The 228,493-nt window shown below is 55.4% G+C and carries 217 protein-coding genes, 10 tRNA genes, 1 other RNA gene, 2 pseudogenes and 1 riboswitch (2 of these 231 running past the window's edge); of the genes and pseudogenes, 96 read left to right on the plus strand and 134 right to left on the minus strand.

The features are described 5' to 3' along the window. The 4 genes from AC0IXH_RS10190 to bglX all read right to left on the minus strand — a co-directional run. On the minus strand, positions 1-1,477 hold the 5' portion of the coding sequence (locus AC0IXH_RS10190) for a methyl-accepting chemotaxis protein (RefSeq protein ID WP_471720388.1). It extends 419 nt beyond the left edge of the window; 1,477 of the gene's 1,896 nt are visible here — the first part of the coding sequence; the start codon lies at positions 1,475-1,477; its stop codon lies beyond the left edge, outside the window. Positions 1,478-1,615: 138 nt separating this feature from the next. Continuing rightward, on the minus strand, positions 1,616-2,725 hold the full coding sequence (locus AC0IXH_RS10195) for a suppressor of fused domain protein (protein WP_013201404.1): 1,110 nt from the start codon (positions 2,723-2,725) through the stop codon (positions 1,616-1,618). Positions 2,726-2,847: 122 nt separating this feature from the next. Then, complete coding sequence (locus tag AC0IXH_RS10200) at positions 2,848-3,720, minus strand: oxygenase MpaB family protein (protein WP_053145962.1); 873 nt, start codon at positions 3,718-3,720, stop codon at positions 2,848-2,850. A 115-nt stretch (positions 3,721-3,835) separates the two neighbouring features. Then, on the minus strand, positions 3,836-6,136 hold the full coding sequence (bglX, locus tag AC0IXH_RS10205) for a beta-glucosidase BglX (RefSeq protein ID WP_471720389.1): 2,301 nt from the start codon (positions 6,134-6,136) through the stop codon (positions 3,836-3,838). Between the two features lie 195 nt (positions 6,137-6,331). Between bglX and dld the strand changes: the two genes are divergently transcribed. Continuing rightward, complete coding sequence (gene dld, locus AC0IXH_RS10210) at positions 6,332-8,107, plus strand: D-lactate dehydrogenase (protein WP_471720390.1); 1,776 nt, start codon at positions 6,332-6,334, stop codon at positions 8,105-8,107. Here dld and AC0IXH_RS10215 read toward each other — a convergent pair. The 3 genes from AC0IXH_RS10215 to AC0IXH_RS10225 form a co-directional block, all read right to left on the minus strand. Then, positions 8,088-10,517: a DUF3772 domain-containing protein gene (locus AC0IXH_RS10215; protein ID WP_471720391.1), complete on the minus strand. Its 2,430-nt coding sequence runs from the start codon at positions 10,515-10,517 to the stop codon at positions 8,088-8,090. The two genes, dld and AC0IXH_RS10215, sit on opposite strands and share 20 nt — an antisense overlap. A 101-nt stretch (positions 10,518-10,618) precedes the next feature. Continuing rightward, the gene (pbpG, locus tag AC0IXH_RS10220) at positions 10,619-11,566 is read right to left on the minus strand and encodes a D-alanyl-D-alanine endopeptidase (RefSeq protein WP_013201398.1); all 948 of its coding nucleotides are present in this window, start codon (positions 11,564-11,566) and stop codon (positions 10,619-10,621) included. 180 nt (positions 11,567-11,746) lie between these two features. After that, positions 11,747-12,334 (minus strand): Yip1 family protein, encoded by a 588-nt coding sequence (locus AC0IXH_RS10225; protein ID WP_471720392.1) that lies wholly within the window; start codon positions 12,332-12,334, stop codon positions 11,747-11,749. A 211-nt stretch (positions 12,335-12,545) separates the two neighbouring features. On the opposite strand from AC0IXH_RS10225, the gene AC0IXH_RS10230 reads away from it, so the two are divergent. Beyond that, positions 12,546-13,175: a DedA family protein gene (locus AC0IXH_RS10230; protein WP_471720393.1), complete on the plus strand. Its 630-nt coding sequence runs from the start codon at positions 12,546-12,548 to the stop codon at positions 13,173-13,175. Between the two features lie 20 nt (positions 13,176-13,195). Here AC0IXH_RS10230 and AC0IXH_RS10235 read toward each other — a convergent pair whose 3' ends face one another. Next, entirely contained in the window at positions 13,196-13,978 is a 783-nt protein-coding gene (locus tag AC0IXH_RS10235; RefSeq protein WP_471720394.1) for an SDR family oxidoreductase, read from the minus strand. A 154-nt stretch (positions 13,979-14,132) separates the two neighbouring features. Here AC0IXH_RS10235 and AC0IXH_RS10240 point away from each other — a divergent pair, with 154 nt between their 5' ends. Continuing rightward, positions 14,133-15,947, plus strand: a complete 1,815-nt coding sequence (locus tag AC0IXH_RS10240; RefSeq protein ID WP_471720395.1) for a glycoside hydrolase family 15 protein — start codon at positions 14,133-14,135, stop codon at positions 15,945-15,947. 184 nt (positions 15,948-16,131) lie between these two features. After that, a complete protein-coding gene (locus AC0IXH_RS10245; RefSeq protein ID WP_346594998.1) occupies positions 16,132-17,442 on the plus strand; it encodes a L,D-transpeptidase family protein in 1,311 nt (436 codons plus the stop codon). Between the two features lie 48 nt (positions 17,443-17,490). On the opposite strand, the gene AC0IXH_RS10250 is transcribed toward AC0IXH_RS10245, so the two are convergent. Then, entirely contained in the window at positions 17,491-18,498 is a 1,008-nt protein-coding gene (locus tag AC0IXH_RS10250; protein WP_013201392.1) for a DUF481 domain-containing protein, read from the minus strand. A 109-nt stretch (positions 18,499-18,607) separates the two neighbouring features. After that, complete coding sequence (locus tag AC0IXH_RS10255; protein ID WP_041692244.1) at positions 18,608-19,633, minus strand: CorA family divalent cation transporter; 1,026 nt, start codon at positions 19,631-19,633, stop codon at positions 18,608-18,610. A 225-nt stretch (positions 19,634-19,858) separates the two neighbouring features. Between AC0IXH_RS10255 and AC0IXH_RS10260 the strand changes: the two genes are divergently transcribed. Continuing rightward, complete coding sequence (locus AC0IXH_RS10260) at positions 19,859-21,469, plus strand: inorganic phosphate transporter (protein ID WP_346565946.1); 1,611 nt, start codon at positions 19,859-19,861, stop codon at positions 21,467-21,469. Between the two features lie 13 nt (positions 21,470-21,482). Then, complete coding sequence (gene ppk2 / locus AC0IXH_RS10265; RefSeq protein WP_013201389.1) at positions 21,483-22,403, plus strand: polyphosphate kinase 2; 921 nt, start codon at positions 21,483-21,485, stop codon at positions 22,401-22,403. An 80-nt stretch (positions 22,404-22,483) separates the two neighbouring features. On the opposite strand, the gene AC0IXH_RS10270 is transcribed toward ppk2, so the two are convergent. From AC0IXH_RS10270 to AC0IXH_RS10305, 8 genes are all read right to left on the minus strand, one after another. Further along, complete coding sequence (locus AC0IXH_RS10270) at positions 22,484-23,686, minus strand: MFS transporter (RefSeq protein WP_471720396.1); 1,203 nt, start codon at positions 23,684-23,686, stop codon at positions 22,484-22,486. A 65-nt stretch (positions 23,687-23,751) separates the two neighbouring features. Then, positions 23,752-24,714, minus strand: coding sequence for a tRNA dihydrouridine(16) synthase DusC (dusC, locus tag AC0IXH_RS10275; RefSeq protein WP_471720397.1), 963 nt, complete (start codon positions 24,712-24,714; stop codon positions 23,752-23,754). A gap of 60 nt (positions 24,715-24,774) precedes the next feature. Continuing rightward, entirely contained in the window at positions 24,775-26,223 is a 1,449-nt protein-coding gene (gene rhlE / locus AC0IXH_RS10280; RefSeq protein ID WP_471720398.1) for an ATP-dependent RNA helicase RhlE, read from the minus strand. Between the two features lie 210 nt (positions 26,224-26,433). Continuing rightward, entirely contained in the window at positions 26,434-27,213 is a 780-nt protein-coding gene (locus AC0IXH_RS10285; RefSeq protein WP_471720399.1) for an anti-sigma factor family protein, read from the minus strand. After that, entirely contained in the window at positions 27,210-27,725 is a 516-nt protein-coding gene (locus AC0IXH_RS10290; protein ID WP_053145995.1) for an RNA polymerase sigma factor, read from the minus strand. The genes AC0IXH_RS10285 and AC0IXH_RS10290 overlap by 4 nt, the downstream gene beginning before the upstream one ends. Before the next feature lie 24 nt (positions 27,726-27,749). Next, positions 27,750-28,277 (minus strand): tetratricopeptide repeat protein, encoded by a 528-nt coding sequence (locus tag AC0IXH_RS10295; RefSeq protein WP_013201383.1) that lies wholly within the window; start codon positions 28,275-28,277, stop codon positions 27,750-27,752. 31 nt (positions 28,278-28,308) lie between these two features. Further along, positions 28,309-28,860 carry a cytochrome b gene (locus AC0IXH_RS10300; protein ID WP_471720400.1) on the minus strand — a complete coding sequence of 184 codons (552 nt, stop codon included), beginning with the start codon at positions 28,858-28,860 and terminating at the stop codon, positions 28,309-28,311. Between the two features lie 121 nt (positions 28,861-28,981). Beyond that, positions 28,982-29,371: a YbhQ family protein gene (locus AC0IXH_RS10305; RefSeq protein WP_013201381.1), complete on the minus strand. Its 390-nt coding sequence runs from the start codon at positions 29,369-29,371 to the stop codon at positions 28,982-28,984. 182 nt (positions 29,372-29,553) lie between these two features. Between AC0IXH_RS10305 and AC0IXH_RS10310 the strand changes: the two genes are divergently transcribed. Genes AC0IXH_RS10310 through AC0IXH_RS10320 form a run of 3 tightly spaced genes read left to right on the plus strand, consistent with a single transcriptional unit; the run spans position 29,554 to position 32,524 of the window. Beyond that, positions 29,554-30,315, plus strand: a complete 762-nt coding sequence (locus tag AC0IXH_RS10310; protein ID WP_013201380.1) for an endonuclease/exonuclease/phosphatase family protein — start codon at positions 29,554-29,556, stop codon at positions 30,313-30,315. Beyond that, the gene (gene clsB / locus AC0IXH_RS10315) at positions 30,312-31,556 is read left to right on the plus strand and encodes a cardiolipin synthase ClsB (protein ID WP_013201379.1); all 1,245 of its coding nucleotides are present in this window, start codon (positions 30,312-30,314) and stop codon (positions 31,554-31,556) included. The genes AC0IXH_RS10310 and clsB overlap by 4 nt, the downstream gene beginning before the upstream one ends. After that, positions 31,556-32,524, plus strand: coding sequence for a lysylphosphatidylglycerol synthase domain-containing protein (locus tag AC0IXH_RS10320; RefSeq protein WP_346565934.1), 969 nt, complete (start codon positions 31,556-31,558; stop codon positions 32,522-32,524). Before clsB ends, AC0IXH_RS10320 begins: the two co-directional genes overlap by 1 nt. 34 nt (positions 32,525-32,558) lie before the next feature. Here the strand turns inward: AC0IXH_RS10320 and AC0IXH_RS10325 are convergent, their stop codons facing one another. Continuing rightward, positions 32,559-33,269, minus strand: coding sequence for a Bax inhibitor-1/YccA family protein (locus AC0IXH_RS10325; protein ID WP_013201377.1), 711 nt, complete (start codon positions 33,267-33,269; stop codon positions 32,559-32,561). Positions 33,270-33,542: 273 nt separating this feature from the next. On the opposite strand from AC0IXH_RS10325, the gene AC0IXH_RS10330 reads away from it, so the two are divergent. Next, the gene (locus AC0IXH_RS10330) at positions 33,543-35,489 is read left to right on the plus strand and encodes a methyl-accepting chemotaxis protein (RefSeq protein WP_471720401.1); all 1,947 of its coding nucleotides are present in this window, start codon (positions 33,543-33,545) and stop codon (positions 35,487-35,489) included. An 8-nt stretch (positions 35,490-35,497) separates the two neighbouring features. Here the strand turns inward: AC0IXH_RS10330 and AC0IXH_RS10335 are convergent, their stop codons facing one another. The 6 genes from AC0IXH_RS10335 to moaA all read right to left on the minus strand — a co-directional run bounded on the left by AC0IXH_RS10335 (position 35,498) and on the right by moaA (position 39,382). Then, positions 35,498-36,592, minus strand: a complete 1,095-nt coding sequence (locus tag AC0IXH_RS10335; RefSeq protein WP_346595006.1) for a DUF1615 domain-containing protein — start codon at positions 36,590-36,592, stop codon at positions 35,498-35,500. Positions 36,593-36,678: 86 nt separating this feature from the next. Next, positions 36,679-37,131: a molybdopterin synthase catalytic subunit MoaE gene (gene moaE, locus AC0IXH_RS10340; RefSeq protein ID WP_013201374.1), complete on the minus strand. Its 453-nt coding sequence runs from the start codon at positions 37,129-37,131 to the stop codon at positions 36,679-36,681. A gap of 1 nt (position 37,132) precedes the next feature. Beyond that, the gene (gene moaD, locus AC0IXH_RS10345; RefSeq protein WP_013201373.1) at positions 37,133-37,378 is read right to left on the minus strand and encodes a molybdopterin synthase sulfur carrier subunit; all 246 of its coding nucleotides are present in this window, start codon (positions 37,376-37,378) and stop codon (positions 37,133-37,135) included. After that, the gene (moaC, locus tag AC0IXH_RS10350; protein ID WP_013201372.1) at positions 37,371-37,856 is read right to left on the minus strand and encodes a cyclic pyranopterin monophosphate synthase MoaC; all 486 of its coding nucleotides are present in this window, start codon (positions 37,854-37,856) and stop codon (positions 37,371-37,373) included. The genes moaD and moaC overlap by 8 nt, the downstream gene beginning before the upstream one ends. 4 nt (positions 37,857-37,860) lie before the next feature. Next, entirely contained in the window at positions 37,861-38,376 is a 516-nt protein-coding gene (gene moaB / locus AC0IXH_RS10355; protein WP_013201371.1) for a molybdenum cofactor biosynthesis protein B, read from the minus strand. A 16-nt stretch (positions 38,377-38,392) separates the two neighbouring features. Beyond that, on the minus strand, positions 38,393-39,382 hold the full coding sequence (gene moaA, locus AC0IXH_RS10360; RefSeq protein WP_151038752.1) for a GTP 3',8-cyclase MoaA: 990 nt from the start codon (positions 39,380-39,382) through the stop codon (positions 38,393-38,395). Then, positions 39,369-39,499: riboswitch (molybdenum cofactor riboswitch) on the minus strand. (Overlaps the previous gene by 14 nt.) A gap of 186 nt (positions 39,500-39,685) precedes the next feature. Here moaA and AC0IXH_RS10365 point away from each other — a divergent pair. Next, positions 39,686-40,594 (plus strand): gluconeogenesis factor YvcK family protein, encoded by a 909-nt coding sequence (locus tag AC0IXH_RS10365; protein ID WP_013201369.1) that lies wholly within the window; start codon positions 39,686-39,688, stop codon positions 40,592-40,594. Between the two features lie 84 nt (positions 40,595-40,678). On the opposite strand, the gene uvrB is transcribed toward AC0IXH_RS10365, so the two are convergent. Then, entirely contained in the window at positions 40,679-42,700 is a 2,022-nt protein-coding gene (gene uvrB / locus AC0IXH_RS10370; protein WP_013201368.1) for an excinuclease ABC subunit UvrB, read from the minus strand. 920 nt (positions 42,701-43,620) lie between these two features. Between uvrB and AC0IXH_RS10375 the strand changes: the two genes are divergently transcribed. Next, positions 43,621-44,340 (plus strand): ABC transporter ATP-binding protein, encoded by a 720-nt coding sequence (locus AC0IXH_RS10375; RefSeq protein ID WP_013201367.1) that lies wholly within the window; start codon positions 43,621-43,623, stop codon positions 44,338-44,340. 42 nt (positions 44,341-44,382) lie between these two features. Here the strand turns inward: AC0IXH_RS10375 and bioD are convergent, their stop codons facing one another. From bioD to bioB, 4 genes are read right to left on the minus strand one after another with little or no spacing between them, the layout of a single operon-like run. Then, entirely contained in the window at positions 44,383-45,057 is a 675-nt protein-coding gene (gene bioD, locus AC0IXH_RS10380) for a dethiobiotin synthase (RefSeq protein ID WP_346599370.1), read from the minus strand. After that, positions 45,050-45,805 (minus strand): malonyl-ACP O-methyltransferase BioC, encoded by a 756-nt coding sequence (bioC, locus tag AC0IXH_RS10385; RefSeq protein ID WP_471720402.1) that lies wholly within the window; start codon positions 45,803-45,805, stop codon positions 45,050-45,052. The genes bioD and bioC overlap by 8 nt, the downstream gene beginning before the upstream one ends. Beyond that, positions 45,792-46,943: an 8-amino-7-oxononanoate synthase gene (bioF, locus tag AC0IXH_RS10390; RefSeq protein WP_134823739.1), complete on the minus strand. Its 1,152-nt coding sequence runs from the start codon at positions 46,941-46,943 to the stop codon at positions 45,792-45,794. The genes bioC and bioF overlap by 14 nt, the downstream gene beginning before the upstream one ends. After that, positions 46,944-47,975 carry a biotin synthase BioB gene (gene bioB / locus AC0IXH_RS10395; protein ID WP_013201363.1) on the minus strand — a complete coding sequence of 344 codons (1,032 nt, stop codon included), beginning with the start codon at positions 47,973-47,975 and terminating at the stop codon, positions 46,944-46,946. 89 nt (positions 47,976-48,064) lie between these two features. On the opposite strand from bioB, the gene bioA reads away from it, so the two are divergent. The 4 genes from bioA to AC0IXH_RS10415 all read left to right on the plus strand — a co-directional run bounded on the left by bioA (position 48,065) and on the right by AC0IXH_RS10415 (position 51,671). Further along, a complete protein-coding gene (gene bioA / locus AC0IXH_RS10400) occupies positions 48,065-49,357 on the plus strand; it encodes an adenosylmethionine--8-amino-7-oxononanoate transaminase (RefSeq protein ID WP_471720403.1) in 1,293 nt (430 codons plus the stop codon). Positions 49,358-49,444: 87 nt separating this feature from the next. Further along, the gene (locus tag AC0IXH_RS10405) at positions 49,445-50,503 is read left to right on the plus strand and encodes an NADP-dependent oxidoreductase (protein WP_013201361.1); all 1,059 of its coding nucleotides are present in this window, start codon (positions 49,445-49,447) and stop codon (positions 50,501-50,503) included. Then, positions 50,500-51,180 carry a type 1 glutamine amidotransferase domain-containing protein gene (locus AC0IXH_RS10410; RefSeq protein ID WP_206402589.1) on the plus strand — a complete coding sequence of 227 codons (681 nt, stop codon included), beginning with the start codon at positions 50,500-50,502 and terminating at the stop codon, positions 51,178-51,180. Before AC0IXH_RS10405 ends, AC0IXH_RS10410 begins: the two co-directional genes overlap by 4 nt. A gap of 14 nt (positions 51,181-51,194) precedes the next feature. Further along, entirely contained in the window at positions 51,195-51,671 is a 477-nt protein-coding gene (locus tag AC0IXH_RS10415; protein WP_013201359.1) for a kinase inhibitor, read from the plus strand. A gap of 73 nt (positions 51,672-51,744) precedes the next feature. Here AC0IXH_RS10415 and pgl read toward each other — a convergent pair whose 3' ends face one another. Beyond that, positions 51,745-52,740 (minus strand): 6-phosphogluconolactonase, encoded by a 996-nt coding sequence (gene pgl, locus AC0IXH_RS10420; protein WP_471720404.1) that lies wholly within the window; start codon positions 52,738-52,740, stop codon positions 51,745-51,747. 150 nt (positions 52,741-52,890) lie between these two features. Between pgl and AC0IXH_RS10425 the strand changes: the two genes are divergently transcribed. Next, positions 52,891-53,709, plus strand: coding sequence for a pyridoxal phosphatase (locus tag AC0IXH_RS10425; RefSeq protein ID WP_013201357.1), 819 nt, complete (start codon positions 52,891-52,893; stop codon positions 53,707-53,709). Here the strand turns inward: AC0IXH_RS10425 and modC are convergent. From modC to AC0IXH_RS10445, 4 genes are all read right to left on the minus strand, one after another. Further along, the gene (modC, locus tag AC0IXH_RS10430; RefSeq protein ID WP_053146034.1) at positions 53,691-54,770 is read right to left on the minus strand and encodes a molybdenum ABC transporter ATP-binding protein ModC; all 1,080 of its coding nucleotides are present in this window, start codon (positions 54,768-54,770) and stop codon (positions 53,691-53,693) included. The genes AC0IXH_RS10425 and modC overlap by 19 nt on opposite strands. After that, positions 54,770-55,459: a molybdate ABC transporter permease subunit gene (gene modB / locus AC0IXH_RS10435; RefSeq protein ID WP_471720405.1), complete on the minus strand. Its 690-nt coding sequence runs from the start codon at positions 55,457-55,459 to the stop codon at positions 54,770-54,772. The genes modC and modB overlap by 1 nt, the downstream gene beginning before the upstream one ends. Then, positions 55,456-56,229: a molybdate ABC transporter substrate-binding protein gene (gene modA, locus AC0IXH_RS10440; RefSeq protein ID WP_471720406.1), complete on the minus strand. Its 774-nt coding sequence runs from the start codon at positions 56,227-56,229 to the stop codon at positions 55,456-55,458. The genes modB and modA overlap by 4 nt, the downstream gene beginning before the upstream one ends. A gap of 147 nt (positions 56,230-56,376) precedes the next feature. Beyond that, on the minus strand, positions 56,377-56,532 hold the full coding sequence (locus tag AC0IXH_RS10445) for an AcrZ family multidrug efflux pump-associated protein (protein ID WP_013201353.1): 156 nt from the start codon (positions 56,530-56,532) through the stop codon (positions 56,377-56,379). Between the two features lie 150 nt (positions 56,533-56,682). Between AC0IXH_RS10445 and modE the strand changes: the two genes are divergently transcribed. The 6 genes from modE (at position 56,683) to gpmA (ending at position 63,334) form a co-directional block, all read left to right on the plus strand. Continuing rightward, on the plus strand, positions 56,683-57,462 hold the full coding sequence (gene modE / locus AC0IXH_RS10450; RefSeq protein ID WP_134823732.1) for a molybdenum-dependent transcriptional regulator: 780 nt from the start codon (positions 56,683-56,685) through the stop codon (positions 57,460-57,462). A 75-nt stretch (positions 57,463-57,537) separates the two neighbouring features. Further along, on the plus strand, positions 57,538-59,007 hold the full coding sequence (gene modF / locus AC0IXH_RS10455) for a molybdate ABC transporter ATP-binding protein ModF (RefSeq protein ID WP_471720407.1): 1,470 nt from the start codon (positions 57,538-57,540) through the stop codon (positions 59,005-59,007). 188 nt (positions 59,008-59,195) lie between these two features. Further along, a complete protein-coding gene (galT, locus tag AC0IXH_RS10460) occupies positions 59,196-60,242 on the plus strand; it encodes a galactose-1-phosphate uridylyltransferase (protein ID WP_013201350.1) in 1,047 nt (348 codons plus the stop codon). Between the two features lie 2 nt (positions 60,243-60,244). Further along, positions 60,245-61,393 (plus strand): galactokinase, encoded by a 1,149-nt coding sequence (gene galK, locus AC0IXH_RS10465; protein ID WP_013201349.1) that lies wholly within the window; start codon positions 60,245-60,247, stop codon positions 61,391-61,393. Then, positions 61,387-62,424: a galactose-1-epimerase gene (gene galM / locus AC0IXH_RS10470; RefSeq protein ID WP_013201348.1), complete on the plus strand. Its 1,038-nt coding sequence runs from the start codon at positions 61,387-61,389 to the stop codon at positions 62,422-62,424. Before galK ends, galM begins: the two co-directional genes overlap by 7 nt. A 157-nt stretch (positions 62,425-62,581) precedes the next feature. Beyond that, positions 62,582-63,334 carry a 2,3-diphosphoglycerate-dependent phosphoglycerate mutase gene (gene gpmA / locus AC0IXH_RS10475; protein WP_013201347.1) on the plus strand — a complete coding sequence of 251 codons (753 nt, stop codon included), beginning with the start codon at positions 62,582-62,584 and terminating at the stop codon, positions 63,332-63,334. Between the two features lie 139 nt (positions 63,335-63,473). On the opposite strand, the gene aroG is transcribed toward gpmA, so the two are convergent. After that, entirely contained in the window at positions 63,474-64,529 is a 1,056-nt protein-coding gene (aroG, locus tag AC0IXH_RS10480) for a 3-deoxy-7-phosphoheptulonate synthase AroG (protein WP_471720408.1), read from the minus strand. A 292-nt stretch (positions 64,530-64,821) separates the two neighbouring features. Between aroG and AC0IXH_RS10485 the strand changes: the two genes are divergently transcribed. The 4 genes from AC0IXH_RS10485 to zitB all read left to right on the plus strand — a co-directional run bounded on the left by AC0IXH_RS10485 (position 64,822) and on the right by zitB (position 69,913). After that, on the plus strand, positions 64,822-65,169 hold the full coding sequence (locus AC0IXH_RS10485; protein ID WP_265911764.1) for a YbgS-like family protein: 348 nt from the start codon (positions 64,822-64,824) through the stop codon (positions 65,167-65,169). Positions 65,170-65,293: 124 nt separating this feature from the next. Continuing rightward, entirely contained in the window at positions 65,294-65,884 is a 591-nt protein-coding gene (locus tag AC0IXH_RS10490) for a response regulator (RefSeq protein WP_013201344.1), read from the plus strand. Positions 65,885-65,907: 23 nt separating this feature from the next. Then, entirely contained in the window at positions 65,908-69,003 is a 3,096-nt protein-coding gene (locus AC0IXH_RS10495) for a hybrid sensor histidine kinase/response regulator (RefSeq protein ID WP_471721142.1), read from the plus strand. Continuing rightward, positions 68,984-69,913 carry a CDF family zinc transporter ZitB gene (gene zitB, locus AC0IXH_RS10500; protein WP_471720409.1) on the plus strand — a complete coding sequence of 310 codons (930 nt, stop codon included), beginning with the start codon at positions 68,984-68,986 and terminating at the stop codon, positions 69,911-69,913. Before AC0IXH_RS10495 ends, zitB begins: the two co-directional genes overlap by 20 nt. Here zitB and pnuC read toward each other — a convergent pair. The 3 genes from pnuC to AC0IXH_RS10515 form a co-directional block, all read right to left on the minus strand. Continuing rightward, complete coding sequence (gene pnuC, locus AC0IXH_RS10505; RefSeq protein ID WP_013201341.1) at positions 69,910-70,629, minus strand: nicotinamide riboside transporter PnuC; 720 nt, start codon at positions 70,627-70,629, stop codon at positions 69,910-69,912. The genes zitB and pnuC overlap by 4 nt on opposite strands. 34 nt (positions 70,630-70,663) lie before the next feature. Further along, on the minus strand, positions 70,664-71,707 hold the full coding sequence (gene nadA, locus AC0IXH_RS10510) for a quinolinate synthase NadA (protein ID WP_013201340.1): 1,044 nt from the start codon (positions 71,705-71,707) through the stop codon (positions 70,664-70,666). Positions 71,708-71,862: 155 nt separating this feature from the next. Beyond that, entirely contained in the window at positions 71,863-72,372 is a 510-nt protein-coding gene (locus tag AC0IXH_RS10515; protein ID WP_346595026.1) for a methylated-DNA--[protein]-cysteine S-methyltransferase, read from the minus strand. A 178-nt stretch (positions 72,373-72,550) separates the two neighbouring features. Here AC0IXH_RS10515 and AC0IXH_RS10520 point away from each other — a divergent pair, with 178 nt between their 5' ends. Next, the gene (locus AC0IXH_RS10520; protein ID WP_471721143.1) at positions 72,551-74,077 is read left to right on the plus strand and encodes an AlkA N-terminal domain-containing protein; all 1,527 of its coding nucleotides are present in this window, start codon (positions 72,551-72,553) and stop codon (positions 74,075-74,077) included. A gap of 616 nt (positions 74,078-74,693) precedes the next feature. On the opposite strand, the gene AC0IXH_RS10525 is transcribed toward AC0IXH_RS10520, so the two are convergent. The 23 genes from AC0IXH_RS10525 to sdhC all read right to left on the minus strand — a co-directional run bounded on the left by AC0IXH_RS10525 (position 74,694) and on the right by sdhC (position 94,560). Then, positions 74,694-74,769: transfer RNA gene (locus tag AC0IXH_RS10525), tRNA-Lys, on the minus strand. Between the two features lie 60 nt (positions 74,770-74,829). Continuing rightward, positions 74,830-74,905, minus strand: a tRNA-Lys gene (locus tag AC0IXH_RS10530). 42 nt (positions 74,906-74,947) lie between these two features. Further along, positions 74,948-75,073: non-coding RNA, RtT sRNA (locus tag AC0IXH_RS10535), on the minus strand. 13 nt (positions 75,074-75,086) lie between these two features. Continuing rightward, a tRNA-Lys gene (locus AC0IXH_RS10540) sits at positions 75,087-75,162 on the minus strand. 164 nt (positions 75,163-75,326) lie between these two features. Continuing rightward, entirely contained in the window at positions 75,327-76,145 is an 819-nt protein-coding gene (gene cpoB, locus AC0IXH_RS10545) for a cell division protein CpoB (RefSeq protein WP_013201337.1), read from the minus strand. A gap of 9 nt (positions 76,146-76,154) precedes the next feature. Continuing rightward, a complete protein-coding gene (gene pal / locus AC0IXH_RS10550) occupies positions 76,155-76,673 on the minus strand; it encodes a peptidoglycan-associated lipoprotein Pal (protein ID WP_013201336.1) in 519 nt (172 codons plus the stop codon). Between the two features lie 44 nt (positions 76,674-76,717). Beyond that, positions 76,718-78,010, minus strand: coding sequence for a Tol-Pal system beta propeller repeat protein TolB (gene tolB / locus AC0IXH_RS10555; protein WP_471720410.1), 1,293 nt, complete (start codon positions 78,008-78,010; stop codon positions 76,718-76,720). A gap of 121 nt (positions 78,011-78,131) precedes the next feature. Continuing rightward, complete coding sequence (tolA, locus tag AC0IXH_RS10560; RefSeq protein WP_013201334.1) at positions 78,132-79,403, minus strand: cell envelope integrity protein TolA; 1,272 nt, start codon at positions 79,401-79,403, stop codon at positions 78,132-78,134. A 29-nt stretch (positions 79,404-79,432) separates the two neighbouring features. Beyond that, entirely contained in the window at positions 79,433-79,864 is a 432-nt protein-coding gene (gene tolR, locus AC0IXH_RS10565; protein WP_013201333.1) for a colicin uptake protein TolR, read from the minus strand. Between the two features lie 14 nt (positions 79,865-79,878). After that, on the minus strand, positions 79,879-80,556 hold the full coding sequence (tolQ, locus tag AC0IXH_RS10570; RefSeq protein ID WP_013201332.1) for a Tol-Pal system protein TolQ: 678 nt from the start codon (positions 80,554-80,556) through the stop codon (positions 79,879-79,881). A 5-nt stretch (positions 80,557-80,561) separates the two neighbouring features. After that, positions 80,562-80,966 (minus strand): tol-pal system-associated acyl-CoA thioesterase, encoded by a 405-nt coding sequence (gene ybgC, locus AC0IXH_RS10575; protein ID WP_013201331.1) that lies wholly within the window; start codon positions 80,964-80,966, stop codon positions 80,562-80,564. 213 nt (positions 80,967-81,179) lie between these two features. Then, on the minus strand, positions 81,180-81,473 hold the full coding sequence (gene ybgE / locus AC0IXH_RS10580) for a cyd operon protein YbgE (protein ID WP_013201330.1): 294 nt from the start codon (positions 81,471-81,473) through the stop codon (positions 81,180-81,182). Beyond that, positions 81,473-81,583 carry a cytochrome bd-I oxidase subunit CydX gene (gene cydX, locus AC0IXH_RS10585; protein WP_065762065.1) on the minus strand — a complete coding sequence of 37 codons (111 nt, stop codon included), beginning with the start codon at positions 81,581-81,583 and terminating at the stop codon, positions 81,473-81,475. The genes ybgE and cydX overlap by 1 nt, the downstream gene beginning before the upstream one ends. Positions 81,584-81,598: 15 nt before the next feature. Continuing rightward, on the minus strand, positions 81,599-82,738 hold the full coding sequence (cydB, locus tag AC0IXH_RS10590) for a cytochrome d ubiquinol oxidase subunit II (RefSeq protein ID WP_013201329.1): 1,140 nt from the start codon (positions 82,736-82,738) through the stop codon (positions 81,599-81,601). Continuing rightward, positions 82,735-84,318 carry a cytochrome ubiquinol oxidase subunit I gene (cydA, locus tag AC0IXH_RS10595; protein ID WP_013201328.1) on the minus strand — a complete coding sequence of 528 codons (1,584 nt, stop codon included), beginning with the start codon at positions 84,316-84,318 and terminating at the stop codon, positions 82,735-82,737. Before cydA ends, cydB (AC0IXH_RS10590) begins: the two co-directional genes overlap by 4 nt. 553 nt (positions 84,319-84,871) lie before the next feature. After that, positions 84,872-85,744 (minus strand): succinate--CoA ligase subunit alpha, encoded by an 873-nt coding sequence (gene sucD / locus AC0IXH_RS10600; RefSeq protein WP_013201327.1) that lies wholly within the window; start codon positions 85,742-85,744, stop codon positions 84,872-84,874. Next, entirely contained in the window at positions 85,744-86,910 is a 1,167-nt protein-coding gene (gene sucC, locus AC0IXH_RS10605; protein WP_013201326.1) for an ADP-forming succinate--CoA ligase subunit beta, read from the minus strand. The genes sucD and sucC overlap by 1 nt, the downstream gene beginning before the upstream one ends. Positions 86,911-87,017: 107 nt before the next feature. Further along, positions 87,018-88,241, minus strand: a complete 1,224-nt coding sequence (gene odhB, locus AC0IXH_RS10610) for a 2-oxoglutarate dehydrogenase complex dihydrolipoyllysine-residue succinyltransferase (protein ID WP_013201325.1) — start codon at positions 88,239-88,241, stop codon at positions 87,018-87,020. Positions 88,242-88,255: 14 nt separating this feature from the next. Continuing rightward, complete coding sequence (gene sucA, locus AC0IXH_RS10615) at positions 88,256-91,063, minus strand: 2-oxoglutarate dehydrogenase E1 component (protein WP_013201324.1); 2,808 nt, start codon at positions 91,061-91,063, stop codon at positions 88,256-88,258. Positions 91,064-91,330: 267 nt separating this feature from the next. Further along, positions 91,331-92,047, minus strand: coding sequence for a succinate dehydrogenase iron-sulfur subunit (locus tag AC0IXH_RS10620; protein WP_013201323.1), 717 nt, complete (start codon positions 92,045-92,047; stop codon positions 91,331-91,333). A 16-nt stretch (positions 92,048-92,063) separates the two neighbouring features. Continuing rightward, complete coding sequence (gene sdhA, locus AC0IXH_RS10625; RefSeq protein WP_013201322.1) at positions 92,064-93,830, minus strand: succinate dehydrogenase flavoprotein subunit; 1,767 nt, start codon at positions 93,828-93,830, stop codon at positions 92,064-92,066. Continuing rightward, complete coding sequence (sdhD, locus tag AC0IXH_RS10630; protein WP_053146075.1) at positions 93,830-94,177, minus strand: succinate dehydrogenase membrane anchor subunit; 348 nt, start codon at positions 94,175-94,177, stop codon at positions 93,830-93,832. The genes sdhA and sdhD overlap by 1 nt, the downstream gene beginning before the upstream one ends. After that, positions 94,171-94,560, minus strand: coding sequence for a succinate dehydrogenase cytochrome b556 subunit (sdhC, locus tag AC0IXH_RS10635; protein WP_013201320.1), 390 nt, complete (start codon positions 94,558-94,560; stop codon positions 94,171-94,173). The genes sdhD and sdhC overlap by 7 nt, the downstream gene beginning before the upstream one ends. A 622-nt stretch (positions 94,561-95,182) precedes the next feature. Between sdhC and AC0IXH_RS10640 the strand changes: the two genes are divergently transcribed. Next, positions 95,183-96,463, plus strand: coding sequence for a citrate synthase (locus AC0IXH_RS10640; RefSeq protein WP_013201319.1), 1,281 nt, complete (start codon positions 95,183-95,185; stop codon positions 96,461-96,463). A 48-nt stretch (positions 96,464-96,511) separates the two neighbouring features. Here the strand turns inward: AC0IXH_RS10640 and nei are convergent, their stop codons facing one another. From nei to AC0IXH_RS10680, 8 genes are all read right to left on the minus strand, one after another. After that, entirely contained in the window at positions 96,512-97,303 is a 792-nt protein-coding gene (nei, locus tag AC0IXH_RS10645) for an endonuclease VIII (RefSeq protein ID WP_346565893.1), read from the minus strand. A gap of 17 nt (positions 97,304-97,320) precedes the next feature. Then, positions 97,321-97,986 (minus strand): pyroglutamyl-peptidase I, encoded by a 666-nt coding sequence (gene pcp / locus AC0IXH_RS10650; protein ID WP_471720411.1) that lies wholly within the window; start codon positions 97,984-97,986, stop codon positions 97,321-97,323. A 7-nt stretch (positions 97,987-97,993) separates the two neighbouring features. Continuing rightward, a complete protein-coding gene (locus AC0IXH_RS10655; RefSeq protein WP_013201316.1) occupies positions 97,994-98,983 on the minus strand; it encodes a DUF979 domain-containing protein in 990 nt (329 codons plus the stop codon). Continuing rightward, a complete protein-coding gene (locus AC0IXH_RS10660; protein ID WP_013201315.1) occupies positions 98,983-99,711 on the minus strand; it encodes a DUF969 domain-containing protein in 729 nt (242 codons plus the stop codon). The genes AC0IXH_RS10655 and AC0IXH_RS10660 overlap by 1 nt, the downstream gene beginning before the upstream one ends. Positions 99,712-99,788: 77 nt before the next feature. After that, positions 99,789-100,526: a 5-oxoprolinase subunit PxpA gene (pxpA, locus tag AC0IXH_RS10665; RefSeq protein WP_013201314.1), complete on the minus strand. Its 738-nt coding sequence runs from the start codon at positions 100,524-100,526 to the stop codon at positions 99,789-99,791. Beyond that, on the minus strand, positions 100,516-101,448 hold the full coding sequence (gene pxpC / locus AC0IXH_RS10670) for a 5-oxoprolinase subunit PxpC (protein WP_013201313.1): 933 nt from the start codon (positions 101,446-101,448) through the stop codon (positions 100,516-100,518). The genes pxpA and pxpC overlap by 11 nt, the downstream gene beginning before the upstream one ends. Further along, entirely contained in the window at positions 101,442-102,098 is a 657-nt protein-coding gene (gene pxpB, locus AC0IXH_RS10675) for a 5-oxoprolinase subunit PxpB (RefSeq protein ID WP_013201312.1), read from the minus strand. The genes pxpC and pxpB overlap by 7 nt, the downstream gene beginning before the upstream one ends. 121 nt (positions 102,099-102,219) lie before the next feature. Next, entirely contained in the window at positions 102,220-102,963 is a 744-nt protein-coding gene (locus AC0IXH_RS10680; RefSeq protein WP_346595038.1) for a type 2 GTP cyclohydrolase I, read from the minus strand. A 314-nt stretch (positions 102,964-103,277) separates the two neighbouring features. On the opposite strand from AC0IXH_RS10680, the gene AC0IXH_RS10685 reads away from it, so the two are divergent. Then, the gene (locus tag AC0IXH_RS10685; RefSeq protein ID WP_013201310.1) at positions 103,278-104,171 is read left to right on the plus strand and encodes an SDR family oxidoreductase; all 894 of its coding nucleotides are present in this window, start codon (positions 103,278-103,280) and stop codon (positions 104,169-104,171) included. A gap of 103 nt (positions 104,172-104,274) precedes the next feature. On the opposite strand, the gene phrB is transcribed toward AC0IXH_RS10685, so the two are convergent. From phrB to AC0IXH_RS10700, 3 genes are all read right to left on the minus strand, one after another. Further along, a complete protein-coding gene (gene phrB, locus AC0IXH_RS10690) occupies positions 104,275-105,702 on the minus strand; it encodes a deoxyribodipyrimidine photo-lyase (protein ID WP_471720412.1) in 1,428 nt (475 codons plus the stop codon). Between the two features lie 18 nt (positions 105,703-105,720). Next, positions 105,721-106,677, minus strand: a complete 957-nt coding sequence (locus AC0IXH_RS10695) for a YbgA family protein (RefSeq protein ID WP_471720413.1) — start codon at positions 106,675-106,677, stop codon at positions 105,721-105,723. A 111-nt stretch (positions 106,678-106,788) separates the two neighbouring features. Continuing rightward, complete coding sequence (locus AC0IXH_RS10700) at positions 106,789-106,995, minus strand: YbfA family protein (protein WP_013201307.1); 207 nt, start codon at positions 106,993-106,995, stop codon at positions 106,789-106,791. A gap of 316 nt (positions 106,996-107,311) precedes the next feature. Here AC0IXH_RS10700 and kdpE point away from each other — a divergent pair, with 316 nt between their 5' ends. After that, positions 107,312-107,995 carry a two-component system response regulator KdpE gene (gene kdpE / locus AC0IXH_RS10705; protein WP_105759483.1) on the plus strand — a complete coding sequence of 228 codons (684 nt, stop codon included), beginning with the start codon at positions 107,312-107,314 and terminating at the stop codon, positions 107,993-107,995. Positions 107,996-108,063: 68 nt separating this feature from the next. Here the strand turns inward: kdpE and pgm are convergent, their stop codons facing one another. Beyond that, on the minus strand, positions 108,064-109,704 hold the full coding sequence (gene pgm / locus AC0IXH_RS10710; RefSeq protein WP_013201305.1) for a phosphoglucomutase (alpha-D-glucose-1,6-bisphosphate-dependent): 1,641 nt from the start codon (positions 109,702-109,704) through the stop codon (positions 108,064-108,066). A gap of 30 nt (positions 109,705-109,734) precedes the next feature. Next, positions 109,735-110,289 carry a replication initiation negative regulator SeqA gene (seqA, locus tag AC0IXH_RS10715; protein WP_013201304.1) on the minus strand — a complete coding sequence of 185 codons (555 nt, stop codon included), beginning with the start codon at positions 110,287-110,289 and terminating at the stop codon, positions 109,735-109,737. Between the two features lie 250 nt (positions 110,290-110,539). On the opposite strand from seqA, the gene ybfF reads away from it, so the two are divergent. The 4 genes from ybfF to fur all read left to right on the plus strand — a co-directional run bounded on the left by ybfF (position 110,540) and on the right by fur (position 113,219). Beyond that, positions 110,540-111,304, plus strand: a complete 765-nt coding sequence (ybfF, locus tag AC0IXH_RS10720) for an esterase (protein WP_471720414.1) — start codon at positions 110,540-110,542, stop codon at positions 111,302-111,304. 147 nt (positions 111,305-111,451) lie between these two features. Further along, a complete protein-coding gene (gene ybfE, locus AC0IXH_RS10725) occupies positions 111,452-111,733 on the plus strand; it encodes a LexA regulated protein (RefSeq protein ID WP_013201302.1) in 282 nt (93 codons plus the stop codon). 150 nt (positions 111,734-111,883) lie between these two features. Continuing rightward, positions 111,884-112,414, plus strand: a complete 531-nt coding sequence (gene fldA / locus AC0IXH_RS10730; RefSeq protein WP_013201301.1) for a flavodoxin FldA — start codon at positions 111,884-111,886, stop codon at positions 112,412-112,414. A gap of 361 nt (positions 112,415-112,775) precedes the next feature. Then, complete coding sequence (fur, locus tag AC0IXH_RS10735; RefSeq protein ID WP_013201300.1) at positions 112,776-113,219, plus strand: ferric iron uptake transcriptional regulator; 444 nt, start codon at positions 112,776-112,778, stop codon at positions 113,217-113,219. Between the two features lie 60 nt (positions 113,220-113,279). Here fur and AC0IXH_RS10740 read toward each other — a convergent pair whose 3' ends face one another. The 4 genes from AC0IXH_RS10740 to nagE form a co-directional block, all read right to left on the minus strand. Next, positions 113,280-115,934, minus strand: a complete 2,655-nt coding sequence (locus AC0IXH_RS10740) for a beta-N-acetylhexosaminidase (protein ID WP_471720415.1) — start codon at positions 115,932-115,934, stop codon at positions 113,280-113,282. 57 nt (positions 115,935-115,991) lie between these two features. Then, positions 115,992-117,365, minus strand: a complete 1,374-nt coding sequence (chiP, locus tag AC0IXH_RS10745) for a chitoporin ChiP (protein ID WP_471721144.1) — start codon at positions 117,363-117,365, stop codon at positions 115,992-115,994. Positions 117,366-117,808: 443 nt separating this feature from the next. Then, the gene (gene glnS / locus AC0IXH_RS10750; protein WP_053146104.1) at positions 117,809-119,476 is read right to left on the minus strand and encodes a glutamine--tRNA ligase; all 1,668 of its coding nucleotides are present in this window, start codon (positions 119,474-119,476) and stop codon (positions 117,809-117,811) included. A 154-nt stretch (positions 119,477-119,630) separates the two neighbouring features. Further along, the gene (gene nagE / locus AC0IXH_RS10755) at positions 119,631-121,583 is read right to left on the minus strand and encodes a PTS N-acetyl glucosamine transporter subunit IIABC (RefSeq protein ID WP_041691945.1); all 1,953 of its coding nucleotides are present in this window, start codon (positions 121,581-121,583) and stop codon (positions 119,631-119,633) included. A gap of 334 nt (positions 121,584-121,917) precedes the next feature. On the opposite strand from nagE, the gene nagB reads away from it, so the two are divergent. From nagB to AC0IXH_RS10815, 12 genes are all read left to right on the plus strand, one after another. Beyond that, positions 121,918-122,718 (plus strand): glucosamine-6-phosphate deaminase, encoded by an 801-nt coding sequence (nagB, locus tag AC0IXH_RS10760; RefSeq protein ID WP_013201295.1) that lies wholly within the window; start codon positions 121,918-121,920, stop codon positions 122,716-122,718. 29 nt (positions 122,719-122,747) lie between these two features. Next, complete coding sequence (gene nagA / locus AC0IXH_RS10765; RefSeq protein WP_013201294.1) at positions 122,748-123,896, plus strand: N-acetylglucosamine-6-phosphate deacetylase; 1,149 nt, start codon at positions 122,748-122,750, stop codon at positions 123,894-123,896. A 7-nt stretch (positions 123,897-123,903) separates the two neighbouring features. Further along, complete coding sequence (nagC, locus tag AC0IXH_RS10770) at positions 123,904-125,124, plus strand: DNA-binding transcriptional regulator NagC (RefSeq protein ID WP_013201293.1); 1,221 nt, start codon at positions 123,904-123,906, stop codon at positions 125,122-125,124. Further along, entirely contained in the window at positions 125,124-125,909 is a 786-nt protein-coding gene (locus AC0IXH_RS10775) for an HAD-IIA family hydrolase (protein ID WP_013201292.1), read from the plus strand. The genes nagC and AC0IXH_RS10775 overlap by 1 nt, the downstream gene beginning before the upstream one ends. A 282-nt stretch (positions 125,910-126,191) precedes the next feature. Then, positions 126,192-127,859 carry an asparagine synthase B gene (gene asnB, locus AC0IXH_RS10780; protein WP_013201291.1) on the plus strand — a complete coding sequence of 556 codons (1,668 nt, stop codon included), beginning with the start codon at positions 126,192-126,194 and terminating at the stop codon, positions 127,857-127,859. A gap of 219 nt (positions 127,860-128,078) precedes the next feature. Beyond that, positions 128,079-128,155, plus strand: a tRNA-Met gene (locus AC0IXH_RS10785). A gap of 8 nt (positions 128,156-128,163) precedes the next feature. Then, positions 128,164-128,248 (plus strand) — tRNA-Leu (locus AC0IXH_RS10790). A 23-nt stretch (positions 128,249-128,271) separates the two neighbouring features. After that, a tRNA-Gln gene (locus AC0IXH_RS10795) sits at positions 128,272-128,346 on the plus strand. Positions 128,347-128,383: 37 nt separating this feature from the next. Then, a tRNA-Gln gene (locus AC0IXH_RS10800) sits at positions 128,384-128,458 on the plus strand. Positions 128,459-128,499: 41 nt separating this feature from the next. After that, positions 128,500-128,576, plus strand: a tRNA-Met gene (locus AC0IXH_RS10805). 7 nt (positions 128,577-128,583) lie between these two features. Continuing rightward, a tRNA-Gln gene (locus tag AC0IXH_RS10810) sits at positions 128,584-128,658 on the plus strand. A 39-nt stretch (positions 128,659-128,697) separates the two neighbouring features. Further along, a tRNA-Gln gene (locus AC0IXH_RS10815) sits at positions 128,698-128,772 on the plus strand. A 121-nt stretch (positions 128,773-128,893) separates the two neighbouring features. On the opposite strand, the gene ubiF is transcribed toward AC0IXH_RS10815, so the two are convergent. Then, positions 128,894-130,072, minus strand: coding sequence for a 3-demethoxyubiquinol 3-hydroxylase (gene ubiF, locus AC0IXH_RS10820; RefSeq protein WP_013201290.1), 1,179 nt, complete (start codon positions 130,070-130,072; stop codon positions 128,894-128,896). Between the two features lie 112 nt (positions 130,073-130,184). Between ubiF and miaB the strand changes: the two genes are divergently transcribed. From miaB to AC0IXH_RS10870, 10 genes are all read left to right on the plus strand, one after another. After that, positions 130,185-131,609: a tRNA (N6-isopentenyl adenosine(37)-C2)-methylthiotransferase MiaB gene (miaB, locus tag AC0IXH_RS10825; RefSeq protein WP_013201289.1), complete on the plus strand. Its 1,425-nt coding sequence runs from the start codon at positions 130,185-130,187 to the stop codon at positions 131,607-131,609. A gap of 210 nt (positions 131,610-131,819) precedes the next feature. Continuing rightward, positions 131,820-132,881 (plus strand): PhoH family protein, encoded by a 1,062-nt coding sequence (locus tag AC0IXH_RS10830; protein WP_013201288.1) that lies wholly within the window; start codon positions 131,820-131,822, stop codon positions 132,879-132,881. Then, positions 132,878-133,351, plus strand: coding sequence for an rRNA maturation RNase YbeY (ybeY, locus tag AC0IXH_RS10835; protein ID WP_013201287.1), 474 nt, complete (start codon positions 132,878-132,880; stop codon positions 133,349-133,351). The genes AC0IXH_RS10830 and ybeY overlap by 4 nt, the downstream gene beginning before the upstream one ends. 90 nt (positions 133,352-133,441) lie before the next feature. Further along, entirely contained in the window at positions 133,442-134,320 is an 879-nt protein-coding gene (gene corC, locus AC0IXH_RS10840; protein WP_013201286.1) for a CNNM family magnesium/cobalt transport protein CorC, read from the plus strand. Positions 134,321-134,327: 7 nt separating this feature from the next. Then, a complete protein-coding gene (lnt, locus tag AC0IXH_RS10845; RefSeq protein ID WP_013201285.1) occupies positions 134,328-135,860 on the plus strand; it encodes an apolipoprotein N-acyltransferase in 1,533 nt (510 codons plus the stop codon). A 51-nt stretch (positions 135,861-135,911) separates the two neighbouring features. Next, entirely contained in the window at positions 135,912-136,223 is a 312-nt protein-coding gene (locus AC0IXH_RS10850; protein ID WP_471720416.1) for a hypothetical protein, read from the plus strand. A 58-nt stretch (positions 136,224-136,281) separates the two neighbouring features. Next, entirely contained in the window at positions 136,282-137,184 is a 903-nt protein-coding gene (locus AC0IXH_RS10855; RefSeq protein ID WP_013201284.1) for an amino acid ABC transporter substrate-binding protein, read from the plus strand. A gap of 199 nt (positions 137,185-137,383) precedes the next feature. Next, the gene (locus AC0IXH_RS10860) at positions 137,384-138,124 is read left to right on the plus strand and encodes an amino acid ABC transporter permease (protein ID WP_013201283.1); all 741 of its coding nucleotides are present in this window, start codon (positions 137,384-137,386) and stop codon (positions 138,122-138,124) included. Further along, positions 138,124-138,801 (plus strand): glutamate/aspartate ABC transporter permease GltK, encoded by a 678-nt coding sequence (gltK, locus tag AC0IXH_RS10865; RefSeq protein WP_013201282.1) that lies wholly within the window; start codon positions 138,124-138,126, stop codon positions 138,799-138,801. Before AC0IXH_RS10860 ends, gltK begins: the two co-directional genes overlap by 1 nt. Further along, positions 138,802-139,527: an amino acid ABC transporter ATP-binding protein gene (locus AC0IXH_RS10870; protein ID WP_013201281.1), complete on the plus strand. Its 726-nt coding sequence runs from the start codon at positions 138,802-138,804 to the stop codon at positions 139,525-139,527. Between the two features lie 35 nt (positions 139,528-139,562). On the opposite strand, the gene AC0IXH_RS10875 is transcribed toward AC0IXH_RS10870, so the two are convergent. Then, positions 139,563-140,045: a zinc ribbon-containing protein gene (locus AC0IXH_RS10875; protein ID WP_013201280.1), complete on the minus strand. Its 483-nt coding sequence runs from the start codon at positions 140,043-140,045 to the stop codon at positions 139,563-139,565. Positions 140,046-140,257: 212 nt separating this feature from the next. Between AC0IXH_RS10875 and leuS the strand changes: the two genes are divergently transcribed. The 13 genes from leuS to lipA all read left to right on the plus strand — a co-directional run bounded on the left by leuS (position 140,258) and on the right by lipA (position 153,888). Beyond that, complete coding sequence (gene leuS, locus AC0IXH_RS10880) at positions 140,258-142,840, plus strand: leucine--tRNA ligase (protein ID WP_471720417.1); 2,583 nt, start codon at positions 140,258-140,260, stop codon at positions 142,838-142,840. A gap of 14 nt (positions 142,841-142,854) precedes the next feature. Beyond that, entirely contained in the window at positions 142,855-143,475 is a 621-nt protein-coding gene (gene lptE / locus AC0IXH_RS10885) for an LPS assembly lipoprotein LptE (protein WP_041691944.1), read from the plus strand. Beyond that, positions 143,472-144,503, plus strand: a complete 1,032-nt coding sequence (holA, locus tag AC0IXH_RS10890; protein ID WP_013201277.1) for a DNA polymerase III subunit delta — start codon at positions 143,472-143,474, stop codon at positions 144,501-144,503. The genes lptE and holA overlap by 4 nt, the downstream gene beginning before the upstream one ends. Beyond that, positions 144,496-145,152, plus strand: a complete 657-nt coding sequence (gene nadD, locus AC0IXH_RS10895; protein WP_346565869.1) for a nicotinate-nucleotide adenylyltransferase — start codon at positions 144,496-144,498, stop codon at positions 145,150-145,152. Before holA ends, nadD begins: the two co-directional genes overlap by 8 nt. Before the next feature lie 116 nt (positions 145,153-145,268). Continuing rightward, positions 145,269-145,586 carry a ribosome silencing factor gene (rsfS, locus tag AC0IXH_RS10900; RefSeq protein WP_041691943.1) on the plus strand — a complete coding sequence of 106 codons (318 nt, stop codon included), beginning with the start codon at positions 145,269-145,271 and terminating at the stop codon, positions 145,584-145,586. Positions 145,587-145,589: 3 nt separating this feature from the next. Further along, positions 145,590-146,060, plus strand: coding sequence for a 23S rRNA (pseudouridine(1915)-N(3))-methyltransferase RlmH (gene rlmH / locus AC0IXH_RS10905; RefSeq protein WP_013201274.1), 471 nt, complete (start codon positions 145,590-145,592; stop codon positions 146,058-146,060). 34 nt (positions 146,061-146,094) lie between these two features. Beyond that, positions 146,095-147,999 (plus strand): peptidoglycan DD-transpeptidase MrdA, encoded by a 1,905-nt coding sequence (mrdA, locus tag AC0IXH_RS10910; RefSeq protein ID WP_471720418.1) that lies wholly within the window; start codon positions 146,095-146,097, stop codon positions 147,997-147,999. Positions 148,000-148,001: 2 nt separating this feature from the next. Then, on the plus strand, positions 148,002-149,114 hold the full coding sequence (gene mrdB / locus AC0IXH_RS10915; protein WP_013201272.1) for a peptidoglycan glycosyltransferase MrdB: 1,113 nt from the start codon (positions 148,002-148,004) through the stop codon (positions 149,112-149,114). Between the two features lie 11 nt (positions 149,115-149,125). Then, positions 149,126-150,259: an endolytic peptidoglycan transglycosylase RlpA gene (gene rlpA, locus AC0IXH_RS10920; RefSeq protein WP_013201271.1), complete on the plus strand. Its 1,134-nt coding sequence runs from the start codon at positions 149,126-149,128 to the stop codon at positions 150,257-150,259. Positions 150,260-150,408: 149 nt separating this feature from the next. Beyond that, a complete protein-coding gene (gene dacA / locus AC0IXH_RS10925; protein ID WP_013201270.1) occupies positions 150,409-151,620 on the plus strand; it encodes a D-alanyl-D-alanine carboxypeptidase DacA in 1,212 nt (403 codons plus the stop codon). A 133-nt stretch (positions 151,621-151,753) separates the two neighbouring features. After that, positions 151,754-152,017: a DUF493 family protein YbeD gene (gene ybeD, locus AC0IXH_RS10930; RefSeq protein ID WP_013201269.1), complete on the plus strand. Its 264-nt coding sequence runs from the start codon at positions 151,754-151,756 to the stop codon at positions 152,015-152,017. Between the two features lie 79 nt (positions 152,018-152,096). After that, a complete protein-coding gene (gene lipB / locus AC0IXH_RS10935; protein WP_041691942.1) occupies positions 152,097-152,756 on the plus strand; it encodes a lipoyl(octanoyl) transferase LipB in 660 nt (219 codons plus the stop codon). A 166-nt stretch (positions 152,757-152,922) separates the two neighbouring features. Next, positions 152,923-153,888: a lipoyl synthase gene (lipA, locus tag AC0IXH_RS10940; RefSeq protein ID WP_013201267.1), complete on the plus strand. Its 966-nt coding sequence runs from the start codon at positions 152,923-152,925 to the stop codon at positions 153,886-153,888. 108 nt (positions 153,889-153,996) lie between these two features. Here the strand turns inward: lipA and tatE are convergent, their stop codons facing one another. From tatE to AC0IXH_RS10970, 6 genes are all read right to left on the minus strand, one after another. Next, positions 153,997-154,203, minus strand: a complete 207-nt coding sequence (gene tatE / locus AC0IXH_RS10945) for a twin-arginine translocase subunit TatE (protein WP_013201266.1) — start codon at positions 154,201-154,203, stop codon at positions 153,997-153,999. 130 nt (positions 154,204-154,333) lie between these two features. Continuing rightward, entirely contained in the window at positions 154,334-155,104 is a 771-nt protein-coding gene (locus AC0IXH_RS10950; RefSeq protein ID WP_013201265.1) for an amino acid ABC transporter ATP-binding protein, read from the minus strand. Next, positions 155,101-156,075 (minus strand): amino acid ABC transporter permease, encoded by a 975-nt coding sequence (locus tag AC0IXH_RS10955; protein ID WP_013201264.1) that lies wholly within the window; start codon positions 156,073-156,075, stop codon positions 155,101-155,103. The genes AC0IXH_RS10950 and AC0IXH_RS10955 overlap by 4 nt, the downstream gene beginning before the upstream one ends. Next, positions 156,072-156,959: an ABC transporter substrate-binding protein gene (locus AC0IXH_RS10960; protein ID WP_134823697.1), complete on the minus strand. Its 888-nt coding sequence runs from the start codon at positions 156,957-156,959 to the stop codon at positions 156,072-156,074. The genes AC0IXH_RS10955 and AC0IXH_RS10960 overlap by 4 nt, the downstream gene beginning before the upstream one ends. Before the next feature lie 19 nt (positions 156,960-156,978). Continuing rightward, a complete protein-coding gene (locus AC0IXH_RS10965) occupies positions 156,979-157,773 on the minus strand; it encodes a deaminated glutathione amidase (protein WP_013201262.1) in 795 nt (264 codons plus the stop codon). Continuing rightward, positions 157,770-158,735, minus strand: a complete 966-nt coding sequence (locus AC0IXH_RS10970) for a substrate-binding domain-containing protein (protein WP_134823695.1) — start codon at positions 158,733-158,735, stop codon at positions 157,770-157,772. The genes AC0IXH_RS10965 and AC0IXH_RS10970 overlap by 4 nt, the downstream gene beginning before the upstream one ends. 134 nt (positions 158,736-158,869) lie before the next feature. Here AC0IXH_RS10970 and AC0IXH_RS10975 point away from each other — a divergent pair, with 134 nt between their 5' ends. Beyond that, complete coding sequence (locus tag AC0IXH_RS10975; protein ID WP_471720419.1) at positions 158,870-160,219, plus strand: aminotransferase-like domain-containing protein; 1,350 nt, start codon at positions 158,870-158,872, stop codon at positions 160,217-160,219. On the opposite strand, the gene AC0IXH_RS10980 is transcribed toward AC0IXH_RS10975, so the two are convergent. The 4 genes from AC0IXH_RS10980 to AC0IXH_RS10995 all read right to left on the minus strand — a co-directional run bounded on the left by AC0IXH_RS10980 (position 160,209) and on the right by AC0IXH_RS10995 (position 162,767). Next, positions 160,209-160,637, minus strand: a complete 429-nt coding sequence (locus AC0IXH_RS10980; RefSeq protein WP_013201259.1) for a GNAT family N-acetyltransferase — start codon at positions 160,635-160,637, stop codon at positions 160,209-160,211. The genes AC0IXH_RS10975 and AC0IXH_RS10980 overlap by 11 nt on opposite strands. Before the next feature lie 423 nt (positions 160,638-161,060). Continuing rightward, positions 161,061-161,270, minus strand: a complete 210-nt coding sequence (gene cspE, locus AC0IXH_RS10985; protein ID WP_004156612.1) for a transcription antiterminator/RNA stability regulator CspE — start codon at positions 161,268-161,270, stop codon at positions 161,061-161,063. A 151-nt stretch (positions 161,271-161,421) separates the two neighbouring features. Beyond that, entirely contained in the window at positions 161,422-161,994 is a 573-nt protein-coding gene (gene pagP / locus AC0IXH_RS10990; RefSeq protein WP_428980670.1) for a lipid IV(A) palmitoyltransferase PagP, read from the minus strand. 689 nt (positions 161,995-162,683) lie between these two features. Next, complete coding sequence (locus tag AC0IXH_RS10995) at positions 162,684-162,767, minus strand: small membrane protein YohP (RefSeq protein WP_441316267.1); 84 nt, start codon at positions 162,765-162,767, stop codon at positions 162,684-162,686. Positions 162,768-163,106: 339 nt separating this feature from the next. Between AC0IXH_RS10995 and AC0IXH_RS11000 the strand changes: the two genes are divergently transcribed. Next, positions 163,107-163,352 (plus strand): hypothetical protein, encoded by a 246-nt coding sequence (locus tag AC0IXH_RS11000; RefSeq protein WP_013201257.1) that lies wholly within the window; start codon positions 163,107-163,109, stop codon positions 163,350-163,352. Positions 163,353-163,454: 102 nt separating this feature from the next. On the opposite strand, the gene AC0IXH_RS11005 is transcribed toward AC0IXH_RS11000, so the two are convergent. The 5 genes and pseudogenes from AC0IXH_RS11005 to gntT all read right to left on the minus strand — a co-directional run bounded on the left by AC0IXH_RS11005 (position 163,455) and on the right by gntT (position 168,945). Next, positions 163,455-164,096, minus strand: a complete 642-nt coding sequence (locus tag AC0IXH_RS11005; RefSeq protein WP_013201256.1) for a glutathione S-transferase family protein — start codon at positions 164,094-164,096, stop codon at positions 163,455-163,457. 37 nt (positions 164,097-164,133) lie between these two features. After that, a complete protein-coding gene (locus AC0IXH_RS11010) occupies positions 164,134-165,240 on the minus strand; it encodes a hypothetical protein (protein WP_013201255.1) in 1,107 nt (368 codons plus the stop codon). A gap of 377 nt (positions 165,241-165,617) precedes the next feature. Continuing rightward, positions 165,618-165,806 (minus strand): annotated as a pseudogene (locus AC0IXH_RS11015) (hypothetical protein); the annotation flags it as partial. An 18-nt stretch (positions 165,807-165,824) separates the two neighbouring features. Next, positions 165,825-167,459: a phosphoethanolamine transferase EptA gene (eptA, locus tag AC0IXH_RS11020; protein WP_471720420.1), complete on the minus strand. Its 1,635-nt coding sequence runs from the start codon at positions 167,457-167,459 to the stop codon at positions 165,825-165,827. A 169-nt stretch (positions 167,460-167,628) separates the two neighbouring features. Next, positions 167,629-168,945, minus strand: a complete 1,317-nt coding sequence (gntT, locus tag AC0IXH_RS11025; RefSeq protein WP_053146165.1) for a gluconate transporter — start codon at positions 168,943-168,945, stop codon at positions 167,629-167,631. A gap of 310 nt (positions 168,946-169,255) precedes the next feature. Here gntT and AC0IXH_RS11030 point away from each other — a divergent pair, with 310 nt between their 5' ends. The 6 genes from AC0IXH_RS11030 (at position 169,256) to AC0IXH_RS11055 (ending at position 175,303) form a co-directional block, all read left to right on the plus strand. Continuing rightward, a complete protein-coding gene (locus AC0IXH_RS11030; RefSeq protein ID WP_134823688.1) occupies positions 169,256-169,768 on the plus strand; it encodes a GNAT family N-acetyltransferase in 513 nt (170 codons plus the stop codon). A 706-nt stretch (positions 169,769-170,474) separates the two neighbouring features. Then, positions 170,475-171,899 (plus strand): cytochrome ubiquinol oxidase subunit I, encoded by a 1,425-nt coding sequence (locus AC0IXH_RS11035; RefSeq protein WP_013201252.1) that lies wholly within the window; start codon positions 170,475-170,477, stop codon positions 171,897-171,899. A 1-nt stretch (position 171,900) separates the two neighbouring features. Then, a complete protein-coding gene (gene cydB, locus AC0IXH_RS11040; RefSeq protein ID WP_013201251.1) occupies positions 171,901-172,908 on the plus strand; it encodes a cytochrome d ubiquinol oxidase subunit II in 1,008 nt (335 codons plus the stop codon). A gap of 97 nt (positions 172,909-173,005) precedes the next feature. Then, positions 173,006-173,164, plus strand: a complete 159-nt coding sequence (locus tag AC0IXH_RS11045) for a DUF2474 domain-containing protein (protein WP_013201250.1) — start codon at positions 173,006-173,008, stop codon at positions 173,162-173,164. A 157-nt stretch (positions 173,165-173,321) separates the two neighbouring features. Next, complete coding sequence (locus tag AC0IXH_RS11050) at positions 173,322-173,576, plus strand: CsbD family protein (RefSeq protein ID WP_013201249.1); 255 nt, start codon at positions 173,322-173,324, stop codon at positions 173,574-173,576. Between the two features lie 386 nt (positions 173,577-173,962). Further along, positions 173,963-175,303: a carbohydrate porin gene (locus AC0IXH_RS11055; RefSeq protein WP_346595052.1), complete on the plus strand. Its 1,341-nt coding sequence runs from the start codon at positions 173,963-173,965 to the stop codon at positions 175,301-175,303. Positions 175,304-175,392: 89 nt separating this feature from the next. On the opposite strand, the gene fetB is transcribed toward AC0IXH_RS11055, so the two are convergent. The 12 genes from fetB to pqqU all read right to left on the minus strand — a co-directional run bounded on the left by fetB (position 175,393) and on the right by pqqU (position 190,233). Then, positions 175,393-176,151, minus strand: a complete 759-nt coding sequence (gene fetB / locus AC0IXH_RS11060) for an iron efflux ABC transporter permease subunit FetB (RefSeq protein ID WP_471720421.1) — start codon at positions 176,149-176,151, stop codon at positions 175,393-175,395. After that, positions 176,138-176,806, minus strand: a complete 669-nt coding sequence (gene fetA / locus AC0IXH_RS11065) for an iron efflux ABC transporter ATP-binding subunit FetA (protein ID WP_013201246.1) — start codon at positions 176,804-176,806, stop codon at positions 176,138-176,140. The genes fetB and fetA overlap by 14 nt, the downstream gene beginning before the upstream one ends. 164 nt (positions 176,807-176,970) lie before the next feature. Further along, complete coding sequence (locus AC0IXH_RS11070; protein WP_346595056.1) at positions 176,971-177,639, minus strand: response regulator; 669 nt, start codon at positions 177,637-177,639, stop codon at positions 176,971-176,973. Between the two features lie 13 nt (positions 177,640-177,652). Further along, the gene (gene arnF, locus AC0IXH_RS11075; RefSeq protein WP_151037994.1) at positions 177,653-178,042 is read right to left on the minus strand and encodes a 4-amino-4-deoxy-L-arabinose-phosphoundecaprenol flippase subunit ArnF; all 390 of its coding nucleotides are present in this window, start codon (positions 178,040-178,042) and stop codon (positions 177,653-177,655) included. Then, a complete protein-coding gene (arnE, locus tag AC0IXH_RS11080; RefSeq protein ID WP_346595058.1) occupies positions 178,042-178,374 on the minus strand; it encodes a 4-amino-4-deoxy-L-arabinose-phosphoundecaprenol flippase subunit ArnE in 333 nt (110 codons plus the stop codon). The genes arnF and arnE overlap by 1 nt, the downstream gene beginning before the upstream one ends. Next, a complete protein-coding gene (arnT, locus tag AC0IXH_RS11085) occupies positions 178,371-180,029 on the minus strand; it encodes a lipid IV(A) 4-amino-4-deoxy-L-arabinosyltransferase (protein ID WP_471720422.1) in 1,659 nt (552 codons plus the stop codon). Before arnT ends, arnE begins: the two co-directional genes overlap by 4 nt. Before the next feature lie 6 nt (positions 180,030-180,035). Beyond that, positions 180,036-180,929: a 4-deoxy-4-formamido-L-arabinose-phosphoundecaprenol deformylase gene (arnD, locus tag AC0IXH_RS11090; RefSeq protein ID WP_134823681.1), complete on the minus strand. Its 894-nt coding sequence runs from the start codon at positions 180,927-180,929 to the stop codon at positions 180,036-180,038. Further along, complete coding sequence (gene arnA, locus AC0IXH_RS11095; RefSeq protein WP_471720423.1) at positions 180,926-182,914, minus strand: bifunctional UDP-4-amino-4-deoxy-L-arabinose formyltransferase/UDP-glucuronic acid oxidase ArnA; 1,989 nt, start codon at positions 182,912-182,914, stop codon at positions 180,926-180,928. Before arnA ends, arnD begins: the two co-directional genes overlap by 4 nt. Next, positions 182,914-183,894 (minus strand): undecaprenyl-phosphate 4-deoxy-4-formamido-L-arabinose transferase, encoded by a 981-nt coding sequence (arnC, locus tag AC0IXH_RS11100; RefSeq protein WP_471720424.1) that lies wholly within the window; start codon positions 183,892-183,894, stop codon positions 182,914-182,916. Before arnC ends, arnA begins: the two co-directional genes overlap by 1 nt. Next, a complete protein-coding gene (arnB, locus tag AC0IXH_RS11105; protein ID WP_206402407.1) occupies positions 183,884-185,035 on the minus strand; it encodes a UDP-4-amino-4-deoxy-L-arabinose aminotransferase in 1,152 nt (383 codons plus the stop codon). Before arnB ends, arnC begins: the two co-directional genes overlap by 11 nt. A 507-nt stretch (positions 185,036-185,542) precedes the next feature. Beyond that, the gene (locus tag AC0IXH_RS11110; protein ID WP_013201237.1) at positions 185,543-187,933 is read right to left on the minus strand and encodes a glucose/quinate/shikimate family membrane-bound PQQ-dependent dehydrogenase; all 2,391 of its coding nucleotides are present in this window, start codon (positions 187,931-187,933) and stop codon (positions 185,543-185,545) included. 146 nt (positions 187,934-188,079) lie between these two features. After that, positions 188,080-190,233 carry a TonB-dependent receptor PqqU gene (pqqU, locus tag AC0IXH_RS11115; RefSeq protein ID WP_471720425.1) on the minus strand — a complete coding sequence of 718 codons (2,154 nt, stop codon included), beginning with the start codon at positions 190,231-190,233 and terminating at the stop codon, positions 188,080-188,082. Positions 190,234-190,685: 452 nt separating this feature from the next. On the opposite strand from pqqU, the gene AC0IXH_RS11120 reads away from it, so the two are divergent. Both AC0IXH_RS11120 and AC0IXH_RS11125 read left to right on the plus strand, forming a co-directional pair. Beyond that, positions 190,686-191,078, plus strand: a complete 393-nt coding sequence (locus AC0IXH_RS11120; protein WP_082267278.1) for a hypothetical protein — start codon at positions 190,686-190,688, stop codon at positions 191,076-191,078. Between the two features lie 65 nt (positions 191,079-191,143). Continuing rightward, on the plus strand, positions 191,144-192,283 hold the full coding sequence (locus AC0IXH_RS11125; protein ID WP_471720426.1) for an iron-containing alcohol dehydrogenase: 1,140 nt from the start codon (positions 191,144-191,146) through the stop codon (positions 192,281-192,283). A 35-nt stretch (positions 192,284-192,318) separates the two neighbouring features. On the opposite strand, the gene AC0IXH_RS11130 is transcribed toward AC0IXH_RS11125, so the two are convergent. Further along, positions 192,319-193,179 (minus strand): aldo/keto reductase family oxidoreductase, encoded by an 861-nt coding sequence (locus AC0IXH_RS11130; protein ID WP_471720427.1) that lies wholly within the window; start codon positions 193,177-193,179, stop codon positions 192,319-192,321. A 97-nt stretch (positions 193,180-193,276) separates the two neighbouring features. Between AC0IXH_RS11130 and AC0IXH_RS11135 the strand changes: the two genes are divergently transcribed. The 3 genes from AC0IXH_RS11135 (at position 193,277) to AC0IXH_RS11145 (ending at position 195,672) form a co-directional block, all read left to right on the plus strand. Further along, entirely contained in the window at positions 193,277-194,176 is a 900-nt protein-coding gene (locus tag AC0IXH_RS11135) for a LysR family transcriptional regulator (RefSeq protein WP_053146196.1), read from the plus strand. A 63-nt stretch (positions 194,177-194,239) separates the two neighbouring features. Further along, the gene (locus AC0IXH_RS11140) at positions 194,240-195,016 is read left to right on the plus strand and encodes an SDR family NAD(P)-dependent oxidoreductase (RefSeq protein ID WP_013201231.1); all 777 of its coding nucleotides are present in this window, start codon (positions 194,240-194,242) and stop codon (positions 195,014-195,016) included. A gap of 236 nt (positions 195,017-195,252) precedes the next feature. After that, complete coding sequence (locus AC0IXH_RS11145) at positions 195,253-195,672, plus strand: RcnB family protein (RefSeq protein ID WP_471720428.1); 420 nt, start codon at positions 195,253-195,255, stop codon at positions 195,670-195,672. A 114-nt stretch (positions 195,673-195,786) separates the two neighbouring features. Here AC0IXH_RS11145 and AC0IXH_RS11150 read toward each other — a convergent pair whose 3' ends face one another. The 8 genes from AC0IXH_RS11150 to AC0IXH_RS11185 form a co-directional block, all read right to left on the minus strand. Beyond that, a complete protein-coding gene (locus AC0IXH_RS11150; protein ID WP_471720429.1) occupies positions 195,787-197,436 on the minus strand; it encodes a methyl-accepting chemotaxis protein in 1,650 nt (549 codons plus the stop codon). Between the two features lie 248 nt (positions 197,437-197,684). Next, entirely contained in the window at positions 197,685-198,146 is a 462-nt protein-coding gene (locus AC0IXH_RS11155; protein WP_471720430.1) for an RcnB family protein, read from the minus strand. 254 nt (positions 198,147-198,400) lie between these two features. Beyond that, positions 198,401-199,654, minus strand: coding sequence for a c-type cytochrome (locus AC0IXH_RS11160; protein ID WP_471721145.1), 1,254 nt, complete (start codon positions 199,652-199,654; stop codon positions 198,401-198,403). Between the two features lie 11 nt (positions 199,655-199,665). Beyond that, positions 199,666-201,435 (minus strand): GMC family oxidoreductase, encoded by a 1,770-nt coding sequence (locus AC0IXH_RS11165; RefSeq protein ID WP_265911676.1) that lies wholly within the window; start codon positions 201,433-201,435, stop codon positions 199,666-199,668. 67 nt (positions 201,436-201,502) lie between these two features. Then, positions 201,503-202,228, minus strand: coding sequence for a gluconate 2-dehydrogenase subunit 3 family protein (locus AC0IXH_RS11170; protein WP_471720431.1), 726 nt, complete (start codon positions 202,226-202,228; stop codon positions 201,503-201,505). A 421-nt stretch (positions 202,229-202,649) separates the two neighbouring features. Then, positions 202,650-203,147 (minus strand): DUF1198 family protein, encoded by a 498-nt coding sequence (locus AC0IXH_RS11175; protein ID WP_105759518.1) that lies wholly within the window; start codon positions 203,145-203,147, stop codon positions 202,650-202,652. Positions 203,148-203,267: 120 nt separating this feature from the next. Then, the gene (locus AC0IXH_RS11180) at positions 203,268-203,474 is read right to left on the minus strand and encodes a hypothetical protein (RefSeq protein ID WP_071822104.1); all 207 of its coding nucleotides are present in this window, start codon (positions 203,472-203,474) and stop codon (positions 203,268-203,270) included. Positions 203,475-203,593: 119 nt separating this feature from the next. Then, the gene (locus AC0IXH_RS11185; protein ID WP_471720432.1) at positions 203,594-204,457 is read right to left on the minus strand and encodes a helix-turn-helix domain-containing protein; all 864 of its coding nucleotides are present in this window, start codon (positions 204,455-204,457) and stop codon (positions 203,594-203,596) included. A 182-nt stretch (positions 204,458-204,639) separates the two neighbouring features. On the opposite strand from AC0IXH_RS11185, the gene AC0IXH_RS11190 reads away from it, so the two are divergent. From AC0IXH_RS11190 to tspO, 3 genes are all read left to right on the plus strand, one after another. Further along, a complete protein-coding gene (locus AC0IXH_RS11190) occupies positions 204,640-205,551 on the plus strand; it encodes a DMT family transporter (protein ID WP_134823667.1) in 912 nt (303 codons plus the stop codon). A 111-nt stretch (positions 205,552-205,662) separates the two neighbouring features. Next, on the plus strand, positions 205,663-206,328 hold the full coding sequence (locus tag AC0IXH_RS11195) for a DsbA family oxidoreductase (RefSeq protein ID WP_013201221.1): 666 nt from the start codon (positions 205,663-205,665) through the stop codon (positions 206,326-206,328). Between the two features lie 9 nt (positions 206,329-206,337). Further along, complete coding sequence (tspO, locus tag AC0IXH_RS11200) at positions 206,338-206,781, plus strand: tryptophan-rich sensory protein TspO (protein WP_206402369.1); 444 nt, start codon at positions 206,338-206,340, stop codon at positions 206,779-206,781. Positions 206,782-206,800: 19 nt separating this feature from the next. Here tspO and AC0IXH_RS11205 read toward each other — a convergent pair whose 3' ends face one another. The 7 genes from AC0IXH_RS11205 to mqo all read right to left on the minus strand — a co-directional run bounded on the left by AC0IXH_RS11205 (position 206,801) and on the right by mqo (position 213,039). Beyond that, positions 206,801-207,769, minus strand: a complete 969-nt coding sequence (locus AC0IXH_RS11205) for a chemotaxis protein (protein WP_013201219.1) — start codon at positions 207,767-207,769, stop codon at positions 206,801-206,803. Positions 207,770-207,933: 164 nt separating this feature from the next. Continuing rightward, complete coding sequence (lldD, locus tag AC0IXH_RS11210) at positions 207,934-209,079, minus strand: FMN-dependent L-lactate dehydrogenase LldD (protein ID WP_013201218.1); 1,146 nt, start codon at positions 209,077-209,079, stop codon at positions 207,934-207,936. 9 nt (positions 209,080-209,088) lie between these two features. After that, on the minus strand, positions 209,089-209,844 hold the full coding sequence (gene lldR, locus AC0IXH_RS11215) for a transcriptional regulator LldR (protein ID WP_134823665.1): 756 nt from the start codon (positions 209,842-209,844) through the stop codon (positions 209,089-209,091). Positions 209,845-210,039: 195 nt separating this feature from the next. Continuing rightward, the gene (locus tag AC0IXH_RS11220; RefSeq protein ID WP_053146238.1) at positions 210,040-210,474 is read right to left on the minus strand and encodes a 6,7-dimethyl-8-ribityllumazine synthase; all 435 of its coding nucleotides are present in this window, start codon (positions 210,472-210,474) and stop codon (positions 210,040-210,042) included. A gap of 209 nt (positions 210,475-210,683) precedes the next feature. Beyond that, entirely contained in the window at positions 210,684-211,046 is a 363-nt protein-coding gene (locus AC0IXH_RS11225; protein WP_455864025.1) for a hypothetical protein, read from the minus strand. Positions 211,047-211,118: 72 nt separating this feature from the next. Further along, positions 211,119-211,217 (minus strand): YoaK family small membrane protein, encoded by a 99-nt coding sequence (locus AC0IXH_RS11230; RefSeq protein WP_141653825.1) that lies wholly within the window; start codon positions 211,215-211,217, stop codon positions 211,119-211,121. A 169-nt stretch (positions 211,218-211,386) separates the two neighbouring features. Further along, positions 211,387-213,039, minus strand: a complete 1,653-nt coding sequence (gene mqo / locus AC0IXH_RS11235) for a malate dehydrogenase (quinone) (RefSeq protein WP_013201214.1) — start codon at positions 213,037-213,039, stop codon at positions 211,387-211,389. A 316-nt stretch (positions 213,040-213,355) separates the two neighbouring features. Here mqo and AC0IXH_RS11240 point away from each other — a divergent pair, with 316 nt between their 5' ends. Both AC0IXH_RS11240 and AC0IXH_RS11245 read left to right on the plus strand, forming a co-directional pair. After that, on the plus strand, positions 213,356-213,508 hold the full coding sequence (locus tag AC0IXH_RS11240) for a hypothetical protein (protein WP_167738400.1): 153 nt from the start codon (positions 213,356-213,358) through the stop codon (positions 213,506-213,508). Between the two features lie 125 nt (positions 213,509-213,633). Then, the gene (locus tag AC0IXH_RS11245) at positions 213,634-213,945 is read left to right on the plus strand and encodes a hypothetical protein (RefSeq protein WP_013201213.1); all 312 of its coding nucleotides are present in this window, start codon (positions 213,634-213,636) and stop codon (positions 213,943-213,945) included. 20 nt (positions 213,946-213,965) lie between these two features. Here the strand turns inward: AC0IXH_RS11245 and AC0IXH_RS11250 are convergent, their stop codons facing one another. From AC0IXH_RS11250 to AC0IXH_RS11265, 4 genes are all read right to left on the minus strand, one after another. Further along, on the minus strand, positions 213,966-214,094 hold the full coding sequence (locus AC0IXH_RS11250) for a hypothetical protein (protein ID WP_256372207.1): 129 nt from the start codon (positions 214,092-214,094) through the stop codon (positions 213,966-213,968). 164 nt (positions 214,095-214,258) lie between these two features. After that, complete coding sequence (locus AC0IXH_RS11255) at positions 214,259-216,634, minus strand: beta-propeller fold lactonase family protein (RefSeq protein WP_471720433.1); 2,376 nt, start codon at positions 216,632-216,634, stop codon at positions 214,259-214,261. 9 nt (positions 216,635-216,643) lie between these two features. Beyond that, positions 216,644-217,987: an enolase C-terminal domain-like protein gene (locus AC0IXH_RS11260; RefSeq protein ID WP_471720434.1), complete on the minus strand. Its 1,344-nt coding sequence runs from the start codon at positions 217,985-217,987 to the stop codon at positions 216,644-216,646. After that, positions 217,965-219,317, minus strand: a complete 1,353-nt coding sequence (locus AC0IXH_RS11265) for an MFS transporter (protein WP_013201210.1) — start codon at positions 219,315-219,317, stop codon at positions 217,965-217,967. The genes AC0IXH_RS11260 and AC0IXH_RS11265 overlap by 23 nt, the downstream gene beginning before the upstream one ends. A gap of 406 nt (positions 219,318-219,723) precedes the next feature. On the opposite strand from AC0IXH_RS11265, the gene AC0IXH_RS11270 reads away from it, so the two are divergent. Further along, a complete protein-coding gene (locus AC0IXH_RS11270) occupies positions 219,724-220,353 on the plus strand; it encodes a response regulator transcription factor (RefSeq protein ID WP_013201209.1) in 630 nt (209 codons plus the stop codon). Between the two features lie 63 nt (positions 220,354-220,416). Here AC0IXH_RS11270 and AC0IXH_RS11275 read toward each other — a convergent pair whose 3' ends face one another. The 4 genes from AC0IXH_RS11275 to AC0IXH_RS11290 form a co-directional block, all read right to left on the minus strand. Beyond that, positions 220,417-221,022 (minus strand): TetR/AcrR family transcriptional regulator, encoded by a 606-nt coding sequence (locus AC0IXH_RS11275; RefSeq protein ID WP_041692234.1) that lies wholly within the window; start codon positions 221,020-221,022, stop codon positions 220,417-220,419. A 79-nt stretch (positions 221,023-221,101) separates the two neighbouring features. Then, positions 221,102-221,857: an alpha/beta fold hydrolase gene (locus tag AC0IXH_RS11280; RefSeq protein ID WP_346595081.1), complete on the minus strand. Its 756-nt coding sequence runs from the start codon at positions 221,855-221,857 to the stop codon at positions 221,102-221,104. Between the two features lie 136 nt (positions 221,858-221,993). Further along, positions 221,994-222,674, minus strand: a complete 681-nt coding sequence (locus AC0IXH_RS11285; protein WP_346595082.1) for a type 1 glutamine amidotransferase domain-containing protein — start codon at positions 222,672-222,674, stop codon at positions 221,994-221,996. A gap of 302 nt (positions 222,675-222,976) precedes the next feature. Continuing rightward, on the minus strand, positions 222,977-223,462 hold the full coding sequence (locus AC0IXH_RS11290) for an OsmC family protein (RefSeq protein ID WP_013201205.1): 486 nt from the start codon (positions 223,460-223,462) through the stop codon (positions 222,977-222,979). Between the two features lie 99 nt (positions 223,463-223,561). Between AC0IXH_RS11290 and AC0IXH_RS11295 the strand changes: the two genes are divergently transcribed. Then, positions 223,562-224,173: a GntR family transcriptional regulator gene (locus tag AC0IXH_RS11295; RefSeq protein WP_471720435.1), complete on the plus strand. Its 612-nt coding sequence runs from the start codon at positions 223,562-223,564 to the stop codon at positions 224,171-224,173. 121 nt (positions 224,174-224,294) lie between these two features. Continuing rightward, entirely contained in the window at positions 224,295-224,765 is a 471-nt protein-coding gene (locus AC0IXH_RS11300) for a GNAT family N-acetyltransferase (RefSeq protein WP_134823656.1), read from the plus strand. Positions 224,766-224,787: 22 nt separating this feature from the next. Here the strand turns inward: AC0IXH_RS11300 and AC0IXH_RS11305 are convergent, their stop codons facing one another. After that, entirely contained in the window at positions 224,788-225,555 is a 768-nt protein-coding gene (locus AC0IXH_RS11305; RefSeq protein WP_471720436.1) for an AraC family transcriptional regulator, read from the minus strand. Positions 225,556-225,662: 107 nt separating this feature from the next. Here AC0IXH_RS11305 and AC0IXH_RS11310 point away from each other — a divergent pair, with 107 nt between their 5' ends. From AC0IXH_RS11310 to AC0IXH_RS11330, 5 genes and pseudogenes are all read left to right on the plus strand, one after another. Next, positions 225,663-226,451, plus strand: a complete 789-nt coding sequence (locus AC0IXH_RS11310; RefSeq protein WP_134823654.1) for a sulfite exporter TauE/SafE family protein — start codon at positions 225,663-225,665, stop codon at positions 226,449-226,451. A gap of 61 nt (positions 226,452-226,512) precedes the next feature. Further along, a pseudogene (locus AC0IXH_RS11315) lies at positions 226,513-226,701 on the plus strand (GNAT family N-acetyltransferase); the annotation flags it as partial. A 102-nt stretch (positions 226,702-226,803) separates the two neighbouring features. Then, positions 226,804-226,962 carry a hypothetical protein gene (locus AC0IXH_RS11320; protein ID WP_346565805.1) on the plus strand — a complete coding sequence of 53 codons (159 nt, stop codon included), beginning with the start codon at positions 226,804-226,806 and terminating at the stop codon, positions 226,960-226,962. A gap of 114 nt (positions 226,963-227,076) precedes the next feature. Continuing rightward, positions 227,077-227,487, plus strand: a complete 411-nt coding sequence (locus tag AC0IXH_RS11325) for an ASCH domain-containing protein (protein WP_471720437.1) — start codon at positions 227,077-227,079, stop codon at positions 227,485-227,487. A gap of 183 nt (positions 227,488-227,670) precedes the next feature. Continuing rightward, positions 227,671-228,219: a glyoxalase superfamily protein gene (locus AC0IXH_RS11330; protein ID WP_471720438.1), complete on the plus strand. Its 549-nt coding sequence runs from the start codon at positions 227,671-227,673 to the stop codon at positions 228,217-228,219. Between the two features lie 107 nt (positions 228,220-228,326). On the opposite strand, the gene AC0IXH_RS11335 is transcribed toward AC0IXH_RS11330, so the two are convergent. Further along, positions 228,327-228,493 carry the end of a DUF4406 domain-containing protein gene (locus tag AC0IXH_RS11335; RefSeq protein WP_013201198.1) on the minus strand. It continues 196 nt past the right edge of the window, so 167 of the gene's 363 nt are visible here — the last part of the coding sequence; its start codon lies beyond the right edge, outside the window; the stop codon is at positions 228,327-228,329.

A 228,493-nucleotide genomic window follows, 5' to 3' on the forward strand; every position in this document is an offset into this window, starting at 1 on the left:
CCAGAATGTTGGTCTGGAAAGCGATGCTGTCGATCACGCTGATGATATCGACCACCTTACGGGAAGAGGTGTTGATCTCGCCCATGGTGACCACCACCTGTTTCACCACGTTGGAACCGCGCGCGGCAACGCGAGACGCATCGCCCGCCAGCTGGTTAGCATGGGTGGCGTTATCGGCGTTCTGACGCACGGTGCCGGTTAACTCTTCCATCGAAGCCGCCGTCTGGACGATGGAGCTGGACTGCTCTTCGGTCCTGGCGGACAGATCGAGGTTGCCGCTGGCAATCTCTTTCGACGCCGAGGTGATCGCCATCGCGCTCTCACCCACCTGCCGGATCAGCCCCTGCAGGTATTCAATAAAGTTGTTGAAGCTCTGGGCAACCGCATTGAATTCCGGGCTACTGCTGTTTGGCAGACGCTGCGTCAAATCCGCACCGCCGGTCGACAGCGCCAGAATGTTGTCATTCAGGCCGGACAGACGTTTCATCATGGTACGGATAAAGCCCAGCAGCACCAGCAACAGCAGGATCGCTAACGGGATTTGCACCAGGCCCAGACGGGTCAGGATCGAGTTGGTCTGTTTGGACAGTAACGCCGTCGGGACGTCGCTGGCGATAAACCACGGGCTGCCGCTGATCTGCTGCACAAACAGCGTATGGTTGCCGTCTTCACCGTCATAGGTGCTCTGCGACGCTTCGCTGCCGGCCGATGTCAGCGCGGTGCGCAGGGAGGCCGCCATTGGCGTGGTCAGCTCACTGAGGTTACGCAGTTTTGGCGTGCTGTCGATCAGGCTGGCATCGCCAACGACCTTGCCGTCAGCTTCGACAATCAGCACCTGGCCCTGCACCGCATCGCCCATCTCTTTCGCCAGATGGTTGAAGAAGCCCAGCGTCACGTCGATGGTGGCAACGCCCCAGGCTGCGCCGTTGCGATAGATGCCCATCGCGCAGTTGGTACGGGGTTGAGGGCTGGCCGCATCCTGATAGGCTTTCGCCCAGGCACACTGGCCTTTGGCCGCCGCCAGGCCGTCTTTATACCAGGACTGCTCATAGTAATTTGGCGCTTCGGCGGAGTTCCAGAAGGTGTTGACCTGCAGGGTGTTGCTGCTGTCACGGGCAAAAAACGTACTGAACTTATCTTTCGCCGCATCACGCATTTTTGGCAGTGGCCAGATGCCGCCGCCAAACACGTTAACGTCCTGATACTGGTTCACTAACGCCGGTAACACGGAGTCGATAGCCGCGCTGTCGAGCACCGCAGCGGATTCCGTGATGCTGCGCTGTTGCGCCTGGATACGGTTCATCATCTCAGTAATGCGTGCACCGATCGTTTCCACTTCATAACGCACCAGACGACTCTCATTGGTCGTGAGCTGGGGCGCAACAAACATTTTAATCACCACTACCGTGATCAACAGCAGTAACGCAAAAAAGCCGACGATCAGGAGGGTAAATCTGGCCTGGGTTGTTTTCAACATGACGAGCCCCACTCAACTCAATCAGGCACAATTGCCTGATCGGGTTAACGGCCGCTGACAGGGAAACTTGATGTGACATCCGTCTCATTTCAGACAAATGTTTTGCTGAAGCGCTCCGGTTGGATCGCCTGGCAGAATTTAATTCTGTGAATCAACCACCTGCGGGCGGGGGCGGAAAACGTGGTTACAGCCTTCCTGACGCAATCTTTCCACCAGCTGGTTGCCGCCGCTCTCTTCCGCTTCGGCCAGTTCACGTTCAGCGGTGGTGACCGGCGTGGTCCACAGCAGGTTGACCTTCTCGCCGTCGCGTTTCGGCAATTTGAACTGCCCTGCTTCGCCGCTCAGTTCACCTGAGATCAGGAAGCCTTCAAAGCCGACCGGTGCCACCGACGATTCCAGCGTATGGCCTTCGCCCAACCAGCTGAGACGCGCCCAGGGGAAATGCGCGAAGCTGGCCAGTGCGCTGGCCATCTGTACCGCGTTTTCTTCGGTCATGACCTCAGCATCGATGGCCATCGCCAGCTCAACGCGGCGGTGTTGCCCGGCCAGATCCTCAAACAGAAAATCAACCCACGGCATCGGGCGGATGCTCATCCCCAGGGTCAGGAAATACCAACTGCCCTGATGATAATGTTGTGAGATCGCCATCGGCGGCCAGTTTCCCTGGTCGATGGAGTAGTACTTGAGGGATTCCCCGTACTGCGCTTCGTAGCAGGCGATCATTTCGCGCTGCATCGGGTCCCACAGATGACCGTCATGCCAGTCACGCCAGAAATGGCGGTGCTTTTCAGCCTGAGCATAGTAGTCATTGGTGGATGCCGAGCCTAACGGCGCGGTCAGCCGGTTCTCTTTAATGCAGCCGGCAGAGAAGCTAACCTGCTTGTTTTGATAGAGGCTCCAGCCAGGGATCACCGCCAGTAATTGCCCCTGATACCACAGCGCCGCGCCGTCATCGGCCGGTTCCCAGATAATCTGTAACCCGGCAGGATCGAGCATCGGTTCGGCCTGCAAGGTGCGGCAGTATTCAGCGCTAAGTAACGGCGGGATCCCCTGCTCCATCGACGCGAGGTCTTCGCTGGCAGGGGCAGGCAACAGGTTGCGCAACCAGCAGCCGCGCACCGCAAACTGGCTGCGGAACCCTTCGGCAGGCCACAGATAGAAATAGGCAGTACGCTCATCCTGTTCAACCCTGGCGATCAGCGTTTGTTGCTGATTGTGGACTTCAGCAATCCGGTACGACTGTGTCATAAAGCCTCGACAATGGATGTAGGGGGATCCTTTTCCCGGAGAATAGGGCAGGATGTCCCGATGTGCCACGTCGGAGCAAGGGTAAAAGTCTCAAAAATGCGCGTCAGGCGGGTTTTCTGGCGCTAAACCTCCCTGCCCATCCGCTGCATCGCGCGTTGATAGGCACCCCGACGGATGGACCAGCGCAGGGCTTTTGCCAGCAGGTTGATGCGCAGGCGGATCAGGCGGCGGCGCAGCGGGGAAAAGCGAAAGCCGAACTGCTGCTGCGCCCATTCTGGCAGCAGCTCAATGCCGGCCATCAGCATTGCCTTCATCGCCGGACGTGCCTGCCAGCTCGGTGCCGGCGCATTCATCAGTATCGACAATACTTCGCGGGTGCGTTCGTCGCAGCGCAGCTGGGGCTGCATCGCCAGCAGATAGGCCTCCACGTCCTCAACCGATTTCGGCACCTGCTCAGCGCCCAGCGCTTCGGCGACCACGGCGGCTTCGGCGTAATAGCGGTCCTGCTCGGCCAGACTGAGCTGCGGGTTTTTATAACGTACGTGCGAGGCCAGGAAACGGCTGGTTTCGGCCACATGCACCCAGGTCAGTAAACGGGGATCGCTGGCGGCGTACTCAACACCCTGCGCATCGACGCCGGTAACCTGCAAATGGATGCGCCTGACCCGCTCAATCAGCGTCTGGGCATCCACCGTGTTACCAAAGGTGGTGACGGCGATAAACTGGCTGGTCCGCCGCAGTCTTCCCATCATATCCGAACGGAAAGTCGAGTGATCCCACACGCCGGCCAGCGCCAGCGGATGCAGCATCTGCATCAGCAACGCTGATATGCCGCCGCACAGCATGGAGGAAAAATCACCGTGTACCCGCCAGATCACGCTGTCAGGGCCATATAAGCCCGGATCGCCCGCAGGCTTTGAGAGGTCGAATTCGTTCATTGCCAGCCCATTTAATCGAAAGACCTGTTGCTGAATTCTGTCGCGAAACGAAGGCATAATGGTGCTAAATTCCTGTTAAATAAACAAAGGGACGAATAAATTCGTCCCTCAGAGTGTGGTATTAACCGGCGTAACGTTTTATCCGGTTTATGCGCTTAGGATGTCCAAACCGTTACAGGTAGGTGAATTCCGCATCGGTGGTGCGGGCAGAATCCAGCCCGATCATCACATTGAATTTACCCGGTTCAGCCACCTGCTGCATCTTCGCGTTCCAGAACTTCAGCGCGTTGACATCAATCGGGAAGGTCACCGTCTGCGACTCACCCGCTTTCAGCATAATGCGCTTAAAGCCCTTCAGCTCTTTCACCGGGCGGCTGATGCTCGCCATCTCGTCATGCAGGTACATCTGCACCACGGTGGCACCATCACGATCGCCGGTATTGGTCACCGTCACGCTGGCATTCACCGTGCCGTTACGTGGCATGGTGGCAGAGGACATTTTCACTGGCGACAGCGTAAAGGTGGTGTAGCTCAGGCCATAACCAAACGGGAACAGTGGACCGTTAGCCGCATCGTAATAATGCGAGGTGTACTTGTTCGGTCTGGTGAAGTCATACGGACGACCGGTGTTCAGGTGATTGTAGTAAATCGGGATCTGACCAACCGAGCGCGGGAAGGACATCGGCAGTTTGCCCGACGGGTTGTAATCACCAAACAGCACATCGGCAATGGCGTTACCGCCTTCGGTGCCGCTGAACCAGCTTTCCAGCAGCGCATCCGCCTGCATATTCTCTTTTACCATCGCCAGCGGACGACCATTCATCATCACCAGCACCAGCGGTTTGCCGGTAGCTTTTAACGCATCAATCAGCGTCAGCTGGCTTGGCGGGATGGTGATATCGCTGCGGCTGGATGCCTCATGCGCCATCCCCTGCGACTCGCCCACGACCGCCACGATCACGTCCGCTTTTTTCGCGGTGGCCACCGCTTCATCCAGCATCTGCTTCGGCGTGCGCGGATCGACGATCACCGAGCCTTTCTCATACTGGTTGAGGAAGTCCTGAATCGCTTTGTTGTCGGTAATATTGGCGCCTTTGGCATACAGCACCGTCGCCTTATCACCGAGGGCATTTTTCACCCCCTGCAATACGCTGACCGTCTGATTAGCCTTACCGGCGGCGGACCAGCTGCCCATAATGTCACGCTGGCTGTCGGCCAGTGGCCCAATCAGCGCCACGGTGCCGGATTTCTTCAGCGGCAAGGTTTCCAGACGGTTCTTCAACAGCACTATGCTTTTACGCGCCACATCGCGCGCGTCGGCACGGTGCAGGCGGCTTTCCGCATTGGTATCCACCGGGTCACTCTCTTTCGGGCCCAGGTGGCTGTACGGGTCGTTAAACAGCCCCATATCGTATTTTACGTTCAGCACGTGGCGCGCGGCATCGTCGATCTCTTTCTCGCTCACAGCGCCATTTTTTACCAGTCCCGGCAAATACTTACTGTAGTACTCGTCGCTCATACTCATGTTCACGCCTGACTGAATGGCAATGCGCACCGCGTCCTGCGGATCGCTGGCCACGCCGTGCTTCATCAACTCTTTAATCGCGCCGTGATCGCTGATGGTAATGCCTTTAAAGTGCCACTGATCGCGCAGCAGATCTTTCAGCAACCAGCTGTCCGCCGTTGCCGGCACGCCGTTCAGCGAGTTCAGCGCCACCATCACGCCGCCACTGCCGGCATCCAGCGCCGCTTTATAAGGCGGCAGATAATCCTGCGCCAGACGCTGTGGGCTCATATCCACGGTGTTGTAATCACGTCCGCCTTCCACGGCGCCATAGCCCGCAAAATGCTTCACGCTGGTCATCACCGAGTAGCGATCCGCCGGGCTTTTACCCTGCATGGATTCCACCAGCGTGCGGCCCATCGCCGACGTCAGGTAGGTGTCCTCGCCAAAGCCTTCGGATACCCGGCCCCAACGCGGTTCGCGGGTGACGTCCACCATCGGTGCCCAGGTCATATTCAGACCATCATCTGCCGCTTCATAGGCTGAAACGCGGCCGACGTTTGCCACCGCATCCAGATCCCAGGTGGCCGCAAGCCCTAACGGGATCGGGAAAACGGTACGCTGACCGTGCACCACGTCATAGGCGAAAAACAGTGGGATTTTCAGGCGGCTAAGCTGCATCACCTGATCCTGCATCGCGCGGATATTGTCACGGGTGACGGTATTAAAGATCGCCCCAACCTGCTCATGTTTGATCATCTCGCGGATGGCTTCTTTCGGGTTGTCCGGCCCGACGCTGATCAATCTCAGCTGCCCTATTTTTTCATCCAGGGTCATTTTCTTCAGCAAATTCGTCACGAACGCATCACGGGCTTCAGGGGTGAGCGGATGTGGGCCAAACAGGTCTTCAGCAAAAGCCGGCTGCAAGGTTAAGGCGGCAGCGAGGCTGACAGAGCAAATCCATTTCATCAGGTTGGTTTCTCTCAAATAACTGCGGAGCAAAAAGAGTCTGGGTGACAAAGTCGTAAGATGGGCAGTGTGCCATAACTTCAGGATAGCAGGTAGTTTTCAACGTACTGGCGCGATCCGCGTCTGATTTTTGCTGCCGCCGACCGCAGCGGGAGCTGCTAAAGTTAGGGCGTGTCAAATAAAAGGACAAAGGATATGCACAACACTTCCCCGACAGGCAGCCAGAAACTGGTGGCCGACTTGCGCCGCATCGTGGGCCGCAATCATCTTCTTACCGATCCGCAACAAACCGCGCGCTATCGCACCGGCTTTCGCTCTGGTCAGGGTGACGCGCTGGCGGTGATTTTCCCCGGCTCCCTGCTGGAACAATGGCGCATTCTGCAGGCCTGCGTCGCCGCCGATGTCATCGTGCTGATGCAGGCGGCGAATACCGGCCTGACCGAAGGCTCAACGCCGAACGGCAACGATTACGATCGCGATATCGTGATTATCAGCACCCTGCGGATGGATAAAATTCAGCTGCTGGATAAGGGCAAACAGGTGCTGGCTTTTCCGGGCAGCACGCTGTATCAGCTGGAAAAGGTGCTGAAACCGCTGGGACGCGAGCCGCACTCGGTGATCGGTTCGTCCTGCATCGGCGCGTCCGTGCTCGGTGGCGTGTGCAATAACTCCGGCGGTTCGCTGATTAAACGCGGGCCCGCCTACAGCGAAATGGCGCTGTATGCGCAGGTGGATGCGCAGGGCAAACTGACGCTGGTCAACCATTTAGGGATGGATTTGGGCACCACGCCGGAACAGATCCTCAGCCGACTGGACGACGAAACCTGGCAGCCCGAGGCGGTGAAATACGATCAGCGGCTGGCATCCGACAACGATTATGCCGACCGCGTGCGCGACGTCGAGGCGGACACCCCTTCACGTTTTAATGCCGACGCCCGCCGATTATTTGAAGCGTCCGGCTGTGCGGGCAAGCTGGCAGTGTTTGCCGTGCGGCTGGATACCTTTATCAGCGAGAAGCAACAGCAGGTGTTTTATCTCGGCACCAACGATCCCGACGTGCTGGACGAACTGCGTCGCCATATGCTGCAAAACTTCAGCCATCTTCCGGTGGCGGCTGAGTATATGCACCGCGATATTTTCGATATCGCCGAGGTCTACGGCAAAGATACCTTCGTGATGATCGATAAGCTCGGCACCGATAAGATGCCGCTGTTCTTTACCCTGAAAGGCCGTACCGATGCCTTGTTAAAGCCTGTTTCGTTCCTGAAACCGAACTTCAGCGATCGGCTGCTGCAAAAAATCAGCAAGGCGTTACCCTCACATCTGCCGAAACGGATGAAAGCCTACCGCGATCGTTTTGAACACCATCTGATGATCAAAATGTCCGGCGACGGGATTGCCGAAGCGCGGGACTATCTGACGACCTATTTCGCCCAGGCTGACGGCGAGTTCTTTGAATGTACACCGGAAGAAGGCAGCAAAGCCTTCCTGCATCGCTTTGCCGCAGCGGGTGCGGCCGTGCGCTATCACGCGGTGCATCATGATGAAGTGGAGGATATTCTGGCGCTGGATATTGCGCTGCGCCGTAACGATCGCGACTGGTTTGAACGCTTACCGGCAGAATTCGATGATGCGCTGGTACACCGCCTCTACTACGGCCACTTCTTCTGCCATGTTTTCCATCAGGATTACATTGTCAAAAAAGGGGTCGATGTCCATGCGCTGAAAGAGAAGATGTTGGCGATGCTGGCCGATCGCGGCGCAGAATACCCGGCTGAACATAACGTCGGGCATTTGTATGCCGCCAAACCGCAGCTGAAGGCGTTCTATCAGCAGTTGGATCCGACCAACAGCTTTAACCCAGGAATTGGGAAAACCACTAAAGCGAAATACTGGGGAGAATGTGGATGCGGTGCGCCGTCGGCTGTTCACAGCGGCGCACCGGACGAGGTTACTCCTCAGGATCCTTAACCACCATCGTGCCGTTACGTTGCTCGACAATCATGGTTTGCGGCGTGGATAACACCACGCCCTCTTTGCGCAGTCGGGTCAGGATATCGAACAGCAGATCGCTTTTCGCACCGGACACCTGACGCGGGCTGGCGACATTACCGGTGACTGACAGCACGATGCCCGCCGACGTCAGATCCTTGAACGAGACGGACGGTTCCGGATTTTCCAGAATACGTTCGTTTTCGTTATAGACTTCCAGCAACAGATCGCGCACCTGCTCAGGATTGATATCCAGCGGGAAGGTCAGCGTAATGGTCGCCACCCCCTGCGCATTGCCCATGGTGGCGTTACGCACGTTCTGCGAGATCAGCTGCGAGTTCGGCACAATCACCGTCGATTTATCGCTCAGCTGGATTTCAGTGGCACGCACGTTAATACGGCGAATATCCCCTTCAATGCCGCTGATGCTGACCAGATCGCCGACCTTCACCGGACGTTCGGTCAACAGGATCAGACCGGAGATAAAGTTCTTCACAATCTCCTGCAAGCCAAAACCGATACCGACCGACAAGGCGCTGACGATCCACGCCAGCTTGTTCCATTGCAGCCCCATAATCGACAGGGCCAGCAGGAACACCATCACGTAACCGAGGTTGCTGAACAGCGTAATCAGCGAGACGCGCATGCCCGCGTCCATGGTGGTTTTCGGCAGGAAATCGGTATCCAGCCAGCGCTTAACCGACCGCAGCACGTAAATGCCGACCACCAGGGTGATCAACGCATTCAGCACGTGTGCCGGGACGATGTTCAGCGTTTCCAGGCCTTTGCCACCCCAGAATTCGATTGCCTTCTGCACCAGTTCAATCGGCGTTGAGCTACCGAACGTGCCGTTCAACACCGCCATGGCAGCGGCCAGCACCAGCACCGTTTTACCGAGTCCAGCCAGCAGCGCAGCAACCTGCGCCAGATGACGTTCATCGATATTCAGCGAGCGCTGGATACTTTTGCCGGAAGCGTTGTTGGTGGAGAACAGGCTTTCGCAGCCGTCGGCCATCAGCTGGCTGAGAATATAGAACGAGCCGAAGACGATGCCCATCCAGATCAGTTCATAGCTCAGGAAGCGTGCCAGGGTGACGTAACCAATCACCAGCGTCACCATGATCGAAATACCGAACAGGGTGATCGCCATCTGGATCAGCCCGACCAGCGTTGACTTGGCTTCCGGCTGCTGGCCGGCCAGCAACATTTTGCGGCGAACGCGGTTGGTGCGGAAGCTAATCGATAAGGCGGTAAAGCCGATCAGCAGCGCGGTTAAGCCGTTGGCGAAAATGGTGGTGCCGACGCTGGTGTTGGCGCTGCTGTTGAGGATCTCAACCGTCTGGAAAACAAACACCAGACCGGCGGTCAGCGGCGGGAACGGTTTTAACGCGGTGGCCACTTCATTCGAGATATTCGGCAGTCGCCACGACGGACGGCGCGTGGAGAGGAACGCCCTGCCCAGCCCGGCAATCAGGCCGCACAGAATACTCAGGCCAACCAGCTTGTCGGCAAAATCACGCACGTCATCCACCACGTTATCGTGACGGGTAAAGGCGAGATCGAGGAAATTAAACGCCAGCACCACTGCGGCGAGCGTAGTTAACGCGGTTGCTGCCGCGAGGAAGCTGCGACGCAGGCGGCCTTCCGGCAGCAAATGAATGCCAACCCAGGCCAGAAACTCTTCCAGATAGCGACGGCCTAAGGTGGCCACCAGCACTGACATCACCACCCACAATACGGTGCCGACACGCCAGCCGGGTTCCCAGGAAAGCACGGCGGTATCTTTTAGTTCATCGACAAAGTCACTGACCTTATTGCCGTCATCGCTCTGGGTATTGAATAACGGAGACCAGAAACGCGGGCCAAAAATACTGCCGGCGTTCAGTGCCAGCTGGGTTTTCAGCGCATCGCGGCGCAGGTTAACGATTTGCGCAGAGAGGTTAATGGCACCGCTTTTGATCGCTTCGGCCTGCTTAACCTGGTCATCCATCTTGCTTTTCTGGCTTTCAAGATTTTTGCGTTTGCTGGTGACTTCCGTGGTTTCTTTTACCCCACTTTCCGGCTTGGGTGCCGGGCCCAGTACGCCTAACTGCGCCTGCAGCTGGGCGCGCTGAGGAATAATGCCCTGCATCAGGGTATCGGCGTCGCCGGAGAGTTCCAGCGCCATATCGTTCAGCGCACTGAGTTTGCTGTCGTTGCTCTCGCCAGAAACCTGCTGCTTAATTTTATCCAGCACCTTCTGCATTTTTGGCAGCTCAACCGCGGCGTTGACCTTTACAGGCGCATCGCTGGTTTGTTGAGTGGTGTCATCGGCAGCCTGTGCCATCACCGGGGAGAGGGTGACCAGACTTAAAAGGAGGATGCGAAAATAGATTAACAACGTAGACATGAAAATTTCCAGGTATCAGATATGGCCGGGCAATCCAGCAGCCTGCGTGCAAGTCTATGCTTTTGCCCGGCCCGACACTATAGGATTCACTAACGAAAACGCTACTCGACGATCTCGGTATTGCTGCCGGTACTGGCCATCTCCGCCGCCTTCTGCTTTTTATAGCTCAGCGCGGACGCGGGCACCGGTGAAATCTTGCCGGTTTCAATCCAGTCACGCAGACGGTTAGCGTCAGCAAAATGGGTATATTTGCCAAAGGCATCCATCACCACCAGCGCCACCGGACGTTGATTGATCACCGTACGCATCACCAGGCAATGCCCCGCTTCATTGGTGAAGCCGGTTTTGGTCAGCTGGATATTCCAGTCCTGACGGTACACCAGGTGGTTGGTGTTGCGGAACGGCAAGGTGTAGTTCGGGCTCTTAAACACCGCCATGTCTTCATGGGTGGTGCTGAGCTGGCCAATCAGCGGGTAGCGTTTGGTGGCGATCAGCAGTTTGGTCAGATCGCGCGCCGTCGAGACGTTTTCAATCGACAGGCCGGTGGGCTCCACGTAATGCGTATGGGTCATGCCCAGCGACTGTGCCTTGGCGTTCATCGCCCGGATAAAGGCGTCGTAGCCGCCAGGATAATGGTGGGCCAGGCTGGCTGCGGCACGGTTTTCAGAGGACATCAGCGCCAGCAGCATCATGTTTTTGCGGCTGATTTCACTGTTCAGGCGCACGCGGGAATAGACGCCGCGCATCTCTGGCGTATGGCTGATATCCACGTTCAGCATCTCATCCATCGGCAGATGGGCATCCAGCGTTACCATAACCGTCATCAGCTTGGTGATAGAGGCCATGGGGCGCACCAGATCGGGATGGCTGGCGAAGATCACTTTGTTGGTATTGAGATCGACAATCATCGCACTGCCAGACGCAATCTGCGGCTGTACGATCGGGGCAACATCAGCCAGTTTACTGCTGGCGACGGCCTGGCCCAGCGGGAGCTGAGCGGAGAAAACTAAAGCCAAACTCAGAAGAGACAAGCGAATTTTTGCAGGCATCTTATAAAAACTTAACCGGGAAGTGATTCAGGTGCGGAAAAACCGCACGCCGCCGCCGCGAAAAGCAGGCCACACGGGGGCTGGCAAGCGCATCATACGCTGGCCGCTAAGTATTTTCCTAGTGGATATTCGTTTCTGATGATGAATGAGACGCCGCCGGGATCCCGGCGGCGAAAAGCGTTAGAAAAGCTGATATCCATAGCCCCAAAGCACCACGGTCAGGGCCAGTAAAACCTCAAGAACCAACACCCCAATTGCCAGCGTCGATCCGGAAAAACGCATGCTCTCTTCTTTGTCGATGTTCAGGAACAGCGGAATGCCGATGTACAGCAGATAACCGGTGTACACCAGCGCCAGCGTACCGACAAACAGGCACAGCCAGACCAGCGGATAAAGCGCCACTAACCCACTGATAAACAGCGGTGTGGCCACATAGCCGGCAAACACCGTACAGCGCTGTAGGCTGGGACGCTGCGGATAATCCCGCGCCATCCAGTGAATCACCCGGCCCATCACCGCCACGCCGCCGAGGATCACCGCATAAAACAGGATCGCCAGGCCGAAGGCGGTCACCATCGATAAGGCGATGGTCTGTCGTGCGCCGAGATCCCAGCCAAGTTGAGTGGTGCCGATAAACGCGCAGATCACCGGGATCAGCGCCAGTAACAGGACGTGGTGAGTGTAATGGTGAGAGACGGTTTCGTTCTCTTGTTTGATGTCACGCATCTCACGGTCGGGATGCGCAAGAAGTCCCCATACATGGTTCATATCTTCACTCCTCTACTCGGAAAGGCCGCAATCAGCGCGGATTGTCTTCAAGTATAAGTGGCCGTGAACTGTTTGTTTTTTCTACAGGGAAACTTTGTGCTAATCACTTCAATTTGCAGTGAAAATAAACCGCTTTCGCAACATCTTTCATCACGGTTTAAGCCAAAGCAGTTAGACTTAGGGGTTTGTTGCGCATCGACCGGAGGAGATCATGCATATGGACGTCAACAGTCTGATATCACAATACGGTTACTGGGCGCTGTTTATCGGCTGTATAGCCGAAGGGGAAACCTTCACCTTGCTCGGCGGTATTGCCGCGCATGAAGGGTTATTACATTACGGCTGGGTGGTGCTGGTGGCGATGGCCGGTGGCATTCTCGGTGACACCGCGCTGTTCTTTATCGGGCGTCACTACGGCGACAGCCTGCTAAAACGCTTTAAGAAACACCAGAAGCAGATCAATAAAGCCAACAAGCTGATCCGTAAACGACCGGTGCTGTTTGTGATTGGCGTGCGCTTTATGTACGGCCTGCGCATTGTCGGCCCGATCATCATCGGGGCCAGCAAGCTGAAGCCGCAAAAGTTCCTGCTACTGAACGTGATTGGCGCGGTGCTGTGGGCGGTGATCTTTGTTTCTCTCGGCTATCTCGGTGGCCAGGTGATTGCGCCATGGCTGCATACCATCGATCGCCATCTGAAGCAGATTTTCTGGGTGGTATTGAGCCTGGCGCTGGTGTGGGGCGTGCGTCTCTATCTGAAGCGGCGCTCAAACAATGAGAAAGACGACGAGGACGAGAATCAGGGTTCTCAGGATGAAAGCAGCAACCGACCGCAACACTAGCGCAGCCGGTTGCCCGGCATTCAGTCTGAATTCTGCATAAAGAATTGCGGGTTCGCCAGCATGAACCCGCCATCAATCACAAAGGATTGCCCGGTGGTGTAGCTTGACCATTGCGAGCAAAGCCAGGCGACCATACTGGCGATTTCGCGGGTGTCACCCGGACGGCCTGCCGGGATTTCCGGAATGGATACGGTGCGGGCATCGTCATTGGTCATTTGATTCATGGCGGTGGCAATCGCGCCGGGTGCTACCGAGTTCACCAGAATATTGTGTTTGATCAGGCTGAGCGCCATCGATTTGGTTAACCCGCCCAGCGCGTGCTTGGCAGCGGTGTAGGAAATGGATCCGGGCAACGGCGTGTGTTCATGCACCGAGGTGATGTTGATAATCCTCCCGCCTTCGCCCTGGGTGACCATATGCCGTGCGGCAATCTGCCCGCAGACAAACGCGCCGTCGACGTCGACGGAAAAGACTTTCCGCCACTCTTCAAAGCTGGTGTCGAGAAAGTCAGATTTGAAATTGGCACCGGCATTGTTCACCAGCACGTCAATCCTGCCCAGTCGGGCAATCAGCGCCTGTAAAGATTTACCCCCTTCCTCGGGATCGCCCAAATCCAGCCGTTCAATTTCGGCTTTTTTGCCGCGCTCGCGCACCTGCTTTGCGGTTTCCTGCGCGCCTTTCTCATCGGAACGCCAGGTAATGCCAATATCGAAGCCTTGTTCCGCCAGCATGATGGCGCTGGCCTGGCCAATACCGGAACTTGATGCGGTGACAATAGCGACCTTATTTTGCGGTGTACTCATGGTTCTCTCCTGTAACGGGTTGAAGCCTCAGGCAAGTATAGAAGACGAAATGTCAGCCCGGTTTACATCTGGTTGCGGATGCGCGCCGCCACGGCCCGGGTTCCATGACTATAGTTAACCCTTCTGAAGGACGTTCTTAACGCCGGGGAGCAACATGAGTGACATTAAACGGAAAATTGAAGACCACGGCGTGATCGGTGATCTGCGCACCTGCGCATTAATCGCCAACGACGGCACGCTGGATTATTTTTGCTGGCCGGATCTGGACAGCCCGTCGGTCTTTACCGCCCTGCTGGATGGCGATGAAGCCGGCGTTTTCAGCATCGAACCTGACTGGCAGGATGTGCGCCGCCAGCAGCTTTACCTGCCGGATACCAACATTCTGCAAACCCGCTGGCTGGCCAAACAGGGCGTGGCGGAAATCACCGACTACATGCCAATTTGTCATCAGGATGAGGATCAGCCGCGCATTGTCCGCCGGATAAAAATGGTTCACGGGCACGCCACCCTTTCCCTGCGCTGCTCGCCGGTCCATGACTATGCCCGCGCTGACACCCGCGCCAGCCTGAAAGACGGCAGCGTGGAGTTCAGCGCTGTAGGCCAGCCCACCCTGCGCCTGTGCGGCAACGTCACCTTTAGCCTGAATGGCGCGGCGGCGGAGTCCCGCTTTACCCTGCAAGCCGGGGAATCGCGCGAATTTATCCTCGGCAGCGCCGACGACCGGCATCTCGATGAAGAGAGCAGCGAACAGTGCTTCCAGCAGACCCTGCACTACTGGCGCCACTGGAGTTCGAAAAGCACCTATAAAGGGCGCTGGCAGGAGATGGTCAACCGTTCGGCGCTGGCCCTGAAGCTGCTGACGTCCCGCAAGCATGGCTCGATCGCCGCGGCCGCCACCTTTGGTCTGCCGGAGGAGTTAGGCGGTGGACGTAACTGGGATTATCGCGCCTCCTGGCTGCGTGACGCGTCGTTCAGCATGTATGCGCTGATGCGGCTCGGTTATATCGATGAAGCCAAGCACTTCACCCATTGGGTTGGGCGCTGCGTGGAAAACAGCCATCACGATATTGAAAAACTGCAGGTGATGTATCGCCTCGACAGCGGCACGGAACTGCAGGAGAGCGAACTGCTCAATCTGTCGGGGTATGCCAACTCCACGCCGGTCAGAATTGGCAACGATGCCTGGCGGCAGACCCAGCTGGATATCTATGGCGAGCTGATGGACGCGATCTATTTAGCCAATAAATACGGCGAAGCGATTTCGCATCGTGGCTGGACCCATGTCAGCAAGATGATTGATTACGTCAGCGAAAACTGGGAGCAGGCTGACGCCGGGATTTGGGAGATGCGCGGCGAGCCGCAGCATTTCCTGCACTCGCGGCTGATGTGTTGGGTGGCGCTGGATCGTGCGGTGCGCCTCGGCGAGAAACGCTCGCTCTCCTTCCCGTACGACCGCTGGTGCAGGGCACGGGATGCGATCCGCGAGGATATCTGGACCAATTTCTGGAACGAAGATCGCGGCCATTTTGTCGCCACCCGCCACGGTAACTTTGTTGATGCGTCGATGCTGCTGATGCCGCTGGTGCGCTTTGTCGGCGCCACCGATCCGGACTGGATTTCCACATTGGATACCATCAAAGAGAAGCTGGTGAGTGACGGGCTGGTACGGCGTTACAACCTGGAAGAGACCCCGGCCGACGGGCTGGAAGGCGATGAAGGCTCTTTTACCGCCTGTTCATTCTGGTACGTGGAGTGCCTGGCGCGGGCCGGCCGGGTGCAGGAAGCGCACTTTGAGTTTGAAAAGCTGTTGAGCTATGCCAATCCGCTGGGGCTGTATGCCGAAGAGTTTGACCATCAGGGACGCGCGCTGGGCAATACGCCGCAGGCCTTGAGTCACCTGGCCCTGATCAGTGCCGCCTTTTTCCTCAACCGAAAACTGAGTGGCGACGATCCGCTGTGGCAACCGTGACGGCAAATCGTGCGGTTTGCCCGGCGTCAGCCGTTTTCCCTGACCATTTTGCGTAAAGTTAGTTCAACTGTTACAAATCCTGGTTTCTTCCTAATGGGTTATGACCATATAATGTGCAGCCGGTTGAACCTGACCGGCCACAGGCTCATTTATCCACTGTTACAGGCGCTTCATTTTAAAGAATATGAAAAAAAGCATTCGCGCGTTAGCCACCTTAGTGCTGGCCTTTACGGCATACAGCCAGTCAGCCTCTGCGGTTGTTTATTCCCTGCCTGCGGCCAACAGCCGTGTGATCGGCGAGAACCTGCAGATCACCGTGCCTCAGGACAGTAAACTCCCGCTGGAAGCTTTTGCTGCACAGTACCAGATGGGCCTGAGCAATATCCTCGAAGCCAACCCAGGTGTTGATGTTTACCTGCCAAAAGCCGGAACCAAGCTGATCATTCCTCAGCAGCTGATCCTGCCAGACGCACCGCGCGAAGGCATTGTGATCAACAGCGCCGAAATGCGTCTGTACTACTACCCGAAAGGCACCAAAACTGTGGTTGTCCTGCCGGTCGGTGTGGGCGAGTTGGGCAAAGATACCCCAATCAACTGGACCACCACCGTTCAGCGTAAGAAAGACGGTCCAACCTGGACGCCAACCAAAAAAATGCATGAAGATTCTGTGGCTGCGGGCTCCCCTCTGCCAACCATCTTCCCTGCTGGCCCGGATAACCCGATGGGCCTGTACGCGCTGTATATCGGCCGCCTGTATGCCATCCACGGCACCAACGCCAACTTCGGTATTGGTCTGCGTGTGAGCCACGGCTGTGTGCGTCTGCGTGCTGACGACATCAAATGGCTGTTCGACAACGTGCCGGTCGGCACCCGCGTTCAGTTTATCGACCAGCCAATCAAAGCGACCGTTGAGCCAGACGGCTCTCGCCTGGTGGAAGTGCATAACCCACTTTCCCAGACCGAAGAGCAGTTCAACTCTCGTGAGCCGGTGCCATTGTCTATCACCCCGGTGGTAAACAAAGTGATCAGCGATGCCAGCGTCGATACTGCGGCGATGGAAAACGCACTGAAAGCCCGTACCGGTATGCCAACCAAAGTGAACGGTGCGGCGGATAATCAGCCTTCAGCGCCACTGGTGGTGCAGGAGCAGGAAGGTGCGTTGCCACATGAAGAGCCAATGACGCCAGTGACCCCACAGGGCGCGAACGTGATGGATCCGAATGCTGCGCCGGCCGATGCCCAGCCTGCAGCCCCAGCGGACACCACTGCACCGGCTGCTCCGGCTGCACCGGTCAATCCAGAGAACGGCGATCCGGCACAGCAGGCGCCGCAGAATGCGCAGCCAGCCGCGCCAGCAGCCCCTGCACAGCCAAACGACAGCACCTTTGTGGTGCCAAAGCAGCCTGGTCCGATTTACGAATCTAAACCGGCTTCCGTACCGGCTAAAGCCACCGCACCTGTTGCGGTTGCACCGGCAGCAAACACCCAGTCTTAAGCGACTGGGTGATAAAAAAACGGGCCTGATGGCCCGTTTTTTTTTGCTCTACCACTTCACGCCCAGCCCGGTGGTGAAATCCCGCTCGTTAAGGGTATCCCGGGTACCGCTGACCAGATTATGGCGGTAAGTGATATTCAGCGACGACCAGTTGTTAAGCTGGTAGCGTAAGCCCACTTCCGCATCCAGACTGACCACCCCATCGTCGTCCAGCGAGTGGCCAAGCTCACCGTCGGTGAACAGGGTCAGCTCTTTACCGCGCAGGAAGCGTTGATAATCCCAATGCACCGACGCGCCATAGTGACGGTCGGAACTGCCATCGCTGTAGGCATAGCCAAAGGCGCCGCCGAGAAGCGACAGTGAAAACGATCCCAGCTCATCATCCCAGAACTGATAGCCGGGCCCGGTGCCAATCAACGCCTGGCGGGAAAGATCTTCCACCCAGTCACGTTTATAGGTTGCCCGCCCCTGCCAGAAATACTGGTCGCGAAACATATAGTCCAGCGAGTATCGCAGACTGTAGTTATCGGTATTCAGGCTGTCGTCTTCTTTCTCGCGATCGTAAGTGCCGCCGAGGTCGTTGCGCCACTTGCCCACGTTGATCTTGTTGCTGAACGCCAGGTTGTAATCCTGGGTGTGCGTGGAGGCTTTTTTCAGGCTGACGCCGGCATCGACCTTCCCTTGCCAGTCCAGCTTATCGGACGGCTCTTTCGGCTTCATAAACTGTTCGAACTTGTCGACCGCCACCCGCTGCTGGTCATTGCCCCGACGCACGACGATATAGCCTGCATCGGCCGCTTCCAGCCGGGCCTGAATCTGTGGCGTATTTTTACCGGTGCTGACATCCAGCTTGTCGCTGGACAGCGTGCTGACCGCGCTCCAGTTGAGGGAAACCGTGCCGCCATAAGGCGTGTCGATCAGCAGCTTACCGTCGCTCAGTGAACGCACCTTGCCGCTCAGACGATCGCCGTTTTTCATCCAGACGGTATCGGCCTGCGCCAGGCCGGGCAGCAGCAGACAACCGGCCAGCAGGTGAATGGGCTTAGGGACAAACATAACCGGTAATTTTACCTTCAGCTGACGAGACGAAAGACCTCCCTCTTTATACACCAGTGGATCGCCGGCGCGGTAATCTGAGGGAAATTTTCCGATAAATCAGATGGGGTTAGAGTTTATCCCGCCGCCGCAGCGTCAGCCAGGCGGCGATACAGGTAAACAGCGTCACCAGTAACACCAGCAAAATAAAACCGTGCGGATTGTTGGCCAGCGGAACGCCGCCAACGTTCATGCCAAAAAAACCGGCGATAATGTTGATCGGCAACGCCAGCACGGTGATCACCGTCAGGGTAAACAGCGTGCGGTTGCTCTGCTCCATCTGCCGGGAAGCGATCTCTTCCTGCAGCAGGCGGATGCGCTCCGTCAGGCCAATCAGATCGTTCAGCACCACGGTGAACTCCTCGGTGAACTGGCGTAAATCCTGCACCACCTGGCGGTCCAGCCAGCCCGGCGGGCGGTTGATCAGCCGGAACAACGCTGCCGGTTCCGGTGCCAGTAAGCGCTGAAAACGTAACAGCATCCGCCGCAACCGACCCAGCTCGCTGCGGTTGCTTTTGATATGGTGGCTGAGCAGCCGCTCTTCGATCTGATCGACCACCTGATTGGCCTGACGCACGATCTGCTCCAGCACCGTTTCCTGCTCTACCAGTAAATGGGTCAGCAGCTCGGTCGAGGAGTGCAGCACCAGCTCATCAAGCTTGTCGTTTAACCGTTCAATCAACCGCACCGGCTTAAAGCGGGCGCTAACCACCAGCCCGGCGCGGCACCAGATCCACAGCGTGGCGTTCTGTTCGCTGTTTTCCCGCGCATCGAAAATCACGTCGTTCAGCACCGCCATCAGCGCATCGTTCTGCCGCTCGATGCGGGTACTGTGCGAACCGTGTTGGATCTCATCGAAGAAGTCTTCATCCACCGCAAAATTGTTCTTCAGCCAGCGCGCAGAGGCGGCATGACTGAGGTTGACGTGCAGCCAGATAAATCCTTCGCCCTGCTGCTGTTGCCAGGCCTGGCAGGCCTGCTGAGCCGTCAGCGGCCGCGGCTCCGCGCCGCTGTGGAAGCAATAGCCGTAAATCAATCCGGCGACATCATCGGTAAAGTCGGGTTTCTGAATGGTCAGTGGCTGGCGATGGGTCATAGTCAGGCGGGCCGTCAGTAAAGTGTCACCGAACGGTAACGCAACTCTATTACAGAGAGTTGACTGCCAGCGGCACAGCACCGTTAAATTTTCGATCCAGCCGCTTCTGGAGGCGACGATCAACTTCATCTCTTTGTCACAAAACCTGCGTACACCGACTGTGAGACGTCATTCTCACCAAGGCGTCAGGTCAGTTTTCCTTAGCCAACCCGTTCACGAGGTTTTATGAGCCATAACAGTGCGATTCAGCAGGGCCAGGCCAGCGCCGGGCGCCCGCCTATTTATGGGAAAAATAGCCGCTTCTCGGTGATGTTGTTTATTCTGCTGGTGATCCTGGGGATTGCCTTCGCCGGCGTTAACCTGTTCAACGATGTCAGCGATGCCGGCGGCGTGGTCACCAGCTATGTTCCCTTCCTGCTGTTGGGAATGGCGCTGCTGATTGCCCTCGGCTTCGAGTTTGTTAACGGCTTTCATGACACCGCCAATGCGGTTGCGACCGTCATCTACACCCACTCAATGACGCCGAATATCGCGGTGATGTGGTCCGGCTTCTTCAACTTCCTTGGGGTGTTGATGTCCAGCGGCGTGGTCGCCTTCGGCATCATCTCGCTGCTGCCGGTCGAGCTGATCCTGCAAGCGGGAACCGGCACCGGCTTCGCCATGGTGTATGCCCTGCTGTTCTCGGCCATTATCTGGAACCTCGGCACCTGGTGGTTCGGCTTGCCGGCCTCGTCGTCCCATACGCTGATTGGCTCGATTATCGGCGTGGGTGTGGCGAATGCCTTGATCCATGGCCGCACCGGCACCAGCGGCGTGGACTGGGGACAGGCGCTGAAAGTAGGGTATGCCCTGCTGTTCTCGCCGATTATCGGCTTTGTGTTCTCCGCCGCGCTGCTGCTGATTATGAAACGGCTGGTCAAAAAGCCCGAACTGTACACCGCGCCCAAGAGCAACGAGAAGCCGCCGACCTGGATCCGCGGCTTGCTGATCCTCACCTGTACCGGCGTTTCCTTTGCCCACGGATCGAATGATGGTCAGAAAGGGATGGGCCTGATCATGCTGATCCTGGTCGGCACCATGCCTATCGCCTATGCGCTGAACCGCTCAATTCCGGCGGAACAAAGCCCGCGCGTTGCCGCGCTGGCGACCGTGACCCAGCAGCAGCTGCTGCAACTGTCGCCGGGCGTCACGCCGCCCGCCGCGCCGCATACCGTGCTGACCGACTATGTGCGGACCGGCACCATGAATGCCAACGTGATACCAGCGCTGGCGGCGCTAACGGGCGCGATCGGTAATCAGATCCGCCAGTACGGTACGGTCGAAAAGATCCCCGCTCAGGCGGTGTCGAATACCCGAAACGATATGTATCTGGCCTCCGAAACCATCAAGCATATGAAAAGCGATGAGCAGCTAAAAATCCCGGCGCAGACCCAGCATGACCTTGATGCGCTGAAGGTCGAGCTGGATAACGCCACCCGCTTTATCCCGTGGTGGGTGAAGGTGGTGGTGGCCATCGCGCTGGGCCTCGGCACCATGGTCGGCTGGCGTCGTATCGTGGTCACCGTGGGCGAAAAAATCGGTAAAACGCACCTGAATTATGCGCAGGGTGCCAGTGCAGAACTGGTGGCGATGGCCACCATCGGCGCGGCGGACGTTTTCGGCCTGCCGGTTTCCACCACCCACGTGCTCTCTTCTGGCGTCGCCGGCACCATGGCCGCCAACCGCTCCGGCCTGCAAATGTCGACCCTGCGCAATCTGCTGATGGCGTGGGTGCTGACGCTGCCGGTCTCCATTTTGCTTTCGGCCACCCTTTACTGGCTGTTTACTCACTTCTAATCGGGAGAAAACTATGGCTATGCAAGGTAATGATTTTAGCAACGAGCATTTCCACCAGCGTCTGCTGCAGGAGTTCTATGACAGCTACGACGAAGAGCTGGAAATGGAACTGGATGATATCCGCTTCGGCGAGCAGCAGCAGGCCCCTGAACCGGGTGAAAAGGCCTGGCGTAAATACTACTTCCGCGAGCTGCTGCGTCTGCAGGGCGAGCTGGTGAAGTTGCAGGACTGGGTAACGCGCACCGGCCACCGGATGGTGATCATTTTTGAGGGGCGGGATGCCGCCGGCAAAGGCGGCGTGATCAAGCGCATTACCCAGCGCCTGAACCCAAGAACCTGCCGGGTGGCGGCCCTGCCTGCGCCCAACGATCGCGAGCGCACACAGTGGTATTTCCAGCGCTACATTGCCCATCTGCCTGCCGCGGGCGAAATCGTGCTGTTCGACCGCAGTTGGTATAACCGTGCCGGGGTGGAACGGGTGATGGGCTTTTGTAACGATGCCGAAGTGGAAGAGTTTTTCCGCAGCGTGCCTGAGTTTGAAAAGATGCTGACCCGCAGCGGCGTGCAGATTGTGAAGTACTGGTTCTCGATTACCGATGAAGAGCAGGAACTGCGCTTCTTAAGCCGCATTCACGATCCGCTTAAGCAGTGGAAGCTCAGCCCGATGGATCTGGAAAGCCGCCGCCTGTGGGAGGATTACACCGAAGCGAAAGAGATTATGCTGGCGCGCACCCATATCGACGAAGCGCCATGGTGGGTGGTTCAGGGCGTCGATAAGAAGAAGGCGCGACTGAATTGCATCAGCCATCTGCTGCGTCAGGTGCCTTACGAAGATACGGAAGAGAAGAAAATCGCCCTGCCGCCGCGTGAGCGTAACGAGGATTACCGCCGCTCGCCGGTGCCGGACAATATGATCGTGCCGGAAATCTACTAAACAAAACGGGCGGAGAGCCAGCCGACGTGCCAGGGTCTGGTCGTCGTTGTCTCTCCGCCCGTCTATTGATGCGGCCGGGATTATCGCCAGGTGGTCACCGTTTCTCGTTGGGCGATCAGCTGCAGCCGGAGCGTCAGCGCAAAGGCAAACAGCACCACCACCGCCGCACCAAGATAGATCGAATCCACGCCCCAGTGCCCAATCAGCAAACCGGCAATCGGCCCGGTGATCCCCAGACCAAAATCGAGGAAGGCAGAATACAGCCCCAGTGCCGAGCCCTGATTTTGCGGTGCCACCTGACGGATGGCTTCCACGCCCAGCGCCGGGAATATCAGCGAGAAGCCCGAACCGGTCAGGAAGGCCCCGGCATCGACCATCAGCACCGAACCGCCCTTCCAGATCATCACCAGCCCGATACATTCAATCGCAAAGGAGACCAGCGAAACGCGAATGCCGCCAAAGCGGCCAATATAGCTGCTGAACACCAGGCGCATGGCGATAAAACCGAGGCTGAACAGCGTCAGTGAGAAAGCGGCACCGCGCCAGTCATGGCTGGCGAAATACAGGGTAATAAAGGTGGCGATGGTGCCGAAACCGACGGTGCCCAACCCCAGGCACAAGCCATACACCCAGATGCGGGAAAAGACCTGATTGAACGGGATGCGCTGCCCAACGGCCACCACCACCGCAGGACGTCTGGTCGCCAGCCAGAAGCCGAAGATCGCCATCAGCATGATCAATACCGCAAAGCCGGGGATGCCGAACATCGAATTGAGGATCACCCCCAGCGGCGCACCCACTGCCATCGCCAGATAGGTTGCCACGCCGTTCCACGAGATCACCCTCGCGCTCTGCACCGTGCCGACAATATTGATGCCCCAGAGTATCGAGCCGGTGGCGGTCAGGCTTTCGCCTAAACCGAGGAAGATACGGCCGATGGCCAACAGAATCAGGCTGGTTAACGGTGTGGCTTGGTACATCACCGCCAGCAGGGTGAACAGCCCGCTGGTGCCGCACAGCAGCAGCCCCACCAGCACCACTTTTTTCGGTCCCAGCAGATCGGCATAGCGCCCCGACTGCGGACGGCTAATCAGCGTAGCGAAATATTGCAGGCTGATAATCAGGCCAGCCATAAACGAGCTGTAGCCGAGCTGGTTATGCACATAACCCGGCAACACCGCCAGCGGCAGACCGATCGACAGGTAACAGAAGAAGGTGAAAACCACCACAGAGATGATGCGTTTATTGAGCTGTGCATTGGATAATGCGGGGGTCGAAGACATACCGGCGCCAGGAATTAGTGTGTGATGTAGCTCACATCATACCCTTAGCACGCTAAGATATCCCCTTAAGAATTGTGATAAATGTGACTGGCAGGTTGCCAGGCAGTGATGAACCGTTGGATCTCGTTCGAGGTTTTTAGCGCACGAATGTGACTGAACAAGTCGCTGGCTTCGTCATACTCTTTGCGCAGATAGCTCAGCCACTGTTTGATGCGGGCAACGTGATACAACCCGGTGTCGCCTTCCTTCTCCAGCAGCACGTACTTTTTCAGCAGCATCACCACCTCGGGCCACGGCATACGCGGCTCGTTGTATTTGATCACCCGGCTCAGGTTCGGCACATTGAGCGCCCCACGGCCAATCATTACCGCATCACAGCCGGTCACCTGCATACAGTCCTGTGCGCTCTGCCAGTCCCAGATTTCGCCGTTGGCGATCACCGGAATGGTCAGCCGCTGACGGATCTCGCCAATCGCCTGCCAGTTAATGCGCTCGGGTTTGTAGCCGTCTTCCTTGGTGCGGCCGTGTACCGCCAGCTCCGTCGCGCCAGCCTGTTGCACCGCATCGGCAATTTCAAACTGCCGGTCACCGGATTCCCAGCCCAGCCTGACCTTCACCGTCACCGGCAGATGCGCCGGCACCGCGTCACGCATCGCTTTCGCTCCGCGATAAATCAGCTCGGGATCTTTCAGTAAGGTCGCCCCACCGCCGCTGCCGTTGACCGTTTTGGACGGGCAACCACAGTTGAGATCCGCGCCCCACGAACCCAGTTCCACCGCGCGCGCAGCATTTTCTGCCAGCCATTGCGGGTATTGACCCAACAGCTGGATGCGCACAAGCGTGCCAGAAGAGGTGCGGCTGGCATGGTGAAGTTCAGGGCAAAGGCGTTGGAAGGATTTAACCGGCAATAGCTGGTCGACAACCCGGAGAAATTCGGTGATGCAGAGATCGTACTCGTTGACGTCGGTGAGCAGTTCGCGCACCAGAGAGTCCAGCACGCCCTCCATCGGGGCAAGTAAAACGCGCATGTCACAACCTGTTCGTAGCGTTGAGAAGGGGGATCTGGCGATCCCCCCCGGAAGAAGTGCTTAGGCTGGGTTAGAGCGGCGCTGACGGGTTTTGTTGGTACGTGGTGCCCCGTTGCTGCTGCCTTCAGTGCGGGCAGAACCCGAACCTGCCGCCGCCGGACGACGCTGACCGTTACCCTGGCTACGTTCGCCAGTGGCAGACTGGCTGCGCTCGCCGCCGTTGCCGCCGCCGTTACCCCGACCGCCCTGACCGCTGCGATTTCCGCCGCCGCCTGGCGCACCGCGACCACGACCACCGCCGCCGCCGCCGCCACCTGCACCGCCACGCTGCTGCTGACGACCGTTAAGGATCGGCTCAGCTTTGATCGACGGATCCGGCTCGTAGCCTTCAATCGCCATACGTGGGATTTCACGCTTCAGCACGCGCTCGATATCACGCAGCAGTTTCAGCTCATCGACACAGACCAGAGACAACGCTTCACCAGTGGCTGCCGCACGGCCGGTACGGCCAATACGGTGCACGTAGTCTTCCGGTACGTTTGGCAGCTCAAAGTTCACCACGTGTGGCAACTCGGAGATATCGATGCCGCGAGCGGCGATATCGGTCGCCACCAGCACACGGATTTTGCCTTCTTTAAAGTCGCTCAGCGCGCGCGTACGGGCGCCCTGGCTCTTGTTGCCGTGGATGGCCGCAGACGTAATGCCATCTTTGTTCAGCTGCTCAGCAAGGTGGTTAGCACCGTGCTTGGTACGGGTGAAGACCAGCACCTGCTGCCAGTTATCACGGCCAATCAGGAACGACAGCAGTTCACGCTTACGCTTCTTATCAACCATGTGAACGTGCTGAGTGATCTGCTCGGAAGCAGTGTTGCGGCGCGCCACAGACACTTCTTCTGGATTGTGCAGCAGCTTCTCGGCCAGGCCTTTGATCTCGTCAGAGAAGGTGGCGGAGAACAGCAGGTTCTGACGCTTGGCAGGCAGTTTGGCCAGCACGCGACGGATATCGTGAATGAAGCCCATATCCAGCATACGGTCGGCTTCATCCAGCACCAGGATCTCAACTTTAGAGAGGTCCAGTGCGTTCTGATGTTCCAGGTCCAGCAGACGGCCAGGTGTCGCCACCAGCACGTCAACGCCGCTGCGCAGTTTCATCATCTGCGGGTTGATGCTCACGCCGCCGAAGACCACCAGCGAACGCAGATCCAGGTACTTAGAGTAATCCTGGACGTTTTCCCCGATCTGAGCCGCAAGCTCACGGGTTGGGGTTAAGATCAGCGCACGAACCGGGCGACGACCTTTTGGATGCGGGTTGTGGCTGCTCAGCAGCTGTAAAACCGGCAGCGTAAAGCCCGCGGTTTTACCGGTACCGGTCTGGGCGCTGGCCATCAGGTCGCGACCTGCCAACACTACCGGGATTGCCTGACGCTGGATCGGCGTAGGCTCGTCGTAACCCTGTTCTGCAACAGCACGCAAAATATCGGCATTCAGGCCGAGAGAATCAAATGACATAAAATTGACTGACTCCGGATCCGCCCTGATCGCGGTAAGCGATGTAGTTTCCAGGGGGAGAATATGACGCCAGGCTTCGCCTGACGTTTGAAAGGGAGCACAAACCACGGTGCGTAAGCGCCGGATTATAACAGATGTTATGCCCACACAGAGAGAGTTTCTTTGTGTGGGTCAATTCTGACCATTTCCCCGGCCTTTATGCGGGCCGTTTCAGACCGCCGCCGACAGGCTGCTGGCGACCCTTCGCAGCTCTGACACGGGCTTGTGGCCTATCAGCATAAAGCTGTGCTGTTGCTGCTGCCAGTACACCACGTTCATGCCACGGCGTTGCTCTTCGGCAAATCCGCGATCCGTCGGGTGAACCGCACCGGTAATGCACAGCGCCAACGGCCCGCTGTTTGGGTCATCCCAGACAATCTGCGCAATGGCCTTGTCATCGTAATTCAGCATTCTTGCGCCCTTAAACGCGCTGCCGGGAAGCGTTAACGCGCTGGCGGAGAGCGACAGGCCCAGGTGACCGCTGACGCTGGCTATCTGCTGCTGCATGGCGCTGTCAGAAGGTGAAACCCCTTCAAAGGTCTGATGGGTGTACAGCGCCATATATTGCGCCACGGTATCCCGCCAGCCATCATCATTATCAAACAACCGTCTGCCTTTCATGCCGCCGACCACGCCCAGCGCCAGCGCAGATACCGTCGCGGCAATCAGGGTTCTGCGGCTGATGCCTGCAGATGGCGGCTTCTGCGGCTGCGCCAGTGCGGCGCTGAGCTTTTGCTGCAGGCGATCCTTCGGCGCTTCCTGCAGTAAAGGCGCAAAGGCAGCCGAAAAATCCACGCTGGCGCGATCGAGCTCGGCCAGTCGCTCGGCCAGCTCCGGGTCATCACTGAGCATTTTTTCCACCTGCTGATGCTGTTGAACCGTGAGTTGCTTATCAAGCCAGGCCACCAGCACCTCGTCGGAAATGGGCGCGCCGTTCTGCCACTGGGTCATACTTCCCCCCTTTTGTTACGTCTGACGCCCACCACCACGCCTTTGGCCAGCGTCTGTCTGGCGTTTGCCAGTCGGCTCATGATGGTGCCAATCGGCACCGCCAGCGTGTCGGCGGCTTCCTGATAGGTAAAGCCCTCAACGTAGACCAGGAATACGGCATTGCGCTGGGCTTCCGGCAGGCGGTTGATCCGTTCACGCACCTGCTGCGCCCAGAGGTGATCGGCTTCGCCTTCGCTTAGCTGGAACGCCTGCTCATCCACGTCATCAATATTTTGCTGTTGCGTCAGATGGGTGGCCCGAACCTGATTGATCCACACCGAATGCAGAATGGTAAACAGCCAGCGGTCCAGGCGGGTGCCGGGAACATACTGGCTGCTTTTTTCCAGCGCGCGCAGGCAGGTCGCCTGCACCAGATCTTCGGCCACATCCCGTTTGCGGGACAGCACCAGCCCGTAACGCCATAAACGCGCCAGATAAAGCGGCAGTTCAGCGCGAATATCGTGGTGATTCACCGGTGCTCCTTGGGCTGCCGTGGATTAACTTTCCGGGTGGCCATCGATGGCGGCAGAGAGATCGCGGTACTCTTCGCAACCGGTGCCACAGATGCCTTTGATAATATTCAGCTGCTCACGCGCCATCGCCGGCTGCTGCTTGACCATATAAGCCTCACCGAGGTATTCCCGGACTTTGGCGTAATGCGGATCGAGGGCGATAGATTTCTGATAATAGCCAATCCCTTCGTCGGTGCGTCCCAGCTTGCGGGTGGCATAACCGCGATAATTCCAGGCTTTGGCGGTATTGGGTTCTTTCAGCTTATTCAGCGTTTGCAGCGCCTCATCATAGCGGCCGGCTTTCGCCAGCGCGTAGGCATAGGCGGTGCGATCATTATCATTGATCATACTGGTTTTATCGGCCACACAGCTTTTGGCTTTTTTATCGTAGATCTGCCCTTTCGGACAGGTTGGCGGCTTGTCATCATCATCGCCCATGGCGTGAACCATTCCGCTCACCAGCACGCCCGATAAGGCGGCCAGACATAACACACGACTGATTTTGCTCTTCATTTTTGTGACTCCTGTAGAGTACAGCAGAGGGTTACTTCAGTTTTGGGATCATGCGTTTTAACGTGCCGTCGCGCAGCGCGTAATGGTGCAATAGCGCCACCACGGCGTGGCCGCCGGCCAGAACAATAATCAGCCAGGCGTTGTAGTAATGAAGCGATCCCAACAGCTTACGCAATGAACTTTCGATATAAACCAGATCGGACAGATCGCCGAAGCCGAAGAAGGCGAACGGTTCGCCCTGCGCCCAGCGAAACAGGAAACCTAACACCACCTGGGCGATCAGCAATAAATAGAGCAGGCCGTGGACGGATTTCGCGCCGACATGCGCCGCGCGGGAAGGGCTGGCCGGCGGCAGACGGCGGCCTTTACTGATGCGCCAGACAATGCGCACCACCATCAACAGCGCCAGCAGCAGGCCAAAAGAGATATGCAGTGATTGCAGGTCATGGCGCAGCGGCGTGCCTTTTTCCAGTCGTGACCACACCTGATAGCTGGCAAACATAAAAATGACGTCAAGCGCCGTCAGCCAGTGCAGGGCAATAGTAAGCCGGTCGTAATGAACAGGAGCGGAAGTCTGGTGCATGATGATGTTCCCCGTGAGTAATTACAGGGTTAACAGTTCAGGGCAGGATTTTATTCAGGTCGTTTTGTTCTAAGGAAGGCGTTTCTTATAAAGAACAGGCCACTTTCGTGGCCTGTTGTGCTTAGCGGTGACGCTGGCGAGCGCGAACAGGCTCTTTAGCCAGCAGAGAGACCACACAGGGTCCGGTCAGCATTAGCACACCAACACAACCCAGCAGCAGGTTGTTGTGGATCACGCGGGAGAGCATATAAAGCACCAACATCGCTGCGCCAAAATAGTAGGTGGTGGTGACGTCTTCTAAGAAGTCGCCCACCCGGCGCAGACGTGGCAGTCGCTGAGTCAACAACATGGCGGTAAACACGCTGGCATACATCGCCAGAAATACCGTGCTGACCTGCAGCAATGCCTGGTGCTTCCAACCCCACACCAACCCTGCAATCAGCAGAAGGTGGAGCGCGATATGTACACAGGTTTGTCCGGTGACAATCTGAATACGGTTAGACCATTTCATTTTCTTCTCCTGGCAGACCCAACAGAGGTCGCCCAGCCTTGTTAACACAGTAAGTGATAACGAATTTCCTCAGACTAACGTAGTTTTCGGATAATGCCGCAAAGAACGCCGTTTCAGGGCACTCTTTTGTGACAAAGACTACACTTTACCTTTCGTACATTGAAAAGGAGAGCGCGCACAGTATGGCACAAAATGCTCAAGGATTTTCATTAAAAGTCCTGACGATCAATACACACAAAGGTTTTGCCGCTTTTAATCGCCGCTTTATCCTGCCTGAACTGCGTGATGCAGTACGTGCAACCGCGGCGGATATTGTCTTCTTACAAGAGGTAATGGGAGCGCCTGCCATCAACCAATTGAAGGTTGAGAACTGGCCAGACACACCTCATTACGAATTTTTGGCCGACACCATGTGGAACGACTATGCCTATGGCCGCAATGCGGTTTATCCCGAAGGACATCATGGTAACGCCATCCTGTCCCGCTACCCGATCCTGAAGTTTGAAAACCGCGATATTTCGGTGGAAGGCACCGAAAAACGCGGGCTGCTGCATTGCCAGGTTGCCATTCCCAGCCACGAGCAGCCGCTGCATGCCATCTGCGTGCACCTGGGTCTGAAGGATGCCCACCGCCATGCGCAGCTGAAACTGCTGTGCGAACTGGTCAACAGCCTGCCGGCCGATGCGCCGGTGGTGGTCGCGGGCGATTTCAACGACTGGCAGCAAAAAGCTAACGCGGTGCTGAAAAAAGGGGCGGCGCTGGAAGAAGTGTTCAGCCGCAAGTTTGGCCGTCCGGCCCGCACCTTCCCTGCCCGCTTCCCGCTGCTGCGCCTTGACCGGATCTATGTCCGTAATGCCGGGATCAGCCACCCGCAGACTATCCCGCTGCGGCCCTGGTCCCATCTGTCCGATCATGCCCCGCTGGCTGTGGAGATCCACCTATGAAAATGGAATGGCGTGACGGTAACCGCCTGCGCCTGCTGGAAAATGGCGAACAGTATTTTCCGCGAGTCTTTGAAGCCATTCGGCGGGCAAAGGAAACCGTGCTGTTGGAAACCTTTATCCTGTTTGAGGACGAGGTGGGAAATGCGCTCCATGAGGTGCTGCTGGACGCGGCAAATCGCGGCGTCAAAGTGGAGATGATGGTGGATGGCTACGGCTCCAACGATCTCTCAACCGAATTTACCCAAAGCCTGACGGCGGCCGGTGTACGTTTCCTTTATTACGATCCGCGCCCGCTGATCTTTGGTATGCGTACCAATATCTTCCGTCGCCTGCACCGTAAAATTGTGGTCTGCGACGGGGAGATTGCCTTTGTCGGCGGCATCAACTTTTCTGCTGAGCACAATTCCAGCTATGGCGCAGAAGCCAAGCAGGATTATGCGGTGGAAGTGAAAGGCCCAATCGTCGATGACATCACGCTGTATGTGCAGCAGGCCATCAACAGCGAACAGGTGACTCGCCGCTGGTGGGGCGCCCGCTCCCATCGCCCGGCGAAAAATGTGACGCCTGGTGATGCGCAGATCCTGTTTGTCTGGCGAGACAATGATCAGCACCGTGATGACATTGAGCAGCACTATATCGACATGCTGCGTAGCGCAAAGCAGGAAGTGATCATCGCCAACGCCTACTTCTTCCCCGGCTATAAGCTGCTGCGGGAGATGCGCAGTGCCGCACAGCGCGGTGTGTCGGTGAAGCTGATTGTACAGGGCGAACCGGATATGCCGATTGTTAAGGTGGGCGCCGAGCTGCTCTATAACTACCTGGTGGGCGGCGGTGTGGAAGTGTATGAATATATTCGCCGTCCGCTGCATGCCAAAATTGCCGTACAGGATAACCACTGGTCAACGGTGGGTTCCAGCAATCTCGATCCGCTGAGCCTGTCGCTAAACCTTGAGGCTAACCTGATGATCCACGACCGCACCTTTAACGAAGTGATGCGTGGCAATCTCAACCGCCTGCTGACAGAAGATTGCCAGCGGGTGGAGGAGAGCCAGTTACCCAAACAGAACTGGCGCCAGCTGGCAAAAAGCATCGTGGTGTTCCATTTCCTGCGTCATTTCCCGGCCATTGCTGGCTGGCTGCCCGCGCACACGCCGAAGCTGGCGCAGATTGCGCCGCCGGTACAGCCAGAGCTGGAAACCCAGGACCGTGTTGAATCCGACAATGAGCGAGTAAAACCCTGATGTCTGCTGCGCATTCCCGCTGGAAGTGGGTGAAGAAAATTCTCACCTGGCTGTTCTTTATCGCCGTTATCGTGCTGCTGGTTATTTACGCGCGCAAGGTCAACTGGCACGACGTGGTTGAGGTGATCAGCAACTATAACCGCTTCGCTATTTTCGCCTCGATCGCGCTGGTGGTGGTCAGCTACCTCACCTATGGCGTGTACGATCTGATTGGCCAGGCCTATTGCGGTCACAAGCTGCAAAAACGCCAGGTGATGCTGGTATCGTTTATTTGTTATGCCTTTAACCTGACGCTCAGCACCTGGGTTGGCGGCGTGGCGATGCGCTACCGGCTCTATTCCCGGTTAGGGCTGGATGGCAGCACCATCACCCGTATTTTCTCGCTCAGTATTGCCACTAACTGGTTGGGCTACGTGCTGGTGGCCGGCGTGGTGTTCACCTCCGGCTGGGTGCCGATCCCGTCAGGCTGGTTTATTGGCGAAGGCACGCTGAGAACCATCGGTGCCGCACTGCTGGTGTTTGTGGTGGTCTATCTGGCGCTGTGCGCCTTCTCTAAACGCCGTCGCTGGACCGTCAAGGGCCATAAGCTGGCGCTGCCCTCTTTCCGCATGGCGATGTTGCAGTTTGCGGTATCCAGCGCCAACTGGCTGGTGATGGGCGCGATTATCTGGCTACTGCTGGCGCAGAAGGTCGACTATCCGCAGGTGCTGGGCGTGTTGCTGATCAGCAGTATTGCGGGCGTGATTATCCATATTCCGGCGGGGATTGGCGTGCTGGAAGCGGTGTTCCTGGCGTTGCTGGGCGGCGAGCATCTGTCGCACGGTTCGATCATTGCCGCGCTGCTGGCGTATCGTGTGATTTACTTTATTGCCCCGCTGCTGCTGGCGCTGGTGCTCTATTTGTGGCTGGAGAGTCGGGCGAAGTCATTGCGGGCGATGAACGAGCGGGAGAGAGAGAAACAGGCGTAAAACAAAGGGGGCGACGGGAATCGCCCCCTCTTTCTTAGCGGCGGTTACCGAAAATACGCAGCAGCATCAGGAACAGGTTAATAAAGTCCAGATACAGCGTTAATGCGCCCATAATGGAATAACGACGCAGGTTCTCTTTGTCTTCAACATTGATCCCCTCACCGATATTTTTCAGTTTCTGCGTGTCATACGCCGTCAGCCCGACAAACACCAGCACGCCGATATAGGTCACGGCCCACATCAGCGCGGTGCTTTTCAGCCAGATGTTCACCACGGACGCCAGCACGATCCCGATCAGCGCCATAAACAGCATGCTGCCCATGCCGCTCAGGTCGCGCTTGGTGGTGTAACCCCAGAAGCTCATCACACCAAACATGCCGCCCGCCACCAGGAAGGTCCCGGCGATGGAGGAGTAGGTGTAGACGAGGAAAATGCTCGCCATGGTTAAACCGGTCAGCGCGGAGTACAGCATAAACAGGCCGGTGGCGACCGCCCCGCTCAGCTTATGCACCATACCGGACAGCACGAACACCAGACCGAGCTGCACAATAATCAGGCCATAGAAGGTGATGCGGTTAGCGAAAACCATCTCCATCACCGCAGGCGTGTTGGCGGCAAACCACGAGACAAACGCGGTCAGCAACAGACCGCAAGTCATCCAGCCATACACCTGTGCCATATAGGTCTGCAGGCCGGTATTGGCCTGCGAAACCATAGAACTGTCGGAACGTGGATATCGATCCATGATGCTCTCCTGATGCTTAAATTAACGATGTGAACACAGGGAAAGGGCGCAACGCGCCCCGCCCCGGTCGTGGTTAAGTCTGGCACACTCAGGGGAAGATAAGCCAGTCCTGCCCCGGGCTTTTTACGTAAGCGTTTATCCGGCATGGACGTTATCGGCGGAAACCGCTCTCGTCCGCATAAAGATTGTCCATATTTTGCCGATAGAGTGAACAGATGGAGAACAGCTAACAGGAAGTTAATACGCGTCATCTCTTACATCGGGGAAGCCAGAATGCAGACCACGCCGTCACCTAAGCGGAAAATGAGCACGCGCACGCTTATGCTCCTGACCGGAGCCATGACCATCACGCTGGGCTTCACTATCACCATTGGTTTTCTCAGCTGGGAGTCCAGCCAGCAGCAGCGCAAGCTGGCAGAGAATTATCTCGGCCAGATTGCCGAGAGCAAGGCGCTAAGCGTACAGAAGGACCTGGATTATGCCCGCACGGTCGCACGCAATCTTGGCCAGAGTTTGATTGCCCTGCCCCCGGCCGGGATCACCGACCGTAAGATCGGCGAAGAGCTGATGAAGTACTCCCTGAAACAAAACCCTGACTATCTGTCGATGTCGGTAATTTTCGAAGAGAACGCCTTTGATGGCCGCGATGCCGAGTTCGCGCAGCAGCCTGACGCGGCGCCTAAAGGCCGTTTTGCTCGCTTTGTCGATCGCGACAGCAGCGGCAATTTTGCCCTGCATAACCTCGACTCAATCTTCAAGCCCGGCCAGGGCGACTACTATCTGGTCCCACAGAAACTGCAGCAGGATATGTTGATTGAGCCTTACAGCTACGCCTATAACGGCGTGCCGACCCTGCTGACTTCGGTCGCGGCGGTGGTGATGGACGATAACAAGCTGAAAGCGGTGATCACGTCCGATATCTCGCTGGCGTCGCTGCAGAAAACCGTCGGGGCCATCAAGCCGTGGGAAGGCGTGGGTTACGCTCTGCTGCTGTCCAACAAGGGACTGGTGGTCTCCAGCCCGGACAAAGCCATGTCCGGCAAGCCGTATAAAGGGGAAACCGACAAATTTACCCAGCAGGTCGTGGAGCATTTTGACGACTCGCTCGGCGAAAAGGTGCTGGAAACCTGGCGACCGGTCACCGTCGGCAACAGCCAGTTCCCGTGGTATCTGGGCATCGTCACTCCGGTCAGCGCGGTGATGGCTGAAGCTAACCGTCAGCTGATGAACGCGCTGATTATGATGATTCTCAGCATTGTCATCGTGTGCTCGGTGCTGGGTCTGCTGTTCAGCCGTAAGATTTCTAAACCGATCGGCGGCGAACCTTCACAGGCCGCAGCGATTGCGCTGGGCGTCTCCGAAGGCAATCTGACTGCCGACATCCCGGTGGGCGATCGTGACCGCCAGAGCATTTTCTTTGCCATGCAGACCATGCAGCAGCAGTTGAGAACCATGGTCGGCGAAATAATCTCCGCCAGTGATTCGGTCCGTCAGGGTGCCGAAGAGATTGCTTCCGGCAATCTGGATTTGGCCTCACGCACTGAACAACAGGCGGCAGCGCTGGAAGAGACGGCGGCCAGCATGGAGCAGTTAACCGCCACGGTGAAGCACAATGCCGATAACGCCCATCAGGCCACCTCGTTAACCGAAAACGCCACCGATATCGCGCAACGCGGCGAGTCGCTGGTGCAGCAGGTGGTGCAGATCATGCAGCAGATTGACGAGAGTTCCCGCAAGATTGGCGCGATCACCAGCATCATCAACGGCATTGCCTTCCAGACCAATATTCTGGCGCTGAACGCGGCGGTAGAAGCAGCGCGCGCAGGGGAACAGGGTCGCGGATTTGCGGTGGTGGCGGCAGAAGTTCGCAGCCTGGCGCAGCGCAGTGCCAACGCGGTTAAAGACATTTCCGCGCTGATTGGCGAATCCACCCTACGCGTTAATCAAGGGGTGTCGCTGGTGCAGGATGCAGGCAAGACCATGCAGGAGATGACCACCGCGGTGAACTCGGTGAAAACCATTATTGGCGAGATTGTGCATGCGTCCGACGAGCAGTCGCAGGGGATTGGTCAGGTGACGGTGGCGGTCAATCAGATGGATGGCGCCACTCAGCAGAACTCGGCGCTGGTTCAGCAGATGTCTGCTGCCGCCGCTTCGCTGGAGGACCAGGCGAAGCAGCTGGCGCAAACCGTGCAGATTTTCCGGCTGGATGCCGCTTAAGGCGTCGGTTACTTCCCGCGCGCCAGGCAACTCTGGTAACGACCGTCGACGCGCTGGGCAAACCAGGCGGTGGTCAGATTGCGGGTGATTTTTGGGCTTTCCAGCTTAATGCCTGGCAGCATCTCACGCGGTTGAGGTCTGCCAGCATTTTTATCCGCCATCGCAAACACCTGCTTCCACAAATCGGTTTTAACAAAGTCTTCGCTGTCGCCCTTCTCCAGCGCGCTGCGGATGCTGCGGTTGCTCATATCCAGACGCGTGCTCAGCGTCCTGACCGCCAGCTCCGTCGATCCCGCCGCATCTGAACCGTACTGAATCAAATCACCGTCCAGCGCCAGTTTAATGCCGCTTAACCGCGAAACGGCGGCCTGGAAGGCGGCGTTGCGGCTGGCATACCATCCGGCATTGAAGTCAGCAAAACGGTAGATCTGGCGAGTGTAATCCGCCGGATAGCCCAGCAGGTGCATGGTGCCGAACCACACGCCGCCACGCCGGCTGAACACTTCACGGCGGATCGAGCCATCAACCGGATACGGATAGCCTTTGGCATGGGCTTCGGCAAACTCAATGCTGACCTGCATCGGGCCGCCGGTATGGATCGGATTCAGATTGCCAAACAGCTTTTGCCCCATCGGCACCATATCGATAAAGTCATCAAAAATGGCGCTCAGCTCTTTTTCGCTGCGCACGTTGTCCAGGCGATCGGTGTAGCTTTTGCCATTCGGCGATTTAATCATCAGCGCGGTACGCACCACGAACGACGGGATATGCAGCTTGCCAGCGCGGCGATCGATTTCGCCCCAGGCAATTTTCGGCAGCCCAGGCACATTGGCATCGGCATTAAAGGTGGATTCCTGATCGGTGACCGCAATCACCGAACAGAGATTGCTGACCGACGGCTCAAGCCCCTGGCCATTAAAAGCGGCGAAGATATCGTTGCTCCAGCCCTGACGATCGCTCACCTTGGCCGGTAACAGGCGGGAAATTTGCGCCTTCACGTCCACCGGACGCTGCTCGGGGAGGGACTTTTTAGGCTGGCTGCTACACCCTGCCAGCACCATCAGTGCCAGCAGAGATAGGCGTTTGGAGAGAGAACCGATCATGACTTTCCTTGTTCTGTAATAACGACCGCCCCGACGTTACACAGCGCAGCGGCAATAATCCATCGGAGGCGGCTGAATGCGGGCTATTACTTCCAGCGCGCGGCGGACTGACGATCGCTGTCACGCGATTCAACCCAGCGATCGCCTTCCGGCGTGGCTTCACGCTTCCAGAACGGGGCTTTGGTTTTCAGGTAATCCATAATGAATTCGGCGGCGGCAAAGGCCCCGGCACGGTGCGCGCCGCTGACGCCGACCATCACAATCTCATCGCCGGGAAACAGTTCGCCAATGCGGTGGATCACCGTGACGCGCTGCATCGGCCAGCGTTCACGCGCCTCAGCCACGATCCCGGCCAGCGCTTTTTCGGTCATTCCCGGATAGTGCTCCAGCGTCAGCGCCGACACGTTGTCACCCAGGTTGTGATTGCGCACTTTGCCGGTAAAGGTCACGACCGCGCCGTCTTCATCACAGGCCGCCAGCCAGCGATACTCTTCGCCCATATCAAAAGGCGCCTGCCCGACTCTGATCCGCGTTTCCATCTTACCCTCCGGTAACCGGCGGGAAGAATGCCACTTCATCCCCCGCTTTCAGCGCATGCTGCGGCGACACCAGCGTCTGGTTAACCGCCGACAGCACTTTGCCGGACTCCAGCGCCAGCGACCAGCGGTCGCCCTTCGCCGCAAGCACCGCACGCAGCTCGTCTACCGTGGCGTAATCCCGGGTGACGGTGATGCTGCCGGTACCGACCAGCTCACGCGTCTGGGCAAAAAACAGCACGTTAATCATCAGACACCGCCTTAAAATCACCGGATTTGCCGCCGCTTTTGCTCAGCAAACGGCACATCTCAATGCTGATATCTTTCTGCACCGCTTTGCACATATCGTAAATGGTCAACGCGGCCACGGAGGCGGCGGTCAACGCTTCCATCTCGACCCCGGTTTTCCCGGTGAGACGGCACAGCGACTCAATGCGGACCTGACTGTTTTCCACATCCGCCGTCAGTGTCACTTCCACTTTGCTGAGCAACAGCGGATGGCACAGCGGGATCAGCTCCCAGGTGCGCTTGGCGGCCTGGATGCCGGCGATGCGCGCGGTAGCGAACACGTCGCCTTTATGATGGCTGCCGTCGACAATCATCTTCAGCGTCTCGGGACGCATCTTCACAAAGGCTTCGGCACGGGCTTCGCGCACCGTTTCGGCCTTGGCGGAGACGTCCACCATGTGCGCCTCGCCAGAGGCATTAATATGGGTCAGTTGCGACATAAGTTCAGGGCTTCTTCACATGCGAAACAAAATTACAGGGACGGGTGCGGGCATCCAGCTGGTCCTGAATGATCCTTTCCCACGCGCTCTGGCAGGCATTGGTTGATCCCGGCACGGCAAAAATCACCGTGCCGTTGGCCACACCGGCCACGGCGCGTGACTGCAGGGTTGAGGTGCCGATATCTTCATACGAGATCATGCGGAACAGTTCGCCGAACCCTTCAATCTCGCGGTCAAACAGCGGCAGCAGGGCTTCTGGCGTGCAGTTTTTAGTGTTAAAGCCGGTGCCGCCGTTAATCAACACCACCTGAACATCACTGCTGGCAATCCAGCTGGAGACCACCGCGCGGATGCGATAACGGTCATCTTTCACCAGCGCATGATCCAGCACCTGGTGGCCCGCTTCGGCCAGCGCTTCACGCAGATAGTCGCCAGAGCTGTCACTGGTCGCATCGCGGCTGTCGGAAACGGTGAGTACTGCTACGTTGAGCGGCATAAATTCAGCCGAAGGTTTGCCCATTTTAACGTCCTTAGTGTTAACCGCCGATATAAGAGAGATTCTGCGTAATGCCGGTATTGCCCTGATGCAGGAAATGCGTCTGCTTTTTGGTACGCAGGCTGGCGGCAATCCGCTCCTGTAACGCATCCTGCTGATCGTCATTTTGCAGCAGGTCACGCAGCGACACGCCGCCATCGCCAAACAGGCACAGATGCAGCTTGCCGGTGGCGGAAACCCGCAGACGGTTACAGGTGGCACAGAAATCTTTTTCGTAAGGCATGATCAGGCCAATCTCGCCCTGATAATCCGGATGACGGAACACCTGCGCCGGTCCGGCACTGCGTTCACTGACCTGCCGCTCCCATCCCTGTAGCAACAGGCTGGCGCGGATCACCTCACCGGAAATATGGTGTTTGCGGAACAGGTCGCCGCCGTCGCCGGTTTCCATCAGCTCGATAAAGCGTAGCTGAATGGGACGGGTGCGGATCCAGTCAAGGAAGGTTTGCAGACTGTTATGATTGACGTCGCGCATCAGCACGGTATTGACTTTCACCTTGCTGAAACCGGCCTCAAACGCCGCATCGATGCCGTTCATTACCTGCTGGAATTTATCCTGACCGGTAATGGCATGAAACTGACGGGCATCCAGACTGTCTATGCTGACGTTGAGTGCCGTCAGACCGGCGTCGCGCCATTGGGCAACGTCACGCGCCAGGCGATAGCCATTGGTGGTGACCGCCAGTTGGCGGATTGCGCTGTTTTCACGCACCGCCGCGATAATCTCGGTGAAGTCGCGGCGCAACGAGGGTTCGCCGCCGGTCAGACGCACTTTTTCCGTCCCCGCGGCCGCGAAGGCACGGGTAACACGCCGGATTTCATCCAGCGACAGGAAGCTTTTATTGCTGTTGCCCTGCGGCTTGTAACCGTCAGGCAGGCAATAGTTGCAACGGAAATTGCAGACGTCAGTGATCGACAGACGCAGGTAGTAAAACTTGCGATCGAAGCTATCTTGAAATTGTGACACCAGAACACCTTCCAAATCGGGAGATGCAGGCATTTCTTTCTGCACCCTGGCAACGCGAGGTTGCGGCCAGGACACCGTATCAGGAGACTTAGGTGTCAGGGCTAAGTGTGATTTACCGAACACCGGTAAATCATGGTGGTAAAATTCTACCGCTAACCGGAAAGTCTTACCACCACAGACTTTCGCTATGTATTTTGATATATAACGTTTTTTGTCGGCAGATCACCGTTACTTTCGCTAAAATTGCCGTACTGCCAGTAGCTTGGCTGATTCATCAATAAAGCATCAACATAATGAAGGATTTTTATGCGTAATCGCACATTAGCCGATCTCGACAGAGTGGTGGCTTTAGGTGGCGGACATGGCCTTGGCCGTGTGATGTCTGCCCTTTCCCCTTTGGGTTCGCGCCTTACCGGCATTGTTACCACAACCGACAACGGCGGCTCCACCGGACGCATCCGCCGTTCAGAAGGCGGCATCGCCTGGGGCGACATGCGCAACTGCCTGAATCAGCTGATCGCCGAACCCAGCGTCGCCTCGGCGATGTTCGAATATCGCTTTAGCGGTAACGGTGAGCTGGCCGGTCACAATCTCGGCAACCTGATGCTGAAAGCGCTGGATCACCTTAGCGTACGGCCGTTTGAAGCCATCAACCTGATCCGCAATCTGCTGAAGGTCGACGCCTTTCTGATCCCGATGTCCGAGCAGCCGGTCGATCTGGTGGCGGTCGACAGCGAAGGCAACCAGATCTACGGCGAAACCGAGATTGACCAGATGCAGCTTCCGCCGCAGGAACTGCTGCTTTCCCCCAACGTCAGCGCCACCCGCGAAGCGATTGAAGCGGTGGGCGAAGCGGATCTGATCCTGATTGGCCCCGGCAGCTTCTACACCAGCCTGATGCCGCTGCTACTGATGCCGGATATGGCACAGGCACTACGCCGCACGCCCGCCACCATGGTCTTTATCGGCAACCTCGGGAAAGAATTAAGCCCAGCGGCCGCGCAGCTGACGCTGGCGGGCAAGCTGGAGATGATGGAAAAATATATTGGCAAGAAAGTGATTGATGCGGTGGTGGTTGGCCCGGCGGTGGACATCAGCAATGTCAGCGGCCGGCTGATTATTCAGGAACCGCTGGAAGCGGCGGATATCAAATACCGCCACGATCGTCAGTTGCTGCATATCGCGCTGGAACACGCAATTCAGGCCATTCAGTAAGGCTCTAAGTAAGGCCAGTGCGGGGAAAGCCGTCCGGCGTTTCCCCGCTCCTCTGCCCGCTGACCCGCCGCCACGGCTGACCGATCAGGACGCGGCGATAAACAGCTCCCGCACCTTATGCAGCTGGTCACGGATATTGGCGGCCTCTTCAAACTCCAGATTCTGCGCATGCTCCTGCATTTGCGCTTCCAGCTGGTGAATTTTCTTCTGCAGTCCTTTCGGAGACAGATCCAGGTACGGTGCATCATCTTCCACAATACGTCCGGCCTTGGCGCGTCCCCGGGATTTGTTTTTCGCCAGCCCCTGGCCCAGTTCAAGAATATCGGCAATCTTCTTGTTCAGTCCCTGCGGCACAATGCCGTTCTCAGCGTTGTAGATTTCCTGTTTGGCGCGGCGGCGCTCGGTTTCGCCGATGGCGCGCTCCATTGACGGCGTGATTTTATCGCCGTAGAGAATGGCCTTACCGTTCAGGTTACGCGCGGCGCGACCAATGGTCTGGATCAGCGAGCGATCGGAACGCAGGAAGCCCTCTTTATCGGCATCCAGAATCGCCACCAGCGACACTTCCGGCATATCCAGACCTTCTCGCAGTAAGTTGATGCCGACCAGCACATCAAACTCGCCCAGACGCAGGTCACGGATGATCTCCACGCGCTCGACGGTGTCGATATCCGAGTGCAGGTAACGCACCCGCTCACCGTGCTCTTCCAGATACTCGGTGAGGTCCTCGGCCATGCGTTTGGTTAACACCGTTACCAGCACGCGCTCATTGATTGCCACGCGTTTACGAATCTCAGACAGCAGGTCATCGACCTGGGTGCTGACCGGACGCACTTCGATTAGCGGATCCAGCAGGCCGGTTGGGCGCACCACCTGATCGATCACTTCGCCACCGGATTTCTCAAGCTCATATTTACCCGGCGTGGCCGAGACATAAATGGTCTGCGGCGCCAGCGCCTCAAACTCTTCAAATTTCATTGGGCGGTTATCCAGCGCCGAAGGCAGACGGAAACCGTACTCCACCAGCGTCTCTTTACGCGCACGGTCACCTTTGTACATCCCGCCGATTTGCGGAATGGTGACGTGGGATTCGTCGACCACCAGCAGGCCGTCCGCCGGTAAGTAGTCAAACAGGGTTGGCGGCGCTTCGCCCGGCCCGCGCGCGGAGAGATAGCGCGAGTAGTTCTCGATACCGGAGCAGTAGCCCAGCTCGTTCATCATCTCCAGATCGAACTGGGTACGCTGAGAGATGCGCTGCTCTTCCAGCAGCTTGTTGTTGTTCAGCAGCACCTTGCGCCGGTCGGCCAGCTCCACTTTGATCTCTTCCATCGCTTGCAGGATGCGCTCGCGCGGGGTCACATAGTGGGTTTTCGGGTAGATGGTGTAGCGCGGGACCACGGAAGTGACCTGCCCGGTGAGCGGGTCGAAGATCGACAGGCGCTCGACCTCTTCATCAAACAGTTCGACGCGCAGCGCATAATCGTCCGATTCCGCCGGGAAGATATCAATCACTTCGCCGCGCACGCGGAAGGTGCCTCGCTGGAACGCCTGATCGTTGCGGGAATACTGCAATTCCGACAGGCGGCGCAGGATAGAGCGCTGATCGATCACCATGCCACGGGTCAGGTGCAGCATCATCTTCAGATACAGGTCAGGATCGCCCAGACCGTAGATGGCCGACACCGAGGCGACCACGATCACATCCCGTCGCTCCAGCAGCGCTTTGGTCGCTGACAGACGCATCTGCTCGATATGTTCGTTTACCGAGGCATCCTTTTCGATAAAGGTGTCGGAGCTGGGCACATACGCTTCCGGCTGATAGTAGTCGTAGTAAGAGACGAAGTACTCCACCGCGTTATCCGGGAAGAACTCTTTCATTTCGCCGTACAGCTGCGCCGCCAGCGTTTTATTCGGTGCCAGCACCATGGTTGGCCGGTTTAAGTCGGCAATCACGTTGGCCACGGTGAAGGTTTTACCTGAGCCGGTTACCCCGAGCAGCGTCTGGTGCGCCAGCCCGTCTTCCAGCCCCTCTTCCAGACGACGGATCGCCTCGGGCTGGTCACCAGCGGGTTTGAATTCGGAGTTGAGTTTAAAGACTTTGCTCATTGAGTGGCTACCTGGTAATGAATGACGCGAACAGGATCCTAATTTTACTCTGCTACTGCGAATTTACCAGAAAAAAAGACTGGATATAATTACAGTAATTTTGCAAGATATTGCTCATGCGTTCAGCGTTGCCCTTTCCCGGCCCAGTGGGCAATCAGCAATGCGGCTGGTCGGACAGGTTATCCCCAAAAGAGGAAGCGCTTTAACATTTGTCAAGCAGCACTGACAAAATGCGGTGAGCCAGGCAACTGAGATTTTTCGGGTGCTTGATTTTAACTAACATATTGATAAATCACCCTTTGCGCTCAAAGATGAGTTTCGCGTCAACTCGTGCTCAACCCGCGTCCGCTCTCGCCTGCCGTAAGTTTTCAGACGCTCATGCACATGGTTATCCACAGGAATGGTGGATAACTGATTTGAGCGCCCGAGCCGTCTGATGTGTATAAAACCGCATTGCCCTGCGATCGGGGCCGCAAATATTTTTTTTTGCATTATTTTCGCCTGACGCTTGAGGATTAATGGTCCTGAAAGGCATATTTCCCCCGTTGCCGCTAGCCTTATTTCGACGTTTTTTTCAGTTTGATGACAGTCGCGGGTTGCCACTGAGACAGGCAACTGCACCAGAAATGATTCGTCCATAGCACTGACAAAGTGCAGCGGAATATTACCCCGGGCAATTGTTTAAGTTTTATTACTAATTACTGGTGCTAATCATCAGGCGGGCGGGCGTTTTCTGAGACTTTTGCCAGGTTGGCCTGCCAATTGCAAGACTCTGTCTAACCGCCTCACGCTTTCATAACACCAGAGCGAGGAGCACAAAGCCGCAGGCGTCTCGCATGAGACGTTGACGACTGTTTGCCACACGACGTAGAGCGGATGCAACCAGGTGCGATCGAAAACTGTCTGGAGGAGAGTGTCAGATGCTCAGCTTACGTTCAATCAACCAATTTTATGGACAAAATCACATCCTGTGGGATGTTGATCTGGATCTCGCCCCAGGCACCTGTACCGGCGTACTGGGACGTCCCGGCATGGGAAAAACCACGCTGGTCAACTGCATCATGGGCCATCTGCCGATTAACAGCGGCTCGATGACCTGGCAGGAAGCCAACCGCCCGCCGCAGGATCTGCTGCTGCAGCCGATGGAGCAACGGGCTGCGCTGGGCATTGGCTATGTGCCGCAAGGGCGACAGCTTTTCTCCCAGCTTAGCGTGGAAGATAACCTGCAGATTGCGCTGCTGGCCGGCGCGGGCCTGGAACGCCATCGGGCCATTCCGCAGATGGTCTATGACCTGTTCCCTGCCCTCTACTCCTTGCGCCATCAGCGCAGCGGTGATTTACAGATTGAGCAGCAGCAGCAACTGGCGCTGGCCAGAGCGCTGGTGTTGCAGCCGAAGCTGTTGATCCTGGATGAGCCAACCGAAGGCATGTCGCCGTGGCTGGAAGAGGAGATGGGCAACCTGATCCATCGTCTGAATCACGATTTCGGCCTGACGATCCTGCTGCTGGAGCAACGCATTTCGTTTATCCGTAAGGTGGCGGATTACTTCCTGCTGCTGCATCGGGGCCGCAACGTGGCGCACGGCAAAGTCGCCCAGCTGGACGAAAGCATGCTCAATACCTGGATGACGGTGTCTTGACGGTAAGGTGGGCGGAGGAAACTCCGCCCGAAGGGTTAACCGTTATAACGGCAGCTGCACGTACTGTGCCAGCTGGTCGAACTGTTCTGGCTGCGTCAGATAGGGGATCTCTCCCAGCATTGGCGCCGGCAGCCGCTGTTTAAGCGCCGCCAGATACTCGGTGTGGCGTTTTCCCGGCGGTTGAATGTCATTGGCTATCCAACCCGCCAGACGCAGTCCGCTGGCCTGAATTGCCTGTGCGGTCAGCACCGCATGATTGATACAGCCTAACTTCACGCCTACCACCAAAATCACCGGCAGCTGTTCCGCCACCGCCCAGTCGGCAAAGGTGGTCTGCTCAGAGAGCGGCGTAAACCAGCCACCGGCCCCTTCCGTCAGCACCCAGTCAGACTGCGCGGTTAACGCGGCCAGCCCGGCAGAAAGCTGCTCAAAGGTAATCGGCCGGCCTTCTTCGGCACTGACGATATGCGGCGAGGTCGGCTCTGCGAAAGCCAGAGGGTTGATGCTGTCATAAGGCAGTTGCAGCACGCTGTACTTTTGTAGCGCCAGCGCATCCTCATTTCTCAACCCGTCTGCCGTCATCTCGCAGCCTGAAGCGACCGGCTTGTAACCCACGCTGCGAAATCCCGCCGCGTTGGCGGCCTGAAGCAGGGCTGAACTGGCAACCGTTTTGCCCACTTCCGTATCCGTTCCGGTGATAAACCAGCGTTCACTCACGATGCATAACTCCATAAACCAGATGATAACTCAGTAAATATCCCCGCCGATCGCGCGGCCAGTGCTGCTCCAGCTGTTGCAGATGCCGGCGGCTAAGCAGTCCACCGTGACGGCCCTGATGCAAATGCGTGGCACCAATGCCTTTCAGTGAACGCAGCGCACTCAGCACGTCCGGGAATCCAACGGTCAGCGTTTGTTGCTTCAGTTTCAGCGGCAGATGCTGGCCCGCGTGGGCGATGGCGTCGAAAGGCAAAAAGCGGTTAACCGGGGCGGGTAAATCCAGCGGTTGCCAGGCGGCGGACAGCTCATGTAATGAATCGGCAGACAGCGTCGAGAACAGCACCTGGCCGCCTGGCGAGGTCACCCTGTAAAGTTCTGTCAGTGCCAGCGATAAGTCACTGCACCATTGCACCGCAAGGTTGCTCCAGCACAGATCAAAGCTCGCATCACTGAACGGCAGCGCTTCGATATCGCCCGGCTGATAGCAATCTGCGGTGTGTAACGCCTGCGCCTGAAACAGCATTTCTGCAGACAAATCAAGCGCGGTCACATGGTTACCGGCGGCGCGCCAGTGCTGGCTGAACCAGCCCGGACCGCAGCCCGCATCCAACACTTTCTGCCCCTGCTGTCGGTTGGCATAGCCGGCCAGCGCTTCGCCACAGAGGCGTTGCAAGCCGGCATGTTGATTGTAGCTCTGCGCCGCCCGGCCAAACGCCTGTGCAATCGCCTGTTTATTAACGGTTTGCATGTTGCAGTCCCTCCAGCAGGCGATGAATATCTTCCGGCCGATGCGCCGCACTTAAGGTGATCCGTAAACGGGCGGTGCCGGGCGGAACCGTCGGTGGCCGGATAGCCGTCACCCAGCATCCCTGCTGTTGCAGCCTGTCGGCCAGGGCCAGCGCCTGCTGCTCTTCGCCGACGATCAACGGCTGGATCGCCGTGGCCGACGGCAGTAAAGCCAGCCCCAGCGCCTGCGCGCCCTGACGGAACAGCGCAATATTTTGCTGCAGCCGCTGACGCAGTTCGTCACCCTGCTGAATGCAGGCCAGCGCGGTCTGCAATGCCCAGGCCTGCGCCGGTGGCATCGCCGTGCTGTAGATCAGGTGGCGGGCAAACTGCAGCAGATAATCAGCGGTGTCATCATCACACAACACCGCCGCCCCGCTCAGGCCAAAGGCTTTACCAAAGGTGACCACCAGCAGTTCCGGTTTAACCTGCTGCTGCCAGCAGCTGCCGCGTCCCTGCTCGCCGGTGGTGCCAATGCCATGCGCATCGTCCACCATCAGCCAGCTTCCCTGACGCTGAGATAAGCGGTGAAGCTCCGCCAGCGGCGCGCTGTCGCCATCCATGCTGAAAACGCCTTCGGTGACCACCAGCGTCTCGCCCCCGGCCGGATGTTGCAGCAGTTTTTCAAGCGCAGCCGGTTGATTGTGTGCGAAGCGACGCAGGGTAGCGGGACTGTGAGCCGCCGCTTCGAGCAACGAGGCGTGCGCCAGCTTATCGGCGAAGATGCGGTCATTTTTCGCCAGCATCGCCGCAATCACCGCCTGATTGGCGGCAAAGCCGGAAATAAATACCAGGGCGCGTGGATAACCCAGCCAGTCGGCAAGCTGCTGCTCAAATTCCGCCTGTGGCGCATGATAACCGGTGACGTGCGCCGATCCGCCGGCCCCGACGCCATAACGTTCCGCACCCTGTTGCCAGGCCTGAACCAGCCTCGGGTCATGGCTCAACCCAAGATAGTCATTGGCGGCAAAGTTCAGATAGCACGTGCCGTCAATCTGCAAGGTCCGCGCATCGCTGTGCTGGTTAACCCGACGGGTGCGCATCTGCCCTTTTTGCTGGCGCCCGGTCAGCGCCAGGGAAATTCGATGCTGCCAGCTCACTTACACCGCCGCGTTGTAAAACTGGTCGGTATCAGCGGTCATCAGCTGTCCTGCCAACGCCTGCTGCTGCTCGTTGTCACCCGCTTCGGTGGTGGTGTGGCGCGGATTCAGGCCCAGCTTGTGGAACAGTTGCAGGTCTTTGTCTTCTTCCGGGTTCGGCGTGGTCAGCAGTTTGCAGCCGTAGAAGATGGAGTTTGCCCCGGCCATAAAGCACATGGCCTGCGTTTGCTCGCTCATCTGCTCACGTCCGGCAGACAGGCGCACGTGCGAGGTGGGCATCATGATGCGGGCAACCGCGATGGCGCGGATAAAATCAAACGGATCGACATCGTCGTTATCGGCCAGCGGCGTGCCTTTGACTTTTACCAGCATATTGATCGGCACGCTTTCCGGCGGCGTCGGCAGATTCGCCAGCTGCACCAGCAGGCCCGCACGATCGTTGACGGTTTCGCCAAGGCCGAGGATGCCGCCTGAACAGACTTTGATCCCGGCATCACGCACTTTGCCCAGCGTATCCAGGCGTTCCTGATAGCTTCGGGTGGTGATGATGCTGCCGTAGAATTCCGGCGAGGTATCGAGGTTGTGGTTGTAGTAATCCAGTCCGGCGTGCGCCAGACGCTGCGCCTGCTCTTCGCTCAGCGTGCCCAGCGTCATACAGGTTTCCAGCCCCATTTCCCGAACGCCTTTCACCATCTGCTCAAGGTAAGGCATGTCACGTTCGTGCGGGTTTTTCCAGGCTGCGCCCATACAGAAGCGATCCGAACCGGCCGCTTTTGCTTTGCGGGCCGAGGTCAGCACGTCTTCCACTTCCATCAGCCGCTCGGTGGCGAGGCCGGTTTTATAGCGTGAGCTTTGCGGACAGTATTTACAGTCTTCCGGGCAGGCGCCCGTTTTGATCGACAGCAAGGTGCTGACCTGCACCTGGCGGGGATCGAAGTGCTGGCGATGCACCTGCTGAGCTTCAAACATCAGTTCCAAAAAGGGTTTATCAAACAGGGCCTGAGCCTGTGGGATCGTCCAACGAGTTGCCATTGCGTGCTCCAAAAAAAATCTGTCGTTAATCATCTTTGCGTGGTTATACTTGTAAACTAATTTTTTTGAATTTGGTTTACAAGTAATTTATGACGCCTGCTGACCTCGCTTTTGATCGTGACCATATCTGGCACCCTTACACCTCCATGAGCCAACCGTTGCCGGTCTATCCGGTGGTCGCCGCGCAGGAGACGTCCCTGAAACTGGCCGACGGTCGTAAGCTGGTTGATGGCATGTCTTCATGGTGGGCAGCGATCCATGGCTACAACCATCCACGCCTGAACCGGGCGATGACCGCGCAAATTGAACAGATGTCACACGTGATGTTTGGCGGCATCACCCACCCTTCCGCCGTTGCGCTGTGCCGCAAGCTGGTTGAGATGACGCCGCAAGGGCTGGAGTGCGTGTTCCTGGCCGATTCGGGATCGGTGGCGGTTGAAGTGTCGATGAAGATGGCGCTGCAATACTGGCAGGCCCGTGGCGAGCGCCGTCAGCGCTTCCTGACGCTGCGAAACGGCTACCACGGCGATACCTTCGCCGCGATGTCGGTGTGCGATCCGCAGAATTCAATGCACAGCCTGTATCAGGGCTATCTGCCTTCGCACCTGTTTGCTGCCGCACCCGCCTGTGGCTTTGACGATGAATGGCAGGCGCTTGATGTTGACGACTTCGAGCGACTGATCCGCCTGCATGCCGGTGAGCTGGCGGCAGTGATCCTTGAGCCGATTGTTCAGGGCGCGGGCGGCATGCGCTTCTATCATCCGCGTTATCTGGAAAAGGTCCGCGAGCTGTGCGATCGCCATAACGTTCTGCTGATCGCCGATGAGATTGCCACCGGATTTGGCCGCACCGGCAAGCTGTTCGCCTGCGAACATGCCGGGATTTCCCCGGACATACTGTGCGTTGGCAAAGCGCTGACCGGCGGCACCATGACCCTGTCCGCTACCCTGACCACCCGCGAGGTTGCCAACACCATCAGCAACGGTGAGGCCGGCTGCTTTATGCACGGCCCGACCTTTATGGGTAATCCGCTGGCCTGCGCGGTCGCCACTGAAAGCCTGGCGATGTTGCAGGAAGGTCACTGGCAACAGCAGGTCGCGACCATCGAAGCGCAGCTGAAAGCCGCCCTGCTGCCGCTGCAGGAAATGCCTGAAGTGGCCCACGCCCGCGTGCTGGGGACCATTGGGGTGATCGAAACCCACCGGCCGGTGAATATGGCCGCGTTGCAGGCGTTCTTTGTTGAGCGCGGCGTATGGATCCGGCCGTTTGGCAAACTGATTTACCTGATGCCGCCGTACATTATTCAAGCCGACGCCTTAGCCCAGCTCACCGGGGCAATTGCCGCCGCGCTGGTGCGTCCCGAGCTGTTTCTCAGCGCCTGACGCTGACTTATGCGCGTCACAGCAAAGCAGCGAGGCCGCTGATGCACTACGCTTTTACGGGGCAACATCCCGTAAAGGAGCAAATTTATGCCACAAGATAAACAGACTAACCGCCGTATCGTGCTGGCTTCCCGCCCGCACGGTGCGCCAACGGAAGCCAATTTCCGTCTTGAATCGCAGCACGTTCCTACCCCAGGCCAGGGAGAAGTGTTACTTCGTACCGTCTGGCTGTCGTTAGATCCCTATATGCGTGGCCGGATGAGCGACGCGCCTTCCTACGTTCCGCCGATTGGCATCAATGAAGTGATGGGCGCCGGCACCGTCGCCATCGTCGAACAGTCCAATAATGAAAATTATGCCCCGGGCGACTGGGTGGTCAGCCAGAGCGGCTGGCAGGATTTCGCCGTCTCGAACGGTAAGGATCTGTTCAAGCTTTCCGGTCCGGTCCTGAAGCACCCTTCCTGGGCGTTAGGCCTGCTGGGGATGACCGGCTTCACCGCCTATATGGGCTTGCTGGATATCGGTAACCCGCAGCCTGGCGAAACCGTGGTGGTCGCAGCCGCGACCGGTGCGGTGGGCTCGATGGTCGGTCAGATTGCCAAGCTGAAAGGCTGCTACGTGGTCGGCATTGCCGGCGGCGAAGAGAAATGCCGTTACGCCGAAGAGGTTCTGGGCTTTGACCGCTGCCTCGATCACCGCGCAGCCGATCTGGCGGAAGCGCTGAAACGCTACTGCCGCGACGGTATTGACGTCTATTTCGAAAGCGTGGGCGGCAAGGTCTTTAACGCGGTTCTGCCGCTGATGAATACCAAAGGTCGCATTCCCGTCTGTGGTCTGATTGCCGACTACAACAGTACCGAAGCCGCCAAAGGCCCGGATCTTCTGCCGCAGTTCCAGAGCGCGATCCTGCGTAAACGTCTGCGGGTCGAAGGCTTTATCATCACCCAGGATTATGGTCACCGCTTCGGTGAATTCTTCAGCCAGATGAGCCAGTGGGTGGAGCAGGAACGCTTCGTCTTCCGGGAAGACTGCGTCGACGGGCTGGATAACGCGCCAGAAACCTTTATCGGCATGCTTGAAGGTAACAACTTCGGCAAAGTGCTGATCCGGGTGGCGGGCGACAAACCTTCAGGAGCAGTGAAATGAAACTCTTAATGGTGCTTACCTCACACGATCGGCTGGGTGAAACGGGGAAGAAAACCGGTTTCTGGCTCGAAGAGTTTGCCGCACCTTATTACGTGTTCCGCGATGCCGGGGTAAACGTGGTGCTGGCTTCACCGGCCGGCGGGCAACCTCCGCTGGATCCGGTCAGCGATGAACCCGATGCGCAGACCACCGACACCGACCGCTTCCGTGGCGATCTCCCGGCCCAGCAGGCGCTGGCGCATACGCAGAAACTGGAAACCATCGACAGCACCCAGTTTGATGCGGTGTTTTATCCCGGCGGTCACGGTCCGCTGTGGGACCTGGCCGAAGATCGGGTCAGCATCGATCTGATCGAAAACTTCTTTGCCAACGGCAAGCCGGTCGGTGCGGTCTGCCACGCGCCTGGCGTACTGCGCCATGTGAAAAAACCGGACGGCACGCCGCTGGTTGCCGGTAAGCGGGTCACCGGTTTCAGCAACACGGAAGAGGAAGCCGTGGGGCTGACAGATGTGGTACCTTTCCTGGTTGAGGATGTGCTTAAGTCATTGGGCGCAGAGTATGAAAAAACCGATAACTGGGGTGTTTATACACTGACCGATGGCCATCTGGTCACCGGGCAGAACCCGGCATCCTCCGCAGCAGCAGCCGAAGAGCTGCTTAAATTACTTCATCGTTAACCGCAGGAGAGGGAATGAAACTGATTAGCCAGGATTTTAACGACGGCGATAAGCTGCCTGAGCGCCAGGTCTTTAACGGCATGGGGTATGAAGGGGACAATTTGTCACCGCACCTCGCCTGGGATGACGTGCCGGCGGGCACCAAAAGCTTTGTCGTCACCTGCTACGATCCTGATGCGCCGACCGGATCAGGCTGGTGGCACTGGGGCGTGGCCAATCTGCCGGCCGACACCCGTTCTCTGCCACAGGGTGCAGGTTCCGGCGCGGCCGAACTGCCTTCTGGATCAGTTCAGACACGCACCGACTTTGGTAAAAGCGGCTACGGCGGCGCGGCACCGCCGAAGGGCGAAAGCCACCGCTACATCTTCACCGTTTACGCCATTGATGTAGAAAAACTGGAGGTCGATGAGCAGGCCAGCGGCGCTTATCTGGGCTTCAACGTCCATTTCCATCAGCTGGGCAGCGCGTCAATTACCGCGATGTACAGCTAACGCGAAAGAGCGGCTTTTCAGCGCATAAAAAAAGGGGGCGAGAAATCGCCCCCTTTTGCTGTCTGAACCAGCCTTACAGCGCGGCGATCGCCACCCACATTGGGCCCTGACCGACCGCGTAGCGCGCCAGCGGTTGCAGTAACCCCTGCTCGCCAGCAATTTTATACACTTCGATATGGTGCGATTTCTGCCCCGCCGCCACCAGATACTGTCCGGTGTTATCGATATTGAAGCCGCGTGGCTGCGTTTCGGTAGGCTGATGCCCTTCAACGGTCAGCACCGCGCCATCTTCGCTGACGCTAAAGATGGTCAGCAGGCTGGCGGTACGATCGCAGCTATACAGATGGCGGCCATCTGACGTCAGGTGAATATCGGCTGCCCAGCGGGTTTCGCTGAAGCCAGCTGGCATGGTATCCAGGCTCTGCACCCGCTCAACCACACCCTGCGCATTGTTCAATTTCCAGACGTCAACCGTGCTGTCCAGCTCGTTGATGCAGTAGGCGTACTGCTGGTTCGGATGGAACACCATATGACGCGGGCCCGCACCTTCAACGGTGGTCACCTGCGGCTGCTTATGCGGCTGCAACTGGCCGTTTTCCTGCAAATCAAACAGGCAGATACGATCCTGTTTTAATGCCGGCACAAACAGGGTTTTGTTATCAAGCGTGATATTGGCGGAGTGACAGCCGTCCATACCGTCGATTACCTGCACCGGCTCGCCCGGCAGGCCATCGGCGCCAATCGGCGTCACGCTGACGCAGGCATCGTTATACGAGCCGACGAAGACAAAGCGGCCCTGACGATCGGTAGAAATATGGGTTGGGCTGCCTGGCAATGACGCGTGCCCGGCTTCCTTCAGTTTGCCTTCCGCATCAATCTGATAGGCGACGACACGGAAATCAGGGCGCACGCCCACATAGAGAAAACGTTTGTCGGGGCTGACGACCATCGGCTGAACCTGGCCTGGCGCATCAATCACCTGCAGCAGGGTTAGCGCGCCATCATCGGCTAACTGCCAGGCATGGATCTGCTGGCTCTCCGGGCTGGCGGTATATACGACTTGTTTCATGAATTCTCCTTTTTCTGAGTAAGCTGACCTGTGGCAAAGCGTAGCGTGTTTTTCCTTCCCGCGTGGGGGGATTTGTGGCGTGTCATTTTGTTAACCCCGTCACAAGGTGTACACTCTCTGGCTCTTGTTTAGCCACTTCCGGAACTGTTTATGAGTTATCGCATCATTGCTTTGGACCTGGACGGCACCCTGTTAACGCCGCGCAAAACCATCCTTCCCGAATCGCTGGAAGCCCTGAAAAAAGCACAACAGGCTGGGGTAAAGGTGGCCATCGTCACCGGTCGTCATCATGTCGCTATCCATCCTTTTTATCAGGCACTGGCATTAGATACACCTGCAATCTGCTGTAACGGCACCTATTTGTATGATTATCATGCAAAAAAGGTCCTGCAAGCCGATCCGCTGCCAAAAGAGCAGGCGTTGCGGGTGATTGAGATGCTCGACGAAGCCGGGATCCACGGTCTGCTGTACGTCGACGATGCCATGCTCTATCAGACTGAAACTGGCCACGTGACGCGCACCATCGACTGGGGGTTATCCCTGCCAGAACATCAGCGTCCGGTGTTCAACAAGGTCGACAGCCTGGCGCAGGCAGCCAAAGACGCGGGCTCAATCTGGAAGTTCGCCCTTTCCCATCCTGACACCGTCGCATTACAGCACTTCGCCGAACGGGTCGAAAAAGAGATGGGGCTGGCCTGCGAGTGGTCATGGCACGATCAGGTGGACATCGCCAAAGCCGGCAACAGCAAAGGCAAGCGCCTGGCACAGTGGGTGGAATCCGAGGGTTATCAGATGAGTGACGTGCTGGCCTTTGGCGATAACTACAATGACCTGAGCATGCTGGAAACGGTGGGGCTGGGTGTGGCGATGGGCAATGCCGACGAGGCGATTAAAGCCCGTGCCGGCCGGGTAATCGGCACCAACCTTGAGCCAGGTATTGCGGAAACCATCTACCGCGAAGTGCTGTGAGTTGGCGCGATAATCGACACGCTTTTAATCTGGGCATATAACCACATGCCCGGTTTGATCATCAGTTCATCGCGAGCCCAGGGCGTGATGCGCGCCCACAGCTCGCTTTGTCCCACCATCAGCTTCACTTCAATCTGATCGTCAATCTCCAGCAACTCCGCCACATGGGCCGGGATCACGTTGCGAATGCTGCTGTTGACCGGCGGCTGCAGGCTTAATGACACGTCGGCGGACTGAATACGCAAACGCAGCGGCGTCTTTGCCGGGGCATCGACACGGCTGACCCAGATATGCTGATCGCCCAGCGACAACGCGGTCATCGCATAGTGCGGATGCTGCTCCAGCACCTGCACCCGCAGCACGCTACTCAGTTCGGATCGCGGTAACCACGGCCGCATCGCGCTGCTGGCCCAGACTTTTTCCACGCTGCCCATCGCCTTAACCTGGCCGTTATCCAGCACCAGCACGTTATCGGCCAGCTGCAGGATTTCATCCAGGCTGTGGCTGACATACAGGATCGGGATATCCACCGTTTTCGCCAGCTTGTGCAGGTAAGGCAGCAATTCACGCTTACGCGGCAAATCCAGCGAGGCCAGCGGTTCGTCCATCAACAGAATTTCGGGCGCGGTCAGCAATGCCCGGCCGATGGCGACACGCTGCTTTTCACCGCCCGACAGCGACGCCGGAAAGCGCGTCAGCAGATCTTCAATACCCAGCAGCCTGACCAGCTGATCGAACTCCGGCCGCAGGCTTTTGGCCATGCCGTACTCGAGGTTGCCCCGCACGCGATAGTGCGGGAACAGCCGGGCATCTTGAAACACGTAGCCAATCCGCCGTTTTTCTGGCGGCAGATGAAGTTTGCTCCCGGCGTCGCTTAACACCCGGCCATTCAGCACGATGCGGCCCTGCTGTGGCGTGGTCAGGCCACCGATAGCATTGATCAGGGAGGTTTTCCCGGCACCCGATACGCCGAAAATCGCGGTGATGCCCCTGGCGGGCAGCTGTGTATCGAGGGTCAGGGTATGATCGCCCAAGCGCTGAGTGAAATTGAGTTCCAGCATTACAATCCCAACCTTTTGCGGCCCCAGCGTGCCAGCCATTCAGAAATCAGCAGTGAAGCCAGCGCCAGTAAAATCGCAATGACGCAGAGCCGCGCGGCGGCATTTTCAGCACCGGGTGTTTCAATCAGCGTGTACATCGCAGAGGGAAGCGTGCGGGTTTCCCCCGGAATATTTGAGACGAAGGTAATGGTGGCACCAAACTCGCCCAGCGAGCGGGCAAAGGCCAGCACGGTGCCGGCAATAATGCCCGGCAGGGTCAGCGGTAAGGTGATGGTGAAAAAGACGCGCCAGCGCCCGGCACCCAGCGTGCGGGCGGCCAGCTCCAGCTTGCTGTCGACGCCTTCCAGCGCCAGGCGGATGGCCCTGACCATCAGCGGGAAAGCAATCACCGCCGAGGCCAGCGCTGCGCCGCGCCAGCTGAAGGCGAAGATGAAGCCAAACCAGTCATACAGGTATTCGCCGATAAATCCGCGACGGCCAAAACCGATCAGCAGTAAATAGCCCACCACCACCGGCGGCAGCACCAACGGCAGATGAACCAGACTGTCTAACAGGGTTTTGCCGGGGAAACGGCAGCGGACGAGGACCCACGCCATCAGGATCCCGAAGGGCAGGCTAAAAATTACCGCCACTGAAGCAACTTTCAGGCTCAGGGCAACGGCCTGCCATTCGGGCTCACTCAGGATCATTTTTCAGGCGTAAATCCGTAACGTTTGAACACGGCCGCAGCGTCAGGCCCTTTCAAATAATTGTAGAAAGCGGTTACGGCGGCAGAGTTATGATCTTTCACCATAGCCATCGGGTATTCGACCGGTTTGTGGCTGTCTTCCGGGAAGATGCCAACCACCTTCACTTTTTTACTGGCAACCGCATCAGAGCCATAGACGATGCCGTAAGGCGCTTCGTTGCGCTCAACCAGTGCCAGCGCGACGCGTACGCTGTTGCCCGGCGCCAGTTGGCCTGACAGGGTTTCCCACGCACCTAAATTCTGCAACGCTTCTTTGGCATAAATACCGGCCGGGACATGATCGGGATCGCCCACTGACAAACGCTGTCCTTTTAACAGGCTTTTCCAGTTGGTATTTTTGGAAATCGTCACTTGCTCAGGGTGAGTCTCGGCGGGCGCCACCAGCACCAGCTCGTTACCCAGCAGCGTAAAACGGCTGGCGTCATCGATGGTTTTCTTCTGCACCGCGTAGTCCATCCACTGCTGATCGGCTGAGATAAACAGATCCGCAGGCGCGCCCTGCTCAATCTGCCGCGCCAGCGTGGACGACGAGGCGAAGGAAGAAACCACCTGCACGTTTTTGCCTTTCTGATAGCTGTCGCCAATTTCCTGCAGTGAATTGGTCAACGAGGCCGCGGCAAACACGGTGATCTTATCGGCGGCAACCGCGTGGCCGGCAAAGCTGGCGCTGAGCACGGCACCAACGAAGAAATGGCGTAATTTTACAGGCATGGTGATCTCCAGAGGGTTCGTTATGTAGTTCGTAATATAACGATTTTATCTACCCTGTCATGGAGTTTATCGGTTGGAAGGGGGAAAAGCTTAAGGGGGATCAACAAAAAACGAACGCCCGGCAGGTGCCGGGCGTTTCAGGAAAGCTTAATGACGGGATTGTTCCGTCTGGTCCTTTTTATGACCGATTGTTGAGATAACGTTAAATACTTCACCCAGTCCCCAAATCAGACCGAGGATAATCGCCATCACAACAGGCACCATCAGGATTGCTTCGCCAAGACCTATCAGTAATTCAAGCATGGTCGCCTCCATTGCAGCGTAAAAAAGCCATTGTATCTACAGCCAAAAAAAGTGCACTGCCCTTTTGTGCCTTTTACCTGTTTTTACGCCCGGCCAGCCAAAGGTGTACACTGCACCCCACCCTTATTTTATCCCGAAGCGAGAGCCATTATGCAGGCAGAACTTTCCCTGATCCTGAAACTACAGCAGCGGCTGTTTGCCGACCCACGGCGTATTGAGTTGCTGAAGCAGGTTCAACAAACGGGCTCGATCAGCCAGGGCGCGAAACTCGCTGGCATCAGCTACAAAAGCGCCTGGGATGCCATTAATGAAATGAATACCCTCGCCGACCGCACGCTGGTGGACCGCGCCACCGGCGGCAAAGGCGGTGGCGGCGCCAAAGTCACCCCTTACGGCGAGCGGCTGATCCAGCTGTTTGCGCTGATGGAACAGATCCAGCAGAAGGCATTTGATGTGCTGCAGGACGATGTGCCGTTAGGCAGCCTGCTGGGCGCCATCGCCCGCTTCTCGCTGCAAACCAGCGCGCGTAACCAGCTGTTTGGCACGATTACCGACCGCGACGATCGGGCAGTGGTGCAGCATGTTGAAGTGCTGCTGGCCGATGGCAGTACAAAAATCTCGGTGGCGTTAACCGAGCAGAGCGCCAACCGGCTGGCGTTGACCAGCGGCAAAGAGGTGCTGGTGTTAATTAAAGCGCCGTGGATTGACGTGACCACCGGCGCGTCAGACGCGGATAATCAGCTGAGTGGCACCATCAGCAAGATTGAACAGGGAGAAAGTCAGAGTGAGGTGTTAATCGCCTTACCGGGCGGTGAAACGCTGTGCGCGACCCTTGCCAACGAACGCGTGGCAGAGCAAAACCTGCAACAGGATCTGCCGGTCACAGCACATTTTAATGCCGACAAGGTGATCATCGCCACACTGCTCTGAAACCGGGCAGGAGATTTGACAGCAAGGGCATTGCGGATCCATAGTTTGCTTACAATGCATAAAATGGAATGAACAATGTCGACGTTGCAAATTTTGCAAGGCACGTTTCACCTTAGTGAGACTAAAAACCTGACCCTGGATGCGCTGACCCTGCAGGCCGGTGAAAGTTGGGCCTTTGTTGGCGCCAACGGCAGCGGTAAATCTTCGCTGGCTCGCGTGCTGGCAGGTGAACTGAATGCGGCTAAAGGCCAGCTGACCAACAGCTTTGTCCGCCCCGTCCGCCTCTCCCTGGAGCAGTTGCAGAAACTGGTGGCGGAAGAGTGGGAGCGAAATAACACCGATTTGCTCAGTCCCGGTGAAGACGATACCGGCCGCACCACCGCAGAAATCATCCAGGAAAATACCAAAGATCCGCAACGCTGCCAGCAGCTGGCCGCGTTATTTGGCATCACGCGGCTGTTGGATCGCCGCTTCAAATACCTGTCCACCGGCGAAACGCGTAAAACCCTGCTGTGCCAGACGTTGATGTCGCAACCGGACCTGCTGGTGCTGGATGAGCCGTTTGACGGTCTGGACGTTGATTCTCGCGCCAATCTGGCACAGGTGCTGGCCGGGCTGCATCAACAAAACTGCACGCTGGTGCTGGTGCTGAACCGCTTTGATGATATCCCTGATTTCATCGATAACGTGGGCGTGCTGGCTGAATGCACGCTGACCCACGTGGGTCCCCGCCGTGAAATCCTCGCCGAAGCCTTAGTCGCCCAGCTCGCTCACAGCGAACAGCTGGCGGGGATGGCCCTGCCCGAAGCCGATGACGCCGGAAGTAAGCCTGCGCTTGTCGCCGGCGATCCGCTGATTGTGCTGCGCGATGGCGTCGTCTCCTATAACGATAAGCCGATCCTCAATCATCTCAGCTGGGAAGTGAAACCCGGCGAACACTGGCAGATCGTCGGGCCGAACGGCGCAGGAAAATCCACGCTGCTGAGCCTGGTGACCGGCGATCATCCGCAGGGCTACAGCAACGATCTGACGCTGTTTGGCCGCCGCCGCGGCAGTGGTGAAACCATCTGGGATATCAAGCAGCATATTGGTTACGTCAGCAGCAGCCTGCACCTGGATTACCGGGTCAGCAGCAGCGTGCGCAACGTGATCCTCTCCGGCTATTTTGACTCCATTGGCATTTATCAGGCGGTGTCCGATCGCCAGCAATCGCTGGCTAAGCAGTGGCTGCATTTGCTGGGGATGGAAAAGCTCGGCGATGCGCCGTTCCACGGCCTGTCCTGGGGACAGCAGCGGCTGGTCCTGATCGCCCGCGCGTTGGTGAAACATCCGGCGCTGCTGATCCTTGATGAGCCGTTGCAGGGTCTGGATCCGATCAACCGTCAGCTGGTTCGCCGTTTCGTCGATGTGCTGATTGGCGAAGGCGAAACGCAGCTGCTGTTCGTCTCCCACCATGCTGAAGATGCGCCGCACTGTATTACCGATCGCCTGACCTTTGTCGCCGAAGGCGAGCACTATCGCTATCAGCGGGATAAAATCATGTAACCGCTACCACTAATTATTGCTTACCACCATCGACGCATGGATTATTTTGCCGTTTTTACTGACAGTTCGGATTATTCAACTTGTGTAAACGATTCCATTTATACAGACTTGATCACGCTTTATTCCTCCGCGCTGTGCTATTTTTCTTTAAGGCTATCGACGCATAAAGAAGGTTATCAGGACTCAACATGCAAAAATTTAATCCGGTCGATCATCCGCATCGCCGTTATAACCCACTGTCAGATCAGTGGATTTTGGTTTCTCCTCACCGCGCCAAACGCCCATGGCAAGGCGCGCAGGAAACCGCTTCCCAGGAAAAACTGCCTGCCCACGATCCGGACTGCTTCCTGTGTCCTGGAAACACCCGTGTAACAGGCGATAAAAACCCCGATTACAGCAGCACCTATGTCTTCACCAACGATTTTGCGGCGCTGATGACCGACACGCCAGACGCGCCGGAAAGCGAAGACATGCTGATGCGTTGCGAGAGCGCGCGCGGCACCAGCCGGGTGATCTGCTTCTCGCCGGATCACAGCAAAACCCTGCCTGAACTGACCGTTGCCGGTATCGAGCAGGTGGTCAGAACCTGGCAGGAACAGACCGCCGATCTGGGCCAACACTATCCATGGGTGCAGGTTTTTGAGAACAAAGGTGCGGCCATGGGCTGCTCTAACCCGCATCCGCACGGCCAGGTGTGGGCCAACAGCTTCCTGCCAAATGAAGTGAAACGCGAAGATGATTTGCAACGTGCTTACTTCGAGCAGCACGGGTCACCAATGCTGGTCGATTACAGTGCGCGCGAGCTGAAAGACGGCAGCCGCACGGTGGTTGAAACCGAACACTGGCTGGCAGTGGTGCCCTGGTGGGCTGCATGGCCGTTCGAAACCCTGCTGTTGCCTAAAGCCCATATCAAACGCCTGGTCGATCTGACCGATGCACAGCGTACCGATCTGGCGTTGGCGCTGAAAAAACTGACCAGCCGCTATGACAACCTGTTCCAGTGCTCCTTCCCATATTCGATGGGCTGGCACGCCGCGCCTTTCAACGGCGAAGCCAACGATCACTGGCAGTTACACGCCCACTTCTACCCGCCGCTGCTGCGTTCCGCTACGGTACGTAAATTTATGGTTGGCTATGAAATGCTGGCCGAAACACAACGTGATTTAACAGCGGAACAGGCAGCAGAACGTCTGCGTTCCGTCAGTGATATTCATTTCCGCGAGACGGGAGCATAACCATGACCTTACAGACCTCTACCCACAACATTTTCCAGGAAAAGTTTGGTTACGCCGCTGACCATACTATCCAGGCGCCAGGCCGCGTGAATCTGATTGGCGAACATACCGATTACAACGACGGCTTCGTGCTGCCGTGCGCCATCGACTATCAGACGGTGATTGCCTGCGCGAAACGCGACGATCGTCAGGTGCGCGTCATTGCGGCGGATTACGACAACGAGCAGGATATCTTCTCGCTGGATGAGCCGATCGCGCCGCTCAACGACAAAATGTGGGCGAACTATGTCCGTGGCGTGGTGAAGCATCTGCAGAAGCGCAACAGCGATTTTTCTGGCGTGGATATGGTGATTGCCGGTGATGTGCCTCAGGGTGCAGGTCTGAGCTCTTCTGCCTCGCTGGAAGTGGCGGTCGGCACCGTGTTCCAGCAGCTGTACGATCTGCCTTTAGACGGTGCGGAGATTGCGGTGAACGGCCAGGAAGCAGAGAACCAGTTTGTTGGCTGTAACTGCGGCATCATGGACCAGCTGATTTCGGCGCTGGGTAAAAAAGATCACGCCATGCTGCTCGATTGCCGCACGCTGGGTACGCGCCCGGTGCCTATGCCGGAAGACATTGCGGTGGTGATTATCAACACCAACTTCCGTCGTAGCCTGGTCGGCAGCGAATATAACGTGCGTCGTGAACAGTGTGAGGCGGGTGCGGCGTTCTTTGGTCAGACCTCACTGCGTGACGTCGAACTGGAGCAGTTTAGAGCGGCGGAAGACAAACTCGACCCGGTCGTCGCGAAGCGCGTGCGTCATGTGCTGACCGAAAATGCCCGTACGCTGGAAGCCGCTGACGTGCTGGCACGCGGCGATTTGGCGCGTCTGGCGGTGCTGATGGCCGAATCTCATGCCTCAATGCGTGATGACTTTGAAATCACCGTGCCACCGGTCGATATGCTGGTTGAGATCGTTAAGGCCTCGCTGGGCGATCGTGGCGGCGTGCGCATGACCGGCGGCGGTTTCGGCGGCTGCGTTGTCGCGCTGATGCCGCTGGAGATGGTGGAGTCGGTGAAAGCTGCCGTGGAGCAGCAATACGAAGCCAAATCGGGCATCAAAGAAACCTTCTACGTCTGCAAAGCCTCTGAAGGAGCGGGTCAATGCTAACCGAACCCACTTCCCGTGCGCCGGATGGTCAGCCATGGCATATCACCACGCTGCGCAATGCGGGCGGCATGGTTGCCACCTTTATGAGCTGGGGCGCCACCTGGCTCTCCGCCCGTGTGCCCATGAAAGATGGCACCGTGCGTGAAGCCCTGCTCGGCTGCGCCACACCGGCGGATTATCTGCATCAGACGGCTTACCTTGGTGCCACCGTCGGTCGCTATGCCAACCGTATTGCCCATTCCACGTTCAGCGGTGAAGGCAAAACCTGGCAGGTTGCGGCCAATCAGGGACCTCATCAGCTCCACGGCGGCCCGGAAGGGTTCAGCAGCCGTCGCTGGCAGATCGTCCGCCAGGCAGAGCATGAAGTGGAATATCAGCTGGATTCGCCCGATGGCGATCAGGGCTATCCAGGCAATCTGCTGGTGACCCTGCTGTACCGTCTGGAAGATGACAACACGCTGACCATCCAGTATCACGCCACCACGGATAAAGCCTGCCCGGTGAACCTGACCAACCATGCCTACTTCAATCTGGATGCCCGGCATGGCGATGCCCGCGATCATAAGTTGCAGCTGAATGCTGAACGGTATCTGCCGGTTGACAGTGAAGGCATCCCGAATGCCGATCTGAAAGCCGTTGCCGGCACCAGTTTTGACTTCCGCCAGCCAAAAACGGTCGCCGCCGAGTTCCTGCAGGATGACGATCAGCGCGCGGTGAAAGGTTACGACCACGCCTTCCTGCTGAACACCGAGGATGAAAGCCAGCCCGCGGCCGAACTCTGGTCGGCAGATGGTCAGCTGCAGCTGAGCGTATTTACCTCGGCCCCGGCGCTGCAATTTTACTCAGGCAATTATCTGCAAGGCACCCCTGCTCGTGAGCAGGGCGTCTATAATGCCTTTCAGGGTATCGCACTGGAGAGCGAGTTTTTACCCGACTCGCCGAATCATCCCGAGTGGCCGCAGCCTGACTGCTGGCTTAAACCGGGTGAATCGTATCAGTCGATTACGCGCTACCGCCTGACAGCGGTTTGATTCAGCGCATGAAAAACGCGCATCGGAGAGGCGACAGGCTTACGCGGTGCGCAGATTTCCGTTATGGTAATGGCCTATAAAATTGCCGCCAGGGTGCTACCGGCAATTTACGGTTTACCATTATCATAGAAACGTCAGATTATTAAGGAGTTAAGCTATGGCTGTAACTAAGCTGGTTCTGGTACGTCACGGCGAAAGCCAGTGGAATAATGAAAACCGCTTTACCGGTTGGTACGATGTTGACCTGTCCGATAAAGGCCGTACCGAAGCGAAAGCCGCAGGTCAGCTGCTGAAAAAAGAAGGCTTCACCTTCGATTTCGCTTACACCTCCGTGCTGAAACGTGCCATCCACACGCTGTGGAACATCCTGGACGAAGTTGACCAGGTCTGGCTGCCAGTGGAGAAATCCTGGCGTCTGAACGAGCGTCACTACGGTGCGCTGCAGGGTCTGGATAAAGCCGAAACCGCACAGAAGTACGGTGACGAGCAGGTTAAGCAATGGCGTCGCGGGTTCGCGGTAACGCCGCCAGAGCTGGATCGTGCCGATGAGCGTTTCCCTGGCCATGACCCACGTTACGCTGCACTGACGGCTGAGCAGTTGCCAACCACAGAAAGCCTGGCGCTGACCATCGATCGCGTGTTGCCATACTGGAACGAATCCATTCTGCCACGCATGAAAAGCGGCGAGAAAGTGATCATCGCGGCCCACGGTAACTCCCTGCGTGCGCTGGTGAAATACCTGGACAACATGAGTGAAGAAGCCATCCTTGAACTGAATATCCCAACTGGCGTGCCACTGGTGTATGAGTTTGATGAAAACTTCAAACCAATCAAACATTACTATCTGGGCGATGCTGACGAAATTGCTGCGAAAGCGGCGGCAGTAGCCAACCAGGGTAAAGCGAAGTAATTCCCTCCTCTTTCCTGCGGGAAAAGAGAGAATGCTGAGCACAAAAAATCCGCCGAAAGGCGGATTTTTTTTATGGCTGATGCGCTGAGAAAACGCTGCCCGACCTGTACTCGGGTAGAAGTAGCCTCAATGCCGAGGCTTAGTGGGCGCGACGCGCCTTCACGGCATCTGCCAGCTGGCGAAGCACTTTTTCAGTGTCTTCCCAACCAATACAGGCATCGGTCACGCTCTTACCGTAAACCAGCGGCTCACCGCTTTCGAGGCTCTGATTACCTTCCACCAGATGGCTCTCGATCATCACGCCAATAATCGCCTTGTCTCCGCCCGCAATCTGCTGCGACACGTCATCCGACACCACCAGCTGCTTCTGGAACTGCTTGCTGCTGTTGGCATGGCTGAAGTCAATCATCACCTGCGAATCCAGACCGGCCTTCTCCAGACCGGTTTTAACGGCGCTGACATGGTGGGCGCTGTAGTTCGGCTCTTTGCCGCCGCGCAGGATGATATGGCAGTCGCCGTTGCCGCTGGTTTCAACAATGGCCGAGTGACCGTACTTGGTTACTGACAGGAAGCAATGCGGCGCGCTGGCGGCATTAATAGCATCGATAGCCACTTTAATCGTCCCGTCGGTGCCGTTCTTGAAGCCAACCGGGCAGGAAAGGCCCGAAGAGAGTTCACGGTGAACCTGCGATTCGGTGGTGCGCGCGCCAATTGCTCCCCAGCTCATCAGGTCAGCCATATATTGTGGCGTGATCATATCGAGGAACTCACCGGCGGCAGGCAGGCCGGAATCATTGATGTCCAGCAGCAGCTTGCGGGCAATGCGCAGGCCGTCATTGATCTGGTAGCTGTTGTCCATATGCGGATCGTTAATCAGCCCTTTCCAGCCAACGGTAGTCCGCGGTTTTTCAAAATACACGCGCATCACCACTTCCAAAGAGTCACTTAACTCTTCACGCAGCGTCAGTAAACGCGCAGCATATTCTTTTGCGGCCTGGGTGTCATGAATGGAGCAAGGTCCAATCACCACCAATAAACGATCGTCGGTCTTTTTAAGAATATTATGAATAGCCTGGCGGGAGTCAGAAACGGTTTTCGCCGCCATGTCCGTGGCAGGATACTTTTCAAGCAGGGCTACAGGGGGAAGAAGTTCTTTTATCTCTTTGATTCTTAAGTCATCATTCTGATAATTCATAATATTTCCAGTATTTTAAAGGCCGTTCTGCACATCAGGCGCATCACGTCCAATTTATCGCGTGCTTACAGTGCTGTAAATCCGCTTTGGTCAACTTCTTGCCATTTAAAGTTGCTGTTTCCGGTTCCTGAACTACACTTTTACTTGTTAATACCTAAAAAAAACGCATAAAGATCACTAACTTTAGAGGAGTTGATCTTGTGCTGATTGTATTCCGAACTCTTCGAATTATTTATTCAAACCGCATTTTAACGGGTTTGGTTCGGCAATATTCACACCTTAACGGAGCATAATGATGAATAAGTTTGCAATCGTATTCCTGACCGCAGCAATGACCTTGGGCAGCGGTGCGGCAATGGCTGAATCTGGCAACAACGGTACGGCTAACCAGGCAGCAGATGCCGGTGCAGCGGCCGGTGGTGCAGCCCAGAAAATCGCCCCTAATGGCGTGGATAACAGCAAAATCAACAATACCGGTGATGCCACCAGTGGGACGACCCATAAAACCATGAAGCATCACAAAAAAATGAGCGCTGAGCAGATCCACAAAAACAGTGAGTGTAAAGACGGTAAATGTCCGAACATCAACAAAAAAGTCGGACCTGACGCGAATACTAAAACGGATGGCACTACCCAGTAAGTCGCCTGATAACCGTTTTGACGCGTGATTAAAAGGAGAGCTCAGGCTCTCCTTTTTCATGTCTGTTTGCTTACCTGAACCTTTACGCTATTCTTGAAAGCCCTGATTTCCCCCGGATAAATTCATGGTTACGCTGCTGCTGATTGACGACCACCCGCTGGTGCATGTTGCGCTTGAAGCGGCGCTGGCGCGTGCGCCTTTTCCCTTTACCCTGCTGGCAGCCGAAGATGAAAACCGCGCCCATGCGCTGCTGGCCGCACAGCCGGTGGATATCGTGGTGCTGGATATCGGGCTGCCGGACAGTGATGGCCTGCAGTTGCTGAAATTTATCCGCCGCCACTTCCCTGCCCTGCCGGTGATCATCTATTCCGCGCAGGAGGAACGTCTCTATCAACGGCTGGCCGAAGCCGCCGGTGCAGCGGGCTATGTTGCGAAACGTCAGCCGATGCCACAGCTGCTCTCTGCCATTCTGGCGGTACTGGGCGGTCAGCAGGCGTTCCCTGTCAGCAGCGAGAGTGAAACCACCACGCACATGCTGACCAGCAAAGAGCAGCAGATTTTAGCGCTGCTGGCGCGCGGGCTGTCTAATTTACAGATTGCTGAACAGCTCAATATCAGCAATAAAACCGTCAGCACCCATAAAAAGAACATCATGGATAAAACCGGGGCCAGCTCGGTGGTTGAACTGGCCGGATTCTGGAAGGCTCAGCAGTGACGCGTCGCCTGTTGCTGGCTGTTATGCTGTTGCTGTGCCTGCCGGTTGCCGCCGCGTTGCGGCCGATCAGCAGCGTGCTGATGCCACAGGAGATGATGCCGCTGGATCAGTCGTCGCCGTGGCAGGATAAGCCATTACGCGTGGGCATCCTGCGCGACAACAGCACGCCGTGGAATATGGTGGTCGGCCAGGATCTCTACGGCATCAATGCTGACTATCTGGTGGCGCTGACCCAAACCACCGGTCTGAAGTTTCAGGTTGCGGATTACCCGGACTGGCAGGCCTTGCAGCAGGCTCTGCTAGAAGGCAAGCTGGATATCGCTTTTGGCGTGCCCCAGCAAACGCTGGAAAAGGGAATGAGCGCCACCCAGCCCTGGTTTACCAGCCCCATGCGCATTTACCGCAGCCGCGAAAATCTGCGGCCGGTGATGTTCAACTCCACCGATGCCCAAATCACCATCAGCAAATCGGCCCTTGCGCTGATCGATCCGGCATTTGCCCGCCAGCATCACTGGCAGGTGGTGGATAACGATCTGCAGGCGCTGTATGCCTTGCTGAATAATAAAAGTGATTATGTGGTCGCCGATGAGACCAGCGCCGGGTTTTTGCTCAATCAGCTGCAACAGGGGCAAATTTATCAACTGGCCTCGCCACTCGACCCGGGTGAACTGCGTCTGCAGGCCATTACCACCCAGCCGGCGTTAACCGAACGGCTGGACATGGCCATCCGCCAGCTCCCGATGGAGGTGATTAACGGCATTCAGGGCCGCTGGAGCAGCCAGTTACCGCGTTATCAGGACACCAATACTGCCCACTTAACCCCGATGGAGCGCAGCTGGATCACGCAACATCCGGTTGTGACCTATGCGGCGATCGGCGATGACTATCCCTGGAGTTACCGGGCGGCCAACGGTCAACCGAGTGGCTACAGCGTCGAGCTGCTGAATATTATCGGTCAGAACACCGGGCTGCGTTTTCAGCCCTGGTGGGTGAGCAATGCGCAACAGGCGCAGGCGCTGGTCGATCAGGGACGGGCGATGATTCAGTTGACGCTGCCCCTGACCGGCGACGATGCGATGCGCAGCAATACGCTGCCAATCTGGCGTGCGCTTTGGGGCGTCTACGTTGGGCAGATGTCGCGACCGGCGACCGGCTGGCAGCAGCTTCAGGGCCTGAAAGTCGGCATCCGTCGCGGTGATATCGCGCGCGGGCTGATACCCGCAGGCATCACTGTGGTGCCGTTTGAAGACAGCAAAACGCTGTATGACGCGCTGGCTAACGGACAGATCGATGCGCTGGTAGACAATGTCATTTCGGCCCGCTGGCTGATTCAGTCCCGCTATAGCGACGCGTTACGCCTGGCCTTTGCCGCCAGCGACACCGCCTGGCCCATCACATTGGGCGTCAGCCCGGCGTTCCCGCTGTTAAGAACCCTGCTCAACACCAGCCTGCAGCAAATCCCCGCCGATACGCAGCAACGGATGAGAGAGACCTGGAGCAACAACAGCTCGGTGCTTTCAGAAGGCGCTGAAAACAGTATGCGGCCGATCTCGTTATTTGTGCTGATCGCCGCGTTATTTGCCATTGTCTTTTTACTGGTGCTGTTGATTCGACGTTATCTGGAACAGCGCCGCGAACGGCTGCAGCGCCGCCAGCTGGAGCTGGAGCGCGAAGAGGCCGAGCGGGCCAATCAGATGAAAAGCCAGTTTCTGGCCACCGTCAGCCACGAGCTGCGCACGCCGATGCAGGCGATTCTGGGCCTGCTGGAAGTGGAAGTGTCCCGCACGCCTGCCAGCAAAAACCTCAACGTGATCCACAGCAGCGCCTCCACGCTACTAACCTTGCTGAACGATCTGCAGGATCACGCCAAGCTGGAGAGCAACAGTTTTACCCTGGTGCCGCAGCCGCTCGATCCGGCCAAGTGGCTCAGCCGGCTGGCAGATTTTTATCACCCGTTGATGCGAAATAACGGGCCGCTGTTCCGCGTCGAAACCCTCCCGCCGTTACCTGCGCTGATCATGATTGATGGGCAACGGCTGCAGCAGATTGCCAATAACCTGATCAGCAATGCGATCAAATTTACCCGCCAGGGTGAGATTCGCGTCACCCTGGCGACGGAAAACGATCGCCTGCGTTTACAGGTGATCGACAGCGGCAGCGGCATTCCGCCAGAGGAGCAGATCAGGCTCTTCGAGCCCTGGTATCAGACGCCATCGGGCCGCCAGCTTTCCGTGCAGGGTAGCGGTCTTGGCCTGTCGATTTGCAAAGAGATCGTCGCCAGGATGGGCGGAGAGATCCTGCTGGCATCCACGCCGCATCAAGGGACCACGCTGACGGTGTTTCTGCCTTTGCAGATCGTCACCAGCGATGCTGCCATGAATGAACCGGCACCCGTGCGCTCGCCGGGTGGAACGCCAAACGTGCAGCGCGTTGCGGTGGTCGACGATCATCCCACCAATCTGCTGGTGATGCAGCAGCAGCTGGCCTGGTTTGGCATTGAAGCCGACTGCTATCCTGATGGCCGGGCTTTTCTCGCTGCGGGCGGCGTATATGACCTGCTGTTTATTGACTACAGCATGCCGCATCCGGATGGCGTGACGCTGGCGAAAATCATCCGTCGTGCTGAGCGTCACACCGCCCGGCGCTGCCGCATTGTGATGTGTTCGGCCGATGCCGATATCCTGGCCAGCCCACAGGTGGCGGCGCTGACCGATAAGGTGTTGCTGAAACCTGTAACCCTGAACGAAATTGAGCCGCTGCTGACCGCGGGCACCGAGGTCGTTTTTGCCGATCTGCACCAGCGACTGTGGGATCTGGCCGGTCATGACCACGCCTTTTTCAGCAAATTGCAGAAAACGCTGCAGCAGACCCTACGAGAAGACAGCACCAGGCTGGTCACCGCGCTGAAGGAACAAGATTGGGAAAAGGCCGAAAAAGCCGCCCATCGTCTGAAGGGAAGCTGGCAAATGCTAGGCTATGCCGAGGGTGAAAATCGCTGCCAGCACATTATCGGGCAGTGCCGGGCACAGCAACAGCCTGCTACCGAACTGAATTTATTGATATCATTAACAGAAAGTTTACTCACTGAACTGGAATCTTATGGCGCACACCCATTCTGAAGGCACGGGAAACCGTACCCGCCTGCTGGCAGCCTTTCTCGTTACCGCCGTCTTTATGGTGGCTGAAGTGGCCGGCGGCATACTCTCTGGCTCGCTGGCGCTGTTGGCGGATGCCGGGCATATGCTTACCGATGCGGCCGCTCTGCTGATGGCCCTGCTCGCGGTACAGTTTGCCCAACGCAAACCCAATGCTCGCCACACCTTTGGCCTGCTTCGTCTGACCACCCTGGCGGCTTTCGTCAACGCCATCGCGTTAGTGGTGATCACCGCGTTGATTGTCTGGGAAGCGATCGTTCGTTTCCGTCATCCGGAACCTGTGGCGGGCGGTTTTATGCTGACCGTTGCCGTGGCGGGACTGCTGGCGAATCTGATCTCTTTCTGGCTGTTGCATCGTGGCAGTGAGGAAAAGAACCTCAACGTGCGCGCCGCGGCGCTGCATGTGTTGGGGGATTTGCTGGGTTCCGTCGGCGCCATCGCCGCAGCATTAATCATCATTTATACCGGCTGGACGCCGATTGACCCGATCCTGTCGATTCTGGTTTCGGTGCTGGTGTTACGCAGTGCCTGGGCGCTGATGAAAGAGAGTATTCATGAGTTGCTGGAAGGCGCGCCTCCTTCACTGGATGTCGACAAATTGAAGCGGGCGCTGACGCAAGGCATCCCGGAGATCCGCAATGTGCATCATATTCATTTGTGGCAGGTAGGTGAGAAGCCGGTGATGACGCTGCACGTTCACGTCATTCCGCCTTATGACCACGATGCGTTACTGCACCGCATCCACGACTGGCTGCATGACCATTATCAGATTGAACATGCGACGGTGCAGATGGAATATCAGAGTTGTGATGATGGTGACTGTGAACTGAGTTGGGGAAATGGTGGGCATGAGCATGCCCACCATCATCACTAAGACGAAAGCGCGCGTGAACCCTGTTCGCGGGCGCTTTTAATCCACAGCCAGCAACCGTTCAGGGCAATCAGCGTCAGGATGGCATATTCCAGCGACATGGCGTAGACGCCCTGGCGCGCGAAGATCATCACGCTAATCACGTTAATAATCACCCACAGCAGCCAGTTCTCGACGTATTTCCGCGTCATCAGGATCATCGCCACAATCGACAACACCATCAGGCAGGAGTCCCAGAACGGGAACGCATCGGGCTGCAATTCCGGCATGGCGACCGACAGGCCCACGCCCTGCATTACCGTCACCGCAATTTTCGTCAGCCAGGCAAAGACCGGGTTGATGTACAGCGTCATCAGGCCAATCGCTACCACGCACACCAGCAGCCAGCCAATGGCTTTCGGCAAGGTCATCCAGCGGATTTGCAGCGCCTGCTGGTTATCCGTGGTTTGCCTGCTCCAGGCATACCAACCGTAGATGTTGGCGACGAAGAAGAACAGCTGCAACAGCAGGCTGGCGTAGAGTTGGATCTGGAAGAAAATGACCGCAAACAGCGTGACGTTAATCAGGCCAAAGGCGTAGTTACTGATTTTCTCAAGACTGGCGAGCCAGATACAAAGCAGGCCCGCCACGGTACCAATGGCTTCAATCCACGAAAGATCGTAACCACCGGTCCCAAGGGGGATGTGAACCAGAATATTATGCGTGCTAAAAAAATCCATATTGGCACCTGTGTCCTCAGCAGAAAAGCAACGATTAGCCTTTTAAACTTGCTGCAAAGGTTAGCATACGGTTCAACGAGATCAACGCGCCTTCACGTAGCGCCGCATCGACATGAATTTCATGCTGGCTGCCGCCATGCTCCAGGCCATCGGCAATCGCCTTCAGGCCATTCATCGCCATCCACGGACAGTGTGCACAGGTGCGGCAGGTTGCGCCCTCGCCCGCTGTGGGCGCTTCCAGCAGCTCTTTGTCCGGGCAAGCCTGCTGCATTTTATAAAAGATGCCGCGATCGGTCGCCACAATCATCTGTGGGTTAGGCAGGGTTTTGGCTGCCTGGATCAGCTGGCTGGTCGAGCCGACCGCATCCGCCAGATCCACAATCGCCTGCGGAGATTCCGGGTGAACCAGCACCGCCGCATCCGGATAAAGTGCCTTCATGCGTTGCAACGCCTGAGTTTTAAACTCGTCATGGACAATACATGCGCCCTGCCAGCACAGGATATCGGCCCCGGTTTGGCGGGTAACGTACTGGCCAAGGTGACGATCCGGTGCCCAGATGATTTTCTCACCCAGGCTATCTAGATGTTCAATCAGTTCAACGGCAATGCTTGAGGTGACCACCCAGTCAGCGCGAGCCTTGACTGCTGCGGAGGTGTTGGCATACACCACCACGGTACGGTCGGGATGCTGGTCACAGAAACGGTTGAATTCGTCGATGGGGCAGCCGAGATCGAGGGAACATTCCGCCTGAAGGGTTGGCATCAGGATGGTTTTTTCCGGGCTGAGGATCTTGGCCGTCTCGCCCATAAACCGTACGCCAGCCACCAGCAAGGTGCTGGCGGAGTGCTGGCTGCCAAAGCGGGCCATTTCCAGCGAATCGGCGACGCAACCGCCGGTCTCTTCTGCCAGCGCCTGAATTTCCGGATCGGTATAGTAATGGGCAACCATCACGGCGTTGCGTTCTTTAAGTAACCGTTTGATTTTCTCCCGGTAAATCTGCTTTTCATCCTGGGTAAGGCGGGCAGGTTTCGGCGGGAAGGGATATACAGCGGTTTCAGGATCGAACATCAGGCTCATATCGCGGCTCTCGTTTCTTTAACTTAACCAAATTAGCGGAAATTGGCCTTTCCGCGCCGACCTGCGGTCGGTTTGTTTTATATGCTAAACACGATAGCCGAAATAGTCGCCGGTGTCGCTCAGTTTTTCGCTGAGATCTCAGGATGTGAGCCCGATCACTTCAGGATGAATTCTGCCTCGTCCTGCTTCACCGTTTCAATCTTCAGCAGGAAGGCTTTGACCTCCAGACCGCCGGCAAATCCGGTCAGTTTGCCATTCGATCCAATCACCCGATGACAGGGAGCAATAATCGAGATTGGATTTTTACCGTTGGCCGCGCCGACCGCTCTGACCGCCTTCGGGTTGCCAATTTCGCGGGCGATATCGGCATAGCTGCGCGTTTCCCCAAACGGAATGGCCACCAGCGCCTGCCAGACTTTTTTCTGAAATTCGGTACCGACAAAATCCAGCGTCATGGTGAAGGTGGTGCGCGTCCCGGCAAAATACTCATTCAGCTGACGCTCGGTTTCCACCAGCACCGGATGCGCCGGATTTTCCTGCATATCCGGTAAGCGCACGCGATTTGGGTTGTCATCCTGCCAGAGGATCGCCGTCAGGCCGAGATCGCTGGCAATCAGCGTCAGGGCGCCCACGGGTGAAGGCATTACTTTGCAGAAATAGCTCATCAGTCTTCTTCCTGTATCACGATGTTTTGCTGAGATTACGTCTATTATCCGTGAGAAGAAACGCTACGCTAGCCGTTTTCGGACATCAGGTTGAAATACGTTAGCTGTCCGAAAACGGCTAGCGAGGGCAACAAATTGCCCTTAACCTGGCATAAAAGCCAGCGAGTCGGGAATGATGATGATTGATAAACAGGTTGCTTACCGGGCACTGACCTCCCGGGATGTGCGTTTTGATGGGGTGTTTTATGTCGGCGTGACGTCTACCGGCATTTATTGCCGGCCTGTCTGTCCGGTTAAGCCGCCGCATGAGGTGAATTGTCTGTTTTTTGACAGTGCTGAAGCGGCAGAAAAGGCCGCCTTTCGCCCTTGCCTGCGCTGTCGTCCGGAACTGGCGCCGGGGAATGCGCCGGTAGACAGCAGTCACCGGATTGCCGATTTGCTGATCCAGCGGATTGAAGAAGGATTGGTTGAGGATATCGACAGTCTGGAAGAGATTGCGGCGCAGTTTTCGCTCAGTTCACGTCAGTTGCGGCGCATTGTGCAAAAAGAGTTGGGCGTTTCGCCGCTCGAGCTCAGGCAGACCCGTCGTTTGCTGCTGGCAAAGCAGCTATTGACCGAAACCACGCTGCCAGTCACTGAGGTGGCATATGCCAGTGGATTTGCCAGTTTGCGTCGCTTCAACGAGGTGTTCAGCCGTCAGTATCGAATGCCGCCGAGCCGGTTACGCAAAGAAGCCAGCGAAACGGGGCATTTTATCAGCAGTGAGACCTCGACGCTGTTGTTGAGCTATCGTCCGCCATTCAACTGGACCGCCCTGTTAGCCTTTCTGCGGCTTCGTGCCATTAAAGGCGTGGAGAGTGTGGATAATCACAGTTATGCGCGTACCGTGCGTCTGGGCGAGCATACCGGATGGGTTCGTGTCACACAGTCTGACAAGAAGCACGGATTACAGGTCGAGTTTACCCATTCGCTGACGCCGGTGTTACCTGCGCTGTTGCGTCGGTTGAAGAATCTCTTTGATCTCGATGCCCACCCCGATCTGATTGCCGCCCATCTTGAGCAGGATCCGCTGTTGCGGGACAGTCTGACGAAAGATGCGGGATTGCGGGTACCTGGCGCATTTGATGGTTTTGAAATAGTGGTCAGGGCCATTCTCGGTCAGCAGATCACCGTGAAAGCTGCTACCACGATTGGTGGTCGTTTTGCAGAGGCCTTTGGCGAGGCGATCAAGACGCCCTTCCCTGAGCTCACTCAGCTGACACCACAGGCCGCGAGGATAGCAGTGGCGACGTTGGATGAGGTGGCGAGCCTTGGCATCGTCAGCGCGCGTTCACGGACGCTGATAGCCATTGCACAAGCCTACGATCGGGGTGAGCTGAGGTTGGATGCAGGCACCGATCCAGATCGCGCAATCGCATCATTGGTGGCTCAGCCGGGCATAGGAGAGTGGACCGCGCATTATATTGCGATGCGGGCACTGCGTTGGCCGGACGCATTCCCTGCCGGAGATGTGGTGGTCAGAAAGAATCTGGGTAGCGTAACGGCGAAGGAAGCCGAGCGATTATCTCAAGCCTGGCGCCCGTGGCGAAGTTATGCCGTGATGCATATCTGGAAGAATCTTGCGCCGGGGAAGGCTAAAGGGATTGAGGGATTGAGGTCAAAACCGGGTTCGGGGGTAAGGCGTCAGCATAGAGCGCCCCAATAACATTTTCGTCGTTGATTGGGCTTGGTGGACGCACAGGTCAAGGGCGAGCGCGGTGGTATGGCGTCAGCATAGAGCGCCTTATCCGAGACGCCGTGAATACATCCCTGGAGGCTTGGCTGCGGCATCCCTGCCGCAGACACTCGGCTAAGGCACTCTATGCCGCCACCTCATAGAATTGGTGTCGATGGGTAGGTTGGTGGATACACAGGTCAAAGGCTGAGTGAAGTGCGATCGCGTTGATGAGGCTCGGTGGAAGCTCGTTTGAAAGGCAAGCATCGAATAGGGCTTTGACCTGTGTGTCCACAATTAACCATTCGATACTGAAGCTTAGGGGAAGGGAGAGAAGGTTGATAAGCAAAGCATCGGCGACAGGGATGTCGCCGCTGAGCCCCCAGGGATGGGTTCACGGCGACTTTGCGTTCAACCTTCTCTCCCTGACCGGGATACCGGGCCACGCAGGCAACCAGCCCTTCAACCAACATTTTATAAATCGCAGAAAGCAAAAAGGCGCCTTTAGGGCGCCTTCTTAACATTGGTGAGTCATGCAGGATGCAGGTTCAAATCCTACACGAATCGCAGATAGCAAAAAGGCGCCTTTAGGGCGCCTTCTTAACACTGGTGGGTCGTGCAGGATTCGAACCTGCGACCAATTGATTAAAAGTCAACTGCTCTACCAACTGAGCTAACGACCCGCTTTCGCGGTAACACTTCACTTCGATGCCTGCTTAAACACTTGCGCTATTAAGGCTTAATGGTGGGTCGTGCAGGATTCGAACCTGCGACCAATTGATTAAAAGTCAACTGCTCTACCAACTGAGCTAACGACCCGCATCGAGCGGTTACTGCTTTGTACTGCATACTGCTTTAAAGTGGTGGGTCGTGCAGGATAACTCGGCTACGCCTCGGCCTCTCGGCCCGTTGCTTATTGCAACGTTGTTTCGCTTCGCTCAACTCGAACCTGCTGCAGGTTCAAATCCTTCACGCTTAACACTTGGTACTACTTTGAAAGTGGTGGGTCGTGCAGGATTCGAACCTGCGACCAATTGATTAAAAGTCAACTGCTCTACCAACTGAGCTAACGACCCACTTTTGCGCTGCCAGAACGTTTTCACATATGTCCCTGCAACGGCGGCATATATTACTGATTTACCGATTCAGCGCAACCACTATTTTCAGATAACTTGTTCAACTGACTACCTTTCGTCCGCAAAGACCAGAAATACGGCAATATCCGGTCAAAGCTGGTCACTTAGAGCGCAGCTGCCCGTTTTGCGGCATTTTTCGCTGCATCACTGTTTGGATAAAGTTTGGACACTTGCTGGTAAACGGCTTTGGCTTTCGCCGTGTCGCCCTTCTCCTGCATGATCACCCCAACCTTATACAACGCATCAGGACTCTTTGGTGATTTCGGGTAGTTTTTGACCACAGTAGCGAAATAATACGCCGCGTCGTCTTTCTTGCCTTTGTTGTAATTCAACTGTCCCAACCAGTAATTGGCATTGGGCTGATAAGTGGAATCCGGATATTTCTTCACAAAAGCCTGAAATGCACTGATTGCCTGTTCGTTCTGTTTCTTTTCAAGAACCAGCGCGACCGCAGCGTTGTAATCAGTGTTGGCATCCCCGCTTTGTACAGGTGCCGCAGAGGCCCCTGACGCTGCGCTGTTGCCGTTTGCGGCATTATCGGCTGCAGCACCACCGGCAGCAGCGGCGGCATCACCAGAAGCACCCTGAGCCTGTGCGTTGGCATTACCACCGCCATTGCTTAGCGTATCAATCTGCTGGTACATGCTTTTCTGACGCTCAGTCATCTGATTCATTTGGTACTGATTTTCTTGAATCTGACCACGGAGTGAGTCGACATCGCGCTGTGAGTCGGAGAGCTGTTGCTGAAGTTGCTGAAGAAGTTGCGCCTGAGCATTGGAGATACGCTCAAGAGTTGTGACACGGTCTTCGACCGAGCCTGAGCCAACGTTACTGATTGACGCCTGGGCATTAGCGGCCCAGGGGGCCGCTACGCCAACCAGTAACGACAGACCCAACACGTGAAGTCTGAAGTTACTAATCATGTGATTCTCTTAGTATACCAGTACGGCACGACGGTTTTTAGCATACGCTGATTCGTCATGACCCAGTACAGCTGGCTTCTCTTTACCGTAAGAAACGATAGAGATCTGGTCAGCAGAAACACCTTTACCCTGCAGGTACATTTTAACAGCAGTAGCACGACGTTCGCCCAGGGCGATGTTGTACTCTGGTGTACCGCGCTCATCCGCATGACCTTCAACAGTCACTTTGTAAGATGGGTTGCTACGCAGGAAGTTAGCGTGAGCATCCAGCATCTGTGCGAACTCAGACTGGATGTCATACTTGTCCAGGCCGAAGTAAACGATGTTGTTTTTCTGCAGTTCCTGCATCTGCAGGCGAGCCTGCTCATCAGATGACATGTTGCCGCTGTTCATGCCGCTATTAGCGTTAGCGCCATCGCCCATACCATTGGTCTGGTCGTTGTTATTGTTTTTGTGTGAGCTACAAGCAGCCACTGCGATTACTGGCAGTGCCAGCATTAAGCCTTTCAGCACTTTGTTCAGTTGCATTTCTACAATCCTATTATTGTTAGCCATACATATTTACATATGCATCACAGATACGGCGACCAGGCAGGGAATTTTACCTGTCCATCAGTTGCCGGAAGACGCGCTTTGAAACGCCCATCAGTCGAAACCAACTGCAATACGGATCCCATACCCTGAGTAGAGCTGTAGATTACCATGGTGCCATTTGGTGCGAGGCTTGGCGTTTCATCCAGGAACGTGTCCGTTAATTGTTGAACGGCTCCCGTTTCCAGATCTTGTCTGGCGACGTGTTGAGCACCGCCGTTGGTGCTAATCATCACCAGTGATTTACCATCAGAGCTCACGTCCGCATCCTGATTCTGTCCGCCTTCCCAGGTCAGACGCTGTGCGGTACCGCCACTTGCACTGATTTTATAAATTTGTGGACGACCTGCCTGATCCGAAGTGTAAGCCAGGCTCTGGCTGTCCGGGAACCAGGTGGGTTCAGTACTGTTATAACGACCGTCTGTCAGCTGATTGATCTGGCCTGACGCCAGGTCCATCACGTACAGATTCAGGCTACCGGTCTTGGACAGCGCAAAGGCTAACTTCGTCCCGTCTGGGGAGAAGGCCGGTGCACCGTTGTGACGCGGGAAGGAAGCAACCTGTTTGATCGCGCCGTTCGCCAGAGTCTGCACGACCAGGGCTGATTTACCGCTTTCGAAGGTCACGTAAGCCAGCTTGCTGCCGTCTTTAGACCAGGCCGGAGACATCAGCGGCTGTGGTGAACGGTGCACGGTGTTCTGGTTGTAACCGTCGTAGTCAGAGACGCGCAGTTCATACGGGAACTGACCGCCGTTGGTCTGCACGACATACGCAATACGGGTGCGGAAAGCCCCTTTAATGCCGGTCAGCTTCTCAAAGGCTTCATCACTGGCAGTATGCGCCGCATAACGTAACCACTGTTTGGTCACCTTATACTGGTTCTGAGCCAGAATGGCACCCGGATTACCCGAGGTATCCACCAGCTGGTAAGAAACCAGGTAGCTGCCGTCGGCGCCAGGCTGAACCTGACCGACAACCACGGCATCGATACCCAGCGCGGTCCAGGCAGCAGGCTGAACTTCAGCTGCTGTGGTTGGCTGCTGAGGCAGACGTGAACGATCTAACGGGTTGAATTTACCACTGTTGCGTAAATCAGCGGCAACGATGCCACCGATATCTTCAGGTGCGCCACCCGGGCCGGCCCATTTGAATGGGACCACGCCAATTGGACGCGCGGTGTTCACACCCTGGGTAATTTCAATGCGAACTTCTGCATGCGCTACAGCGACAAACAGCAGTAAAAAACTCATTGCTACACGAAATGCCTGCTTCATCTTTTCTCCCTTACCTGAACGCAACGTCCACGATAATTAGCAGTGTTCAAACGAACCAATAATGCATCTATAGAGTACGGCAAGTTGACCATAGTTCAACTTGCCGGATGTTACCGAATTCTTATGGCTTGAATTCTAACGTTGCATCTTTAACTGCCTGATAAACTTCCGCACTCGGCGGTTTAGGCATTCTTGCCATGCGGGCAGCATTAATTGCCGCCTGACACAGTGCAGCATCGCCTCCAGCCGCAGTGGCGGAAACTAAGGTGCCATCGGACATGATCTTGATGTGAATATCACACGTCCTGCCTTTGAACGTGTCCGAATCATAGAACTTACTCTGGATAGCCGCCTGAACCTGGCCTATATAACTATCAATTGCAGCCCCTGATGCGCCCGCTTTTTTCTGATTACCCTGCCCTGCGGCAGCGCCACCGGATTTACCCTGCTTCGGCGCGTTCTTGCCAGAGCTGAGTCCTCCCAGTAAATCGTCCACATCGCTGGTGTCTTTTGCGGCATCAGCGGCGGCTTTTTTCTTGGCGTCGGCAGCGGCTTTGGCTTTCGCCGCGGCGTCTGCTTTCGCTTTTGCAGAAGCCTCTGCTTTGGCTTTCGCCTCTTCAGCGGCTTTCTCTTTCGCTTCTGCGGCTTCTTTCGCGGCAGCAGCTTTCGCTTCTTTAGCCTCTTCCGCCGCTTTGGCTTTCGCGTCTGCGGTGGCTTTCGCCTTCGCATCGGCGGCCGCTTTTACCTTGGCGGCTTCAGCGGCAGCTTCTTTGGCCTCAGCGTCAGCCTGCTTTTTAGCTTCGGCTGCCACTTTTTTGGCTTCGGCTTCGGCTTTTTTCTGTGCATCGGCAGCTGCCTGTTTGGCCTCTGCTTCCGCTTTTTTCTGTGCTTCAGCGGCCGATTTAGCCTGAGCATCAGCCTGCGCTTTGGCATCGGACTTCGCTTTAGCGGCGGCCATTTCAGCCTGCTTTTGCTCTTCCTGTGCCTGCTTCGCCGCGTCCTGAGCCTGCTTCTGCTCGGCAGCCTGCGCAGCCGCTTGCTGCTTCGCATCCTGCTGGGCTTGCAGACGCTCTTTTTCCAGCTCTTTCAAACGCTGTTGCTCAGCGGCCTGCTTCTGTTGCAGCTCTTCAGCCTGCTGTTGCGCCTGCTTCTTACGCTGATTGTCAGCCCGCTTACTGTCGCTTTGCTGATTCTGCTGCCGATTATACTGATCAACGATCGCACCAGGATCGACCATGACGGCATCGATATCACCACCGCCACCGCCGCTGCTCGCGTCGATGTGTTCGTCAAAAGAGCTCCAGATCAGTACCGCAATGACAAGCACATGCAGGATGACTGAAAAGATAATCGCTCGTTTTAACTTATCGTTTTGCTCGGTTGCCTTCGACACTCTCGATTCCCAAAAACGGTTCGAATGAATTAAATCGGCTGCGTCATTAATCCGACAGACTTAACGCCTGCCTGATGCAGCAAGTTGAGCGCCTTAATGATCTCGTCGTAAGGCACATCTTTTGCCCCACCGATCAGGAATACCGTCTTCGGATTCGCCTCAATACGGCGCTGAGCTTCAGCGACTACCTGCTCAGGTGGCAGCTGCTCCATCCGATCGTGATCGACCACCAGGCTGTACTGTCCCACGCCCGCCACTTCTACGATCACTGGCGGATTATCGTCACTGGAAACAGTTTTTGAATCTGTCGCATCCGGCAGATCCACTTCCACGCTCTGGGTAATGATCGGTGCGGTTGCCATGAAAATCAGCAGCAGCACCAGCAAAACGTCCAGCAGTGGAACAATGTTGATCTCGGACTTCATCTCACGGCGACCGCCGCGACCACGAGTTCTGGCCATGCTAACCTCAGCTCTTACTTGGTGTTCTCGCTGGAGAACGCCTGACGATGCAGAATAGCCGTGAACTCTTCCATAAAGTTATCGTAATTCTGTTCCAGCTTATTCACGCGCTGATTAAGGCGGTTGTAAGCCATAACGGCGGGGATCGCCGCAAACAGACCGATAGCCGTGGCGATCAGCGCTTCTGCAATACCCGGCGCAACCATCTGCAAGGTGGCCTGCTTCACCGCGCCCAGCGCGATAAAGGCATGCATGATGCCCCAGACGGTACCGAACAGACCGATATAAGGACTGATGGAGCCCACGGTTCCCAGGAAGGGAATGTGGTTTTCCAGCGCTTCCATTTCACGGTTCAGCGAGATGCGCATCGCACGCGTTGCGCCTTCAACCACCGCTTCTGGCGCATGGTTATTGGCACGGTGCAGTCGGGCAAACTCTTTAAAGCCCGAATAGAAAATTTGTTCAGAGCCCCCGAGCTCGTCACGACGGGCCTGGCTTTCCTGATACAGGCGAGACAGTTCGATCCCCGACCAGAACTTGTCTTCGAATGCATCAGCATCACGCCCGGCGGCATTCAGGATGCGCGTGCGTTGAATAATGATTGCCCATGAGGCGATAGAAAAACCAATCAAAATCAACATGATAAGTTTGACCAGAAGGCTCGCCTTCAGGAACAAATCAAGAATGTTCATGTCAGTCACTGCTTGAACTCCGCGACAATAGACTTGGGAAGCGCAATGGGCTTCATTAGATGTGGATTGATGCAGGCGATCAGCACTTCCGCTTCGTTCAGCGTCCGTCCTTCTGCATTCACAATACGTTGTGCGAAAGTCATGGTCGTTCTGGTCATGCTTACCACTTCACACTGCACCTCGAGAAGATCGTCAAGGCGGGCAGCCGCAAGGTAATCGACCGTAATCCGACGCACGACAAACGCGACCTGCTGTTCCAGCAAAGCCTGTTGGTTGAAATGGTGCTGGCGCAACATCTCAGTTCGTGCCCGTTCATAAAACGCGACATAGCTGGCATGGTAAACCACACCACCGGCATCGGTGTCTTCGTAGTAGACACGAACCGGCCATCGAAACAGCGTTGTACTCACTCTACATCCCGGTAATGCTTTAAACGCTGCTACTATACGCAAGAGCATACGCCTTTGGAATGGGTTGCCAGAGGGGAAAGAAAATAATTATTGTTTGGAAACAAGCCGGAGGAAATACGGACAAATCCTGGACGTTTCTTGACGTAATCTGAGGAAAAAGGCGGTTTTGGCGGTCGGGGAAGGCAGGCGAAGTGAGACTTCGCCTGAGTAAGCTTAGGAAAAGAAGAAGGCCAGGCCAAAAATAAGGACGATCCAGGCAGGAAGAGGCGAGAAAAATGCCTGCCAGCGCAGTCGACGAGGCCGGAAACCAACCCCATGGATCACCCCGGTGCACACCGCCCACATCATTAATAATCCCTGCCAGATTTCCAGTGAGCTGCTGTTCGCCGCGAACCGTTTGGGATCCCAGAACATACAGCCTGCCAGCAGCAAGGCCATCAGCAATGAAAGAGCCCGTAACGGGCTCTTATCCATCCACTGATAGAGGCGTGTTATCCCCTGCCCCATCAGCGTTTCTCTTTCACTTCACTGTCTTCGATATGCTCAATTGCCAGCGCTGTAATAATGCCGAACGCGCAGGCCAGCAAGGTGCCGAGGATCCAGGCAAAATACCACATTGTTCAGCTCCTCAATTAATAGAGAGAATGGGTGTTGTTTTCAATCTGCTCTTTGGTCAGACGACCGAACATTTTGTAGTAACACCAGGTTGTGTAGGCCAGGATAATTGGCACGAAGATAATGGCGGCAACGGTCATGATTTTCAGCGTCAACAGGCTGGAGGTGCTGTCCCACATGGTCAGGCTCATATTCGGCATCGTGCTGGACGGCATGATGAACGGGAACATGGCAACACCCGCAGTGAGGATCACACAGGCCAGCGTTAAGGAAGAGAAGACAAACGCCCAGGCCCCTTTCTCCAGTCGCGAACAGAGAATGGTCAACAGCGGCAGCACCACGCCCAGCGCGGGAATAATCCACAGCAGCGGTGTCTTGTTAAAGTTGACCATCCAGGCACCCGCTTCACGCACCACTTCTTTGCCCAATGGGTTTGAAGCCGCGTTGTGATCCAGCACGCTGGTGACGGCATAGCCGTCGATACCATACATCACCCAGACGCCGGCCAGTACGAAGCACACCACCATCACCAATGCCGAGATCTGCGCAGCAAGGCGTGAACGCACATGCAGCTCGCCGACGGTACGCATCTGCAGATAGGTCGCACCCTGCGTGAGGATCATGGTCAGGCTGACAATCCCGGCCAGCAGCGCAAACGGATTCAGCAGCTGGAAGAAGTTGCCGGTATAGAACAGGCGCAGATACTCATCCATATGGAACGGCACGCCCTGCAGCAGATTGCCGAAGGCCACGCCAATCACTAACGGTGGCACAAAGCTGCCGATAAAGATCGCCCAGTCCCACATGCCACGCCAGCGGTTATCTTCCAGTTTGGAACGGTAGTCAAAGCCGATTGGCCGGAAGAACAGCGAAGCGAGCACCAGAATCATCGCCACGTAGAAGCCGGAGAACGCAGCGGCATACACCGTTGGCCAGGCGGCAAACAGCGCCCCACCGGCGGTGATCAGCCAGACCTGGTTACCGTCCCAGTGTGGCGCGATGCTGTTGATCATAATGCGACGTTCAGTATCGGTGCGCCCAAGAATGCGGGTCAGCATGCCCACGCCCATATCGAATCCGTCGGCAACGGCGAAGCCAATCAGCAACACGCCAATCAGTGCCCACCAGACGAAACGCAGCAGTTCATAAGTGATCATTGCAGGACTCCTGTCTGAGCATCACGCGCAGCAATACTGGACTGTTCGAAGTGATAGCGTCCGGTCTTCAGGCTGCTTGGCCCCAGGCGCGCAAACTTGAACATCAGATACATTTCAGCCACGAGGAACAGCGTATACAGACCGCAGATCAGGATCATCGAGAACAGCAGATCGCCCACGGTCAGCGAGGAGTTGGCGACCGCAGTTGGCAGCACTTCACCGATGGCCCACGGCTGACGACCATATTCAGCGACAAACCAGCCCGATTCGATGGCAATCCACGGCAGCGGAATGCCGTACAACGCACATTTCAACAGGAAGGTACTCTTACCAATGCGGTTACGGATCACTGTCCAGAAGGATCCACCGATAATCAGCAGCATCAGCACGCCCGCGCCGACCATGATACGGAAGGAGAAGTACAGCGGAGCCACGCGTGGAATTGAGTCTTTGGTTGCCTGTTGGATTTGCGCTTCGCTGGCATCCGCCACGTTTGGCGTGTAGCGCTTCAGCAGCAGCCCGTAACCCAGATCTTTCTTCACATCGTTGAATTCGGTGCGCACAGCAGGATCTTTATTCCCGGAACGCAGTTGCTCCAGCAGGCTGTAGGCCTTCATCCCGTTGCGGATACGCACTTCATGCTGACCCATTAACTCTTTCAGGCCGGTGACTTGCTTGTCCACCGAGCGGGTAGCAATCAGCCCCAGTGCCCACGGAATTTGAATGGCGTATTTATTTTCCTGCGCTTCCTGATCGGGAATACCAAACAGCGTGAACGCGGCTGGTGCCGGCTGCGTTTCCCATTCGGCTTCAATCGCGGCGAGTTTGGTTTTCTGCACGTCACCGATTTCATAACCGGATTCATCACCCAGCACGATCACCGAGAGAATGGCGGCCATACCAAAACTGGCGGCAATGGCAAAGGAGCGTTTCGCAAAGGCGATGTCGCGTCCGCGCAGCAGATAGTAGGCGCTGATACCGAGGATGAACATCGCGCCACAGGTATAGCCGGCAGCCACGGTGTGCACGAACTTCACCTGCGCGACAGGGTTTAAGATCAGCTCGGAGAAGCTGACCATTTCCATACGCATGGTTTCGAAGTTGAATTCGGAGGCGACCGGATTCTGCATCCAGCCATTCGCCACCAGGATCCACAGTGCGGAGAGGTTTGAACCCAACGCCACCAGCCAGGTCACCGCCATATGCTGAACTTTGCCCAGGCGATCCCAGCCAAAGAAGAACAGCCCGACGAAGGTGGATTCGAGGAAGAATGCCATCAGGCCTTCAATGGCCAACGGTGCGCCAAAGATATCCCCGACATAGTGAGAGTAATAAGACCAGTTGGTTCCGAACTGGAACTCCATGGTCAGCCCGGTTGCCACGCCCAGCGCAAAGTTAATGCCAAATAACTTGCCCCAGAACTTGGTCATATCTTTATAGATTTGCTTGCCCGAAAGCACATAGACCGTTTCCATGATCGCCAACAAAAACGCCATACCGAGCGTTAATGGGACGAACAGGAAATGGTACATGGCTGTCAGAGCAAACTGTAAGCGCGATAGTTCGACAATATCAAACATCTTGACTCCTTGCTCCACACACGTGGGTGATGACGCGGTAAGCACGGCTGAGTATCCGTGATACCGGTCAGTACCAGTATTTTAATCCAATTAAACACACAGGTTTCCGCATCATCATGGCGATAAGCCTTGCGGTTTTACCTTGCTGAAAGTAAAGAATTTGTGATGCCAGATTTATTTTATTTAACCAGATACAGGTTTTTCTAATATTGCCTGAGACGCCCGTATTGATGCAGAGCAATTTAATCGAAAAACCTTTTTCTTAGCCAGCTTTAAGAATTGATATAGATCGCACTTATTTGATCTTAATTAAAGTTTAGTGACCTGTTGGTGTGGTAGAGGTGTGAGGTTGTTAATTTATTGTTTTAACTGAACTCTAATTTGAAATAATTAAGTAATAGTTTCCGATAAAATTTAACGCCGCCAGCTTCCCTAATCTTAGTCAGGTTTCTCAGCTTTGCCTGCGTTGCACCCGCTTTGGCATCACTTTTTTTTGAACGCATTAAAAAGGCCACCCGAAGGTGGCCTTTGAAGGTATTCCAGAAAGCGTCAGTTATTTCGGCAGAACCGCTTTAACCGCGTCGCCGATATCGGCCAGGCTACGCACGGTTTTCACGCCTGCAGCTTCCAGCGCGGCAAACTTCTCGTCTGCTGTGCCTTTACCGCCCGCGATGATGGCGCCAGCATGGCCCATACGCTTGCCTTTCGGCGCAGTCACGCCCGCGATGTAACCGACAACCGGCTTGGTGACGTGCTCTTTGATAAAGGCTGCCGCTTCTTCTTCCGCGCTGCCGCCGATTTCACCGATCATCACAATCGCTTCGGTCTGTGGATCTTCCTGGAACAGTTTCAGGATATCAATGAAGTTTGAACCTGGGATCGGGTCACCACCGATACCGACGCAGGTAGACTGGCCGTAGCCGATGTCTGTGGTCTGCTTAACGGCTTCATACGTCAGGGTACCGGAACGTGAAACGATGCCGATACGGCCTGGTTGGTGAATGTGACCCGGCATGATGCCGATTTTGCAGGCGCCAGGGGTGATCACACCTGGGCAGTTCGGGCCAATCATACGCACGCCAGCTTCATCCAGCTTCACTTTCACCGTCAGCATATCCAGGGTAGGAATGCCTTCCGTGATGGTGATGATCAGCTTGATGCCCGCTTCGATCGCTTCCAGGATACCGTCTTTACAGAACGGGGCTGGAACGTAGATGACCGAGGCGGTTGCGCCCGTCGCTTCTACCGCTTCACGCACGGTGTTGAACACCGGCAGACCCAGATGCTCGGTGCCGCCTTTACCTGGCGTTACGCCGCCAACCAGCTGCGTGCCATAGGCCAGCGCCTGCTCGGAGTGGAAAGTTCCCTGGCCACCGGTGAAGCCCTGGCAGATTACTTTGGTGTTCTTATCGATCAAAATGGACATTATTTACCCTCCGCTGCGGCAACAACGCGCTGCGCCGCGTCACTCAGGCTGGTTGCTGCAATGATGTTCAGACCGCTGTCTGCCAGTTTTTTGGCACCCAGCTCGGCATTGTTACCTTCCAGACGCACCACCACTGGCACGTTAACACCGACTTCTTCAACCGCGCCGATGATGCCATCAGCAATCAGGTCGCAGCGTACGATGCCGCCGAAAATGTTCACAAATACCGCTTTCACCGCGTCGTCAGACAGGATGATTTTGAATGCTTCGGTTACACGCTCTTTGGTTGCGCCGCCGCCAACGTCAAGGAAGTTAGCAGGCTGGCCGCCGCTCAGCTTAACGATGTCCATGGTACCCATCGCCAGGCCTGCGCCGTTAACCATACAACCAATGTTGCCTTCCAGTGCCACATAGTTCAGTTCCCACTGTGCAGCCTGCGCTTCACGGGCATCTTCCTGGCTTGGATCGCGCATTTCACGCAGTTCCGGCTGACGGAACAGAGCATTGCCATCCGCAGTCAGTTTGCCGTCGAGGCAGATCAGATCGCCCTGCTTGGTGATCACCAGCGGGTTGATCTCAACCAGTGCCAGATCGCGCTCCAGGAACAGCGTGGCCAGACCCATAAAGATCTTGGTGAACTGGCCAACCTGCTTACCGGTCAGACCCAGTTTGAAGGCCAGCTCGCGGCCCTGATAAGGCTGAGGACCGGTCAATGGATCCAGCGCCATCTGGTGGATCAGGTGCGGGGTTTCTTCCGCCACTTTCTCAATTTCCACGCCGCCTTCAGTCGAGGCCATAAACACCACGCGACGGGTTGCACGGTCAACCACGGCACCCAGGTAAAGTTCCTGGTCGATATCCGTTGCCGCTTCAACCAGGATCTGGTTTACCGGCTGGCCATTGGCGTCAGTCTGATAGGTGGTCAGGCGTTTGCCCAGCCAGTGTTCAGCGAAAGCACGGATCTCTTCCTTGCTCTTCACTACCTTCACACCGCCCGCTTTACCGCGGCCTCCGGCATGAACCTGACATTTCACTACCCACGGACCGGCGCCAATCTTTGAGGCGGCTTCTTCAGCTTCACGTGGAGTGGTGCAGGCATAGCCGGTTGGTGCCGGTAAACCATACCGTGCAAACAACTGTTTTGCCTGATATTCGTGTAAGTTCATGATGTTCTATCCATTCAGGTCGGAAAAAACTTGGCCGAATCTGGCGGTTGCCAGAGTGTCGGCCACACATAGGGTTGGGTGCAGCACCAGGCCGCACCCGACAGGGATTAAACGTCCAGCAGCAGCCTTGACGGATCTTCCAGCAGCTCTTTGATCGCCACCAGGTAGCTGACGGATTCTTTACCGTCGATCAGGCGGTGATCGTAAGAGAGGGCCAGATACATCATTGGCAGGATCACAACCTGACCATTAACCGCCATAGGACGATCTTTGATCGCATGCATGCCGAGGATGGCACTCTGCGGTGGGTTGATGATCGGCGTGGACATCAGGGAACCGAACACGCCGCCGTTGGTGATGGTGAAGTTACCGCCAGTCAGTTCGTCAACGGTCAGTTTCCCGTCACGGCCTTTCACTGCCAGCTCTTTGATTTTCTTCTCGATATCGGCCATACCCAGCGCATCGATATCTTTCAGCACTGGCGTGACCAGCCCACGCGGGGTGGAAACAGCGATGCTGACGTCAAAGTAGTTGTGGTAAACAACGTCTTCGCCGTCGATAGACGCATTGACTTCCGGGAAGCGTTTCAGCGCTTCAACAACCGCTTTCAGGTAGAAGGACATGAAGCCCAGACGTACGCCGTGACGTTTTTCAAACGCTTCGCCGTACTGCTTACGCAGGTTCATGATTGGCTGCATGTTGACTTCGTTAAAGGTGGTCAACATCGCGGTGCTGTTTTTCGCTTCCAACAGACGCTCGGCAATGCGCTTACGCAGACGGGTCATTGGAACGCGCTTCTCGCTGCGGCCTGGCAGAGCGGCGGCTGGTGCAGAAGGCGCAGCTGCAGCAGGCGCTTTCGCGGCGGCTTCAGGTTTTTTCGCGAGGTGTTTTTCTACGTCTTCACGCGTCAAACGTCCACCGACGCCGGTGCCTTTGATGGCGGCCGCGTCGAGGTTGTGTTCAGCAATCAGGCGGCGGATAGCCGGGCTGAGCGCGTCGTTGCTCTCTTCTTCCAGAGAAGCGCTCTGACGCTGTGCCGGGGTAGAATCCTGCTCTTCAACTTTGGCAGAGCTTGCTTTGCCGCCGCTGTTCCCTTCTTTCAGACGACCCAGCGCCTGACGAGAGATAACTGTTGCGCCTTCATCTTCCAGAATCGCTTCCAGCACGCCATCGGCGGTGGCCGGAACTTCCAGAATCACTTTGTCGGTTTCGATCTCTACCAGCACTTCGTCGCGCTGGACAGAATCGCCTGGTTTTTTGTGCCAGGTTGCCACGGTGGCATCGGCAACGGATTCAGGCAGGTCGGGAACGATGATCTCTACGCTACTCATTATTTTTCCTTGAATTAATTAACGTTCAGCGCGTCATTTACCAGATCTTGCTGCTGCTGCTGGTGAACGGACATATAGCCAACTGCCGGCGAGGCGGAGGCGGGGCGGCCGGCGTAACGTAATGAAGCCCCAAAAGGAACCACTTCACGGAAGTGGTGCTGGCTGCAGAACCATGCGCCCTGATTAAGCGGCTCTTCCTGGCACCACACGAAATCATGCACATGCGAATATTGCTGCAGCACATCCTGAACCGCTTTGTGCGGGAACGGATACAGCTGTTCGATACGCACGATAGCGACATCGGTTTGCTCGTTTTTGCGACGCTTGTCCAGCAGATCGTAATAGACCTTACCGGAGCAGAGCACCACACGCTTCACGCCTTTCGGGTCAAGCGCGTCGATCTCGCCAATTGCCGGCTGGAAGCCGCCCGTGGCCAGCTCTTCCAGAGAAGAGACCGCCAGCGGATGACGCAGCAGAGATTTCGGTGACATGACGATCAACGGACGGCGCATACCGCGCAGCGCCTGACGACGCAGCATATGGTAAACCTGAGCCGGCGTTGACGGCACGCAAACCTGCATGTTCTGCTCAGCGCAAAGCTGCAGATAACGTTCCAGACGGGCAGATGAGTGCTCCGGGCCCTGCCCTTCGTAACCGTGCGGCAGCAGCATTACCAGACCGCACATACGGCCCCATTTCTGCTCGCCGGAGCTGATGAACTGGTCGATAACCACCTGAGCACCGTTGGCAAAGTCACCAAACTGCGCTTCCCAGATGGTCAGCGTGCGTGGTTCTGCCGTGGCATAACCGTATTCGAACGCCAGCACCGCTTCTTCAGACAGGACGGAGTCCCAGACTTTGAAGGTGCCCTGACCGTTATGCACGTGCATCAGCGGGGTATAGGTTGAGCCGTTAGACTGGTTGTGGATCACCGCATGGCGGTGGAAGAAGGTGCCACGTCCCATGTCTTCACCGGAAAGACGGCACGGAATGCCTTCATCAACCAGCGTGGCATAGGCCAGGTTCTCGGCAGCGCCCCAGTCGAACGGTTTGTTGCCTGCGGCCATCTCAGCGCGATCGTTATAGATCTTCGCCACGCGGGACTGCATTTCAATGGCTTCCGGCACGCTACTGATGCGTTTAGCCAGCTCTTGCAGGCGCTTCAGGTCTAAGGTTTCCTGATAGCTTTCATCCCAGTCATGGTTCAGATACGGCGACCAGGTGAAGGAGTGCAGGCTCATCGGACGCCATTCAGGCACCACGCATTCGCCGGCATCCAGCGCGTCGCGGTACAGGTTGACCATTTCCGTGGCATCTTCCAGGCTGGCAATCTTCTCGCTTTCGAGACGATCAGCATAGAGTTTGCGCGGGGTCGGATGCTTTTTGATCTTCTGATACATCACCGGCTGAGTCGCACTTGGCTCATCCGCTTCGTTATGGCCGTGACGGCGATAACAGACCAGATCGATGAAGACATCACGCTTGAAGGTGTTACGGAAATCCAACGCCAGGCGGGTCACAAAGGCCACCGCTTCCGGGTCATCGGCATTCACGTGGAAGATTGGCGCCAGCACCATTTTACCGATATCGGTACAGTACTGGGTTGAACGGGCATCTTTCGGATTGGAGGTGGTGAAACCAATCTGGTTGTTGATCACGATGCGCACGGTGCCGCCGACTTCATAGCCGCGAGCCTGAGACATGTTCAGCGTTTCCTGAACCACACCCTGACCAATGATCGCCGCATCACCGTGGATGGTGATTGGCAGAACTTTGTTGCTGCCCGGCTCGTCGAGACGATCCAGACGCGCACGCACAGATCCCATCACTACCGGGCTGACGATCTCAAGGTGCGACGGGTTAAACGCCAGCGCCAAGTGAACCATGCCGCCTTCGGTTTCGACGTCGGAAGAGAAGCCCATATGGTACTTCACGTCACCGGTACCGAGATGCTCTTTGTGCTTGCCAGCGAACTCGTCAAACAGGTCCTGCGGCTTTTTACCCAGCACGTTGATCAGCACGTTCAGACGACCACGGTGGGCCATGCCCAGCACCACTTCACGCGTGCCGCTTTTGCCTGAATGGTGGATCATCTCGTTCAGCATTGGCACCAGTGCATCGCCGCCTTCCAGCGAGAAGCGCTTGGCGCCCGGGAATTTCGCACCGAGGTAACGCTCAAGGCCTTCGGCTGCGGTCAGCTGTTTCAGGAAACCTTTCTTCTCCGCGGTGGAGAACGATGCCTGTCCGGCCACCGATTCGATGCGCTGTTGGATCCAGCGTTTCTCTTCGGTGTTGGTGATGTGCATATACTCAGCACCGATCGAGCCGCAGTAGGTCTGCTTCAGCAAGGCGTAAAGATCCGCCAGCTTCATGGTGTCTTTGCCGAAAGCAAATGAACCGACGTTGAAGGTTTCCTGGAAATCCGCTTCGCTCAGATCGTGGAATTTAGGATCCAGATCCGGCACGGATTCATTCTGCCACAGGCCTAACGGATCGAGGTTTGCCAGCTGATGTCCGCGGAAACGAAAGGCGTTGATCAGCTGGAGAACCTTAACCTGCTTGGCATTGGTATCAGGATCGCTTACGGAAGAGGTGTAACGCGTGGCATCTTTCGCCAGACGGCGGAAGTACTCGCGTGTGCTCGAGTGAAATTGTTCCGGTCTGACCCCTTGACCTGGAAGCTGCTGAAAGAGCTCTTTCCAGGCAACATCAACAGAGTCAGGATCAGTTAGATAGTCCTCATAGAGCTGCTCTATGTAGGTCTGGTTCGCGCCGGCCAGCCAGGAGGAGTCCAGCCAGGGTTTCATCGCGCTGTTCTGCATTGTGATCCCTTAAGCATTTTGTGCTTTAGTTCGCCGTGATTATTTAACAGGGCCTTTGCAGGCCCCACGCCGCATAAGCGGCTTGCCCTCGGCTGTGTTCCGCTAACAACGCGGGACGCAGCCTGAAAGTTCATCGATACGAGCGCTGTGCGCGACTGCTGGCGCCCGGGCCCGTAAGGGAACCTTGCAAAGCCAACCCGAAGATAAGCTTGGCAGGGTTTCCTGGTAAAACAACCGGGAACCTGGCGGTTCCCGGATGAGGTGCGCTTATGCGCCTCTTTGCAGCAGCATCGACTTAATGTGGCCGATGGCGCGCGTAGGGTTAAGTCCTTTAGGACATACGCTCACACAGTTCATGATGCTGTGACACCGGAATACGCTGAAAGCATCGTTCAGATTATCCAGGCGCGCATCCGTTTCGGTATCACGGTCGTCGATCAAGAAACGGTAGGCTGCCAGCAACCCAGCCGGACCGATAAATTTGTCCGGGTTCCACCAGAAAGATGGGCAGGACGTTGAGCAGCATGCACACAGGATACATTCGTACAGGCCATCCAGTTTTTCACGCTGTTCCGGCTCCTGCAGATGCTCACGCGCCGGTGGATTTTCCCCATTATTCAACAGGTAAGGCTTAATCTTCTCATACTGAGTGTAGAATTGCCCCATGTCCACCACCAAATCACGGATCACCGGTAAACCCGGTAAAGGACGGATCACAATTTTTTTACTGCCGCCGCCAAGGGCGGAAACAGGTGTGATACAGGCCAGACCGTTTTTACCGTTCATGTTGATGCCATCGGAACCGCAAACGCCCTCGCGGCAGGAGCGACGGAAAGCCAGCGTCGGGTCCTTTTCCTTCAGACGCATCAGCGCGTCCAGCAGCATCATGTCGCGCCCTTCTTCGGACTCCAGGCTGTACTCCTGCATGTGCGGAGCATCGTCAACTTCCGGGTTGTAACGATAAATAGAAAATTCGAGTCTCATCGCTTATCTCCGCAAACTAGTAAGTACGTGCTTTCGGCGGGAACGCCGCGCGCAGTTTCGGCGCCATGTTCACCTCACGGCGAGTCATGCTTTCGCTCTGCGGCAGATACACGCTGTGGCATAACCAGTTTGCATCGTCACGTTCTGGGTAGTCGAAGCGGCTGTGCGCGCCACGGCTTTCGGTGCGGTAGTTCGCCGCGACGGCCGTTGCATAGGCCGTTTCCATCAGGTTATCCAGCTCAAGGCACTCAATACGCTGGGTATTGAAGTCGCTTGAACGGTCATCCAGACGGGCGCCTTTCAGGCGTTCACGCAGAACTTTCAGCTCTTCCAGACCTTTTGCCATCGCATCGCCTTCACGGAACACCGAGAAGTTGTTCTGCATACAGGTTTGCAGGGCTTTGCGCAGCTCGGCAGGATCCTCGCCGGTGGTGTTGTTGTTCCAGCGGTTCATGCGGGCCAGAGACGCTTCGATCTCTTCTTCGGTTGCGTCTTTCAGCTCGCCCTGCTCTTGAATGGATTCCAGCAGGTGCAGACCCGCCGCACGACCAAACACCACCAGATCCAGCAGCGAGTTGCCGCCCAGACGGTTAGAACCATGAACCGATACGCAGGCAATCTCACCCACCGCAAAGAGTCCTGGCACCAGAGTATCTTCGCCCTTCTCATTTACCGTCAGCGCCTGACCGGTTACGCGGGTCGGAATACCGCCCATCATATAGTGGCAGGTAGGGATAACCGGGATCGGTTCTTTAACCGGATCGACGTGAGCAAAGGTGCGGGACAGTTCCAGAATACCTGGCAGACGCGCTTCCAGCACTTCGTGACCGAGGTGATCCAGTTTCAGTTTGATGTGCGGGCCCCACGGACCTTCGCAACCACGACCTTCACGGATTTCGATCATCATTGAACGGGCAACCACGTCACGACCGGCAAGGTCTTTGGCGTTTGGCGCATAACGCTCCATAAAGCGCTCACCGTGTTTGTTCAACAGGTAACCACCTTCACCACGACAGCCTTCGGTCACCAGCACACCCGCGCCGGCAATACCGGTTGGGTGGAACTGCCACATTTCCATGTCCTGTACCGGCACGCCGGCACGCAGTGCCATACCCACGCCGTCACCGGTATTGATGTGGGCATTGGTGGTGGACTGGTAAATACGTCCTGCACCGCCGGTCGCCAGAACCGTTGCGCGCGCTTTAAAGTAGACGACTTCGCCATCTTCAATATTCAGTGCGGTACAGCCGACAATGGCGCCGTCGGCATTTTTCACTAGATCCAACGCATACCACTCGGAGAAGATAGTGGTCTTGTTTTTCAGGTTCTGCTGATAAAGGGTATGCAATAACGCATGGCCGGTACGGTCAGCCGCCGCCGCGGTACGCGCCGCCTGCTCACCGCCGAAGTTCTTCGACTGGCCACCAAACGGACGCTGATAAATGCGGCCATCGTCCAGACGGGAGAAAGGCAGGCCCATGTGTTCCAGTTCCAGAATCGCTTCCGGTCCGGTTTTACACATATATTCAATGGCGTCCTGGTCACCGATGTAATCGGAGCCTTTCACCGTGTCGTACATATGCCATTCCCAGTTATCTTCATGGGTGTTACCCAGCGCAACGGTGATACCGCCCTGCGCAGAAACGGTATGGGAACGGGTCGGGAAAACTTTGGACAACAGAGCACAGCTCTGGCCCGATTGGGAAATCTGCAGCGCGGCACGCATGCCTGCACCACCGGCGCCGATTACCACGGCGTCAAACTCTCTTACTGGCAAACTCATTACGCACCCCACACAACAACAGTTCCATAAATGGCATAAACCAACAGCGCAACCACCACCACCAGTTGCAGCATCAAGCGGATAGCAACCGGCTTGATGTAATCCGTCAGTACCTGCCACATCCCAATCCAGCCATGCACCAGAATGGAGAACAGCGTCAGAAGGGTGAAGACTTTGGTAAAGTTGGAGGCAAAGAAGCCACGCCAGATGTCGTACGTCAGGGTTCCTGACATCACCACGAAACCGAGGATGTAGATCACGTATAACGTCATGATCATCGCAGCAGCACGCAGCAGCAGCCAGTCATGAACGCCGTTGCGACCCAATGCAGAAGCGTTGCTTACCATACGAGGACTCCAGCCAGAATTGAAAGCACGACAGTGATACCAAAAGAGATTTGCGCGGAGCGCGTCCCAATTTGCAGCGTTTCACCCAGATACCCGAAGTCCATCAGCATGTGACGAATCCCACCGACGATGTGATACGCCAGTGCGGTTAAAATGCCCCACATGATGAATTTGACAAAGAAGCTGCCCATGACGGCAGAAGCTTGCAGGAAGCCTTCGGGAGATGAGAGTGACAGGCCCAGTAACCAGAGCAGTATACCAACAGCCACAAACGTAATGACGCCAGATACGCGATGGAGAATAGACGCTATTGCAGTAACGGGAAACCGGATCGTGGAGAGATCCAAGTTGACAGGTCTTTGTTTTTTCACGGTTTTGCCCACACAGCCTTTCTTATTTTGCTTCCTCCGGTCCTGAGGGCGGGTCAGACAGCGTTACGGAGATACTGCGCCAGGCACTAAAACAACAACATCCAGTGTCAAAACGACGCGTACGCAACGCTGGGTGGCTCCTACTGCAGGGTATTCCGGAGACCTGGCGGAAGTATAGGGGGTTCACAAACTCATTACAATTCCCCTACAAACTTCTTGGGCATATTTAGGTGGAACAGTGATCCGACTCACATTTTTCACAATTTATACAAATTTAATTATCTGATTTGACAAAACTTCAACATTCCTGTTACAAACGGACGATCAAAAGTTCTATGATGCACAAAAGTTATGGGGATACACTTTCCCCTAAGCACAAGTTATGTAACATTGATGATATATACGTACAAAGTATCAGGTATCGGTTACCAACAAGTTACGACCAGACCGGATCTTTAACAACCGCGAAACGCAGTACTGTTGTGCCCACCCGGCCTGCGCACGCCCCGTCTCTCTGTACCCTGCACGATACAAGATGCCACAGAGACGACACTGCGCTTTTTTATGCAGGCGCGGACACAATGAGCATTTCGAGTGTCGAAGATCTATAGATAAGGCGCAAAGGAGACAATAAATGGCTGATAAAAAAGCAACGCTAACCCTACCAGGCGAAGCTCCTATTGAACTTGATGTGTTGCAAGGCACGTTAGGCCAGGACGAGATAGATGTACGTACCCTCGGATCCAAAGGGTATTTCACCTTTGACCCAGGCTTCACCTCTACTGCGTCCTGCGAATCTAAAATCACCTACATCGACGGTGATGAAGGTATCCTGCTCCACCGTGGTTTCCCGATCGATCAACTCGCTGTGCACTCCAACTATCTGGAAGTGTGCTACATCCTGCTGAATGGCGAAGCGCCAACCAAAGAGCAGTTTGAAGAATTCAAAACCATCGTAACCCGCCATACCATGATCCATGAGCAGATCCATCATCTGTTCCGTGGCTTCCGTCGTGACTCTCATCCGATGGCGGTAATGTGTGGTGTTACCGGTGCATTGGCCGCGTTTTATCATGATGCGATGGACGTTAACATTGAGCGTCACCGCGAAATTGCGGCATTCCGCCTGCTGTCCAAAATGCCGACCGTTGCGGCGATGTGTTACAAATATTCGATCGGCCAGCCTTTCGTTTACCCACGCAACGACCTGTCTTACGCCGGAAACTTCCTGCATATGATGTTCTCCACGCCGTGCGAAGAGTACGTGGTGAACCCAATTCTGGAACGCGCCATGGATCGTATCCTGATCCTGCATGCCGACCATGAGCAGAACGCCTCCACCTCTACCGTGCGTACCGCCGGTTCTTCTGGCGCTAACCCGTTTGCCTGTATCGCCGCGGGGATCGCTTCCCTGTGGGGACCTGCCCACGGTGGCGCAAACGAAGCGACCCTGCGTATGCTGGAAGAGATCAGCACCGTTGATCACATCCCTGAGTTCGTGAAGCGTGCAAAAGACAAGAACGATTCGTTCCGTCTGATGGGCTTCGGCCACCGCGTGTATAAGAACCACGATCCGCGTGCAACCGTGATGCGTGAGACCTGTCATGAAGTGCTGAACGAACTGGGTATGAAGGACGATCTGTTGGAAGTGGCGATGAAGCTGGAAGATATCGCGCTGAACGACCCGTACTTTATCGAGCGTAAACTTTATCCAAACGTCGACTTCTACTCAGGCATTATTCTGAAAGCGATGGGCATTCCGTCTTCCATGTTTACCGTGATCTTCGCGATGGCGCGTACCGTGGGCTGGATTGCACACTGGAAAGAAATGCACGACGACGGCATCAAAATTGCCCGTCCGCGTCAGCTGTATACCGGCTATGACAAGCGTGACTTCAAGTCTGGCACCAAGTAATCCGCCAGACCGCATAAAAAACGCCGCGATTGCGGCGTTTTTTTTTAGTTAGTGCTGGCAACCCGGACACCAGTAAAACGGGCGCGACGAAAGCACCGTTTTCTCAATGATGCCACCGCACCGCTCGCACGGCTGCCCTGCCCGATGAAACACCTTAAAGCTGAACAGCGCGCCGTGATGTTTATTCTCTTTACTGACTCCCCGCGTGAGGTACGAAAGCCGCGGAATGGCCAGTAACGCGTCAGCCAATAGCGCCAACTGCTCTTCGGTCAGGTCCTGCGCTTTATGCTGCGGCGCCAGGCCTGCCAGCCAGAGTATTTCTACCCGCAGATAGTTGCCTAATCCCGCCAGAAAAGCCTGATCCAACAGTAACGCGCTGAACTGACGCCGTCTGAAACGGGATGAAAGCAACCGCGCTTTAACCTGCTCAGAGGTTAACGTCATATCCAGCACGTCCGGACCTACGCGCTGCAGAAAAGGATGTGCCATCAACGTATCCGCATTCAGCAATTCAATCTCTGACGCGCTGTAGAGCAGAATGGCCTTATCTTCCGCCGCCAGACGAACGCGCAGAATGCGGTTAGTGGCAGGATCAACGCCGCTTTTCGCCACCCGCCAGACGCCATACAGCTGGTTATGGCTGTAAAGCGTCAGGCCATTAGAAAAGTGGGTCAGCATCGCTTTGCCCCGCGTTTCAATCGCCTCAACCCGTTCGCCAAGCAATGCCGGTTCGTAGGTTTTTAGCTGAGGAAAAGCAAACCAGACGTCAGTCAGCGTTTTCCCCTTGATCGCTTTCTCCAGCTTATCCGCCGCGCGGCGGATTTCAGGTCCTTCTGGCATGATTCACCCGTTCAGTCTCAGTGTGTGGCGCCGCCTTCCAGACGAATATCATTCTCAACGGTCAGCGCAATGCTCAGCGCCATTTCCAGCGCGAGGATCACCGTCGCCGCCGGCATGCTCGCCACACCAGGATGTTTAACCGCCTGTTCAGGCAGGTAAGGAATATGGATAAACCCACCGCGGATTTTGGTCTTGTTCTTTGCCAGGCTGTTGTATTTTTCCAGATAATGCATCAGCCCGTACATCACATGATTGCAGACATAGGTGCCCGCCGTCTGAGAGACGGACGCCGGGATCCCCGCTTCGCGGATCCCTTCGACAATCGCCTTAATCGGCAGCGTGGAGAAGTAGGCCACCGGCCCATCCTCGACAATCTCTTCGTCAATCGGCTGATTCCCCAGGTTATCAGGAATGCGGGCATCATCGACATTGATGCCGACGCGCTCGATGGTCACATCGGTACGCCCCCCCGCCTGCCCTACGGCAATCACCAGATCCGGTTTCAACTCTTCAATGGCGGCATACAACGCGGTCAGCGAGTCGCCAAAAGCACAGGGCAGCTGTTTAGCCATTACTTTTGCTCCGCACACCATGCGCTCATGCAGATGGCTGACGGCTTCCCACGACGGGTTCACCAGCTCGCCTCCGAACGGCTCGAAAGCGGTAATCAAAACGGTCTTCATTGTGGCCTCACAGGAACATCATGAAATACAGAAGGAAGATATTGGCTATTAACAATAGCACGCCGGTGGGCACCTGAGCCTTGATCACCGCATTGCGGTCAGGCAGTTCGAGCAGCGCCGCCGGGACAATATTGAAGTTGGCCGCCATGGGCGTCATCAGCGTGCCGCAATAGCCGGAGAACATGCCAATCGCCGCCATGACCGCCGGATTGCCATGGTGTTGCAGCACCAGGATCGGAATACCGATGCCGGCGGTAACAATCGGGAATGCGGCAAAGGCATTGCCCATCACCATGGTCAGCAGCGCCATGCCGATGGCATAGGTAGCAACGGCAATAAAGCGGTTATCAACCGCCAGGTAGGTTTCGGTCAGGTGTGAAATCGCCGTGCCAACGCCGGCGCTGGTGAACAGCAGACCTAAGGTGGCAAGGATTTGCGGCAGAATAAATGCCCAACCGATGGCATCCAGCAGGCGACGCGCTTCCTGCACCGACTGCGCCGGGCCTTCATGGGTGAGTTTCAGGGCGATCAGCCAGCCGATCACGCAGCCGACCATCATTGAGAATAACGTCACCAGCGTGGAGTGATTCCCCGGACCAAACAGCCCTTCCTGCAACCCCGGAATATTATTGAAGGCCAGCACGCCAATCACCGTCACCACCGGAATGGCTAACGCCGGAAGGAACAGTTTGTTGCGTAAGCGCTGAGCGCTTTGCTCTTTCTGCTCTTCGCTGCGCTGATGGTATGAGCCCAGCTTCACGCCGCCCAGACCGGCAATCAACGCCATCACCACCACCATCACGCCTATCACAATGTGCAGTGAACGTGCGCCAAGCAGCTCAACCGCCCAGTCACCGACGAAAAACACCAGCCCGTACAGTGCCCAGAACAGCCCGGTGGTTAAGCGGCGTGGGTTTCCTTTGTCGCGCCAGGACATCACGGCGACCACCAGCAGGATAATTCCCGCCAGCCAGAACAGATATTGTTGCTGGAACATTAGCGGCCTCCCTTCGCTTTCAACGCGGTGTTATTCAGTGCAGACAGTTCTTTGGCAATGGTTTTATCCAGGCGGCGTAAGCGCACGGCGTGGATCAGAAACGCGCAGACAGCGGTCGGAATGCCCCAAAGCGCAATATGCAGCGGCTCGGTCTGAATACCGGCGGATTCCTGCATAAAGTTATGCATAAAGATGATCGCGCCAAAGGCGACAAAGATATCTTCGCCAAAGAACAGGCCGACGTTATCGGTTGCGGCCGACATCGCGCGCAGGCGATGGCGAACGCTGTCAGGCAACTCGCCATAGCGGTTTTCGGTGGCCCCTTCGGCCATCGGTGCCAGCAGCGGACGCACCATTTGCGGATGCCCACCCAGACTGGTCAGGCCCATCGCGGCGGTGATTTCACGCACGAACAGATACACAATCAGCAGGCGTCCGGCTGTGGCGGTTTTAATCTGAGCGATCCACGCCTGGGCCCGCTGCTTCAGACCGTGACGCTCCAGCAGGCCGATAACGGCCAGCGGCAACAACAGGATCAGCGGCAGGTTACGGGTGTTCAGAAATCCTGAGCCCAGCTTTTCCAGAATATCGCCCAGCGGCATATGCGCGGCCAGCCCGGTAATCAGTCCGGAGACGATCACCACCAGCACCGGGTTAAACCGGAGTAAAAAACCGATGACGATGGCCACAATCCCTGCCAGTGGCCACAAATTCACTGCACTTTCCATATACATCCTCCCGGTATTGATAAAAAAAATTCCCCAACCGAGTTGAGGAATCTGCCGCGTTTCAACGCGTTATTGCCTTAAAGGCTGGTGACCTGAATCTGTTGTTGCTTAAAGGCCTGACGGAGCTGGGCGGCAAAGGCCATTGCGTGTGCGCCATCGCCGTGCAGGCAAACGGTGTCAGCATTGACGTTCACCCATTCACCGCTGAGGCTCTTCACCTTGCCCTGCTGGATCATGCTCAGGGTCTGCTCGATGGCCTGTTGATCGCTGTCAATCAGCGCGCCTGGCTGGCTGCGCGGAACCAGCGATCCGTCGGCCTGATAGCCACGATCGGCGAAAACCTCTTCGCGCGTGGTCAGACCCAACGCCTTGCCGGCCCGAATGGATTCACTGTTGGCAAGCCCCACCAGCACCAAAGCCGGATCGACGGCTTTCACCGCCCGCGCGATCGCGTTCGCCAGCTCGGGCTCCTGAGCGGCCTGGTTATAGAGCATTCCGTGGGGCTTCACATGCACCAGCTTGCCGCCTTCGCTGCGGGCGATCGCCTGCAGTGCGCCAATCTGGTAAATCATCTGGGCATACACGGTTTCGGCAGGGAGCTGCATCCGCGTGCGGCCAAAATTTTCCCGATCGGGAAAGCTCGGATGTGCGCCGATAGCCACGCCGAATTCCAGCGCCCATAACACGCTTTGACGCATGGTTTGCGCATCGCCGGCATGGAATCCACAGGCGATATTGGCCGATGACACCAGCTGCAATAAGTCACGATCGTTGGCGCAGCCTTCGCCCAGATCGGCATTAAGATCAACTTTCATGTTCCACTCCCCAGGCCATTTGCTCCAGCGCCAGTTGCTGGTCGCGTTTGGCTTTCAGCGCTTCTTCAAGCGTGCAGTAAACAAAATGCATCGGCTCGCCCAGACGGATCTGCGCCAGATGGTAAAGATCGGCTTCGATCACGCAGCCAATGCGCGGATAGCCGCCGGTGGTCTGCGCATCCGCCATCAGCACAATCGGCTGACCGTTTGGCGGCACCTGAATCACGCCGGGGATCAGGCCGTGCGACAGCATTTCACGCTTTTCGCTGCGTTGCAGCGGCCGGCCCTGCAGGCGGTAGCCCATACGGTTACTTTGCGGATTAAGTTTCCAGGCGGTCCGCCAGAACGCTTCACGACTCTCATGGGTAAACTCATGATATTCCGGCCCCATCATCACCCGGATGCGGTTACCGAACAGCAGTTGGCGCACGCCGACCGGCTTCAGGAAGTGCCGTTGCGGCTCGCGCTGAGGCAGCAAATCGCCATCTTTAATCGGGCCGCCGTTAAAGCCACCAAAGCCGGCTTTGGCATCCGTGCTGCAAGAACCTAACATTGGCTCGACGGCAAACCCGCCATCCAGCGCCAGATAGCTGCGCATGCCCCGGTGCGGCATGCTTAACGTCAGCCGCTGTCCCTTTTTCACCGCCGTTCGCCAGCCGGTCCACACCGGCTGACTGTCCAGCTCGGCACTGCATCCCGCGCCGGTCAGCGCTATCCAGCCGTCGCGGGTGAATTCAGCACTGAATTGCCCCAGCGTAATCTCCAGTACCGCGCTGTTTTTATCATTGCCCACCAGCAGATTGGCGGTTTCCATGGCGGGACGATCGAGAACCCCGCTCAGACCGACGCCGTACTGCCGCCAACCGGTGCGGCCGGCGTCCTGCAACGTGGTCGCCATTCCTGCGCGAATTATCTTCAGCATAAGCCTCCCTTCTGCGGTACAAACCGCACGCTGTCGCCCGGCCTTAAGAAAGTGGGTGGCTGGTTTACTGGATTGAACAACGTGATGTCCGTCTGACCAATCAACTGCCAGCCGCCAGGGGCGGAAAACGGATAGACGCCGGTCTGGCTGCCGCCGATGCCTACCGATCCGGCGGGCACCGCCACTCTTGGCTCGGCACGCCGTGGCGTATGCAGGCGATCGTCCAGCCCAGCCATATACGGGAATCCAGGCTGGAAGCCGATAAAGTAAACCACGTATTTTCCGCTGGCATGGGCTTCGACAACCTGTTGCGGCGTTAAGCCACTGTGGCGGGCAACCTCATCCAAATCCGGCCCGGCGGAACCGCCATAAACCACCGGAATCTCAACCTCGCGTGAGGTCATTTCCAACTGTTCGCTTTTTTCCCACCAGGACTGTAACCACTCAATGGCATCCAGCGCCGTCTGCTGCGGATCGCTCAGCAGCACGGTGATGTTATTCATCCCCGGGACCACTTCAATGACTTCAGGTCTTGCCATTAATCGCGACGACAGGCCCCAAATCCGTTGCTGAGTGGCCAGCGTAACCGGCGGCTCAAGTTCAAGTACGACTGCACGTTCGCCTAACAGGTAACAACGAGCTCGTTGCAAAACGCTCCTCCTGACCTGGTATTAAGGCCATCTGAAATCGATATAAGGCAAATAGTTATGCGGAAATGTCGGGGATGTGTCAACTGTGTTGCAGGCGGCCGGGGTAGCCGCCTGGCAGAAATCAGGCAGGATTAGGGATATCGATGAAGGTGACGTCCAGATTATGGTTCTCTGCCAGCCACTCGCCGAGCGCCTGAATGCCACAACGCTCGGTGGCATGATGCCCGGCAGCGAAGAAGTGCAGGCCCTGTTCGCGCGCGCTGTGGATGGTCTGCTCAGAGACTTCGCCACTGAAAAACGCATCGACGCCGAAGGCTGCCGCCGCATCAATAAAGCCCTGACCGCCACCGGAGCACCAGGCAATACGGCGGATCGACTCAGGGGCATTATCGCCACAGTGCAGCGGTTCACGTCCCAGCACCTGACTGATACGCTGGGCAAACTGATTGCCGGTCAACGGCTCTTTCAGCTCTCCCCATGGCAGCAGTTCTTCAATTTCACCTTTGATGTCAATGCCCAGCAGGCTGGCGAGCCGGGCGTTATTTCCCAACTGAGGATGCGCGTCCAGCGGCAGATGCCAGCCGTACATATTGATGTCATTGGCCAGCAGGGTTTTCAGCCGGTTACGCTTCATCCCTTTGATCACCGAGGCTTCGTTCTTCCAGAAATAACCGTGATGGACCAGCACCGCATCAGCATTCAGCCGCACCGCCTCATCCAGCAGCGCCTGGCACGCGGTAACGCCGGTAACAATTTTCTTCACCTCACTCCGCCCTTCCACCTGCAAGCCGTTCGGGCCGTAGTCTTTGAAGGCAGCGGTGTTCAGCAGTTGGTTAACAATCTGTTCAAGCTCTGTATTACGCATATCAATTCCTGAAGTGCGCGTTACCCGGAAAACAATTACCGCGTAACGCTGCGTGTGGGATTACCGTCACAATAACAAAGGGTGGGGACTATCAGCAGCATTTTTTTATCTGCCGACAGCTGCTGATAAAACAGACAATTAACGCATCAACAGCGGTGTACGTTATTTATTTCGCCCGGGTTGTTCATCGGGTTAATGCACTGGATCGCCCGGACGATTGTTCCGATAAAAGGACTTTTTCCGGCTTAATGTGTGACAAACCTCACATCTGTGCCAGGCTTTAACAACACGTAAATATGCACAAGGTGAAAAATATGTCACATCAAAATAACAAAAGCATCCTGACCGTTGATTATCCTGCGCCACCCTTTGCAGAACAGCCTCAGCCTGTGCCAGGCCTTGCCAGCAAAATGATCCCGGTGCCGGATCACGGTGAGAAATCCTATAAAGGGTCAGGCCGGCTGGCCGGACGTAAAGCGCTGATCACCGGTGGCGACTCCGGCATCGGCCGCGCAGTGGCCATTGCCTATGCTCGTGAAGGGGCCGACGTGGCAATCAATTATCTGCCGGAAGAAGAGTCAGATGCGGCTGAAGTTATTCAGCTTATCGAAGCCGAAGGGCGCAAAGCCATCGCGATCCCGGGTGATATTCGCACTGAAGCTTTCTGTCAGCAATTAGTTAAAGAGGCAGCCAGCAAACTTGGCGGTCTGGATATTCTGGTGAACAATGCCGGGCGTCAGCAATTTAATGAATCTATTCGGACATTAAGTACCGAAGATTTCGATGCCACATTTAAAACCAACGTTTATGCCATGTTCTGGATAACTAAAGCGGCGGTGGATTATCTTCCGCGTGGCGCGTCGATTATTAATACCAGTTCGGTTCAGGCCTTTAAACCCAGCGAAATCCTGCTGGATTATGCCCAGACCAAAGCCAGCATTGTCGCCTTTACCAAATCACTGGCTAAGCAGCTGGGGAAAGAAGGCATTCGCGTCAATGCCGTCGCCCCGGGACCTTACTGGACGCCACTGCAGTCAAGTGGCGGACAGCCGCAGGAAAAAGTGCAGCAGTTTGGTCAGGATTCCCCACTGGGTCGCCCGGGACAGCCAGCTGAAATTGCTCCGCTGTATGTCACCCTCGCCTCGACCGAAAGCAGCTATACCTCTGGTCAGGTCTGGTGCTCGGATGGTGGTACCGGCACGCTGTAACTCCCGTTCCTGCTAAGAAATAAAAAAGAGATCGCCTGGCGATCTCTTTTTTTTGCTGGCAATTACGTAAAGCGTCCAGTGAAAAATTCTGTCGCCTTAAGGATTAACTCTGTTTACGCGCCACTTCAAACGCCTCAAGCGTGCGCTTCCGCGCTTCCTTGTGATCGACAACCGGCTGAGGGTAATCCAGCGCAACGCCCATATTGTCGGCCCAGATATGCGGTTGATGAATATGCTTAACCGGCACGTCCTTTAACTCCGGCAGCCACTTGCGGATAAACTCACCGTCTTTATCAAAGCGCTCGCCCTGAGTGGTGGGATTGAAGATGCGGAAATAGGGTGCGGCATCGTTGCCACTGGACGCCGCCCACTGCCAGCCGCCATTGTTGGCCGCCAGATCGCCATCAATCAGCTGTGACATAAAGTAGCGCTCCCCTTCCCGCCAGTCGATCAGCAGGTCTTTGACCAGAAAGCTGGCGACGATCATCCGCAGACGGTTGTGCATCCAGCCCAACTGATTCATCTGTCGCATCGCCGCATCAACAATCGGGTAGCCGGTTTTACCCTGCTGCCACGCTTCCAGCTGCTTATCGGCCGGCTGCCACTTCACGTTGTCGGTCCAAGCGATAAACGGTTTATACCGACAGAGCTTCGGCCAGGCCACCAGCAGATGACGGTAAAACTCACGCCAGATCAGCTCATTCAGCCAGACAAAAACGTTTCCGTCGTCCAGACCGCGGGGATGCTCGGCCAGCAGCCGGTGCAGACACTGACGTGGCGAAAGCACGCCGGTGGCCAGATAGACAGAAAGCCGGCTGGTGCCATCAACCGCCGGAATATTGCGGGTGTCGGGGTAATCAGTGACCGGCTGCTGGCAGAAATGCCGTAACTGATGCAAGGCGGCTTTCTCTCCGGCGGCAAACAGCTCGCTGTCGAACGCTTCAGTCGGATAATCGAAGGGCTTTATCTCTGGCGTTTTGCTTAACGGCGCGCCCTGACGCGGTTTGGGTGCCGGCACGCACTCGGGCAATCCTTCGTGCAGGCGTTTAACAAACGCCCGGCTGAACGGCGTAAAGACTTTATACATCTCACGGTTACCGGTCAGTACGCTGCCCGGTGGCAGCAACAGGCTGTCGTCGAATCCCTGAGAAATGATATCGAGATCAAACAGCCTGCGCTCCGCCGCCGCATCGCGCTCGCGTTCGTTAACTTCATACTGATAGTTGTAGAACAGCCGGTCGACGTGATGCTGCTGGCAGAAATCACTTAACGCCTCGACGGAAGCGGCAAAATCATCACACTGCAATGTGTGCAATGCGATGCCCTTCTCAGCCAGCGAGTGTTGAACATCCAGCAGGTTCTGGTAGATAAAGGCCGCCTGTTTCGGCGCCATCGAATGACTTTTCCACTGCGCTGGCGTGGCTATAAACAGTGCCAGCACGGTGGCATCGGCATCGCGGCAGGCTGCATGCAAAGCGTAATTATCATGGACGCGCAGATCGTTGCGCAGCCAGATCAAATGGGTTGCCATAATACTCCCTGAGAAAAACTAATGTCCATAGCGCAGGCGTAGCGCTTCCGGATAGGGTTCAAAATAGCGCTGCTGCGCCAGATACGCATCGGGGTACTCCGCCATGTAATGCTTTAACAGGGTGATCGGTGCCAGCAACGGCTGCATCCCCTGACGATAGTGTTCAATCAGCGAGGTCAGCTCCTGGCGCTGTTTTGAGGTCAGCTGAGGACGGAAATAACCCTGAACGTGCATCAGCACGTTGGTGTGATTTCCCCGGGTGGCCTGATTCTTCAGCAAGTCCATCAGACGCTGGCGATACTCAAAGGCATACTCTTCCAGTGACGACCAGTTGGCCATCGCCGCAACAAAACGCCCCATTTCGCGGTATTCCGGCTGGGAATGCGCCAGCAAAGAGAGCTTATAACGGCTGTGAAAGGCCATTAATTTGCCGCGCGTCAGCCCGCTGCGCCACAGCTCATTAAATTCATGCAGCGTATACACGCGTTCAACAAAGTTTTCCCGCAGTACGGGATCGTGCAGGCGACCATCTTCTTCAACCGGCAGCCACGGCATTTGCGCCATCAGCTCGCGAGTAAAGACCCCTACCCCTTCTTTGCGGTTATTGTTGTTATCGGCCTGATAGACCCGCACGCGTTCCATGCCGCAGCTGGGCGATTTAGCACAGACAATGTAGCCACACAGATGATGCAGGGCTGAAACGCGTTTTTCTGCGTAAGACTGCATGGCCTCGGTGACCGGATCGCCTTTGCCATTACTGAAGCAGAGCGCGGGCAGATCGTCACCATTTTCGGTTAAACGCAGCGCAGGTCGTGGCGTCGGCAATCCGATCGCCATTTCCGGGCAGGCCGGTTCATAACGGATAAACGGGGCGAGATCTTCGGTGGCGAAAGCGCAGCGCTTATGACCGCCATCAAAACGGACGTTGTCACCGAGCAAACAGGCGCTGATGCCGACGGGAATTTTTTCGCTCATAGTTGTACAACCTCCAGAATCTTGTAGAGGTTTAAGTGTAGCTGAAAGCCGCGCAATGATCGCGTGAAGGTTGAATAACGGGCAAAAAAAATCCCGCCGGAGCGGGAGAGATCAGTAGAAGTCGCAACCTGCGGCTTCAGACTGGGCCAGCCAGACCGGCTGGCTGCTGGTCTTGGACCAGACGCGGTGCAGATAACTGTAAAACCTGGCACGATCCTGGCGGAAAAGCATAACCGGTAAAGCCAAAGTGCCTGCGACGATCACCGCAATGCGACGCAGGACAATGCGGTGTAAAGAGTAGTGCTGATAAAGACCCATATGTCCTCCCGTTAGCCCAATGAAACGAATGTAATCTGCGCAAAATAATAGCGCCTTCTGTGTAATTTTACTACTCATCCGACCACTAAAAGCGAAAAAAACCGCTGATATTTTCACCGAACCGTAATCAAGTTACATAAATGTTAACTTTACCGTTATTAATTAACAATCGAATGACATCCACTGCCAGATTATCCCTTACCGTCTTCGGTCGCCTGTTGCACGGCCGAGAAGGTTTGCAGCAAAGCGGAAGGATATTTGATAAATTGGGCCGCCCTAATGCGGCGCCGCTGCCCGATAACAGGAAGGAAACCCGGTGACAACCGTTCTGATCGTTGAAGATGAAAAAGAGATCCGCCGTTTTCTGCGTATTGCGCTGGAGGGTGAATCCCTGCGGGTGTACGACGCCGACACCCTGCAACGCGGGCTGATTGAAGCGGCAACCCGTAAACCCGATTTAGTGATCCTCGATCTGGGTTTGCCTGACGGCGATGGTAATCAGTTTATCCGCGAAGTCCGCCAGTGGAGTGCAGTGCCGGTCATCGTGCTCTCTGCACGCAGTGACGAACAGGATAAGATTGCGGCGCTGGATGCCGGCGCCGATGACTTTCTCACCAAGCCTTTTGGTATTGGGGAGTTACTGGCAAGAGTGCGTGTTGCGCTTCGGCACCGGGATAAATCCGGCAACGGGACGCAAGCCAGTGAAATCACCTTTAGCGACGTCTGCGTGGATATTGCCGGGCGACGCGTCACCAAAGGCGGTGCGGATCTGCATCTGACGCCCATTGAGTTTCGTCTGCTGGTCAGCCTGTTGAATCACGCCGGAAAAGTCATGACGCAACGTCAACTGCTTAACCAGGTTTGGGGACCCAATGCCGTCGAGCACAGCCATTATCTGCGCATCTATATGGGACATCTGCGGCAGAAGCTGGAAAACGATCCGGCGCAACCTCGCCATTTGATCACCGAAACCGGTGTCGGCTACCGCTTTATGCCGTGAATGGCTGCGGCGCAGGCAATAAAAAAGGCGCTATATCAGCGCCTTTTGGTTTTTCTGAAGCTTCGCGATTAGGCGTTTTTCAGCACTTCGCTAACAATCTCAACCGCTTCTTTCTCGATCTGCTCACGGTGCTCAGCACCGAGGAAGCTCTCGCAGTAGATTTTGTATGCATCTTCAGTGCCCGAAGGACGCGCTGCAAACCAGCCGTTCTCGGTCATCACTTTCAGACCGCCGATAGAAGCACCGTTACCCGGCGCTGCCGTCAGGCGTGCAGTGATCGGATCGCCCGCCAGCGTATCGGCACTGACCATTTCTGGTGACAGTTTAGACAGCGCCGCTTTTTGTGCAGAAGTCGCAGAAGCCTGCAGACGGTTGTAGCTCGGGGCGCCGAAGCGCGCGGCCAGTTCGTCATAATGCTGCTGTGGATTCTTGCCGGTTACCGCAGTGATTTCTGCCGCCAGCAGGCACATGATGATGCCGTCTTTGTCGGTAGACCACGGCGTGCCGTCAAAGCGCAGGAAGGAAGCACCCGCACTCTCTTCGCCGCCGAAACCAAAGCTGCCATCGTACAGGCCGTCAACAAACCATTTAAAGCCAACCGGCACTTCCACCAGCTTGCGACCAATGTCGTTAACCACGCGGTCGATCATCGCGCTGGAAACCAGCGTTTTGCCGACGGCGACATCTTTGCCCCACTGCGGACGGTTCTGGAACAGGTAGTTGATTGCAACGGCCAGGTAGTGGTTCGGGTTCATCAGGCCAGCAGGCGTGACGATACCGTGGCGGTCATAATCCGGATCGTTGGCAAAGGCCAGATCGAATTTATCACGCAGCGCCAGCAGACCCGCCATCGCGCTCTCAGACGAGCAATCCATGCGGATCACGCCATCTTTATCGAGGTGCATAAAGCGGAAGGTCTGATCGACCGAATCGTTCACGATGGTCAGATCAAGGTTGTAGAACTCGGCAATACGCTGCCAGTAAGCAATCCCTGAACCGCCTAACGGATCGACACCAATTTTCAGGCCCGCTTTCTGAATAGCAGGAATGTTAACGATCTGCGCCAGGCCTTCAATGTAAGGCTGGATCAGGTCTTTTTCCTGAAGATGGCCGCTTTCCCAGGCTTTGTCCAGCGCGATGCGCTTAACGCCTTTCAGGCCATCTTTAATCAGAGCATTGGCACGGTCTTCAACCACTTTGGTGACGTTAGTGTCAGCCGGGCCACCGTTTGGCGGGTTGTATTTAATGCCGCCATCTTCCGGTGGGTTGTGCGAAGGCGTGATCACAATGCCATCGGCCTGAAGGCCACCGGCTTTGTTGTGCTCCAGAATAGCATTGGAGATCGCAGGCGTTGGCGTATAGCCATTGTCCAGCTGCACAATCACATCGACACCGTTCGCGGCCAGCACTTCCAGTACGGAAATGATCGCAGGTTCGGAGAGCGCATGGGTATCTTTGCCGACGAAGCAAGGACCGGTAATGCCGTTCTTTTTGCGTTCTTCTGCAATCGCCTGAGCAATAGCCAGAATGTGCGTCTCGTTAAAGCTCTGACGCCCTGCACTGCCGCGATGGCCAGAAGTCCCGAATTTAACCGCATGTTCCGGGTTGCTCAGATCGGGCTGCAGGACATAATACTGTGACGTTAATTGTGCAACGTTAATCAAATCACTCTGCTGGGCGGGTTGCCCTGCACGGGGGTGATTGGCCATTGGCGATTCTCCCTGACGCTTCTTTATCAGTTAGAGGGTGCCGCAAACCTTGTCAGCGAGTTCCGCAGGGAACTGCATTGACTGCATGATGTGTTCCACCATGCTGCGTTTGCGACCTGTGTTGGTGTTGGTGATCACCCAATACGGCGTGCCGGGAATATGTTGCGGCTTGGTATGGGTGCCATTCTGTACCAGGGTCTGCTGATTGCCTGCAAAGTAAACGCGCGTGCGGCCAAGCAGTGACTCGGTCGCGGCGGCAAAAGCTTTGGGATCCTGATTATATAAAGTCGACAAGATGAGCATAAAACGGTTAACCGCTTTCTTCTGCTCAGCATATTCGTCAGACAGCAGCAGCTCACGCACCGCGCGAACGCGGTCCTGAGGGCGGGATTCCACCTTCACTGGCGCCGCGTCTTTGGCGACGCTCACGGCAGTAGATGCCGTTACCGCTGCGGTAGCAGGCGCTTTTTGCCCGGCCGTAAATTTAAGCATACGACGCAAAATGTCAGAGGCGCTTTCACCAATATGCTGAGTGTGACTGGCGATATAACGGTAGAGCTCTTCGTCGACTTCAATAGTTTTCATCTTGATCCAGTACAATTTATTGCTGATAAGAGCCGGTCTGTACGCTGCCTGAACAAGCCGCACAGGATCGTTCCAGCTCTAACACGAGGATTATAAAGTTAAATCCTGCCGGGGTGTAGCGCCAGCCCCTGATACCAGTAAAAGTCAGAATATGCCGCAAAAAGATTGGCGGGCGCTTTCTGGCCGTCACGGCAGGAAAAAGTGAATCTATGATACCCTAACCCCTCGTTTCAACAGTAAGAACTTTGTTATGGAATTGAATACCCGCTTGCTATCTGAACAATCCGCCCGCCCTGAGGTTCCCGTGGTGTTAATCCACGGCCTTTTTGGCAGCCTTGATAATTTGTCCGTGTTGGCGCGAGGGTTAAAGGACGATCGCCAGCTGGTGCAGATCGACCTGAGAAACCACGGTTTATCGCCTCGCGATGACCAGATGGATTATCAGGCGATGGCCCGCGATGTACTGGAAACGCTAGATGACGAAGGGATTGACCGGTTCGCGGTCATCGGACATTCGATGGGCGGAAAAGTGGCGATGGCGTTAACCGCGCTGGCGCCAGAACGCATCGAGCAGCTGGTGGTTATCGATATGGCACCGGTCGCTTATCCGACTCGCCATCACGATACGATTTTTGCGGCGCTGAAGGCGGTCACCGCAGCGGGCATTACGCAACGCAGCGATGCCGCAGCGCTGATGCGTGAAACGATAGAAGAAGAAGGCGTGATTCAGTTTCTGCTGAAATCCTTCCAGCAAGGGGAATGGCGGTTTAACGTGCCGGTGCTGTGGCAGTGCTACGATCGGATTATTGGCTGGCAGCCGGTTCCGGCCTGGGAGCATCCCGCGCTGTTTATTCGCGGCGAACGTTCGCCCTACCTGGCCGATGAATATCGTGACGCCCTGCTGGCGCAGTTCCCCAAAGCCCGTGCGCATGTGGTCAACGGTGCCGGTCACTGGGTCCATGCCGAGAAACCTGATGCTGTTTTGCGCGCAATACGCCGTTTTTTTGCGCTGTAAAAACAATTATATCCTGAGATGGCTAAATCATTGTCGTCATGACTTTCGCTGGGGTATGATGGCGCGCTAAAAATTTGTCGCTGCACGAATTTCAGCCGACATCAGGCCTGAACCATCAGAACTCCAGCCTTTCAGTATCACGATTCTATGGCAAAAGAAAACACGGACCGCACCACGATCGATCTGTTCGCAGATGACCGTCGCCCGGGACGACCAAAAACCAATCCGCTGACGCGTGATGAGCAGCTGCGTATCAACAAACGCAACCAGCTTAAGCGCGATAAAGTGCGCGGGCTGAAGCGCGTTGAACTGAAAATGAACAGTGACGCGGTTGATGCTCTGAACCAGCTTGCCGAGCAGCGTAATATGAGCCGCAGCGAGCTGATTGAAGAAATGGTCATGGCGCAGTTGGCCGATCAGGACCGCTGAACAGGCGCTTTCAGCACCCCCCGGTGAAGCACAAAGCGACAAAAGCAGGCGGATTACTCATTTATCCCCCTGTAGCTGTCTGCTATCATTGCCGGTATCTGTAATAAGCAGCCTTTACCCTATCAATACGTTTCAAGAGGTTAGTAAGTCATGGCAATCGTAGGCATTTTCTTTGGCAGCGATACGGGCAATACAGAAAACATTGCAAAAGTGATCCAGAAGCAGCTCGGTAAAGAGGTGGCTGAAGTTCATGATATCGCTAAAAGCAGCAAAGAAGACCTTGAAGCCTTTGATATTCTGCTGCTCGGTATCCCAACCTGGTACTACGGCGAAGCGCAGTGCGACTGGGATGATTTCTTCCCGACGTTGGAAGAAATTGATTTCAACGGCAAGCTCGTTGCGCTGTTCGGTTGTGGCGATCAGGAAGATTACGCTGAGTACTTCTGTGACGCGATGGGCACCATCCGCGACATTATCGAGCCTAAAGGCGCGGTGATCGTCGGTCACTGGCCAACTGAAGGCTACCATTTTGAAGCCTCGAAAGGGCTGGCGGATGATAAGCACTTCCTCGGTCTGGCTATTGACGAAGATCGTCAGCCAGAACTCACCAGTGAGCGCACCGAGCAGTGGGTCAAACAGATTTATGACGAGCTCCAGCTGAAAGAAATCCTGGAAGCGTAATCAGACCGGCCTGATTGGGAGGTATCTCACATCAGGCCAGTGGTTTTTCCTATAGAAGTAATAGACACATTTTTGTAACTTTCATCTGCAAATCTGTAAAATATCGCCATCGGTCACCCGCTTTCTCAGCGCCTTTCGCTCTAATAGCGACTATGATGAGGCAGAGCGAAATGTCAGCCCAACCGCTTGCTCTCACGGACGTAACGACTCTTCTCCTTACCTCCCTTGATTGAGATGCATCGCCAGTGGTGTTCATTTCGAAATATCAGTTCTATAATGAGACGTTTGGCTTTTCGCGACGACCGATGTTCAGGGCTTTTCAGCCACAAAGTGACTAGCAAAGTAACAGGACAATATCCGCATGACTGACAATAACACCGCATTAAAGAAGGCCGGCCTGAAAGTCACGCTTCCACGACTTAAAATTCTGGAAGTACTTCAGGAACCTGAGGGCCATCACGTCAGTGCGGAAGACTTGTACAAGCGTCTGATTGACATGGGCGAAGAGATTGGTCTGGCGACGGTTTACCGCGTTCTTAACCAATTTGATGATGCCGGGATCGTTACCCGTCATAATTTCGAAGGTGGTAAATCCGTTTTCGAACTGACTCAGCAGCATCACCACGATCATCTGATTTGCCTGGATTGTGGCAAGGTGATCGAGTTCCGTGATGAAAACATCGAAGCTCGCCAGCGTGATATCGCCACGCGCCACGGCATCAAACTCAGTAACCACAGCCTGTACCTTTACGGTCACTGCTCAACCGGTGACTGCCGTGAAGATGAGACGCTGCACGACAAGTAATCTACACTAACAGCAAAAAACCGGTGATCCTTCACCGGTTTTTTTTTGCCTGTCGCCCCGTTACAGCGCTTCCGTCCGGCTGACGCGCAGACCATCAGGACTGCGCGTACGCAGCAATACCTTACCGGCCACCGCCGGCGGTTGATCCGCCTGCCACTGCTGCCAGGTTGTCCCCTCGTCCAGGCTGTACTCAACGGTTAAGCCCGGTAGCTCGGTATTGACCACCAGCTTACCGTCCTGCACCACCCCACCGGGCACCGGCAAGCGATAAGCAATGCCGGCTTTATCCAGTTTTGCCAATTCACGTTGCCCCAGAAGGTTGGCAAACCGCTGCCAGTCCTTCAGCTGAGCCTGCTGGTCTACCAGGCGGGTTTTGCCGCCGGTATACTCTTTGCCGGCTTTATAATCCTGCTCCCAGGCTGCGCGGTGCCAGGCGCGTTCCGCCACGGACAAAATGCGCGGGAAAAGCTTGTACTCCACCTGCGCGTCGGTACGGGTGGTTTCACTCCACAGTTGAGCGGAGATGCCGTGAGCGCCAGGCCAGGGCTTGTCAGATTTAGCCGTGAAAGGTTTGCCGTCGCGATCGACGGAAGTCTCGGCGTTTTGTGGCAAGTTATCCGGCGCGAAGTGGAAAATTTTCCGTTCATCGGTAAAGCGCGTTCCCCAGTAGTATCCCCGCTCCAGCGGATTCACCTCGGCAGGAAAATCGAGATACAGGTAATCCGGATTGGAGACGATCACTTCATAACCTTTGCCTGCCCAGTCATTGGCAGAATCAAAACCGCCCCAAAACAGCGTATCCCAGAAGTTGACCGCAACCCTGTCCGTTGCGAAGGCTTTGGCATTTTTAGCGTCTTTAATACCATCCTGCCAGGCCTGCATTTTGCCGATACCGTGTGCCTTAACCTGCTTGCTGACGTTAAGGGCAAAGTCGCTCGGCAGATGATCCAGGTCTTCAATCTTTCCTTCTTCAATCATCGTCTGGCAGACCTGGGATTTTGCCCACGGCTTATCTTGCTGGCTTAAGTCCAGTAAACCGGTGCCTTCAACGGGTGTGTTCTTATCCGAATAGCCGGATCCTAAGCGAATGTTTTTGGCTTCATCTCCGCCGAAATGCCAGGTCTTCAGCGGCTGTCCGGCAGCTTTATGCATCGCCTGGATTTCACCTATCACCTTGTCGGTAAAGCGTAACGAGGAGCTCAGGCACGGATTGAGATAGCTGGTGCGATCGTAAAGCTGCACGGAGGTGGTGTTGGAATTGTCGCTGGGATCGAGCAGGCGGAATTCATTGGCTTCTTTTTCCTTACCGGCATTGAACAAGCGATCGTAACGCGCTTCCATCGAGATTACCGCTGCCCGGGCGTGGGCCGGCATATCGATTTCCGGGATGACCTGAATACCGCGCGCATCAGCATACTTCACAATATCGATATACTGCTGACGGCTGAAATGACCGCTGCCACTGTTATCACTGTTTGGTCCCGATCCTAACTGTGGCAGCAAACAGCGCTTCTCTTCGGGATCGTGACAACGCTTGCTGCCAATCTCCGTTAACTCCGGCAGGCCTGGAATTTCAATACGCCAGCCTTCATCGTCGGTCAGATGGAAATGGAAAACGTTGAGTTTCCACGCCGCCATCTGGTCCAGCAAGCGCAGTACCACCTCTTTGCTGTGGAAGTTGCGCGCCACATCAAGGAACACCGCACGGTATTGGAAACGCGGCGCATCGCTGGCCTTTAACGTCGCCACGTTCAGGCTGCCATCGGCCGGGATCAGCGACAGGATCGACTGTAAACCATAGAACACGCCGCTCTGGTCATAACCCACCACTTCAGCCTTGTCCTTGCCAATATTCAGCGTGTATCCCCCCGGAACGGCCAGCTTTTTATCGAACGCTTTTTGGCTCACCCGGGTGGTAATCGGGTATCCATTGGGCTGCGCTTTGATTCCCATCAGCGCAAAACGCTGCTGTATGGCTTCGGCTTTCTCTGCCGACAGGCTTGCCAGTTCCAGCGTCACCCCAGTAGAGAGATCCGCGTCATCAGAGAACACCGAAACCTTCAACGGGGTGGGAAGGATTTGCCCACGTAAAGTGGACGCGGCCATCGGGGCGACATCGCTGTTTTTAGTAAAGCGGCCCTGGGCATCCATCAACAGGTTCTTATCATCTGCGATGCGCTTCCACTGAGCGCCAAAAGGCTCCACAAAATCGGTCAGTTCCTCGGTATCCGTGCTGACGAGGATTTTCGGCGTGGCATCGCCAGAGGTCGCATACCAACGCGGCATCACATCGGTAATAAACAGCTGCCAGTATTCATTCACGATCGGGATCTCGATGGTTTCGCCCGCCGCAATGCCTTTGAATTTGTCTGTCGGCTCCAGGCGGGTTAAATCCCCGACAATATGCACCATGCGAAACTGATCGCTTTCGACCTTCAACGTTTCATGCACGTTAGACATATAAATTGCCCAGTCGTTGCTGTCGATGGCGGGGCCCGGATTGGTGAAGCTGATGGTTGCGCGGTTACAGGAGGCCCAGTCAGCGCCCAGTCCGGCGCAATCCACGCCATGCTGGGCGGCAAGATTGTCCGTCACTTTGTACTTCACGCCAAACTGGCTGATTTGATCGACTAACTGCTGGTTGGCGGCTGCTCCACCACTGGCTAACGCAGATATCAGCGCAACCGATATCAGACTGGCTCTGAACTTTTTCATCCTTTATTCCTTGTCCGTAGGTAAGTCGTTTTTCTTCATTTCGTTGCAAGACACACGTCATAAAATTGTGAAGGGTGCAGTGACGATAAACTTCAGATCCTTCTCATCCTGGAAGATATTGCCGTAGCCGCCGCCCCAGCTGGGAAGGGTGGAATGGTTATTGAATCGGGTGAAGTGCAGCTTGAATAAGGTGTCTTTCGCCCAGCCCTCCTGCACTTTGTAAAGCAGGTCTAGATTCCAGGCAGATTCTTTCAGACGGGTATTTTGGTTATAGATCGGTTTGCTGTTGGGTTTGGCATCCCAGCCGTAAGCATAGGAGGTGCCGACCGATAGGCCCGGCAGGCCCCAGCCTTTCAGCTCATACAACACGCCGGCAAACAGGGCTTTCTCGCCGTTGGCGTTAAAGTCGGAACGGGAATCCCACCAGACATCCAGCCGACCGTTTGAGGTGGCATAACCCGGCGTCATGCGTTGCAGGAAGAAGCCCTGATTTCCCTCGGCCTTGACCCAGGTGCCTTCAAGACGCAGATCGAAAGGCCCCGCGCGATAACCGAAGGTCAGCGCCTGCAGCCAGGCCAGGCCGTCATAGACATCATTACTGTTGGCTGCGCCACCGCGCTCTTTGTCCCGGGCACCATAGAATTGCCAGCTGGTGGTAAGCGGATTTTCAGCCAGCGCAAAGGTGTAAGAGAGTTTGGTGAAGTACTGGTCCATATAACCGGCCGCCTGACCGAAAGCGCCTTCCAACAGCAGGTCATTTTTGAAGTCGTATTTTGCCCCTATCGAATGCAGATACGGGATGCCCGTTTTGCCATCAGCCTTGCGGAAGTGATAGGTGTTGCGATACCAGGGTGCCTTATACTCATCGCTCCACATATAGGAAAGTGATAGCGCCCCTGCATCAGCAAAATCAACCTGGCTGCCAAGCTCGGCTCCGCGATAGGTGCCCGGTAAAAAACTCCAGTTTGGCGCCAGCAGCGTCTGTCCCTGCGGCTGCAAATAACCGGCCCGCAGCCAGTAATCGTTAAGCTTTAGTTTTAATGCCGCCTTATAAAGGCTGGCGCCATTTTTATCCCCGCTCCATTTTTCATCCCAGCGCGTATTGGCATCGCTGAAGCCAATTTCATTTGGCGCTGCCGGGCCTTTATCTGACATTTCCAGCGCGCCAAATACCGCTAAATCCAGTCCAATAATGTCGGCAACATAACCCGATGAAAAATCCAGATTACTGTTAAAAGTAGAATGGTGGAGATTTTGCTGATACTGGCCAAACTTATCGCTATCAGGATTGAGATCCTTTCTTTCCCGGTGGCGTTGCCAGTAATAAACGCCGCCCGTTAATGAGGCATCATCAATAAATCCGGCGGCAGTAGCATCAGGAATAAAAAGCGGAACCGATAACAGCGTACAGCAGGCGACTGCGCCCGCCATCACGGGACGTGATGAGATAAAAGCAGACATAGATAACCCCTCTTCCATAAGAGTAAGGCCCATTCTGAGCCATGATATCAATTGGTTATAAGCATCCTCTAACCGACGAAACTCAAAGTCGATGATATTTTTCGCGACGCGAATTATCAATAACTATTTAAAAGTGAAAGAAGAAAGTATGAGCGGCGGCACAAAACGGCCGTTATTAATGAAAGAATATAAATAGCCCGCTAATTTAATTCGCGCTTACTCAATTAATATTAATCTTAAATATCATCTCGCGGATATATTCTAATTACAGAAAGACAACATCTCCTTAGCGTATTAAGGACTGGCTGGCGGTCTTGTTTAATAAAATTCTTAGATATTGAATGGCGCCCGGTGTCGTTCATAAAAAAAAACGCAGCCCGAAGGCTGCGTTTCAGTCTGGCAATCAGAGAGCGTTACTCGCCCGCTTTTGCCCAGGTATCGCGCAGGCCAACGGTGCGGTTGAACACCAGATTGTTGGCACTGGAATAACGGCTGTCAGCACAGAAGTAGCCTTCACGTTCGAACTGATACGGGCTGTTGGCTTCTGCCTTCTGCAATCCAGGTTCGACAAATCCCTGACGGATCAGCAAAGACTCTGGGTTGATCGTGGTCATAAAGTCTTCTGCCGCGCCCGGATTTGGCACGCTGAACAGACGGTCATACAGACGGAATTCCGCAGGCAGTGCATGTTCTGCAGATACCCAATGGATCACGCCTTTCACTTTACGGCCATCAGCCGGATCTTTGCTTAAGGTCTCGGTATCGCAGGTACAGAACAGGCAGGTAATATTGCCCTCTTCATCCTTCGCGATGCGTTCAGCTTTGATCACGTAGGCGTTGCGCAGGCGAACTTCTTTGCCCAGCACCAGACGCTTATACTGCTTGTTCGCTTCTTCACGGAAGTCAGCACGATCGATATAGATCTCGCGGCTGAACGGAACGTCACGCGTACCCATCTCCGGTTTATTCGGATGATTAGGCATGGTGATGATCTCTTCGTGATTCGCCGGCAGGTTTTCAATCACCAGCTTAACCGGATCCAGCACCGCCATCGCACGCGGCGCGTTCTCGTTAAGATCGTCCCGGATACAGGATTCCAGCGAAGCCATTTCCACGATGTTGTCCTGTTTGGTCACGCCGATACGGCGGCAGAACTCGCGGATTGAACCGGCGGTATATCCACGGCGGCGCAGACCGGAAACGGTCAGCATGCGCGGGTCATCCCAGCCTTCTACAATCTTGTCAGTCACCAGACGATTCAGATTACGCTTGGACATAATGGCGTATTCCAGATTCAGGCGAGAGAACTCGTACTGGCGTGGATGCATTGGGATAGTGATGTTATCCAGCACCCAGTCATACAGGCGGCGGTTATCCTGGAACTCCAGCGTGCAGAGTGAATGTGTGATCCCTTCCAGCGCATCGGAAATGCAGTGGGTGAAGTCATACATGGGATAGATGCACCACTTGTTACCGGTCTGATGATGCTCGGCAAACTTAATGCGGTACAGCACCGGATCGCGCATCACGATAAAGCTGGAAGCCATATCGATTTTTGCACGCAGGCAGGCAGTCCCTTCGGCAAACTCACCGTTGCGCATTTTTGCAAACAGCGCCAGGTTCTCTTCAACCGTGCGATCGCGGTACGGGCTATTTTTGCCAGGCGCGGTCAGGGTTCCGCGATATTCACGGATCTGTTCCGGGCTCAGTTCGTCAACATAGGCCAGGCCTTTGTTGATCAACTCAACGGCGTAGTTATGCAGCTGGTCGAAATAGTCAGAGGAGTAGCGAACGTTGCCCGTCCACTCGAAGCCCAACCACTGCACGTCTTGTTTGATCGACTCAACAAATTCCAGGTCTTCTTTGACCGGGTTGGTGTCATCAAAACGCAGGTTGCACTGGCCTTGATAATCTTGCGCAATACCAAAGTTAAGGCAGATAGACTTGGCATGGCCAATGTGCAGATAACCATTCGGTTCCGGCGGGAAGCGGGTATGCACGCTGGCATGCTTACCGGTCGCCAGATCTTCGTCGATGATCTGACGAATAAAGTTAGTTGGGCGGGCTTCAGCCTCACTCATCTTAATTTCCTCAGTAATGCTTAGCATAAGAAGTGCGTGAAATAACGGAGTATGATCCACAAAGCCGGGAAGGGAAACAACCGTTTGTTGCGGGATAACGATAAAAAAAGGGCGGGAATTGCTTCCCGCCCGTTCATTGTAACGCAATCAGCGTTTAGCCGTTAATGTCGAACAGGCGACTTTCACCTGCCACGACGGTTTGACCGGCTACCAGCGTGATGCCGCTGTAGTCATCGATATTGCTGACCACCACCGGGCTGATCATCGAGCGGGCATTGGCATTAAGGAAGGCCAGATCCATCTCGAGTACCGGCTGACCTGCAGTCACCTGAGCACCTTCTTCCACCAGACGGGTAAAGCCTTTGCCTTCCAGTCCCACGGTATCCAGCCCCATATGCACCACAATCTCAGCGCCGTTCTCTGTTTCCAGACAGAAGGCATGGTTGGTGTTGAAGATTTTCACCACGGTACCGGCAGCAGGAGACAACACCGTGCTGCTGGTTGGCCTGATCGCCAGGCCATCACCGACCGCTTTGCTGGCGAAGGCTTCATCCGGAACCTGTTCCAACGCCACAACCTCACCGCTTACCGGCGCAACCAGCGTAGCAATGATGCCTTTAGGGGCGTTAGGTACTGCCTGAGGCGCCACTTTCACCGCCTGAGGTGCAGGTGCAGTGGTGGAAGACCAGGCCGCAATCGGGCCTTTAGCAATCAGTTTCTTCATCACTTCCGCGATGGATTCAGCTTTCGCACCAACAATAACCTGAACGGTTTGTTTGTTCAGCTTAACAATACCGGAAGCCCCCAGGCGCTTACAGGCGGCATCGTTGACCAGGCCAGCATCTTTCACCGACAGACGCAGACGGGTAATACAGGCATCAATGATTTGCAGGTTATCGGAACCGCCAATCGCGGCAATATACTGCTGGGAAAGCTGGTTCAGCCCTTCTTCGGTATTGCTGTTGGCTTCACTGTCGACCACGTCCGCGCTGGCATCTTCACGACCCGGGGTTTTCAGGTTGAACATGCGGATCACCGCGGTGAACAGCACAAAGTAGATACCAAATGCCACCACGCCCATCACCAACAGCATCCAGACGTTTTTGCTGGCCGCCGGCAGGTTGTACATTAACGCGTAGTCAATCGCACCCGCTGAGAAGGAGAAGCCGGCATGGATACCCAGTGCGGTCGCAATATACAGGCTGATACCGGTTAACAGCGCATGGATCAGATACAGCATCGGCGCCAGGAACATGAACAGGAATTCCAGCGGCTCGGTCACACCGGTCAGGAAGGCGGTAATCGCCACCGACAGCAGCATGCCACCCACCATTGGACGACGCTCTTTCGGTGCAGCCAGGTACATCGCTAACGCGGCGCCAGGCAGACCAAACATCATGATTGGGAAGAAGCCAGACATAAACATGCCAGCGGTGCCATCACCGGCGTAGAAGCGGTTGATATCACCGTGGAATACCGCGCCTGCTGCATTATGGAACTCACCAATCTGGAACCAGGCGATGGTATTCAGCACCTGATGCAGGCCGGTTGGGATCAGCAGACGGTTAACGAAGCCGAATACGCCAGCACCAAACGCCCCTTCAGACACAATCCATTCACCACCGGCGTGGATTGCGGCCTGAACCGGTGGCCAGATGTAGCCAAACACTGCGGCCAGAATCAGACAGAAGAAGCCGGTCGCGATCGGGACAAAGCGTCGGCCACCGAAGAAACTCAGGAAGTCAGGCAGTTTGATATCGGACCAACGGTTGTAGGTTGCACCGGCAACCAGCCCGGTGATGATACCGGCCAACACGCCCATATTGATCGCTGGGTTGATGGTGACCATTGATTTGGTCAGGATAAAGTAACCTACCGCACCCGCCAGAGCCGCAGCACCGGCATTGTCTTTCGACCAGGTTGACGCAACACCGATGGCGAAGATCAGTGCGAGGTTGTCAAATATCGCGCCGCCACCTTGAGCGATGAACGGCATATTGAGTAAATCTGGCTGACCGAAGCGTAGCATCAACGCTGCGACCGGCAGTACAGCGATTGGCAGCTGTAACGACCGCCCTAACCTTTGAAAGAACCCGAGTATATTCACATTTCCCCCTTTGAGATCCGCTAAGCGCAAATAGCCGTTTTCTGTTTTTATCACGGCTAGTTGGTTCTGTAAGACAGTTTAACCACGGTACGGAGTGTAAAAAGAAATTAATTCGCTTCGCAAATTAATTCGCTCTGTTTGTGACTTTTATCACCTAATCACAGACAAAAATAGCTGTCAGGCTGGCTATCACCTCAAACTTATTTTATGATCCGAATTATCAAGACGGATTTATTCCTCGCCGATACCGGACAGGGCGCGTTACGCTTAAGCCTAACTGATCCCCGGACACCGTCTGACTCCCTTAAAACTGCTTGTTACTATGAGGTGAAACATGAGACTGATTCCTTTAGCTACCCCGACCCAGGTTGGAAAATGGGCCGCGCGCCATATCGTCAATCGCATTAACGCTTTCAACCCGACCGCGGACCGTCCTTTCGTCCTCGGTCTGCCAACCGGTGGGACCCCACTGGAAGCGTACAAGCATTTAATCGATATGCATAAAGCAGGCCAGGTTAGCTTTAAAAATGTGGTGACCTTTAACATGGACGAATATGTCGGCCTGCCAAAAGAGCACCCGGAAAGCTATCACAGCTTCATGTACCGCAACTTTTTCGATCACGTTGATATTAAACCGGAAAACATCAACCTTCTGAATGGCAATGCACCAGATATTGACGCAGAATGTCGCCAGTATGAAGAGAAGATCCGTTCCTACGGTAAAATTAATTTGTTTATGGGCGGTGTCGGCAACGACGGTCACATTGCTTTTAACGAACCTGCTTCATCTCTGGCTTCACGTACCCGCATCAAAACCCTGACGCATGACACGCGCGTGGCCAACTCACGCTTCTTCGATGGCGATGTCGATCAGGTGCCGAAATATGCGCTGACTGTCGGCGTGGGTACGCTGTTAGATGCCGAAGAAGTGATGATTCTGGTGATTGGCCATGTTAAAGCGCAGGCGCTGCAGGCCGCGGTTGAAGGCAATGTGAACCATATGTGGACCATCAGCTGCCTGCAGCTGCACGCCAAATCTGTGGTGGTCTGTGATGAGCCAGCGACCATGGAACTGAAAGTCAAAACTGTTAAATATTTCCGCGAGATGGAAGCAGAAAACGTCAAAAATCTGTAAACCACGTTGGAATTAGCCGGGAGAAAATTATGTACGCATTAACCCATGGCCGAATCTATACCGGCCACGAAATACTGGATAATCATGCTGTTATCATTGCAGATGGCGTGATTGAGCGCGTTTGCGCCCTGAGTGATATTCCTGCTGGCGTTACAACGCGTGACGTGGGTGGTGCGATAATTGCTCCCGGCTTTATCGATCTGCAGCTTAACGGCTGTGGTGGCGTTCAGTTTAATGATGATATCAACGCGCTGAGCGTCGAAACGCTGACCACCATGCAGCAGGCAAATGAACGCTCTGGCTGCACCAGCTATCTGCCGACCTTGATTACCAGCACCGATGAGATGATGAAGCGCGCGGTGGAAGTGATGCGTGCTTATCTGGCGCAAAATGCCAATAAAGCGCTGGGTTTACATCTTGAAGGCCCATGGTTAAGCCCAAGAAAACCGGGCACCCATGACCCTAAATTGATCCGCACGCCCGAGCCGGCGCTGGTGGAGTTTCTCTGCGCTAATGCGGATGTGATCGGTAAAATCACCCTGGCGCCTGAGCAGGTTGACAGTGCGGTGATCCGTCAGCTCAGCGAAGCCGGTATCGTTATCTCCGCCGGGCACTCGCATGCGACCCATGATGAAGCGCGCATCGGCATCAGCGCCGGCGTCAGCTTCGCGACCCATTTATATAACGCCATGCCAACCATTACCGGCCGTGAGCCGGGCCTGATTGGGGCGCTGTTTGATTCGCCAAATGTCTACTGCGGTATCATTGCTGACGGTTTACATGTTCACTACGCTAACATCCGTAATGCCAAACGCATCAAAGGCGACAAACTGATCCTGGTGACCGATGCCACCGCACCGGCGGGTGCATCCATTGACCAGTTCATTTTTGCAGGAAAAACAATATACTATCGCGATGGACTCTGCGTTGACGAGAACGGAACGCTCAGTGGTTCGGCGCTGACTATGATTGAAGCTGTCGCGAACAGCGTTGAACATGTTGGTATCTCACTGGACGAAACGCTGCGAATGGCAACGTTGTACCCTGCACGGGCTATGGGTGTTGAGAAAAAGTTAGGATCGATCGAAGCCGGAAAAGTGGCTAATCTGACTGTTTTCACCCGTGACTACAAAATAATCCAGACTATCGTTAATGGTGACGAAGTCTTAAGCGAGTAGATACTGTATGACCACTGGCGGCCAGGCTCAAATAGGAAATGTCGATCTTGTTAAGCAACTCAACAGCGCGGCCGTTTACCGGCTTATCGACCAGCAAGGGCCGATTTCGCGCATCCAGATTGCTGAGCATAGCCAGTTAGCCCCCGCCAGCGTCACCAAAATCACCCGCCAGCTGATTGAACGTGGGCTGATCAAAGAAGTCGATCAGCAGGCCTCTACCGGAGGCCGCCGCGCAATTTCCATCATTACTGAAACCCGCGGCTTCCACACCATCGGTGTGCGTCTTGGCCGCAGCGATGCCACCCTGACCTTATTCGACCTGAGCGGAAAATCGCTGGCGCAGGAAGACTACGCGCTGCCGGAACGCACCCAGGAAACGCTGGAAAACGCCCTCTTCAATGCCATCGCCAGCTTCAGCGAGCAGCACCAGCGCAAGGTGCGTGAACTGATCGCCATCTCGGTCATTCTTCCCGGCCTGGTTGACCCGAATAACGGCGTGATTAAATACATGCCGCATATCCATGTTCATCACTGGCCGTTAGTGGCGAATCTGCAAAAGCGCTTTAACGTCACCAGCTTTGTCGGTCACGATATCCGCAGTCTCGCCCTCGCCGAGCACTACTTTGGTGCATCACGCGATTGTGCCGACTCCATTTTGGTGCGCGTTCACCGGGGAACCGGCGCCGGCATCATCGCCAATGGCCATATTTTCCTCGGCAGCAACGGCAACGTTGGCGAGTTGGGGCATATTCAGGTCGATGCGCTGGGTGAACGCTGCCACTGCGGTAACTTTGGCTGTCTGGAAACCATCGCCGCCAATGGCGCAATTGAAAACCGGGTGCGCCATCTGCTCACACAGGGCTATCCCAGCTCGCTGACGCTGGATGATTGCCAGATGCCGAAGATTTGCAAAGCCGCCAACCGGGGCGATGCGTTGGCAGTGGAAGTTATCGATTACGTTGGGCGACACCTCGGCAAGGCGATTGCGATTGCCATCAACCTGTTTAATCCGCAGAAAGTGGTGATTGCCGGTGAAATTACCGAAGCCGATAAAGTGCTGTTGGCGGCCATAGAGGGCTGTATCAATACTCAGGTTCTGAAAGCTTTCCGCAAGAATCTGCCGGTGGTACGCTCAGAGATTGATCATCGTTCTGCCATTGGCGCGTTTGCGCTGGCGAAACGGGCCATGCTTAACGGCATCTTATTACAACATTTACTGGAAGGTTAATGAGCGCTTTGACCCTGTCGGACAGTGAAACTGCCACAATAAAAAATGTCATCTGCGATATCGATGGCGTACTGATGCATGACAACACCGCCGTGCCTGGCGCCAATGAATTCCTGCAGCGGATCATGGAAAAAGGCATGCCGCTGGTGGTGCTGACCAACTACCCTTCCCAGACTTCAATGGATCTCGCGAACCGTTTTGCGTCTGCCGGGATCGATCTGCCGGATAGCGTCTTTTATACCTCCGCAATGGCAACCGCCGATTTCCTGCGCCGCCAGGAAGGGAAGAAAGCCTATGTCATTGGTGAAGGCGCGCTGATCCATGAGCTGTATAAAGCCGGTTTTACCATTACTGACGTCAACCCGGATTTTGTTATCGTGGGCGAAACGCGCTCCTTTAACTGGGATATGATGCATAAGGCCGCCTTCCATGTTGCCAATGGCGCGCGCTTTATTGCCACCAATCCCGACACCCATGCACGCGGCTTTGTCCCTGCCTGTGGCGCGCTTTGCGCCGGGATTGAGAAGATCTCCGGCCGCCAGCCATTCTACGTCGGCAAGCCCAGCCCGTGGATTATCCGCGCGGCCTTAAACAAGATGCAGGCCCATTCGGAAGAAACGGTGATCGTCGGAGACAACCTGCGCACGGATATTCTGGCCGGCTTCCAGGCGGGTCTGGAAACCATCCTGGTGCTGTCAGGGGTTTCCACCCTCAGTGACGTGGATGCCATGCCGTTCCGACCGAGCTGGATTTATCCCTCGGTTGCCGATATCGACATTATCTGAACATCAGCCCGGCCAGCGCGTCGGGCTTTTTATTGCCCCGCCCCTGCTCAAAATTCAGCCACCCCCGGCAAATAATTATCGATTCAACAATAAATAAGGCGATTCCTTGTGGATCCATCAACATTTATCGCAGGTCAACAGACTATTTTTCAGAGAAAAGCTAAAACGCTTGCTCACATCGATGATATAGAGCATTTTCTTATACATCGGCGATAACTGTCGCTCTGGTTTATTCACGAATCATCATCATCACCGTTCAGGGATGTCGTTAGGGAGTTAGCTATGTGTTCTATTTTTGGTGTATTGGATCTCAAAAGCGATCCTGTTGAACTGCGTAAGAAAGCCCTCGAGCTTTCCCGTCTGATGCGTCACCGTGGCCCGGACTGGTCCGGCGTCTATGCCAACGATAACGCGATTCTGGCGCACGAGCGTCTGTCGATTGTTGACGTCAACAACGGTGCTCAGCCACTTTATAACGCAGCCCATACCCATGTTCTGGCAGTGAACGGTGAGATCTATAACCATCAGGCGCTGCGTGCAGAGCTGAGCGATCGCTACGAATTCCAGACAGAATCAGACTGTGAAGTGATTCTGGCGCTGTATCAGGAAAAGGGCGTTGATTTCCTCGACGATCTGCAAGGCATGTTCGCGTTCATCCTGTATGACAGCGTGAAAAACACCTACCTGATTGGTCGTGACCATATTGGTATTATCCCGCTGTATATGGGTAACGATGAGCACGGCAACCTGTTCGTTGCTTCAGAAATGAAAGCGCTGGTGCCGGTGTGCAAATCAATCAAAGAGTTCCCTCCAGGAAGCTACATGTCCAGCACCGACGGGGAAATCCGCCGTTACTGGCAGCGTGACTGGTTCAGCTATGAAGCCGTTGAACATAACAAAACCGACGCCGTTGAGCTGAAAGATGCGCTGGAAGAAGCGGTTAAAAGCCACCTGATGTCAGACGTGCCTTACGGCGTGCTGCTGTCTGGCGGTCTGGACTCATCCATCATCTCTGCTGTGACCAAAAAATACGCCGCCAAGCGTGTTGAGGATCAGGATAAGAGCGAGGCCTGGTGGCCGCAGCTGCACTCCTTTGCCGTCGGTCTGGAAGGTTCGCCGGATTTGAAAGCGGCTAAATCTGTTGCTGAACATCTGGGTACCGTGCACCACGAGATCCATTTCACCGTGCAGGAAGGTCTGGATGCGATCCGCGATGTGATCTATCACATCGAAACCTATGACGTGACCACCATCCGTGCTTCCACGCCGATGTACCTGATGTCGCGTAAGATCAAAGCGATGGGCATCAAGATGGTGTTGTCTGGCGAAGGGGCTGATGAAGTGTTTGGCGGCTACCTGTACTTCCATAAGGCGCCGAACGCCAAAGAATTCCATGAAGAAAACGTCCGTAAACTGCTGGCGCTGCATATGTTTGACTGTGCGCGTGCTAACAAAGCGATGTCGGCCTGGGGCGTGGAAGCGCGCGTTCCTTTCCTGGATAAAAAATTCCTCGACGTGGCGATGCGCATCAACCCTGCGGACAAGCTGTGCGGCACCAACGGCAAGATGGAAAAACACATCCTGCGCGAATGCTTCTCTTCTTATCTGCCGGAAAGCGTTGCCTGGCGCCAGAAAGAGCAGTTCTCTGACGGCGTTGGCTACAGCTGGATTGATACGCTGAAAGAAGTCGCGGCGAAGCAGGTCACGGATCAACAGTTGCAGACGGCTCACTTCCGTTTCCCTTACAACACGCCGACCTCAAAAGAAGGCTATTTGTACCGTGAAATCTTTGAAGAGCAGTTCCCTCTGGCAAGCGCTGCAGAATGCGTGCCTGGCGGCCCGTCAGTTGCCTGTTCGTCAGCAAAAGCCATTGAGTGGGACGAAGCGTTCAAAACCATGGACGATCCGTCTGGGCGCGCGGTAGGCGTTCACCAGTCAGCTTACAAATAAGCGACTGCTTTGCGTGAGAAAACGGGCCGCCAGCGGCCCGTTATTTTTGAGAAATTCGCTGATTACCTTCATATTTTGCTGATTTATTCGCCAGGCTGGTTATAAGCCAGACAAACGACAGGTTTCTGGGAAAAAACGCTAAAAAAATTGTTGACGCTAACAGGTCAACTCCGCATAATGCGCCCCGCAACGCCGATGAAGGTAACGCGAAAAAAAGATGGCTACGTAGCTCAGCTGGTTAGAGCACAGCACTCATAATGCTGGGGTCACAGGTTCGATTCCCGTCGTAGCCACCATCTTTTTTGCGGGAGTGGCGAAATTGGTAGACGCACCAGATTTAGGTTCTGGCGCCGCAAGGTGTGCGAGTTCAAGTCTCGCCTCCCGCACCATTTCCAAAACGGTTTTGCACGGATGGGGTATCGCCAAGCGGTAAGGCACCGGTTTTTGATACCGGCATTCCCTGGTTCGAATCCAGGTACCCCAGCCAGTTTTTTCTGATGGTTTTTGTGCTTTGAAACGGACATTGGGATATCGCCAAGCGGTAAGGCACCGGTTTTTGATACCGGCATTCCCTGGTTCGAATCCAGGTATCCCAGCCAGACTGAAAGAACAAGATGTACAGTTAGACGCAGTAAAATTAGGCTACTTAGCTCAGCTGGTTAGAGCACAGCACTCATAATGCTGGGGTCACAGGTTCGATTCCCGTAGTAGCCACCAATTTTATTGGGGTGTCGCCAAGCGGTAAGGCACTGGTTTCTGATACCAGCATTCCGGGGTTCGAATCCCTGCACCCCAGCCATAAAAAAGACGATTTGCAGCGCAGATCGCAACACCTAATTGGGGTGTCGCCAAGCGGTAAGGCACTGGTTTCTGATACCAGCATTCCGGGGTTCGAATCCCTGCACCCCAGCCAGTAAGTGAAGAAGCCCGCTAACGCGGGCTTTTTTACGTCTGACGTGTGTATCTTCTCAATGACGTTACCGGCACGGTGTGGTGACAACCTGCCACCACACCCGATGAATCCCGCCCGAGAGTTACAATCCCAGCGCGTACTTCAATGCCTGACGTTTCAATACGCCCGAACGTTCTGCCACCATCAGCCCCAGGTTACGCACAATCCGTAAAGGTGCAACCGGCGTGCTGAATGCGAAATAGAACAGGTCCATGCCACTTTGCATCAGCAGATTATCTTTCTGACGCTTACGTTGATAACGTTTGAGCACCCCTTCCGATGCCCAGTCTTCCGCGCGGTCGCGTGATGCCACCAGCGTATCAATCAGCGCATCCACGTCGCGATAGCCCAGATTAACGCCCTGCCCGGCCAGCGGGTTGATGGTATGCGCGGCATCACCGACCAGCGCCAGTCCCGGCAGCACATAGCGCGTGGCGTGGCGGCGAACCAGGGGGAAAGAGCCTGCCGAAACCGGCGTGACCTTTCCCAGACGCGCCGGGAAATGGGTGGCGATCTGCTGGCCAAGCTGCGCCATATTCATCGCCTGAAGCTGGCGTATTCTGGCCGGGTTGTCGTACCAGACCAGCGATGCCCAGCGATCGAACAACGGAAGAAATGCCCGTGGGCCATCCGGCGTGAACTGCTGCCAGGTGCAGTCGCCCGCATCCTGTTCACAGCGCACGCTGATCAACATACAGGACTGTGCGTAATTCCAGCCACGGATCCCCATTCCCGCCAGTTGGCGAACCTGCGAGTTGGCCCCGTCCGCGCCCACCACCAACTTCGTCAACAGCCTGTCGCCATTCTCTAAGGTTAACTGCCATCCGCCGTTACCAGGCTGCATCGCCTGCAATCTGGCCGGAGAAATCAACTCCACGCCCTGCTGCTGCAAACGTTGCCACAACGCCCGCTGCAATACGCTGTTCTCAACCATATAGCCCAGCTCGGGCAACCCCAGTGACTGCGCATCAAAGCTTACCTGCGCCGTATGCCACTCCCAGGTTTCGAGTTTGCGATAAGGGGTGCAGCGCATTCTTTGTATCAACGGCCAGACGTCCAGCTGTTTCAGCAACGCGACAGACGCGGCACCAATCGCCGAGATCCGCACATCCGGATTGCTGCTGGCATCAAACTCTGCGGGTTCCTGTTGCTCCAGCACCGCGACCTTAAATCCCTGCGCGGCCAGCCCACTGGCTAAAGCTGCACCCACCATTCCGCCACCGACCACGGTGACATCCCATTTTTGCGTTATTTCGCTCATATAATTCCTGTCCTTGAGGCCATCCGTACGCCCTTCACCTGGCCTTGCCAGGGCTAATTCTGTTACCCTTAGTGTACCGGATTTTTCCAGGCCTATTAGCGGTTACGAGCAGATGACAAAAAAACTTCTTATTAAAACCTGGGGCTGCCAGATGAATGAATATGATTCATCAAAAATGGCGGACCTGTTAAACAGCACGCATGGCTACACCCTGACAGAGGTTGCTGAAGAGGCCGATGTCCTGCTGCTCAATACCTGTTCTATTCGTGAAAAGGCGCAGGAAAAAGTGTTCCATCAGCTTGGGCGCTGGAAACTGCTGAAAGAGAAAAATCCTGACCTGGTGATCGGCGTCGGTGGCTGCGTGGCGTCACAGGAAGGCGATCTGATTCGCCAGCGTGCGCCCTGTGTCGACATCGTGTTTGGCCCGCAGACGCTGCACCGCCTGCCTGAAATGATCAACACCGTGAAAGGCACCAAAAGCCCGGTCGTTGATATCAGCTTCCCGGAAATTGAGAAGTTTGACCGTCTGCCAGAGCCGCGCGCCGATGGCCCGTCGGCTTTTGTGTCGATCATGGAAGGCTGCAACAAATACTGTACCTTCTGCGTGGTGCCGTACACGCGTGGCGAAGAGGTCAGCCGTCCAAGCGACGACATTCTGTTTGAAATCGCTCAGCTGGCGTCTCAGGGCGTCCGTGAGGTCAACCTGCTTGGCCAGAACGTGAATGCCTATCGTGGCGAAACGTTCGACGGCGACATCTGCTCGTTCGCCGATCTGCTGCGTCTGGTTGCCGCGATTGATGGCATTGACCGCATTCGTTTCACCACCAGCCACCCGATTGAATTCACCGACGACATTATTGATGTCTATCGTGATACGCCAGAGCTGGTGAGCTTCCTGCATCTGCCGGTGCAAAGTGGTTCGGACCGCATTCTGACGTTGATGAAGCGCTCCCATACTGCGCTGGAGTACAAGTCCACCATCCGTAAGCTGCTGGCTGCGCGCCCGGCGATGCAGATGAGTTCGGACTTTATTATCGGCTTCCCTGGTGAAACCCAGCAGGACTTCGAGCAAACCATGAAGCTGATTGGCGAAATCAACTTCGATACCAGCTTCAGCTTTATCTACTCTGCCCGTCCAGGCACCCCGGCTGCCGATTTGCCGGACGACGTCAGTGATGAAGAGAAAAAAGAGCGCCTGTGGCTGCTGCAGCAGCGCATTAACCAGCAGGTGATGAACTGGAGCCGCAGTAAGTTGGGCACCGTTCAGCGTATCCTGGTGGAAAGACTGTCGCGCAGAAACGTGATGGAGCTGGCCGGACGCACCGAATGTAACCGTGTGGTGAACTTCGAAGGAACGCCAGAGATGATTGGTAAGTTCGTCGATGTTGAAATCGTCGAGGTTCATACCAACTCAATGCGCGGCGTGGTGGTGCTGAAAGAAGAACAGATGACCCTGCGTTCGGTTGAGACCCCGTCAGCCGTGATTGCCCGCACACGCAAAGAAAATGAGCTTGGCGTCGGGACTTTCCAGCCTTGAACCCGCAAATAATTGCGGCGGGCCTCGCAGGTTCGCCGCAACAAATCATCGGCTTACCCTTGCTTTCCGCAAGCGGAGCCCAAATATCTCCTTCAGTGCTTGCGCCTTTCGGTTGCGCCATAAATACTTTCGTTATGGCCCGGCACCCGAAGGCGTTGATAGCCTCTGATTATTCTCCTCAACTGGCCCTGAGCGACCCAAAGGATTAGTTTGAATATTGAAACACGCGAAATTACGTTAGAGCCAACAGACAACACCCGCCTGCTGAGCCTGTGTGGTCCCTTTGATGACAACATCAAACAGCTTGAGCGCCGTCTGGGGATTGAGATCAACCGCCGTGACAACGCCTTTAAGCTGGTGGGTAAAGCGCTGATTGTTGACGCCGCGGCGCGGATCCTGCGCGACCTGTATGTGGACACCGCGCCGGTGCGTGGCCATATCCCGGATATCGACCCTGAGCAAATTCACCTGGCGATTAAAGAGAGCCGCGTGCTGGAGCAAAGTGCCGAGAGCATTCCGGAGTTCGGCAAGTCGGTCAATATCAAGACCAAGCGTGGCGTGATCAAGCCCCGCACGCAAAACCAGGCGCAATATGTCGCCAACGTGCTCGACCACGATATCACCTTCGGCATCGGCCCGGCGGGAACAGGGAAAACCTATCTGGCCGTGGCGGCAGCGGTCGATGCGCTGGAGCGCCAGGAAGTGCGCCGCATCATGCTGACGCGTCCGGCAGTGGAAGCGGGCGAAAAGCTCGGATTCCTGCCGGGCGATTTAAGCCAGAAGGTCGATCCCTATCTGCGCCCGCTTTATGATGCACTGTTTGAAATGCTGGGCTTCGAGCGCGTCGAGAAACTGATCGAACGTAACGTGATTGAGGTCGCCCCGCTGGCCTATATGCGTGGTCGTACCCTGAACGATGCTTTTATCATTCTCGATGAGAGCCAGAACACCACCATCGAACAGATGAAGATGTTCCTGACCCGTATTGGCTTCAACTCCAAAGCGGTGATTACCGGCGACGTCACGCAAATTGACCTGCCGCGTAACCTTAAGTCTGGCCTGCGTCATGCGATTGAAGTGCTTTCCGGTGTAGAAGAGATCAGCTTTAACTTCTTCCACAGTGAAGATGTGGTCCGTCACCCGGTGGTGGCGAGAGTGGTTGTAGCTTATGAAGCCTGGGAAGCCGCCGATCAAAAACGGCGTGATGCGCAGGCAGAAGAGCGCAAACGTGACGCGCTGGCCCTGCAACAGGCTGCGCAGGAGCAGAAATGAGCACCGTAATTCTCGATTTACAACTTGCCTGCGAAAAACCCGCCGGCTTACCGGCAGAATCTGATTTTCGTCGCTGGCTGGAAGCGGTTTTGCCGCAGTTCCAGGAAGAGAGCGAAGTCACGGTGCGCGTGGTGGATGAAGCTGAAAGCCATGAGCTGAATCACACCTATCGCGGCAAAGATAAACCGACCAATGTGCTCTCTTTTCCGTTCGAAGCCCCGCCGGGGATTGAGCTTCCGCTGCTGGGCGACCTGATTATTTGTCGCCAGGTGGTGGAGAAAGAAGCGGCCGAGCAGGAGAAGCCGGTACTGGCACACTGGGCCCATATGGTGGTGCATGGCAGTCTGCATTTACTGGGCTATGACCATATTGAAGACGACGAAGCTGACGAGATGGAATCGATCGAGACCGAGATAATGCTTGCTCTTGGTTATGACGATCCGTACATTTCGGAGAAAGAGTTACCCTAAGCAGGCCGCTGGCCTGATATGTCCCTGGCCTGTGCAACCGGCAGGCAGGGATACCCCAACACATGACAAGAGTGACCAAACCAAAACGCCATGAGCGATGACCATTCACAGAACAACGACAGTCCCAGTACCAAAAAGGGATTTTTCACCCTTATCCTCAATCAGCTGTTCCACGGTGAGCCAAAAAACCGCGACGAACTGCTGGAGCTGATCCGCGATTCCGAACAGAACGATCTGATCGATCCGGACACGCGCGACATGCTTGAAGGCGTGATGGATATTGCCGAGCAGCGCGTGCGCGACATCATGATCCCCCGCTCGCAGATGGTAACCCTGAAGCGCAATCAGTCACTGGAAGAGTGCCTGGACGTGATCATTGAATCCGCCCATTCCCGTTACCCGGTGATCAGCGAAGACAAAGATCATGTTGAAGGCATTCTGATGGCTAAAGATTTGCTGCCGTTTATGAGCAGCGGATCGTCCCCGTTCAGCGTCGAAAAAGTGCTGCGTCAGGCGGTCGTGGTGCCTGAGAGCAAGCGCGTTGACCGCATGCTGAAAGAGTTCCGTTCCCAACGCTACCATATGGCGATTGTGATCGATGAATTCGGCGGCGTCTCAGGACTGGTCACCATTGAGGATATTCTGGAGCTGATCGTTGGCGAAATCGAAGATGAGTATGACGATGAAGAAGATCGTGATATCCGCCAGCTGAGTCGTCATACCTACACCATTCGTGCGCTCACGCCGATTGAAGACTTCAATGACGTGTTTGAAACCAGCTTCAGCGATGAAGAGGTCGACACTATCGGCGGTCTGGTGATGCAGGCCTTTGGTCATTTGCCTGCCCGCGGGGAGAGCATTGAGATCGATGGCTATCAGTTCAAGGTCGCTATGGCCGACAGCCGCCGCATCATTCAGGTCCACGTCAGAATTCCGGAAAACGCGCCGCAACCGATACTGGAAGAATAATTTTCTTATGGCTATTGCCTCACTGTACCAGCGCCAGCGGGTTCGCCTGCTTTTAGCGCTGATAACGGGTGCCCTTGGCACCCTGTCGTTCTCACCTTATGATTTTTGGCCTGCTGCACTGCTGTCATTGGCCGGTTTGCTGGCGCTGACCCTCAACCGCTCTACCCGTCAGGCGACGGCGATTGGTTTTGTCTGGGGCATGGGGCTATTTGGTAGCGGCATAAACTGGGTCTATGTCAGTATCGCCACCTTTGGTGGCATGCCGGGGCCGGTCAACGTGTTCCTGGTGGTGCTGCTGGCGGCGTATCTGTCGCTGTTCACCCTGCTGTTTGCCGCCCTGCTTAACCGCTTATTCCCAAAAACCTCGCTGGTTCGGCTGGTGGTTGCTGCGCCGGTTTTATGGCAGATCACCGAGTTCCTGCGCGGGTGGATCCTGACCGGTTTCCCATGGCTACAGTTTGGTTACAGCCAGATTGATGGACCGCTGAAAGGTCTGGGACCGCTATTTGGTGTTGAAGGCATTACCTTCGCGTTGATGGTTATCTCCGGGCTGGCGGTATTTGCGGCGGTAAAACGGCACTGGGTCGCCGGTGTTATCGCGCTGGCGCTGCTGGTGCTTCCATGGCCGCTGCGTCAGATTAGCTGGTATCAGCCCATGCCCGAGCGTGAAGTGAATATTGCGCTGGTTCAGGGCAACATTCCGCAGTCGATGAAGTGGGATCCGAATCAGCTGATCAACTCGCTGAAAACCTATACCTCACTCAGTCGGCCTTACGTAGGCAAAGCGCCGATTATTATCTGGCCTGAATCCGCTATTCCCGATCTGGAATCTAACCAGCAGCCGTTCCTGAAATCTCTGGATGAAGAACTGCGGGCACACGGCAGTAGCCTGATCACCGGGATTGTGGATTCGCGTCTGGAACAGAATCGTTACCACGATTACAACTCGATTATTGTGCTCGGCGGCGATGAGCCTTACGACTACTTCAGCCCGAATCGTTACCAGAAAAACCATCTGGTGCCATTTGGCGAGTTTGTTCCAATGGAAGCGTTGCTGCGTCCTCTGGCACCCTTATTCGATTTACCGATGTCCTCCTTCAGCCGTGGCGCCTATATTCAGCCTCAGTTAAAGGTGGCCGGCTACAATCTGACCGCGGCTATCTGTTATGAGATCGTGTTGGGTCAGCAGGTCCGGGATAATTTCCGACCGGATACTGACTTCCTGCTGACCATCTCCAACGATGCGTGGTTCGGCCACTCTATCGGCCCATGGCAGCATTTCCAGATGGCGCGGATGCGTGCCCTGGAATTAGGCAGGCCACTGCTGCGTGACACCAACAACGGCGTCACGGCGGTGATCAATGCTGATGGCGATGCCGAAGAGATGATCCCGCAATTCCAGGCGACGGTGCTTTCCACCAAGATCACGCCGACTCAGGGCCTGACGCCCTATGCGCGTTTTGGTAACTGGCCTGTGTGGATCATCACCCTGCTGTTCGCAGTGGGTGCGGTGATTACCGGCTTCAGACGTCGCGGTTAAGCGTCAAAGCACGACACTAAAACGCTGAACCTTTGGGTTCGGCGTTTTTTTTTGCCCTTCTCCTGCATCTACAAGCAGATCCTGCTGCTAACTGTTTCACAAAAAACATTTTGGCACGACGATTGCAAAACATTACCAGCGAACTCGCTGATTAGTCTGCATAAAGCCTTGCATAAGCGTTTCCGCACCATTGTGGCTCAATCATTGCCCCAGGGCGGAGCATTGTTTTTAACAATGCCTTTATTTGGTGCGGCACGCTTCGCAAAAAAGAAACTTTCTTGTTTCATCGTTTTAACATTCGGCTATGTTATGACTATTCAGGGGGCGATTACGTCCTGGGATAAAAAGAAAAGCAGCAGTTAATAAACATAACATCACAATCGGCGCAATTTTATGACGCCATTAAACGAAGGAGTTGGAGATGAAATTACGGAAATTAGGCTTGTGCCTGGCACTGGCTGGCCTTGCATCCGGTATCGCCCATGCAGAAGATGCATCACAATCTCCCACGTTAGACAAAATCGCTAAAAATGGCGTCATTGTCGTGGGACACCGTGAGTCTTCTGTTCCTTTCTCTTACTACGATAATCAGCAAAAAGTGGTCGGCTACTCGCAGGATTATTCCAACGCCATCGTGGCCGCGATCAAAGCCAAACTGAACAAACCCGATCTGCAGGTGAAAATGCTGCCGGTCACCTCACAGAACCGTATTCCACTGTTGCAAAACGGCACCTACGATTTTGAGTGTGGTTCAACCACCAACAACCTTGAGCGCCAGAAACAGGCCGCTTTCTCGGACACTATCTTTGTTATCGGCACCCGTTTGCTGGTGAAGAAAGGCAGCCCGATTAAAGACTTCCCGGATCTGAAAGGCAAAACGGTTGTCGTCACTTCAGGTACCACTTCCGAAATTCTGCTGAACAAGCTGAATGATGAGAAGAAAATGGACATGCGCATCATCAGCGCCAAAGACCATGGCGACTCCTTCCGTACGCTGGAAAGTGGTCGTGCCGTTGCCTTTATGATGGATGATGCCCTGCTGGCTGGCGAACGTGCTAAAGCTAAAAAGCCTGATAACTGGGTGATCGTGGGTACGCCGCAGTCGAAAGAAGCTTACGGCTGTATGCTGCGTAAAGACGACGCCGGCTTCAAACAGCTGATGGATGACACCATTGCGAAAGCGCAGACTTCAGGTGAAGCGTCGAAGTGGTTTGATAAGTGGTTCAGCAACCCGATCCCACCAAAAAACCTCAACATGAACTTCGCCCTGTCTGACGACATGAAAGCGACATTCAAAACGCCAAATGACAAGGCACTGAACTAATAATGAAAATAAGGGTGACCGTTGGTTGCCCTATGATTGTTGAAAACAGGCTCGGACAGACAACAGCCTGAATCATCCGGAACACACATCCGGATAGTCAGGCAAAGGTACGAAGTGGTCGTTCCCCATAACGTGCAAATGAGCCTCTCATCAATCTTCAGGGTAGCTTCGCTACCCTTTTTTTCTTCCGGAGTTATTTATGTCAATCGATTGGAACTGGGGTATTTTCCTGCAACAGGCCCCCTTCGGTAATACCACCTATCTGGGGTGGCTGTGGTCCGGCTTTCAGGTCACCATTGCTGTGTCCGTCTGCGCGTGGATTATCGCCCTTTTGGTCGGTTCGCTGTTTGGTATTCTGCGCACCGTGCCCAACCGTCTGCTCTCCACTCTCGGCACCTGTTACGTTGAGCTATTCCGTAATATCCCGCTGATAGTGCAATTCTTTATCTGGTATCTGGTGATCCCTGAACTGCTGCCTGAAAGCATTAGCACCTGGTTCAAATCCGAGCTGGATCCCAATATTCAGTTCTTTACTTGCTCGGTGCTGTGCCTCGGCCTGTTTACCGCCGCCCGCGTGTGTGAACAGGTTCGCGCGGCGATCCAGTCGCTGCCATCAGGCCAGAAGAATGCCGGTCTGGCGATGGGCCTGACGCTGCCACAAACCTACCGCTATGTGCTGTTACCCAACGCCTATCGCGTGATTGTGCCGCCAATGACCTCAGAGATGCTGAACCTGGTGAAGAACTCCGCCATCGCCTCGACCATTGGTCTGGTCGATATGGCCGCACAAGCAGGCAAGCTGCTGGATTACTCGGCGCACGCCTATGAATCCTTCACCGCGATTACGCTGGCCTACGTTGGCATCAATATTGTGATTATGCTGCTGATGAGCCTGGTCGAACGTAAGGTTCGCCTGCCTGGCGGCATGGGAGGCAAATAATGTACGAATTTGACTGGAGCACCATTGTTCCTAACCTGCCGTATCTGATGAACGGCATGGTGATCACCCTCAAAATTACCGTGACGGCCATCATTTTTGGCATCGTCTGGGGAACGCTGCTGGCGGTGATGCGTCTGTCGAGCTTCAAACCTGTCAGCTGGTTTGCCCGCCTTTACGTTAACCTGTTCCGCTCGGTGCCGTTGGTGATGGTGCTGTTGTGGTTCTATCTGGTGGTACCCAGCTTCCTGCAGAACGTGCTTGGTCTGTCGCCGAAAACCGATATCCGCCTGATCTCGGCGATGGTTGCCTTCTCGCTGTTCGAAGCCGCTTACTACTCTGAAATCATTCGTGCCGGTATTGTCAGTATCGCCCGAGGCCAGGGAAGCGCCGCGCTGGCGCTGGGGATGACGCGCTGGCAGTCGATGCAGCTGATTATCCTGCCTCAGGCGTTTCGCGCCATGGTGCCGCTGCTGCTGACTCAGGGCATCGTGCTGTTCCAGGATACCTCTCTGGTTTACGTGCTCAGCCTTGCCGACTTCTTCAGGACGGCCGACACCATCGGCATCAACAACGGCACCGAAATTGAAATGGTGCTGTTTGCCGGTGCGGTCTACTTCGTTATCAGCCTTAGCGCTTCGCTGTTGGTCAGCTATTTAAAGAAAAAAAGGACGGTTTAAATGATTACCCTGAAAAATGTTTCTAAGTGGTATGGTCACTTTCAGGTACTGACCGACTGCTCAACCGAAGTGAAAAAAGGCGAAGTGGTGGTGGTGTGCGGCCCGTCGGGTTCCGGTAAATCCACGCTGATCAAAACGGTCAATGGCTTAGAGCCGATTCAGGAAGGTAAGATTGAAGTCAACGGCACCGCCGTCAACGACAAAAAGACTAATCTGGCGCAGCTGCGTTCCAAAGTCGGCATGGTCTTTCAGCATTTTGAGCTGTTCCCGCATCTGACCATCGTTGAGAACCTGACGCTGGCGCAGGTAAAAGTGCTGAAGCGTAACAAAGAGGAAGCCCGTCAGAAGGGGCTGAAACTGTTGGAGCGCGTGGGCCTGTCAGCCCATGCTAACAAGCACCCAGGGCAGCTTTCCGGTGGTCAGCAGCAGCGTGTGGCTATCGCCCGAGCGCTGTGCATGGATCCGATCGCCATGCTGTTCGATGAGCCCACCTCCGCACTGGACCCCGAAATGATCAACGAAGTGCTGGATGTCATGGTGGAACTGGCGAATGAAGGGATGACCATGATGGTGGTGACCCACGAAATGGGCTTCGCCCGTAAGGTGGCAAACCGGGTGATCTTTATGGATGAGGGGAAAATCGTGGAGGATTCGCCGAAAGACGACTTCTTTAACAATCCGCAGTCCGATCGTGCGAAAGACTTCCTCGCCAAAATCCTGCATTAATCATCTTAGCGGGGCGGAACCTTCCGCCCCGATTTCTACGGTTCAAAAGGTTGTCGCTGGAACTGATCGTTACCACATTCAGGACAGCGTGTCAGCGTTTCAGGGGTGTAAATCGCCCGGGTAAACTGACATTTCTCACAAACTAAATTCCCCAGTCCCACCACCTCACCGCTTTGATAAACGCCATGATGATTCAGGTCCTGAAAAACTTCGCGCCACTCTAACTGACTTTTATCGGTGATATCGGCCAGCTCTTTCCAGACGCTTTCGCGAATAATGCGCATAAATACGCTATCCCCTGCATCATCCTGATTCTCGGTATAGCTGCGGGCAAACTCTTCTAAATCCCTGCGCACCGCTCGGGTGACATCCTCGATCTGGCTGCGGGTCAATTCGCCGCGATTGTTCATCCGTTGTCGGGCACTCTCCACCAGAGCATCAATATCATGCTCTCCCCGGTTGATCCTTTCGGTCAGAGAAGAGACCAGTTCCCGATAGTACTGAGCAACCTTGTTCATTTTTTCTCCTAAACGTTCCAATACGTTATGAAGTAATTCTAGCGTCGATCAAAAAAATGCACCCAACCCGCTGTCAAAAATGCCTGCTCTCTTCCAGCTTGTAGAGAAATGCCGTTTGTCAGGGCGGTTACTGTTGTTGCTGCGGGGGCGGATCAGCTATGCTATGCGGATCTGAACGAACTCATAAAGTTTACAAAGGACCACTGGCTGCCATGCAAGAGCAATACCGCCCGGAAGAGATAGAATCCCACGTCCAACAGCACTGGGATGAGAAGCAAACGTTCAAAGTGACCGAAGAGGAAGGTAAAGAGAAGTACTACTGCCTCTCCATGCTGCCCTATCCTTCTGGCCGCCTACATATGGGCCACGTTCGTAACTACACCATCGGTGATGTGATCTCCCGCTACCAGCGTATGCTGGGCAAAAACGTCCTGCAGCCGATCGGCTGGGATGCCTTTGGCCTGCCTGCAGAAGGCGCAGCGGTAAAAAACAACACCGCGCCGGCGCCATGGACCTACGACAACATTGCCTACATGAAGAACCAGCTGAAATTGCTGGGCTTCGGCTATGACTGGAACCGTGAACTGGCCACCTGTCAGCCTGAGTACTATCGCTGGGAACAGTGGTTCTTCACCAAGCTGTACGAAAAAGGCCTGGTCTATAAGAAAACCTCGGCAGTTAACTGGTGCCCGACCGACCAGACCGTGCTGGCTAACGAACAGGTTATTGACGGTTGCTGCTGGCGCTGCGATACCAAAGTTGAACGCAAAGAGATCCCACAGTGGTTTGTTAAAATCACCGATTACGCTGATGAACTGTTAAATGACCTGGACACGCTGGAAAGCTGGCCTGAGCAGGTTAAAACCATGCAGCGTAACTGGATCGGCCGTTCTGAAGGGGTGGAAATCACCTTTGACGTGGCAGAAAGCACCGAAAAACTGAGCGTTTATACCACCCGTCCAGACACCTTTATGGGTGTGACCTATCTGGCCGTGGCTGCGGGCCATCCGCTGGCTGCGCAGGCTGCCGCGTCGAATCCTGCGCTGGCCGACTTTATTGCCGAATGCCGTAATACCAAGGTTGCCGAAGCTGAAATGGCGACCATGGAGAAAAAAGGCATGGCCACCGGCAAGTTTGCCGTGCACCCACTGTCTGGCGAGAAAGTGCCGGTCTGGGTCGCCAATTTTGTGCTGATGGAATACGGCACCGGTGCGGTGATGGCCGTTCCTGGCCACGACCAGCGTGACTGGGAGTTCGCCACCAAGTACAACCTCACTATCAAGCCAGTGATCCTTAATGCTGACGGAAGCGAGCCGGATCTGACCGACGCGGCCATGACCGATAAAGGGACGCTGTTTAACTCAGGCGAGTTTGACGGTCTGTCGTACGAAGCAGGCTTTAACGCCATTGCTGAGAAGCTGGCGGCCAAAGGCGTTGGCGAGCGTAAAGTTAACTTCCGTCTGCGCGACTGGGGTGTTTCACGCCAGCGTTACTGGGGCGCACCAATTCCAATGGTGACCCTGGAAGACGGCACCGTGATGCCGACGCCAGAAGATCAGCTGCCGGTTATCCTGCCGGAAGACGTGGTAATGGACGGGATCACCAGCCCAATCAAGGCCGATCCTGAGTGGGCAAAAACCACCGTCAACGGTCAGCCTGCGCTGCGCGAAACCGACACCTTTGACACCTTTATGGAGTCTTCCTGGTATTACGCGCGCTATACCTGCCCGGACTATGACAAAGGCATGCTGGACCCGGCTGCAGCTAACTATTGGCTGCCGGTCGATCAGTATGTCGGCGGTATCGAACACGCCATCATGCACCTGCTCTACTTCCGCTTCTTCCATAAGTTGCTGCGTGATGCTGGCCTGGTGACCTCCAATGAGCCGGCCAAACGCCTGCTTTGCCAGGGCATGGTTCTGGCTGATGCCTTCTACTATCTTGGCGCCAGCGGTGAGCGTAACTGGGTTTCCCCGGTTGATGTCACCCTTGAGCGTGATGAGAAAGGCCGCGTGACCAAAGCCACCGATGCAACCGGCCGCGAGCTGGTTTACGCCGGTATGAGCAAAATGTCGAAGTCGAAAAACAACGGCATTGACCCACAGGTGATGGTTGAGCGCTACGGTGCCGATACCGTGCGTCTGTTTATGATGTTCGCTTCGCCGGCAGAAATGACTCTCGAATGGCAGGAATCCGGTGTGGAAGGTGCTAACCGCTTCCTGAAACGCGTCTGGCGACTGGCCTTCGAACACAGCGAAAAAGGACCGACCGTTGCACTGGATATCGCCAGCCTCAACGACGATCAGAAATCGCTGCGCCGCGAGCTGCATAAAACCATCGCCAAAGTGTCCGATGACATCGGCCGTCGTCAGACCTTCAACACCGCCATTGCGGCGATTATGGAGCTGATGAACAAGCTGGCCCGTGCCCCACAGGAAAGCGAGCAGGATCGTGCACTGATGCAGGAAGCGCTGCAATCCGTGGTGCGTCTGCTGTATCCGTTTACCCCGCATGCCTGCTTCTCATTGTGGCAGGCGCTGGGTGGCGAAGGCGACGTCGACAACGCGCCATGGCCGCAGGCAGATGAAGAGGCGATGGTGGAAGATTCTCTGCTGGTGGTCGTGCAGGTTAATGGTAAAGTGCGTGGCAAAATTACCGTTCCGGCTGATGCCACTGCGGAACAGGTTAAGGCTCGTGCGTTGCAGGAGCATCTGGTTGCCAAGTACGTCGATGGCACCACCATTCGTAAAGAGATTTACGTACCGGGCAAATTGCTTAACCTGGTCGTGGGTTGATGTCAGGAGGAATTGTGCGACATCCGATTTTATCTGTGATGCTGGGTCTTGCGGTGTTAATCACCGCAGGTTGTGGCTTTCATCTTCGCGGGACCACTTCGGTCCCGAAAGAAATGAAAACGATGATCCTGGACACCTCCGATCCTTATGGTCCGCTGACGCGTACCGTACGTGAAGAGCTGCGCCTGAATAACGTGACGGTGCTGGATGACAGCAACACCACGGCGATGAGCAAAGGGACGCTGCATAAAACCGTGCCTTCCCTGCGTCTGATGGGTGAGGTTCAGGGTCGTGACACAGCCTCCATCTTCCAGGACGGTAAAACGGCCGAGTACTCGATGTACATGACCGTTAATGCGCAGGTGCTGGTGCCAAATAAAGGCATCTATCCCATCAGCGCGACCGTGTATCGTTCATTCTTTGATAACCCGCTGGCGGCACTGGCGAAGGACTCCGAGCAGAACATTATCATGAGTGAAATGCGTACCCAGGCGGCTCAACAGCTGGTGCGTAAATTACTGACGGTACATGCGGCAGAGGACGATCCTTCCATCAATACGCTGGACAGCACGCCTGAAGCCATCGATCAGACCAATCCTGCATCCGGCCTGACAGACAGCTCTCTGGCAAGATGATCAGGATTTACCCTGAGCAACTCAGCGCGCAGCTCCACGAGGGGCTGCGCGCTTGTTACATTCTGGCCGGTAACGAACCGCTTCTGTTGCAGGAATCTCAGGATGCGGTGCGGGCTGCTGCGCAAAAGCAGGAATTCACCGAGCACTTCAGCGTGGTCATTGATGCCCATACTGACTGGGATGCAATCTTCTCTACCTGCCAGGCTCTAAGCCTGTTTGCCAGCCGGCAAACGCTGCTGCTAACGCTACCTGAAAATGGTCCCAACGCGGCGATGGCGGAACAGCTTGTTACCCTCTCCTCACTGCTCCATGCCGATATTCTGCTGATATTGCGGGCGTCGAAACTGACTAAAGCGCAGGAAAACAGTGCCTGGTTTAAAGCGCTGAGCGCCAATGCGGTGATCGTGCCCTGCCAGACACCCGAGCAGGCGCAGTTGCCTCGCTGGGTAATTGCCCGTGCGAAAAGCCTCAAGCTGAGCGTGGACGATGCGGCTGTTCAGCTGCTTTGCTACTGTTATGAAGGGAATCTGCTGGCGCTGGCCCAGGCGCTGGAACGGCTGTCGCTGCTCTGGCCAGACGGAAAGCTGACGCTGCCAAGAGTGGAGCAGGCCGTTAACGATGCGGCGCACTTTACGCCGTTCCACTGGGTGGATGCTTTGTTGGCTGGGAAAAGTAAACGTGCCCAGCATATTTTGCGCCAGATGCAGGCGGAAGAGAGCGAGCCGGTGATCTTATTGCGCACCGTGCAAAGAGAGCTGATGATGCTGCTGACCTTACAGCGCCAGATGGTGAAAACACCGATCAGAACGCTGTTTGATCAGCACCGCGTCTGGCAAAACCGCCGTCCACTGTTCAGCGAAGCGCTGCAACGTCTTTCTGCACGGCAGCTGAGTCAGGCGATCCATCTGCTGACGCGCATTGAGCTGACGCTGAAGCAGGATTATGGTCAGTCGGTCTGGTCCGATCTTGAAACGCTGTCGTTGCTGATTTGTCAGCGCGGTTTCCCTGAGCATTTCTGCGATGTCTGAATCTCACACGCTGGAAGCGCTGTTCGGCGGCACCTTTGATCCGATCCATTTTGGCCATCTGAAGCCAGTTGAGGTTTTAGCCGCGCAGGTCGGGCTGAAAAAGGTGACGTTATTGCCGAATAACGTGCCGCCTCATCGCCCACAGCCTGAAGCCAGCCCGTCACAGCGGGTGGAAATGGTGAGGCTGGCGATTGCCGACCTGCCGTTGTTCGACCTGGATCTGCGTGAAATGCAGCGCGACACGCCCTCTTTCACCCTCGAGACGCTTACGGAGCTTCGTGCAGAACGGGGCGACGACCAGCCGCTGGCGTTTATCATTGGCCAGGATTCTTTGCTAACCTTACACAAGTGGCATCGCTGGGAAGAACTGCTTAGCCTGTGCCATTTACTGGTCTGTAAACGTCCGGGTTATGACAGCACGATGGAAACCCCGGCGTTACAGCGCTGGCTGGAACAGCATCAAACCCGCCAGGCAGAAATATTGCATCAGCATCCCTGCGGCAGGATTTTTCTGGCAGACACGCCGCTGGTGTCCATCTCTGCGACTGAAATACGCGATCGATTGCACAGCGGGCAATCGTGTGACGATTTGATCCCTCCGGCAGTTTCGGCCTACATCCTTGCTGCAGGTTTATATCGCAAGCCCTGAGCACGTGGTATACTTCGCCGCTAAATTTTCTGGAGCAATCCGGAAACATCTTTTTTCGGTTAGCCACGCCACAGGCGCAGGACAACCGCTCCGACTCAAAACCCAAGGGGAACCTTTTGCAAGGTAAAGCACTCCAAGACTTCGTCATTGATAAATTAGACGATTTAAAAGGCCAGGACATTGTTGCTGTAGATGTCCAGGGCAAATCAAGTATCACCGATTGCATGATTATCTGCACCGGCACCTCAACGCGTCATGTGGCGTCGATTGCTGACCACGTGGTTCAGGAATCTCGTGCTGCTGGCGTGGAAACCTTTGCTGTTGCAGGTAAAGCTGCCGCTGACTGGGTTGTTGTCGATCTGGGTGAAGTGATTGTTCACGTCATGCAGGAAGAGAGCCGCCAGCTTTACGAACTCGAAAAGCTCTGGAACTAAGCTGTGAAGCTGCAGTTGGTTGCCGTCGGCACTAAAATGCCGGATTGGGTGCAAACCGGGTTTCTGGAGTATTTGCGTCGTTTTCCTAAAGATATGCCGCTGGAACTGACTGAAGTTCAGGCTGGCAAGCGCGGTAAAAATGCCGACATCAAACGCATTCTTGAAAAAGAGGGCGAAATGATGCTGGCTGCGACTGGCAAAGGGAACCGCATTGTTACCCTGGATATTCCAGGGCAGCCGTGGGAAACGCCCCATTTAGCCACTCAGCTTGAACGTTGGAAGCTGGATGGCCGTGATGTCAGCCTGCTGATTGGTGGACCGGAAGGTCTGTCGCCAGCCTGCAAAGCTGCCGCTGAGCAAAGCTGGTCTCTTTCCGCGCTGACCCTGCCCCATCCGCTGGTACGGGTGCTGGTTGCGGAGAGTTTGTATCGTGCATGGAGCATCACAGCAAATCACCCTTACCATCGGGAATAGGCCATAGGATCAACCGGATACACTGAAACAGCGGATGAAATTACAACGTAACTCTTTTCGTGACTACACTGCCGAACAGTCTCTCTTTGTTCGTCGGGCGCTGATCGCCTTTATCGGCATTATCGTGCTTTCCGGTATCCTGGTGGTCAATCTGTACCACCTGCAAATTATCCGCTACACCGATTACAGTACCCGCTCAAACGAAAACCGCATCAAACTGGTGCCCGTCGCGCCCAGCCGCGGCATTATTTTTGATCGTAACGGCCTGCCCCTTGCGCTCAACCGCACGATTTATCAGATTGAGCTGGTGCCCGAAAAGGTCGATGACCTTGAAAAAACCCTGCTTGCTCTGCGCCCCATTGTCGACTTAAGTGACGAAGACCTTGTCGCCTTTGAAAAAGAGCGTAAGCGCTCACGCCGCTTTACCTCTATCGCGGTTAAAACCGGCCTGAACGATGTGCAGGTCGCCCGCTTCGCCGTTAATCAATATGCTTTCCCCGGCGTGGAAGTGAAAGGCTATCAACGCCGCTACTACCCTTACAACTCTGCGCTGACTCACGTGTTGGGCTATGTGTCCAAAATTAACGATCGTGATGTCGAACGGCTGGATAATGAAGGTAAGTGGCCCAACTACGCCGCCACGCATGATATCGGCAAGCTGGGTATCGAACGTTATTACGAAGAGATGCTGCACGGCAAAACCGGCTACGAAGAAGTCGAAGTCAACAACCGTGGCCGGGTGATCCGTCAGCTTCACGAACAGTCCCCTCAGGCCGGCCAGGATATCTACCTGACCATCGACCTGAAGCTGCAGCAATATATTGAGACGCTGCTGGCGGGCAGCCGTGCCGCAGTGGTGGTGACCGATCCGCGCAACGGTGACATTCTGGCGATGGTGTCGATGCCCAGCTACGATCCCAATCTGTTCGTTGATGGCATCAGCAGCACCGATTACAACATGCTGTTGAATGACCCCAACCGGCCGCTGATTAACCGTGCGACGCAGGGCGCCTATCCGCCGGCATCAACGGTGAAACCCTATATTGCCGTCTCAGCGCTGACCGCTGGCGTGATCAACAAAAACACCAGCCTGTTTGACCCGGGTTGGTGGCAGCTGCCGGGCTCCGAAAAGCGCTTCCGTGACTGGAAGCATTGGGGCCACGGCCGCCTGAACGTCACCAAATCGCTGGAAGAGTCTGCGGATACCTTTTTCTATCAGGTGGCTTACGATATGGGCATCGATCGCCTCGGCGAATGGATGAACAAGTTTGGCTACGGGCACCTGACCGGCATTGACCTGGTGGAAGAAACGCCGGGTAATATGCCAACCCGTGAATGGAAGCAGAAACGCTTTAAAAAGCCGTGGTATCAGGGTGATACCATTCCGGTGGGGATCGGTCAGGGTTACTGGACCGCCACGCCGGTGCAAATGAACAAAGCGATGATGACCCTGATTAACGACGGAATCGTGAAAACACCGCACCTGATGCAGTCCAACGTGGTGAATAATGTGCAGGTGCCTTATCGTCAGCCCGACTCACCCCCGATTGCGGATATTCACTCAGGCTACTGGGAAATCGCCAAAGACGGTATGTACGGTGTTGCAAACCGACCTAACGGCACCGCCAGAAAAAGCTTCTCTGACGCACCTTACAAGATTGCCGCCAAATCCGGTACGGCTCAGGTCTATGGCCTGAAAGCCAACGAAACTTACAATGCGCATAAAATCGCTGAACACCTGCGAGACCACAAGCTGATGACCGCCTTTGCTCCGTATGACAAGCCGCGTGTGGCCGTCACCATGATTCTGGAGAATGGCGGCGCAGGCCCGGCCGTAGGGACTATCATGCGCCAGATTTTGGACCATATTATGCTTGGTGATAACAATACCAACCTGCCGGACGCTGCCCCCGTGCCGCCCGGTTATGAGGGTGAATAGACATGAACGATCGTCACCATAAACGCACCATCTGGACCCGAATTCATGTCGATCCGACATTCTTTATTCTGATTTTTGCCCTGCTGGTTTACAGCGCCTTAGTGATCTGGAGCGCCAGTGGCCAGGATCCAGGCATGATGGAGCGTAAAATCGGCCAGATCGCCATGGGTGTGGTGATCATGCTGGTGATGGCGCAAATCCCGCCGCGGGTTTATGAAGGTTGGGCGCCCTATCTGTATATCATCACGGTGATCCTGCTGGTCGCCGTGGATGCGTTTGGCCATATCAGTAAAGGTGCACAGCGTTGGCTGGATCTGGGCTTTGTGCGCTTCCAGCCCTCAGAGATTGCCAAAATCGCCGTGCCGCTGATGGTGGCGCGCTTTATTAACCGCGATGTCTGTCCGCCGACGCTGAAAAACACCGCCATCGCGCTGGTGCTGATCTTTATGCCCACGCTGCTGGTCGCCGCGCAGCCGGACCTGGGAACCTCAATTCTGATTGCCGCCTCCGGCCTGTTTGTTCTGTTCCTTTCCGGGATGAGCTGGAAACTGATTGCGGTGGCGGTACTGATGGTGGCGGCCTTCGTGCCGGTGCTGTGGTTCTTCCTGATGCATGATTATCAGCGCGACCGCGTTATGATGCTTCTGGATCCGGAGAGCGACCCGCTTGGCGCGGGTTACCACATCATTCAATCCAAGATTGCCATTGGGTCAGGCGGGCTACGCGGCAAAGGCTGGTTGCATGGCACCCAGTCACAGCTGGAATTTTTACCCGAACGCCACACCGACTTTATTTTTGCGGTTCTGGCCGAAGAATTAGGCCTGGTCGGCGTCCTGGTGCTGCTGGTACTCTACATTCTGGTGATTATGCGTGGCCTGATGATGGCGGCGCGGGCGCAAACCACCTTTGGTCGGGTAATGGCCGGTGGCTTAATGCTGATCTTCTTTGTGTATGTTTTCGTTAATATTGGTATGGTTAGCGGCATTCTCCCGGTGGTTGGAGTTCCATTGCCGTTGGTCAGCTATGGCGGTTCGGCCCTGATCGTACTGATGGCCGGGTTTGGCATTATTATGTCGATTCACACCCACCGAAAACTGTTGTCTAAGAGCGTTTAAGAGGCGTAAACATGCGTAAGGATTGGCTTTGGATTGGTCTGGCTTCAGTATTGCTGGCAGCCTGTGCTACCGATGAACAGCAGCAGGCACCCGCACCACAGCAACCGGCCTACAATGGCCCGGTGGTGGAAATTGGCGGTGCCGAACCCCGTTATGAACCGCAGAACCCAGGCACCAGCCAGGACTACACGGTGAATGGCAAGACTTACAAAATCGTCAAAGATCCGTCTAATTTCAGCGAAACCGGCCTGGCCGCCTGGTATGGCGATGAGGCCGGCAGCAACCGCACCGCAACCGGCGAGCAGTTCGATCCTGATGCGCTTACTGCGGCTCACCCGACGTTACCGCTGCCAAGTTACGTGCGCGTCACTAACCTGGCCAATGGTCGCCAGCTGGTGGTGCGCGTGAACGATCGCGGTCCTTACACCCCAGGCCGGGTTATCGATCTGTCCCGAGCCGCGGGCGATCGCCTGAATATCTCGAATAACACCAAAGTGAAAATCGATTACATCAAGGTCGCGCCGGATGGCACGCTCTCGGGTCCTGGCACCATTGGCACCACCGTCGCCAAACAGAGCTATGCCCTGCCCGCCCGTCCTGATATCGCGGGTGGGATGACCACCCTGGGCGGCGGGATGACCACGATGGGTGGCGATGCCGCCGCCAGTGCCGCGTCACAACCGGAGGCCAGTCAGCAGCAGGCGCCGGAGTCGCGTCCAATTGATAACGCCAACGTCAACAGTGATGACAGCCTGGGCGCACCGGTACGCAGCAATGGATTTTTAGGTGCCGCGCAGCCGTTACGTTCTGGCGTGCTGGAAGGCAGTGAGCCGGTCGCCGCGCCGGTTGCTGCGCCAGCCGCTGCCGCCGTCGTCGCAGCACCCGCAGCGGTCGCTGCCAGCCGCCCTGCCGCTTCCGGCACCACCTATGTGGTGCAGGTCGGCGCCGTTGGCGATGCAGCCAAAGCCAAAACCTGGATGAATTCCCTGAGCAAACAGTTTGGTGTGCCGGGCGCGGTTGACAGCCACGGCAATGTTTACCGGGTTCAGCTGGGCCGCTTCACCTCTCGCCAGCAGGCCAGCGCCTTGCAGCAGCGGTTATCGAGCGAAGCGAAGCTCACCTCATTTATTACCGTCGCACCCTAACGAAATGTCATACTGACCGGCATTCAGTGCGGGCTAACAGGCTGAAAGTGCTGTTAACCTGCATGGTAAAGACGAGTGCCGGGCAGGACTGCTTTTGCTATAGTGAGTCACTTTTTTTAACTTAGCCGATGGATGTTGTAGTCCTAAACATGAACAATCTGACCTCCTACAAACTGATCAAACGCCTGACGGCGGGATCGCTGATTGCCCTCAGCCTGACTTCCTTCGCCCACGCCGACGACGTGAACATTAAAACAATGATCCCAGGCGTGCCGGATATCGATGCGGAAGCCTATGTGCTGATCGACTACAACTCAGGCAAAGTGCTGGCAGAGAAAAATGCCGACGCTCGCCGTGACCCAGCCAGCCTGACCAAAATGATGACCAGCTACGTGATTGGTCAGGCGGTCAAAGCCGGTAAAATCAAGCAGGATGACATGGTTACCGTGGGCAAAGATGCCTGGGCAACCGGTAATCCGGTGTTCAAAGGCTCTTCCCTGATGTTCCTGAAGCCAGGCGATCGCGTTGCGGTTTCCGAGCTGACGCGCGGCATCGTGCTGCAATCCGGTAATGATGCCTGTGTGGCAATGGCCGACTATGTTGCTGGCAGCCAGGATACGTTTGTTGGTCTGATGAACAACTACGTTAAAGCATTGGGCCTGCAGAACACCCACTTCCAGACCGTTCATGGCCTGGATGCGGATGGCCAGTACAGTTCAGCGCGTGATATGGCGCTGATTGGCCGTGCACTGATCCGTGACGTGCCGGACGAGTACGCGGTGTATAAAGAGAAAGAATTCACCTTCAACAATATCCGCCAGATGAACCGTAACGGTCTGCTGTGGGATACCAGCCTGCAGGTTGACGGCATCAAAACCGGTCACACTGAAGCCGCGGGCTACAACCTGGTTGCCTCCGCGACCGAAGGCCAGATGCGTCTGATCTCTGCCGTGATGGGTGGTCACACCTATAAAGGCCGCGAGACCGAAAGCAAAAAACTGCTGACCTGGGGCTTCCGTTTCTTTGAAACCGTGGCACCGCTGAAAGCAGGCAAAGAGTTTGCTTCTGAGCCAGTGTGGTTCGGCACCAGCGACCGCGTGCAGCTGGGTGTGGAAAAAGATGTCTTCCTGACCATCCCTCGTGGCCGCATGAAAGATCTGAAAGCCAGCTACACGCTGAGCAATACCGAACTGCATGCGCCGCTGGCGAAAAACCAGGTTGTCGGCACCATCAACTTCCAGCTGGATGGCAAAACCATTGAACAGCATCCGCTGGTGGTGTTGAACGATATGCAGGAAGGTGGCTTCATCGGTCGCATCGTCGATTACATTAAGCTGATGTTCCATCACTGGTTTGGCTAAGACCGCCATGCCGGCACGCATTTGGGCAGCAATGCCCCCTTGATTTCGGCGTGAATGCACCCCATATTTGAGTTATCTGTAGACTCCCGCTACGCACAGCGGGAGTCTTTGTTTTGGCGTTACCGGAGCCCCTATGAAAACCAATCTTAAAGAACTGCTCGAATTCCCAACTCCTTTTACTTACAAAGTAATGGGACTGGCGCAGCCGGAACTGGTTGATCAAGTAGTTGAAGTTGTTCAGCGCCATGCGCCGGGTGACTACTCTCCGGACGTGAAGCCAAGCAGCAAAGGCAACTACCACTCCGTCTCGATCACCATTACTGCCACCCACATTGAGCAAGTGGAAACGCTGTATGACGAGCTGGGCAAAATCGAAATTGTCCGCATGGTGCTGTAAAAACTCTCGCTGACAGCGGGCATGGATCTGCTCTCTGTCAGCGTTATACTGCCCTTCTGTTCTCAACAGGACTGACGTTTTGCCTCACGATACCCTACTCATCCGCCAGCTGGGCTTACAGCCCTGGGCACCCATCTCTCAAGCCATGCATGATTTTACTGACCAGCGCGGTGAGCACTCTGCCGACGAAATCTGGCTGGTCGATCATCTTCCGGTCTTCACTCAGGGTCAGGCAGGCAAAGCCGAACATCTGCTGGGTCCGGGCGATATTCCGGTGATGCAAAGCGATCGCGGTGGCCAGGTGACGTATCACGGACCCGGACAGCAAATCATGTACGTGATGATCAATCTGAAGCGCCGGAAAATTGGCGTCAGGCAGCTGGTGACCGCCCTCGAAGATACGGTGATTGCCACCCTCGCCCATTTTGGCGTGGAAGCGGCGGCCAGAGCCGATGCACCCGGTGTGTATGTGCAGGGTAAAAAGATCTGTTCATTGGGCTTACGCATTCGTAACGGCTGCTCGTTCCATGGCCTGGCGCTGAATGTCGATATGGATTTGTCGCCTTTTCTGCGCATCAATCCCTGCGGCTATGCCGGGCTGGAGATGACGCAGCTTAGCGCGTTGAAAGCTGGCGTGACGCTGGCCGATGTGCAGCCGCTGTTAATCACGCATTTTGCCAGACTGTTGAACATCACTGACGTTCGCTGGCAGGCCGCCGATAACCTTATTGAAAAGTAACCGTCCGTGCGGATTTACAATTACGTCACATTTAATCGGTCTGGCTGGCTGAAACTGCCGCGCCGAGATGATATAATTTTTGCGCTTTATCAAAAAAAGTTGAACACAAGATCACTTATTTGAGTTTTATGCGGATCGCGCATGCCAACCTGGAACTTGCAAGATTATGAGTAAACCCATTCAGATGGAACGTGGTGTTAAATACCGCGACGCAGACAAAATGGCGCTTATCCCGGTTAAAACCGTGATCACCGAGCGCACGGAGATTTTACGCAAGCCGGAGTGGATGAAAATCAAGCTCCCCGCGGACTCCAGCCGCATCCAGGGCATCAAAGCTGCGATGCGTAAAAATGGCCTGCACTCCGTCTGTGAAGAGGCTTCCTGCCCTAACCTTGCAGAATGTTTCAACCACGGCACAGCCACCTTTATGATCCTCGGCGCGATCTGTACCCGCCGCTGCCCGTTCTGCGACGTGGCCCACGGACGTCCGGTTGCCCCGGATCAGAATGAGCCGCTGAAGCTGGCGCAGACCATTGCCGATATGGGATTGCGCTACGTGGTGATCACCTCCGTTGACCGTGATGACCTGCGTGACGGTGGTGCTCAGCACTTTGCCGACTGCATTACCGCCATCCGCGCCAAGAACCCGACCATCAAGATTGAAACGCTGGTACCGGACTTCCGTGGCCGTATGGATCGCGCGCTGGAAATCCTCACCGCTACGCCGCCAGACGTGTTTAATCACAACATGGAAAACGTGCCGCGTGTTTACCGTCAGGTGCGCCCTGGCGCTAACTACGACTGGTCACTGAAGCTGCTGGAACGCTTTAAAGAAGCGCACCCAGACGTGCCGACTAAATCCGGTCTGATGGTTGGCCTTGGTGAAACGAACGCGGAAATCGTGGAAGTGATGCGCGATCTGCGTCGCCACGGCGTGACCATGCTGACCTTAGGTCAGTACCTGCAGCCAAGCCGTCACCATCTGCCAGTTCAGCGTTATGTCAGCCCTGCGGAGTTTGATGAGATGAAAGATGCGGCGATGGAGATGGGCTTTACCCACGCTGCCTGCGGACCGTTCGTCCGTTCTTCTTATCATGCGGATATGCAGGCGAAAGGTCTGGAAGTGAAATAAATTGACGGGGTGAGGTGACTTGCCCTGCGTTACAATAATTTACATTATTGCAACACAAACAAAAAACGGATGACCCTGTCATCCGTTTTTTTATGCCTGAGCGGGCGATTAATCTTTGTGAACAACCTGCTCTGCTGGCTTTTCGTCAACAACCGGCGCTTTTTTAGCGGAAGTGTCGTCGTCGCTCATCGCCTTTTTAAAGCCTTTGATCGCTGACCCCAGATCGCCACCGAGAGAACGTAACTTATTGGTTCCGAACAGCAAGACGATCAGAGCACCGATAATCAGCAGTTTTGCAATACTGATACCTTCCATACACACCTTCTTTTTTAACCTGACCAATAACAAGGCCAATAACGATAAAGTGTATTAACGCGCAGATCGCCGGTCAATACAACCGCAATCTGTAACAGAGTTCTCTGTACAGAATACTCTCGCGATAATATCAGATAAACCGGCTGAGGAAAGCCTGGAATCGGGGATGCTCAGGATTCACCAATACCTTCTCAGGCGGCCCCTGTTCAACCACCACGCCCCCATCCATAAACACCACCCGATCGGCAGCCTCGCGGGCAAAACCGATCTCATGGGTCACCACCACCATGGTTAACCCCCGATCGGCCAGGGTGCGCATGGTGGCCAGCACCTCGCCAACCAGTTCCGGATCCAATGCCGACGTTGGCTCATCAAACAGCATCAGCTTAGGACGAATGGCCAGCGCGCGGGCAATCGCCACGCGCTGCTGTTGCCCGCCGGAAAGATGACGCGGCCAGGCATCGGCTTTATCGCTCAAACCCACCGTTGCCAGCAGTTCCCGAGCGTGACGCGTCGCGGCTTCACGTGACTCTTTGTGCACGCCAATCGGCGCTTCAATAATGTTCTGCAGCACGGTCATATGCGGATAGAGATTAAACTGCTGAAACACCATGCCGATCTCCTGGCGCTGGCGGTCAATTTTACGGGCCGACAGGCGCTGTAAAATCCCCTGTTTCAGCTCATAGCCAATCTGCTGCCCGCCCACCATAATCGAGCCGGCATTCATATCTTCAAGATGATTGATGCAGCGCAGGAAGGTCGATTTACCGGAGCCGGAAGGCCCGAGGATCACCACCACTTCGCCCGGCATCACATCCAGATCGATGCCTTTCAGCACTTCATTATCACCGTAACTTTTCTGTACGTTACGTGCCCGAACCAGCGGCTGCATTTCACTCATACATCCTCCTTACGGACTAATGGGCGGTTAACCATCGGCGTTGTTTTACTGTCCGCTGGCGGCTGGCGACGTTTAGTCGCTGAGACCGAGCGACGCACGCCGCGCGAATAATATCGCTCAATGAAAGACTGCCCGACATTGAGAATCGAGGTGATAAACAGATACCAGATCACCGCCACCATCAGCATCGGGATCACTTCAAAGGTGCGGTTATACACCGACTGCACCGAATACAGCAGATCGCCCATCGCAATCACGCTGACCAGCGAGGTGGCTTTGATCATGCTGATCAGCTGATTGCCGGTCGGAGGAATGATCGAGCGCATCGCCTGAGGAATGATAATCCGGCGCAGCGCACGCGCGCGGCTCATGCCAAATGCCTGGGTGGTTTCAACCTGACCGTTGTCCACCGACTGCAGCCCGGCACGAATAATTTCGGCCATATAGGCCGCCTCATTCAATGCCAGCCCGGCGATCGCCGCGGTTAACGGGGTGATCAAATCGTTGGTGTTCCAGCTGGCGAAGATCGGGCCATCGAACGGAATACCCAGGGTGATCTTCGGGAACAAGGTCGACATGTTGTACCAAAAAATCAGCTGCACCAGCAGCGGCGTGCCGCGGAAGAACCAGATATACAGCCCGGAAAGGCCGCGCATCAGCCGGTTATCCGACAGCCGGGCGACCGCTAACAGCAGGCCCAACAGGGTGCCGAGAACCATCGACACCACCGTCAGTCCCAGCGTCACCTTTAATCCGCTCAGCACCGAGCCTTCGGTAAACCACTGCAACACCACGTGCCACTCGAAATTGGGGTTAGTGGCCACCAGCCAGCTAAAGTTGGCGGCAATCACCAGCACCACAATCCATGAGGCCAGGCGTCCGTAACGCGGTGCGCTGCGGGCAAAGGCCACGTCGCGCTGTTCCACGTCTGCCGTTTCCCTGGCTCGTGAATCCGTGGTGCTTTTTGTCATTTCGCCGCCCCTTTCGCCAGGTTAACCCCCGGTGCGCTGATCATGTTGCCATCCAGCTTCCACTTTTTCATGATCGCCGCATAGGTGCCGTTGGCGAACAGCGCTTTATAACCGTCGAGGACCACTTTCCCCAGTTCAGAATCCTTAGGAACCACGGTGCCCTGGAAGATATCGCCAAAACCATTTTTCTTGCCCTGGCCGGTTAACTCCAGCTGGCCGTGCGCCTGGTCAACGAAGTACACCAGCGGGGCCTGAGACGAGAAGAAGGCATCGGACCGTTTAGAACGCACCGCCAGAATCGACGAAGGCTGGTCGGTAAATGACTGGACGGTCACCGCCGGTTTACCCGCATCGGTACAGACCTGAGATTGTTTGCGGATCACCTGCTCAGCAGAGCCGGCCGCCATCACCGCAATCCGCTTACCGCAGGTATCGTCGAGGCCGTTGATTTGCGCTGGGTTGCCTTTCTGCACGGCAAACACCACAAACTCCTGCACGAAGTCGATAAAATCATTTTTAGCCTGGCGGTCCGGATAGTCGCCAATCGGGCCAATAGCTAACTGATAGCGACCTGACTTAATGCCAGCCAACACGCCCGACAGACCACTTACCGTGGCATGTTCGATTTTGATGCCCAGCAGTTGTGCCAGGGCTTCGGTTAAATCGGCAGACGCGCCGGTCATGGTGGTCGGGCCTTCAACAATCTCATAAGGCGGGAAGGAACCGTTATTTACCGAGATCATTTTGCCAGCGGTTTTAATATCCGCCGGTAAACGGTCGTGTAACGCCTGATCGACTTTCTGCGCCGGAATGGCGTCTGCGGCCTGGGCACAACCCGCACTTAATCCCAGAGCCAGTGCAATGGCGGTCGCTATCTTTTTCATTATAAATTTCCCCGGTGTCTTATTGTTTATTCAATTCAGGACGCGCGAAACGGCGGTTTTCCAACACCGGCAGCACGTGGCGCGCATGCGCAATACGGGCCGGATCTAAATCGGCAAAGACCAGCGCCGGGGCTTCAGCGGCTTTGGCAATCGCCACGCCGAGCGGATCCACCACCAGGCTGTTACCGATATTGCGCGGACCACATTCACCGACCGCCACCATATAACAGGTATTTTCCAGCGCGCGGGCGGTGACCAGCACTTCCCAGTGCATCTCTTTTAACGGGCCTTTAACCCAAGCGGCCGGCAGCACCAGCACATCCGCACCGTCCAGCACCAGGCGACGCGCCTGCTCCGGGAAACGCACGTCGTAACAGGTCATCAGGCCAACTTTCATGCCGGCAACTTCAACCAGCGGCGGAACCTCATTGCCTGCCGTGACGTTGCGGGATTCCTGCATCGCGAAGGCATCATAAAGATGCAGCTTGTCGTAGCGGGCGATGATTTCGCCGTTACGGATGGCGATCAGCACGTTCAGCGCACGACCATCGGGCGTGGGCACGTGGACGGTCATCATCGTGGTCAACGTGTTGCCACGGCTGGCGGCATAGACTTCCGTCAGGAACGGGCCATCGAGCGGCTGTGCGGCCTTCAGCACCAAATCAGGATCGGCAATATCACGCGCCAGCACGCCTTCCGGTAACACCAGCAAATCGGCACCACCGGCCAGCGCCTGGGCCATTAAACCGGTGCAGGTCACGGCATTTTCCTGCCACTCGCGGCTGACTGCGAACTGTCCTAATGCAACTTTCATCGTATTGATCCTTTGGTCACGGCCGGGAACAAATCCTCAGGCGTAAGGCATTGAGAAGTGATTCCCTGCTCAAAAAGCTCTGTGCCGAAATCGGCAATCATCTTCTTGTTAGCGTCAAAACCATTTGCGTTCCAGTCGGCAGGTAAATCCTGCGCGGTGCGTCGCAAATCGTCCAACAACCAGGGGGTGGTATCGGCATACTTTTCACGCTTGTCGTTCCACATTTTGGCCGATTGATCGATCAGCTCGCTGAGCTGCTGAGGAATGTCCGGATGGGCTTCGGCAAAGGAAGATTTAAAGGCCAGCAGGTGATGGCCAGGGATATAGCCAACCCGGTTGAAGTAATCTAGTTCTGCCTGACGGAAATCAGTCTGCAACTGGCGCAGGCCGGAGCCTTTCAGGAAGAAGCCCTGTGGCATAAACGGCGTAAAGACGGCATCCAGTTCACCGGCACGCAGCAGGTCGATCAGCGGGTGCTCGCCGGGTGCGGCTTCAATGCGGCCCGGACGGCCAAAACCGTTCAGACGGTCAACGACGGGATGGTCAGCCGTCAGGCGACCGGCAAACCAGTAAGCATCATCAATATCGACGCCGGCTTCACGCAGGACCGCACGGGTCCAGGTATTGCCGGAATCCTGCCAGCCGGTCACGCCAATTTTGGCCCCCTTCAACTGCTCAAGAGAGACGATCGGGTTGTCTTCGGTGGTGATGATGCAACGCTGGCGGAAGCCACGCATCAGGATGTGGGGCAAGGCGAGTAAGGCGCTGTCACCTTTTGCCCTGCCCTGAGCATAGCGGCTGAAGGAAATTTCTGCCGCGTCATACTCGCTGCTGGTCGCCAGGTCGCCGACCAGCGTACCCACGCGATGCACTTCCAGCGCAAACCCCTGCGGTTTGATATCGCCCAGCGCCAGCGGCGTGAAGTAATCCCAATCTCTAACTGCCAGTCTGATCGTGACCATCGTTATCTCTCTCTGCCCTGAAGAGCGCCGGAACGGGGCGCATAATTTGTGTGCAATTACTGCTTGAATTCGATACTAGATCGATAATAATAGCTGTACAATAATTTCTTTGTTACTGAACAAACGGATTTCTTATGACCTCAACGCTGGACCTGCGCTGGTTTGCTGAACGCCTTACCGATGCTTCTGTTAAAGGGATTGCCGGGGTGACGGCGGGCCTGATTCGCGAAGGGCAAATCCCGATAGGCACGCATTTGCCTTCGGTTCGCGATCTCGCAGAAGCGTTAGGCGTCAGTCCGGCGACGGTTTCCGCCGCCTGGGGACAGTTAAAGCGGCAGAAGGTGATTGCCGGGAAAGGCCGCAGCGGCGTGTGGGTCTGTGGCGATAACGTCACGCCGAGGCCGGTGCGTTTTGAGAAGATCGGCAATTATGGCGACAATATCCGCGCCGATCTGGCCATGGCGTCCCCCGATCCGACGTTAATGCCCGATCTGCAGGAGGCGATGCGCCAGGGCGTTCTTTGCCCACAGCTCAACAGCTACCAGCGCGATCCGATCTCGCAGCCGTTGCTGGAGGCGATCAAACCGGACTGGCCTTACCAGGCCGACGTCTGGCTGGCGACCGAGGGGGGCTTTGCGGCGATGAATACCCTCGTGCAGACGCTGTTTTCGCCAGGAGAAAAGGTGATCATTGAGGATCCCACCGCCACCAGGCTGCTGGATATTCTGGACAATATTGGCGCCGAAGTGATGCCGCTGGCTTGTGATGAGCACGGCCCGCTGCCTGGCGCGCTGGCGATGTTACTGAATAAAGGCGCAACCGCCTTTATCTATCAGCCGAGGACGCACTCCGCCACCGGCCATACGGTCAGTGAAGCACGCAGCGAAGCGCTGGCGAAAGTGTTAATGGGTACGCGGACGTTGATTGTGGAAGATGATGGCATCGGCGAATTGTCGGTGCATCCGGTCTGGAGCCTGGGCCGTTATTTCCCGGAACGCACCCTGCACGTCCGTTCTTACTCCAAGGCTTACGGACCCGATCTGCGTCTGGCGGTCCTTTCTGGCCCGTCTGAGCACCTTAAGCGTATTCAGTCATGGCGCAATTTTGGCGCCGGCTGGACCAGCCGCATTACTCAGCAGGCAGTGGCATGGATGATTAACGATCCCGCGACCCAGCAGCAGATACAGCAGGCGAAAGCGATTTACGCTAAGCGTCGTCGCGAGCTGCTCAGCGCGCTGGCAAAGCGAGGCCTGGAACTGCCGGACCGTGATGGTCTGAGTATTTTTATGCCGGTGCAATCGGAGCAGTTTGCGATGATCACGCTGGCGGCACGCGGTATTGCCGTCCTGCCAGGGGAACGCTGCCGCATTGGAGGGATTCAGTTTATCCGCGTCAGCATCTCAATGATCCAAAGTGACCGCATTGAGAGTATTGCCGACGCTCTGCTGCTGGCCAGTGGGCTGGACAGTAGCGCTATTCGTTGAGGTCTTTGATCAGATAACGGGGAGATTCGCTGTAACCTTCCCGGGCATAAAACGCGTTGGCTTTGATACGGTGCGCATTGCAATGGACTTCCATCCGGTCGCAACCCCGCTGCTTTGCCACCTGTTCCGCATGCTGCAGCAACTTTTGTCCTGCGCCTTTGCTGCGCTCACCTTCTGCCACGCAGAAGTAGCTAACGCGGGCAAAATCACCGGCCAGCGCCAGCTGGGGAATAAAGTGCAAAGACAGGAAACCCAGCACCGTGTTGCCATAAACGGCAACCAACAGCTCCTCGGTCTGGTCATCAATCAACTGTGCAAGACGCCGTTCAATAAACCCTTCGGTATTCTCATAGCCCAGTTCGGCTAACAGGGCACTCAGGGCAAAACTGTCATTGGCTTCCGCCAGACGGATTTTCATCACGCTTCCTCCAGTTATGAGCCTATGCAGGGCCCTCTCGCCTATGTTTATAGCTTGCCCGGCAGGATAAGCAAGTGTCAGAAACCGGGCGGTTGTTACAGACCCGCAGCCGCATTTCAGGCCAGCAGGCAAATCGGCGGGATCCCGTTGGCCAAAACGGGTTTATTAATGTTTCCTTAATAATGTTTCGCCACACTCTTTGATAAAACCAGCCAAAGAGTTGACCCAATGAATATCTTACCAAAATCCCTGACTGAAGCTGTTGCCGTCACCGTGAGCCTGTTGGCGGCTGCCCTCTGGCTTAGCCAGTATTTCGCCCGCTAACCGCCGACCCGACCGCCCCTTTTCACCTGCGGAAAGGGGTAAAAATAACGCAAAAAAAAACCCGCCAATCGGCGGGTTTTTAGAATTCTGTCTGGTAACTTAAATAGCGGCAACGTTAGCAGCAGATGGGCCTTTGGCACCGTTGGTGATTTCGAACTCTACGCGCTGACCTTCAGCCAGAGTTTTGAAACCATTGCTCTGGATGGCAGAGAAGTGTACGAACACGTCTTTGCTACCATCTTCAGGAGTAATGAAACCGAATCCTTTGGACTCATTAAACCACTTAACGCTACCTTTAATCTTAGACATCTATATTACCTTTACATGAAAAATGGACACTAAACTGTGTCGGTGGTTAGTACAGCAATTGCCGAGGCTTTTGTCCAGTCACCCACCGCGAAAAAGTGATAAATATCGCCTTTTTTGAAGATACGTCATACTTTCGCCACGCTTCCCGCAGCTAAAACTGCCAGCGGAACCAGGCAAAGTAAACGTTTCCGTTATTGTAAGTGCCTGGTATATAAGTCATCTGGAAAGTCGCCTTGCTGTAACCTATTGATGCTAAGGGCAGCACTAAGGGGATGGGAATGTACTTCCAGTTATCACGCGCCGTCACCCCTGCGGTGTAGCCTAAACCGAGGTGAAAATCCTGATCGTTCAACGGTCGCCAGGTCTTTTCCCAGCCGTAACCGCCGATCGGTTCCCATTTATTATAGGAGTCCTTAAACGCCATCAGATAGAGGCCGTTCCAGTTCCCTTTCTCATCGTAATGGGAAATCCCGCCACCAGCTCCCCAGGGACGTTCATTGTATCGGTCGGTTTTATCACTGTCGTAGGTCAGTCGGTTATGCCAGGTGACAGCGGGAAGATACACATCGTAGTTATCAGGGGTGTTCCAGGTTTCGCTGACGTTGTCAGTAAACGCCGTCCAGGTATTAGAGATACCGGTCGCCAGGGTGATCGCCCCGGCAAAAGGCGCAAAACACAGACTGGACAGAGCCAGCAAGAAAAGGGGGAGTTTTAGTGACTTCACTGAATGATCTACCGTTCACATGGTGTTGAAAAGACGCTGTTACTAACGGCAATCAGAAGCAATCCAAATGTCGTTCCGTCGTAAAAATAGCCATTATACCGATGCCGCTTAAACGCTTGCTGAATGTGCCTGCTTTATTTTTATGCAGCTAACGGGCATCTGGCTCAATTTTTTCTGAAGGCTATTTTAACAATGCCTTGCCACGCTTTCTCCAGGATGAATCCCAGGCAAGCGTAGTCATATGCTTACCGTCATGAACGAAACCCGCTCAGTTGCTCCTGCTAAGAATCCCCTGTAAGCAAAATTAAATCCCGCCCTAAGAAAAATCCTTAATCGTCAAACGTGAAATAATCACCTACATACTCTAAGGTCATCCTTATTAATCAATTTGTTACCGGTGAATATCACCTGAGTTTACTGATAAGTATAATTTATCAATGTGCGGATTTTTTTTGGTAGACTCAGAGGACGCTTAAAGCAAGGAGGTGAGAGCTGATGAGAATTCGCTGCAATAAATGTGGTGAGGTGAAGATAGTCTTTACCACCCGAGGAGATCGGTTCGGTCAACATCATGGCGCACGTTGTGCAACCTGTAAAAAGCCGATCAGCCTGAAGGATCTTTCTTTCAGAAGCGCCCTTTTACAAAGTGAAGAGGTGACAGCGCGCAGGACTCCACTGCCACCTGAGTCTTAGAACAGAATTTTGAACACGCCTGTGATGGTCAATAAACCAACAATAAAAATAATCGCAATAATCCAGAGTATTAGCTTCATTCCATTTTCCTCAGCCACAGTAAAAAGTCACTACGATGTAGTGGCTTGAGTATAGAAGAAGATTTTTTCCTTTGCGCAATCGGCGCCTCACGCCAGCGAATAAAGCCCGTTCAGACACTTAGCGTCCAGATACCAAATTAATGCTTTATTGTCATAACGTTAGCTAAATAATTAACGTTAAAATCCCCTACCCGATTTTTTTCGCGATGGCGGTCACGCTCTGCGTTTTCTTTACCTTTCTCACCAGGATGTCACTGCGCGGTGGGACTAAACTGATGAGTGTCATTTGCTATGGACTCACTTGCTATGACTTTTTCATGACGTTAACAAGGAGATCTTATGAGCACAATTAATAGCAGCATGGGCCGTTATAGCCTGAAGGCCAAACACAACGGCAATCATATTAAAGGATCGATTGCCATCAATGATGAAGGCGGGTCGCAGCTCACCCTCCAGGAGTTTAATGAACATTACCTGGACGACGTGGTGAATAACGTGATTTATCCCGTTACCGGCGGAAACCGGGTGATTGCCAATGCATTCAGAGATGAGATGGTAAAAGCAGGCTTTGTTCAGCCGCATTAGCGGTGGCGTGATTGATTAAGGGCCCTTATCTCAGGGCCCTTTTGTTTTGCGGACAATCGCGGCGTGCTGATTGTCTGCCCTTTCCTCAGGCCGTGCATTCACTCAGGTTACCCGCAAATCCTCATAGGAAACCATCACGTGCTCGACAAAAGCGGGCCGCAGCTGCAGGCGCTGATAATACGCCTCGACGGCCGGAAATGGCGTGCGGGCGAGTTCAATATCGAAATAACGGAACAGCAGATGGCCAAACTGAATATCGGCCAGCGTCAGTTCATTTCCCGCCAGATAGGCATGTTGGTTTAACTGCGCCTCGGCAATTGCCAGTTTGCTATTCAACACTGACAGCGCTGCCGCAATGGCCGGATAATCGCGATCTTTTTCCGCCGTTCTGACCACTCGCCAGAACAGGGGAGCAGTAAAGCTGTGGGCCACGTTGATCTTGGCCCACTCTGCCCACTTATCCACTGCCGCGCGTTGTGCAATATCCGCCGGCCAGAACGTCCTGTCAGCATAACGATTGGCGAGATAACGCAGGATAGCGCCGGTTTCCCATAGCGGTTCCCCTTCCCCGTCACGGATCACCGGTACGGTGCCATTCGGGTTCATGGCCAGAAATTCTGCCGTGTCGTTGCCACCGTACTTATGGCCAATATCCACCCGTTCACAGGGTAATCCCAACTCTGCAATGCACCACATCACCGCCTGCACGTTGGAAGAGGTTTTTCTGCCCCAGACTTTCAGCATGACGTTATCCTTATGCTGTTAATAACAGGTTTGATCCTCAGCCCGCGGGAGTTTGCGCCTCCGCCTTTTGCAGCGGCTCTTCCGCTGGCTCCTCATCCGATCCATCATTATCATAGTTTCTTCGTAAGCGCTTGCTCACCAGAAACACCGGCGTGGCAAGAAACAGCAACAGGCTTCCGGCCATGCCACAGACCAGCAGGCTGATACAGCCGGTAATCCCTTCACCCGCGGTAAGCCCTGCCACCACCAGCGCCAGGATAAAGAAGAACGACAGCGTCAGGCTGACCGGCCAGATATTGGTGATATCCATATCGCTGAGCGCCATTTTCACCGGTTTTTTGGCCGCTTTTTCCGCCAGTTTTTCCGCTTCAATCGCCTCTTTAACCGCATTCAGATCGACACAAGGCGCAATAAAGTCTTCCGCGGGCTGCGGATGATACAGCGCGTCGAAAATACGCTCGACCGGCGGAAATGTCACTGGCCAACTGCCGCTGTGCACCCCATAGGTGGTTAATGCTGGCAAGGTGATACGCGGCCATTGAACCGGTTGGAGATAACGGTCGTTATACACCACCCAACTCTGCCGCGTCTGGCCTTTGGTGACGTGATAAAGACGGAAACGGTCGGCCGGAGGGTAGTTCAGATTACTGACTCGTGCGGTGATAAAGGGGATATGCCGCAGACGACAATAGTTCACCCGGCTTTGCCCCTGCGCAGCCAGCAGCAGCCCAAGTGAAGGCAGGAAATACCATGAGGTACTCTCCGCCGCCATCGGACCGTCCAGGTGCTCAAGGAGTTTCGTTTCACTGGTGGCGCTCAAATGCTCTGGCCACCAGCGCCAGCTACGCCCAATCACCCGCTCCGTCGGCACGCGGAAAATGCCCAGCGGTTCGGTTTCCGCCGGCAGCCTGGCGAAGGGAAAAATTTTGCTAAAAAAGGTCAGGGCATCATCCGGCCCGTCCCATTCACCGCTGGCTTCAAGGCCGTGAAGGTTGGCCGTCAGTTCACCCCAGCCTGTTTTCCCGAGCATATCGATCTGATATTTGGTGTCCGCCAGGCGTTTTCCTAACCGCAGTATTTCCTGCGGGATCCCCTTAAGCGGCAGCTCGGGGAGCGTCGGCACCTGAATCTGTTCATTTTCCATACTGCATACATCCCCAAAGGCAATTGCCCACAGACCTGTTTAATAAAAAGGATAATTAACCGTGTAACGCAGAAGGCGTTTGAGAAAGGTGTTGGGTGGCCTGCGCCGAAAATGGGGCAAATTGACTTAAGGTCGTTTGTTATTTTTATTGCCGGTCGAAATTTGGCTTTAGTCAAAAAACTAAATACTATCAAGGTGATAGTATACTTAGCAAAGGTGTTTTTTGGCAACAGCCTTGGATGAGATTACCGGGTGCAGGGCGGGATTCGCGAATAAAAGGAGCCGATAAACGGCTCCAACTGATAACGATTTCAGCGAGCTAGCGATAAAACCTGGCCGCTGGTTAAGGCCATTGTATGGCTGAATGACGCAGCCAGATTGACATCCTCGGGCGTATACACCGCAATGCCCTGTTGCTCTGCAGCCAGCGCCACCGAGCCGTGGAAGTGATTTTCTCCCACCGCGTCTGGATGGGTGAAGACCGCCAGAACCTCAATCCCGGCCTCGATCAGCGCCTTCAGTCCGGCGCAGCCCATGTCATGATAAGCAAAGACGATCGCTTTCATCAACGCTCACTCCCTCAATCAGCGGCAGCTTGCAAGAATGTCATCAGACGGCACATATTCTTTGGTCTCGGTCCCCGTGAGCCCCAGCAGGGTGGAGAACAGATTATCCTGAGAATAGTTGTTGTTCGCCGCCTCTTTCTTCAGACAGGTCTCATTAATACCAAAGCGTTTTTTGTAATCTTCCGACAGCCAGATCAGCATCGGCACATGCTTTTGTTGAACCGGCGCAATGGCATACGGCATACCGTGCAGATAGACGCCACTTTCACCCAGCGACTCGCCGTGGTCGGACAGATAGACCAGGCTGGTAGTGAAATTCGCATCGTTCTGCTTCAACACCGTGATGGCTTTATCGACAATATAATCGATATACAGAATGGTGTTGTCATAGGTATTTACCAGCTGCTCGCTGCTGCAGGTCTGGATCTCGTTCGTATCACAGGTTGGCGTGAACTTACGGAAGCTGGCAGGATAACGATGATAGTAGGTCGGGCCATGGCTACCGATGGTGTGCAGCACAATGACGCCGTTGCCTTTCAGATTTTTAATATAATCCTCGAGCTTATTAAACAGGATCTCATCGTGGCACTCACCCTCAATGCACATGCCGGGTAAATCCAGGCTGGTGACATCTTCATGGGGAACACGATCGCAAGCCCCTTTGCAGCCGCCATCATTTTCTTTCCACAAGACGTTAATTCCCGCACGCTGAATCACATCCAACAGGCCTTCCTGATGACGGGCCAGTTCTTCATCGTAATGGGCTCTGGGCATATTCGAGAACATGCACGGCACGGAAACCGCGGTGGCGGTGCCACATGACGTCGTATGAGGGAAATAGAAGACGTTATCTTTCGCCAGCAACGGGTTGGTATCACGGCCGTAGCCAGATAACGAGAAATTATCGGCACGCGAGGTTTCACCGAGCACCAAAATGGTCAGGGTCTTCTTCGGGCCGGCCAGCATTTTTGGATTTTGTTTCGCATCTTCGCCTATTTTCACCAATGGCAGATTATCCAGCTTGTGGTGAGAGTAATAAGAATAGGACGCGACGATACTGTTGGAAGGCGATAGCGATTTCACCAGCTCTTTATCGTTGCGGAATAACGAGGCGTAATCTTTATAAAAGAAGGTGGCAACGAGAGCAATCAACGCCACCGAGACCACCAGGCTGGCCAGACGAAAAACCAAACTCTTCCACACCGGCTGCGTTTTTTTAATTTTTATCCAAAACGCCACAATCACCATCAACAGGCCAAGGACTAAGATGGCGAATAACAGTTGCGGGGTCACTAATGCCAGCGTCTCGGAAGGCGTGGTGTCCAGCATATTGGTTATCATTGAACGATCGATGATAATCCCGTAATTCATAATGAAATATTGGGCTGATGCTGAGACCAGAATAAAAATGGCAATAAGAATGCGGTCGAGCCATATAAAGGAGGCAATGGTTAGCAGGATATTAATCACGCTAAATGCCACCACCGGCATCGAAAAAAAGACCAACAGGTTATGGAATGAGGTCAGCGGCAAGTTGGCCAGCACCTGCCGGTAATAGGCAATATTGAGGAATACGGCGATATAAACGGAAAACAATATCAGGAAGGCAACCCGACTGAGCGTGGGCCGTTTCAGAATCGATGACAGTGACATAAACAAAGCAGGTCCGGTGAACGTCAGAAATTATTGCAGCAGTATGACATTTTTAAGATTAGGACAACCTTAAGCATTTTAATTTTCTGGACCTGAGACTCACGACAAAAACGTTATATGGTCTGGCGAATGGGGGCAAAGGCCTGCCCTTACAGGCAGGCCAGCAAGCTTACACCACGTTCTGCAACAGCAGGCAGCCGATTAAGCCGCACAGCGAAATCACCGTTTCCAGGCCGGACCACGCACGAATGGTTTCGCCGATAGTCAGGTTGAAATACTCTTTGAACAGCCAGAAGCCGGGATCGTTAACGTGCGAGAAGATCACGCTACCGGAACCAACCGCAATCACCATCAGCTCAGGGCTGACGCCGGTGGTGGCGATAATCGGGGCGACAATGCCACCGGCAGTAATCGCCGCAACGGTTGCAGAGCCCAGCGCAATACGCAGCGCGGCGGCAATCGACCAGGCCATCAGGATTGGCGAGATGGTACTGCCTTCCATCATGCCGGCGATGTATTTATCCACGCCACTGTCGACCAGCACCTGCTTGAAGGCCCCGCCACCGCCGATAATCAACAGCATCATGGCGATGATTTTGATTGAGTCGGTCAGCGTCTGCATCACTTCATCCATGGTGCGGCCGCGGTTCAGCCCAAAGGTGAAGATCGCAATTAACACCGCAATCAGCGTTGCCATGATTGGGTCACCAAAGAACTCGGCATAGGCCAGCAGCGGATGCCCTTTTGGCAACACCATCTCAGCAACTGCACGCAACGCCATCAGCACCACCGGGACTAACGCGGTCCAGACGCTGACGCCAAACCCTGGCATCTCGGCTTCGGTGAAGGTTTTCTTGTTATACAGACCTTCCGGGATTGGCTTATCAATGCTCTTCAGGAAACGGGTGTAGACGGGGCCCGCCAGGATTACCGTAGGGATCCCCAACAGCGTACCGAACAGCAGCGTTTTCCCCATATCCGCGTGGAACAACGTGGCGATAGCCGTTGGGCCCGGGTGCGGAGGCAGGAAGCCATGGGTGACGGACAGCGCCGCCGCCATCGGCACGCCAACGTAGAGTAAAGGTACGCGCGCAGAAGCCGCGATGGTCAGCACCAGCGGCAACAGCAGCACAAAGCCCACTTCATAGAACAGCGCGAAGCCGACGGTAAACCCGGTCAGCACCACCGCCCATTGAATGTGTTTGGTGCCAAATTTGGCAATCAGCGTGGTGGCAATGCGCTGCGCACCGCCACAGTCCGCCAGCAGTTTGCCGAGCATCGCGCCGAAGCCCATAATCAGTGCCAGGCTGCCCAGCGTGCCGCCGACGCCAGCTTTGATCGAACCAATCACTTTGTTAACAGGCATTCCCTGCATCACGCCGACCGCCAGTGCGACCAGGATCAGGGCAATGAATCCATTCAATTTCAAGCGGATCATCAGCAGCAGTAACAGCACTACGCCAATCGCAACGATGACTAATGGCATAAATATTCTCCGGTGTGTGGCCCGGATGCGTCATCAGGGTCACATTAATTTTTCCCGCCTTGCTCAGGGCGTGACGGGTATCAGTGTCAGGGTAATCAGGCATAACTCACGAGGTGTTACCGGGAACATGTTAACGGTAACATCCCAACGCTGATATGCTCCGGCAGCGGGAAATTTACATTTTGAGATGAAGATCAAACTTTTGACACATGGCGCTTCGAGGGGATTTTTCCACTTACTTTGCGCATAGTTACGCTATGCCGTTGCTGTTAATCTGTTTTTCCTCGTCGTATGCAAAGGATCGCCAGATATGAAACTTCATCACGCCACCCTCCCGGATGCAGAGCAACTCTCATCGGTTGGCACGCGTAGCTACTACCACCACTTCGCCAGTCTGTGGCATAACCCTGCGGAGATGGATGCGTTTGTCCAAAGCCAGTTCTCCATTGAATCGATCACCCGTAGCCTGCAAAAACCCGATACTGACTGGTTCTGGATAGAAGTGGCTGGGGAAGCAGTCGGCGTCTGTCTGGTGAACTGGGCCTTGCCGGTGGCAGAAAACCAGCCTGACGGCGCTTACCTCAATAAGATTTATATCTTGCCGGAACACACCGGGAAGGGTTATGGCGCAGGCGTTTTCGCGCACATTGAAGCGCTTTGTCGGCAAAAACAGAAAGCTTACTACTGGCTGGAAGTATTGAAGGAGAATCCCGGCGCCATGCAATTCTACCAACGCCAGGGATTTACCTTTTTAAGGGAAGAGCTGTTTACCAGCCCCAGTCAGCAAAGCGTGGTGTATATCATGATCAAGCGGTTGTCTTAGGCAGGGTCGGCCGTTTGTGGAGTCACACAACGGCTGACCACATTTTGACCCAAAACAAGAAAACGCGTTTTTCGTAAGGGATAAACGTAACAAAATGATTCTATGTGAATCAAAATAAGAAATTAAGGTTTAACATTTACACGGTTTTTCATAGCAAGTGATGACTCAGGGAAACCTGACCATTGTTGATAACATTCAGCGGGTGAATATTTAATTTCAAACACCCTTTAAAATAACAATAAAATAACATACCCCTTTTCGGAGTGATGTTTTTTCTGATTAATTTCCCATTTGTGCGCTTGTTCGAGGAATTGAATCTCTAAAAAGTTATAGCAACGCGCTCATACATAATTAAAAGTCGCGCGCTTTTTTACAATACGTCGCCCTTCCCTCTCCCCGACGGCGGCTGCAAAAAGCCCTTCCGGCCCGAAAGACACAGTATTCTTACATTGCGGCATCATTCGGCTACTCTTATTTAACAGCGCGTCAAAATATTTTAACCTGATGATGAAACAATTCATCGCAAAGATCCGCGCTGTTATAGGCAGATTTCCTATTACTGTAGCTACTCCTTCACCTGATTTGGTCTCAGGATCAATCCTTCGATGAAATACCCGTTTAGCGGCGGCTGAATGTAGCCCGCTTGTTAAATGTCGGTAAATAAAAAAGAAAGGCAGTTTTTTATTATGTTAGATCGAGGTAAGCAATGTTTGGATTAGATGCGTTCCACCTGGCAAGGATACAGTTCGGGTTTACCGTTTCCTTCCATATCCTCTTCCCGGCCATCACTATCGGCCTCGCCAGTTTCCTGGCGGTGTTGGAAGGGCTATGGTTGAAAACCAAAAACCCGGATTATCGCGACCTGTACCATTTCTGGTCAAAAATCTTCGCCGTTAACTTTGGTATGGGCGTGGTGTCCGGCCTGGTCATGGCGTATCAGTTCGGCACCAACTGGAGCGGCTTCTCGCAGTTTGCCGGCAGCGTGACCGGTCCGCTGCTGACTTACGAAGTGCTTACCGCGTTCTTCCTCGAAGCGGGCTTCCTGGGCGTGATGCTGTTCGGCTGGAACCGCGTGGGTCCGGGCCTGCACTTCTTCGCTACCTGTATGGTGGCGTTGGGCACCCTGATCTCGACCTTCTGGATCCTCGCCTCGAACAGCTGGATGCAGACCCCGCAGGGTTATGCCATTCAGAACGGCATTGTGGTCCCGGTTGACTGGTTCAAGATTGTCTTTAACCCGTCCTTCCCGTTCCGCTTGCTGCATATGTCCACCGCGGCGTTCCTCGCCAGCGCCTTCTTTGTTGGCGCTTCTGCGGCGTGGCACCTGCTGCGTAAAAACGACACGCCGGCAATCCGTAAAATGCTGTCGATGGCCATGTGGATGGCGCTGATCGTTTCGCCAATTCAGGCGATGCTGGGCGATGCCCACGGTCTGAACACCCTTGAGCATCAGCCGGCGAAGATTGCCGCGATTGAAGGTCACTGGGAAAACCCACCGGGTGAGCCAACGCCGTTGGTGCTGTTCGGTATTCCCGACATGGAACAGGAAAGAACCAAGTATGCGGTTGAAATTCCGTATCTTGGCAGCCTGATCCTGACCCACAGCCTGCACAAGCAAGTGCCTGCGCTGAAGTCATTCCCGAAAGAAGATCGTCCTAACTCGACCATCATCTTCTGGTCGTTCCGCGTGATGGCCGGTCTGGGCATGCTGATGGTGTTCCTTGGCTTCGCCAGCCTGTGGCTGCGTTTCCGTAACCGTCTTTACACCTCTCGTCCGTTCCTGTGGTTTGCACTGGCGATGGGTCCATCAGGTCTGATTGCACTGTTGGCGGGTTGGTTCACCACTGAAATCGGCCGTCAGCCGTGGGTGGTTTACGGTCTGCTGCGCACCAAAGATGCGGTATCTGCCCATGGCGATCTGCATATGAGCATCAGCCTGATTGCCTTTATCGTGGTCTATATGTCGGTGTTCGGCGTGGGTTATACCTACCTGTTCAACCTGATCAAGAAAGGCCCGCAACCGGGTGAAGGTGACCACACGCCAGACGGCGGTCCGGGTACCCATCACACCCCTTCACGTCCGCTGTCAGCCGTGCAGGAAAAATTAAATTCGCCGGAAGAGGGGAAATAACGTGGGTATCGATCTTCCTGTAATCTGGTTCACCATCATCGTCTTCTCGACCCTGATGTATATCGTGATGGATGGTTTCGACCTGGGTATCGGCATCCTGTTCCCGTTCAATAAGGACGCCACCGAGCGCGACATGATGGTTAACACCGTCGCTCCGGTGTGGGATGGTAACGAAACCTGGCTGGTGCTGGGCGGTGCAGCACTTTATGGTGCCTTCCCGCTGGCTTACGCGGTGATCATTGACGCGCTGTCCGTGCCGCTGACCGCCATGCTGATTGGTCTGATCTTCCGTGGCGTGGCGTTTGAATTCCGCTTCAAAGCCACTGAAGAGCACCGTCCGTTCTGGGATAAGTCGTTTATCGTCGGCTCTTATCTGGCCACCTTCAGTCAGGGTGTGGCGCTGGGCGCGATCATCAACGGTTTCAGCGTGACCAACCGTGCCTACAGCGGCCCGGAACTGGGTTGGCTGACGCCGTTCTCACTGTTCTGCGGTCTGGGTCTGGTTGTGGCGTATGCACTGCTGGGCAGCACCTGGCTGATCATGAAAACCGAGAACGAGCTGCACCGTAAGATGACGGCACTGGCTAAGCCGATGTTGCTGGCGCTGCTGGCGATCATCGCCGTGGTCAGCATCTGGACGCCGCTGGAGCATGCCAACATCATGCAGCGCTGGTTTACCCTGCCGAACCTGTTCTGGTTCCTGCCGGTCCCGGTGCTGGTGCTGCTGGCTTCGTGGGGACTGTTGCGTTCCCTGAAGCGCCATGCTCACTACTCGCCGTTCCTGCTGACGCTGGCGCTGGTGTTCCTGGGCTTTACCGGCCTCGGCATCAGCATCTGGCCGAACATTATTCCGCCGTCCATCACCATCTGGCAGGCGGCCTCACCGCCGCAGAGCCTTGGCTTTATGCTGGTCGGTGGCCTGCTGATCATCCCGGTGATCCTGGTTTACACCTTCTGGAGCTACTACGTGTTCCGTGGGAAAATCAAAGCAGACGAAGGCTACCATTGATTTAACGGCAATCTGATAACCACAACAGAGCCGGGTGCAGGCGGGCAGTTAAGCCACCGGCACCCGACATACTGCGGGATATTTTGGAGACACGATGATGATTGAAGCACAACACACACAGCAGGCGGTCAAACCGCGAGCGTGGAAACGCGTACTGTGGATGGTTGCCATTTACGCGGGCAGCGTAATGGCGCTTGGCGTGGTGGCGATGCTGTTCCGCGTGATGATGACCGCTGCTGGCATGAAGTCACATTGAACCTCTGATTGCCAGTTATTTGCGAAGGGCCGACATCTGTCGGCCCTTTTTCTTTACAGAAGTCATAAATAGTCACATAACCGAGGCGGCATAAGGCACAGGATGGTCTAAGCTTTTAACGTTCATGAGGAAATCATGCCATCAAGAAGGAGACAGTATGAGTTTATTAGATAAAGCATCAGACAAAGCTGACGAAGCGCTGGGTAAAGGTCAGGAGCAATTTGGTAAAGCTGTCGATTCTCCCGAGCATGAGTTCAAAGGCCGTGTGCGCCAGGGCGCAGCTAAAGCCTCTTATGCCGTTGACGACGCCCTGGATTGCGTAAAAACCAAGACGCAGGACGCCCCGTTTGTCTCGCTGGCGATTGCCGCTGGCGTGGGCTTCCTGGCCGCGAAGATTTTTGGTCGCCGCTAATCAGCCCGCAGCGTCGCCTGGCGACGCTCTGAAAATAAAAGGCCGACATTTTCGGCCTTTTTTTCTGCCCGCTATTCCGCTCCCTGCCCTGCTTCTCCCTTTCATTACGGCTGTCGCGATAGCTAAATTGTGATCCGATTAAAACTTCTATAACTCATTACTACCAGGCTAATAATTTCAGCACTAATTAGAACACCTTTCCCGCCAATTAATGCTTTCATTCCGTCTGTTAAGGCCGTCATTCCCGGCTTATGTCAGCACGTCCCCCCTGAACAGATCCCCTGAGCAGGAGAAAATGCTTAACAAAGCAGCGTGGCCGCGACGCACCCTGTCCAATAAATAACCTTTTGGACAGCGCTATCACTATAAGAAAGAAGGTGTTTCACATGAAAAGCAAGCAACCAAAAACCACGTTAAAAAGATCGGTGGCGTTCTGTGGTTTAGGACTGATGCTGGCGTCAGGATCTGCACTGGCAGATTTCGCGCCGCTCAGTATGGATTCTCCCTACGCATTTGGTGACTGGGAGGGTTCCCGCACCCAGCTGAAAAATGACGGTGTGGATTTCCAGGTGAATTACACCATGGAATCCGCCAGTAATTTCTCCGGCGGCTATAACCAGTCAACCAGCGCGCGTTATACCGACCAATGGGCGTTCGGGACCACCCTGGATCTGGAAAAACTGCTGAACTGGAATGACACCCAGTTCCAGACGACTATCACCAGCCGTAACGGTCAGGACTTAACGCAATATATTAACGATCCGCGTTCGGGTGGCCTTTCCTCAGTGCAGGAAGTGTGGGGACGAGGACAAACCTGGCGCCTGACGCAGTTCTGGTTGAATAAAGGCTTCTTTGATCATGCGGTAGAAGTGAAAGCGGGACGGGTCACGGTTGGTGAGGACTTCGACTCCTTTGACAGCAACTTCCAGAACCTGGCGTTTGGTAGCGGCCAGGCGGGTAACTGGCGTGGCGACCGCTGGTATAACTGGCCGGTCTCCCAGTGGGGCGGACGCGTGAAGTTTAACTTCACGCCAGAGCTGTTCTTCCAGGTGGGTTTCTATAATCAGACGCCGTCGAACTACGATACCGGTAACGGTTTCCGCCTCGATACCAGCCCAACGCTGGGGAATATGGTGCCGGTGGAATTGGGCTGGAAACCGGCGCTGGGCGCCGACAAATTGCCGGGTAATTACCGCGTCGGGATGTACTACTCCTCGGTACGCGGCGATAACTACAGCAGCTACAACGAGGGACAGTACGGCGAAGACAACCACTCTTACGGCGGCTACCTGCTGTTACAACAACAGCTGACCGCGATGGAAGGCGACAACACGCGCGGTTTAGGCGTGACGGTTCAGGCCGTAATGAACGACCAGAAAACCTCGAAAACCGACAACTATCAGTCCGTCTCCTTCGTCTGGAAAGGACCGTTTGATGCCCGTCCGAAAGATGAAATCGGGGTCGGTGCCGCGCGTATTCACGTCAACAATGATTACGGCAATATGCTGCGCAAAACCAACCAGGAAAACGGTGTTAACGATTACGACAACCCAACTTACCTGCCGATCCAGAGTGGATCCGAATATAACTATGAGATCTATTACAACGCTCAGGTCACAAACTGGCTGAAACTGCGTCCAAACCTGCAGTACGTGGCGTCCCCAGGTGCGGTCAGCGAAGTGAAAAACGCCTTCGTTGGCGGTATCAGCGCCAATATCAACTTCTGATCCTCGCGCGTCAGGCGGATCGTTCGATCCGCCTGCTCTTCTTCCCTGCATCAACATCGACATAACTCACCCGCAAACATCAGCCCTGACTAGCGTAGCTGTGCGCGTGCTGTGTAAAAGCGGCGGTAGGCGAGATAGCCCGCAATAATCGTGGAGATGCTGGCCGTCCCCAGCAGCATAAAGGTCACCATGATCTGGTATTTGATCGCTTTAACCGGATCGATACCGGCAAAAATCAGCCCGGACATCATGCCCGGCAAGCTGACCAGCCCCACGGTTTTAGCCGCATCAACCGTTGGGATCATCGCCGCACGAATGCTGTCGCGGATAAGCCTTCCCGACGCGGTTTTGATTGACGCGCCGAGGCTCAACATCTCCTGGATTTTCTGCCGGTTGTCGGTAAAGCGCTGGTTCAGATTGCTGTAACAGAGCCCCACCGCCACCATCGCATTACCGGCAATCATCCCTGAAATCGGGATCACCTGCATCGGCATAAATTCAATCGAGCCACTTAACACCAGGATCACCAGCGTCAGCGTGGTGCTGACGGTAATGGCGATAAAAGAGAGCAGAAAGGCATTGCCAATATTGCGGCTGCGTTTACGGGCGTTGAGGGCCGCATTGACGCAGATAAACAGCACCATCAGTACCGTCAGCCAGCGGTTGTTGAGGTCGAAAATATACTTGAGAACGTATCCGACAATAATCAGCTGAACGATCGCCCGGGCGATACTCCAGACAATGTCTTTCTCCAGCCCGAGCTTCTCTTTCTTACTGACCAGCAGCGCAATCAGCACCAGAATCAGCGCCAGGCCGAGGGATTCGTTGCTAATATTATGCTGATTCATCTGTGCCCTTCCTGACCGGTGGCTGAAGCGTCACCACGCGTTGCGCCTGATTGATCTCGGTGGTGTCATGGCTAATCCACATCACCGCCACGCCCTTATCTTTCACCAGCCCGGCAACAAGCTGATTAATCGCCTGCTTATTTTCCTCATCCAGTGCGCTGGTGATTTCATCCAGCAGCAGCACATCCGGCAGGAATTGCAGATTGCGCAGTAACGCGACCCGCTGCTTTTCGCCGCCGGAGAGCTGTTCGGTTTTTTTTGTCAGCATCTCCACCGGCAGATTGACCTTTTTCAGCCAGTCTTTCAGCTTTTCGCTGTCGACCTTTTTCTGGCGGATTTGCCACGGCAACGCAAGATTGTCATACACCGTGTCGCCAAACAGCGCCGGGGTCTGGAAGCAGTAAGAGACCTGCTGACGATAGCTTTCCGGCTTAAGTTCGTTAATGCTGCGGCCCTTAAACTGAATATCGCCGGTGGTGGGTTCGAGCAGGGAAGCGATGATTTTGAGTAGCGTGCTTTTGCCGCTGCCGGAGGGCCCGGTCAGCAGCACAAACTCACCTTGATTCAGCTGTAGCGAGACGGGGGCCAACAACGTGGTGCCATCCTGCACATAGCTAACGTCCTGCACGTCCAGCAGGAGAGAAGTTCGCGACATAATGAGTCAACCTGATGTGAAATTTAACCCCAGGATAATAACGTGATAAGGCGATAAATTTTCGCCTTTTTATCATTTACACCGCCCGCAAACGCACCGTTATGGCCCTGGCTGAACGCCATTATCGCTCAGGCGGGATCGGCCGAGGGTCGTCACCAGCGCCTTCAGGCATTTCCTGATACCTTCCATCCCACGCCCCGGACGTTCTTGATCGCTTTACTGCCGAATTTCTTACGCAACGCATGAATAAAAAATTCCACTGCGTTGCTCTCAATCTCTTCACCCCAGCCGTAAATCTTCTCCTCCAGTTCGCTGCGCGACAGCAACGTCCCCGGGCGGATCAACAGCGCCTGCAGCAAGGCAAATTCACGGTTCGACAGCCGGTAAACCTCGCCCTTTTCCACGTCGCAGGCCTCATGGCTGGCGGGATCGAGCCGGATAATGCCGTTACTCAGCACCGGGCCACAGTGGCCTTCTTTACGCCGCATGACCGCGCGTATTCTCGCCAGCCACGCTGTCATGTCGAACGGTGCGATCACGAAGTCATCCGCGCCCGCGTCAAGCCCGCGCAGCCGGTCTTCCAGCGCGTCGCGGGCGGTGATAATCAGCAGCGGCAGCGTATTGCCTTTATCACGCAAGCTACTGATTACGCTAAAGCCATCGTTGCCTGGCAGCCGCAAATCCAGCAGCACCAGGTCATAACGCGGGATCGCAAGCGTGGCGATAGCCTCGGTGCCGCTGCGCACCCAGTCCACCGCGTAGCGGGCTTCTTTTAGCGCTTCAACAACCGCTTCACCCATTATGGCGTCATCTTCTACCAGCAATATTCGCATGCTGTTCTTCCCGTCAGTGTGAATCGACTGCGTCCCCTGGCCAGCATATCAACAGTAACCCGCTAAAAATCAACGCCACACCTGCCAGTTTTCCCCACTGAAAGACTTCATTGAAGGCAGGCAAAATCAGCGCTGCCGCCCACACCAGCACGTAACTCAGGCTGAGCAGCGGGTAAGCTTTACTCAGGGCGATGCGTCGCAGCGCCAGCAGCCAGCACAGCATGGAGCAGGCATAGGCCGCCAGCCCGGCGAACAACGCGCAGGCGGCGAAGGGCCAGCTCAGTAAGGCGCTAAAAAAGGCTGATGGCTCGCCCACTGAAGGCAGAGACATCATTGACCAGCGCAATAACAGCTGCGCCCCGCTGACCAGCAGGACGCTGCACAGTGCCCATAAAATGCCCATCAGGTATAGGCTCCCATCACCGCCACACCCGCCACAATCAAGGCGATGCCCAGCCAGTGGCGGAAAGGAACGGGTTCTTTCCACAATCCGCGGGCGGCCAGCACCACAAAGATAAAGTTCAGGCTCAGCATCGGATACGCCACTCCGACCGGCACGCTTTGCAGCACCACCAGCCAGATCACCATCGCCACGCCCAGCAGCAGCACGCTTAACCCCAGCCAGATCAGCAGGTGGCCTTTCCCCTTTTGCAAACCATGATGCGCAGCCTGCTTCTGGCACAGTTGCCCGCCGCAACTCAGCAGGCTGGCCAGCAGGATCAGCAGCAGACTCATGGCGTCTGACCGTAACGGAACAGGGCTAACCGGCCCTGCCGGTAACTGAAATCGGCTTTGGGCAGCTCTTTGTCCGGATCCTGATTGCGGGACAGCGACAGCACCAGCGTCACATCGCCCGTGCGCCGATGCGCTGCCAGCCAGGCCGGGAAGTCGGCTCCACTGACAAACTTATCGTCCGCATCCGGGTAGCTCAGCCCGTACTGCACTTCGCCCGGCTGATCGTACAGAGTGATATCGCTGCGTTGCATCTCCCACGCCAGGCCGGAAGCAATGCCGGGGTTATTCGCCAGCAGATAACGGCTGCCGGCAATATCGCTTTTGATCGCCCGGATAAATTGCTGAGGCTGTTTGGCATCCATCACGCCTGACGGGATCGCCTGGCCGATCACCAGCGCCAGCATCAGTGGGCACAGCGCGGCCAGACCCCAGCGTGCCTGTGGCGCTTTCAGCGTTAACCCACCGCACAACGCCCAGAATGCGAAGGCCGCAGCGGCCAGCAGCACTTTGATCACTTCGTGATGACCGTAAACCGGATGCTTCGCCAGCCCCCACGGTGCCAGGAAACCGAGCACGGCGACCGTCAGCACCAGACCAAACGCCAGATTTATCCAGCCATTGATTTTTAACGCCTGGCCGTTGCCTGACATCATGCTCATCGCCTGACGCGCCATCAGGATCGCCAGCGGCGCAAAGCACGGCAGGATATAGGTTGGCAGCTTGCCTTTGGCGATGCTGAAGAACAGCAGCGGCATCACCACCCAGCTCAGCAAATACAGGCTGCCGCTGTTACTGTGCCGATCCTGCCAGCCTGAACGTAAGGCAGACGGCAACAGGGCCAGCCAGGGCACGCAGCCCATAACCAGTACCGGCAGGTAATACCAGAACGGCGCTTTATGCTGCGCGTTGGCTTCGGCAAAGCGCTGGATATGTTCCACCCAGAAGAAATAGTGCCAGAAGTCCGGTTCGCTTTTGGCGATAGCCATCGCCCAGGGCGCACTGATTAACGCCGCACCGACGATGGCCAGTGGACCAAAGCACAGCAACGCTTTGAAGCGACGCTGATGAATCGCCCAGGGCAGAATGGCAATCACCGGCACTGCCAGCGCCAGGAAGCCCTTGGTCATAAAGCCCATGCCGCAGGCAAACCCGAGCAGCAGCCAGCTCAGCACTTTTTTGCCGGTGGTCGTCGCTTCCGTTGCCAGCCAGTAGCTGCACATGGCGGCGACCAGCCACAAGGTGATCATCGGATCCAGCACCGCATAGGTGCCGATGCCGTACACCAACAGACAGGTAAGGAAAATGACGCCAGAGACCATCGCCGTAGCACGATCGCGCCACAGGCGGAACGCCAGCCAGGTGACCATCAGCGCGGTCAGGGTAATGGAGAAAACGGAACCAAAACGCACGGCAAAATTGTTATGACCAAAAATCAGCTGACTGAGGTTGTTGATCCAGTAACCGGCAATTGGCTTTTCGAAATAGCGTAAATCAAAGAAGTGCGGCACCACCCAGTTACCGCTGACCAACATTTCACGGCTGATCTCCGCATAGCGGGTCTCATCAGGCTGCCATAACGCCCGAAATTCCAGTGGGACCAGGTAATACACGGCAAATAACGCCAGAAGGAGAAAGCCCTTTCTCGTCATAGTCATAAAAAATTACTCGGTTAATTGCTGGCATCCCAGCCATCCTTCACGACCGGGGAGGCTACCCCGAACAATTTTTCCTGTTGGCAGGCTGTTAAGATCGTCAGGTAAGAGCTCACTCAGCGGGCAAAACTGAATCCCCTCCTGGGCGGCCAGCGTCAGCAGATCGCTGAACAGGGTGCTCATTACGATCCCCTCTACTTCCGCATGGATGGTATAAACGGGTGTGCCCTGATCCTGCTTAATCCGGTCGATAATGAACGCATTGAAGTCTTCTTTGCTCACCGTGGAGCCGACCACCTCATCCCAGGTGGGCAATGTCACCGGGATCTGCACCGTACCGGCAGTGCCATCACTTAACAGCGGACGAAACGGCGTGGTTCCCCGGCAGTCGCTGTTGTAATGAAACTGGAACGGCTCCTTCGCATTCACCACCCGTTGGTCAGCGCGCCATCCGGCGACCGCTGAACAGGTCACCGGCTGTTCGGTAATCACCGCCAGCGCATCCTTTCCCAGACGGATTTGCTGCGTGAGCTGTGCCGCAGGCCAGACGCCCGCCCAGGTTTGCCAGGCAAAGTGATCCCAGGCATGCAGGCCGACTTCGTGGTGATCGCTGGCGGCGCTGACGATCTCCGCCAGCCCGCGCCCAATCTGACGGCCCGGCCAGGCGGTGCCCGCCAGCAGAATATCCCAGCCATACAGCGAGGCGGCGTTCGATCTCAGCATCTTCCACAGAAATTTGGGCTTCAGCAGGCGCCACAGGTGGCGCCCCATGTTGTCGGGTCCAACGCTGAAGAAAAAAGTGGCCTGAGTGCGATGCAAACTGAGGATTTCCAGCAGCTTTGGCACGCCATCCCGCGTGCCCCGCCAGGTATCGACATCTATTCGAAGGCCGACTTTCCTCATTTTTTCTCTTCCGGCACGTCCAGTTCGACCGTTCTCAGGAAGAAGTCCAGCGTGGCATCGATGGTTTTATCCATGGTCACTTCCGGCGTCCAGCCCAGCAGGCGACGGGCGTTACGGATTGCCGGCTTGCGGTGCTCAACGTCCTGATAGCCTTTGCCGTAGTAGCTGCTGCTTTCCACGTCGCGGAAACCGGCAAACGGCGGGAAACGATCGCGCAGTGGATGGCGCTCAAAACTGGCCAGCAGCTGTTCCGCCAGCTCTTTGATGCTTGCTTCGTTATCCGGGTTACCAATGTTGATGATCTGTCCGTCGCAGTTATTGTCTTTGTTTTCAATAATGCGGAACAGCGCCTCAACGCCATCGCTGATATCGGTGAAGCAGCGCTTCTGCTTACCGCCGTCCATCAGTTTGATCGGCGATCCTTCCACCAGATTGAGGATCAGTTGGGTGATCGCCCTGGAACTGCCAATGCGCGCGGCGTTCAGGTTATCCAGGCGCGGGCCCATCCAGTTAAACGGACGGAACAGGGTGAAGCGCAGCCCTTCTTTGTCGCCATAGGCCCACAGCACGCGATCCAATAGCTGCTTGGAAACCGAATAGATCCAGCGCTGTTTGTTGATCGGTCCCACCACCAGATTCGAGGTGTCTTCATCGAAGTTCGGGTCATCACACATGCCGTACACTTCAGAGGTCGACGGGAAGATAATGCGTTTTTTGTACTTAACGCAGTCGCGGATGATCTTCAGGTTCTCTTCGAAATCGAGCTCAAAAACCCGTAACGGATTACGCGTGTACTCAATCGGCGTGGCGATGGCCACCAGCGGCAGGATCACGTCGCATTTTTTGATGTGGTATTCAATCCACTCCGAATGGATGCTGATATCCCCTTCGACGAACTGGAAGCGCGGATGGCCGATAAAGCGGCTGATGGCATCGGAGCCAATATCCAGGCCGAAAATATCGAAGTTATCGTCCTGCAACAGGCGCTCGGTCAGGTGGTTACCAATAAAGCCGTTAACGCCGAGGATCAGCACGCGCGTGCGCCGCTTCACCGCCGAAACCGGTTTGTTGGTCAACAGCGCCTGGTTTACCAGACCCAGGGTTTGTGCCAGCTGCGAGCCCTGCATGTAAACGCCGTTTTCGCTCTGTCCGGTCATCACTTCCAGCGCACCTTCACCACAGGCCACCACCAGCGGATTCACTGACAGTACGGTTCCGGCTTTGGCGGCAGGCAGATCGTGACGCACTTTGCCTTTCCAGATAATGAATTTTGCCGCGCCAACGTAGCCAAACGCACCCGGCCACGGATCGGTCACCGCACGCACCAGGTTGTTGACCACTTCTGCCGGTTGCGACCAGTCGATACGGCCATCGTCCGGCGTGCGGCGTCCCACCACGGTAGCCTGCGTATTGTCCTGAGCACGTTCGCTAATCTGACCATTTCTTAACGCTGGCAGGCAGTCAGCCAGCAAATGTTCAGCGGCGGCATTCAGTTTGCGGTGCAGTGTCAGCGCATTATCGTCGGCCGAAATGCTGACTTTATCCTGCGCAATAATCGCACCGGCATCGGCACGGGCCACCATGCGGTGCAGCGTCACGCCGGTTTCCGTTTCACCGTTGACCAGCGCCCAGTTCAGCGGCGCGCGGCCACGGTATTTTGGCAGCAGAGAACCGTGCAGGTTAAACGCGCCTTTGGTCGCGATGCTTAACAATTGATCGCTCAGCAGGTTACGGTAGTAGAAAGAGAAAATGACCTCGGGCGCCATGGTTCTGATGCGGTCAACCCACAGCGGATGGTTGACATCCTCGGGCGCATACACCGGGATCCCCTGCTCTGCGGCGGTACGGGCAACGGAGGCAAAAAAGTGGTTTTCGTTAGATGAATCGGCGTGGGTAAAAATCGCTTCAATTTCATAACCGGCATTCACCAGCGCATTGATCCCAATGCAACCCATATCGTGATAGGCAAAAACGACAGCTTTCATTATTGGTCTTCCTCAGAGCGGACAGGCGCGGAGGAGTTAACTACGCGCTGGATAAAATAGCGTGGGCGGGCACGGACATCGTTGTAGATACGTCCGATGTATTCCCCTAACAGCCCCATACCGACAAACTGCGCACCGATAAAAATAAACAGCACGGCAAACAGCATAAACACCCCGTCTCCGGACCACTCCGGGCCAAAGAAGAGACGTAAAACAATCAGTAACAGTGACAATGCAAAGCCGGCCAGCGCGATCAGGCTGCCAAACACGCTGAGCATCCGCAGCGGCGTAGTGGTCAGGCAGGTGACGAGGTCATACATCAGATTGATCAGCTTCATCAGGCTGTATTTGGAATCACCAAATTCACGCTCGGCGTGCAGCACCGGAATTTCAATCGCCCGACGGGCAAAGGTGTTGGCCAGAATGGGAATAAAGGTGCTGCGCTCGTGGCAGTTGAGCATCGCGTCAATGATGTGACGGCGGTAGGCGCGCAGCATGCAGCCGTAATCGCCCATCGCCTTACCGGTAGTGCGTTGAATAAGGTTGTTGATCAGCCGGGACGCGCGTTTACGGAACCAGCTGTCCTGGCGATTTTGCCGCACGGTGCCGACCACGTCGTAGCCTTCCTGCGCTTTCGCCACCAGCCGCGGGATCTCTTCCGGTGGGTTCTGCAGATCGGCGTCCAGGGTGATTATTAAATCCCCGCTGACGTGGTTGAAACCGGCCATGATCGCCGAATGCTGGCCGTAATTACGGTTAAGCAGCACCGCAACAACATGGCTGCCCGGTTCTTCCGCCGCGGCGGTCAGCATCTCCGGTGAACGGTCGCTACTGCCGTCGTCCACCAGCAGGATTTCCCACTCCATAGACAGCTGGGAGCAGGCTTCAGAGGTGCGGCGGATCAGCTCCGGCAGACTGTCCTGCTCGTTATACACCGGGATTACGACGGAGACTTTGTTAATGGGTTGATCAGCGGTCATGGTGTTTCTCAGCAATTTCATGCAGCGCGGCAATAACCCGGCTGACATCGTCATCGGTCATCGTTGGGAACAGCGGAATTGAACAAATGCGCTCGGAGTTCCATTCTGTTTCGGGCAGCGACAGTTCAGGAAAACGGTCCCGGTAATATTTCTGCGTATGCGCTGCGCGGAAATGCAGGCCGGTGCCAATCTGGCGATCCTTCAGTTCCTGCATCAGCTGGTCGCGGCTCAGGCCGCAACGGGCGGGATCGACGCGCAGAATAAACAGATGCCAGGCGTGCTGATGGTCGTAGTCAGGTTGTGCCAGCGGCAGGAAAGGCGTGTCGGCCAACTCCTTCAGATAGCGTTCAGCGATTGCCTGACGGCGGGCATTCAGCGTCGGCAGCTTGGCCAGCTGCACCAGCGCGATGGCGGCGTTGATATCGGCGAGGTTGTATTTGTAGCCAGGCGCGATAACTTCCGCCTGCGGCGCGCGGCCGTGGGTCTGGCGGTCAAAGGCGTCCACGCCAAGACCGTGGAATTTCAGGCTGCGAATACGGTTGGCGAGCGCTTCGTTATCGGTGACCACCAGGCCACCTTCGGCGCAGGTCATATTTTTAATGGCGTGGAAGGAGAAGATCGCCGTGCCGCTATCTCCAACATGGCGTCCTTTGTAAAAGGTGCCTGCCGCATGCGCCGCGTCATCAATCACCGGGATGCCGTAGCGTTTGCCCAGCGCATGGATGGCATCGATATCCGCCGGCGCACCGGCATAGTGAACCGGCACAATGGCTTTGGTACGGGGAGTTATCGCTGCTTCGATCAGCTCAGGAGTAATCATCAGGCTGTCGCGATCGATATCAATCATTACCGGCTCAGCGCCGAGCAGCGCAATCATATTCAGCGTGGATACCCAGGTCAGCGACGGGGTGATTACTTCATCGCCACTGCCAATGCCCAGCGCCATCAGGGTGACATGCATCCCGGCGGTTGCCGAGCTGACGGCTATCGCGTGTTGGTTGCCGGTCAGTTGGCAAAATGCCTGTTCCAGCTGCTGATTCTTAGGTCCAGTCGTAATCCAGCCAGAGTTCATGACTTCGCCAACCGCGGCCAGTTCGGCCTCGCCCATCGCCGGGCGAGAAAAAGGGAGAAATTCAGACATTGGTAAAATTCCTTTAACAATAACCCTAAAAAACTTTAGCAGAACGTGCGCCAACTGCGCCTAAACCAAACGCTAATACCTTGAAATTTAATCGTCGTTTAACCAGGCCACGCCTGTCTGTCTGCGGATAGCATTGGCAAGCCCGTTGTTATCAAACGCTCAGCAACAGTGGAAAATGACTGTATCAGAGTCAGAATGTCCATTAATCAACATTTGCTGAACGATATAGGAGATTCCTTAGCTAAAAATTAAGATTGTTCGAGGCGTGAGAATTTAGGCAGGAAATCAGTTACGGGGTTTAGGTTGGGTTTACTTTCGCGAGGCAATTGCGGGCAGCGGGGGAAATTCAGGCACTGGAAAAAAAAATGAAAACTTAAGGTTGCCTTCATCTTTTTGCCCTTTTTATTGCCAAAAAAAAGACGCCTGCATTGCGCAGACGTCCTTATTATTGGCCTTCCCTGATGAACGGGGAAGATTGGGCGAACCGGGGTTCGCCCTTATCAAGGATTACTTGGCATCATCCGGCAGCGCATAAGCAACGATATAGTCGCCCAGCTTGGTGCCGAAGGAACCATGACCACCCGCAGCGATCAGCACGTACTGCTTGCCGTTCACTTCGTAGGTCATAGGAGTTGCCTGGCCGCCCGCTGGCAGACGCGCTTCCCACAGGGATTTACCGTTAGTCACGTTGAACGCACGCAGATAGTTATCTGCCGTTGCGCCAATAAACATCACGTTACCCGCTGTAGAGATTGGTGCGCCCAGCATTGGCATACCCATTTTGAATGGCAGTGGAATTGGTGAGCTGTCACGAACGGTACCGATGCGTTTTTTCCACACGATATCGTTAGTTTTCAGGTCAACCGCAGACACATAGCCCCAGGCCGGTTGCTTACAAGGGAAGCCCAGTGGTGACAGGAACGGGTTCAGGGTCACGCCGTATGGCACGCCATACTGTGGCTGAACACCGGTTTCTGTACCGCTACCACCTTTGTCGTTGGCATCTGGCCACAGTGGGTTGTTTGGACCACGTGGGATCAGACGGGAAACAAACGGCAGCGCCATTGGGTTGGTCACGGCGATCTGGCGATCGGTATCAACAGAGATGCCGCCCCATTCGAACATGCCCAGGTTACCCGGGAACACCAGCGTACCCTGCTCTGAAGGCGGTGTGAACGGACCTTCATAACGCAGGCTGTGGAACATCACGCGGCAGATCAGTTGATCGTAAATCGTTGCGCCCCACATGTCCGCACCGGTCAGGTTTTTCTTCGGACGGTAGGTCAGCTCAGAATACGGCTGAGTAGGTGACAGACGGTCGCCTTTCGCCGGGCCTTGTGGCACTGGCGTTTCTGGTGCAGGAACCACTTCTTTACCGGTACGACGGTCCAGCACAAAGATGTTACCGGTTTTCGCCGGAACATAAATGACCGGCACTTTGTTGCCGTTTTTGTCGTTGATATCCGCCAGCGTCGGCTGAGCCGGTACGTCCATATCCCACAGATCGTGGTGCACGGTCTGGTAGAACCACGCCAGCTTACCGGTGGTCGCGTTCAGCGCCAGCAGGCCAGAAGCGTAACGCTCCATTTCCGGGGTACGGTTGCCGCCCCAGATATCCGGCGTCGCCACGCCGATTGGCAGATAAACCAGATCCAGCTTGGCATCATATGACGCCGGTGCCCATGAGTTCGGTGAGTTAGCCACATAGTGCTGATCTTCACCCGGCAGGACATTCGGATCTTTAGCGCCGGTATCGAAGGCCCACAGCAGCTTACCGCTGTTGACATCGAAACCACGGATCACGCCAGACGGCTCTTTGGTTGAGTAGTTATCGGTTACGGCACCGGCCACCACAATCACCTTGTCGGTGATGATTGGCGGAGAGGTTGGCTCGTAAGCACCGGCACGGGCGTTAGGCATGTTCTGCTGAAGGTTCAGCTTGCCGTTTTCGCCGAATTCCGGGCACAGCGCGCCGGTTTCCGCGTCCAGCGCGTACAGGTGACCATCGTTAACCGGCAGGATGATGCGACGTGCGCACATGGCAGGCTTGGTGCCTGCTGGCAGCGTTGCCACATCCGGCGTCTGGTAGTAAGACACACCGCGACAGGTCACGTGCTGGAAGGACGGATCGGTTTTCAGCTGTGGATCAAATTTCCACTTCTCTTTACCGGTTGCTGCGTCCAGCGCGAACAGGATCTGGTGCGGCGTACACAGGTACAGGGAATCACCAATTTTGATCGGCGTGACTTCATCAGTCAGTTCGCCTGGATCGGTTGGGCGCTTCATGTCACCGGTACGGAAGGTCCATGCTTCCTTCAACTGGCCAACGTTCTTGTCGTTGATCTGCGTCAGCGGCGAGTAACGCGTACCGCCCTGGGTACGGCCATAAGCTGGCCAGTCACCGGCAGCGATGCCGTCGCCAGACTTCTCAATGTTCGCCGCTTGCTCCGGGCTCAGGGAACCGTTGATTTCCTGCGGATCGTTGAACACCGAGTAAGCCAGCGCAATCACCGTCACCACCAGTACCAGGCTCAGTGCGCCACGGGCAAATTTGCCCTGGCTCAGACCACGGTAAACAAACGGCAGCACCAGCCACAGGCCGAGGAAGAAGGTGACGTCCAGACGTGGCGTCAGTGCCCAGAAATCGGACCCCACTTCCCACAACGACCAAATCAGCGTTGCGAGCAGGAATACCGCGTACAGCAATAGCGCTGATGAGCGGCGACGGAACAGCAACCAGGCAACAACCAGTTCAATCACACCAGCGATGATGTAATAGAACGAGCCGCCAAGCTTGGCCAGCCAGATACCGCCAACCAGCAGGTATAACCCGCTGAGGACGGCAAACACAGCCGTAAGGATCACGAGGATTCGTGATAACGGTGCTTTACTTTGCATAGTATGGACCTTACCAAAATTTAACGTCTTCGATTTAGATCGTATGCTAAATCGCAAAAAACACCCGGTTTAACCATCTTATCCATCCGGTGTTTTGTACCCGCCGTTTTGCGTTGGCAACACGGCAGGCTGTGCTGGATTCTGTATTACAGGAACGAATAGGAGAGCGACGCGCCCACACCGTAATTTCGTCCCGGCGCCGGCTCGTAGTAACGGCCGTTGCCTTCATTCACGATAACCGAGCCAACATAGGCTTTATCGAACAGGTTATCGACGCGGCTGAACAGGTCGAGAGACCACTTATCCCAGCCAAATTTGTAACCGGTGCTCAGGCCAACCACGGTGTAAGACGGCGCTTTAGCGTCGTTTTCATCGTCGGCCTGAATGCTGCCCATATAGCGCACGTCAGCGCCGGCGTGCCAGCCCTGTTCCGGTGCCCAGGCCAGAGAAGCGTAGCCCATATTTTTCGCCACGCCCGGCAGACGGTTGCCGGATGGCGTACAGCTGCCGCTGTCATCACAGGTCGAATTGCGGTAGGTGGCATCGAGATACGTCCACGCCATTTTCATCTGCCAGTTTTCAGCAAACTGCTGGTCGAAGGACATCTCAACGCCCTGACGGCGGGTTTTGCCGGCGTTCTTATACACTGAACGTCCGTTGCTGCTGTCTTCCACCACCAGTTCGTTATCGGTGTTGGTCTGGAACACGGCGGCGGTCAACAGGCCATAGCCGATGCGGGTTTTGCTGCCCAGTTCCACGGTGTCGCTGGTTGACGGCTTCAGGCCGAGGTTCAGCCCGGTCTGGCTGCCATCCACCGAGCGGTAGGAAAGCTCATTGATGGTTGGCGTTTCAAAGCCCCGTCCGGCGGACAGATAGACGTTCCAGGCATCGGTCACCGCGTAGTTCAGCGATCCCATCGGCAGGAGTTTGTGGTAGCGCTTGCTGCCACTGTCATCGCCGTTTCCGGTGGTGACGTAATAATCGGTAGAGTCAAAGCTGACGGTGCTGTAGCGCATCCCCGCATCCAGCGTCCATTTCGGGGTCAGATCCCAGCTGGTTTGCAGGTAGGGATCGAGATTCCACATGACGTTCTTCTCGTTCCGGCGCTGCTCGCCCTTCTCACCCAGCTCGGTGGTGCCGTTATCGATCACATAGTTCTGGAAGCCCTGACGACGTTCGGTCATGGTTTCGTAATCGAGGCCGCCAATAACGCTGAACGGCACTGAGCCAATCTGATCCTGATGCTTCCAGCGGGTATCAATACCGGAGTATTTACGTTCCAACACAATCACCCCGCCCGGATAGGCCGGATTTTTCTGCACGGCGACAGGTATAGACTGATACTGCGTGGTATGGCGCTCGCCATGCCAGGTGGTCAGCGTTAGCTGGTCGTTTTCGCTCATCTCGCGCTGGTAACGCATGCCCACCTGGGTCTGATCCAGACTCTTACGGGTGTTATAGGTATCACCGCGCGGAGACTGGCGGGGATTGTCTTTCCATTCGGCGCGCGTCAAGCCGCCGGGATCGTTGGCATCGACCGAGACGCTGTTCAACATCAGCGTTAAGGTGCTGACATCATCAATCCGTACGCCGAGCCTGGCATTGCCGAGATTCTTTTGCGTGCCGCTGTGGTCGCGGTAGCCGTTGGTGGTGAAGCGGGAGCCGGAAATGGTGTAATTCACATCGCCTGCATGGCTGCCGTCACCGGTCGATCCGCTGGCCTTAACGCTGTTGCGCCAGCTGCCGTAGCTGCCGAAGTAAGTGCCTGCTGTCAGTGTAGTTGGCTGGCTGCCGGTCTGCGTATCGATATTGACCACGCCGCCGGAGGCATTGCCGTACAGGGCCGAATAGGGGCCGCGCAGCACTTCGACCTTATCAATCGAGTTGATATCAATATTGGAGGTTTGCCCCTGCCCGTCGGGCATGGTGGCCGGAATGCCGTCAACATAGACGCGCACGCCACGAACGCCGTACATCGAGCGGCTACCAAAGCCACGGACGGACAGCTGAAGATCCTGTGCATAGTTCTGACGATTCTGGATCTGCAGGCCAGGCACGCTGCCGAGACTCTCGGACAGATTGACCTGCGCCGTGCTGTTGCGTAAATCATCACCGCTGACCACGCTGACCGCGGCCGGAGTATCCAGTTCGGATAAGCCACTGCGCTGCTTAATGACCATCAGCGAGCCTTCGGAGGGGCTGTCGGTGGAGCTCTGCGGAGCCGTTGACTGGGCATAGCTCAGCGCAGGCTGAAGTAGAAACAGCGGCGTTAAGAGAAAAGCAGACGTTTTGTTATTCACAGGATCGGTTCGTTATTTTTTTAAAGTTAGCCGTCAAAGCCTCACCGTCAGAATGGCCACGAAAAGCCGGACTTTTCGTAAGCACCGTTATGCGATAAGACGCGTGCATCATGCTGCAAAAGTATACAAGACGTTTTGAAACTTGCCCGTCAATGTCCCCTACGGAATGAGGGTGATAGCGCAATCAGTCGAGTAAAACGGCTGTTCAGATGCGGAAAACAGGGGGAAAGTGTCAAAATCGGGCGGAATTGTAGCACTCAATAATTGCTTTGCGAACTGTTGTTACGCATTTTGCTGAATTGATTCAGTCGAACCCCACAAATTGATAATACACCGGGCAGTTTGCGTTAAATCAGCGCTTTTACCCCTGATCTTTACCGGGTTTCAGGCCAGGCGATATTTAACACACTCCCCGCTATACTCAGAGGAACACCCGAAAAAAAGGACGCATTATGCGCTGGCAGGAGTCAAAAAGACCGTTGTGCGCGGGTCTCAACCCGGCAATTTTCGCTGTGCCGCTGCTTGCCGCGCTGGCGCTGTTAACCGGCTGTTCATCCGGCGAAAAAGGCATGGTCTGTGAAGGCCAGGCGCAAACGCTGGATGGCCGCGTGCTGGGCAATGTGCAGGGCAAAATAGTCGATCGCTTTACCTCTTTTAGCGTCACCGTGCCGGATCTCACCTTAAACAGTGGCCCATTACACTCCGCCGATCGCCAGAAATATGTGCCTGCGGCGGTCACGCCAGAAGGCTGGCTGGCGATGCGGCTTTCCGATACGCGTTTTATGGTGGTCAATGCGCCGCAGGATAAGGTGCTGACCTTTAACTGCCCTTCCCGCTCAATCTGATCTTTATCCCGTCCTGCGAGCTTGCTAGTTTGTAGGCTCTGATTCTGACCTTACTGGAAACCTCAATGACCACCAGCCAGATGATTGCCAACCGCCACACCTATTTTGGCCGTGGAAGCCTGCGCGAGCTGCTGCCGCTGCTGCAAAACGATCCGCAACCCACTTTGCTGTTCTGTGGCCGTTCATTTCTGCAAGGCGGCGCGTGGGACGCGCTGAAAGCCGAACTGGAACCTTTGCTGCTGGGCCATGAGATAGTCAGCCATGAGGCCTCTCCTGCGGAGATTGATGGCTGGGTGGGTCGCTGGCGCGGCAAGGTGCAACGCGTGGTGGCCATTGGCGGCGGCAGCGTACTGGATGCCGCGAAAGCCTTTGCGGCGCTGAGCCAGCACCCACTGAATACCCTGCGCTATCTTGAAAAAGTCGGTGATACGCCGATTACCGGCGCAACCCTGCCGCTGATCGCCATCCCGACAACTGCCGGCACCGGCAGCGAAGTGACGCAAAACGCAGTGGTAACCGACAAGGCCGACATCAAGGTCAAAGCCTCGCTGCGTCACGCCAATTTTGTACCTGATATTGCCATTCTCGACCCCGATTTGCTGCGCGGCGCGCCAGAGCATGTGCTGGCCTGCTGCGCAATTGACGCCTTCACCCATCTGTTTGAAGCCTACCTTTCCAGTAAAGGCAATCTGTTCAGCCGTCAGACCGCGCTGAGCGGCATGCGCGCCTTTATCAGCGCCTGGCCACATCTGAACCGCAAAGATGAACAGGGCGATCTGGCGCGTGAGCAGATGATGCTGGCGTCCTGGCAGGGCGGCTTAAGCCTGAGCATGGCCGGGCTGGGGGTGATCCACGGCATCGCCGGGGAATTAGGGGCGATTAAGGATTATCATCACGGGGAAGTGTGCGGGCGCTTACTGCTGCCTTTCCTGACGCTGCTGAACGACAGCGAAAATGAACAGCAACAGGAACTGATGGCGGATCTGGCGGCCACGCTGTTCCCTGGCTTTACCCTGCCGCCGGCCAGAATGCTGGTTCACTGGCTGAAAGATAATGCCATCACGCCTTTCTGGCACGATGCCCAGCCGCTGACGGCGGAAGAAATCAACTGGATACTGGCGCGTTCCAACAGCAAGAATTCAATCGTGAGTTACAGCGAAGAGCAGCAACGCTTTATGCTGGAGCAGGCGTACTCCGTCGCCTGATCGCCAACGGCGGGCGGGCCTTCCCTGGCCTGCCGTTAAGCGCTCATGCCATTCAGTTTTTCCAGCGCCTCCGCCGGTAAGTGCAGATCCTTCGCCGCCATATTTTCATGTAAATGCGCCACCGACGAGGTACCGGGGATCAGCAAGATATTTGGCGAACGCTGTAGCAACCATGCCAGCGCCACCTGCATCGGCGTGGCATTCAGGCTTTTCGCCACGTCGGTCAGCCCGGCAGACTGCAACGGGCTGAAGCCACCCAGCGGGAAGAACGGCACATACGCCACGCCCTGCGCGGCCAGGCTATCGACCAGCTCGTCGTCCTGACGGTTAGCCAGGTTATACAGGTTTTGCACGCAGACGATTTCGGTCATTGCCTGCGCATCGGCAACCTGTTTCGGCGTAACGTTACTGAGGCCAATATGACGGATCAGCCCCTGCTCCTTCAGTTTTATCAACGCCTGCAACGGCGCGTCCAGCGAGCCTTCCTGCGGCTGTTGAACGTTGAACATGCTGCGCAGATTCACCACATCCAGCACATCAACGCCCAGATTTTTCAGGTTGTCGTCCACCGCGCGCGCCAGCTCATCGGCACTAAACGCGGGCAGCCAACCGCCCTTCTCATCCCGGAAGCAACCGACTTTGGTGACAATGCACAGGCTTTCATGCCAGGGATGCAGCGCCTCTTTGATTAACTGATTGGTGATATGCGGGCCGTAAAAATCCGAGGTATCAATCATATTGACGCCGGCGTCGACCGCCGCACGCAGCACGTTGATGGCGGCCTGCCGATCGGCCGGTGGGCCAAACACGCCCGGACCGGCTAGCTGCATAGCGCCGTAGCCCATACGGTTAATCTGACGACCCGCGAGGGGAAAGGTAAGCGAAAGATCGGACATAACAAACCTCCAGAGTTGATGACCTGATGATTGTAGCCCTGCTGAGTCTGTGCAACTATCCAGCAGAATCACGACAGACTGTACGATAAGGCGGACAATGAAACTCGATATCTCCCTGCTTCATGCGGTGGTGGCGGTAGCCAAAGCCGGCGGCTTTCGCGAAGCGGCACGCGTTACCGGCAGCAATCCCTCGCGGCTGAGCGATGCGGTCAGACGGGCGGAACAGCAGCTGGGCATCCGGCTGTTTCACCGCACCACCCGTTCGGTCTCGTTGACCGACGCTGGTAGAGCGCTGATGGCGCGGCTGATGCCTGCTATGAACGAGATGGAGTCGGCGCTGGATGACATTAATCGCTATCGCGACACGCCTTCAGGCACCCTGCGTTTAAACGTGCCGATAAGCGTCTCAAGGCTGATCCTGCCGACGATCGTGCCGGCATTTCTGGCGCGCTACCCGGACATCCAGCTGGAGATAGTCGCCGAAAGCAACGTGCAGGATGTGTTCCGCGAGGGCTGTGATGCCGGCATACGCTACAACGAAAAGCTGGAGCAGGATGTGATTGCCGTTCCGATTGGCCCGCGCAAGCAACGGTTTGCGCTGGCCGCCTCAGCGGATTACCTCAATCAGGCCGGACGGCCAACCCATCCACACCATCTGATACAGCACCGCTGCCTGCGCGGTCGCTTCGCCAGCGGCGTGGAGCCGGAGTGGGAATTTGAGCGTGAGGGAGAAAACGTGCGGGTTAAGCCGCCCGCCGCGCTGTTGGTCAGCATTGGCGCCGGTGTCGACCTGGCGGTGGATACCGCCATCGCTGGCGGCGGCATCGTTTACCTGTTCGAAGAGTGGCTGAAACCTTATTTTGCCCGCGGCGAACTCGAACCCATTTTGCAGCCGTGGTGGCTGACCTTCCCCGGCCCGTGGCTCTATTATCCCGACCGCCGTCTGATCCCGGCACCGCTGCGGGCATTTATTGATTTTGTTGGGGAATGTGACTGAGAGCCGGGTTTGCAGTTTCGCTTGTCTACACTTATCTCTTTTGCGACCCAAAAGGAGATCGACATGAAGATTGAATTAACCGGCAAAACGGCGATTGTCACCGGCTCAACCAAGGGGATTGGTAAAGGGATTGCGGAAGGTCTGGCGGCTGCGGGCGCAACGGTGATTGTCACCGGCCGCAGCGAAGATCAGGTGAATTCGCTGGTGAAAAAACTCGGCAACAATGCGCGCGGTCATGTGGTGGATTTGGGGACGGAAGAGGGCTGTCAGGCGTTGATCAACGCCGAGCCCACCTGCGACGTGCTGGTCAATAACGTCGGGATTTTCCCGCAGGGGGATTTCTTTGAAACCACCGACGATACCTGGCAAAAGATCTGGGACGTCAACGTGATGTCCGCCGTGCGCCTGAGCCGTGCCTATATGCCGGCGATGAAGCAGGCAGGCTGGGGACGCGTGGTGTTCCTCTCTTCTGAATCTGCGGTGAATATCCCTCCCGATATGATCCATTATGGCGTCAGCAAAACCGCGCTGTTGGCTCTCTCTCGTGGACTGGCTAAAGCGGTTGCCGGATCCGGCGTCACGGTAAATGCCGTGCTGCCCGGCCCGACGCTGTCCGATGGCTTCAAAGAGATGTTTAAGAAAGAGCTGGATCAGGGTGCCGATCTGGAAGAGCTGGGCGCGAAATTTGTCAAAGCTAACCGCCCAACCTCGGTAATTCAGCGTGCCGCCAGCGTCGAAGAAGTTAGCAATATGGTGGTGTATGTCTGTTCACCGCTGTCCTCCGCCACGTCCGGTGCCGCCTTACGTGTCGACGGCGGTGTGGTCGAAACCCCATTCTGATCCACAATGCGCCACTGCGGTGGCGCGTGTTCGCCGTATTTACTGGCACTATTCACCCGCTTTCAGCGCCCGATTTCGCCCCTTTTGCCCCTCCTCCGTTAGCGTTGCGCTAAGCAAGTGTAAATTTACCGTTAAGATCATCATTCTTAGGAGTATTCAGGTTGTTCTTCCTTTCCCTGCCCCCCAAATTGTCTGCATCAACACGACTTTTGCTCCATACCCACAGGGAAAAAAAGATGAAAAAATCAGGAATTATTGCCCTTTCTGCGCTGCTGTTTGCTTCAACCAGCCTGAGCGTATTTGCCGAAGGCCCACAGCAGGGTCATGACGATCAGCACCAGCAGCAGCCAGTGAAACGTCCACCGCAGGGTGGCAATCAGCACGGCGGCCAGCCGCAGGGTAATCCGCACGGTGCACAGCCACAGCGTGCTTCCGAGCACCGCGAGCCGCAGCACAAACAGTCGCATCACAATGACTTCCATCAGGGTCGCCCACTGCCGCAGAAATACCGGGGTGAAGGTTACCAGGTCAACGACTGGCATCAGCGTGGCCTGAAGGCGCCACCGGCCGGTCACCGCTGGCAGAATGTTGATGGCAACTATGTCCTGATTGCCATCAGCACCGGTGTGATTGCTTCTATCATTGCCCATCAGTAAGCGCTGAGATCCCGCGCTAAGCGGGCAATAAAAAGCCCCGCCAGATCGCTCTGGCGGGGCTTTTTTATGGCTTTGACACGTCCTGAGCAAATCAGGCGGCGTCAGGCCGTGCTATCAGAACGAGCTCCAGTTATCGGTAGCCAGTTCAGGCTTAATCAGTTTTCCCGCCCTGGCCGGTGATTTCACCACGGCTGGCTGATGAACGGCGGCGACTGCGCTGCCGGCCTGCACCTTAAACGCACCCACCAGATTACTCAGGGTCAGTGCCTGTTCCTGCAACGACTGGGAAGCCGCTGACGCTTCTTCCACCAGCGCGGCGTTCTGCTGCGTCACCGAGTCCATCTGACCCACGGCCAGATGCACCTGCTCAATGCCCTGGCTCTGCTCAGAGGTTGCCGCCGCCATTTCACCAACGATATCGGCCACCTGACGGATCGAACCCTGCACTTTCGCCATATTATCGCCGACGTTCGCCACCTGCACTGCGCCACTTTCCACCAGCTGCGCCGAGGTGACGATCAGATCTTTGATCTCTTTCGCTGCCACCGATGAGCGCTGTGCCAGATTACGGACTTCGCTGGCGACCACGGCAAATCCACGACCCTGCTCACCCGCACGTGCCGCTTCTACCGCGGCGTTTAACGCCAGGATGTTGGTCTGGAAGGCAATGCCTTCGATTAACCCGGTGATGTCGGAGATTTTGCTGGAGCTGGCCTTAATGTTGTCCATGGTTTTCACCATTGAGGACACCGCATTCCCGCTCTGCTCGGCCATTTCGTTGGCGTTGCTGGCTAACAGGCTGGCCTGTTTGGCGTTTTCGGCGTTCTGCTTCACCGTGTCGTTCAGGGTACTCATGCTGGCAGAGGTCTGCTCCAGTGAGGCAGCCTGTTCTTCCGTACGGGCAGACAGGTCTTCGTTACCGGCGGCAATCTGCGTTGAAGCCGAGCTGACGGACTGCGCCGAGGCGGTGACGGCGGTCATCGCAGTTGCCACACGCGCCATCAGGGCGTTGAAGGCGAAGGCGGTTTTACCAATCTCGTCATGACGGCTGTCGTCCGCCAGACGGGTCAGATCCAGCGATTCGCTGGTCTCAACCATCACCTGCTGAATACTGTTCAGGCTGCGGCGCACGCCGAAGATGGTCTTACACGCCAGTGCGCCCATCAGCAGGATCACGACCGCAGAGAAGCTCAGTAATCCCCAGAACACGCGGCTGTAAGTCGCGCTGTTTTCTTTGCGTAGCCCTTCGCCGATTTGAATGTTCAGCTCAATCTGCGCTTTCAGTTCCCTGGTCAGTTTATTTACGGCCGCGCCAATTCCACTTTCGCCCTGCATCATCGGCAGGGTAACCGCATCGTTATGCGCCAGTGAAGCGGTGATAAAGGCCGGCAACACCGCTTTGATCGCCTCGATATTCGCCAGGGCATCGACGGTCATGGCTTTATCTTCATCGCTGGAGATATTGTTCGCCATATAGTAATCGGTCTGGGTTTTTAACAGGTCAATCTGTTCGTTAATCTTTTTCTCAAATTCATTCTGCTTGCTGTTGTTCGCTTCACTCTGATGCTCGTAAAGCGCCAGATTCAGCTTGCTGGCGGTGCTGATAGCCTTATCCAAATCTTTGATGCTGGGAATGGCGTTCAACTGAACGTATTCAAATCTGTTCTGGAACCCGGTGATGGCATAGAGAGAGAACCCGGCCAGCAGGCACAGGGCCACGGCGAGCAGGGAAAAAATAAAGAACAGTCTTTTTGTAATAGTCATGCTGAAACCTCAACGTGATTTCACTGGTGCCGTATAAATAGCTGACAGACATCGCCCTTACCCTTACAGGTGAAGCAGCCGTCGGATCTAAGCTGGAATTAAGGTCAGAGAACGGCCTTACAGGGGTTATCGGTAGTTGAGCGGCGAAACTTTACCCTGAAGGAAGGATATAAAATGCGGGGTTGTAGCGGGCTGAAAAGTAAGGGGAAACGCAAAACGGCTGGCGCAGAGGCCAGCCGTCAGAAGGACTAGTGGAAGGCGTTATTTAACAGGATTGAGGTAATAACCCCGGTTGCCGCCGCAATCAACACATAGTTGCCGTCGATGTAAGCCCAATTTTCACCCCGCGGGGGTTCACGCAGGCCACGTTCGTGCCAGTCATTGACGCGGTAATCATCGTAGCGATAGTGCGGTGGCAGGCGGTCGCCACGACGGAAGTCGTGTCCCTGCCACGCAAAGCGGTCGCGAGATTCGTAATGACGATCCGGGCCGCGATTGTCGTGACCGCGATTATCATGACCGCGATCGTCATGTCCGCGATCCGGACCACGACCTGGGCCGCCACCGTGGCCGTCAGGGCCGCCGTGTCCATCATGGCCGCCCTGCTGATGCCATGGCTGTCCCGGAGGGCCATCAGCCTGAGAAACAGTGGAGAACAGGGTGCTTGCCGTAAAGACGGTCATTAACAGTGCCAGAGTCGTTTTTTTCATTTTTGTATCCTCGATTTTCACCCGGCTTTCGTGCCGCCGTTGAGTGGTACTATCGGCTAAGCTCAGGCGGTTGAATATCTCCAAATGTCTTAAAACCCATGGACTTACGCTACTTTACCCCTTCTTATCACTTCCTTAACACTATGAACGAATTAAGGACCTTCCAGACGCGAATGATTTGTGTTAAGAGGGCAAAGCGGCATAAAAAAAAGAGAGGCCGAAGCCTCTCTCTGTATGTGGTGCCCGAAAATCCCTTACTTCTTCAGCGATTCTCTGACTTTCGCCACCTGGTCAGCGGTAACCGCCGACGCTTTGTTGCTCCAGCCCTGGCGTATAAAGGTCGCTAACTGCGCCACTTGATCATCGCTAAGACGGTTGGCAAAGCCTGGCATCGCCAGCGTGGAGGGCGCTTTCGCCGTTGAAGGCTGCTGCGCCCCGGCCAGAATGGTATGAATCAACCCACCCGGATCGCCGGCATTAACGATGGTCGCCTGGTCCAGCTGCGGGAACACGCCCGGTGCGCCTTTACCGGTGACAAAGTGACAGGCGCCACAGTTGTCCAGATACAGACGCTCACCCGCAGAGAGGTTTTTCGCCGCCGTCAGCTTCGCTTCCGTTGGGCTGATGGTGGTTTCCTGCGCGGCAGGTGCCGCCGGGTTGCCGCCAATAAACTTCAGGTAAGCGGCAATCGCTTTCAGGTCGGCATCGCTCATGTACGAGGTGCTGTGCTCAACCACAGAGGTCATCTCGCCGCCCACAGCCGCCTTGTCATTACGGCCGGTTGCCAGATAGTCGACGGTTTCCTGCCCGGTCCAGTGTGGCAGACCACGCAGGGAAGGCACTTCCCATCCGTTGAGGTTGCCCCCGGCGAGGAACTGGTCGTCACCGCTATCCAGCGCTTTCTCGTTCATCCCCAGACCGCGCGGCGTATGGCAGCTGCCACAGTGACCGAGGCTTTCCACCAGATAGGCACCGCGATTCACTTCCGCCGTGGCCCCACCGATAGGCTGGAACGGCTTGTCGGACACAAACGCCCAGTTCCAGAAGCGCATTCCCCAGCGCTGGCTGAACGGGAAGCTCAGATCCGTTTCCGGCGGCACGTCGGCACTTGGCTTCACGCCCTGCATAAAGTAAGCGTAAAGCGCGTGCATATCCCGATCGTTGATCTTCGCGTAGTCCGGATAAGGCATTGCCGGATACAGGCGCTTGCCGTCTGGCAGCACGCCCTTACGCACCGCATCAGAGAACTGCTGCTCGGAATAGTTGCCAATCCCGTGATCTTTATCCGGCGTGATATTGGTCGAATAAATCGTGCCGAGGTTCGACTCAATCGCCAGGCCGCCGGAGAATGCCGGTTTGCCCGGAATCGAGTGACAGGCACTGCAGTCGCCCAGACGGGAGATGTATTCCCCCTGCTTTACCAGCGCCGCATCGTCTGCCTGCGCCAGCTGACAAAATCCTGTGCCCAGCAGCAGCGTGTTGGCCAGAACCAAACTTTTTAATGTCATCTTCATATCGCTTACGCCTGTACCAGTGGGCCGGGATTTTTCAGATAGTGATCCTTGATCGCCTGAGCCGCCATTAGCGTGATTGCGCCAATGGTATCGGTCGGGTTCGCCTGGAAGTTCTGCGGGAACGCATTACCGCCTGGCACAAAGACGTTATGAACATCCCAGCTCTGCAGGTACTTATTCAGCGCAGAGGTCTTCGGATTATCGCCCATCACCGCGCCGCCGACGTTGTGGGTCGAGACGTATTTGGTCAGGTCAAAGTGCGCATCCATCGGCAGGAAGCTTTCGCTGTAGCTGTCCGGATTAAGCTCTTTGGTGATATTGCCGACGATCTGCTTCAGGTGCTGCTGCAGCTTAAGCTCGTTGAGTTTCCAGTCGAAAGTCATACGCAGCAGCGGATAGCCATACTCATCTTTGTAGTTCGGATCCAGATCGAGATAGATATCGCGGTAGGACTGGCAGGTGGTGGTGATGCTGATCTTCATCGAATGGCCGTACCACTCTTCCATCCCCTCTTTCCAGCCGGTTCCCCATGCCGGAGTGCCTTTCGGCAAGGCGGTGCTGATTGGCGTACCGGTCGCCTGCGAGCTGTGAATTTTCGCGCCGCCGATAAAGCCCAGAGAAGGACCGTCGAAGTTGCCCGGTGACAGATCGTTAAACATCTGGCCGGTGGCGCCTGCGGTAGCGAACGGGTTGAAGTTTTTGTCTTTGAAGAACAGCGTCGAGCCGCCGTTGCTCAGGAAGGCATAGTTACGACCGATCACCCCTTCTTCGGTGATTGGGTTGTAAGGCTGGCCAATGCCGGACAGCAGCATCAGGCGCACGTTACAGAACTGGAAGCTGCTCAGCACCACGATTTTCGCTGGCTGGAAGCATTCGTTGCCCTGCGCATCGATGTAGATCACGCCCTTGGCGGTTTTCTTATCATCATGCAGCACCACTTTCATCACGTTGGCATGCACTTCGTAGGAAAAGTTATCCATACGCTTCAACGCATCCATCACCGCGGTCTGTGGCGAGGCTTTGGAGTAGTTGAGGCACGGATATTTACTGCAGTAACCGCAGTAGTTGCACGGCGCGATCTGGTTGCCATACGGGTTGGTCCAGGCACGGGAAACGCAAGCAGATGGGTTCGGGAACGGGTGATACCCCATTTTTTTGGTCACTTCCGCAAACATGCTGCTGTTCAGCGTATCTTCCAGTGCGGGCAGTGGATACGGCTCTGAACGTGGCCCTTCGAACGGATCGCCACCTTCCATAATCTGGCCGCGCAGGTTACCGGTTTTACCGGACTGGCCGCAGATATGTTCAAACTTGGTGTAATACGGCTCGATTTCATCCCAGGTGAACGGGAAGTCCATGATGCGCATATCTTCCTGCAGAATGCCGGGCTTGTAGGCCTCGTCTGCATAGGTTTTCAGCTTAAGATCGGTTGGCGTGGGACGGATCAATACCGCCGTCCAGTGCAGGCCCGATCCGCCGACGCCGGTACCGGGTGCGAACGCGCCCCATTTACGGGTTGGCAGCGCGGTTTCGCTCATGTTGTAGCGTACGGTCACCGCGGCTTCCGCCGGCGTGGCCATCACTTTATTACGGACCGCGTAAGCGTACTCATCCGCCGGTTTTGGATATTTGAACTCTTCGTAGCCGCGATCGCCACCACGTTCCAGCGCACGGACTTTCAGCCCGGCCATCGCCAGCTCAATACTCATCAGTGAGCCAGCCCAGCCCAGGCCGACGACTACGACGTCGACTTCTTCTTTATTTACAGTTGCCATCTTAAATCCTGTCACTCATCAGAAAACGGAGTCAGCGCGATTAGCGCAATCAGCGTGATTAGCGCACTCAGGCCTGCATACCTAACAGGCTGACCGGGCCCAGCGGATACGGCACGTTGTGCTGCTTCACCCATTCGGTAAAGCTGGCGCGCGCGCCAGGGAAGCCGATGGCGATCCACGCCTTCATCCCCTTGTTTCCGCCATAGATAGGATCGGCCAGGTAACCGTGCTTGGTATCGGCCAGCAGCTCGCTAAAGAACTGCGATCCTTTCAGTGCCTCTTCGCCCAGATCGGCGAAGCTGATGGTGTTCTTCTGAACCTGAGTCAGCACGGCGTCTTTGTCCGCATCAGACAGTTCATGGAAGGATTTTTGATGGGTAGACTGGCACCAGCCCTCAATCAGCTTGATACCGGTTTTGTAAATCTGCTGAGGACGGAACGGGATTTGATAGCCCATCGTGGCAGGCGCGTGGGTGTTGAACGGCCCCTGCATATAGATTTCAGATCCCATATCGCCGTGCATTTGCTGATCGATAAAGATCGGCACGTTGGTTTCCAGTGCGCCAGGTGCTTTGCCTTTGCCGCCAGCCGGGATCAGGCGGTCGCACGCAGCCATGATGAATTGCCATTCATCGGCGCTAAAAAAGATCGGTTTATAATCGACCAGCTCGGGTGCGGCCATTTCCGCAGCCTGGGCTGCAGTAATACCTTTCAGGACCATATCGCCTAGCGGTAATGCCAACAGCGATCCTATTAAAAACTTACGACGGGTAGTTTCTTTTTGAAGGAGCATAACATCACGACTCTCACATGCTAATAAAATGTAATTTGAGTTAATAAGTATGGTTATCGACAGTGCTGAACGTAATGTTATGGATAGGAGGGTTACAAAATGTAAAATTTGAATTCAGTTTATTTATAGTTAAATGTTTATCACGTTGTTAAATTTAAGCATGAAAATGATAAAGGCCTGTTATGGTTAAAAAAACCGCATAACCCCTATTTTTATGCTGATTAGGGCCAGTTATCCCTTGTGATTATCCGGGAATAATTCAAAAGCGTGACTATACCCCCATTAAATAAATGGAAAAAATTCGTCTGACGCCTTTTTTATTATTTAACCAGAGAGGATCATGATATTAACAAATATAAAACAACTGAGCACTGAATTCCCGCTTATTCAGAAATTCAGCAGTAACGGGAATAAGCGGAAATCAGTGACGATCGAGGCGCGAATGCAGGGAATAGACATTATTGTGCGGCTCATCAGGGGAATCATCCTCTGGCGGTGCAAAGCGGGCGTTATAGCGCTGACGAAATGCCAGCATTTCCTGCGCGTCGGGTTCCAGCTCGCGCAGGAATGACATCGCCAGCCTGACGTGTTCATTGCTGAGTTCGGTCGGGAGATAGGCTTTACGCAGCACGCCGCGCCAGAACATCAGGCTTTCGTCGGACTCGTCGACGATAAACACCTGGTAGATCAACAGCACGCTGGCCCCGTTGGCGATATGGGCTTCATTATCCCGCGCCAGATACTGCACAAACTCTTCGCCCGCCTCGCGTCCCATGGTATTGATCAATGACTCCACATACACCGGTTCCAGATTCAACCGCTTAGTCAGCGCTTTGCTGGCCCGCCGGGTCTGCGAATTCAGCACACGAAAACCAATTATAAAGACCACAACCAGGGTCACGAGCATCAGCCAAATCATTAACTATCCTGTTCCAGACACGGGCCGCTCAAGGACGGCGATTCTGCGGGGCGTCAGAGTAACAGCAGCCTGTCAGCCTTTGCAACAATGAGAAAAGGCTGCCCGAAGGCAGCCTCTGAATTAACGCTTCTTCATGCAGCACAGTGGACATAAGCGGCTGCTACCATAACGTTTGTTTGCTGTAAGTAATGCATCTGCTGAGGTATAAAACGTGCCCAAAAACTCTCTTTGTCGTTTCAGAATGCTTAGCTTCAGGCAGCCTGAGCGGTGGACAACTTTGAGAGCATCCTGGCGCGCTTTCTGCTCCAGATAATAGTAATCGCCCATTGTTATCTCTTTGTCATAAATTACCCGACAAACAGACAGTACACCCGGTCGACTGTTAAAAATGTCTTTATATTCGCCTTTCCGTCAAATTCAGAAAGCTCCCCAGGATAAGCCTCAGGCTAGCCCCGCAGCGTGGACGGCGTGCAGCCATACACGCTTTTAAAGCGGTTGCTGAAATGGCTGGAAGAGTTAAACCCGCAGGCCAGCGCGATTTCGGTCAGTGGAAGCGGACTTCCGCGCACCAGCTGTTCCGCTTTGGCCATCCGCCGCTGCATCACGTACTGATGCGGTGCCCGCTGGGTGGACTGCTTAAACATCCGCGCAAAATGAAACTCGCTGAGTCCCGCCTGCACCGCCAGTTCGGCCAGCGTTAAGGGGCTGGCAAGGTGCTCTTCGATAAACGCCATAATGTTGCGTAACACCGCCGGGGCCAGCCCACCTCTTACCGCGGGCAACTTCCACAGCACCTCGCTGTAATGCTGCAACAGATGGGTCATCAACAGGGTTGAGGCGCTGCTGAGCATCAGATGGTTGGCATTCTGCTGCCAGTCGCTGCTCAGTAAAAAATGGCGATACAGCTGGGTAATGCGCACATCCTCACTGAACACCTTTTCATCCAGCGAAATGCTGGCCGGGCTTTTATCCCAGATTTGCTCGGCCAGATGGCGCAGATGACGATCGGTGCAGTAGAGATGCACGAAGGAGAATTCGGAACGGATATCCCAGACCGATTCGCTGTTTTCGGGCATCAGGCAAAAACGGTCCGGACCGCCGCCGTTCTGCCAGCCGGAACGGGTTTTATGCCAGGTGTTCACTCCGCCCTCTACGTACAGGCTCAGCGTGTGGTGATCGCTACGCTGCCGGACGCAGTCAAAGTCATTACGCCATGCCGCCAGTTGAATACCCGAGCCAAGCTGCACGCTGCCCTGCAGGCGCGCGCGATGCTGACGCAGATTTTCAAAAGCCTGATAGGGCTGGGGCATAACGATACCTGAAGGTGGAGGCAAAGCCGTATTTTAAGGAGCTGCCGGAGCAGATTCCAGCGCTTATCCCCGCAAGCCGAAAATAACCGCAAGAATATGCAAGTCTGCGCAGGCTGCTGAAAGCGACACGGCATGGCAACTGACACACTGGCGGCAATTAAACGCGGTTTTGAGGTGTCAGGATGAACGGAATTTTATACGCATTGGTGGTGGTGATTTGGGGGACGACATGGATAGCCATTGTGATGCAGCAAGGCGTGGTGTCGGTTACCGTCTCCATTTTCTGGCGCTTTCTGGTGGCGGCGCTGGCGATGGTCATCGTGCTGGGCCTGGCGGGCCGGCTGCGCAAAATCAGCCTGAAGGATCACCTTTACTGCCTGTTACAGGGCTGCTGCGTATTCGGCTTTAACTTTGTCTGCTTCTACCATGCGGCGTCTTATATCAGCAGCGGGTTGGAGTCGGTGATTTTCTCAATGGCGGTGCTGTATAACGCGGTGAACAGCATGCTGTTCTTCCGCCAGCGTCCGCATCCCAATCTGTTACCGGCCGCCGCGCTGGGCATCATCGGCATTATCGCCCTGTTCTGGCACGACCTGATGGCCACCCAGATGGCGCCGTCTTTGCTGATCGGCATCGGCCTCAGCGCGCTGGGGACCTTCGGCTTCTCGCTGGGCAATATGATCAGCACCCGCCACCAGCGTCGCGGGCTGGAAATCCTCTCGACCAACACCTATGCGATGTTTTACGGTGCGCTGGTAATGGCCGCCATCAGCCTGTTTAACGGCGATCGCTTTATGCCGGACCTGTCGGTGCGCTATCTGGGATCGCTGCTGTATCTGGCGATTTTCGGTTCGGTGATCGCCTTCGGCGCTTACTTCACGCTGGTTGGCCGCATTGGTGCCAGCCAGGCCGCCTACAGCACCCTGCTGTTCCCGCTGGTGGCGCTGACCCTGTCCACGCTGTACGAAGGCTACGTCTGGCATGCGAACGCGGTGATTGGCCTGGTCTTGATCCTGCTGGGGAATCTGGTGATGTTTGCTAAACCCGGTTTCTTCCGCGTTGGCCGCACTACGCCACTGCCGAAGTCTTCCTGAGAGAAAAAGCTCAAGGTGCCTCCTGAGCTCCGGGCGTGAAATGCTAGACTGTAAGGCATTCGCTGTCGCGATGCGTCGCGACAGTCTGCCCATAACGCCAGAGGAGGCACCATGAGCAAGCCACTGCAGATAGACTTCGTTTCCGATATTTCCTGTCCCTGGTGCATTATCGGCCTTCAGGGGCTGGAGCAAGCGCTGGCTGAACTCGGCCCCGACGTTCAGGCTAACATCACCTTCCAACCCTTCGAGTTAAACCCGTCAATGGCGGCTGAAGGTCAGGATCTGGTTGAGCATATCGCCGAGAAATACGGTTCGTCGCCGGAAGAATCTGCTGAGAATCGTCAGCGCATCCGCGAACGTGCTGAGGCGGTGGGCTTTGAGATGAATAACGCCGGGCCGGGACTGCGCATCTATAACACCTTCGATGCGCACCGCTTGCTGCACTGGGCGGAAGGCTTTGGCCTGCAGCAGCCGCTGAAGCACGCGCTGTTTACCGCCTACTTTACCGATGGCGAAAACCCGTCGAGTCACGTGGTGCTGGTTAACGTCGCCGAAGACGTTGGGCTGGATCCGGTTGAAGCGGCCGAGGTGCTGGCGACCAACCGCTATGCTGACGAGGTTCGCGCGCTGGAGCGTGAATGGGTGGATGCCGGTATCCAGTCCGTGCCGTCCATCGTGTTCGATCGCCAGTATCTGCTCTCCGGTGGACAGCCGCCGGAAGCCTTTAAATCGGCCATTGAGAACATTTTGCAACAGCGGGAAACAGCGGCAAGCTAAGGACGGAACATGACCTTTTTTATCTTTCTTTTTGCCTGCTGTGCAGCAGGCAGTACCGGGATGCTGTTTAAACCTGGCGAGTGGTATAAGTCGTTAAAAAAACCGGGCTTCACCCCGCCAAACTGGGCGTTTCCGGTGGCCTGGTCGATTATTTATCTGCTGCTTGCCTGGGCAGGCTACCGTCTGACCCTGCTGCCAGGCAGCGAGACGCTGCTGGCATTGTGGGCGGCACAGATTGCGCTGAACACGCTGTGGACGCCGGTGTTCTTCGGCTCGCACCGCATTCTTGCCGGGATGATAATCCTGACCCTGCTGTGGCTGGTGGTTGCGGCGATGGTGGTGATGGCCCTTCAGCTGGAAGCGCTGACTGGCCTGATCCTGCTGCCTTATCTGGCGTGGCTGTCGATCGCCGCCGCCCTCAACTTCTCAATCCTGTGCAATAACCGCAGATAATGCCTGATGGCTCCTCGCGTTAGCGGGGAGCTTCTTCCAGCACCTTGTGGATCACCGCCGACAGCTGGTTGATCTCAAACTTCGCCACGTAGCCATTCGCACCGACCTTACGCACATGATCTTCGTTGGCGCTGCCGGACAGCGACGAGTGGATCACCACCGGAATATCCCGCAGGTTAATGTCGGTTTTGATATTGCGCGTCAGGGTGAAGCCATCCATTTCCGGCATTTCCAGATCGGTCAGCACCATCGAGATCTTATCGCGGATCGGGATCCCTTCTTCCTTCGCCTGCTGCTGGATACTTCTGATGCGGTTCCAGGCTTCCAGACCGGTGTTGTGCATCTCTGCCGGAATGCCCATCGCTTTCAGGCCCTGTTCCAGCATCTGCCGGGCAACCTTCGAATCTTCTGCCACGATTGCCACCGAACCTGGACGGATATCAAACTCTTTCAGCTTGATGTCGCCTTCCTTCACTTCACGCACCGACGGGATCACGTCGTGCAGGATCTGCTCGACATCCAGCACCAACGCCATGGTGGTGTTGTTGTCTTTGTCAGTATTCAGACAGGCGATGCTGGTGATATTACGGCTGCTGACGCCGGCTTCCGCAGCGTGGACCTGGCTCCAGTCCAGACGCACGATATCCTCAACCGATTCGACGGCAAAGGCCTGGGTGCTGCGGGCATATTCCGTCACCAGGATCAGGTTAAGGCCGGTGGTTGGCGTGCAGCCGACGACCGCCGGCAGGTCGATCACCGGAATAAACTGACCGCGAATGTTGGCCATCCCCAGCAGCGGTGACTTCATGCCTGCCGCTTTGGTGATGGTGGTCATCGGGACGATTTCACGCAGCTTAAAGACGTTGATGCCGAACAGTTCAGACTTTTCTTCGTTGAGATCCGAGCCTAAACGAAACACCAGCAGTTCAAATTTATTGGATAAGGCGAGGTTGGCGCGCTCATCGATCTCTTTCTGAAAGTTATCCATTTTAATCCTCTAGTTTTCGTCGCTGCTCTCAACGAGGCGCATACGGGAAGTGTTACCCCTGCACGCCATTGCGCGCTGAAATCACTCTGAGAGGGTTATCGGCAGAAGAAGAAAAAAATACAGGGGACTTCTGTCCCCTGTTGCTGATTTTATTCGCAGGCTGACTATTGTTTCGCCGCCGCAACCAGCGAATCGCGGGTGATCTCAGCGATGCAACGGGCGCCGGTCAGGGTCATCGCCACGCGCATTTCTTTCTCAAACAGGTTGAGCAGGTTGGTCACGCCCGCCTCGCCGTCGGTGGCCAGCGCATAGAGGAACGCGCGGCCAATCAATGCGGTGTCCGCCCCCAACGCCAGCATCCGCAGCACGTCCAGCCCGCTGCGCACGCCGCCATCGGCCAGAATGGTCAGATCGCCTTTGACCGCATCGGCAATCGCCGGTAACGCCCGCGCCGACGAGAGCACGCCATCCAGCTGGCGACCGCCGTGATTGGAAACGACAATGCCATCGGCACCAAAGCGCACCGCATCGCGCGCATCGTCAGGATCCAGAATGCCTTTGATGATCATCGGCCCCTTCCAGAAGTCACGGATCCACTCCAGATCGCTCCACGAGATCGACGGATCGAAGTTATTCGCCAGCCAGCCGATGTAATCCTGCAGATTGGTCGGCTCGCCGCGATAGGCCGAGATATTGCCCAGATCGTGCGGGCGTCCATGCAAACCCACATCCCAGGCCCACTGCGGATGGGTCACCGACTGCAGATAGCGGCGCATCGCGGCATTGGGACCGCTCATCCCGGAGTGCGCATCACGGTAACGCGCGCCCGGCACCGGCATATCCACGGTAAACACCAGCGTGGTACAGCCCGCGGCCTGAGCACGCTCCAGCGCATTGCGCATAAATCCCCGGTCGCGCAGCACGTACAGCTGGAACCACATCGGCCGGTTCATCACCGGCGCGACTTCTTCTATCGGACACACGGAGACCGTCGACAGGGTAAACGGGATGCCCTTTTTATCCGCCGCGCGCGCGGCCTGCACTTCCCCGCGCCGGGCGTACATGCCACACAGGCCGACAGGCGCTAACGCCACCGGCATCGACAGCGTTTCGTTAAACAGTGTTGTTGTCAGGTCCAGCGAGGACATGTTGCGCAGAATGCGCTGACGCAGCGCGATATCGGCCAGGTCTTCACAGTTGCGTTGCAGCGTGTGTTCGTCGTAGGCCCCGCCATCCGCATAGTGAAACAGAAACGGCGGGATCTTGGCCTTTGCCGCGGCGCGGTAGTCTTTCGAGGAGGAGATAATCACAGGTGTGCCTCACTTAAGCTGCGGTTTAATGTCGGGAATACGCAGGCTGCGGGCGTGTCGCGCCGCCTGCTCGGTCAGGCCATGTAGAGTCTGGGCAACAAACTCCAGATGGTGAAGGGTGGCGTCGCGGGCAGCATCCGCCTCTCCGGCGACAATCGCCCGGTAGATGGCCTGATGCTGGGCGGAAAGCCGATCAAGGATCGCGGGCTGGGTAAACATCTTCTGGCGGCTTTGCATCACCGAGGATTGCAGCAGATCGAACAGGCCGCGCATCGCCTGCAGCAGCACCAGATTGTGCGAGGCTTCGGCAATCGCCAGGTGAAAGCGCACGTCAGCGTGTGCGGCAAGATCGGGATCGTCACGATCGGAGATGGTTTGCATCGCCTCGAAGCACATTTTCAGCCGCGCCCTATCCTCTTCGGTGGCGCGGCTGGCGGCGTGCCAGGCGGTGCTGGCTTCAATCGCCATGCGTGCTTCCAGCACGTCATAGCGATAGCCCGGGTCCTCGGCCAGCAGTGAGCTGAGCGGCATCACCAAACGCTCTTCGCTCCAGTCCACCGTCTCGGGTTGCAGGAAGGTTCCGCCGCCGCGACGGCTGAATAAGACGCCCTGGCTGGTGAGCGTTTGAATCGCTTCCCGCAGTGAGGATCGCGAGACGCCAAACTGCTGCGCCAGCTGACGTTCGGCAGGCAGACGTGCGCCCGGTTGAAGGTGATTTTGGTGGATAAAGTCCCGCAGACGATCCACCAGCAGTTCGTTGCTCATCGCTGATTGGTCCTACCAAAAAAGGCGTTTGACCGGGCGATTGTTCCTCTTTCGCTAACCTGAATGCAACGATTGCGTAACCTGATGCGTTCAGGGCCTAAGCGGGATCACAGAATGGGAGAATTGGTAGGACCAAAAAATGAAAAACGCCGGGGGATTTCTCCGTCCGGCGTCATTGCGGTGTGGCGGGAATGCTTATTTCAGATCGGCAACCATGCACACGGCACGGGCGGCTTCAGCGCCCTTCTTGATAAAGTGCTCACTGTAGAAACCGGTGAACTCTTCAGCGGGCTGGAAGTTGTGCGGCGTCAGGGAGACGGAGAACACCGGCACGTCGGTGGCCAGCTGCACATCCATCAGGCCAGTCACCACCGCCTGAGCAACAAAGTCATGACGGTAAATGCCGCCATCAACCACCAGCGCGGCGCAGACAATCGCATCAACGTCACCCCGTTTTGCCAGGCGCTGTGCCAGCAACGGCATCTCAAAGGCACCGGGTACGTCCAGCACGGTGATCTGGCAGTCAACGTCACGCGCGGCCATCTCTTTCTTGAACCCAACCAGCGTCTGGTTAACGATGTCGGCGTGCCAGTTGGCTTTAATAAATGCAACCTTCAGCGGGGAAACCATACATTACTCCTGTCAAATGGGCGACGATGACCACCCTAAAGTCAGATAGTTTAAGCCTCACCGCGGCAATGGGAAAGCCTGATTCGAAAACATTTCAAAAATGTTATATGCAAGTGACGGAAAAATAGCACTAAGCCGCTCCGTTGAGGCGGCTGCGGCAATAAAAAACCCAGCGCGGTGGCTGGGTTGTTTGAGCTTCAGCAACGAGGTTACTTCGCGGCGGGCTTACAGTCCGAATAGACGTAGCTTTCGCTTTTGTTGCGCAGCACATAGCTGTCTTTCAGCTTAACGAAGGTGACATCTTTCACCCTGGCAGCCAGCGCCGTTTCACCGTCATCGGTCTTTAGCGGCTGCAGCTCCGGGCTGGTGATGCGCTTCTGTCCATCGGTGGAGAAGGTGAAGCTGGTGCCTTCATCGGTCACCGCAGAATTTTTGCTGACCACCGAGACTTTAGGCTGCTGTCCCGGAGACGCTACGCTGTGCGTCAGGCTGCAGGTTAACGATTCGGCAGCGGAAGCCGACAGTGAAACTGCCGACAAAGCGATAATCAAAAGTGCATTTCTTGTGCGCATAGGCCTCCCTTATATGTCTTCCCATAGGGTAGCAGAGGTCAGCCCCGGTTTGGCGCTGGATAATTCCGAGAGCTACGCGCCCGGCATCCACGCGCCGCTGGCGATAAACCAGATCAGCAGAGTGACACCTGCGATACCCACCGCAGCCGGGAATAAATAACCAATTTTCATGATTTCCTCATTCATCATTAACGCCCGCGACGGGCAGCAGAAACACGCGCGGCGATGATAGCACAGGCTCCGGCCACGGCTGGTGCAAACTTCGCCGCCTTCCCTTCGCCAGATGCCAGAAACGAAAAAGCCCCCAACGCGGACTTTGGGGGCTTCAGGACACTCAGGCTTACAGCGCCATATCGTGCTGGCCAGTGACCACAGATTTATGGTCGGCAGGTTTGGTTACCGCATCTTTATCAACGTTGTTCATGTTGATCACCGGCGGCGTGGTCAGCTGCAGTGCTGCAGCCGTGTCATTCCACACTTTCTGCGTCAGTGCCACGTTGCCATTCAGCTCCTGGCCGTAGCTCGGTACGATGGTGCGGATTTTGCTCTGCCATTCTGGCGAGTTGAACTGCTCAGGGAACAGCTTTTTCATCACGTTGATCGAGATCGGTGCAGCGGTCGATGCGCCTGGTGAAGCACCCAGCAGCGCAGCCAGCGTTTTCTGCTGGTCGGTGACAATTTCGGTGCCCAGCTTCAGTACGCCGCCCTTGTCTGCATCTTTCTTGATGATCTGCACGCGCTGACCGGCCTGGATCAGTTTCCAGTCTTCTTTACGGGCGGAAGGATAGTACTCTTTCAGCGCCGCAAAACGGTCGTCATCGCTCAACATCACCTGACCAATCAGGTATTTCACCAGGTCGAAGTTATCCAGACCGACGTCGGTCATTGGAATCACGTTTTTGGTGGTGGTGGTGCTCAGCAGATCGAGGAATGAACCCTGCTTGAGGAACTTGGTGGAGAAGGTGGCGAACGGCCCAAACAACACCACACGCTTACCGTCAAGGAAACGCGCATCCAGGTGCGGAACGGACATTGGCGGCGCGCCAACGGACGCCTGACCGTAAACCTTCTCACCGTGCAGACGGGTGATGTCCGGGTTTTCAGTCACCAGGAATGAACCGCCCACCGGGAAGCCAGCATAGTTGTCTGCTTCCGGAATACCGGTTTTCTGCAGCAGCTTCAGCGCGCCGCCACCGGCACCGATAAAGACGTATTTCGCATCAACGGCGTGGGTGTTGCCGGTTTTCACATCGGTCACGGTCACGTGCCAGGAGTTATCGGCATTGCGTTTGAAGTCAGTCGCTTCGGTCGAGGTTTCCAGCTTGAAGTTGTCGTTCTTCTTCAGGCTGCCGACCAGCTGACGGGTAATTTCACCGTAGTTGACGTCGGTGCCGACTGGCGTCCAGGTCGCGGCCACTTTCTGCTGTGGATCGCGGCCTTCGATGATCAGCGGCGCCCACTTCTTAATCTGGTTCTGATCGGTAGAGAACTGCATTCCCTGGAACAGCGTGGTTTCCTGCAGCGCCTTGTAGCGTTTGGTCAGGAAGTCGACATTTTTGTCACCCCAGACAAAGCTCATATGCGGCGTGGAGTTGATAAAGGAGTGCGGATTGTTCAGCACGCCGCGCTGCACCTGAGTGGTCCAGAACTGGCGGGAGATCATAAAGGCTTCGTTGATTTCAAGCGCTTTGCTGTAATCAATGGAACCGTCCGGGCGCTCTGGCGTGTAGTTCAGCTCCATGTTGGCGGAGTGACCGGTACCGGCGTTGTTCCAGCCGTTAGAGGACTCGAGCGCAACACCATCCAGTTTTTCAACCATCAGCTGCTTCCAGTCAGGCTGGAGGTCGTGCAGCAAGGTGCCTAAAGAAGCACTCATAATGCCGCCGCCAATCAGCAGGACATCGGTCTTTTCCGTTTCTTCAGCGTGAACGCTGGAGCAGACAAGCAGGGCCAGAAGCGAGACAGCAGGAATAACTTTTTTTGTTTGCGACATATGAGTAACTTAGTTCAACAATTATTAAAAAATTAGGGGAATATTTTAATAATTTTGTTAACAAATCACAGATACCTTTAACTACAAATAAGCTTTCTTTACTTACTTTAATTAAAATTTGTTAAATATCAATGCATTGAACTTATTACGTAAGTTTACAAGATTAATTTGCGTTAATGCGGTAATTATCCTTAATTCGCCTGAGTGAATTATTCATCGATCGCCCTCTCAATATCCGTGAATAGCGTAGGGTTTTAGCCAGATTTGTGGCATTTATCGTCTATTCTTAATACTTCTGGAAAAGAAGGAGTTAAGCATGTCTGATAAAACGCATGAGCATGAAAAAAAGCCAAAAGACAACGAGAAAGGCCAGCATCCTGCCAAAGATAATCCCAATGAACATGGCGAGATCCCACGAACCCGTGATGACAGTGAAGATCACAAGAAAGATCCCTACCAGGATCGGTAAATAACGGCTTTAAAGGCAATAAATTTGTCTCGTCTGTGACAGAGTTGGCAATTAACGTCACAGACGGGGTGAACAGAGAGAGGCTGGTTATAATTACAGGACTTCTGCAAACCCATTGGTGACTTATGCTCTGGCTGGAACAAGGCTTGTATTTGAAGGTGAAGGAAATGGAAAACGGTCCTCGCCCTCTTCCGCTGCAAAGTGGATTCAACAGCGAAACGGCTTACCGGGCGTTGGGTTGCTACAATCCGTCCGAAACCTCCGACGCGTATTACATTCTCTCGAATGACCGGGATGAAATCTGGTTTATCTGTAACCGCCATTTACGCACGGTGTGTTTGTCCGGCGAGTCGGTTGATTTCAGGCGTCCGCTGGTGTCGGAACAGCAATTGCTGGGGAAAATGACCGACGCCGATATCAGGATCCAACACAGCTAATCCCGATACGGCGGTTTTTCTTAACGGCACTGCCCGGTTACGCTGTCGATGCCGTTCGGGCACACATCTGAGGAAGGAATCAGCGAAGCCATCCCTGCACCACACCCGGACAGCACCAGGCAGGCTAATATCACGATCACTGTCTTCATAAACTCCCCTCCAGGCAACATGCCTGCACATAAGATAACCCCAGATCCAGCATATCCCTATGCTCTGCGTCAGCTGGATGGTTTCAAAGTTTGTGCAACGCTGTTTTCTGGCGAAAAAACCGGCTCCTTTTAGGACGAATTGGGTCCAAAAGGAGCAAGCCGGGTCAGTTTAGTGTCAGCGAGGTATCCGGGCCTTTTGCCAGCGTCTCGCCTTCCTTCACGGTGAGAGTGATGTTCTTCCCTTCCCCGCTGACATACCTTGCCTGCACGCCATACTGCGCATCAATGCGGATGTTATTCAGCGTGACGTCTTCAACAGGTGATTCCGGCAGGCCACTGAAAATCATCGCATAGCTGGCCTTCGTCGCCATCAGGTCGGAAATATGTATCCCTTTCATTTTTGGTGTGGAGGCGGTGACCGCAGCCGTTTCAATCGGCTGGGTTAGCGTGTGGCCCTTTGCGCCTGCCTGGCCGCTGTAGCTGTTGGTCACCAGCACCGGCGTCACCACATTGGTCATGGTGAGATGACTGGCGATCAGCGGACCGATATTCTCGCCCCGATCTCTGGCTGATTTAATGCGTACACCATTTTCGGTATTCAGGAAGGTGACGTGATTAATCGTTACTTTTCCAATGCCGTTGGCAGTTTCACTGCCGACAGAAATACCGTGGCCATCACGCATCACCGAATCCTCGATAGTAATGTCCTTCGAGGCGGCAGCCGTGCCGTTAACCAGCCCGGACTTGATGGCAATATTGTCGTCACCGGTATGAATATCCATATTTGACACGGTGATATTGCGCGAGGAAACGATGTCCATGCCGTCGGTATTTGGCGAGCTGACGGGATCGGTAATCCTGACGTTATGCACAGTAATATCGGCGCTGTTGCGGATAACAATATTCCACATCGGCGAATTGGTCAGGTGCAGTTGTTCGATCTTACTGTGGGTGACGTTGTTGAATTCGATAAACCACGGACGCGGTGCGCCGTTGGCTAACGGAATGCCAGGGAAGCGATCGGTAAAGGCTTTAGGATTGCCTCCTCTCACCTCTGCGCGGATTTTCAATGCTTGCGGCCACCAGCTTTTTTCACCGTCGCCATCCAGCATGCCGCCGCCGGTTATCGCCACGTTGTTGACGTTGCTGGCATAAATAAAGGCTTCATTCACTCTGGCGGGATGGCCAATAAAGGCGTTAACAAATTTTCCTTCCTGATTACTGGCTTGCAGCGTGGCGCCTTGATCAATCTGAAGCGTGATATTGCTCTGCAATTGCAGCGGGCCGCTTAACCAGCGTCCTGGCGACAGCTGAACCGTTCCGCCGCCGCGCTGACTGCACTGGTCAATCGCCTGTTGGATGGCAGTGGTATTGAGCGTTTTTCCATCCGCCTTGCCGCCAAAATCTTCCGGCGTACAGTGTTCCGCATAGGTCACCGTCGTCACCCAGTTCGCATCACGGCCGGCTGGTGCTTCACCGACGCGCTTAAGCGCCCCGCTTTGCGGATCGATGGCATAACTGCCGGTAACCGTACTCTTCTCCCCGCTGGCAATCAGCCAGCGACCGTCGGAGGTAATCGCCATACCGCGCGGCTGTTTCTCAACCTGCCAGCTATCAATCAGCGTTAGCTTGCCGTCGGCCTTATTCACCCGATAACCGCTGATGGTGCTGCTGGTCCGCTCGCTAACATACAGAAAACGGCCATCCGGCGTCAGGCGGATATCGGCGGCCCAGATGCGCGGCGTGGGATCGCTGTAGTTTGCCGGGCGCTCTTTGCCATGTTCCAGATGGTGTTTTTCGGCCACCGCATTCGGCGTCTCCGCCACTTTTACCAGCTCGCCACTGGCTTCACGGCGGAACTGGGTGATGATTCCGCCCATCTCGCCGATGTTGTAGAGGTAGCGATTATCCGGCGACAGCACCGAATGGCGCGGGCCATTTTCAGCGGCCGTTTTGACATAGCCGTTGCCAAGGGCCGTCAGCTCGCCGGTAGCGCTTAACTTCAGCTGCAGCACCCGATCGGTGCCGAGATTGCCAACGTAGGCATTTTCCCCACGGGCATCGACAATCACCGAGTGGGCCGCGTGACCGGTCTTGAAGCTGCCAACCGGCGGCGCAATCACCTTGCCGTCACTGGCGAGCCGGTAGACGTGCACCACGTCGCCATCATAGGACGCGCCCAGCAGAAAACGCCCCTGCGGGTCGGTGCTGATATAGGGATAGCTGGCGGCGGCGTTAACCGAACTGGACGGGCTGAGATCGCCGGTTTTGCTGTCGATATGCCAGCTTTCCAGCTGCAGCGGTTTACTGCGGATGGCCGCATAGAGCTGGGTACGATCGGCACTCAGCGCCATCGGCATCACTTTGCCGGCGGTTTTGGTGCGTCCCAGCAGGTTAAGCGCACCGGTTTGCTCATTCAGCGCGTAGCGTGCGATGGTGCCATCATCGGCTTCCGAAACGTAGACAAAGGTTTGCGCCATCACTGGCGCGCTGGCGGCGATCGACGCTAACAGCGCCGCTGCACGTATTATTTTCTGCATGCTTATTCCTTAGCGTACCAGTGACGGTCGTTTGGCGTCATAGCGCCAGTTGTCGATCAAAAACTGCATTCCCAACGCATCGTTGCGATTCTTATCCGGCAGCGCGTTATACAACGCATGCGCCTGCTCAACGCGTTCCATATCCAACTCAATGCCCAGTCCGGGGCCCGGCGGTAATTCCAGGTAGCCATCGCGGATCTGCGGCGGCTGACGCGTCAGCTGCTGACCATCCTGCCAAATCCAGTGGGTATCAAAGGCGGTCTGACGATCGCCCGGTGCCGCTGCGCCAAGGTGTGCCACCATCGCCAGCGAGATATCAAAGTGATTATTGGAGTGGCAGCCGGTGGTCAGTCCCCATTCGTTGCACAGCTGCGCCACCACGTTGGCGTTGCGCATCGTCCAGAAGTGCGGGTCGGCGAGCGGAATGTCGATGGCATTCAGTTGCAGCGCATGATGCAGCTGTCGCCAGTCGTTGGCGATCATATTGGTGGCAACCGGCACCCCGGTGGCGCGACGGAATTCGGCCAGCGTTTCCCGACCGGAATAGCCCTGCTCTGCACCGCACGGATCTTCCAGATAGGGCACCTTACCGGCCAGCTGTTTACCAAAGCGAATCGCTTCCTCCAGCGACCAGCTGGCGTTGGGATCGACGGTCACCCGCGCCTCGGGGAAACGCGACAGCAGCGCTTCAACCGTTTCAACTTCCACTTCGCCCGCCTGCACGCCGCCTTTCAGTTTGAAGTCGCGAAAGCCGTACTGCTCAACCGCCGCTTCGGCCAGCCGCACCACGGCGGCGCTGTCCATCGCCGCTTCATGCCGCAGGCGGAACCAGCCATCCTGCTCATTATCGCCCGAGCGATAATGCATATTGGTCAGCTTGCGGTCGGCGATATAGAACAGATAGCCCAGCACCGGAATACGATCGCGCTGCTTGCCACTGGCCAGCAGATCCGCCACCGGCAGGTTAAACAGCTTGCCTTGCAGATCCAGCAACGCCGCTTCGATAGCGGCGGCGGCGTTATAAAACTTCTCCGGATTCATCTGCGGAATATGAATGTCGTTGGTATGCGAGGTTTGCTGCTGACGCGTGTCGCTGCTGAACAGCTGGCTTAGCGTCGCGTTCAGCCGCAGCAGCGAACTGCCCTCAATCAGCGGGCGAAACTGCGCCAGCAACTGCAGGGTTGAGGCATGACAGGGCGTTTCGCCAACGCCGGTGTGTCCGGCAGAATCGGTGAGGATCACGATAATGCGGGTAAAAACGCAGTTATGGGCACCGCCAATATTCAGCAACATGCTGTCGTAACCGGCAACCGGCACAATGCGCATCGATTTAATGACTGGACTGTCTGACATGGTTTGTCTCCGTATGACCAAATGCCGGGGGAACAGGTTTGCGACGCAGCAGCAGCCACAGGCCGGTCACGACGGAGACGCTGGTCAGCGCGTAGAGCCCGCCGGTGGTGCTGCCGGTATGCATTTCGAGGTAGCCGAACACCGTTGGCGCAAAGAATCCGCCAAGGTTGCCAATGGAGTTGATCAGCGCAATGCCGGGGGCAGCTATCGATGACGGCAATTCGCTTTGCGGCATCGGCCAGAAGAAGGCGGCGCTGACCTTGGAGCCAATACAGGCAACAATCATCGCCACAAAACCAAACCATGGCGTGCCCAGCGTGGCCATAAAGGTGCCGCAGGCGGCGATCAGCATGGCGATACCCAGCCCTTTATCGAGCATATGGCGATAGCGGTCGGTGGCTTTGCCCAGCAGAAACAGCGCCACAATGGCGAACAGCCACGGAACGGCGGTCAGCAGTCCGGTTTCAAAACTGTTGAAGCCCTGAATGCGTTGAATAATTTGCGGTAGCCAGAACACCAGCGTGTAGCCGGTCATGGTCATGGTGAAGAAGATCAGGCAGTACGTTAACAGGCTGCGGTCGGTAATTAATCCCCAGCGGCCCTGGGTTACCGCATGCTCTTCACGAGCGGCATCTTCCAGCGCCAGCTGCTGTGCCAGCGCCTGTTTCTCCGCGCTGCTCAGCCATTTCGCCCCGTCCGGTTTCGACACCAGCACCATGGCCGCCAGCAAACCGATGACTATCGACGCGCCGCCTTCCAGAAACATCACCCATTTCCAGCCTGCGATGCCGCCAAAATCGTGCATCATCAGGATGGCACCGGTCAGCGGACCGGAGAACAGAAAGGCGCTGGCGGTCGCGCTGAGCACCATCGCCGTCGCGCGTCCTCGCCAGGCATTCGGCACCCATTGACGAAAATAGAACAGCACGCCCGGGAAGAAGCCCGCCTCGGCGACGCCGAGCAGGAAGCGCAGCAGATAGAAATGCAGCGGCGTGCTGACGAAGCCGGTCAGCACCACCACCAGACCCCAGGTGATCATGATGCGCGTCAGCCATACCCGTGCGCCGACTTTTTTCAGCATCATATTGCTTGGCACTTCAAACAGCGCATAGCCGATAAAGAACAGCCCAGCGCCCAGGCCAAAGGCGGCGGCGCTGATGCCGGCATCGGTTTGCAATTCGGCCTTAACAAAGCCAATGTTGGCGCGGTCAATCTGGTTAACGATAAGCATCACGGCCAGCATCGGGATGATGCGGCGGAAGAACTTGCCGATGGCGGACGCGATATGCGCATCGTGATCGGCTGATAATTCAGCGTGTTGTTGGGTCATGCGTCACCTGTAGGGTTAAGAGCACCGCTATAGGTATACCCAGCAGAGTTGACCCGCGCCTATGTGACATTGCCCGATAACAGTTAGGCAAATGCCCTGCACTTGTTACAAATCATGCTGTTATGTTAATTATTGTCGGAGACTTTAGTCCCGGTTTGTGCGCTGGCTCACTGGGGGAATACCGGCAACGTCCAGGCTAAAACGGCTAAACAATCGTGAGCGATAAGAGATCGAATACCTTGAACCTGTGTCTGGCTTGTCATCAGAGTTCATTACGGAGGATCTAACAAAAAAACGTGCTTAAACCAAACTCGGAAAGGCCTTACAACATCTTCAGTAATGGTTGATTCCTGGCCCTTAATCTTAGGGGTGTAATGACGGTACCTACTGTCACGGAGTCCTCGCCATGTTTACACTTGCCGTGCTCGACAGTGATGCCTTTTGCTGCAAAGGCATCGCTGATTATTTTGAGGCCAGGGATATCCGCACATTCTGCTGCCCGGACATGACAGAGCTTGAATTTACCCTCGAAATTCACTCAGTTCAGGTGGTGATCGCCGAACTGGCCACCAGCAAGGATACCTTCTTCCGCTGCGTAAAATTCCTGACGCAGCTTAACCTGCGCTGGCCACATATCCGGCTGATTATATTCACCCAAATCGCTGACCCGGTGCTGATAAAGTACGTTCTGCAACATGTTCCGCACTGCAATATGGTGATGAAAAATGACAGCGTCCAGCAGTTGGCTGCATGCATATTTGCCGGTGCCAGCGGGCATCCTTTTAACAGCTCTTCACAAGCGATGGTATGGAAATATAATCAGGACGAGCACAAAACGCTGACGCCATTAGAGTTCAGGCTGCTTGAACTGATGGCCCGCGGAAAAACCAACAAGCTAATAGCGCCGATTGTTTCGCGCAGCAATAAAACCATCAGCAGCCACAAACAAAACATCATGAAGAAGCTGGGCTGCCGCAACGTTGTTGAACTGCACAACAAACTATTCAAACTCGATATGTTGCAGAGAATAAAATAGAGACGGTCGGTTGTGAGCGGCGTTGGGAAGGGGTAAGAGCCTTTACGAAGGCATATCCCCCGGTTAAGGGGTGATATGAATAATTTTTCGGGTGGTGATCATGGCTGAGTCGAACGGGCCGGTATGTCGAACAATCTTGACCATGACGCTTGCGCCCAGCCAAAGCTGATAGAGGCTTTCTGCCACGGTGCGAGGCGGCTCGTCGATGGCAAGCGATCCCTCGGCGACACCCGTTTCTAACGCTTCCGACAGGCGTGAGATGATGCCAGACGTGCCCGCATCCAATGCTAAGCGCATGCTGTCCGACAGGTCGGCAACTTCAGCACCCAGCTTCACCGCCAGGCATTTACCCTGACAATCAGAAAATGACTGCGACGCCTGCCATTGCTGGAAGTAGTTCATCAGTCGCTGCGCCATCGTCAGACCCGGCTGGCCCAGCGTTCTGTCGATATCCGCCAGATAGTCATCAAAATAGTGGCTCAACATATCCACGCCAAACGCTTCCTTCGAACCAAAGTAATGGTAGAAAGAGCCTTTTGGCACACCGGCATCTTTGAGTATTTCATTCAATCCGACGGCAGAGAATCCTTTACCGGCCATAATGCGCTGGCCGGTAGCAAGGATGTGATCGCGGATTTCATGATTATGGAGTGAAGTTGTCGTATTCATCGGCATAATTTATCAGGGGCTAGACCAGTCGTCTATAGACAGGTTAGCGCTGTTAGCGCCTCGCAGGCTTACTCTTTGTTTACCGGGATAAACTCTCCGCCGCTTTTTCAATCACTGCCGCAATTTTTTCCGGCTGTGAGGCATAAATGGCGTGGTTGCCCTTCAGTTCCGTCACGGTGCTGTGAGCACGTTTCGCCATGAAGCGCTCTAATTCGGGATTAATCGCCCTGTCCTGGGTGGCAACAACCGCCCAGCTTGGCTTGGTTTTCCAGGCAGGAACGCCAGCGGCAGCCGTAAATGCGGCGACGGCAGGCATCACCTGGGAACGCGCCAATAAATCCGTCTCTTTAACGGGTAAATCTGCCGCAAAGTCAGCGTGGAAGTTTTCCGGTTTGATATAGAGGAAGTGATCCGCTGTTTCGGTAATTGACTGAGCGGCTGCCGGCATTTGTTTTGCCAGACTCAGCAAGGAATCGCCTTGCTCAGGCTGAAACGCAGCGATATAGACCAGCCCCGCGACAGAAGCCTCATTTCCCGCGTCACTGATGATCATCCCGCCGTAGCTATGGCCCACCAGCAACGATTTTCCCTGCTGTAGTGCCAGAACGCGCCGGGTGGCCGCAACATCATCCGCCAGTGAGGTTTGCGGCTCCTGAACTATCGACACCTTATAGCCCGCTTTATCCAGAATGCGCGCCACCGGGTTCCAGCCCGATCCATCAACAAAAGCCCCGTGAACCAAAACAATGTTTTTTACCGGCTCAGCCACAGACGACTGCGCATAGACAGACAAAGCCAGACTTAATGCCAGCGTGGTCAAAGATTTTTTAAACATGATGATTTTCCTTCAATGGTGACGTTGAGCCAGACGCTCTGAAAGACCGTCTGATAGCCCGATAAGTTGATGGACCGTGCTGGATAATCCTTTGCCGTGGGGCGCTGAACCGGCGCCCCTCCGGCATGATTACCCTTTATGCACCCAATTGCTTAATCAGCTGGGCTGCAGTTGCGGCCGAAGATCCTGGGTTTTGCCCGGTGATCAGCAGGCCATCGCTCACCACATATGAACCCCAGTCTTCCCCTTTGGAATAGATCCCGCCTTTGGCGATCAGCTCGTCTTCAACCAGGAAAGGCACAATCTGGGTCAGCCCTACCCCTTCTTCTTCACTGTTGGTAAATCCGGTGACCTTACGGCCCTCGACCAGTGGTTTTCCCGCTGCCGTTTTAACGTGACGCAGCACGCCTGGCGCATGACATACCAGTGCAACGTGCTTGTTCGCCGCGAGGAATGATTCGATCAGGCTGATGGAGTGTTTATCTTCAGCCAGGTCCCACAGCGGACCGTGTCCACCTGGATAGAAAACGGCGTCGTAATCTGCGGATGACACGCTGTCGAGACGAACCGTTGCAGCCAGTTGGGCCACAGCCGCGGCGTCAGCCTCAAAGCGGTGGGTCTGGTCAGTCTGGAAATCCGGTTCATTACTTTTCGGGTCTAACGGTGGGTTGCCGCCTTTCGGTGAAGCCAGCGTGACTTCGGCGCCGGCATCCTTAAACGCATAGTAAGGCGCGGCCAGCTCTTCCAGCCAGAAGCCGGTTTTACGTCCGGTATCACCCAGTTTGTCGTGTGAGGTTAAGACCATAAGAATTTTCATCGTTACTCTCCTGCAAGTTAGGTTAGTCGACCGAATTAGACCAGTCGTCTTGTAATGGGGTAATTGTCGACCGCATGTCGGTGCGATGGCGTTAAACTAACAACAATTAGACCAGTCGTCTATAGGTTTTTTTCAAAAAGGTTTCGAAGGGGTGTGACTGGCGCTTTTTGGAAGGGGCTGCGAGAGCTCTTGGGAAGGTGCAGTAAGAGCCTCTGGCAAAGAGGAAGCATCCGTTAAAAGCCATATCGCCGTTTTCAGGAAAATCAAAACCCTTTCGAAAGCGGCGTTGTTTATACCGGGCCCTACTCCGAAGAATGCACGTCCTCAGAGAGGATAAATTCAGGCTCACAGGTCACCGGGAAATTTACGGACCTGGCAATAAAGCACACTTTATGGATTTCATGGTGAATAGCCGTTGCAGCATCAATATTTGTACCGGCTACCACAGTAATTTTGGGTCTGAGGATTGCTGATATGAAGCGGCCTGCACCACTCTTTAAAACCTCACCCGTTGCTTGCGGTGAGTCCTCGTATTCCAGCACGGTGATGCCAGCATCCGACGCCAGATGCAAATACCACAGCATATGGCAGGCAGAAAGAGACGATATCAGCAGATCTTCCGGATTCATTTTACCGGGGTCGCCACCCAGTAGCGGATCGTTAGAGCAATGAATGATTTCCTTCCCAGCGGCTGAAATGTCCCATGTGCGGGCATAAGAACGGTAACCCGATGTCCCGGTCCCCAGATTTCCCGTCCAGGACAGGTGTGACGAATAGGTGTGTTGCATAAATTTCACGCTCCGGCGTTGAATGTGGCATAATGGTATACCATTTAGCGACCAGGTAAAGAAGGTTTTATGAGTACGGTTATCCTTTCAACTGCGGACATGCTTGCCCGTGAGCTTAAAATTTTAATTAACACCGGCGCGTTGCGGGATGGCGATCGCCTTGTTGAAAGAGACCTCGCCAGCCAGTTTTCTGTCAGCCGCATCCCGCTGAGAGAAGCGATCCAGAAACTTGAGCGGGAAGGTTTGGTAGACGTTTACCGAAACCGGGGAGCCGTTGTCAGAACCCTTACGGCCAGCGACGTTGACGAAATTTACCCACTTCGGGCATTGCTGGAAGGCGATGCAATCTTCCAGAGCGTGCAAAACATGGATGCCGAAACCCTTACGCGCGCAGAGCTTGTGCACAAGCTTCTGGGTAGCGCGACGGAATCAACGTTGCAGGGACAGTACAACCGGGAATTTCATGAACTGCTTTATCGACGCTGTAAAAATCAACGCCTGTTGAAGATGATTACTGAACTACGCGAGCAGGTAGAGAGATATGAGCATTTACAGCATCGATTACTGTCGGAAACGGCTAAGTTTCAGGATGAACATGCGCATATTTTACAGGCCTGTCTGGAAGACGATCCCGCTGCTGCGCGCGACCGTACCATTGAACATATACTTTCCGCCGGGCAGGTTCTGAAAAGCTATATTGCCAATCGGTAATCGAAAGAGGCTTTTGTGAGTTAAAAAATTATCGCAACAGAGGCTGAGCGATTTTTAACGTCTGGTTTGCTTATTTTATGATAGGTTTAATTTCCCCGACATCTTCCTGGCAGACATTAGCGTGAGCATTTCAGCAATACATGAATGGCGTGAAAATGACTATCTCGTTAGCACGGACAAAGAGAAGCTGGATGTATCGGCCGTGCATCAGTATTTGACGCGGTCAACGTGGGCTAAAGGCATTACTCCCGACATCGTCTCTGCTTCAATTGATAACAGCCTCAACTTTGGTATGTATCACCATCAATCGCAGATTGGTTTTGCGCGTCTGATTACGGACTACGCCACCTTCGCTTATCTGTGCGATGTCTACGTTCTGGACGAATATCAAGGGGATGGGCTGGGAAGATGGCTGATGGAATGCATTCATAACCACCCCGTTTTTGAGCAGCTTCGCAGGATTGTGTTATTCACAACCACGGCGCCATGGCTTTATGAGAAGTTAGGCTATGCACCCGTCAATAAAGAAAATTATGCGTGGACCATCACCCGTCCTGATATTTACCTTGATGGAAAAAAACAGCAGTCATAAAGCCGCTGCGATGCGCCAGCACTTAATTCGGATGATAATGTGAAGGTGCCTGCCCGGTAACGCGGCGGAACATCGTTGCGAAGGATGAGCCATTGTCATAACCCAGTAATAACGCCACTTCCTTGACCGACTTTCCGGTTATCAATAGTGCCAACGCGCTGACCACACAGGCTCGCTGACGCCATGCAGAAAATGACATGCCGAGCTGCTGCAGAAAATGGCGGCGAAAGGTGCTGGCGCTCATAAACAGCGCGCTGGCCCAGCGCTCGGCCGGATCGTGGATGGCTGGCGCGAGTAAAAAAGCCTGACAAAGCGCCAATAGTGCAGGCTGCTGCGGCAGGGGAATATCAAACTCGCGTACCGGCATTCCCGCCAGTTCCAGCAACATCAACCTAATCACCGCCCTGTCGCGTTCGCTGTCATACAGCGGCGGCAAATCCACCGCTTCCAGCAATAACTGCCGCAACAGTGGCGATACGCCGATCGCTTCGCAGCGGCTGTTTTTATTTAACGCGGCCGCGCAGGCAGGTTCGATATAGATACTGCGCGTGCTGACGCCGACAAACTTGACGGCATGTAGCGTTTCAGGCGGGATCCACACCGCATGCTGCGGCGGCACCACCCATTCCCCGTCAAGAGTGGATACGTGCATCAACCCGGTTGCGCCATACAACAGCTGCGCGCGGCGATGCTGATGGTGCGGCAGGATAAATCCCTGCGCATAGTCATTGCCGAGCGACACCACGTCACGATCCAGATGATCGTAATCGTCAATTTTTCCGTTGCGCACATCTGCCCCCTTCTGACCGATTTGCAAGGGTAATCGAGCGCTGCGCAAATGGGAAGTGACTCGCCAGCACGGTAAGCTGCTGCATTATTTCCCATCAGGACATTCCCTTGAACGATATTGTTATTATCGCACTGGCCGGTTTTACCACCGGCATCACTACCGTGCTGTTTGGCTTTGGCGGTGGCTTTGTGGTGGTGCCGTTTGTCTACCAGTTATTGCTGCGCCAGCCTGATGTTGCGGGTAATGCGTTGCATATCGCCGTGGCCACCTCGACGGCGGTGATGATTTTTAACGCGGGCTGGGTCAGCTATCGCAACTGGCGCGCGGGTAAGCTTTCATCACAAATTCTTTTTCCGCTGTTAGGGTTTATCGCCATCGGGGCGGTAGCCGGTTCATGGCTGGCAGGAACGATCGGCGAGGCGCTGATTCGCGCCTTGTTTATTGCCTATATGGTGGTGGCGATTGCTGATTGCCTGCTGCGCAAAGGATTCATTGGCGGCAGCGCCCCCCGACGTTTAGCGCCTGTAACCGTAACGGTCGGCGGCGTGCTGATTGGGATGATTGCCGCATTATTGGGCCTGGGCGGCAGCGTGATGACGGTGCCGTTGTTGCGCCGTCACGGCCACACGATGCGCGATTGCATCAGTGCCGCCAACCCGCTTTCACTGCCGGTGGCGCTTTGCGGTGCAACGACCTACGCGATAAGCGGCTGGCATCACATGCCGGCAAGCGGATATCTTGGCTTCATCAACCTGAAAATATTAGCTGTTTTGGTTTTAACCGGTTGGGCGGGTAGTGTATTTAGCCGCAGCAACATCCCCGCGGTACCGGATATCTGGCATGCGCGCGTTTATGTGCTGCTACTGTGCGTGGTCCTGCTGGCGATGCTGATCTAAAGTACGCCTGATGCAACATTCAGATCATCGTCCGCAAACTTAAAACAGAAGGGCATTACTGATGAATGTCACCATCGAGGATATTACCCCGGACTACAGCGGTTTCCTGGAGTTGAAAGCGGAAAGTATCGCCGCTGGATTTAACATGCTGCGCAGGCTGGAAGATAACTGGCTTAACGGGCAAAACCGCTTCGATAAACCCGGTGAAAAACTATCAGGCTTTTATGCAGACGGATTACTGGTTGGCGTATAAAAATCAGTTTAATACCCTCAAGACAACTTGCTGTATGCATCTATATCGCTATGCTAAAAATTCAGGTAATGACCCGACTCACCCGTTCAGGACGACGTTATGACAGCTCAGGATCAGATACAAAAAAGTATTCAACAAGCCAATCAGAAAGAACGTCACCAGTGGCGGCACGCCCGCTGGCTTATAAGAGGGATGCAAATCGCCATCTTCCTGTATTTGCTGTATCCGATTGTGGTGTGGGTACACCGTGCTTTGTGAGTATCAGAAAAGCAAATTCCATTGATCTATGCATCTCGCGTCTACCCAAAGTTTGCCACCCGTTAAACCGTGCTAAATTCAGCCCTCAACTCACGGTGATAAAAGGATTTTAAAATGAGTTTAATTGATGAGCTAAACGCGAAATATCCGGATGCTCAAGCATGGTCGTTCGGAGACAATCCTGAGATGGCAAACGAGCTTGCAAACTTAGTTGTTAAAGGGGTCAAAACCGCATCATGCGGCTCGCTTGCCTCATTCCAGGCAGACGAACCTTCACCAAAAATAGGCAGTTATAATATTGTCCTGGACGGACAAGGTACGCCGGTATGTGTTATCCGATTAGTTTCGCTTCGGCGAGTACGTTTCTCTGAAGTAACTGAAGAGTTTGCCAGGAAAGAGGGGGAAGGAGATTTAAGCCTCGAATACTGGAGAAGAGAGCATAAGGCTTTTTTCACAAGGGCTGGCTTTTTCTCTGACGATATGGAGCTTGTGGCAGAAGAGTTTGAGGTGAGTGAAATTCTGTAATCACGAAAACCTTGCCGTCACGCATCTTTACCACAACATCCACCAACCACACGCTGCCTGCCGCTCGCTTCCTTAAAGGAAATGGTGAAAGCATGTTAGTCCTCAACCTCATTGATTAAATAACTCTTGATGGTCGGGATGTGGTAATGCGAGCCCCCTCAATTCCTGACGACTGGAGATAAGATGCTATCTATCGAGCAGGCCAAAAACATGGCCGCAAAGCTAAAAGCTTCACTTGAGCTGCGCGATCAAAAGATTTCTTATGCCACCGCACTCGAAACAGTTTCACACCAGTTGGGCTATCGCGACTGGAACACCGCGGTGGCAACGCTGCCCTCCCAGACGGCAGAATCCCTGCATATCACTCCCTCAGAGATTAAATTCAATAAACCCATCCCTATTCTGCGCAGCTTTGATGAGCGAAAAGCCCGTGAGTTCTATCTTGAATTCCTGTCGTTCAGCGTCGAATTTGAACACCGGTTCGAGCCGAACTTACCCCTGTATATGGGCATTGTCCGCGAGGGTTTGCAGCTACACCTTTCTGAACATCATGGTGACGCCAGCCCCGGCGCAACGATATTTATCCCGATGCAGAATATTGCGTCGTTCAGAGATGAACTACACGGCAAACAATATGGGTACGGCCACCCGGAAATAGTGCAGCAAGATTGGGGCGATGTGATGGAAGTCTATGACCCGTTTGGCAACCGGCTGCGCTTCTGTCAAAGCTGATTCGTAGTGAGTAAATGTGGGGATCGCCACCTGCGCTTTCCCCTTATTAAACCAGGCATGAACTTAGCCCTGCCCGCTTTAGCTACAGGCGTTGTTGAACGACTCAATCAGGCTAAGGGGATATCTTCAATTCGGGTATAAATTGCCAGCCCGTGTTTCCGTGCTATTTCGATATCCATATCGGCACCTTTTGAAACGCCTGCAATACGGTACAGGGCATCACACTTGGTGATAAGCCGGTGCGCGACCGGATAGATCATCGCCTCACCTATTT

This window comes from Erwinia sp. AC075, assembly GCF_979253995.1.

Excerpts from the sequence above, each read along its gene's own strand:
- AC0IXH_RS10195 (WP_013201404.1), bottom strand. The coding sequence starts at position 2,725 with ATGACACAGTCGTACCGGATTGCTGAAGTCCACAATCAGCAACAAACG.
- AC0IXH_RS10200 (WP_053145962.1), bottom strand. The coding sequence starts at position 3,720 with ATGCCTTCGTTTCGCGACAGAATTCAGCAACAGGTCTTTCGATTAAAT.
- bglX (WP_471720389.1), bottom strand. The coding sequence starts at position 6,136 with ATGAAATGGATTTGCTCTGTCAGCCTCGCTGCCGCCTTAACCTTGCAG.
- dld (WP_471720390.1), top strand. The coding sequence starts at position 6,332 with ATGCACAACACTTCCCCGACAGGCAGCCAGAAACTGGTGGCCGACTTG.
- AC0IXH_RS10215 (WP_471720391.1), bottom strand. The coding sequence starts at position 10,517 with ATGTCTACGTTGTTAATCTATTTTCGCATCCTCCTTTTAAGTCTGGTC.
- pbpG (WP_013201398.1), bottom strand. The coding sequence starts at position 11,566 with ATGCCTGCAAAAATTCGCTTGTCTCTTCTGAGTTTGGCTTTAGTTTTC.
- AC0IXH_RS10225 (WP_471720392.1), bottom strand. The coding sequence starts at position 12,334 with ATGAACCATGTATGGGGACTTCTTGCGCATCCCGACCGTGAGATGCGT.
- AC0IXH_RS10230 (WP_471720393.1), top strand. The coding sequence starts at position 12,546 with ATGCATATGGACGTCAACAGTCTGATATCACAATACGGTTACTGGGCG.
- AC0IXH_RS10235 (WP_471720394.1), bottom strand. The coding sequence starts at position 13,978 with ATGAGTACACCGCAAAATAAGGTCGCTATTGTCACCGCATCAAGTTCC.
- AC0IXH_RS10240 (WP_471720395.1), top strand. The coding sequence starts at position 14,133 with ATGAGTGACATTAAACGGAAAATTGAAGACCACGGCGTGATCGGTGAT.
- AC0IXH_RS10245 (WP_346594998.1), top strand. The coding sequence starts at position 16,132 with ATGAAAAAAAGCATTCGCGCGTTAGCCACCTTAGTGCTGGCCTTTACG.
- AC0IXH_RS10250 (WP_013201392.1), bottom strand. The coding sequence starts at position 18,498 with ATGTTTGTCCCTAAGCCCATTCACCTGCTGGCCGGTTGTCTGCTGCTG.
- AC0IXH_RS10255 (WP_041692244.1), bottom strand. The coding sequence starts at position 19,633 with ATGACCCATCGCCAGCCACTGACCATTCAGAAACCCGACTTTACCGAT.
- AC0IXH_RS10260 (WP_346565946.1), top strand. The coding sequence starts at position 19,859 with ATGAGCCATAACAGTGCGATTCAGCAGGGCCAGGCCAGCGCCGGGCGC.
- ppk2 (WP_013201389.1), top strand. The coding sequence starts at position 21,483 with ATGGCTATGCAAGGTAATGATTTTAGCAACGAGCATTTCCACCAGCGT.
- AC0IXH_RS10270 (WP_471720396.1), bottom strand. The coding sequence starts at position 23,686 with ATGTCTTCGACCCCCGCATTATCCAATGCACAGCTCAATAAACGCATC.
- dusC (WP_471720397.1), bottom strand. The coding sequence starts at position 24,714 with ATGCGCGTTTTACTTGCCCCGATGGAGGGCGTGCTGGACTCTCTGGTG.
- rhlE (WP_471720398.1), bottom strand. The coding sequence starts at position 26,223 with ATGTCATTTGATTCTCTCGGCCTGAATGCCGATATTTTGCGTGCTGTT.
- AC0IXH_RS10285 (WP_471720399.1), bottom strand. The coding sequence starts at position 27,213 with ATGACCCAGTGGCAGAACGGCGCGCCCATTTCCGACGAGGTGCTGGTG.
- AC0IXH_RS10295 (WP_013201383.1), bottom strand. The coding sequence starts at position 28,277 with ATGAAGAGCAAAATCAGTCGTGTGTTATGTCTGGCCGCCTTATCGGGC.
- AC0IXH_RS10300 (WP_471720400.1), bottom strand. The coding sequence starts at position 28,860 with ATGCACCAGACTTCCGCTCCTGTTCATTACGACCGGCTTACTATTGCC.
- AC0IXH_RS10305 (WP_013201381.1), bottom strand. The coding sequence starts at position 29,371 with ATGAAATGGTCTAACCGTATTCAGATTGTCACCGGACAAACCTGTGTA.
- AC0IXH_RS10310 (WP_013201380.1), top strand. The coding sequence starts at position 29,554 with ATGGCACAAAATGCTCAAGGATTTTCATTAAAAGTCCTGACGATCAAT.
- clsB (WP_013201379.1), top strand. The coding sequence starts at position 30,312 with ATGAAAATGGAATGGCGTGACGGTAACCGCCTGCGCCTGCTGGAAAAT.
- AC0IXH_RS10320 (WP_346565934.1), top strand. The coding sequence starts at position 31,556 with ATGTCTGCTGCGCATTCCCGCTGGAAGTGGGTGAAGAAAATTCTCACC.
- AC0IXH_RS10325 (WP_013201377.1), bottom strand. The coding sequence starts at position 33,269 with ATGGATCGATATCCACGTTCCGACAGTTCTATGGTTTCGCAGGCCAAT.
- AC0IXH_RS10330 (WP_471720401.1), top strand. The coding sequence starts at position 33,543 with ATGCAGACCACGCCGTCACCTAAGCGGAAAATGAGCACGCGCACGCTT.
- AC0IXH_RS10335 (WP_346595006.1), bottom strand. The coding sequence starts at position 36,592 with ATGATCGGTTCTCTCTCCAAACGCCTATCTCTGCTGGCACTGATGGTG.
- moaE (WP_013201374.1), bottom strand. The coding sequence starts at position 37,131 with ATGGAAACGCGGATCAGAGTCGGGCAGGCGCCTTTTGATATGGGCGAA.
- moaD (WP_013201373.1), bottom strand. The coding sequence starts at position 37,378 with ATGATTAACGTGCTGTTTTTTGCCCAGACGCGTGAGCTGGTCGGTACC.
- moaC (WP_013201372.1), bottom strand. The coding sequence starts at position 37,856 with ATGTCGCAACTGACCCATATTAATGCCTCTGGCGAGGCGCACATGGTG.
- moaB (WP_013201371.1), bottom strand. The coding sequence starts at position 38,376 with ATGGGCAAACCTTCGGCTGAATTTATGCCGCTCAACGTAGCAGTACTC.
- AC0IXH_RS10365 (WP_013201369.1), top strand. The coding sequence starts at position 39,686 with ATGCGTAATCGCACATTAGCCGATCTCGACAGAGTGGTGGCTTTAGGT.
- uvrB (WP_013201368.1), bottom strand. The coding sequence starts at position 42,700 with ATGAGCAAAGTCTTTAAACTCAACTCCGAATTCAAACCCGCTGGTGAC.
- AC0IXH_RS10375 (WP_013201367.1), top strand. The coding sequence starts at position 43,621 with ATGCTCAGCTTACGTTCAATCAACCAATTTTATGGACAAAATCACATC.
- bioC (WP_471720402.1), bottom strand. The coding sequence starts at position 45,805 with ATGCAAACCGTTAATAAACAGGCGATTGCACAGGCGTTTGGCCGGGCG.
- bioB (WP_013201363.1), bottom strand. The coding sequence starts at position 47,975 with ATGGCAACTCGTTGGACGATCCCACAGGCTCAGGCCCTGTTTGATAAA.
- bioA (WP_471720403.1), top strand. The coding sequence starts at position 48,065 with ATGACGCCTGCTGACCTCGCTTTTGATCGTGACCATATCTGGCACCCT.
- AC0IXH_RS10405 (WP_013201361.1), top strand. The coding sequence starts at position 49,445 with ATGCCACAAGATAAACAGACTAACCGCCGTATCGTGCTGGCTTCCCGC.
- AC0IXH_RS10410 (WP_206402589.1), top strand. The coding sequence starts at position 50,500 with ATGAAACTCTTAATGGTGCTTACCTCACACGATCGGCTGGGTGAAACG.
- AC0IXH_RS10415 (WP_013201359.1), top strand. The coding sequence starts at position 51,195 with ATGAAACTGATTAGCCAGGATTTTAACGACGGCGATAAGCTGCCTGAG.
- pgl (WP_471720404.1), bottom strand. The coding sequence starts at position 52,740 with ATGAAACAAGTCGTATATACCGCCAGCCCGGAGAGCCAGCAGATCCAT.
- AC0IXH_RS10425 (WP_013201357.1), top strand. The coding sequence starts at position 52,891 with ATGAGTTATCGCATCATTGCTTTGGACCTGGACGGCACCCTGTTAACG.
- modC (WP_053146034.1), bottom strand. The coding sequence starts at position 54,770 with ATGCTGGAACTCAATTTCACTCAGCGCTTGGGCGATCATACCCTGACC.
- modB (WP_471720405.1), bottom strand. The coding sequence starts at position 55,459 with ATGATCCTGAGTGAGCCCGAATGGCAGGCCGTTGCCCTGAGCCTGAAA.
- modA (WP_471720406.1), bottom strand. The coding sequence starts at position 56,229 with ATGCCTGTAAAATTACGCCATTTCTTCGTTGGTGCCGTGCTCAGCGCC.
- AC0IXH_RS10445 (WP_013201353.1), bottom strand. The coding sequence starts at position 56,532 with ATGCTTGAATTACTGATAGGTCTTGGCGAAGCAATCCTGATGGTGCCT.
- modE (WP_134823732.1), top strand. The coding sequence starts at position 56,683 with ATGCAGGCAGAACTTTCCCTGATCCTGAAACTACAGCAGCGGCTGTTT.
- modF (WP_471720407.1), top strand. The coding sequence starts at position 57,538 with ATGTCGACGTTGCAAATTTTGCAAGGCACGTTTCACCTTAGTGAGACT.
- galT (WP_013201350.1), top strand. The coding sequence starts at position 59,196 with ATGCAAAAATTTAATCCGGTCGATCATCCGCATCGCCGTTATAACCCA.
- galK (WP_013201349.1), top strand. The coding sequence starts at position 60,245 with ATGACCTTACAGACCTCTACCCACAACATTTTCCAGGAAAAGTTTGGT.
- galM (WP_013201348.1), top strand. The coding sequence starts at position 61,387 with ATGCTAACCGAACCCACTTCCCGTGCGCCGGATGGTCAGCCATGGCAT.
- gpmA (WP_013201347.1), top strand. The coding sequence starts at position 62,582 with ATGGCTGTAACTAAGCTGGTTCTGGTACGTCACGGCGAAAGCCAGTGG.
- aroG (WP_471720408.1), bottom strand. The coding sequence starts at position 64,529 with ATGAATTATCAGAATGATGACTTAAGAATCAAAGAGATAAAAGAACTT.
- AC0IXH_RS10485 (WP_265911764.1), top strand. The coding sequence starts at position 64,822 with ATGATGAATAAGTTTGCAATCGTATTCCTGACCGCAGCAATGACCTTG.
- AC0IXH_RS10490 (WP_013201344.1), top strand. The coding sequence starts at position 65,294 with ATGGTTACGCTGCTGCTGATTGACGACCACCCGCTGGTGCATGTTGCG.
- AC0IXH_RS10495 (WP_471721142.1), top strand. The coding sequence starts at position 65,908 with ATGCTGTTGCTGTGCCTGCCGGTTGCCGCCGCGTTGCGGCCGATCAGC.
- zitB (WP_471720409.1), top strand. The coding sequence starts at position 68,984 with ATGGCGCACACCCATTCTGAAGGCACGGGAAACCGTACCCGCCTGCTG.
- pnuC (WP_013201341.1), bottom strand. The coding sequence starts at position 70,629 with ATGGATTTTTTTAGCACGCATAATATTCTGGTTCACATCCCCCTTGGG.
- nadA (WP_013201340.1), bottom strand. The coding sequence starts at position 71,707 with ATGAGCCTGATGTTCGATCCTGAAACCGCTGTATATCCCTTCCCGCCG.
- AC0IXH_RS10515 (WP_346595026.1), bottom strand. The coding sequence starts at position 72,372 with ATGAGCTATTTCTGCAAAGTAATGCCTTCACCCGTGGGCGCCCTGACG.
- AC0IXH_RS10520 (WP_471721143.1), top strand. The coding sequence starts at position 72,551 with ATGATTGATAAACAGGTTGCTTACCGGGCACTGACCTCCCGGGATGTG.
- cpoB (WP_013201337.1), bottom strand. The coding sequence starts at position 76,145 with ATGATTAGTAACTTCAGACTTCACGTGTTGGGTCTGTCGTTACTGGTT.
- pal (WP_013201336.1), bottom strand. The coding sequence starts at position 76,673 with ATGCAACTGAACAAAGTGCTGAAAGGCTTAATGCTGGCACTGCCAGTA.
- tolB (WP_471720410.1), bottom strand. The coding sequence starts at position 78,010 with ATGAAGCAGGCATTTCGTGTAGCAATGAGTTTTTTACTGCTGTTTGTC.
- tolR (WP_013201333.1), bottom strand. The coding sequence starts at position 79,864 with ATGGCCAGAACTCGTGGTCGCGGCGGTCGCCGTGAGATGAAGTCCGAG.
- tolQ (WP_013201332.1), bottom strand. The coding sequence starts at position 80,556 with ATGAACATTCTTGATTTGTTCCTGAAGGCGAGCCTTCTGGTCAAACTT.
- ybgE (WP_013201330.1), bottom strand. The coding sequence starts at position 81,473 with ATGGGGCAGGGGATAACACGCCTCTATCAGTGGATGGATAAGAGCCCG.
- cydX (WP_065762065.1), bottom strand. The coding sequence starts at position 81,583 with ATGTGGTATTTTGCCTGGATCCTCGGCACCTTGCTGGCCTGCGCGTTC.
- cydB (WP_013201329.1), bottom strand. The coding sequence starts at position 82,738 with ATGATCACTTATGAACTGCTGCGTTTCGTCTGGTGGGCACTGATTGGC.
- cydA (WP_013201328.1), bottom strand. The coding sequence starts at position 84,318 with ATGTTTGATATTGTCGAACTATCGCGCTTACAGTTTGCTCTGACAGCC.
- sucD (WP_013201327.1), bottom strand. The coding sequence starts at position 85,744 with ATGTCCATTTTGATCGATAAGAACACCAAAGTAATCTGCCAGGGCTTC.
- sucC (WP_013201326.1), bottom strand. The coding sequence starts at position 86,910 with ATGAACTTACACGAATATCAGGCAAAACAGTTGTTTGCACGGTATGGT.
- odhB (WP_013201325.1), bottom strand. The coding sequence starts at position 88,241 with ATGAGTAGCGTAGAGATCATCGTTCCCGACCTGCCTGAATCCGTTGCC.
- sucA (WP_013201324.1), bottom strand. The coding sequence starts at position 91,063 with ATGCAGAACAGCGCGATGAAACCCTGGCTGGACTCCTCCTGGCTGGCC.
- AC0IXH_RS10620 (WP_013201323.1), bottom strand. The coding sequence starts at position 92,047 with ATGAGACTCGAATTTTCTATTTATCGTTACAACCCGGAAGTTGACGAT.
- sdhA (WP_013201322.1), bottom strand. The coding sequence starts at position 93,830 with ATGAGTTTGCCAGTAAGAGAGTTTGACGCCGTGGTAATCGGCGCCGGT.
- sdhD (WP_053146075.1), bottom strand. The coding sequence starts at position 94,177 with ATGGTAAGCAACGCTTCTGCATTGGGTCGCAACGGCGTTCATGACTGG.
- AC0IXH_RS10640 (WP_013201319.1), top strand. The coding sequence starts at position 95,183 with ATGGCTGATAAAAAAGCAACGCTAACCCTACCAGGCGAAGCTCCTATT.
- nei (WP_346565893.1), bottom strand. The coding sequence starts at position 97,303 with ATGCCAGAAGGACCTGAAATCCGCCGCGCGGCGGATAAGCTGGAGAAA.
- pcp (WP_471720411.1), bottom strand. The coding sequence starts at position 97,986 with ATGAAGACCGTTTTGATTACCGCTTTCGAGCCGTTCGGAGGCGAGCTG.
- AC0IXH_RS10655 (WP_013201316.1), bottom strand. The coding sequence starts at position 98,983 with ATGTTCCAGCAACAATATCTGTTCTGGCTGGCGGGAATTATCCTGCTG.
- AC0IXH_RS10660 (WP_013201315.1), bottom strand. The coding sequence starts at position 99,711 with ATGGAAAGTGCAGTGAATTTGTGGCCACTGGCAGGGATTGTGGCCATC.
- pxpA (WP_013201314.1), bottom strand. The coding sequence starts at position 100,526 with ATGAAAGTTGATCTTAATGCCGATCTGGGCGAAGGCTGCGCCAACGAT.
- pxpC (WP_013201313.1), bottom strand. The coding sequence starts at position 101,448 with ATGCTGAAGATAATTCGCGCAGGAATGGCGACCACGTTGCAGGACGCC.
- AC0IXH_RS10680 (WP_346595038.1), bottom strand. The coding sequence starts at position 102,963 with ATGCGTAATACAGAGCTTGAACAGATTGTTAACCAACTGCTGAACACC.
- AC0IXH_RS10685 (WP_013201310.1), top strand. The coding sequence starts at position 103,278 with ATGTCACATCAAAATAACAAAAGCATCCTGACCGTTGATTATCCTGCG.
- phrB (WP_471720412.1), bottom strand. The coding sequence starts at position 105,702 with ATGGCAACCCATTTGATCTGGCTGCGCAACGATCTGCGCGTCCATGAT.
- AC0IXH_RS10695 (WP_471720413.1), bottom strand. The coding sequence starts at position 106,677 with ATGAGCGAAAAAATTCCCGTCGGCATCAGCGCCTGTTTGCTCGGTGAC.
- AC0IXH_RS10700 (WP_013201307.1), bottom strand. The coding sequence starts at position 106,995 with ATGGGTCTTTATCAGCACTACTCTTTACACCGCATTGTCCTGCGTCGC.
- pgm (WP_013201305.1), bottom strand. The coding sequence starts at position 109,704 with ATGGCCAATCACCCCCGTGCAGGGCAACCCGCCCAGCAGAGTGATTTG.
- seqA (WP_013201304.1), bottom strand. The coding sequence starts at position 110,289 with ATGAAAACTATTGAAGTCGACGAAGAGCTCTACCGTTATATCGCCAGT.
- ybfF (WP_471720414.1), top strand. The coding sequence starts at position 110,540 with ATGGAATTGAATACCCGCTTGCTATCTGAACAATCCGCCCGCCCTGAG.
- ybfE (WP_013201302.1), top strand. The coding sequence starts at position 111,452 with ATGGCAAAAGAAAACACGGACCGCACCACGATCGATCTGTTCGCAGAT.
- fldA (WP_013201301.1), top strand. The coding sequence starts at position 111,884 with ATGGCAATCGTAGGCATTTTCTTTGGCAGCGATACGGGCAATACAGAA.
- fur (WP_013201300.1), top strand. The coding sequence starts at position 112,776 with ATGACTGACAATAACACCGCATTAAAGAAGGCCGGCCTGAAAGTCACG.
- AC0IXH_RS10740 (WP_471720415.1), bottom strand. The coding sequence starts at position 115,934 with ATGAAAAAGTTCAGAGCCAGTCTGATATCGGTTGCGCTGATATCTGCG.
- chiP (WP_471721144.1), bottom strand. The coding sequence starts at position 117,365 with ATGGCGGGCGCAGTCGCCTGCTGTACGCTGTTATCGGTTCCGCTTTTT.
- glnS (WP_053146104.1), bottom strand. The coding sequence starts at position 119,476 with ATGAGTGAGGCTGAAGCCCGCCCAACTAACTTTATTCGTCAGATCATC.
- nagB (WP_013201295.1), top strand. The coding sequence starts at position 121,918 with ATGAGACTGATTCCTTTAGCTACCCCGACCCAGGTTGGAAAATGGGCC.
- nagA (WP_013201294.1), top strand. The coding sequence starts at position 122,748 with ATGTACGCATTAACCCATGGCCGAATCTATACCGGCCACGAAATACTG.
- nagC (WP_013201293.1), top strand. The coding sequence starts at position 123,904 with ATGACCACTGGCGGCCAGGCTCAAATAGGAAATGTCGATCTTGTTAAG.
- AC0IXH_RS10775 (WP_013201292.1), top strand. The coding sequence starts at position 125,124 with ATGAGCGCTTTGACCCTGTCGGACAGTGAAACTGCCACAATAAAAAAT.
- asnB (WP_013201291.1), top strand. The coding sequence starts at position 126,192 with ATGTGTTCTATTTTTGGTGTATTGGATCTCAAAAGCGATCCTGTTGAA.
- ubiF (WP_013201290.1), bottom strand. The coding sequence starts at position 130,072 with ATGAGCGAAATAACGCAAAAATGGGATGTCACCGTGGTCGGTGGCGGA.
- miaB (WP_013201289.1), top strand. The coding sequence starts at position 130,185 with ATGACAAAAAAACTTCTTATTAAAACCTGGGGCTGCCAGATGAATGAA.
- ybeY (WP_013201287.1), top strand. The coding sequence starts at position 132,878 with ATGAGCACCGTAATTCTCGATTTACAACTTGCCTGCGAAAAACCCGCC.
- corC (WP_013201286.1), top strand. The coding sequence starts at position 133,442 with ATGAGCGATGACCATTCACAGAACAACGACAGTCCCAGTACCAAAAAG.
- lnt (WP_013201285.1), top strand. The coding sequence starts at position 134,328 with ATGGCTATTGCCTCACTGTACCAGCGCCAGCGGGTTCGCCTGCTTTTA.
- AC0IXH_RS10855 (WP_013201284.1), top strand. The coding sequence starts at position 136,282 with ATGAAATTACGGAAATTAGGCTTGTGCCTGGCACTGGCTGGCCTTGCA.
- AC0IXH_RS10860 (WP_013201283.1), top strand. The coding sequence starts at position 137,384 with ATGTCAATCGATTGGAACTGGGGTATTTTCCTGCAACAGGCCCCCTTC.
- gltK (WP_013201282.1), top strand. The coding sequence starts at position 138,124 with ATGTACGAATTTGACTGGAGCACCATTGTTCCTAACCTGCCGTATCTG.
- AC0IXH_RS10870 (WP_013201281.1), top strand. The coding sequence starts at position 138,802 with ATGATTACCCTGAAAAATGTTTCTAAGTGGTATGGTCACTTTCAGGTA.
- AC0IXH_RS10875 (WP_013201280.1), bottom strand. The coding sequence starts at position 140,045 with ATGAACAAGGTTGCTCAGTACTATCGGGAACTGGTCTCTTCTCTGACC.
- leuS (WP_471720417.1), top strand. The coding sequence starts at position 140,258 with ATGCAAGAGCAATACCGCCCGGAAGAGATAGAATCCCACGTCCAACAG.
- holA (WP_013201277.1), top strand. The coding sequence starts at position 143,472 with ATGATCAGGATTTACCCTGAGCAACTCAGCGCGCAGCTCCACGAGGGG.
- nadD (WP_346565869.1), top strand. The coding sequence starts at position 144,496 with ATGTCTGAATCTCACACGCTGGAAGCGCTGTTCGGCGGCACCTTTGAT.
- mrdA (WP_471720418.1), top strand. The coding sequence starts at position 146,095 with ATGAAATTACAACGTAACTCTTTTCGTGACTACACTGCCGAACAGTCT.
- mrdB (WP_013201272.1), top strand. The coding sequence starts at position 148,002 with ATGAACGATCGTCACCATAAACGCACCATCTGGACCCGAATTCATGTC.
- rlpA (WP_013201271.1), top strand. The coding sequence starts at position 149,126 with ATGCGTAAGGATTGGCTTTGGATTGGTCTGGCTTCAGTATTGCTGGCA.
- dacA (WP_013201270.1), top strand. The coding sequence starts at position 150,409 with ATGAACAATCTGACCTCCTACAAACTGATCAAACGCCTGACGGCGGGA.
- ybeD (WP_013201269.1), top strand. The coding sequence starts at position 151,754 with ATGAAAACCAATCTTAAAGAACTGCTCGAATTCCCAACTCCTTTTACT.
- lipA (WP_013201267.1), top strand. The coding sequence starts at position 152,923 with ATGAGTAAACCCATTCAGATGGAACGTGGTGTTAAATACCGCGACGCA.
- tatE (WP_013201266.1), bottom strand. The coding sequence starts at position 154,203 with ATGGAAGGTATCAGTATTGCAAAACTGCTGATTATCGGTGCTCTGATC.
- AC0IXH_RS10950 (WP_013201265.1), bottom strand. The coding sequence starts at position 155,104 with ATGAGTGAAATGCAGCCGCTGGTTCGGGCACGTAACGTACAGAAAAGT.
- AC0IXH_RS10955 (WP_013201264.1), bottom strand. The coding sequence starts at position 156,075 with ATGACAAAAAGCACCACGGATTCACGAGCCAGGGAAACGGCAGACGTG.
- AC0IXH_RS10960 (WP_134823697.1), bottom strand. The coding sequence starts at position 156,959 with ATGAAAAAGATAGCGACCGCCATTGCACTGGCTCTGGGATTAAGTGCG.
- AC0IXH_RS10965 (WP_013201262.1), bottom strand. The coding sequence starts at position 157,773 with ATGAAAGTTGCATTAGGACAGTTCGCAGTCAGCCGCGAGTGGCAGGAA.
- AC0IXH_RS10970 (WP_134823695.1), bottom strand. The coding sequence starts at position 158,735 with ATGGTCACGATCAGACTGGCAGTTAGAGATTGGGATTACTTCACGCCG.
- AC0IXH_RS10975 (WP_471720419.1), top strand. The coding sequence starts at position 158,870 with ATGACCTCAACGCTGGACCTGCGCTGGTTTGCTGAACGCCTTACCGAT.
- AC0IXH_RS10980 (WP_013201259.1), bottom strand. The coding sequence starts at position 160,637 with ATGAAAATCCGTCTGGCGGAAGCCAATGACAGTTTTGCCCTGAGTGCC.
- cspE (WP_004156612.1), bottom strand. The coding sequence starts at position 161,270 with ATGTCTAAGATTAAAGGTAGCGTTAAGTGGTTTAATGAGTCCAAAGGA.
- AC0IXH_RS10995 (WP_441316267.1), bottom strand. The coding sequence starts at position 162,767 with ATGAAGCTAATACTCTGGATTATTGCGATTATTTTTATTGTTGGTTTA.
- AC0IXH_RS11000 (WP_013201257.1), top strand. The coding sequence starts at position 163,107 with ATGAGCACAATTAATAGCAGCATGGGCCGTTATAGCCTGAAGGCCAAA.
- AC0IXH_RS11005 (WP_013201256.1), bottom strand. The coding sequence starts at position 164,096 with ATGCTGAAAGTCTGGGGCAGAAAAACCTCTTCCAACGTGCAGGCGGTG.
- AC0IXH_RS11010 (WP_013201255.1), bottom strand. The coding sequence starts at position 165,240 with ATGGAAAATGAACAGATTCAGGTGCCGACGCTCCCCGAGCTGCCGCTT.
- eptA (WP_471720420.1), bottom strand. The coding sequence starts at position 167,459 with ATGTCACTGTCATCGATTCTGAAACGGCCCACGCTCAGTCGGGTTGCC.
- gntT (WP_053146165.1), bottom strand. The coding sequence starts at position 168,945 with ATGCCATTAGTCATCGTTGCGATTGGCGTAGTGCTGTTACTGCTGCTG.
- AC0IXH_RS11030 (WP_134823688.1), top strand. The coding sequence starts at position 169,256 with ATGAAACTTCATCACGCCACCCTCCCGGATGCAGAGCAACTCTCATCG.
- AC0IXH_RS11035 (WP_013201252.1), top strand. The coding sequence starts at position 170,475 with ATGTTTGGATTAGATGCGTTCCACCTGGCAAGGATACAGTTCGGGTTT.
- AC0IXH_RS11045 (WP_013201250.1), top strand. The coding sequence starts at position 173,006 with ATGATTGAAGCACAACACACACAGCAGGCGGTCAAACCGCGAGCGTGG.
- AC0IXH_RS11050 (WP_013201249.1), top strand. The coding sequence starts at position 173,322 with ATGAGTTTATTAGATAAAGCATCAGACAAAGCTGACGAAGCGCTGGGT.
- AC0IXH_RS11055 (WP_346595052.1), top strand. The coding sequence starts at position 173,963 with ATGAAAAGCAAGCAACCAAAAACCACGTTAAAAAGATCGGTGGCGTTC.
- fetB (WP_471720421.1), bottom strand. The coding sequence starts at position 176,151 with ATGAATCAGCATAATATTAGCAACGAATCCCTCGGCCTGGCGCTGATT.
- fetA (WP_013201246.1), bottom strand. The coding sequence starts at position 176,806 with ATGTCGCGAACTTCTCTCCTGCTGGACGTGCAGGACGTTAGCTATGTG.
- AC0IXH_RS11070 (WP_346595056.1), bottom strand. The coding sequence starts at position 177,639 with ATGCGAATATTGCTGGTAGAAGATGACGCCATAATGGGTGAAGCGGTT.
- arnF (WP_151037994.1), bottom strand. The coding sequence starts at position 178,042 with ATGGGCATTTTATGGGCACTGTGCAGCGTCCTGCTGGTCAGCGGGGCG.
- arnE (WP_346595058.1), bottom strand. The coding sequence starts at position 178,374 with ATGAGTCTGCTGCTGATCCTGCTGGCCAGCCTGCTGAGTTGCGGCGGG.
- arnT (WP_471720422.1), bottom strand. The coding sequence starts at position 180,029 with ATGACTATGACGAGAAAGGGCTTTCTCCTTCTGGCGTTATTTGCCGTG.
- arnD (WP_134823681.1), bottom strand. The coding sequence starts at position 180,929 with ATGAGGAAAGTCGGCCTTCGAATAGATGTCGATACCTGGCGGGGCACG.
- arnA (WP_471720423.1), bottom strand. The coding sequence starts at position 182,914 with ATGAAAGCTGTCGTTTTTGCCTATCACGATATGGGTTGCATTGGGATC.
- arnC (WP_471720424.1), bottom strand. The coding sequence starts at position 183,894 with ATGACCGCTGATCAACCCATTAACAAAGTCTCCGTCGTAATCCCGGTG.
- arnB (WP_206402407.1), bottom strand. The coding sequence starts at position 185,035 with ATGTCTGAATTTCTCCCTTTTTCTCGCCCGGCGATGGGCGAGGCCGAA.
- AC0IXH_RS11110 (WP_013201237.1), bottom strand. The coding sequence starts at position 187,933 with ATGCAAAGTAAAGCACCGTTATCACGAATCCTCGTGATCCTTACGGCT.
- AC0IXH_RS11120 (WP_082267278.1), top strand. The coding sequence starts at position 190,686 with ATGCGCTGGCAGGAGTCAAAAAGACCGTTGTGCGCGGGTCTCAACCCG.
- AC0IXH_RS11125 (WP_471720426.1), top strand. The coding sequence starts at position 191,144 with ATGACCACCAGCCAGATGATTGCCAACCGCCACACCTATTTTGGCCGT.
- AC0IXH_RS11130 (WP_471720427.1), bottom strand. The coding sequence starts at position 193,179 with ATGTCCGATCTTTCGCTTACCTTTCCCCTCGCGGGTCGTCAGATTAAC.
- AC0IXH_RS11135 (WP_053146196.1), top strand. The coding sequence starts at position 193,277 with ATGAAACTCGATATCTCCCTGCTTCATGCGGTGGTGGCGGTAGCCAAA.
- AC0IXH_RS11140 (WP_013201231.1), top strand. The coding sequence starts at position 194,240 with ATGAAGATTGAATTAACCGGCAAAACGGCGATTGTCACCGGCTCAACC.
- AC0IXH_RS11145 (WP_471720428.1), top strand. The coding sequence starts at position 195,253 with ATGAAAAAATCAGGAATTATTGCCCTTTCTGCGCTGCTGTTTGCTTCA.
- AC0IXH_RS11150 (WP_471720429.1), bottom strand. The coding sequence starts at position 197,436 with ATGACTATTACAAAAAGACTGTTCTTTATTTTTTCCCTGCTCGCCGTG.
- AC0IXH_RS11155 (WP_471720430.1), bottom strand. The coding sequence starts at position 198,146 with ATGAAAAAAACGACTCTGGCACTGTTAATGACCGTCTTTACGGCAAGC.
- AC0IXH_RS11160 (WP_471721145.1), bottom strand. The coding sequence starts at position 199,654 with ATGACATTAAAAAGTTTGGTTCTGGCCAACACGCTGCTGCTGGGCACA.
- AC0IXH_RS11165 (WP_265911676.1), bottom strand. The coding sequence starts at position 201,435 with ATGGCAACTGTAAATAAAGAAGAAGTCGACGTCGTAGTCGTCGGCCTG.
- AC0IXH_RS11170 (WP_471720431.1), bottom strand. The coding sequence starts at position 202,228 with ATGCTCCTTCAAAAAGAAACTACCCGTCGTAAGTTTTTAATAGGATCG.
- AC0IXH_RS11175 (WP_105759518.1), bottom strand. The coding sequence starts at position 203,147 with ATGATTTGGCTGATGCTCGTGACCCTGGTTGTGGTCTTTATAATTGGT.
- AC0IXH_RS11180 (WP_071822104.1), bottom strand. The coding sequence starts at position 203,474 with ATGGGCGATTACTATTATCTGGAGCAGAAAGCGCGCCAGGATGCTCTC.
- AC0IXH_RS11185 (WP_471720432.1), bottom strand. The coding sequence starts at position 204,457 with ATGCCCCAGCCCTATCAGGCTTTTGAAAATCTGCGTCAGCATCGCGCG.
- AC0IXH_RS11190 (WP_134823667.1), top strand. The coding sequence starts at position 204,640 with ATGAACGGAATTTTATACGCATTGGTGGTGGTGATTTGGGGGACGACA.
- AC0IXH_RS11195 (WP_013201221.1), top strand. The coding sequence starts at position 205,663 with ATGAGCAAGCCACTGCAGATAGACTTCGTTTCCGATATTTCCTGTCCC.
- tspO (WP_206402369.1), top strand. The coding sequence starts at position 206,338 with ATGACCTTTTTTATCTTTCTTTTTGCCTGCTGTGCAGCAGGCAGTACC.
- AC0IXH_RS11205 (WP_013201219.1), bottom strand. The coding sequence starts at position 207,769 with ATGGATAACTTTCAGAAAGAGATCGATGAGCGCGCCAACCTCGCCTTA.
- lldR (WP_134823665.1), bottom strand. The coding sequence starts at position 209,844 with ATGAGCAACGAACTGCTGGTGGATCGTCTGCGGGACTTTATCCACCAA.
- AC0IXH_RS11220 (WP_053146238.1), bottom strand. The coding sequence starts at position 210,474 with ATGGTTTCCCCGCTGAAGGTTGCATTTATTAAAGCCAACTGGCACGCC.
- AC0IXH_RS11225 (WP_455864025.1), bottom strand. The coding sequence starts at position 211,046 with ATGCGCACAAGAAATGCACTTTTGATTATCGCTTTGTCGGCAGTTTCA.
- AC0IXH_RS11230 (WP_141653825.1), bottom strand. The coding sequence starts at position 211,217 with ATGAAAATTGGTTATTTATTCCCGGCTGCGGTGGGTATCGCAGGTGTC.
- mqo (WP_013201214.1), bottom strand. The coding sequence starts at position 213,039 with ATGTCGCAAACAAAAAAAGTTATTCCTGCTGTCTCGCTTCTGGCCCTG.
- AC0IXH_RS11240 (WP_167738400.1), top strand. The coding sequence starts at position 213,356 with ATGTCTGATAAAACGCATGAGCATGAAAAAAAGCCAAAAGACAACGAG.
- AC0IXH_RS11245 (WP_013201213.1), top strand. The coding sequence starts at position 213,634 with ATGCTCTGGCTGGAACAAGGCTTGTATTTGAAGGTGAAGGAAATGGAA.
- AC0IXH_RS11250 (WP_256372207.1), bottom strand. The coding sequence starts at position 214,094 with ATGAAGACAGTGATCGTGATATTAGCCTGCCTGGTGCTGTCCGGGTGT.
- AC0IXH_RS11255 (WP_471720433.1), bottom strand. The coding sequence starts at position 216,634 with ATGCAGAAAATAATACGTGCAGCGGCGCTGTTAGCGTCGATCGCCGCC.
- AC0IXH_RS11260 (WP_471720434.1), bottom strand. The coding sequence starts at position 217,987 with ATGTCAGACAGTCCAGTCATTAAATCGATGCGCATTGTGCCGGTTGCC.
- AC0IXH_RS11265 (WP_013201210.1), bottom strand. The coding sequence starts at position 219,317 with ATGACCCAACAACACGCTGAATTATCAGCCGATCACGATGCGCATATC.
- AC0IXH_RS11270 (WP_013201209.1), top strand. The coding sequence starts at position 219,724 with ATGTTTACACTTGCCGTGCTCGACAGTGATGCCTTTTGCTGCAAAGGC.
- AC0IXH_RS11275 (WP_041692234.1), bottom strand. The coding sequence starts at position 221,022 with ATGAATACGACAACTTCACTCCATAATCATGAAATCCGCGATCACATC.
- AC0IXH_RS11280 (WP_346595081.1), bottom strand. The coding sequence starts at position 221,857 with ATGTTTAAAAAATCTTTGACCACGCTGGCATTAAGTCTGGCTTTGTCT.
- AC0IXH_RS11285 (WP_346595082.1), bottom strand. The coding sequence starts at position 222,674 with ATGAAAATTCTTATGGTCTTAACCTCACACGACAAACTGGGTGATACC.
- AC0IXH_RS11290 (WP_013201205.1), bottom strand. The coding sequence starts at position 223,462 with ATGCAACACACCTATTCGTCACACCTGTCCTGGACGGGAAATCTGGGG.
- AC0IXH_RS11295 (WP_471720435.1), top strand. The coding sequence starts at position 223,562 with ATGCTTGCCCGTGAGCTTAAAATTTTAATTAACACCGGCGCGTTGCGG.
- AC0IXH_RS11320 (WP_346565805.1), top strand. The coding sequence starts at position 226,804 with ATGACAGCTCAGGATCAGATACAAAAAAGTATTCAACAAGCCAATCAG.
- AC0IXH_RS11325 (WP_471720437.1), top strand. The coding sequence starts at position 227,077 with ATGAGTTTAATTGATGAGCTAAACGCGAAATATCCGGATGCTCAAGCA.
- AC0IXH_RS11330 (WP_471720438.1), top strand. The coding sequence starts at position 227,671 with ATGCTATCTATCGAGCAGGCCAAAAACATGGCCGCAAAGCTAAAAGCT.